This window comes from Enterobacter sp. BNK-22, from assembly GCF_048684805.1.
Classification (GTDB): domain Bacteria; phylum Pseudomonadota; class Gammaproteobacteria; order Enterobacterales; family Enterobacteriaceae; genus Enterobacter; species Enterobacter quasiroggenkampii.
Genome location: NZ_JBLQTT010000001.1, coordinates 3,605,219 through 3,835,904, shown reverse-complemented (window position 1 = coordinate 3,835,904; position 230,686 = coordinate 3,605,219). Strand labels below are relative to the sequence as shown.

Genomic DNA, 230,686 nt, shown 5'->3' with positions numbered 1-230,686 from the left:
CAGGGTTTCAAGAATTTTCGCGCCCTGCTCCGGGCTGAACTCGGCGTGCAGGCGGAAATCGAACAGGCCGAACTCCAGCTGACGCAGGATAAACATCGCCGCCTGGTAGTTCTTCGCCGCCAGCATTTTATCCAGCAGTTCTTTCGGCAGTGGTTCGCCGGTCTCATAGTGACCGGAGATAAACGCCAGCGCGTCCGGCTCCCAGCACCAGTTTTCCATAAACTGGCTCGGCAGTTCGACCGCATCCCACGGCACACCGCTGATGCCTGCCACGCCTGCGGTTTCGATGCGGGTCAGCATATGGTGCAGTCCGTGACCGAACTCGTGGAACAGGGTGATCACTTCGTCGTGAGTAAAGAGCGCAGGTTTGCCGTTTACCGGACGGTTGAAGTTACAGGTCAGGTAGGCGACCGGCTTCTGCAGAGAACCGTCTGCTTTACGCATCTGGCCCACGCAGTCGTCCATCCACGCCCCGCCGCGCTTGTTCTCACGCGCGTAGAGATCGAGGTAGAAGCTGCCGCGCAGTTCGTTTTTCTCGTCATACAGTTCGAAGAAGCGCACGTCCGGGTGCCAGACGTCGATATCGGTACGCTCTTTGGCGGTGATGCCATAGATGCGCTTCACCACTTCAAACAGGCCGTTAACGGCTTTGTTTTCCGGGAAATACGGGCGCAGCTGCTCGTCGCTGATGCTGTAGAGGTGCTGCTTCTGTTTTTCGCTGTAGTAAGCAATGTCCCACGGCTGCAGTTCGTCCACGCCGAACTCCGCTTTCGCGAAGGCGCGCAGTTGGGCCAGCTCTTTTTCACCCTGTGGACGGGCGCGTTTCGCCAGATCGGTCAGGAAGTCGAGCACCTGCTGCGGATTTTCCGCCATTTTGGTGGCGAGGGATTTATCGGCGTAGTTTTCGAAGCCCAGCAGTTGGGCCAGCTCGTGGCGCAGGGCGAGGATTTCCGCCATGACCGGGCTGTTGTCCCACTTACCGGCATTCGGCCCCTGATCGGAGGCGCGGGTGCTGTAGGCGCGGTACATCTCTTCGCGAAGCGCCTGGTTGTCGCAGTAGGTCATCACCGGCAGATAGCTCGGGATATCCAGAGTTAGCAGGAAGCCGTCCTGCTCTTTCGCCTCGGCCTGCGCTTTTGCCGCCGCCAGAGCGCTTTCCGGCATGCCGGAAAGCTCCGCTTCGTCGGTAATCAGCTTCGTCCAGCCCATGGTGGCGTCGAGCACGTTGTTGCTGTACTGGTTACCCAGCTCGGACAAGCGCGCGGCGATTTCACCGTAGCGGGTCTGCTTCTCTTTTGGCAGGCCTATCCCGGACAGCTCAAAATCACGCAGGGCGTTATCGACCGATTTTTTCTGCGCCGTGTTCAGTTCGGCATAATGGTCGCCGTCGCGCAGGTCGCGATAGGCTTTGTAGAGCCCTTCGTGCTGGCCAACCCAGGTGCTGTACTCAGAGAGCAGCGGCAGGGTTTGCTCGTAGGCTTCGCGCAGCTCCGGGCTGTTTTTTACCGAGTTCAGGTGGCTCACCGGGGAGAAGATGCGCCCCAGCACGTCGTCCACTTCGGCCAGCGGCTGACACAGATTTTCCCAGGTGTACGGCGCGCCCTGCGCTACCACGCTTTCTACCGCCGCGCGGCAGTTGTCCAGCGATTGCGTAACGGCTGGAACCACATGCTCGGGGAGGATTTTAGAAAACGGCGGCAACGAAAAAGGCGTCAGTAATGGATTGGTCATAAACGCTGTCCTGTTGAATAAGATGAATGAAGCGCGCATCCGGCGCTGTGCATATGCGATCTAGAATGGGGTTAAGTGTAGAGGATTTCAATGCCGGACGTTGTCGAAAAGAGCCCGGTGGCGCTGCGCTTACCGGGCCTACGGGTAATCTACGCCGTTCTGCTGTAAACTGTGGCAAATCGTCAATTCAGCGGAATATCATTACCCATGCTCAGTTATCGCCACAGCTTCCACGCAGGCAACCACGCCGACGTCCTTAAACACACCGTTCAGAGCCTGATCATCGAATCGCTCAAAGAGAAAGAGAAGCCGTTTCTCTATCTGGACACCCACGCGGGCGCGGGCCGTTATCAGCTGAGCGGTGAGCATGCCGAGCGTACCGGTGAATATCTGGAAGGGATCGCCCGCATCTGGCAGCAGGACGACCTGCCTGCCGAGCTGGAGCCGTACATCGGCGTGGTGAATCACTTCAACCGCAATGGCCAGCTGCGCTACTACCCGGGATCCCCGCTGATTGCCCGCCAGCTGCTGCGCGAGCAGGACAGCATCCAGCTGACCGAGCTGCACCCGAGCGACTTCCCGCTGCTGCGCTCTGAATTCCAGAAAGACAGCCGCGCCCGCGTGGAAAAAGCCGACGGCTACCAGCAGTTGAAAGCCAAGCTGCCGCCGGTCTCCCGTCGCGGCCTGGTGCTGATCGACCCGCCGTACGAAATCAAAACCGACTATCAGGCGGTGGTGACCGGTATCCACGAAGGCTACAAACGCTTCGCCACCGGGACATACGCCCTATGGTATCCGGTGGTGCTGCGTGCGCAAATTAAGCGCATGATCAAGGACCTGGAAGCCACCGGCATCCGCAAAATTCTGCAGATCGAGCTGGCGGTACGTCCGGACAGCGACCAGCGCGGCATGACCGCCTCGGGCATGATCGTCATTAACCCGCCGTGGAAGCTCGAAGCGCAGATGAACAACGTGCTGCCGTGGCTGCACAAAACGCTGGTGCCAGCCGGTACGGGCCATACCTCCGTCAGTTGGATCGTGCCGGAGTAATCGCAGCCATCGGTGGAAACTATTGATTTCAGGTATACAATCGCGGCAATTCACGATTAAGGACAAAAGCTATGACTAAGCATTATGACTACATCGCCATCGGCGGCGGCAGCGGCGGCATCGCCTCCATCAACCGCGCGGCCATGTATGGCCAGAAGTGCGCGCTGATTGAAGCCAAAGCGCTGGGCGGCACCTGTGTGAACGTGGGTTGTGTACCGAAGAAGGTGATGTGGCATGCGGCGCAAATCCGTGAAGCTATCCACATGTATGGCCCGGACTACGGCTTTGACACCACCATCAATCACTTCGACTGGGACAAGCTGATCGCCAGCCGTACCGCCTACATCGACCGTATTCATACCTCGTACGACAACGTGCTGGGCAAAAATAACGTCGACGTTATCCACGGTTTCGCTCGCTTTGTTGATGCGAAAACGATCGAAGTAAACGGTGAGACGATCACCGCCGATCACATCCTGATCGCTACCGGTGGTCGCCCAAGCCACCCGAACATCCCGGGCGTGGAATACGGCATCGACTCCGACGGTTTCTTCGAACTGCCTGCCCTGCCAAAACGCGTTGCCGTGGTGGGCGCGGGTTACATCGCGGTGGAGCTGGCTGGCGTGATTAACGGTCTGGGTGCCGAAGCGCACCTGTTCGTGCGTAAACACGCGCCGCTGCGCAGCTTTGACCCGCTGATTGTTGATACGCTGGTTGAAGTGATGAACACCGAAGGTCCAACCCTGCATACCAACGCCGTGCCAAAAGCGGTCGTAAAAAATGCAGACGGCAGCCTGACGCTGGAGCTGGAAGATGGTCGCAGCCAGACCGTCGATTGCCTGATCTGGGCGATTGGCCGTGAACCGGCGAACGATAACTTCAACCTGGGCGTGACGGGCGTGAAAACCGACGAAAAAGGCTATATCGTCGTCGATAAATTCCAGAACACCAGCGTACCGGGCATTTACGCGGTCGGCGACAATACCGGTGCGGTTGAGCTGACCCCGGTGGCCGTTGCGGCGGGTCGTCGTCTTTCCGAGCGCCTGTTTAACAACAAGCCGGACGAGCATCTGGACTACAGCAACATCCCGACCGTGGTCTTCAGCCACCCGCCAATCGGCACCGTCGGCTTAACCGAGCCGCAGGCGCGCGAGCAGTATGGCGACGACCAGGTGAAAGTGTATAAATCAGCCTTCACCGCGATGTATACCGCCGTCACCTCGCATCGTCAGCCTTGCCGCATGAAGCTGGTCTGCGTCGGTCCGGACGAGAAGATTGTCGGTATCCACGGCATCGGCTTCGGCATGGACGAGATCCTGCAGGGCTTCGCCGTGGCGCTGAAGATGGGTGCAACGAAGAAAGATTTCGATAACACCGTGGCAATCCACCCAACGGCGGCGGAAGAGTTTGTGACCATGCGTTAAGGGCTTTTCGCAGGAAAGCACGTCATCAAAACTGGCCTTTGCGGGCCAGTTTTTTTATATGGCTCGATAATTTAAAGACAAAGCCTCATCATCCCGGCGAATATAAAATCATCATCACGCTAAAAAGGAATTGAGATGAAAGCGCTTATCGGGTTGACCCTGCTTCTTTTTTGCTTTGCTGCCTCCTCATCTGACCAAGTCACCTTCTGGGATACCCCTCAGCACGGTGGAAACAGCTTTAACCGCCTGCCGCCCACACAGGAATACTATGATGCGCTGCGTGGCTATGGCGCGACGTGGGTTCGCCTCTCTTATGATAAATGGAAACCTGCCGGGAGAGATTTTCTTCTCGGCAACGCCGACGGTTACCGTGGGCTCGAGGCCGCAGACCTCGCGACGCTCAAAGCCTCCATCAGGAAAGCCCACGCGGCCGGGCTACAGGTTGTTATTGCCCCACTCTCTTTACCCGGCATGCGCTGGGCGCAAAATAACAATAACCAGTTTGATGACCGCATCTGGCAGGACAAAAAATACTGGCAGGAAGCCGCTCAGTTCTGGCGTGATTTGGCCCAGGCCCTGAAGGACGAACCGGGCATTGCGGCCTGGAACCTGGTCAATGAACCCGCGCCTGAAAAAAGAGGCAACATTAGCGAGCAGGCGTCGCCAGAGGCGTTAAAAACCTGGTATCAGCAGCAGCAAAGCACGGCGCGTAACCTTCCCGCTCTCTACAATCAGATTATTGCCGCCATCCGCGAGGTCGATGCCACCACACCGATAATGGTCGATGGAGGCTGGTACGCCTCCGCGCGTGGTTTTTCTGGCTGGCCGTCCGCGCTTGAGGATAAGCGGGTGCTCTACAGCTTCCACATGTACGAGCCCTATGATTTCACCAGCACGCCAAATGCACGCCGCAAAGTGCCGTTCGACTATCCCGGCATGGTCACGTTCGGGGGTAAAAAGGTGAAATGGGACGCTACGGCCATAGAGAGATGGATGAACGCGCCCTTTGACTGGGCGAAACAGCACGGTATTCCGGCCAACCGGGTTGTCGCGGGAGAGTTTGGCTGCGTTCGCACGCTGCAGGGCTGCAGGCAGTGGCTTAATGATGTCCTGACCGTCCTCGACAAACATCATGCACACTGGGCATTTTATGCCTTTCGTGAAGATGCCTGGGACGCCATGGACTATGAGCTGGGGAAAAAACCGGTGCCGTGGGCCTACTGGAAAGCCATTGAGGATAACGCACCTGATACGCTCAAGCGCCATTCCACCGAGGAATTTGAACCGATTGCTACGCGGCTAAAACAAGGCCTTTGATCCGGCAGGCTGGCCTCTTGTTCTGTAGCCTCTCCTGGAGAGGCTACTGTTAACATACATAAATCGTTGCAAAACGAATGCTCCGAAAATAGTGATCTACCGCACATATTCCTCCCCCTCTACCGAAGCGAATGTCTACGCTTATAAGACGCCCGGATAAACCTGTCTTTTGAACACACAACCGGAGGTCCCTATCACCATGTTCAACCAGAAACTACAGGCTACCGAGAACATCGAATTCGAGATTGCAGAAGAGCTGCGCTACGAGACCGATCCCTGCGAGTTGAAACTGGATGAAATGATTGAGGCGGAGCCGGAACCCGAAATGATCGAGGGGCTACCCGCCTCCGATGCGTTGACGCCCGCAGACCGCTATCTTGAACTGTTCGAGCATGTGCAGTCGACGCGGCTGTTTGCGGACAGCAAAACCTTCCCCGACTGCGCGCCGAAAATGGATCCGTTGGATATCCTGATCCGCTACCGCAAGGTCAGACGCCACCGGGACTTCGACCTGCGCCAGTTTGTGGAGAACCACTTCTGGATGCCGGAAACGTTCGGCACCGAGTATGTCTCCGACCCGGGCCTCTCCCTGAAGGAGCACATTGATAACCTGTGGCCGGTGCTGACGCGCGAGCCGCAGGATCATATTCCCTGGTCTTCCCTGCTGGCGCTGCCGCAGGCCTATATCGTTCCCGGCGGACGATTCAGCGAGACCTACTACTGGGATTCCTATTTCTCCATGCTGGGGCTGGCGGAGAGCGGTCGTAACGACCTGCTGAAGTGCATGGCGGACAACTTCGCCTGGCTGATTGAACGCTACGGGCATATCCCCAACGGCAACCGTACCTATTATCTCAGCCGCTCCCAGCCGCCGGTCTTTGCGCTGATGGTAGAGCTGTTTGAGGAGGACGGCGTGCGCGGTGCAAAACGCTATCTGGATCACCTCAAAATGGAGTACGCCTTCTGGATGGACGGCGCGGAGTCGCTGCTGCTTAACCAGGCCTACCGCAGCGCCGTGCGCATGCCGGACGGTTCATTGCTCAACCGCTACTGGGATGACCGTGATACCCCGCGCGACGAATCGTGGATTGAGGACGTGGAAACCGCGCGCCACTCGGGGCGACCGCCAAACGAGGTCTATCGCGACCTGCGGGCAGGGGCTGCGTCCGGCTGGGACTATTCGTCCCGCTGGCTGCGCGATCCGTCGCGGCTCGCCAGCATCCGCACGACGCAGTTTATCCCCATCGACCTGAACGCCTTCCTGTTCAAGCTGGAAAGCGCCATTGCCAACATCTCGGCGTCGAAAGGGGACAAAGAGACGGCCGACCTGTTCCGCCAGAAAGCCAGCGATCGTCGCGAGGCGGTGAACCGCTATCTGTGGGACGAGGAGAGCGGCTGTTACCGCGACTACGACTGGCGACGTGAAGAGCTGGCACTGTTTTCTGCCGCCAGCATCGTGCCGCTGTATGTCGGCATGGCGACCCATGAGCAGGCTGAGCGCCTGTCGGATGCGGTCAAGGCGCGACTGCTCACGCCGGGCGGGATTCTGGCGACCGAGTATGAAACCGGCGAGCAGTGGGATAAACCCAACGGCTGGGCGCCGCTGCAGTGGATGGCGATTCAGGGGTTCAAGCAGTATGGCAACGACTCGCTGGGGGATGAGATCGCCTGGAGCTGGCTGCATACGGTGAACCATTTTTATCAGACGCACCATAAGCTAATCGAGAAGTACCACATCGCCAGCAGCACGCCGCGCGAAGGTGGCGGGGGTGAGTATCCGCTGCAGGACGGTTTTGGCTGGACAAACGGCGTGGTGCGGCGGCTGATTGGGTTGTATGGGGAGCCTTAAGTGGGGTGCGGTCTGATGCCCTCACCCCGGCCCTCTCCCACAGGGAGAGGGAGGAGAGATCAGCGAATCACCTCATAAATGGCGCTCTGAATAGACTGCCATTTTTTGGTGGTGGCATCCGGCTGTGACTTCGCACGGCGTGTGGCCATGTCGAGATCGTGCTGCTGGCGTTTCACCACCGCAGGCACGGTGCAGAAAGCTTTGAGGTACTCTTTACGTACCGAGGTCAGAGACTCGCCGTTCGACATTGCGTGGCTGAGCGTGTTGATGAAGCGCCGACACGGCTTCTCCTCCACCATGTTTTGCCGGTAGCGTAACATCAGCTCCAGCACGTCGTCATAGCCTGCCGACATCGCCTCTTCGGTCCAGGACAGCTTCCAGTCCATACCGCCCTGCAAAAAGAGCTGGGTCACGCGGGTATCGTTGCGATTAATAGCCGAGCGGAAATTATTCTCGTCCCAGGTCACTCCCATGCGCGTGAGCGTTTCGCGCGAGGAAGGCGTTTCACGCATTTCCTGTGGTGGTGCCGCTTCAGCCGCGCTGACGGCCGCAGGCTGCGGTTTACTGCTGGTCACCAGCCAGAATCCCCCGGCCACGATGGCAATCACCATAACGCCAACTGCCCCCCATAACGCACCGGAAATGAGCTGCTCGCGTTGTTCGGGGGTGCGCGGCGCGCGCTGGGTCGGCTTTTCAATGGTGTCGCGGACTTCAAACAGATCCCCGCCGGTGACCCGATCCATTTTCTGCGCCTTTTCCCAGAAGGTATGCAGTTCGCTGGCATCTACCGCCATGAATCCCGCCGGATTGACGCGCGTTCTCCCCTCTTCAAACGCGCGTTGAACGGGCCGCGCGATCTGCGCGTAGTAGTTATCCAGCAGCTGAATTTGCGCCGAGCTCAACGTTTTCTGAACGGTGATGTTGTTGCGAATTTGCCGAATGTCATCGAGGAAGGTTTGCAGCGTTTTACGCGGTTCAACCAGCAGCGTCAGCATGGACGGATCGCTGAACAGCGAAGCGTAATAGCGGCTGAACTCCTTTTTATCCACCAGCATCTGAGCCAGCTCGCTGAACATCATGCCGCTCAGCACATCGTTGATCTCGCCCAGCTTCAGCCAGCGCCGTACGCGATCGGCGTTAAACAAAGTCTTGAGATGGTTGTTCAGCTTGACCTGATCGGGCCAGGCCTGCTGGATGAGCCCTTTTATCATCAGCTCTATCGCCCGCACCTGCTTGTGCGCCTGCTGCTGCTGGAGTTCGCTGCCCGGAGACAGCTCTGTGCTGTAGGTCAACAGCGGCTGCTGCAGGCGAAGGTGCTCCAGCGCGGTGACAAAGCGCATCGCCGCAATCAGCTGGTTTTCACTGACATCCTGTCCGCTTTCATACTGCGGCACGCGCTGCTGCAGCAGGCGCAGCTGGAGCGTAAATTCCGACATCTCGGCATCATTCAGGTTGAGTTTTTTCGCCACGGCTCCCCAGCCGCCCAGGGCTAATCGCGCGCTGTCCAGTTGTTCCAGAAACCAGCGTGGATCTTTGCCCTCAGATGCATGTACATTCAGAAGAAGCAAAATTTCCACCGACGCATGGCGAATGACCGCCAGACAGTGTTCGAACTGTTCGCGAATATGATGTGATGTGCTGAGAGTCATTGTTTTCCTTAAGCGACAACGAAGACATCCGGAATGGGCACGAGACGGCCTTTTTTCTTTTTATTTATACGCGGTTAACCATACCTGACTTTCTGTTGAAATAAAGTGACAACCCTAAAATCATTTAAAAAGTGTCAGGAGAATCTGAATGCCCGTTTTAATTACCCCTCGCCTGAACTGCTCACCTTTGCAGGAAGAAGACTGGCCCTTTTTTCTGGCGTTACAGCAACATCCCGACGTCATGCGCTTTGTGGCGGAAGACCGCCCCGTCGCAGTTATTCGCGAGGCGTTCGATGCCCGTCTGACGCCCTGGACGCCAGGCAGCGCGCACTGGCTGTGCCTCGTCGTGCGTGACGCCGCCTCCCGGGCCCCGCTGGGCGTCACCGGGTATATTCATCGGGAGGCGGATTGCGCCGAAGTGGGTTTCCTTTTCGCCCCCGAGGCGCAGGGAAAAGGCTACGGCTTCGAATCCCTGCAAGCGCTTTGCCGCTATGCCTTTGAAGAAGGCGATATACGCCGACTTACCGCCACCGTCACGGCGGGCAATATCGCCTCACGACGCGTGCTGGAAAAAGTCCGCTTTCGCCTGGAGGGCGAATTACGCGAGAGCTATTTCCTTGCGGGGCATTGGTATAATGACTGGTTATTTGGTTTATTGCGGCATGAATATCTGAATAACAAGGCGTGATCAACAGCCATTTGGCGGATATTTCTCGTAAGCCGTTTCCTCTACAGTGTCGCCATTAAGAGGAAACGAATATGAAAGAGCATGGGCTGAAAATATCATCTGCCGCCATCGCGTTAATAAAAAAACATCAGGGTCTTTCTCTGGAAAAATATCGTGACGAAAACGGATTATGGGTTATCGGCTATGGCCACGTTATCCGTGACCAGGAACATTTTCACGGTCCTGTCACACCGCTGGAGGCAGACCATTTGCTGCATGAAGATATACGGCTGTGTGAGACGCTGCTGCGGGAAAATCTGACACGTCCATTAACCCAACAGCAGCATGATGCGCTGGTCATGATGATATTCAGTTTCGGAGAGATAACGTCGCTCCCCGACGCGCTTATTCAGGCCGTCGCCCGGGTATAGTACATGGCTGCCTGCGTTCTGTTTTTCACGTCCAGCCGCCGGAAAAGTGCCTCAAGGTGCGCTTTTACCGTGGCCGCACTGATGTTGAGATTGCGGCCAATCTCTTTATTTGACTCCCCCGCCGCCAGCAGTTTCAACACTTCGCGCTGGCGCTCGCTTAAGGATAATAACGCCTGAGGCGACGTCGGCTCTCGGACCCACTCTCCGGGAAAGCAGACCATCCCTCGGGCTACCGAATCCAGCACGGCGGAAAACCGTTCGGGACTGGCATTGCGGGGAATAATGGCCATGACGTTTCGCTGTCGCAGTTGCTCCACCCATCTGGCCTCTTTTTTCGCCAAAACCAGAATCACGCGTATCGCCGGAAAGCGATGCACGATCGCTTCCAGCAAAGCGCTCCCTTCGTCCTGAATTAAATTCCCATCAATCATGACGATAGCTGACGGCGAAGCAGAAGCCTGAGCCCATAAATCTTGTGCCTGACAGGTCCCTGTTATAGTTATTTCCGGGATTAGCGCCTGAAGACTGTGTATCGCTCCGTGAATAAAGAGTGACTGCCTGTCAAACATGATTACTCGCATCGTTTTTTCCCCTCTGAGAATAGCGAAGGGGGATTCTACAGAGGCGCTATTTAAGAAAAAACTCAACGAATGGAGCCGTTACAAATCCCCCGTGTTCTTTATATCTGTCAGTATCTGGACACATTCGCCTTAAGGATTTCCTTAAGCGCAGATATCACAGGAACATGCCGCCTGAGACTTCAATACGTTGCGCAGTCATCCAGCCCAGTTTGTCGCTGAGCAGTGCCGCAATGGCATCGCCAATATCGTCCGGCAGCCCCACCCGTCCCAGCGCCGTCTGGGATGCCAGCATCTGGTTCAGCTCTGCGTTGTCGCGCACGCGTCCGCCGCCAAAGTCGGTTTCGATCGCGCCAGGCGCAATGATATTGACGGAAATACCGCGCGCCCCCAGCTCTTTCGCCTGATAACGCGTCAGCACTTCCATCGCCCCCTTCATCGCCGCGTAGGTTCCCGAGCCCGGCTGGGTAAAACGGGCCAGTCCGCTGGAGACGTTAAGGATCCGTCCGCCGTCGTTAAGCAACGGCAGCAGGCGCTGGGTGAGGAAGAAAGGTCCTTTGAAATGAATGTTCAGCGCCTCATCAAACTGGGCTTCCGTCGTGTCGGTGTAGGGCGCATATAAACCCGTTCCGGCATTGTTCAATAAATAGTCAAAGGTTTCACGCTGCCAGACGGTTCGGAGGGTTTCCTGAAGCTGTTGGGCAAAATGATCAAAACTTGTGACTTCTCCGACGTTAAGCTGTATTGCCGCCGCGTTAACCCCTTTTTGCTGAATTTCATTCACAACCGCCAGCGCTTCCTGCTGGCTACGGTTGTAGGTCAGCACAATTCCCGTGCCGTCTGCCGCCAGCTTTAAGGCCGCGTTTTTACCCAAACCACGGCTACCACCCGTCACTAATGCGATACGTTCAGTCATCATAAACCTCGTTTTGGCTGTTATGGAGATTGAGTAAGAGCTTATTAGGTGATAGAAGATCAATAAAGGTGGGTTAAAACGCTTCACTGTTTCATCGGAAACAACAATGAGCTTCATCTATGGATAAAATTCACGCAATGCAGCTGTTTGTCCGCGTCGCGGAACTGGAGAGTTTTTCCCGCGCGGCAGAAACTTTAACGCTGCCAAAAGGCAGCGTGTCACGGCAAATTCAGGCCCTGGAAAACCGGCTTGGCACCCAGCTATTGCACCGCACCACGCGTCGCGTCAGCCTGACGCAGGACGGCATGGTCTATTACGAACGGGCAAAAGATCTGCTGGCAAACCTTGATGAACTCGACGGGATGTTTCAGCACGATCCCTCCAGCATCAGCGGACGGCTTCGCGTGGATATGCCCGTCGCCGTTGCTCGAAATTTAGTCATCCCCAAACTCCCTGCGTTTCTGCAGCATTATCCGGGCATTGAGCTGGAACTCAGCAGCAGCGATCGTCTGGTGGATGTGATCCGCGAAGGGTTTGATTGCGTGGTACGCGTCGGCACGCTGAAAGATTCAGGGCTTATCGCCCGACCGTTGGGCAAGCTGTCGGTGATTAACTGCGCCAGTCCGGACTATCTGGCGCGGTTTGGCTACCCGGACACGCTGGACGATTTAGGCTCGCACGCCGTCATTCACTACACCGCTATGCTGGGAACTCGCCCGCAGGGCTTTGAGTTTTATAACGGCAGTGCGACGCAGTGGATAAAAACGGGCGGGGTATTGACCGTTAACAGCACCGAAACCTACCAGGCGGCCTGCCTCGCCGGGCTGGGCATCATTCAGGTTCCACGGGTTGGGGTACGAGATTTGCTGCGCGCGAAGAAGCTGGTTGAGATCCTCCCGCAATACCGGGCCGAACCGATGCCTGTTTCCCTGATTTATCCCCACCGGCGCAACCTCTCCCGCCGGGTACATCTGTTCATGGAGTGGCTGACCGAACTCACAAAAGCTTACGTGGACTAGTCGCAAGCTATAATTCAATAACATCCAGCCAAACGAAAAGGAAAAGTCGCGTGACGCCGGAAAACAACCCGCAACGACCCACCCAACATTTAGAGTATGAGCCCGTCAAAAAGATGGAAACCGGGCCTGAAGAGGCCAGGTCCCCTGGTACCGCCAGCAAAGCGCTGGGGACCGTCACCGGCATTGTCGCCAGAATTCAGCAGTTTCCCATGATTGCGCATCTGATACGCGCGACCGAACGCTTTAATGACCGCATGGGAAACCAGTTTGGTGCCGCCATCACCTATTTTTCCTTCCTGTCGATGATCCCGATCCTGATGGTGTCGTTTGCGGCGGCCGGTTTTGTGCTCGCCTCGCACCCGACGCTGCTGCAGGATATCTTTAATAAGATCCTGAATAACGTCAGTGACCCAACCCTTGCCAGCACGCTCAAAAGCACCATCAATACCGCCGTGCAGCAGCGTACCACCGTCGGTATCGTCGGCTTACTGATTGCCCTTTACTCCGGCGTTAACTGGATGGGCAACCTGCGCGAGGCCATTCGCGCCCAGTCGCGCGACGTCTGGGAGCGTAAGCCGCAGGACCAGGAGAAAATCTGGGTTAAGTATCTCCGTGATTTTGTTTCGCTGATTGGCCTGCTCGTCGCGCTCATCGTGACGCTTTCCATTACCTCCGTGGCGGGCTCCGCGCAGCAGATGATCATCTCCGCGCTCTATCTTGATTACATCGAATGGCTGAAGCCCGCCTGGCGCAGCATTGGGCTGGCGATTTCTATCTTTGCCAACTACCTGCTGTTCTTCTGGATCTTCTGGCGCTTGCCCCGTCATCGTCCGCGCAAGAAGGCGCTGATCCGCGGCACGTTGATTGCAGCGATCGGCTTTGAGGTGATCAAAATCGTGATGACGTACACCCTGCCGTCACTGGTGAAATCCCCTTCCGGCGCGGCGTTCGGCTCGGTGCTGGGGTTAATGGCGTTCTTCTATTTCTTCGCACGTTTAACCCTGTTCTGCGCAGCATGGATTGCCACTGCCGAGTACAAAGACGACCCGAGAATGCCGGGTAAAACACACCGGTAACGCCACTCCCGGGCTGAAATTTCAGCCCGATTCATCATTTCAGCATATAAATCCAGTCCTTAACTTTTATTTAACCGAAAACCAGTTTTATTGACTGATATTTAAAATCTGTGAAGCATTTCATAGACGTGTTTTGGCTGGCCTGAAAATTATCCGCTTTTTGTTGCTTTTATCACCAGGTCGCGGCTTTGTTACAGATTGAAATGTCGCTTTTGCTGTGCGTAATATGGCCTTTCGTTCGACAAAAATAAGAAAATATTATGCAAGCAACCGCCACCACACTCGACTCAGAAACGGAAAACGTTCCGGTAAATTCGCGCAATAAAGTTGTCGTCGCCTCGCTGATTGGCACCGCCATCGAGTTCTTCGACTTTTATATTTACGCCACCGCGGCGGTCATCGTCTTCCCGCACATTTTCTTCCCGCAGGGCGATCCGACGGCGGCCACGCTGCAGTCCCTGGCGACCTTTGCTATCGCGTTTGTTGCGCGTCCGATTGGCTCCGCGCTGTTTGGACACTTTGGCGATCGCATTGGGCGTAAAGTGACGCTGGTGGCCTCGCTGCTGACGATGGGGATCTCCACCGTGGCCATCGGCCTGCTGCCGACGTATGAGACCATCGGCATTCTGGCGCCGGTCCTGCTGGCGCTGGCGCGTTTTGGTCAGGGTCTGGGCCTGGGTGGTGAATGGGGTGGCGCGGCGCTGCTGGCCACCGAGAACGCCCCGGCGCGCAAGCGCGCGCTGTACGGTTCTTTCCCGCAGCTTGGCGCACCGATTGGCTTCTTCTTTGCCAACGGGACGTTCCTGCTGCTCTCCTGGCTGCTGACGGATGAACAGTTCATGAGCTGGGGCTGGCGTATCCCGTTTGTCTTCTCAGCCGTGCTGGTGCTGATTGGCCTGTACGTGCGTGTTTCTCTGCATGAGACCCCGGTTTTCGCGAAAGTGGCCGCGGCGAACAAGCAGGTGAAAGTGCCGCTGGGCACGCTGCTGACCAAACACGTGCGCGTGACCGTGCTGGGCACGTTTATCATGCTCGCCACCTACACGCTGTTCTACATCATGACCGTTTACTCCATGACCTTCAGTACCGCCGCCGCGCCGGTTGGGCTTGGTCTGCCGCGTAACGAAGTGTTGTGGATGCTGATGATGGCGGTGATCGGGTTTGGCGTGATGGTTCCGATTGCGGGGCTGCTGGCGGATAAGTTTGGTCGTCGCGCGAGCATGATTACCATCACCACGCTGATCATTCTTTTTGCTCTGTTCGTCTTCCCGCCGCTGCTGGGTTCAGGCAGCCCGGCGCTGGTGATGGCCTATCTGCTGATTGGCCTGAGCCTGATGGGGCTGACCTTCGGCCCGATGGGTGCGCTGCTGCCAGAGCTGTTCCCGACTGAAGTGCGTTATACCGGCGCGTCGTTCTCGTATAACGTCTCGTCTATTCTGGGCGCCTCCGTTGCGCCGTATATCGCCACCTGGCTGCAGGCAAACTATGGTCTGTTCTATGTGGGCGTCTATCTGGCGGCCATGGCGGCGCTGACGCTGATTGCGCTGCTGCTGACGCACGAGACGAAGCACCAGGCTCTGTAAGCTAATGCCGGGTGGCGGCTACGCCTTACCCGGCCTACGATTCAAATGTAGGCCGGGTAAGCGCAGCGCCACCCGGCAAAAACAGGCCGCACCTTACTTCTTCATCTGTGACAAAATGGTCCGGCACTGATTCGCCTCGCCCTCTGACGGCGATATCAACGCCAGCAGCGCTGCGGCTGGGGTAACCAGCGTCGCAAGCGCCGCAGCCACCGCGCCACGCGCAATCAGCGGTCCGGGCTTCACGCCCGCCTGCGGATTTTTGAAGGTCCCTCGCACGTACAGCGGCGAGCGCAGCGTGATAATACGGATCCCCTTACTCTCCGGGTCAATCGTCAGATCAAGCTGCTCGGAGGCCATGCTGGCGGTTCCGGTCACGTTAATCACCGCGTTTTCCGTGTCGAAGGCAAAAATCTGCGGACGCGCCACGCCGTTCACCAGATCCAGATTGGCCGCCGCACAGTTCACCCGTACCTCATCATCGCCGAAGATTTGCCCGATGATGTAGTTCCCGACGTTCAGCCCCAGGATCTCCATCAGGTTGCGGCTCACCAGCCCGTCGTTCATCAGCAGCTTCAGGTTGCCATTACCGCTGCCCAGCAGCGCCGCCACGGAGTTACCCACGCCGCGAATGTCGGCATCGCCGTTCATCTCGCCGAGGGTTTTCTGCATCAGCTCGACGTTCGGCATCAGCGCTTTCAGCTTAAGCCTGCGCGCCTGAATCTCCGCCCGGCCCTGCATCGGCTTTTTATCGCCTTCAAGGTGAATGTTTGAGGAAATCGTCCCGCCTGCCATGCCAAACTTCAGCGGCTGCAGGCGCAGGTCGGCGTTTTTGAGGATGATATGCGTCGAGAGATCGCTCAACGGCAACGTGCTGCCATGCTCAATTTTACGCCCTTTGAAGCGGACGTCCGCATCCATCACGTTCCACTTATCGGTTTCAAAGCGATCGTAAGGCAGCACTTTTCCCGCAGGCTGAATGTCCTTTTTCACCTCTTTTGATTTTGTGCCTTTACCGGAATCCACGCCGATCAGCGGGCCGAGATCGGCCAGACGCAGCTGTCGGGACTCAACGTCCCCTTCCAGCTTCGGCCTCGGTTTTCCGGTGGTGTAGGTCAGCGAGCCGTGGATATCGCTGTCGCCGATGCGGCCGTTAAAATCACGGTAGTCAAAAACAGACGCTTTTTCGGTATCGATTTTGGCGACCAGATGCCCGTCTGTTTCGAACGGCGGCGTATCCGGCAGCAGCACGCCGGTCAGCTCATACAGCTCTCCCAGCGAATCACCGGCAAATTTAAGCTGAAGATCGACGCCGCCCATGTTCATCGGGTCGTTGACCGTCCCCACAAACGCCACGCGGGTGTTACCGGAGCGGAAGTCCGCCTGCACCGGGAACGGCGTGCCTTCGCTCCGGAGCGCCAGCATGCCGCCTATTTTCCCTTTACCGCTGAGCGGCTGATCGTTGTAGCGTCCTTTTGCCGTCAGGCCGAAGACATAGTCGCCCACGCTTGCCGTGTCACCTTTGGCTTTCGTCCCCGTGACCTCGCTAAACGGCAGCGGCTTGCCCAGCGGATCGACCAGGATCTCCACGTCGGCCTTGCTGACTTTGTCGTCGATGGCGATCCGCCCGCGATCGAAGAGAATATTGTCGAGACGGAATGACCAGGAAGAAGGCTGGGCGTTCGGATCCTTTTCGCCGTCGCTGGCAAGGTTAAAGGTCCAGTTGTTATTTTTTTCTGAGAGGCGGATCAGGCGCGCGTCGGGCTGTTGAAGTTTGATCCACGGCAAATAAACAGTTTTGGTGAACAGCGCGAGCGGGGCCAGCGTGGCCTCAACGCGCGGCAGGTGGATCATGGTGACCGCCGGGATATCCGGCGGGTTGCCGAGAATGATGTCGTCGGCGTGGACGTGTGGCCACGGGATCCAGCTTCGCCAGCCGGGCTCCTCTTTCTGACGCTCCCACACGACCCCTAAATCACCGCGTATGGCGAAGGGGCGGTTCAGTTCGGTTGAGACTTTCTGGTTGATGGTCGGCTTAAGACGGTTCCAGTCAAACGTCGCGATAATGATGGCGACGACCACGATCAACAACAAGAAAATCCCTGCTGTCCAGGAGATTACCCTGGTTGTTCTTGTCATTTTTATCCCCTTTCCTGATGACCTGTCCTGTAAAACTATAGTCCAGACAAAGGGAAGCGGGCTTATCAGAGGGTAGTTATCACGCTATCGAGGCGATCCATGGGTACCGGACGGGAGAGGAAATAGCCTTGCGCCGCCGCGGCAGGCGAGCTTTGCACATCACGCCACTCTTCCAGCGTTTCCACACCTTCAACAATCACGCCCTGGCAATAGCGGTTCATCAGCTGCAATAGCAGCGTAAACAGGTTCCGCCCTTCCGGGGTCTGACGCAGCATAATGAACAGATCGCGGGCCACTTTAATGTAGTCGTAACGCACTTCACTCAGGGCCGAAAAGTTCGCCATGCCGGTGCCAAAGTCATCCAGCCACAGCGGGCCGTATTCGCATATGGAGGCAAACGAGGAGTCCTGCGGCAGGCGGACATGCTCCACCAGCTCAAAACGCACCCACGGCAGGGTGGCAATCAGCTCCTGCAATTTCGCGTTCTGACGCAGCGCCAGCAGAGTGGGACCATCAACATTCACGGAGGCGAGGATATCGTGCTGTTCGAAAAAGGGCTGCTTCGTTGCCAGCATATGGAGCTGCTCTTCCAGCACGTCCAGACGCTGGCGAACGGCAACTTCGGCAAAATAGCGATCCGGTGCGATGCGCTGGGTAGGGTTTGAGGGGTGCGTTACGACGGTCAAAATTTCAATGGCCATCAGTCGACCGTCTGTTCGGTATATCGGCTGATAAGTGTACGCACGCTCACATTGCAGCCAGTAGCGATGCTCCTGCAAGTTCTCAATACTTGCCTCAGGCGTGGTGCTCAGCCGCTGGATAACCTGCTCTGACTTCATTTCAGATGTCCTGTTGTTGGGATGGCCTTTCTGGACTCGTCACAGGATTATCGGCGCGACAATTGAGAACTTTATGTTCAATTCACCGGGAAAATGAAATTAAGATGACAGAAATGCGCAGGAACACGCGTTGGCTCAAATAAAATAATGGAACGTTGTTTTAATATAGTTGACCGGTTAATTCACTCAGCGCACACTGCTGTTAATTCTTCTGTTCAGGTTCACGATTATGTCTAAAAAAATTGCCGTGATTGGCGAATGCATGATTGAGCTGTCACAAAAAGGCGCGGAAGTGAGCCGCGGATTTGGTGGCGATACGTTAAACACGTCGGTGTATATTGCCCGTCAGGTTGCGCCTGAGGCGCTCACCGTGAACTATGTTACCGCTCTGGGCACGGACAGCTTCAGCCAGCAAATGCTGGAGGCCTGGCAGAGTGAACAGGTTGAAACGTCGCTGATTCAGCGTATGGAAAACCGCCTGCCGGGGCTTTATTACATCGAAACCGACAGCACTGGCGAACGCACGTTTTATTACTGGCGTAACGAAGCCGCGGCCAAATTCTGGCTGGAGAGCGAGGCCGCCGCGGCCATCTGCCAGGAGCTGGCGACCTTCGACTATCTCTATCTGAGCGGGATCAGCCTGGCTATCCTCAGCCCGGCCAGCCGTGAAAAGCTGCTCTCGCTGCTGCGCGCGTGTCGTGCCAACGGCGGTAAGGTTATTTTCGATAACAACTACCGCCCGCGCCTGTGGTCCAGCCGTGAAGAGACGCAGCAGGTCTATCAGCAGATGCTGCAATGCACCGACATCGCCTTCCTGACGCTCGACGATGAAGACGCCCTGTGGGGTGAGAAACCGGCAGAAGACGTGATTGCACGTACGCAGGCGGCTGGCGTGCGTGAAGTGGTGATTAAGCGCGGTGCGGATTCATGCCTGGTCGCGATTGCGGGTGAAGCAGTGGTTGAGGTCCCGGCGGTGAAGCTTGCCAAAGAGAAAGTGATTGATACCACGGCGGCGGGTGATTCATTCAGCGCGGGCTATCTGGCGGTACGCCTGACGGGTGGAACACCGGAAGCCGCGGCACAGCGTGGGCACCTGACGGCCAGCACCGTCATTCAGTATCGCGGGGCGATTATTCCGCGCGAAGCGATGCCTGTTTAAGCCCTCACCTTTACCCTCTCCCACAGGGAGAGGGAATGTCTACCCATTACTGCCCTTGCGGGATATCCGTCGCGTCCTGATGTAAATCATCAGCCGTCGCGGACTGCGTCGGCTGCGGCGCGGTGGCCATGATGGAATCCCAGGTCGTCTGAAGTTCCTTCATGTCATACTCCGGCTCGCCCTTCGGTTGCAGGAGAATCAACGCCATCTCCTGCGACAGCTGCTGGCGGAGCTCCTGGTTGAGCATATCGACGGTCAGACCGCTCAGGAAGTCCTGACGAAGCTTCTGGTACTGTTCCGGCGCAATGTCCACCACCTGGTTCTGCAGGGAGCGAATACGCTGGCTGATCAGAATGTCGGTATCGGCGCGCGCGTAGGTCGCGAACAGCTTCTGCAGCTCGAGTTTTTTCTGCGCCACAAGCGCGTTGAACTCCTCTTCAGAGAGCCCCTCTTTACGCACTTTTGCCAGCTCTTTCGCCACGACGCCCAGATTGGCATTCAGCTTATCGCCCGGTGATTCAACGTTAATGGCGCATTGCGCACGCTGGAACAGCACGCGGCAGTCAAAGCCAAGGCCGATATTCTTCACGTTGTTCTTACTGAGCGTCTGCTGAACGTGCCAGAACAGCGCTTCACGCGCCAGGTCGGCACGCCAGTAGCGCAACAGCGCCGCGGACTCACGGATGGGCTGCCAGGCGTTATCCCACATCACGGAGAGTCGGTCCTGACGCACGGTGTCCGTCATAATGCTGACAGGCTCTGCGCGCAGCGGGGAGAGTGTTGGAACAGGGGCAGGCGATTCACGCTTGCCTTTCAGATCGCCAAACGCTTTGTTGATCTGCTCTACCACCGCGCGGCTGTCCACGTTACCCACCACGATCAGCGTCATCGCGTCCGGGGTGTACCATTTCTGATAGAACGTTTTCACCTGCTCAGCATCCACCGGCTGTTTCAGCGGTTCGGCCGGGTCATGCCCCAGTAACGTCGAGCCTTTCAGGCGGTAACGCCACCAGCCCTCTTTGGTATCTCCAGGCCAGGTCGCCACCATGTCGCTGTTGCTCAACGCATAGTTGACGGTATCCGGCGTAATCGCCAGATTGCCAGAGGCATCGGAGAGATACGTCAGGGCTTCTTTAAGCAGATCGTTGCGGTTATTAGGCAGGCTCAGGTTAAACATGGTGTAGTCATACGAGACCACCGCCGGCGGGAGTGGGCGTTTTGGATCGATGGCCTGTTGCCAGAGCGAACGCACCTGAACCGCTTGCAGGCTGCCGCTCTGAGTGAGCGCCAGCCGGGGAATAAAGTGGCTGAAACCGGTTTGCTGGGTGCTTTCCGTGAGGGAACCGGTATTAACAGACAGACGGATTTCAATACGGTCACTGGGACGTTGCGGCGTGGCTAACACCTGCCACTGAAAACCGTTCGCTAATGTCCCTTGTTGCCAGGCCGGGTCTGGCTGGAGCGCATCTGCCTGCACATAACTGGCTGCTGCCATCATCAGCAAACCGCCGGTTAAGAGTCGAATTTTTGTGCCCTGCATGTGAACCCCTGATCAACATTCCTGGTTAAAAAAGAGTGCCTCGCGACGCGCTTCACTCTTAAAGATGACGATGAAAACACGTCGATTAGACCGCGCGTTCGGCAAAACGTCACGGTCCGAAGTGAAATATACCCAAAAAAAATCTTGTCGAATTATGACAGGTATGAACAGTTATTATGCGCAGGAGCCCGCATCCCCACAAGGGAATACGGGCATTTGTGACAAGATTAAGAGGATAAGCCAGGATTTTTGCTGTCAGTTGAACGATTATTCAGAGTATCGTCGAGCTTTTTGTGATCCAGCTCTTTCACCCATTTCGCCACCACCACCGTTGCCACGCCGTTACCCACCAGGTTGGTTAGCGCACGGGCCTCAGACATGAAGCGGTCAATCCCCAGAATCAACGCCAGACCCGCCACCGGCAGGTGACCCACAGCAGAAATGGTGGCGGCCAGCACGATAAAGCCGCTGCCCGTCACGCCTGCCGCGCCTTTAGAGGAGAGCAGGAGCACCACCAGCAGGGTAATCTGATGGAAAATATCCATATGGCTGTTGGTCGCCTGCGCGATAAACACCGCCGCCATCGTCAGGTATATCGAGGTGCCGTCCAGGTTGAAGGAGTAGCCCGTCGGGATCACCAGCCCGACCACCGATTTACGACACCCGAGTTTCTCCATCTTATCGAGCATGCGCGGCAGCGCCGATTCTGACGAGGAGGTTCCCAGAACAATCAGCAGCTCTTCGCGGATGTAACGGATAAATTTGAAGATGCTGAAACCGGTCGCACGGGCGATGGAGCCCAGCACCACCACCACGAAAAGAATACAGGTGATATAGAAGCAGATAATCAGCTGACCCAGCTGGACCAGCGTACCGACGCCATACTTACCGATGGTGAAGGCCATCGCACCGAAGGCACCGATGGGCGCCAGGCGCATGATCATATTGATGATGCCGAAGATGACCTGCGAGAAGCTTTCGATCACGTTAAAGATAAGCTGACCTTTGCTGCCCAGACGGTGCAGGGCAAAGCCAAACATCACGGCGAACAGCAGCACCTGGAGGATGTTTCCGCTGGCGAACGCGCCTATGACGCTGCCAGGAATGACGTCCAGCAGGAAGGCGACCACGCCCTGATCCTTCGCCTGCTCGGCATAGACCGCAACCGCTTTGGCATCCAGCGTCGCCGGATCGACGTTCATCCCCGCGCCTGGCTGCACCACGTTGACGATGATCAGACCGATAATCAGCGCAAGGGTACTGACCACTTCAAAATAGAGAAGCGCCACTGCACCGGTACGACCGACCGCCTTCATGCTTTCCATGCCAGCGATGCCCGTGACGACCGTACAGAAGATCACCGGCGCGATGACCATTTTAATGAGCTTAACGAACGCGTCGCCAAGCGGTTTCATTTGCGCGCCCAGTTCAGGGTAATAGTGACCCAGCAGAATACCGATGGCGATGGCTGTCAGGACCTGGAAATAAAGACTTTTGAAGAGTGAGGTTTTCATAAGGTGTCCTTGGGAAGAAAAACCACAGGCTTTGTAAGGTTATGGTTAACCTGCGGCTTTAAAATAACACCCACATAACAGGACAGAAATAAACTCAGTTCAAATTTGAAACACAAATGTTAAGAACTTTGAGCTGGCTCGCACAAGCCAGCAACAAAATTACGCTTTTGCGTGGTGATCGGTGCCAGAAAGGTATCGTTCTTCAAAGACATCCGAAGGGACTGCAGGGGCAAACAGGAAGCCTTGCCCGCTCTCCACGCCCGCCTCTGCCAGCCAGGCGCGTTGCGCGTCGGTTTCAATCCCCTCGGCAATAAGGTGCAGGTTGAGGCTACGCGCCATCTGGATAATCGCCTGCACCATGCTGCTGTCGCCCGGCAGTCCGTCGACAAACGCTTTGTCAATTTTGAGCACATCCACCGGAAGGGTCTTCATGTGCTGAAGCTGACGCAGCCCGGCGTACCCCATGCCAAAATCGTCCAGGGCAATGCGAATACCGGCATTACGCAGCGGCTTGAGAATCGCGACCGCCTCATTGGGATCGTCGATGCGTCGGCTCTCCGTCACTTCCAGGGTTAACGTATCAGGCTTGATGCGGTAACGATGGATCAGCTCCAGCATCTCTGAAACCATGGTCGGGTGCATAAGCTGCAGGGCAGACAGGTTGACCGACAGCGGCAGCGTCACGCCACGCTCCTGCCAGGCGGCAAGCTGACGGCAGCACTCCTCCAGCACCCAGTAGCCAACGGTAACCATCAGGCCACAGGACTCGATGCGCTCAATCAGCCCTTCCGGCAGTTCCCATGAGCCATCCGGCTGCTGCAGACGCAGCAGGGCCTCGGCACTTTTCACCTCTCCCGTCTGCAGGTCCACCTGCGGCTGCAGCCAGAGGGCAAACTGGCGGTTATCCAGCGCGGTCAGGATGTCGCTCTCTTCCGTCAGGCGCTGCTGCGCCTTTTCCATCTGCGCCGGGTCGAAGAACTGGATCTGGTTTTTGCCTTTGCGCCGGGCGGTAAAGGCCGCCGAGAAGGCGCGGCGATAAAGCTGTTCCGCGGTCAGATCGCCATAGAACATGGCAATCCCGATACTGGCGCTCGGGCGAAGCTGGATACCCTGAATCGGTAGCCGCTCATTAATGACAGTGAGTACTTGCTGACCTAACGTGATCGCATGCCAGGGTTCTTTTACGCCGTTGGCAATCACCACCAGGTCGTAGCCGCTGACCTGAGTCAGCACCATGCGCGGGGCAAGGACAGATTTGATCTTTTCCACCAGGGTGAGCAGCAGCATTTCGCGCTGGCTCTCCTGAAGCACCCCAGCCGTGTCCTGCAGGGTTTCGCAGGCAATGACCATCAGCGCGGTGGTTTGCTGGCGTTCAACGGTTTGCTCCAGCATCGCCATCAGGAAGGCTTTATTGGGGAGCTCCGATACCGGAAAACGGGTGGCGCTGCTGTTCAGTTCATCCTGCTGACGCTGGATGCGCTGCTGGTTGAGGTTATAGCTGCGCACCAGCATGCCGATCTCATCGTCATGATGCAGACGCGGCAGCTCAAGCTGGTGTCCCATCTGATCCTGCGGGGCGAGCGTGTTCAGCTCGCGGGCGATACGGCGCAGGGGATGGACAATCAGCCGGTTGATGCACCAGGTGAGCGCCACGCTGAGAATAAGCGTCATAAGTAAGCAAGTGGTCACCAACGTAACCACCCAACTCATGACGAATTTATACATGCGGTAGGAGTCAGCCTGTAACACCAGGTAGGCCAGCGGCTGAGGATTCGCAGGGCGTTCAAGCGAATAGACGGGAAGCGAAATTTGCACCGGCAGTTCAAACAGGCGCATCACCATCATCGGGACGGGACGTTCCGGGATAAAGCTCATCCGCAGCGCCTGAAACTGGTTGGGGAGCACGACGTCCGCCCGGCTCACAACACCAGCTGGCTGAATGCGTTTCAGTATGGTTTCCGCCTCGGGGATATCCCCTTTCAGGATGGAGGCAGACAACGGGCCGCGTACCGAGCGGGCGATGCTTTCTAATTGCGAAGCCGTGTTATAGCGATTCTGCTGTACGGAATGAAACAGCAAAATGACGCAGAAGAGCAGGACAAACAGCATGGTGACGGCAGAGACCATCGCCATCTGTTTGATTGTTAAGGAACGGCTGACACGCAAAATGACTCTCCACAAAACTCGAAGCGCAGGGCGCGCCAGGGTGTAAACCTGGCGCGCCTGAGTATACCCGATTGCCGCGCTATTAAGAGAGACTTACAAATGGATTAAGGAAAATCCGATTACCAGTCCGCGTAAGGGATAAGCGGCTGCGGCGGTAAGTCCATATCGCCCTGCCAGCCTGCAGCAGAGTAGCGCACATAGATCAGCGCGTGGCTTGGGGTATAGTCTTTCGCTTGCTGGATATCCACGCCCATGCCGACAAACCAGTTGGACGTGACCCGCCGCTCGATTATGGCCCGTGCGGTATAACCCGTACCGGAAGAACTGCTGCCGGTTTCCATCGCGCCCCGGTCGGTATAGCGGTCTGGCTCATCGGTCGGGATCAGATTCTGAATCGGGTAGCGCAACTCGTCTTTGGTTTTAGAGTGGGACCAGGAGACCGAGCCCCCCAGCTCCCAGGACCAGTTTTCCGTGCGCTTACGCCATGTCACCGGCAAGGCGAAGGAGACATACTCCTGCGGGCTGTAATAGCCGCCCTGGCCCAGGGTATAACCGCTCAGGTCTTTGTCGTAGTGCCAGAGCATGTTGGACACGCCGACCGTCAGGCGCTCGTTGTTTTTATTAATGAGCTTGTAGTAGTAACCCGTCATCCAGCGGACGCGCCAGTTATCCTCCACATTTTTACCCGTCAGCGTTTCCGCGTTCAGGCTTGACCAGACGCCGTTCGCTTCCCCTTTGTCATAGCTCATACTTACGCCGCCACCGGTGGCGCGTACACCGCCCCAGGTGGTGCCGGTATTGGTATCTTTTTGCCCGCCGAAGGCCAGCAGAGAGCTGGAGATTGGCCGACGATGGGCGTTAACGGTATAGCCGATGGGCCCCAAATCGCTGCTGTAGCTGATGCCGCCCACCACGTCGACGACGTCAAAGCCCATTGGCGTGGTGCCAATATCCATCGCCCAGGTTTTATTCTGCCAGCCGACGGCAACGCTCGCGCCATTGTCTGACTGATGGGTGTTCCCGCTACACGGCGTTTCGTAGCAGGTTCCCCATTTAGGATCGTAAGTCCCGTTCCTGGTATCAAATGACCCGGCATCCATATTGACCAGATCGCTTCTGAAGAACATGCGCCCATCAGAGAGCGGCGCATCCACCTGGAGCATGGTCGTATGTGCTTTCAGATCGGAATAACCGCCCGTACCGCTGGAGCCCCAGTAATCGTGCTGCAGCGTGACGTTAACATCCTGCTGACGGTACAACTCACCGGCATCACTGCGCACGCCGCGCTTCAGCCAGTCGTCTTTTTCATCGTTACGCGTCAGACGGGTGAAACTGTCGTTGTCAGCCGGACGCGTCGTGGTGATACCCGTCGATACCATCGCATCTTTGTAGGTTTCCAGCGCCTGCTGAGGCTGGCCGTTCTGCGCCTGGAAACGTGCGGCATCACGCAGCACCAGCGCGTTTTCCATAGAGCCAGGCTGCGATTTAGCCTGCGGAATAATTTTATTGAAGGTCTGCTCTGCGGCAGCGGCATCGCCCAGACCCGCCTGCGCCATCGCGATGCGGCGCTGCATATTGAGCGACAGCGGCTGGCCGTTTTGCGCGGCGGGCAGCTTCGCCAGCTCCGCGCGCGCGGCATCTTTGTTACCCTGCGCGCTGTAAATCTCGGTCAGGCCGAGGAGCGCGTCTTCATTCTGCGGCTCACGCTGCAGGACGGCGTTGTACGTCGTTTTCGCCGAGTCCAGATCGCCACGCTGCTGTGCCCAGTCCGCCAGCGTGAGGTCGATACGGGTGGAGGTCGGCTGCTGGCGAAGGAGATTCTCTGCGTCCTGCTCTTTGCCGCTGTCGCGCAGGCGGTTGGCGGTTTCCAGCACCTGGTTGCTTTGCAGGCGGTCGGCAAGCTCCTGAATATTGCCGTTCCACTGGCTGCGCGGTAGCGTCTCCAGATGCGCCAGCGCGGCCCGGTCCTGATCGTTTCCGGAAAGGTAGAGCCCGTTAGCATAAACCTGATCCGGGTCGGACGGTTTCTGGTGGGCAAGCTGACGCATCAGGGTGTCCGCCTGGCTGCGCTGACCCGCGCTGTAGAGATCGCGCGAAAGACGATAGGTTATCCACACGTCGCCGGGAGAGAGCGCCAGACGACGACGCTGAATGTCTGCTGCCTGCGCGTATTTCCCCTGGTTCTCAAGCTGTTCGGCCTGGGCGGAGAGCTGTTCGTTGGTCAGGCTACGTTCAATGTCGTCTATGCTACGGCGCTGGCTGGCGGAGAGAGACTGGATAAACTGCGAAGCCTTCTCCGGCGACTGCGCGCGGTAAATATTGGCCAGGCCGCGAACCGCATTGCTGTTGCCGCTGTCCATCCGCAGCGCCTGGCGATAGTAACGCTCCGCCGCGTCGTTATCTTTACGCGCCGCGGCGGCGTCGCCCAGCCCCAGCACGGCATAGCTGTCGGTATTGTCGGTATTGCGTGCCTGCTGATAGTAACGCTCTGCCTGCGCCGGGTTATTCGCCTTCAGCGCCGCATCACCCTGCTGGATCAGCAGCCAGTAGCGGTTAACCTTCAGAAGACTGTCCCATTTACCCCGATTATCGCTCTGGGGATCGAGGGCAATCGCCTTTTCAAACTGTGCCACCGCGCGGGCGCGGTCGCCCTTCTGGGAATACGCCTGTCCAAGGGCGCCCACCGCTTCACTGTCGGCATGGTTGGCGCTAACGGCTTTTTGCAGCTCCGCCACCGCCTTACTTCCCTGCCCGGCATCCACCGCCGCCAGCCCTTCGGCTTTCGCGCGGAACGCCGGATCGGCGAGCTGTTTTTGCTGCGCTTCAAGCTGGGCACGCGCCGCCGCGACGCTATCCCCGTCGCTGAATACGCTCAGGTATTTTTGCAGCGCGCTGACGCTGGCGCTGCTGGCAGGCTGGTCTTTGATTTGGTCATACCACATATCAGACGCCTGGCTGCGGCCATTGGTGGATTTGGCCATCTCCTGCAATACCGCAAAGGCTTCATCACGACGTCCGCTCTGGAACAGAAGCTGGGACAGCGTCGCCTGCAGCTGCGTATTTCCGGGACTGCTGCTGTTTATTTTCTTGAGCTGGTTAATGGCCGCGCCGCGGCGAGCAGGATCTTTTGCCACGACGTTCCAGTATTCCGTCGCCACGTCGCCACCCGGCGGGTTGCCGTCAAACAGCTTGTCATAGGCGGCAATCGCCTCCTGCGTGTGCCCCGTAGTGGCGAGCAGTCGCGCCTGCTGGAGCTGCTGGCGGCCATCCGGAGTAGAAAGCAGCATCGTGTTGCGTGATGACTGGTACGCACTCGAACCCGGCGCAATCCCTTTCAGACGATCCAGCTCTTTTTGCGCGCCGGCGTTATCGCCCTGACGCAGCAGGTAGCGAAAGCGTGCGGCAATCACGTCAGGGTTGTTCGGGTCAATCAGCTCAAGGCGATAGAGCGACTGACGAACCAAATCCTCACGCTGTGTCGATTCGCCCAGCCTCACCTGCTCCAGCAGCTGTTTTTGCTGCGGAGAGTTAGCGGCCTGGGCCCACGGCATAAGCGCCAGGCCAAGCGATAAACTGAGTAGATTTACTGTGAACTTGCGCATTCCTGGCCCCAATCCGGTATTAATTCACCTTTTGCGGTGAAGCGAAAACGATGCTGATCCCATCCTTGCCCAAAAAGCGTCAGCACGTAGCTGTAATAGGCATTGTTATCGGGAAAATGGTCCGCAACGCGCTGGCGCTGAATCGCCTGGGCATCACGTTGTTGTAAAAACGGCAGCATAGCGGCAGAGAACCCGACCGGGCCGTCGCCGGTGCGTTTCCCCGTCGCCACATCCACTTTCTCCGGCGGCACACCCCGTTTCATGGTCTTTACCGCCATCGGCTGGAAGCGCGTCAGCAGCCGGGCTTTCTGAGGATCGTTATCACTCATCATGCCCACCCAGAGATACACGCGGATGGCGTCGTAGCCGCCCATCAGCGCTTTCTCCTGCTGTAACCGCCAGCCTCTGTTTTTCTGATACTGCACCCAGTCCGGCGAAAAGCCTTTCGGCGCACTCTCCAGCAGCAGGCGCAGATTGGTTTCACGAAGCTGGGTCCACGGGGAGCCAAACCGCGTGAAATAAGCCGCTAGCTGCGGAGGAAGATAGCTGGGGTTAAAGCGCCAGGCGTGTTCATCGGCAAAGCCGACTTTGCCGGGAAGCAGCATTGCGCCAAGCCCCGGGACTTTCACCACCTCCTCGCTGACAATGCGTTTCAGCAGCGCTTTACCCGTGCGGGTATAGTCCGGATGCTTCCACAGCCGACCCGCTTCGAGCAGTGACCAGGCGATCCAGACATCGGCGTCAGAGGCGGAGTTGGTATCAATCACCGCCCACGTCTCTTTATCTTTCTGCCCCCATAACCAGGCTGGCAGATGGCCGTTGAGATCGCCGCTGGCAAGATTATCGCGCGTCCAGGTCAGCAGCTGGTCAAAGGCCTGGCGATCGTTCGCCGCCAGGGCAAAGAACAGGGCGTAGCTTTGCCCTTCCGAGGTCGTAATTTTGCGCGTGTCACTGGGGTCAATGACACGCCCGCCCTCGCTGATGTAGTCCTTTTTAAACTGCTCCCAGGCAGGCCAGGTACAGGCGGCGCGAAGAGGAAGCGCCGCCAGCATCACCGCTGCTAATACACACCAGCGAAAGGCTTTCATCACATCTTACTCATCCGGGTTCAGACGACGACGGCTGATGATTCGCAGCAGACGCCACAGCACCCATGCCAGCAGGACCACGCTAACCGCAGCCAGGATAGCGAGCAGAACCGGATGGTTAGCCAGCGCATACCACAGGCGTTCAAACCACGGCAGATGGCCTACGTAGTACACATCGCCCACGCGCAGGCTATTGACGCCGGACTCACGGATCACCGACACGGAACCAAACATCGCGGCACGTTTACCGCTGTCGTTCATGGCCGTATTGAGCAGTTCATACCCGCGCGGGCTGTCCGCAAGGAGAGCCACCACGCTTCGCTGTTCGTTGTAAGGTGACTGGAAGCCCACCACCGCAGCCATTGCCCCCTGAGACGTTATCGTCGTCTGCGCGCTGGCCTGACGGTCGTTCACATCCGGCATAATGCTCGGGAAATCGGTCTGGCGCAGCGGCGTGTTAACCCAGGACTGGGCCGCTTTCACCAGCAGATCGATATGTTTGTCATCCTTCAGCTTATCCGGAATGGTTCCGATCACCATGATGTCAGCGTCTTTGTTCTGAATTTGACTGCCATCGTCCGTCAACGTGACGTTAATTGCCGGTAATCCCGTCTGTCCGCCAACGGTCGCCATGGTGTCCAGCAGGGTCGTGACCTGCCCTTCGTTTGGCGATTTTGGCATCACCACAATGGACTCAGAGAGATCGGCCATGCGGCTGAACGGGAAGCCCGCGTTAGCAAACGCGCGCAGGTCCGGCATCGCCAGGAAGTGATAGTACTTCGAGAAGTCGATGGTCGACTCATCGCCAATCACCACGTGGTTCTGCACCGGCTGGAAGGTGATGCAGTTTTCCGCCGAGCCGCCAGGCATTGGGTTCATGTACTGGAAATCAAAGCGCAGCTGGTTTATCGCGCCCAGCTTCAGTGCCGGGATGGAGACATCCGTTTTACCGTCCAGCAGCCCCTGCAGCACCGGCAGGCGAAGCATCAGGCGGTTCGTATCCTGCGTGCTTTGCAGGCTGAAGGATTGCAGGAACTGGTTGTTCAGGCTGATATCCATGCGCGAGCTGTCTTTGGTGGCTGGCGCGGTATACCGGTAGTTCAGATTGATATCAATGCCGTTAGTGCGCAGCAGGTAGAGATCCGGCGGCAGATTCAGCGACAGGCTAATCGGCGCGGGCTCAAGCCCCGTCGCCTGCAGCTGTTCTTCATAGGTCTTCAGCTCGCCAAAGGTGACCGCACGGTCGGTACGCACCCAGTTTGGCGCATCGTAAGGTTTACGCGCCAGCAGCGGCTTGACCTCATCTATCACCACGCTGTTGCCACGGAACAGGACGTTGCCCTGGGCAATCGCTTTTGCTGCCTGCACCAGATCTTTATCATCACGACCAAAGACCACCAGCAGCTTCACGTACGGGTTTTCCGGGTGGCTTATCATCTCAACGGTCGGCGCGTTGACGTCCGGATGATCGCGCAGGAAAGCCGGGCGTTTCGCGTTGGTGGCAAACACAATGGCATTTCTGTCCGGCAGCTTGTCATACATCGCCGGGAAGCTCTGGCCGCGCCAGCCCGCGCGTGAACCAAACCAGGACGCCACAATGGTGGCCGCCAGCTGCTCGGTCACGTCCGGGGAAGAGGCAAACACCATCGGCAGCGTGAGCGGACGGTTATCACGCGGATCGAAGAACGGAACCGGGAAGGCTGAGAGATCGTTTTTCAGCGCCAGCGACTGGTAGGTCATCTGCAGCGAGGAGTTACGCCCGACGTCCATCCACAGCGTGTTGCTGGCCGGGTTTTCGCAGACATCGCGGTAGTGACCGACAAATTCCAGGCGAATACGGTTAAAGTCGGTGATGAACAGCGGGTTGATCGGCACCTGAGCCTGCGTTTTCTTGCCGAGCTGCTCTTTCGTGACCGGCAGAACGTCCATCAGTTCGTCATTCAGATAGACCTTCAGCTGAGACTGGGTCGGCAGCAGCGACGGTGACGGCGTGTATTCAAGATTCAGCACCGCATTAGAGACAACCTCATCGCTGCGCATGCCAAATTCAATGCCGCCGTTAGGGTTGATGCCGCGCAGCACCATGCTGCCCGGAGGCGGCGCAATTTGCGCGAAGGTCAGCTTCACGTCACGCGACGGCGCATTGTCCGCAACGACGGGCGCATTCGCCCCGCGGACGCCCGGCATGACCTGCCCGATGACCTGGCCGTCTGCCGGCTGGGTATTCCCCTCCGTTGGCTGGTTCGGCAGGATGTTTTCCGTTTGACCGGGTGCCGCGGTGACAACCGGATCGGTTGCTTGCGCGACGACAGGTACGGTTGGCGCAGGCGTTGCCGCTGCGTTACCCGGGGCCGCGTTAGCCATTGTTGCGGGGAGCGCATTCATCCCCATTGCCACTGCACATAACCAGGAAAGTTTTGTTTTCATCGCGTTATCATCATTGTTGAGCCATAACCGGGTCCGCCTGCTTCGCCTCATCCCGCTCAGGACGACGAGGAATGAACGACACGACCCAGGAAACCAGCGAAGTAAGTGACCGGAAAATTAATTTCACCGACGACGGGGCAAATTCTGCAAGGTGACGATAGCCACGGAACCCCAGCTTCAGAATATCCAGCAGGCTTTCCAGAGGTTTATCTTCCGGGAAGCTGTCCTGCCAGAGAGCCCACGTATCCGCGCGGGCAAACGTACACTGCACAAAATCGATATGTTGCTTTTTGGTCAACGGCATCAGCTGCAGGCCGACTTCATTGCCCACCACGCGAACGACCTGCGTGGGGAAGACATACTCCTGCTGACCGCGCTTAAGCAGCAGGTTAACTTTCTGCCCTTCCAGCACCTTCGCCTGGCCGTTGATTTTGATCCCCAGACCGCCGTCAGAGAAGTCGTGCACGGTACAGGAGAAGAGATGGCCATCTTCACGGGCAATCGCCGCTGGCATGCAGATTTCCACGCGATGCGCGCGACGAACCTGTTTACTCTCCACCGACACCGCCACCGCGCCGCCGAGGATAATCAGGTTGTAGAAGACCCAGGCCATACTGACGAAGACGGTCAGGATTTCGTTTTCCGGACCGTAGAAGTAGCGCCAGATACCCGCAATGACGCCCACGATATTCAGCAGCACCAGGAAGATATACGGCCGGGAGATCACCCAGTCGACGTACTCCTCCTCCACCAGCCCGCCCTTCGCGGTGACGTTGAATTTACCTTTGTGCGGGTTAATCAGCGCCACCATCGTCGGCGGCGCGATGTACCAGGCCAGCACCGTTTCGTAGATTTCACTCCAGAAGGAGTGGCGGTATTTACCCTGTATCTTCGAGTTCGTCAGGCTCGCGTGGATCATGTGCGGCAGAACAAACAGCGCAATCATCAGCGCGGGAGCGTAGATGATATAAGCGTGAAGGAGCAGGAACGCCAGCGGCGCGGTCAGGAAGATCAGTCGCGGGATACCGGACAAGAAGTGGAACATGGCGTTGACGTAGCAGAGACGCTGCGCCAGCTTGAGCCCTTTCCCGATCAGCGGGTTATCGAGACGGAAAATCTGCACCATGCCGCGCGCCCAGCGAATACGCTGGCCAATATGCGCCGACAGTGACTCCGTTGCGAGGCCAGCAGCCTGCGGAATGCGCATATAGGCTGAGGTATAGCCACGACGGTGCAGGCGCAGCGAGGTGTGCGCATCTTCGGTGACCGTCTCGACGGCGATACCGCCGATTTCATCCAGCGGTTTACGGCGGATAACCGCGCATGAGCCGCAGAAGAAGGTGGCGTCCCACATGTCGTTTCCGTCCTGTACCAGGCCATAGAACAGCGTGCCTTCGTTCGGGGTTTTGCGGAAGCGGCCAAGGTTACGTTCAAACGGGTCCGGCGAGAAGAAGTGGTGCGGCGTCTGCATCATCGCCAGCTCTTTCTCCTTCAGGAACCAGCCCATGGTCATCTGCAGGAACGAGCGCGTCGGCACGTGGTCGCAGTCAAAAATCGAAACAAACTCCCCGGTGGCATACTTCAACGCGTTGTTGATGTTCCCCGCCTTAGCGTGTTCATGCGTCGGACGGGCGATGTATTCGACGCCGACCTCCTCCGCGAACTGGCGGAACGCCGGACGGTTGCCGTCATCCAGGATCCAGACCTTAAGCTTATCTTTCGGCCAGTCGATGCCCAGCGCGGCATAGATGGTGTTCTTCACCACGCTCAGGTCTTCGTTGTAGGTCGGCACGAAAAGATCGACGCTTGGCCACTGGGTCGTGTCCTTTGGCAGCGGAACCGGCTGGCGGTTGAGCGGCCAAATCACCTGGAAATAGCCCAGCACCAACACAATCCAGGCATAGGTTTCAGCAAACAGCAGCACCAGGCCGCACACCAGACTCACCGGGTCGTCCCAGTTCAGCGTCGAGGTATAACGCCACCAGATGTAGCGGCAGGAGACGGTCAGCGACAACACGATCAGCATCAGCGCCGAGAAGCGACCCGGAATTCGGCGCACCAGTAGCGCCACGCCCCACAGCAGGATCAGGAAGGTGAACTGCGCCAGAGGGTTGAAAGGCTGCGTAATACAGACCAGCGCCAGAATGAGCGAGAACACGACGATCACGCCGAGGATAAAACGCCGCAAGCCCGGGTGGAGATGCCCGAGCTCTTTGTGGTTATCCAGATGGCTGGTCTTATCGCTGACGCTGTTGGGGAGCCTGTCCAGCCACTGATGGTAGCGTTCACGTAACTGTTGCACGCGGGAGAAGCTCCGCCAGTGCGGCGTTTTTATCTCCGCGCGGGATGAGGTCGCCACCAGCCAGATGGCCTGAATGAGATAACGCGCCGGATCCAGTGGACGCGGCCGGTCAGGATTAATGTGCGGATACAGTTCACTGTGCCGGGCACGTATGCGCTGCCAGCGCGGGTGTTCGAGTGGAATAAACATCCAGGCCAGAATCATCCAGAAACAGCCGAGCGCGGCGCTGAATGCCGACGCGCCGTGACGGCGAAAATGCCGGTAATGTTCGCTCAAACGCGAACTGACCGGTGGGATGAGTAACCAGCTGGCGAGACGACTCATACATCACTCCCTGCATGCTCCGCCCGGTTGGCGAAGTTCAGCAGACACCAGTTAGCCAGCGTCAGGATCTCTTCTGCCGCCAGTGAATCGCTGCGGTATTCGCCGAGCGGCTGCTTCGACGCAAGGCATTCCGCCATGCCCTCATCACGATGGATGACAATGGGAAGCAGGCGGCGCTGGCTCTGCAGCCAGACCTGATACAGATCGTCCTGGATCTGGCTGCCTATGCGCAAATCGTTAATCAGGATATGGCCATTCTGAGGTAGCCCCTGCTGATGCAGGCGGATATGGCAGTTCGCATCGACGTTAACGATCGAGAGGACATGATCGCACTGCGCGATAAGCTGTCGGGTCAGCGTGCCGGCACCGTGCGGCAGATCCAGCAGGATCCACTTGTAGTGTCCCTTTTCCTTCAGGCTCTGCAGCGCCAGCGTAAATTGCGAAAACAGGCGCTGGTATGCGGCTTCATTTTCGCGTTCCGTGGTGGTCAGTTGACCAAACGGCAGCAGGTCAAGAAGGGAGGTATAGCGCAAACCTGCATCCTGCCAGTCTTTATCGTCAAGCAGCGCGCGGGCCCAGCCCTCTTCGCGAGTAAAGTCGACGTTAAACGACATACGCAGTAAATTATCGGCGCAGGCGTCAATAACCAGCACCGATTCACCTAAAAGCTGTAATGACCACGCCAGTGCCGCGGTAACAGATGTGGTACCCACACCCCCACGGACACCCTGTAATCCGAGTATGGCCATCAATGGCTCCCTTATTGTTGATGGGCGAATTCAGCTAATAACGGCCAGCGTTTAATAGCCGCGGCCAACTGTTCCCGCTGGGAAATATCGGTGTAATCTATTTCAGGTAAAGAAAAGGCCTGCGTCAGCGCCAGAAAATCGTTTTGGAATGTGTAACCCAGGGTCGAGTCGACTGGGGTACCGGGTTCATTATTATCCATTCTTTTTCCATCCCTTTAAGGAAAATCGCACGCTAAAGAAGTTGCGGGGCTTCCTGCCCTGACAAATTTCATTTACATGCTAAATCTGATGTTCTTTAATTTCAATGTTAGGTTTATTTCTACGCTTTCGCTAGTAAACTGAGATACAGATAAATTAGACGAAAAGAGGGACACCGTGGACTCCATATTTTCTATTGGCATCCAGTCATTATGGGACGAATTGAGCCACATGCCAGTCGGAGGAGTCTGGTGGATTAATACGGACCGGAATGAAGATGCTATCAGTCTGGTAAACCAGACAATTGCTGCCCAGGATAAGGATTCCCGCGTGGCCGTCATTAGCATGGGCGAAGATCCGAAGAAAATTATCACGCTGGAAAACGATCGCGGGCCTCAGACGGTGCGATTATTTTCCATGACATCGGATGCCGATAGTCTATACTTTTTGTCCCGCGACGTTCAGTGCACTATTGATCCGGATCACTATTTGGTGATCCTTAAATGTGCAAATAACGTCCTGCAAAATATCCCTGCTGAAAAACTGCTGCCGTGGCTGGAAAAAATCAATAAATGGGCAAAATTTCAAAATTGCACGCTATTGATAGTCAATCCCGGCAGTAATAATGACAAGTTGTTCTCACTTTTAATGGGTGAATATCGTTCCCTGTTCGGTCTGGCAAGCGTTCGTGACCAGGTAGGCAGCTATCTCTACGATATTGCCTTCTGGTGTAATGAAAAAGGCGTGAGCGCCAGGCAACAACTTACGCTGAAACACATCGAGGGTAAGTGGCACCTGGCACAGCAGGAAGAAACCGTGGTGCAGCCGCGCAGTGATGAAAAACGCATCCTGAGCCATATCGCGGTTTTAGAGGGGGCGCCCGCCCTGTCGGAAAACTGGTCGCTGTTTGAATCTAACGAAGACCTTTTCCACGAAGCCCGCACAACCCAGGCGGCAACCCTTATCTTCTCATTGATGCAGAATAACCAGATTGAGACGCTGGCAAGGCAGATCTACACCTTGCGCCGCCAGCGCGGAAGCGCGTTAAAAATCATCGTGCGCGAAAACAATACCAGCCTGCGCGCCACCGATGAGCGTCTGCTTCTGGGCTGTGGTGCAAATATGGTCATTCCCTGGAACGCGCCGCTGTCACGCTGCCTGACGCTGATCGAAAGCGTTCAGGGCCAGCAGTTTAGCCGCCATGTACCGGAAGACATTTCGACGCTGCTCTCTATGACGCAGCCGATGAAGCTGCGTGGATACCAAAAATGGGATACCTTCTGCGACGCCGTCGGTAACATGATGAGCAATACGCTTCTTCCTGCTGACGGAAAAGGGGTTATGGTTGCCCTGCGTCCTGTACCCGGTATCCGCGTTGAACAGGCTCTTACCTTGTGTCGCCCCAATCGTACGGGTGACATCATGACCATTGGCGACAATCGCCTGGTGCTGTTTTTGTCCTTCTGCCGGGTAAACGACCTCGATACGGCGCTTAACCATATCTTCCCGCTGCCTACCGGGGATATTTTCTCGAACCGTATGATTTGGTTCGAAGATAATACGATCAGCGCAGAGCTGGTGCAGATGCGTGCGCTCCAGCCTGAACAATGGGCTAAACCGCTCGCTATTAAGAGCGATGCGAAACCGATCCTTAATGCCAGACATGATGGACATGTCTGGCGCCGGATCCGGAGCCCCTTCGCTTATTAACAGACAACGCGGAGAACGCACCATCATGAATATCAGCGATATCATTCAACTGGTTATAGTCTGTGCGCTGATCTTTTTCCCGCTTGGCTACTATGCACGCCATTCCATACGTCGTATCCGTGATACGGCCAGAGTGCTGTTTATAAAACCTCGCTATGTAAAACCAGCCGGAACACTGACACGGGCATCACACGTCAAGGCAGACCGAAAACATGACTAATTCTACCTATACCGCTTCGTCACCCTCGCCGCTCTGGCAATACTGGCGCGGCCTTTCCGGCTGGAACTTCTACTTTCTGGTGAAGTTTGGTCTGCTGTGGGCAGGCTATCTGAATTTCCATCCCCTTCTTAACCTGGTATTTATGGCCTTCCTTCTGATGCCCCTGCCGAATATCAGGCTGCATCGCTTACGTCACTGGATAGCCATCCCTCTCGGCTTTGCGCTGTTCTGGCATGATACCTGGTTACCGGGGCCGGACAGCATTATGAGCCAGGGCTCACAGGTGGCGGGCTTTAGCGCCAGCTATATCCTCGATCTGACCGAGCGGTTTATTAACTGGCAGATGATAGGCGCGGTATTTGTGCTGCTGGTTGCCTGGCTGTTCCTGTCACAGTGGATCCGCGTCACGGTGTTTGTCGTCGCGATTATGATCTGGCTTAACGTGCTGACGCTGGCTGGGCCAAACTTTTCGCTGTGGCCTGCCGGTCAACCGACCACCACGGTGACCACCACCGGGGGAAGCGCGGCGGCCACCGTCACCACGGCAGGCGATACGCCTGTGGTGGGCGATATCCCAACCCAGACCGCACCGCCGACCTCCACAAACCTGAACGCCTGGCTCTCCAGTTTCTATACCGCGGAAGACAAGCGACAGACGAAATTCCCGGATGCGCTGCCGGCGGATGCTCAGCCGTTTGAACTGCTGGTGATCAACATCTGCTCGCTCTCCTGGGCAGACGTGGACGCTGCAGGTTTGATGTCTCATCCGCTGTGGTCTCATTTCGACATTCAGTTTAAAGATTTCAACTCTGCCACCTCGTACAGCGGCCCGGCGGCCATCCGCCTGTTGCGTGCAAGCTGCGGTCAGGCATCGCATAAGAATCTGTATCAACCCGCCGGCAACCAGTGTTATCTGTTCGATAACCTCGCCAAACTGGGCTTTACGCAGCATCTGATGCTGGGGCATAACGGCCAGTTCGGCAACTTCCTGAAAGAGGTGCGCGAACAGGGGGGTATGCAGGCACCGCTGATGGATCAAACCGGTCTTCCTGTCTCTCTGCTGGGCTTCGACGGCTCGCCCGTCTATGACGATTCCGCCGTCCTGCAACGCTGGCTGCAGACCATCGAAAAAGACAGTAATCCACGCAGCGCGACGTTCTTTAACACCCTGCCGCTCCACGACGGTAACCACTTCCCGGGCGTGAGCAAAACGGCGGATTATAAAGTGCGTGCGCAGAAACTCTTCGACGAGCTGGACGCGTTCTTTACGGAGCTGGAAAAATCAGGCCGTAAAGTGATGGTGGTTGTGGTACCTGAGCACGGTGGCGCGCTGAAAGGCGACAGAATGCAGGTGTCAGGTCTGCGTGATATCCCAAGCCCGTCGATTACCAACGTGCCTGCTGGCATCAAGTTCTTTGGGATGAAGGCACCCCATCAGGGCGCACCGATTGAAATCACCCAGCCGACCAGCTATCTGGCAATCTCAGAACTGGTTGCCCGTGCCGTTGACGGGAAGCTGTTTGTGGAAGATAGCGTGAACTGGGATCAGCTCACCAGCAAACTGCCGCAAACGGCAGAAGTCTCCGAGAACGCCAACGCGGTGGTGATTCAGTATCAGAACAAACCGTACGTTCGCCTGAACGGCGGGGATTGGGTACCGTATCCGCAGTAACTGATTTCCCCCTCACCCTAACCCTCTCCCCATCGGGGAGAGGGGATAGCCAGTGCGTTATTATTGCGCTGAAATCCACACCAGCATTTTCAGACTTGCCGAATAGTAGTCGTCTTTAGAGGTGATTTCGGGTTCTCCGGAAGGCTGCCCCATCGTTAAATCGCGTACAGCCAACAGGCCGCCTTCCATCATGTAAGGCGCATATTCGTTAGTGGTGACGTTAACCCAGGCGGGCGTTTGCTCCCGGGGGAATTGCCCAAACCACGCTTTCCACGGCGTCAGGAGTGGGCTTTGCTTATCAGACCAGGCAAGATACAGCGGAATACGAATCGCGTCATAGCTCATCCGCGGCGGCCAGCCTTTGGCCGGTTCCAGCTTGCCATCTGATGTCAGCGAGACCCAGTCAGCGGGCAGATTCGCTTTACCCGAGCCCATTTTCCCCAACAGGCGCTTCCCGTCCTTAATCAAATCGCGCCAGACCGGCAAATGACTGCGTCCTGCGAAGGCCTGCCAGGCCGGAAACACAAAATAGGAAGGATTAAGGACCACTTCACCGTCAAGCTTAAATCCCTGGACGCCTGGCAGCATCACGCGGTAACCCGCATAGCGGATGACGCTATGAGCAACCAGCGCTTTTGTAATGGCATCCGATGCGGCGCTGTAGCGTTTGTCATGCCAGCGGGCATCGGCTTTAAGCAGCGCCCAGGCAATCAGCACATCGCCATCGGCGGCGTTGTTTTTGTCCGCAACCGGGTTGGACTCTGCGGGGTTATAGCGCCAGTAAAACAGACCGTTCTCTTTGTTCTTCAGCTCACGGTTTGTCCATTGCCAGAGCTTATCGAACGTGGCCTTATCGTCGTTGGCGACTGCCATCAGCATGGCAAAGCCCTGACCTTCCGTATGCGACACGCCGCCATTGCCGGTATCGACAATGCGGCCTTCCGGTTTGAAAAAGCGTGCTTTGTAACTCTCCCAGGCCTGTCCCGCCTGAGAGAGGGGTGAGAACAACAAGCTCATCATGACGGCCAGCGTCGCGCAGACGGGTTTTCGCATCATTCACTCCATCCGGTTATTCGGCACTCCGCAGGGAAATCTCACCGCCCACCCAGGGTTTGATCACGCCATCCTGCTCCAGGAGCAGCGCGCCCTGAGCGTCGATACCGCGGGAAGTGCCGTAGATCTCTTTATCACCAATCAGCAATTTCACCGGGCGGTTGATAAAGTTATCCAGCTTTTCCCAACGCGACAGGAACGGTGCCAGCCCTTCCTGCTCAAAAAGCGTGAGCGAGCTGCGCAGCTCTTTAATCATACGTACGGCAAGGGTGTTACGATCGATGACGATCCCCGCCTCCTGGAGGTTAGTCCAGGCCTGATTAACCACGTCATTCTGGACATTGCGCATCACCATATTGAGGCCCGCGCCAATGACGATTTGCGCCGCATCGCCCGTTTTGCCCGTCAGTTCGACCAGAATCCCGGCAAGTTTACGATCGTTGAGGTACAGATCGTTAGGCCATTTAACACGCACTTGATCCGCACCCAGATCGTGCAGCACCTCTGCCATGACGATACCGATGACCAGGCTCAGGCCAATGGCAGCGGCCGGGCCCTGATCGAGTCGCCAGTACATGGACAGATAGAGATTGGCGCCAAAGGGTGAAAACCACTTGCGGCCACGACGGCCGCGACCGGCCTGTTGATATTCAGCTACACAGGCATCGCCGGATTTGAGCTCAGGCAGACGATCCAGCAGATACTGGTTCGTCGAGTCAATCACCGGCAGCACCGCCACGTTGCCATGTCCAATCTGGCTGCGGATCGCGTCTTCATTCAGCAACTGAATCGGCTCCGGCAGGCTGTAGCCTTTTCCGGGAACCGTAAACACATCAACCCCCCAGTCACGGAGCGTCTGGATGTGCTTGTTAATGGCGGCGCGGCTCATGCCCAGCTGCTCACCCAGCTGCTCGCCGGAATGGAATTCACCATCCGCCAGGATACCAATCAGGGTTAACGGGACCGTATTGTCCTTCATGCGATAGTCTCCACAGCGTTGACTTCACCTGTGCGACCAATGAAGCGGACTTCTGGCTCCAGCCAGACGTTAAATTTTTCGCCGACACGCTGGCGAACATAGTGAGCCAGCTGTACCACATTGTCGCTGGTTGCATCGTGTTGGTTAATCAGTACCAGAGCCTGCTGTCGGTGAACAGCTGCCCCGCCAACTGAAGTGCCTTTTAGCTGGCATTGATCGATAAGCCATCCTGCTGCCAGCTTCACGCTGCCATCCGCCTGAGGGTAATGTGGCGCGGTTGGCCACTCCTCCAGAAAGCGTCGGGCATTTTCGCCGCTGATCACCGGGTTTTTGAAGAAGCTTCCTGCATTTCCATTAACTTTGGGATCGGGAAGCTTGGTCATCCTCATATGGCAAACCGAGTCAAAAACGTCGCGTGCGGTAACGGTAGCCGGATCGAGACGCGTTAAATCCCCGTAGGTCAATACGGGCTGCCAGTTCTTCGACAGACGCAAACCCACGGCGACAATCACGTAGCGATCCTGATATTCATGTTTGAAGATACTGTCACGATAGCCAAAACGGCACTGTTCTGCGGTTAAACGCGTCGCCGTTCCGGTCGCCAGCTCGATGCAGTCGACATATTCACAGACATGTTTCAGCTCGATGCCGTAGGCGCCGATGTTCTGAATGGGTGACGATCCAGCGCAGCCTGGAATAAGCGCAAGGTTTTCCAGACCCGCCATCCCTTTTTCGAGGGTAAACTGCACCAGGTGGTGCCAGTTTTCACCAGCCCCCACGTGCACGTGCCAGCTGTCGGCACGCTCTTCCACATCAATTCCCATGATGCGGTTAACGATCACCGTTCCCGCAAAATCATCGAGAAACAGGACATTACTTCCTTCGCCGAGAATCAGTACGGGTTCGTTATTTTCTTTCGCGTTTTGCCATGCATCCAGCAGCTGCTGTGCAGTATCGGCACGTACAATTTGATTGGCATTGCGTTGAATGCCAAAGGTATTCCAGGGCTTAAGGGAGTGGTTCATAGACGCTATCCTGATGCAAAAACGCAGGTAGTTTACCGTATAAGCAGGGTGATGGGGGATCAGTTTGTGCAGCGTATAAACGCAAAAAGGCCATCCTTTCGGATGGCCTCTTCACTTGTTTGATGCCTGGCAGTTCCCTACTCTCACATGGGGAGACCCCACACTACCATCGGCGCTACGGCGTTTCACTTCTGAGTTCGGCATGGGGTCAGGTGGGACCACCGCGCTAAAGCCGCCAGGCAAATTCTGTTTAATCTGTATCAGAGCTGAAAATTGATTGTCTGTCTCTTCGCCGAAACAGCTTCGGCGTTGTAAGGTTAAGCCTCACGGTTCATTAGTATCGGTTAGCTCAACGCATCGCTGCGCTTACACACCCGACCTATCAACGTCGTCGTCTTCAACGTTCCTTCAGGAGACTTAAAGTCTCAGGGAGAACTCATCTCGGGGCAAGTTTCGTGCTTAGATGCTTTCAGCACTTATCTTTTCCGCATTTAGCTACCGGGCAGTGCCATTGGCATGACAACCCGAACACCAGTGATGCGTCCACTCCGGTCCTCTCGTACTAGGAGCAGCCCCCCTCAATTCTCCAGCGCCCACGGCAGATAGGGACCGAACTGTCTCACGACGTTCTAAACCCAGCTCGCGTACCACTTTAAATGGCGAACAGCCATACCCTTGGGACCTACTTCAGCCCCAGGATGTGATGAGCCGACATCGAGGTGCCAAACACCGCCGTCGATATGAACTCTTGGGCGGTATCAGCCTGTTATCCCCGGAGTACCTTTTATCCGTTGAGCGATGGCCCTTCCATTCAGAACCACCGGATCACTATGACCTGCTTTCGCACCTGCTCGAGCCGTCACTCTCGCAGTCAAGCTAGCTTATGCCATTGCACTAACCTCCTGATGTCCGACCAGGATTAGCTAACCTTCGTGCTCCTCCGTTACTCTTTGGGAGGAGACCGCCCCAGTCAAACTACCCACCAGACACTGTCCGCAACCCGGATTACGGGTCTACGTTAGAACACCAGCCATTAAAGGGTGGTATTTCAAGGACGGCTCCACGCAGACTGGCGTCCACGCTTCAAAGCCTCCCACCTATCCTACACATCAAGGACCAGTGTTCAGTGTCAAGCTATAGTAAAGGTTCACGGGGTCTTTCCGTCTTGCCGCGGGTACACTGCATCTTCACAGCGAGTTCAATTTCACTGAGTCTCGGGTGGAGACAGCCTGGCCATCATTACGCCATTCGTGCAGGTCGGAACTTACCCGACAAGGAATTTCGCTACCTTAGGACCGTTATAGTTACGGCCGCCGTTTACCGGGGCTTCGATCAAGAGCTTCGCGTTGCCGCTAACCCCATCAATTAACCTTCCGGCACCGGGCAGGCGTCACACCGTATACGTCCACTTTCGTGTTTGCACAGTGCTGTGTTTTTAATAAACAGTTGCAGCCAGCTGGTATCTTCGACTGATTTCAGCTCCACCCGCAGGGGCTTCACCTACATATCAGCGTGCCTTCTCCCGAAGTTACGGCACCATTTTGCCTAGTTCCTTCACCCGAGTTCTCTCAAGCGCCTTGGTATTCTCTACCTGACCACCTGTGTCGGTTTGGGGTACGATTTGATGTTACCTGATGCTTAGAGGCTTTTCCTGGAAGCAGGGCATTTGTTACTTCAGCACCGTAGTGCCTCGTCATCACACCTCAGCGTTAAAAGGTACCGGATTTACCTGGAACCTCCGCCTACATGCTTAAACCGGGACAACCGTCGCCCGGCTAACATAGCCTTCTCCGTCCCCCCTTCGCAGTAACACCAAGTACAGGAATATTAACCTGTTTCCCATCGACTACGCCTTTCGGCCTCGCCTTAGGGGTCGACTCACCCTGCCCCGATTAACGTTGGACAGGAACCCTTGGTCTTCCGGCGAGCGGGCTTTTCACCCGCTTTATCGTTACTTATGTCAGCATTCGCACTTCTGATACCTCCAGCATGCCTCACAGCACACCTTCAGCGGCTTACAGAACGCTCCCCTACCCAACAACGCATAAGCGTCGCTGCCGCAGCTTCGGTGCATGGTTTAGCCCCGTTACATCTTCCGCGCAGGCCGACTCGACCAGTGAGCTATTACGCTTTCTTTAAATGATGGCTGCTTCTAAGCCAACATCCTGGCTGTCTGTGCCTTCCCACATCGTTTCCCACTTAACCATGACTTTGGGACCTTAGCTGGCGGTCTGGGTTGTTTCCCTCTTCACGACGGACGTTAGCACCCGCCGTGTGTCTCCCGTGATAACATTCTTCGGTATTCGTAGTTTGCATCGGGTTGGTAAGCCGGGATGGCCCCCTAGCCGAAACAGTGCTCTACCCCCGAAGATGAATTCACGAGGCGCTACCTAAATAGCTTTCGGGGAGAACCAGCTATCTCCCGGTTTGATTGGCCTTTCACCCCCAGCCACAAGTCATCCGCTAATTTTTCAACATTAGTCGGTTCGGTCCTCCAGTTAGTGTTACCCAACCTTCAACCTGCCCATGGCTAGATCACCGGGTTTCGGGTCTATACCCTGCAACTTAACGCCCAGTTAAGACTCGGTTTCCCTTCGGCTCCCCTATACGGTTAACCTTGCTACAGAATATAAGTCGCTGACCCATTATACAAAAGGTACGCAGTCACACCACAAGGGTGCTCCCACTGCTTGTACGTACACGGTTTCAGGTTCTTTTTCACTCCCCTCGCCGGGGTTCTTTTCGCCTTTCCCTCACGGTACTGGTTCACTATCGGTCAGTCAGGAGTATTTAGCCTTGGAGGATGGTCCCCCCATATTCAGACAGGATACCACGTGTCCCGCCCTACTCTTCGAGTTCACAACCTGTGCATTTTCGTGTACGGGACTGTCACCCTGTACCGTGCGACTTTCCAGACGCTTCCACTAACACACAAGCTGATTCAGACTCTGGGCTGCTCCCCGTTCGCTCGCCGCTACTGGGGGAATCTCGGTTGATTTCTTTTCCTCGGGGTACTTAGATGTTTCAGTTCCCCCGGTTCGCCTCGTTAACCTATGTATTCAGTTAACGATAGTGTGACGAATCACACTGGGTTTCCCCATTCGGACATCGCCGGGTCAAAGGTTCATATCACCTCGCCGGCGCTTTTCGCAGATTAGCACGTCCTTCATCGCCTCTGACTGCCAGGGCATCCACCGTGTACGCTTAGTCGCTTAACCTCACAACCCGAAGATGTTTCACTTCTGATTGCGAAAATTTGAGAGACTCGAACACACCATTAAAGATGTGTCGTTTCAATTTTCAGCTTGATCCAGATTTTTAAAGAGCAAAACTTCGCAGTGCACCTTTTCAGGTTCACTCTGAAGTTTTCTTGGGTTCGCAGTAAAAGATGGTGGAGCTATGCGGGATCGAACCGCAGACCTCCTGCGTGCAAAGCAGGCGCTCTCCCAGCTGAGCTATAGCCCCATCGTTTTGCAATCTCTGTACCGCTCATCCTTTAAAAGGAGTTTGGTAGGCCTGAGTGGACTTGAACCACCGACCTCACCCTTATCAGGGGTGCGCTCTAACCACCTGAGCTACAAGCCTGCAGAGATTTTTACTGCTGTTTTTTCATCAGACAATCTGTGTGAGCACTGCAAAGGCAGGTTCTTTAAGGTAAGGAGGTGATCCAACCGCAGGTTCCCCTACGGTTACCTTGTTACGACTTCACCCCAGTCATGAATCACAAAGTGGTAAGCGCCCTCCCGAAGGTTAAGCTACCTACTTCTTTTGCAACCCACTCCCATGGTGTGACGGGCGGTGTGTACAAGGCCCGGGAACGTATTCACCGTAGCATTCTGATCTACGATTACTAGCGATTCCGACTTCATGGAGTCGAGTTGCAGACTCCAATCCGGACTACGACGCACTTTATGAGGTCCGCTTGCTCTCGCGAGGTCGCTTCTCTTTGTATGCGCCATTGTAGCACGTGTGTAGCCCTACTCGTAAGGGCCATGATGACTTGACGTCATCCCCACCTTCCTCCAGTTTATCACTGGCAGTCTCCTTTGAGTTCCCGGCCTAACCGCTGGCAACAAAGGATAAGGGTTGCGCTCGTTGCGGGACTTAACCCAACATTTCACAACACGAGCTGACGACAGCCATGCAGCACCTGTCTCAGAGTTCCCGAAGGCACCAATCCATCTCTGGAAAGTTCTCTGGATGTCAAGAGTAGGTAAGGTTCTTCGCGTTGCATCGAATTAAACCACATGCTCCACCGCTTGTGCGGGCCCCCGTCAATTCATTTGAGTTTTAACCTTGCGGCCGTACTCCCCAGGCGGTCGACTTAACGCGTTAGCTCCGGAAGCCACGCCTCAAGGGCACAACCTCCAAGTCGACATCGTTTACGGCGTGGACTACCAGGGTATCTAATCCTGTTTGCTCCCCACGCTTTCGCACCTGAGCGTCAGTCTTTGTCCAGGGGGCCGCCTTCGCCACCGGTATTCCTCCAGATCTCTACGCATTTCACCGCTACACCTGGAATTCTACCCCCCTCTACAAGACTCTAGCCTGCCAGTTTCGAATGCAGTTCCCAGGTTGAGCCCGGGGATTTCACATCCGACTTGACAGACCGCCTGCGTGCGCTTTACGCCCAGTAATTCCGATTAACGCTTGCACCCTCCGTATTACCGCGGCTGCTGGCACGGAGTTAGCCGGTGCTTCTTCTGCGGGTAACGTCAATTGCTGAGGTTATTAACCTCAGCACCTTCCTCCCCGCTGAAAGTACTTTACAACCCGAAGGCCTTCTTCATACACGCGGCATGGCTGCATCAGGCTTGCGCCCATTGTGCAATATTCCCCACTGCTGCCTCCCGTAGGAGTCTGGACCGTGTCTCAGTTCCAGTGTGGCTGGTCATCCTCTCAGACCAGCTAGGGATCGTCGCCTAGGTGAGCCGTTACCCCACCTACTAGCTAATCCCATCTGGGCACATCTGATGGCAAGAGGCCCGAAGGTCCCCCTCTTTGGTCTTGCGACGTTATGCGGTATTAGCTACCGTTTCCAGTAGTTATCCCCCTCCATCAGGCAGTTTCCCAGACATTACTCACCCGTCCGCCGCTCGCCGGCAAAGTAGCAAGCTACTTTCCGCTGCCGCTCGACTTGCATGTGTTAGGCCTGCCGCCAGCGTTCAATCTGAGCCATGATCAAACTCTTCAATTTAAGTTTGATGCTCGTGAATTAAACTTCGTAATGAATTACGCATGTTCACTCAGAGACTTGGTATTCATTTATTGTCCGAAGACATTAAGAATCCATGTCACTTTGAGTGCCCACACAGATTGTCTGATAAATTGTTAAAGAGCAGTGCCGCTTCGTTTTCGCTGCGGCGCGGGGTGTGCATATTACGCTTTCCCGCTTCAGAGTCAAGCGTTTATTTTCGCTTTTCTCTGCTGACCCGGCGGCGTGTGTGCCGTTGTTCCGTGTCAGTGGAGGCGCATTATAGGGAGTTATTCTGAAGTGACAAGCACAAAATACAAAAAACTTTTCGTTCGCTCACTTTTCAAACTTAACGCTTATTTATGTCGCGAATCGCCCGTTAAATGTGCGATTTCTCGCGCAAAACTGGCTACCTGCGACCAGTCGGTATAAACCACTTCTTTACGCGTATCGGTTTCGCCCCCCGTCATCTTCATAATAAGACGGATCATAAAGCGGTCATACCAGCGGTAGCGAGGGTAGCGCAGCGCGCCGGCAAAGACGGCGCACAGTTCTGGCTGCCACGGCGAGTTGAGTAAAAACTTGCGCGTGTAGCTGTTGGTCTGCGGCGTGCGCTTCTCGGGTTTACGCGCGACCAGATTGACCGAGTAGAACGCGCCGGGCAACGTATTAAGCTTCGCCGTATGCTTTTTCACAAAGCGATCCAGCGCCGGATGGAAATGCCCGTAACGAATAGATGCACCAATCACCACGCGATCGTAATCCTGCCAGGTAATCTGATCCGCACGGTTCAGGTTAACCACATCCGAGTAAATCCCCAGCTCTTTGAGTTCAGATGCCAGATAGGCGGCAATCTCACGCGTTTGCCCGTCTCGCGTAGAGAAAAGAATCAGTGTTTTCATCAACGGCTCCTTACTCGCGCCAGAATGTAGGGGTGAACAGCACCAGCAGCGTAAAGACCTCAAGACGACCAAACAGCATATTGGCGATGAGGATCCATTTCGCGACAGGGTTCATACTGGCAAAGTTATCCGCCACCACGCCCAGGCCAGGCCCGAGGTTATTCAATGTTGCGACGACGGACGCAAAGGCGGAGAAATCATCCACTCCCGTTGCGATAATCGCCAGCATACTGACGATAAAGACCAGCGCATACGCCGAGAAGAATCCCCACACCGCTTCGAGGATACGTTCCGGCAGCGCGCGGTTCCCCAGCTTGATGCTGTAGACCGCGTTCGGGTGGACCAGACGCTTCAGCTCACGGTTGCCCTGCTTAAACAGCAGCAGAATACGGATCACCTTCAGACCACCGCCCGTCGACCCCGCACAGCCGCCGATAAACGCGGAACAGAGCAGAAGCACCGGCAGGAACAGCGGCCAACGGGCGATGCTGTCCGTGGTAAACCCGGCGGTTGTCGCCATCGACACCACCTGGAAGAAGGCCTGGTTTAGCGTGGTCAACGCGGAGTTATAGACATCATGGAACCAGAGCACCAGGGTACAGATGATCACCAGCGTCAGCTGGACGCCAATAAACATGCGGAACTCAGGGTCACGCCAGTACACCTTCAGGCTGCGCCCGCTCAGTAAAGAGAAATGCAGACCGTAGTTACAGCCAGAGATCAGCAGGAAAATGGCAATGATAGTGTTAATCGTTGGGCTGTCGAAGTAGCCCACGCTGGCATCGTGGGTAGAGAACCCGCCAATCGCAATCGTCGCAAAACTGTGCCCGATAGCATCAAACGCGGGCATCCCGGCAAACCATAGCGCCAGCGCACAGGCCACCGTCAGTAATACATAGATAAGCCAGAGAGTTTTTGCCGTCTCGGCAATACGCGGCCGCATCTTATTGTCTTTCAGCGGCCCGGGCATTTCGGCGCGATAAAGCTGCATCCCCCCGACGCCCAGTATTGGCAGGATAGCCACCGCCAGGACGATGATCCCCATACCGCCGAACCACTGCAGCATCTGACGATAAAAGAGAATCGCGTGCGGCAGCGAATCCAGTCCTACCAGCGTCGTCGCCCCGGTCGTCGTTAAGCCGGAGAAGGATTCAAAGAAGGCATCCGTGATGCTCAGGTTAGGCTGTTCAGAGAAGATAAAGGGCAGCGAACCGACGCTCCCCAGCACCGTCCAGAACAGCACGACGATCAGAAACCCTTCGCGAGATTTCAGTTCACCTTTCTGACGACGGTTCGGCCACCACAGCAGGGAGCCGATCGCCAGCGCGACAAAGAAGGTCTGGGTAAATGCCCGCCCCGCGCCGTCCCGGTAGATAAGCGCCACCAGTCCAGGGAGAATCATCGTCCCGGAAAAGAGTATGACCAGCAGTCCAACGATTCGGGTTATGGCACGAAAATGCATCTCTGCCGCTTCCTTTGGTATTCAAAAGTGAGGTGGGGATTATTCTTCAATCGGCAGCAATTGCAACGAACCACGACTAAAATCAGCCAGTTTTGCTGAAAAAGCAGCCAGTTCCGCCTGAGGAAGCGCCACGCGTAATTGCACCATTGCCTGATATTCACTGTGTGCGATGACACCGTTAAACTGCCGCAGCAGCGCTTCAATACCCGATAGCTGGGCGTAATCGCATAATAAAGTATATTCGGTAAGCGGCGTTTTGCGGGTAGTGACCAGCATATTAAGCGCCTGCTGCACGCCCCCGCCATAGGCTTTAACCAGCCCACCGGTGCCTAACAAAATGCCGCCGTAGTAGCGCACCACCACGGCGGTTATTTCGCCCACGCCGCTGCCCATAAGCTGGGAGAGCATGGGTTTACCGGCCGTGCCCGCCGGTTCACCGTCATCGGAAAACCCCAGTTGCTGCGAATCGTCCGGCGGCCCTGCTACCCACGCCACGCAGTGGTGACGGGCGTCAGGATGCTCAGCCCGGACGGACTCGACAAACGCTTTTGCCGCCTCTACGCCGTCGGTATGCGCCAGCAGCGTAATAAAGCGGCTTTTCTTGATTTCCTCAACAAAGGTGACCGGTTCAGCCGGTATTAGCCAGCTTTCCATCAGGCCAGCTTCAGGTCTCGCGTCATATTCTCGATACCGTTTTCGTGAATCACCACGTTATCTTCGATACGAATACCGCCAAACGGCTTCAGCGCGTCAATTCTTTCCCAGTTGAAGTGCTTGCTGAACTGGCCTTCACGCCACGGCGCCAGCAGGGATTCGATAAAGTAGATCCCCGGTTCAATCGTCAGCACCATGCGCGGTTCCAGAATACGGGTGCAGCGCAGGTAAGGATATTTAGACGGTGCCGCCAGGTGCGTACCGGTATCATCCTGCATAAAGCCCGCAACGTCGTGCACCTGCAGGCCCAGCGGGTGACCAATGCCGTGCGGCATGAAGGGCCCGGTCAGATCGTTCTCGACCATCGCCTCTTCGCTCATGTCTTTCACAATCTGGTGCTTACGCAGCAGTTTGGCGATGCGCTGATGGAACTGGATGTGGTAATCCACATAGCTGGTGCCCGCCTTCATGGTGGCAATCAGCGCCAGCTGTTCATCGTTCACGTCTTTGATCAGCTGCGCGAACTCGGTGTCCGCATTCGCCGCCCAGGTGCGGGTCAGGTCGGCCGCGTAGCCGTTGTACTCTGCCCCTGCGTCCAGCAGGAAGCTGCGCATTTCCGACGGAACCTGGTGATCCAGTTTGGTGTAGTGCAGGACGGACGCGTGCTCGTTGAGCGCGACAATGTTGCTGTACGGCACGTCGGTATCGCGATGACCGGTGGCGGTCAGGTACGCCTGGTTGATATCGAACTCGCTCATGCCGGACTGGAAGGCTTCATGCGCCGCACGGTGACCGTTCACCGCGGTCTTTTGCGCTTCACGCATGCAGTAAAGTTCGTAGTCGGTTTTGTACGCGCGGTAATAGTGGAGGTAATCCAGCACCCCTTTCGGGTTGAGTTTGTCTGCCGCAATATCCAGGCCCAATGCACGCTCCGGAACAGGGCCAATATAGGCGATGTTGCCACGTGCGGCAGGCAGCTGGCCGCCAATACCGTCCGCTTTTGGCAGCGCAATGACCTCAATCTCTTCCGTCCAGAAAGAGGTCGGCAGCGGCTCAACGTTGTGCCAGTAATCGACCGGCAGGTAGAACCACAGTTTCGGCTTGTTCACGCCATCCACCAGCAGCCAGCAGTTGGGCACCTGCGTCACCGGCACCCACGCCTTAAACTGTGGGTTCACCTTGAACGGATAAGCGTGGTCATCCAGAAAGGTATTCATCAGCTCGCCGGAGTGGATCAGCAGCGCATCCAGCTTAAAGCGGGCCAGTACATCGCGGGTACGTTCCTGTAGGGTAACGATATGATTTTTATAAAGCGAAGCCAGTGAGTCCATCATTATTCCTTTCGTTTTTTGACCTCAAGTCATCGCATCTTAGCACACCTCACTCCGCCTGCGTGATTTCCACCGACCGTGATCAATGCAGCAATTTCTTAATGAGTAATTTGCATTTTATTAACATAAATCCCACACTCCGATTCATCTGGTATGACCAGATCCAATTGCTGGATTCAGGAGACTGACATGCTCTACAAAGGCGACACCCTGTACCTCAACTGGCTGGAAGATGGCATTGCCGAACTGGTGTTCGATGCCCCCGGCTCAGTGAACAAGCTTGATACCGCGACGGTGGCCAGTCTTGGCCAGGCGCTGGATGTTCTTGAAAAACAACCTGAATTAAAAGGGCTGCTGCTGCGTTCGAACAAAGCGGCCTTTATCGTCGGTGCCGATATCACCGAGTTCCTTTCGCTGTTCCTGGTACCGGAAGAACAGCTGAGCCAGTGGCTGCACTTTGCCAACAGCGTCTTTAATCGTCTGGAAGATCTGCCTGTCCCGACTATTTCCGCCGTTAACGGCTATGCGCTGGGCGGTGGCTGCGAGTGCGTGCTGGCGACCGACTATCGCCTGGCGACGCCGGACCTGCGCATCGGCCTGCCGGAAACCAAGCTGGGCATTATGCCGGGCTTTGGCGGCTCCGTCCGTATGCCGCGCATGCTCGGTGCCGACAGCGCGCTGGAGATCATTGCCGCGGGTAAAGATGTCGGCGCAGAACAGGCGCAGAAAATTGGTCTGGTCGACGGCGTTGTAAAACCGGAGAAGCTTGTTGAAGGCGCACTCGCCATTCTGCGTCAGGCCATTAACGGCGAGCTCGACTGGAAGGCCAAACGCCAGCCGAAGCTGGAGCCGTTAAAACTCAGCAAGATTGAAGCCACCATGAGCTTCACCATCGCCAAAGGCATGGTGATGCAGACGGCGGGTAAACACTACCCGGCGCCGATCACGGCGGTGAAAACCATTGAAGCGGCTGCCCGTTTCGGGCGCGATGAAGCGCTGAAGCTCGAAAATCAGAGCTTTGTCCCGCTGGCGCACACCAATGAGGCTCGCGCGCTGGTCGGTATCTTCCTGAACGATCAGTTTGTGAAAGGCAAAGCCAAACAGCTGACCAAAAACGTTGAGACGCCAAAACATGCGGCGGTACTCGGCGCGGGCATTATGGGTGGCGGCATCGCTTACCAGTCAGCCTGGAAAGGCGTGCCGGTGGTGATGAAAGACATCAACGAAAAATCCCTGACGCTGGGCATGACCGAAGCGGCCAAGCTGCTGAATAAACAGCTTGAGCGCGGGAAAATTGACGGTCTGAAGCTTGCAGGCGTGATCTCCACCATTCAGCCCGTGCTGGAATACAGCGGTTTCGACCGTGTCGACGTGGTGGTCGAAGCCGTCGTCGAGAACCCGAAGGTTAAAAAAGCGGTGCTGGCGGAAACGGAAGACAAGGTTCGCCCGGATACCGTACTGGCCTCTAACACCTCCACCATTCCAATCAGCGAACTGGCGAGCGTGCTGAAGCGTCCGGAAAACTTCTGCGGCATGCACTTCTTCAATCCGGTACACCGTATGCCGCTGGTCGAAGTGATCCGTGGGGAAAAAACCTCTGACGACACCATCGCCAAGGTGGTGGCCTGGGCCAGCAAGATGGGCAAAACGCCGATCGTCGTTAACGATTGTCCGGGCTTCTTCGTCAACCGCGTGCTGTTCCCTTATTTCGCCGGTTTTAGCCAACTGCTGCGCGACGGCGCGGACTTCCGCAAAATCGACAAAGTGATGGAAAAACAGTTCGGCTGGCCGATGGGACCGGCGTATCTGCTGGACGTTGTGGGCATTGATACCGCCCACCACGCCCAGGCGGTAATGGCGGCAGGCTTCCCGCAGCGCATGCAGAAAGACTATCGCGACGCGATTGACGCGCTGTTCGACGCTAACCGCTTCGGTCAGAAAAACGGTCTGGGCTTCTGGCGCTATAAAGAAGACAGCAAGGGCAAACCGAAGAAAGAAGAAGACGCGGCGGTGGATAGCCTGCTGGCCGATGTCAGTCAGCCGAAACGCGACTTCACCGACGATGAGATCATCGCCCGCATGATGATTCCGATGATCAACGAAGTGGTGCGTTGCCTCGAAGAAGGCATTATCGCCAGCCCGGCGGAAGCGGATATGGCGCTGGTATACGGCCTGGGCTTCCCTACGTTCCACGGCGGCGCGTTCCGCTGGCTGGACACACTCGGCAGCGCCCGCTATCTCGATATGGCTCAGCAGTATCAGCACCTCGGCCCGCTGTATGAAGTGCCGGAAGGGCTGCGTAACAAAGCGCGCCATAACGAACCCTACTATCCCGCAGTTGAGCCAGCCCGTCCGGTTGGCGAGCTGAAAACGGCTTAAGGAGTCACAATGGAAAAGGTTGTCATTGTTGATGCGATTCGCACCCCGATGGGCCGTTCAAAAGGCGGCGCGTTCCGTAACGTGCGTGCGGAAGACCTCTCCGCGCACCTGATGCGTAGCCTGCTGGCGCGTAACCCGGCGCTGGATCCGGCTGCGCTCGACGATATCTACTGGGGCTGCGTGCAGCAGACCCTGGAGCAGGGCTTCAACATCGCCCGCAACGCGTCGCTACTGGCGGAGATCCCGCATTCGGTTCCGGCCGTCACCGTTAACCGCCTGTGTGGTTCATCAATGCAGGCGCTGCACGACGCTGCCCGCATGATCATGACCGGCGATGCTCAGGCTTGCCTGGTCGGTGGCGTCGAGCATATGGGTCACGTCCCGATGAGTCACGGGGTCGATTTCCACCCAGGGATGAGCCGCAACGTGGCGAAAGCTGCGGGGATGATGGGTCTGACCGCCGAGATGCTCTCCCGCCTGCACGGCATCAGCCGCGAAATGCAGGATGCCTTTGCCGCGCGTTCTCACGCTCGCGCATGGGCCGCCACGCAGTCTGGTGCCTTTAAGAACGAGATCATCCCTACCGGCGGCCACGATGCAGACGGCGTTCTGAAGCAGTTCAGCTACGACGAAGTCATCCGCCCGGAAACCACCGTCGAAGCGCTTTCCACGCTGCGTCCGGCGTTTGACCCCGTCACCGGTACGGTCACGGCAGGGACCTCGTCGGCGTTGTCCGACGGCGCCGCCGCGATGCTGGTAATGAGCGAAAGCCGCGCCCGCGAGCTGGGATTAACGCCTCGCGCTCGGGTACGCTCGATGGCGGTCGTGGGCTGCGATCCGTCGATCATGGGCTACGGCCCGGTTCCGGCTTCAAAGCTGGCGCTGAAAAAAGCGGGCTTAACCGCCAGCGACATCGATCTCTTTGAGATGAACGAAGCGTTTGCCGCGCAGATCCTGCCGTGCATTAAAGATCTGGGGCTGCTGGAGCAGATCGACGAAAAGATTAACCTCAACGGCGGCGCGATCGCCCTCGGTCACCCGCTGGGCTGCTCCGGGGCGCGTATCAGCACGACGCTGATCAACCTGATGGAACGCAAAGATGCCCAGTTTGGTCTGGCAACGATGTGTATCGGGCTGGGTCAGGGTATCGCGACGGTGTTTGAGAGAGTGTAAGGCTATAACGTAGGCCCGATAAGCATCGCGCCATCGGGCTTTTGCCGGGAGGCGCTGCGCTTTCCCGGCCTACGAGAGGTACCTCGCCGCCAGTCGTGTCACTGGCGAAGAGAAACAGTTTAGTTGCCGTTCTTCCCGCCTGTCAGGGGCGGGTTTTTTATTTAAATGAAAGCAAACGCATCGCCAAACAGGCGGTCTTCACGCGCATCACGTTCGTTACAGAACAGATCGCGGGCGATTTTCGCCATCTCGAAACGCCCTGCAATGTAGATATCATGCCCCGCCAGCGTACCGTGATCCTGCAGCACTGCCGTCAGCACCGTCCCGCTACGCCCGCGCCAGCCCTCTTCCGGCTGCTCAACCACCGGCTCAATGCGCAGGTTAGGATGGGTGACGCTCAGCGCTTCCAGTTCAGACAGGTCATACAGGTGTTTCTCTTCACGGCCACCCCAGTAGATCGTGATATCACGGTCAGGGTTACGCGCCAGGGCGGTCAACAGAATGGAGCGCACGTAGGAGAAGCCTGTACCACCAGCAATCAGGATCAGCGGACGGTCTTCGTCATCGCGCAGCCACGCATCACCGTGCGGAATATCCACTACGATCTCACGCTCTTTCAGAATGCGGTCCATGACGGCCATCGCATACAGGTTAAGCTCTGACGCACCGATATGAAGCTCAATAAATTCCTGCTCCGCTGGCGTGGAGGCCATGGAGAAAGGACGCTTATCACGCTCATCCATCACGACCATCAGATACTGACCCGCGCGGAAAGAGAATGGCGCTTCTGGCACTAAACGGACGCGATATACGGTGTCGGTGATGGCATCTACCGAGGTCACTTTACAGCTTAAGGTTGTCATTCGCTCTCTCTGTCGGGAAGTCTATAGGGCTTAACGGTCAGCTCAGGGTTTACCGTTATTCATTATGGCCAGCTCGTCCCAGATCGCGTCAATGCGCGCGGTCACAGCAGGATCTTTTTTGATCGGGCGACCCCATTCACGGTCGGTTTCGCCAGGCCATTTATTTGTGGCATCCAGTCCCATCTTTGAGCCAAGACCGGAAACCGGCGAGGCAAAATCCAGATAATCAATCGGCGTGTTTTCGACTAACACCGTATCGCGCGCCGGGTCCATTCGCGTGGTAATGGCCCAGATTACGTCATTCCAGTCGCGGGCGTTAACGTCATCATCGCAGACAATAACAAATTTGGTATACATAAACTGGCGCAGGAAAGACCACACGCCCATCATCACGCGTTTAGCATGGCCTGGATACTGCTTCTTCATCGTGACCACCGCCATGCGGTACGAGCATCCTTCAGGCGGCAGATAAAAATCAACAATTTCCGGGAACTGCTTTTGCAGGATCGGCACAAACACTTCATTCAGCGCCACGCCCAGTACCGCCGGTTCATCCGGTGGACGCCCGGTATACGTGGAGTGATAAATCGCATCTTCACGCTGCGTAATGTGCGTCACGGTAAACACCGGGAAGTTATCCACTTCGTTGTAATAGCCGGTGTGGTCGCCGTAAGGGCCTTCTGGCGCCATTTCCCCCTGCTCAATGTAACCTTCCAGCACAATTTCTGCACTGGCCGGGACTTCAAGATCGTTAGAGATACACTTCACGACTTCGGTTTTCGTCCCGCGCAGCAGGCCAGCAAAGGCATACTCCGAGAGCGTATCCGGTACAGGCGTGACGGCCCCGAGAATGGTGGCCGGATCGGCGCCCAGCGCAACGGACACCGGGAAACGTTCACCCGGATGCGCAGCACACCACTCCTGGAAATCCAGCGCGCCGCCGCGATGCGACAGCCAGCGCATAATGAGCTTATTCTTACCAATCAACTGCTGGCGGTAAATACCGAGATTCTGGCGCTCTTTGTGCGGGCCGCGCGTGACGGTGAGTCCCCAGGTGATCAGCGGCGCGGCATCTTCCGGCCAGCACTGCATGATAGGGATTTTAGTCAAATCAACTGCATCGCCTTCCAGCACCTTCTGCTGGCACGGCGCGCCGCGCAGGCGTTTAGTGGGCATGTTCAGCACCTGCTTAAACTGCGGCAGCTTGTCGAACAGATCGCGGAAGCCTTTCGGCGGCTCCGGCTCTTTCAGGAAGGCCAGCAGCTTACCGACTTCGCGCAGGGCCGTGACGTCTTCCTGCCCCATCCCCAGTGCGACGCGACGCGGGGTACCAAACAGGTTGCACAGCACCGGCATGGCGTACCCTTTCGGATTTTCAAACAGTAACGCGGGGCCACCGGCACGCAGGGTGCGGTCAGCAATTTCTGTCATCTCCAGATAAGGATCAACAGGAAGTGTAATACGTTTGAGTTCACCCTGCTTTTCCAGCAGCGTCAGGAAGTCGCGGAGATCGTGGTATTTCATGCAGTTAATCATGGCCTCTCTGTAAGCGCTTCATTATACGGCGTAAGCCTGCTTGATGCTGTAATTTTGTTAAATTAGCGTGAAGTTATGCGTTCTGCCCCATTTTCGCCCATTATAATCAACTTAGCGATCCCGCCAGGGTTTTGATATGCTTGCGCCCCGAACTAAGGGAAAGAGTGATTATGCAGGCCTGGTATTTACTGTATTGCAAACGCGGGCAACTTCAGCGCGCGCAGGAACATCTTGAACGTCAGTCTGTCAATTGCCTGACGCCCGTGATCACGCTTGAGAAAATGCAGCGCGGGAAGCGCACAACCGTGAGCGAGCCGTTGTTCCCGAACTACCTGTTCGTGGAGTTCGACCCTGAGGTGATCCACACCACCACCATCAGCGCCACGCGCGGCGTCAGCCATTTTGTTCGCTTTGGCGCTCACCCCGCGACGGTTCCCTCATCGGTGATCCACCAGCTGTCGATTTATCAGCAGCCCGAAGGCCTTACCGACCCGGAAACGCCCTACACGGGCGATAGCGTCGTGATTACTGAAGGGGCTTTCGAAGGCCTGCAGGCGATTTTTGCCGAGCCGGACGGGGAAGCGCGCTCCATGCTGTTGCTTAATCTGCTGAACAAACAGGTGTTGCAGAGCGTTAAAAACACCGACTTCCGTAAACTTTAAACGTTTATCCCGAACAGCTTACGCACGTTGTCATCCGTCTGTACGGAAAGCCAGTGCGGATCCTCTCCGCGCCACGTCGCGACGCGCTCAACAATGTGCCCCAGATAAGCGGGCTCATTGCGTCGCGATGCCGGTTTGGGTTTCATATCGCGCGGCAGCAGATAAGGCGCATCCGTTTCAAGGAGCAACCGGTCGGCCGGGATCGCTGGCAACAGTTCCCTAAGCTCAAGCCCGCGGCGCTCATCGCAAACCCAGCCGGTAATCCCCAGATAAAGCCCGCGCTCCAGGCACTCCAGCGCCTCCTGCCGTGAGCCGGTAAAACAGTGCAGCACTGCGCCCGGCAGTTTCTCAAGCCACGGATCCAGCAGAGTCAGGAAACGCTCATGCGCGTCGCGGCAGTGCATAAATACGGGCATTTCAAGCTCTGCCGCCAGCGCAAGCTGGGCAGTGAACGCCTTTTCCTGCTCTTCTGGCGTGGAAAAGTTACGGTTGAAATCGAGGCCGCATTCGCCAATCGCCACCACTTCCGGTGTCTTCGCCAGCCTGCGCAGGGTTTCACCGCTTTCCGGGGTCCACTGGCTGCTGTCATGTGGGTGTACGCCCGCGGTAGACCAACAGCGTTCGTAGCGTTGCGCCAGCTGCTGCGCCTGCTCGCTCTCATGCAGGTTGGTGCCCGTCAGCAGCAGTCCTTTCACCCCGGCGGCAAACGCGCGCGCAACCACCTCATCGCGATCTTTCGCAAACTGCGAGCTGGTCAGGTTAAGTCCGATATCAAACATGCGAATCCCCATATAACAACCGCCCTGACGGGCGGCTGGTTTTACTCTTCAGTGGTCTTGTCGGACGTCGCGTCTTCGTCATCCGACCGACGCCCTTTACCCACGTAGAACCGTGAGAAGAAGACGCCGACCTCAAACAGGCAGTACATCGGTATGGCCAGCAGCGTCTGGGAGAACACATCCGGCGGTGTCAGCAGCATGCCGACCACAAATGCGCCGACCAGGATATACGGACGCTTCTTACGCAGGTCATCCGGCGTGGTGACCCCTACCCAGCAGAGCAGCACAATGGCCACCGGTACTTCAAAGGCCACGCCGAACGCCATAAACAGCGCCATCACAAAGCTGAGGTAGCTGGCGATATCCGTCGACACCTGGACGCCTTCCGGCGCGGTATGCGTCAGGAAGCCGAAGGCCAGCGGGAAGACAACGAAATAGGCAAACGCCATGCCGATATAGAACAGCAGCGAACTGGACACCAGCAGCGGGATGACCAGCTTACGTTCGTGCTTATACAGTGCTGGCGCCACAAAGGCCCACACCTGGTACAGAATCACGGGCGCAGAGGCAATCAACGACACCCAAAAGGTCAGCTTGATGGGGGTAAAGAACGGAGAAGCAACGTCTGTTGCAATCATCGTTGCGCCCAGCGGCATCTGCTTGATCAGCGGCGCAGAAACCACCTGGTAGATATCGTTGGCGAAATAGACCAGGCATAGAAAAATAACGAGAACCGCAATGATGCAGTTTAACAGGCGCTTACGCAGCTCTATGAGGTGCGTAATCAGCGGTTGAGTATCATCTACAGCCATGTTTACGCTTTATCACTCGACGAGGGGGATGATTCGGAAACGGGCGCGGCGGGTTTTGCCTCGGCAGCATTAACCACGGGCTTTTCCGGCTGCACCTGCTTTTTCACTTCGGTTTCCTGCGGCGTCTGTTCAGGCGCAGCAGCCTGATGTTCAGCGCTGGCAGGCGTTACGCCCTCACGCTGCTCTTCGCTGCCCTTCACCACCGGGTTATGGATGGTGTTCGCTTCATCGCTCGCTTTTTCAGGATCGTTAATGCTGTAGGAGCGCTTCATGGATTCCGCCGCTTCGCGCAGCTCATCCATTGACGCTTTCAGTTCCGGCGTCAGGTTATCCATGCTCGCCTTCTCAACCTTTTTCAGGCTTTCCTGAAATTCCTGCAGCTTAAGCTCCTGAGCCAGTTCATTCTGAACGGTCGATGCCAGCGATCTCAGCGCACGAACCCAGCCCGCAACGGTTTTCACCGCCACCGGCAGACGCTGAGGCCCCAGCACGATCAGGCCAATCACAAAGACCAGCAGGAGCTCACTAAAACCAATGTCGAACACGACTTACACCTGCTCTTTATCGTGGCGTTTAGCGTCTTCCTTTTTGGCTTCTTCTTGCTTGTCGGAGATGGATTTAGCAGTAAAGTCAGCGTCCTGGCTGGTTTTATCCTGCTTGCTCTCATCATCGCTCATCGCTTTCTTGAAGCCTTTGATAGACGCGCCCAGATCGGAACCAATAGAACCGAGCTTTTTGGTGCCAAACAACAGCACGACGATGACGGCAATGATCAACAATTGCCAGATACTGATACCACCCATACACGTTCCTCAGGGATAGATGATTAATGAGTCAGGTCGCATTATACGTATGCGACCCGTCGATAGCGACGCAAACTCAGCGCGTTTTTCGCCATCCGGCAAGCCAGACAACCACCCCGGCGGCCATCAGCCAGGCGGGCATCATCTGCCACTCCGGGCGGTTGATCAGCAGCAGCGTACCGCTCAGCAGCAGCGTTGCGCCAATCCCAAAGAGATAGCGTGACTGCCCCTGACGAACACGGCTGGACTGAAGTTCGCGAGCGATTTTATCCATGCTGTGCTGAAGGTTCTTGCTCTGACGCAAACTGTCATAAACCAGTTCAGGAATTTCAGGCATTTTTTCTATCCAGAACGGGCCTTTCTCTTTCAGCGAGCGCACCAGCGCCGGAATACCCACCTGATCCTTAATCCAGGATTCAAGGAAAGGTTTCGCGGTCTTCCACAAGTCTAACTGAGGATAGAGCTGTCGGCCTACACCCTCAACGTAAAGTAATGTTTTCTGAAGTAAAACTAGCTGTGGCTGAACTTCCATATTAAAGCGGCGAGCCGTGTTGAACAGGTTCAACAGCACATGTCCGAAGGAGATTTCCGCCAGCGGTTTTTCAAAAATCGGTTCGCAAACGGTCCGGATCGCAAACTCGAACTCTTCGACGTTGGTGTCCGGCGGCACCCAGCCGGAATCGACGTGCAGCTCGGCCACCTTACGGTAGTCGCGGTTGAAGAACGCGATGAAGTTCTCGGCCAGATAGCGTTTATCTTCTTTATTCAGCGACCCCACAATCCCGCAGTCGATACCGATATACTTCGGATCCTCAGGGTGCTCGTAGCTCACGAAGATATTGCCCGGGTGCATGTCCGCATGGAAAAAGCTGTCGCGGAACACCTGGGTGAAGAAGACCTGCACGCCACGCTCGGCCAACAGCTTCATGTTCGTTCCCTGCTTCTCCAGGGCCACCACATCCGAAACCGGAATACCGTAGATACGCTCCATCACCATCATGTTCTGGCTGCAGTAGTCAGAATAGACTTCAGGGACATAGAGCATCGGGCTGTTTTCAAAGTTGCGGCGCAGCTGAATGGCGTTTGCCGATTCGCGCAGCAGGTTAAGCTCATCAATCAGCGTTTTTTCATATTCCCGCACCACTTCCATTGGACGCAAACGACGTCCGTCCGGAAGCAGACGCGGCACCCAGCGCGCCAGACGATAAATCAGCTTCATGTCTGCTTTGATGATGGGCAGGATGTCCGGACGAATGACCTTTATAACCACTTCCTTGCCATTTTCTTTCAGGCGCGCGGTGTGTACCTGAGCAATAGAGGCCGATGCCAGTGGCTGAATATCGAAATCGTCAAACCAGGTCTCAATGGGAATGTTGCCCATCGCCTCTTCAATTTGCTTTTTCGCGCGCGCACCGTCAAACGGTGCGACGCGGTCCTGCAGCATCGCGAGTTCATCAGCAATCAGCGGCGGGAAGAGATCGCGGCGGGTCGAGAGCATCTGCCCGAACTTAATCCATACCGGACCGAGCTCCTGCAATGCGAGGCGCAGACGCTCACCCAGCGGCTGACCTTTATGGCGATTAGGCATCCAGAAGAGCATCCGCCGCCAGATGCGAAGCGGCAGCGTGATACGCATTTTGGGGATAAGCTCGTCGAGCCCGTAGCTCAAAAAGGTACGAATAATGAAATAGAGGCGCCGAATTTCACCAGGCGTCATTTGCCCTCCAGTTTTTCCAGCCGTTTGGTTAAGGCATCAACCGCACGTTCAACAGCCGCGGTCTCTTCCGCAAACCATGCCACTTCCAGTGGACCGGGCGCCATTCGCCACTCCTCCGTCAGCACTTCCGCCGCATAGCGTTGCTGACGTTGCAGGCTTTTACGCGCAAAGGAGGTGCCACCCTGAAAGACTTTCCCGATACCTTCAGCGGCAATGTCGCCGATAAAGGGCGCGAGCAGTTCTGCCGGGTCGAACTCCGCCAGATCGGTGAGCGCAACGAAGTTCTGCACGACCTGAATGTCGCCTTCCACTTCCAGCTCACCGCTGCGGATAAGCGCCGTTAATTGCTGGCGATCGCGCAGTTTTGGCAGCACGCTCACGTGCGTGATGACCGAGCAGTCGGCGTCACCTTCCCACGCCCCCAGAACGTCAAGCTGGCGTTCGCTGAAGACCAGCACAAGCGGCGTCGAGAACTCTTTTAAAACAATACGTAATACCTTCCCGTTTAGCCGCTGACGCGCTGCTTTAAGCGCCGGAGCACGATAGAGAAAAGCATTCAGTACGTTTTCGATACCTGCGGTGACTAAGGGTTTAAAGGGCACGGGACACCTCCACTCAGAACTTGTAACCGCGATGCAGCGCGACGACACCCGCCGTCAGGTTGAAATATTCAACGTTCTCAAATTCTGCATCCTGCATCATGGCTTTTAATGTGTCCTGATCCGGGTGCATACGGATAGATTCCGCCAGGTAGCGGTAGCTTTCCGCATCGTTGGCCACCAGCTCACCGATGCGCGGCAGAACGTGGAAAGAATAGGCGTCGTAAGCTTTGCTCAGCGGCTCAATAATCGGTTTGGAGAATTCGAGCACCAGCAGGCGTCCACCCGGCTTCAGCACGCGATACATGGAGCGCAGCGCTTTTTCTTTGTCGGTCACGTTACGCAGACCGAAGGAGATCGTGATGCAGTCAAAGGTATTGTCCGGGAACGGCAGCGCTTCAGCATTTGCCTGCACATATTCCACATTCCCCACCACGCCGATGTTACGCAGCTTTTCGCGGCCCATTTTCAGCATGGAATCATTAATATCGGCGAGGACAACGCGCCCGGTTTCGCCCACCAGACGAGAGAATTTCGCGGTTAAATCGCCCGTACCACCGGCTAAATCCAGCACCGTTTGTCCGCGACGCACGCCGCTACAGTCAATGGTGAAGCGCTTCCACAAGCGATGAATGCCGAACGACATCAGGTCATTCATCACATCGTACTTCGCCGCCACGGAATGAAATACGTGGGCCACCATGTCAGCTTTCTGCGCTTTGGCGACAGTCTGAAAGCCAAAGTGCGTTGTGTCTTGTGAATCGTCAGCCATCTTAGAGCCTGCTTATCAGTAAAATGTTCGTGAAGTGTAACAGATTGGGCGCGTTTGCCCTACGTTTCAACCACCGCGAAAGAAACGCGCCGGAGTCTCGCCTGGTGATAAATCCACCGCTAACGTGTTGTCTTCACTGTTTGTCTTTTGTTCGTCCGCCCCTTCACGCAGGCGAAACTCGTCGTCCTGGGCGGTGGCCTGTTCCACCAATTCCGGATTAATCTCGCGTTTAACCTCTACCCCCAGGCTGCGGAATGATTCGGCCTGCGCCAGCAGATTGCCACGTCCCGAGGCGAGTTTTTTCATCGCCTGACGGTAGTTATCCTGCGCACGGTCCAGGCTCTGCCCGACGGAGGACATGTCGTCCACGAAGAGGCGCATTTTGTCGTACAGCTTGCTGGCGCGGTCAGCAATCTGCTGCGCGTTGCGGCTCTGGTGCTCATAGCGCCACAGGTTCGCAATGGTGCGTAAGGCCACCAGCAGCGTGGTGGGGCTGACCAGCATAATGTTATTTTTGAGCGCTTCGGTGATGAGTTCAGGCTGCCTGTCGAGTGCCAGCAGAAACGCGGGCTCTACCGGAATAAACATCAGGACATAGTCTAGCGATCGCAGGCCAGGCAGCTGCTGATAGTCTTTTCTGCCGAGCAGGCGAATATGATTGCGCACGGAGGCAATGTGCTCCTGCAGCGCCGATTCGCGGGTGAAGTCGTCCTCCGCATTGAAGTAACGCTCATACGCCACCAGGGTCATCTTGGCGTCAATCACCACATCTTTGCCCTGGGGCAGCCGCACGATCACATCCGGCTGCATTCGCGAGCGGGCATCATTTTCAATACTCACCTGCGTTTCGTATTCGTACCCTTCCCGAAGGCCTGAAGCTTCCAGGACGCGGGTGAGCACCACTTCTCCCCAGTTGCCCTGGGTTTTGTTATCCCCTTTCAACGCGCGGGTGAGGTTGACCGCCTCCTGCGCCATCTGGGCATTCAGCTGCTGGAGATTGCGAATTTCATGCGCCAGGGTATGCCGCTCGCGGGCTTCCTGACCAAAGCTGTCCTGTACCTGACGGCGGAAGCCGTCCAGCTGTTCACGCAGGGGCGTCAGCAGGCTGTTCAGGCTCTGGCGGTTCTGTTCGTCAACGCGGCGGTTGCTGTGCTCAAAAATGCGGTTTGCGAGGTTTTCAAACTGTTCGCTGAGGCGCTGCTCGCTGTTGATCATCTGGCGGATTTTATCTTCCGCATGCAGCTGAGTGGATTCCAGGCGGGTGGTCACTTCACGGAGATCGGCCTCCAGCGAGGTGTTGATATCGCGGAGATTGCGCAGCTCGTTGTTGAGCAGTTCACACTCGTCGCGCCAGTGTTCACTCAGGGCAAGCTGCTGCCTGGCCGCGCTTAAATCGGCGACGATCTCTTCGCGTTCAGCCAGCTGATCGGCCTTCTGCTGCGCATGCTGATAGCTTGACATCAGCCAGCCTATCGCCACGCCCGCCAGCGCAATCATTGCATAAATCAGGATTGAGATATCCACAATGCCCCCTGCATCAACGTATTACCCGCACAAAATAGAATTGTGCTGTATAAACGTCCAGTTTGAAAGGGTTTTCCTGCGAGGCGCTACGCAAAAAATAAAGGCCGAACGTGTCGGCCTTTGATTTCGAAGGGAGAGGACTAGATCAGGCGACGCGCCGCTTCCACCACGATTTTCACTGCATGACTTTCGGTCTGCTTCATGGTTTCGGCGTTCGGGATCTCCTGCTGGGTACGGTTGACGATGACGCCAGCCACCATACCAGCACGCAGACCCTGGCTTGCGCACATGGTCAGCAGCGTGGCGGATTCCATTTCGTAGTTCATCACGCCCATCGACTGCCACTCTTCCATGGAGCCTTTGAAGCGGCTTACCACGCGGCCAGAGAAGGTGTCGTAACGCTCCTGGCCCGGGTAGAAGGTATCGGACGAAGCGGTCACGCCCACGTGGGTGGTGGCGCCCACGGATTTCGCGGCTTCAACCAGCGCGGTGGTGCACTCGAAATCTGCCACCGCCGGGAACTCCATCGGTGCAAAGTGGAGGCTTGCGCCATCCAGACGCACAGACGCGGTCGTCACCAGCACGTCGCCGACGTTGATATGCGGCTGAATAGCGCCAGTGGTACCGATACGCAGGAAAGTACGAATGCCCAGCTGTGCCAGCTCTTCAACAGCAATCGAAGTAGACGGGCCACCGATACCGGTAGAACACACGATCACGGCTTTACCATCCAGCTCTGCGCGCCAGGTGGTGAATTCACGATGGGCTGCCAGCTTAACCGGCTTATCCATCAGCGCGGCGATCTTTTCCACACGCTCTGGATCGCCAGGGACGATAGCGAGCGTAGCCCCTTGTAAATCGTTTTTAGTGAGGCCGAGATGAAAAACATCAGACTTAGACATAGGTGACTCCTCTGTGGGTCGGTTAGTCAGAAGAAGTAAAACGGTACTTTACAGAAGCAGTAAGCATAATTTCGTGACGCATCTCACCATGAATGAAAATGATTGCATCGAATTTCCATCAAAAAGTGATTTACATCACATTAACAAGTTATATCGTCAGGTGCTGCACAAAAGATAGACCGTTTAAGGCACTGTGAGTTGTTAACCTGGTGTCTATATTTACCTTTGCGCTAACTGATTGGTACGGAGAATGCCATGACTGAAAAAACCGGTTTTGCACCTGCTGCGGCCCCGCATGCCTCAACCATCGTCTCAACGTCTGAAGATGCCATCACCGCGGGTGAGACCTCTATTCCCACGCAGGGAGAAAACATGCCTGCTTACCACGCACGACCAAAATCGGCAGACGGCCCGCTGCCCATCGTGATCGTGGTTCAGGAAATTTTCGGTGTTCACGAACACATTCGCGACCTCTGCCGCCGGCTGGCCCTGGAAGGCTATCTGGCCGTTGCGCCAGAGCTCTACTTCCGTCAGGGCGATCCGAACGACTACAGCGATATTCCCACCTTGCTCAGCAACCTGGTCAGCAAAGTCCCGGATGCGCAGGTTCTGGCCGACCTCGACCACGTCGCCAGCTGGGCGGCGCGCAACGGGGGCGATCCCCATCGTTTGCTGGTCACCGGTTTCTGCTGGGGCGGACGCATTAGCTGGCTGTATGCCGCGCATAACCCGCAGCTCAAAGCCGCTGTCGCCTGGTACGGCAAACTGGTGGGTGAAAAAACGCTGAATTCACCAAAACATCCGGTTGATATCGCCACCGAGTTAAATGCCCCCGTGTTAGGGCTTTACGGCGGTCAGGACACCGGTATTTCGCTGGATTCGGTAGAAACCATGCGCCATGCGCTCCGCGCGGCAAATGCGAAGGCGGAGATCGTGGTATACCCGGATGCCGGGCATGCGTTTAACGCCGACTATCGTCCGAGCTATCACGCTGAATCGGCTAAAGATGGATGGCAGCGGATGCTTACGTGGTTCCGTCAGTACGGTGGTAAAAAAGGGTAAGCCTTTCCCATCATCATGACGCATAAGGAGTGCGTGTTATGGACAATTCCCTCGCGTTTCCACACGGTTTTTTATGGGGCGGCGCGATTGCCGCCAACCAGGCCGAAGGCGCATGGAACGTGGACGGTAAAGGGCCGTCCGTTGCCGACGCTGTCGCCTGGAAACCCAACCTCTCCGTGAAAGATTACAGCGGCCACATGGCCCTGACGGACGAAAATATTCGCGACGCGTTTGAAGGTAAAAATGATGCGCTGTACCCGAAACGCCGCGGCATCGATTTTTATCACCACTATAAAGACGACATCGCGCTGTTTGCTGAGATGGGTTTTAAGGTGCTGCGCGTATCCATTGCCTGGTCACGTATTTTCCCGACCGGAGAGGACGCCGAGCCAAACGAGGCCGGGCTGCAGTTTTATGAAGAACTGTTTCGCGAGCTGCGTCGTCATAACATCGAGCCGCTGGTCACCCTTTCCCACTACGAAATGCCGCTGGCGCTGAGCGAAAAATATAACGGCTGGGTGCATCGCAATGTGGTTGATGCCTTTGTTCGCTTCAGCAATGTTTGTTTCGACCGCTACAAAGAGCTGGTGCGTTACTGGCTAACCTTCAATGAAATAGACAGTATTCACCGCCATCCCTTTACGACCGCGGGCATTCGCGAAGAGAAAAGCGCGCCGGGCAACGCGAAACAGGATATCTATCAGGGTCTGCACCATCAGTTTGTCGCGTCTGCACTGGTCACGCGCGACTGCCACGCCAAAATTCCGGGCAGCCAGGTCGGGTGCATGCTGACCAAACTGACGACCTATCCTCACAGTTGCCGTCCGGAAGACGTTGAAGCCACGCTGAAGAAAAACCTGGAAAACTATTTTTATGCCGACGTGCAGGTATTTGGCGACTATCCGCCGCTGATCCTGCGCGATCTGGAACGACGAAATATCCATATTGAAATGCACCCTGACGATCGGCGTATTTTAAAGGCGCATACTGTCGATTTCGTCTCCTTCAGCTATTACATGTCGATGACCGAATCCACTCAGCCTGACGCCGAACGCATTCCCGGGAATACCGTTCTCGGTGTGAAAAACCCGTATCTGCCTGCGTCCGAATGGGGATGGCAGATTGATCCGCTTGGGTTGAAAATCTCGCTGCTGGAGCTGTATGACCGTTACCGGAAGCCGCTGTTTATCGTTGAAAACGGTCTGGGCGCGAAGGATGTGGTCGAAAACGGCAAGATCCACGATAGCTATCGAATCGACTATTTCCGCGCGCACTTCGCACAAACGCGGGCCGCGATTAATGAAGGCGTGGAGGTGATGGGGTTCACCACGTGGGGCTGTATCGACATCATTAGTGCGGGCACCTCGCAGATGTCCAAACGCTATGGTTTTATCTATGTCGATCAGGACGATGAAGGCAACGGTACGTTGAAACGGCTGAAAAAAGACTCCTTCTGGTGGTACCAAAAGGTGATTGCCAGCAACGGCGCAGATCTGCGCTAAGCATGCGCATTCCAGGCCGGGCAGACGCCCGGCCATCGCGCGTCACAATTATGCCTGACGCAAATTCTGTGCTGCCTTCACCATGTTCGCCAGCGCGGCGCGGGTTTCCGGCCAGCCGCGGGTTTTCAGGCCGCAGTCCGGGTTCACCCACAGGCGCTCAGCCGGAATGCGCTGGGCCGCTTTTTTCAGCAAGGCTTCAATCCACTCCACGCTCGGCACGTTCGGGGAGTGAATGTCATACACGCCCGGCCCGATTTCGTTCGGGTACTCGAACTCTTCGAACGACTCCAGCAGCTCCATGTCTGAGCGCGACGTCTCAATGGTGATCACGTCAGCGTCCAGCGCGGCAATCGAATCCATGATGTCGTTAAATTCGCAGTAACACATGTGGGTGTGGATCTGCGTGTCGTCCTTCGCCACCGCGGCGTTGATGCGGAATGCCTCCACGCCCCACTTCAGGTAGGCATCCCAGTCGCTGCGGCGCAGCGGCAGACCTTCGCGCAGGGCCGGTTCGTCAATCTGGATGATGCCTATGCCTGCAGCTTCCAGATCTGCCACTTCATCACGCAGCGCCAGCGCGATTTGCTTCGCGATGGTTTCACGGGTGACGTCTTCGCGCGGGAAGGACCAGCAAAGAATGGTCACCGGACCGGTGAGCATACCTTTCACCGGCTTGTCGGTCAGAGACTGCGCGTATTTCGCCCACTCCACGGTGATCGCTTCCGGACGGCTGACGTCGCCGATCACCACCGGCGGCTTCACGCAGCGGGAGCCGTAGCTCTGCACCCAGCCATTCTGGGTAAACACAAAGCCGTCGAGATGCTCACCGAAGTACTCCACCATGTCGTTACGCTCGGCCTCACCGTGCACCAGCACGTCCAGCCCCAGCCGCTCCTGCTCGATAATCGCCTGCTTGATGTGTTCGGCGATACCGGTGCGGTAGTGATTCGCATCCAGGTTGCCCTTTTTGAAGTCCAGACGCAGGCCACGGATTTCGGTGGTTTGTGGGAAGGAACCGATGGTGGTGGTCGGCCACGCAGGCAGGTTGAAGCGGGCACGCTGCGCTTCGGCGCGCACCTCATATGGGCTCTGACGCTGGCTGTCCTGGGCGGTGATGGCCGCCAGGCGTTTTTCCACCGCCGGGTTATGCACACGCGCCGAGTGACGACGTGCCTGAATCGGCGCGCTCCATGCACTGATTGCCGCCGTGTCGCCGCTGTTCAGCGCATCGCGCAGCAGCGCCAGCTCTTCACATTTTTGCAGGGCGAAGGCAAACCAGCTTTTGACCTCAGCATCAAGACGGGTTTCCACGCTCAAATCGATCGGGCTGTGCAGCAGGGAGCAGGACGAGGCCACCCACAGCTCACGTTTGCCGACGATGTCCTTAATCTGCGCGTATTTCTCGGTCAGATCGGCGCGCCAGACGTTACGACCGTTAACCAGACCCGCGGAGAGCAGCCAGTCTGCGGGCAGTCGCTTGTGCAGTTCCGCGACATCGTCTTTGCCGTGAACCAGGTCAACGTGCAGGCCCTGCACCGGCAGCGCGGTAATGGTGTTCAGGTTCGGCGTGACGCCCTCAAAATAGGTGGTCAGCAGCAGCTTCACCTGCCCCGCCAGCGCGTCATACGCCGGTTTGAAGGCATCGAGCCAAACCTTGGGCAGTTCGAGCACCAGCGCCGGCTCGTCGATTTGCACCCACTGAATGCCGCGCTTGCCCAGCTCAATCAGCACCTGTTTATAGACCGGCAGAATATCCTTCAGCAGGCTGAGCCGGTCAAACGGCTCGCCTTTTACTTTGCCCAGCCACAGGTACGTTACCGGCCCAAGCAGCACGGGTTTCACCTGGTGGCCCAGCGCCAGCGCTTCGTCCACTTCATCCAGAAGCTGCGTCCAGGTCAGCCTGAACTGCTGACCCTTTACGAACTCCGGCACCATATAGTGATAGTTAGTGTTAAACCATTTAGTCATTTCCGCCGCTGCCGCTGGCTCACCCGTTGGCGCACGGCCACGGCCGATGCGGAACAGAGTATCGATATCTACCGATCCATCTTTGTTCTGATGACGAGCCGGCACGTTGCCAAGCAGCAGGCTGGTCGTCAGAACATGGTCGTACCAGGCGAAATCACCCACCGGCAGCAGGTCAATCCCCGCCTGTTTTTGCTGATCCCAGTGACGGGCGCGCAGCTCGCGTCCCACCGCCAGCAGTTCTTCACGGGTGGCGTTACCCGCCCAGTAGCTTTCTTGCGCTTTTTTCAGCTCGCGACGCAGGCCAACGCGAGGGAAACCGAGTGTGTGATTGCGGATTGTCATGGTGTGCCCCTTGTGAAATTCGTTATTTAGACGTCCAGATGTTTACACATCTATAATTGGCAGGTACTGTATATTCCTCAAGCGCAAAATGTTCATGCCGAAGTGAAGGACTTTCATGATCGAGATAAAACACCTGAAAACGCTACAAGCGTTGCGGAACTGCGGCTCGCTCGCGGCGGCGGCGGCCACGCTGCACCAGACCCAGTCCGCCCTTTCTCACCAGTTCAGCGATCTGGAACAACGCCTCGGCTTCCGTCTTTTTGTGCGCAAGAGCCAGCCGCTGCGCTTTACGCCCCAGGGCGAGATCCTGTTGCAGCTGGCGAATCAGGTCCTGCCGCAGATCGCCAGCGCGCTCCAGGCGTGCAATGAACCGCAGCAGACCACGCTGCGTATCGCCATTGAGTGCCATAGCTGTATTCAGTGGCTGACCCCCGCGCTTGAGAACTTCCGCCAGAAATGGCCGCAGGTGGAGATGGACTTCAAATCCGGCGTAACGTTCGACCCGCAGCCCTCGCTGCAGCAGGGCGAGCTGGATCTGGTGATGACGTCCGATATTCTGCCGCGCAGCGGCCTGCACTATTCGCCGATGTTTGATTATGAAGTACGCCTGGTACTGGCGCCGGATCATCCGCTGGCGGCCAAAACGCGCATCACGCCGGAAGACCTGGCGACGGAAACGCTGCTGATTTACCCGGTTCAGCGCAGTCGTCTGGATATCTGGCGACACTTCCTGCAGCCCGCGGGCATCAGTCCGCAGCTGAAAAGCGTGGATAACACCCTGCTGTTGATTCAGATGGTGGCGGCCAGAATGGGTATCGCGGCGCTGCCGCACTGGGTGGTAGAGAGCTTTGAGCGCCAGGGTCTGGTGGTGACCAAAACCCTGGGTGAAGGACTGTGGAGCCGGCTGTACGCCGCCGTGCGCGATGGCGAGCAGCGTCAGCCGATTACGGAGGCGTTTATTCGCTCAGCGCGGAACCACGCGTGCGACCATCTTCCGTTTGTGCGGAGCGCGGAGCGACCCAGCGGCGATGGACCCACAGCGAAGCCAGGATCACCGCTCCCCCAATAAGGAAGCTCGGCCAGTGCGGCTGTTGCTGCCAGATGGCAAGGTTGACCAACAACCCAGCCGGGACATGCACGTTGTTCATGATCCCCAGCGTACCGGCGTCGACCTGCGTCGCGCCGTAATTCCACATGAAGTACCCCAACCCGGAAGCCACGACGCCCAGCCAGATCAGCACGCCCCACTGCACGGGGGTAGTCGGCAGCTTTTGTGGGTTACCGAGCATAAACCACGCCGCCACCGCGACCATCGCGGCCCCCATGTAGAACCAGGCGAACGCGTTATGCTGCGGCATCGGACGGGTTTCCATCAGGCGTTTGTAGCCCACCATGCCAATGGCGAAACTGATATTGGCGAGCTGGACGAACATCAGCCCGGTCCAGAAGTGATCGCTCACTTTGTCGTAGCGAATAATCGCCGCGCCGATCACCGCCAGCGCAGCGCTCAGCAGGTATCCCCAGCGCAGACGGCGTTTACTCAGCAGATCGTATATCAGCGTGATGTAGAGCGGCGTCAGCACGGTAAAGAGCAGGAATTCCGAGACGGACAGATAGACGTAAGCCCGGAAGCTAAACAGGTACATGATGCCGAGCTGCATCGCCCCCACCAGCATGTACAGCACAATCGTTTTCAGCGACTGTCCGCGCGTGCGCAGAAACGGCAGGAACACCAGCGCCGCCAGCCCTACGCGCATCAGCACCGAGAAGTAGCTGTCGACTGAACCGGCAAGGTATTCGCCAATCAGGCTAAAGGAGAAGGCCCACAGGATAGTGGTGATAATGAGTAGCGCCACAATGCTTGTCTCTCAGAAAGAAGGACAGGCATTGTAGCGAACTCTTTAGTTGACATCTGAGCAATAAACAATCAAATGAAGATTATTCAAGGAACAGCTTGCGCAGGTATTTCGGTACCGCGTTGTCAGCATTAGAACCAATCACCTCCAGCTCCGGGTGCAGATCTTTCAGACGCTGATGCGCGTTCTGCATGATGCAGCCCTTGCCCGCCATCGACAGCATTTCGGCATCGTTCATGCCGTCACCAAAGGCGATACAGTCTTTCAGCTCGAAGCCCAGACGTTTCGCGACCGCTTCCAGGGCGTGGCCTTTGGAGACACCTCCCGCCATCACTTCCAGACAGGTGAGCGTTGAGAAGCTGACGTTAACACGATCGCCCCAGCGGGCATTGATCGCCTGTTCCAGCGGGAGCAGTTCTTCGTGGCTGTCGCAGGTGAAGAACACCTTACTGATCCCCTCTGGCTCAAGAAGGCCCGGCTCGTACAGGGAGTAGTTAAATACCGCTTCTTTGAAGAAACGCATTTCATCCGGACGGTGGCGGTTCATGAACCAGTCGTCGTCACGGTAAACGTTCGTGACGATAGCCGGATTATTGTGCACCACGCCAAACAGATCGGCGGCAATATCGCGATCCAGGTTGTGGGTGAAGATCAGGTTGCCGTCGGTATCATGCACGCGCGCACCGTTGGAGGTGATCATGTACGATTTGATCTCAAGATTATCGCGGATCTGCCCCACGTCGACGTGGTGGCGGCCGGTGGCAAACACAAAGTTCACGCCCCGTGCCGTCAGCAGCTTTAGGGTCTCTTTCGCGTAAGGCGACAGGGTGTGGTCAGGGGAAAGCAGCGTGCCATCTAAATCAGATGCAACAACCTGGTACATAGGGATTTCAACCTCTGGTGGAAAACGATAATCAATTATGCCTGTTGAAAAATTCAACAATGGCGTTGAGCGCGACTGAGCGCATAGCGTCCTTTTCGAAAAGGATCTCATGGTACGCGCCGTTGATGACCAGCGGTTTTCCCCCTTCGCAGGGATGACCGGCGGCGGCGCGCAGTTCACAATAGCGGTCATGCATGCGGTTATCCACCACACGCTCTTCTTCCGCCTGGATCAGAAGCGTTGGCGTGTCATCATCGCCCACGCCTGCCAGCACTTGCTCACCGGCCAGAATACCTTCCCGCACCCAGTGCCAGGTCGGGCCACCGACGCGTAAGCGTGGTTCATCGGCATAAAAGCGCAGGTTACGGCGATAACGCTGCCGACTGTGGGTTAAGACGTTGATGGCGAACGGCAGCGCGCGCCAGCGTCCGGTTCCGATGGCATAGCCTTCACGAATGCGCTGATGGCCCTCAGCCCAGTCGAGAAGATGGCGCACCATCCAGTCCGGGAATCGTATGACGATACCGTACATCGGCGCGGTCAGCGCAATGGCATCGCACTGGTGTTCATAACGCTGCAAAAACAGCGTCGATATCGCGCCCCCCATGGAGTGCGCAAGGATGTATCGCTTACGCCAGGGACCGGGCTGAACTTCCTGCTGCCAGAACGCGGCAAAATCGTCGACGTAATCGCTGAAGCGATCGACGTGCCCACGGTGCGTATCCGGAAGCATGCGCCCGGACAGCCCCTGTCCACGGTGGTCGATGATCAGCACATCGAACCCCATATGGACCAGGTCGTAGGCCAGTTCGGCGTATTTAACGTAGCTTTCAATACGCCCCGGGCAGACCACGATGACCCGATCATTTTTTTCATTACGGAAACGAACGAAGCGCACCGGGATGCCCCCGACGCCCGTAAACGCATCTTCCTCACGCTGGCGCCAGAAATCGGTCAGCGGCCCCATGGAGAAAGCAGCAAATGCGTTTTCTCGTGTTTCCCAGTCCTTTTTCTGCTGAAACATCGGGTTTCTACTCACCTAAGCCAAGGAATATCGTTTTTTCGTAACCGGTCACAAAATGACTCAACAATAGCGTATTGTGGCATAAAAACAGACGTTTCGGGAGTTTCAAATGACCTTCGAGTGGTGGTTCGCTTACCTGCTGACATCCATCATCCTTAGCCTTTCACCGGGCTCGGGCGCCATTAACACCATGACCACCTCCATCAACCACGGCTATCGCGGTGCGGCGGCATCCATTGCCGGTTTGCAGACCGGGCTGGGCATTCATATCGTGCTGGTCGGGATTGGCCTGGGGACCCTGTTCTCCCGCTCCGTGCTGGCCTTTGAAGTGCTGAAATGGGCCGGGGCGGCGTATCTGATTTGGCTCGGCATCCAGCAGTGGCGCGCGGCAGGCTCCATTAACCTCAACACGCTCGCGCAGACGCAAAACCGCGGCCATCTGTTTAAGCGCGCGGTGTTCGTCAACCTGACCAACCCGAAGAGCATTGTGTTCCTCGCCGCGCTGTTCCCGCAGTTTATCGTGCCGCATCAGCCCCAGGTGATGCAGTACGTGGTGCTGGGCGCGACCACCATTATTGTCGATATCATTGTGATGATTGGTTACGCGACGCTGGCGCAGCGGATTGCGGCGTGGATTAAAGGGCCTAAGCAGATGAAGGCCCTGAATAAAGTCTTTGGTTCGCTGTTTATGCTGGTTGGCGCGCTGCTTGCGTCAGCGCGTCATGCTTAGCGAGAAATAATAAGATGAATGCCGAAGCCGGCGAACAGCGCGCCGGCGAAGCCGTCAATCCACTTCGCGATACGCTGGTAGCCACGGCGCATCGCCGGTAAGGCAAACAGGCTGGCCACGATGGTAAACCAGGCAAAGGTTTCCACAACGATCAGCAGGAAGATGCCCCAGCGTGCGCCCGCACCGATGCTATCACCCACAAACAGCGAGAACACGGAGCCGAAATAGATAATCGCTTTCGGGTTCGCCAGGTTGGTCAGCAGACCTTTTACAAAGCTGCGGCCGCCCGTTGCCAGCTCTACCTTTGGCTCTTCCGGTTTTTTCTCTTCTTTCTTCAGCGCCCCGCGCAACATCTGGTAGCCCATCCAGCACAGGTACAGCCCGCCGCCAACCATAATGATGTTATGCAGCCAGGCCATCTTCGCCAGGATCAGGTTCAAACCGAGCAGCGCAACGGCCGCCCAGACCATAACGCCCATGGTGATACCGAGCACGCCCATCATCGCCTCTTTGCGGGAGCGGCTGACGGCCGTTTGTGACACGAAGAAAAAGTCAGGTCCCGGGCTCATCAGCGCAACAATGTGCACTAACGCCACGGTGAGAAATAGCATCAACATAATTAACTCGCGGGGAAATAATTCAGTGAGTCATCATCCTGGCACTTTTTCGCCCGGCTGACTACTCCTCATCATCACCGTCGGCGTGAGAACGGATGAGCGCCATAAACTCTTTACCGAAGCGCTCCAGCTTGCGCGTGCCGACGCCGTTGACGCTGAGCATTTCGCTGGCGCTGAGCGGCATCTGCTCGGCCATCTCAATCAGGGTCGCGTCGTTGAACACCACGTAAGGCGGGATATTCTCTTCATCGGCGATGGCTTTACGCAGCTTGCGCAGTTTGGCGAACAGCTTGCGGTCGTAGTTGCCGCCGTACGATTTTTGCATCACCCGCGGCTTGAGGGCGACCACGCGCGGCACGGCGAGCTTCAGTTCAACGTCACCGCGCAGAACCGGACGCGCCGCTTCAGTCAGCTGTAGCGCGGAGTGCTGAGCAATGTTCTGCGTGGCAAAGCCGAGGTGGATCAGCTGACGAATAATGCTGACCCAGTGCTCGTGGCTCTGGTCCTTGCCAATACCGTAGACAGGCAGCTTGTCGTGGCCCATATCGCGGATACGCTGGTTGTTGGCACCGCGCAGTACCTCCACCACGTAGCCCATCCCGAAGCGCTGGTTCACGCGGTAAATGGTCGAGAGTGCCTTACGTGCGTCCATCAGACCATCGTACTGTTTCGGCGGATCCAGGCAGATATCGCAGTTACCGCACGGCTCCTGTCGTCCTTCGCCAAAGTAGTTGAGCAGCACCAGACGACGGCAGGTTTGCGCTTCGGCAAACGCGCCCATCGCGTTGAGCTTGTGGCGTTCGATATCCTGCAACTGCCCCTGCGGTTTTTCCTCCAGGCAGCGGCGCAGCCATGCCATATCGGCCGGATCGTAAAACAGCATCGCTTCCGCAGGCAGGCCGTCACGCCCGGCGCGGCCGGTTTCCTGATAGTAGGATTCGATATTGCGCGGAATGTCGAAGTGCACCACAAAGCGTACGTTCGGCTTGTTGATGCCCATCCCGAACGCCACCGTCGCAACCACGATCTGCAGATCATCGCGCTGGAATTTCTCCTGCACGTCGGCGCGGATGTGGTTCTCTAACCCGGCATGATAGGCGGCGGCGCTAAAGCCGCGGTTTTGCAGCCGCGCGGCGGTGTCTTCCACCTTCGCCCGACTGTTGCAGTAGATGATGCCGGACTTGCCGCGCTGCTCCTGGACGTAGCGCAGGAGCTGATCCAGCGGCTTGAATTTTTCCATCAGCATGTAGCGGATGTTGGGGCGGTCGAAGCTGCTGACCTGAATATAGGGGTCGTTCAGCCCCAGCAGACGAACGATGTCCAGACGGGTGGTATCATCTGCCGTGGCGGTAAGCGCCATAAACGGCAGCTCGGGGAAGCGCTGACGCAGCTGGCCGAGGGCGGCGTATTCCGGGCGGAAATCGTGTCCCCACTGGGAAATACAGTGCGCTTCATCCACCGCCAACAGGACCGGATTCCAGTGCGCGAGATGGTCGAGGAAGTTATCCAGCATCAGGCGTTCCGGCGCGATATACAGCAGGCGGATCTGCCCGGTGCGGCACCCGGCCATCACCTCTTGCTGCTGCTCCCGGGTTTGGGTCGAGTTAAGGCAGGCCGCCGCCACGCCGTTGGCGAGCAGCTGGTCAACCTGGTCTTTCATTAGCGAAATGAGCGGGGATACCACGACCGTCAGGCCGTTAAGCACCAGCGCGGGCACCTGATAACAGAGGGATTTACCGCCGCCGGTCGGCATCACCACCAGGCAGTCACGGCCTTCCAGCACCGTTTCAATGATGGTTTCCTGGCCAGGGCGGAACTGCTGGTAGCCAAAGGTTTCATGCAAAACCTGTTTAGCCAGCGACTCCTGATTCAATACTTCCGCCTGCGCCACATTAACCCCATATGCCTGAAATGAAACAGGCGCTATTTTCAGCGCCTGAGAGAGAAACTTCAACGTTTAACGCAAAAACATTCGAGCAACCTAGAGAATATCGTTCAGCATCACGCCCACGCCGACGCGGGTCTGGTTGAAGTTATAATCGATAAGCGACTCGCCGTAGCCGCTGTAGACTTGCGTATAAAGGCGAACATGCTTACTTACCGGATAGCTTAAGCCCACTTCCGCACCGCCGTAGCCGGTGTTCCAGTTGTACTGGCCTTTCGCACTCAGCACAGCATCACCTAGCTGGTAGCCGACTTTGAGCTGGTAGTAGCCCATGTATTTGGTGATGTCCGGGTTGTCATCCGTGCTGCCGACCACATACCACGGCTTCACTTCCACCATCCAGTTACCGTTCTGCGCCATCAGGCGCGTATAGGCGCGGTTCCAGCTACGGGATGTCGGATCGGAACGCCCGTTAGAATCATGGTTAAAGCCCACTTCGACGTCGCGCAGCGTCCAGCCGGCAAATTCATAATCCGTTGCGAAGCCGAGGAACAGCTGCGGCTCATAGTTGGTTTCGCGGAACGGCGAGGATTCCCCGCTGTTTGAGAGCTGCCACCAGGACTTCTGCGTATAAGAGGCACCAAACACCGAGTTCGGCCCCAGAATGCCGCGCCAGAACGGGAAGGCGAGGCTGAGCTGGAACTTCACCTCATCTTTACGCGCATTATCAGACCAGTTATAGGAGCTTATCGCCTCTTTGTTGAGATCGCTGGTCTGGGTATAAATCACGTAGTTAGTGTCATACGGATAGAGCGTGAACGGATTGTCATGCTCCTGAAGAAGGTTCGCGATAATGCTACCGTGAACGGCAGGCTTATCGTGCACCTCTTTGATTGTCGCTTCCTGCGCATAGGCTGTGAGGGGCAGCGAAACCGCCGCCAGTAACCAGGCCAGATACGTCCGCATCGGTGGTGTTCTCCTGCTAAAGAGTAAAATTGATTGAATAGTTATGTGGCGAACATTCTACAGACTTCTGCGACAACTGCTGCATCCTCGTTTCTGAAAGTGGCATTCCTCGTTACTGAGGCATAAAATCAACATTTCGTTAACAATAAGGATGTGATGCCTCATGTCAGCCATGCTTACCGCCGAAGAAGTGTTAAAACTCGTGGGCGAGATTTTTGTTTACCATATGCCGTTTAACCGCGCGCTGGGACTGGAGCTGGAGCGTTACGAGAAGGACTTTGCCCAACTGAGCTTCAACAACCAGCCGATGATGGTAGGGAACTGGGCGCAAAGTATTTTGCACGGCGGGGTGATCGCCTCCGCGCTGGACGTGGCGGCAGGTCTGGTCTGCGTGGGCAGTACGCTGACGCGCCATGACACCATTAACGAAGACGAGCTTCGCCAGCGTCTGGCGCGCATGGGCACCATTGATTTGCGCGTCGACTATCTTCGTCCGGGGCGCGGAAATCGCTTTACCTGTACCAGCAGCCTGCTGCGCGCGGGGAATAAAGTTGCCGTGGCACGCGTTGAGTTACACAACGAAGAACAGGTTTATATCGCCAGCGCAACCGCCACTTATATGGTGGGTTGAGGCGGCAAAATCGGGTAAAATTGATTCACTTTTTTGTAACGGATTTTCCCGATGGATGCTAAACAGACGCGGCAGGGCGTTTTACTCGCCCTTGCCGCTTATTTTATTTGGGGTATCGCCCCGGCGTACTTCAAGCTTATCGCCTACGTTCCGGCTGACGAGATCCTCACTCACCGCGTCATCTGGTCGTTCTTCTTTATGATTGCGCTGATGAGCCTCAGCCGTCAGTGGTCGGGCGTCAAAACGCTACTGCAGACTCCGAAGAAGATCTTCCTGCTGGCACTCTCTGCCGTGCTGATTGGTGGTAACTGGCTGCTGTTTATCTGGGCAGTGAATAACCATCACATGCTCGAGGCGAGCCTGGGGTACTTTATTAACCCGCTGGTGAACATCGTGCTGGGGATGATTTTCCTTGGCGAACGCTTCCGTCGTATGCAGTGGTTAGCGGTGATTCTGGCCTTCTGCGGCGTGCTGGTGCAGCTGTGGACATTCGGCTCGCTGCCAATTATCGCCCTCGGCCTGGCGTTCAGCTTTGCCTTCTACGGTCTGGTACGCAAGAAGATTGCGGTGGAAGCGCAGACGGGGATGCTGTTTGAAACCCTCTGGCTGCTGCCGGTGGCGGCGATTTATCTCTTCGGCATCGCCGACAGCCCAACCAGCCACATGGGCAGCAACCCGAGGTCGCTGAACCTGATGCTGATGGCGGCGGGCGTGGTAACTACCATTCCACTGCTGTGCTTCACCGGTGCAGCGACGCGCCTGCGTCTCTCCACGCTGGGCTTCTTCCAGTACATTGGCCCGACGCTGATGTTCCTGCTGGCAGTGGTGTTCTACGGCGAAGTGCCGGGGGCAGATAAGATGGTGACGTTCGCCTTTATCTGGGTAGCGCTGGCGATTTTCATTGCGGATGCGATTTATACCCAACGCAGAGTGCGTAAAGGGCTGTAGTGCCTTTTGCCGGATGGCGGCTGCGCCTTAACCGGCCTACAGGATCTGTAGGCCCGGTAAGCGTAGCGCCACCGGGCGGATTCTCAAAGCCAGTTACGACGCTTAAAGTACAGATACGGCGCCAGGCCCGCGAGGATCATAAAGATAATCGCCCCCGGGTAACCAAAGCTCCATTTCAGCTCCGGCATAAACTCGAAGTTCATCCCGTAGCTGGAGGCCACCAGCGTCGGCGGCAGGAACACCACGGACACCACCGAGAAGATCTTGATGATGCGGTTCTGCTCGATGTTGATAAAGCCCATCGCCGCCTGCATCAGGAAGTTGACCTTCTGGAACAGGGATTCGTTGTGCGGCAGCAGGGACTCGATATCTCGTAAGATCTCACGCGCCTGCTCCAGCTGACCGCCCGGCAGACGCGCCTTGCGCACCAGGAAGTTCAGCGCGCGCTGGGTATCCATCAGACACAAACGCACCTTCCAGCCGATATCTTCCAGCTCCGCCAGCGTCGAAAGCGCTTCGTCGTACTCATCGCCCTGATGGCCTTCCATGATCACCCGGCTCAGCTTTTCCAGATCGCTGTAGATGTTTTCAATTTCATCCGCCAGCTGTTCAATTTTGGTCTCGAACAGATCGAGCAGCAGCTCGTATGCGTTGCCGTCTACCATCGCCTGGCTACGGGCGCGCATGCGGTAGAGACGGAATGCCGGCAGCTCACGTTCGCGCAGGGTAAACAAACGGCCGTCGCGAATGGTAAACGCCACGGTGGAGTTACCCGCGTGGTCTTCGGCATCTTCAAAGAAGAAGAAGGAGTGAATGTGCAGGCCGTCTTCGTCTTCAAAAAAACGCGCGGATGCTTCGATGTCTTCCAGTTCCGGGCGCGTTGCCAGGCTTTGCCCCAGCTCAGATTGTACGCGAAGGCGCTCATCGTCGTCCGGCTCGACCAGATCCACCCATACGGCATCAATGAGGGGCTGTGACTCTTCGGCTTCAAGCCGAGTCAGTCGGTTATTTTCGAGTTGAAATGCGCTCAACATGACCGGGACTCCCAATGCAAAAAATATCGGACAGTTCGGTGGGCACACAGAAACAAATTGGGTTTCAGACCATTAAACAGCCTGACTCAGCGCGACGGGAATAGAGCAGTCGCTGACAACCACTAAGGCCATCAGCAAGAGGAGATAGCCTTAGGAGTTGTTCCTGGATGACAGGGAATTGAGCCAGTATCTACTGGGTGTGTCCAAGGCGAATGTCCTCTTAGCGTAATCGTGCGCGCATGTTACGCCAGCTATAACTGTGGCGTCAACACGCAACGGAACGCTGAAGGGCATTAATTGACCTTGACTGTATAAGGCTAGCAGATTATTGCAAAATAATGATATTTTTCTGAATGTTAGACTGTTTCCAGCTTCGCGTAGGCCGCCACCAGCCATTTGATCCCCTGCCCCTGGAACGCCACCTGCAGGCGGCTGTGCTCGCCGCTGCCTTCCAGATTCACAATGGTACCTTCGCCAAACTTCGAATGGCGCACGCGCTGGCCCAGCTTGTAGCCGGTATCGGTTTCCGCAATCGGCGAGCCCATGCGCTGATGGCTGACCGGACGGCTGATGCTCGCCCGCAGACGCACCTCCTCCACGCACTCTTCCGGCAGTTCACCGATAAAGCGCGACGGACGGTGATAGACCTCTTTACCGTACAGACGGCGGGTTTCGGCGTAGGTCAGCGTTAGCTTTTGCATCGCACGCGTCACACCCACGTAGGCCAGACGACGCTCCTCTTCCAGACGCCCGCCCTCATCCAGCGACATCTGGCTCGGGAACATCCCTTCTTCCATGCCAACGATGAACACCTGCGGAAACTCCAGACCTTTGGCGGAGTGCAGGGTCATGAGCTGAACCGCATCCTGCCAGGTGTCCGCCTGCCCTTCCCCCGCTTCCAGCGCGGCGTGAGAGAGGAACGCCTGCAGCGGCATCAGATCTTCGTCTTCTTCGTTGTAGCTGAACTGGCGCGTTGCCGTGACCAGTTCCTCTAAGTTCTCAATACGGGTCTGGCCCTTCTCGCCTTTTTCCTGCTCGTACATGGTGCGCAGGCCGGAGTCTTTAATCACCCGGTCGGTCTGCACGTGCAGCGGCATGTCGGCGGTTTCCTGCGCCAGGGCGTCAATCAGTTCAAGGAAGCGCTGCAGGGCGCTGGCCGCGCGTCCGGCAAGGGCCTTTTCCTGCAGCAGCTCGCGGCACGCCTGCCATAGCGTCAGCTGGCGGTCGCGCGAGGCCTGACGCACCACGTCCAGCGTACGGTCGCCAATCCCGCGGGTTGGGGTGTTCACCACGCGTTCAAACGCCGCGTCGTCGTTACGGTTGGCAATCAGACGCAGATACGAGAGCGCATCTTTGATTTCCTGACGTTCGAAGAAGCGCATGCCGCCGTAAATGCGGTACGGCATGCTCACCTGCAGCAGCGCCTCTTCCAGCACGCGCGACTGGGCGTTGCTGCGATAGAGAATGGCGCACTGCTCCAGCGCGCCGCCGTTGTCCTGCCAGGTTTTGATGCGGTTGACCACGAAGCGCGCTTCGTCGAGTTCGTTAAACGCGCAGTAAATCGAAATCGGTTCGCCATCGACGCCGTCGGTCCACAGCTTTTTACCCAGACGCCCGTTGTTGTTCTCAATCAGGGCGTTGGCCGCGCTCAGAATGTTGCTGGTTGAGCGGTAGTTCTGCTCCAGACGGATAGTTTCCGCGCCGGGGAAATCGTTGAGGAAGCGCTGGATGTTCTCCACCTGCGCCCCGCGCCAGCCGTAGATCGACTGGTCGTCATCGCCCACGATCATCACCTTGCCGGTATCACCGGCCAGCAGACGGATCCATGCGTACTGGATATTGTTGGTATCCTGGAATTCGTCCACCAGGATATTGGTAAAGCGTTCACGGTAGTGCTGCAGGATGTGCGGCTTGTTGAGCCACAGCTCGTGGGCGCGCAGCAGCAGCTCGGCAAAATCCACCAGACCGGCGCGATCGCACGCTTCCTGATAGGCCTTGTAGACGTTCTGCCAGGTCTGCTCGACCGGGTTGCCGAAGCTCTGAATGTGGTGCGGGCGCAGCCCCTCGTCTTTCTGACCGTTGATGTACCACATCGCCTGACGCGGCGGCCACTGCTTCTCATCGAGGTTCATCGCCTTGATCAGGCGCTTCAGCAGACGGAGCTGGTCTTCGCTGTCGAGGATCTGGAAATCCTGCGGCAGGTTGGCGTCCATGTGGTGCGCACGCAGCAGGCGATGCGCCAGACCGTGGAAGGTACCGACCCACATGCCGCCCTGGCTGGTGCCCATCAGCTGCGCGATGCGGTGGCGCATCTCCGCAGCCGCCTTGTTGGTGAACGTGACCGCCATGATGGAGTACGGCGAGCAGTTTTCCACGCTCTGCAGCCAGGCGATACGGTGAACCAGCACGCGCGTCTTACCACTGCCCGCTCCAGCCAGCACCAGCAGGTTGGTGCGCGAGGCGGCAACCGCGTCACGCTGTTTGTCATTAAGGCTGTCGAGCAGGTAAGAAACGTCCATTGGCACCGTCACGTCATGTCGGGCAGGCGAAGTGCATTCGCCAAAACCCTGTTAATTTATACAGAACAATTGATGATTATATCAGCGTCGTGAGGGATGCCAACCGCGAAATTTCCACGTGCGGCAGAAGACGGCTATCGGAGGCGATCATCAGGTCAGCGTTTTCCGGCTTGATCCAGCAGGCCTGCATGCCGCAGCGGATAGCGCCCGCCACGTCTGTGGTCAGGTCATCCCCCACGTGCAGGATCTCACCCAGCGGCAGGTTAAGCTTATCTGCCGCCAGATGGTACATGTCACTGAACGGCTTCGCGCGCCCGTGAGGACCCGCACGCAGCACGAATTCAAAGTAATCGCTCAGGCCAAACAGCTCCGGCTGGGCATTGCCGTTGGTGATGGCCACCAGCGGCCACTTTTCGGCAAGCTTCGCCAGCGTGTCGTGGGTTTCCTGCGGCACGTCGATACGGCTGCGCCATTTGGCGAAGTTTTCCATGGCCGCTTCTGCCCCAATGGCGGCATCCTGCACACTCAGGCCCACATTCAGCATCGCCTGCTCAACCGCGCGACGACGCCATTCGGTCACGTCGTGGTAAATGTCCGGCTCGGTCTCCCGCAGGGACTGGCGCAGCTTCTGGAAATCCTTGTTCTGTATCGCCTTCAGCGCGGGATGGTAGTTCTGCACAAACGCCAGGGACTCCTGCTCGGTACGCAGGATCACCTCGCGGTTGTCATAAAGAGTGTCATCAAGGTCAAACGTCAGGGCTGAGATCTGACCGAGTGGGCGGTAAAAACGCATTATTTCCCCCGTTTGGCGCGTGGATGCGCCGCGTCATACACCGAGGCAAGGTGTTGGAAGTCTAAGTGGGTATAAATTTGTGTGGTCGACAGGTTCGCATGGCCGAGCAATTCCTGCACGCCGCGCAGATCGCCGCTCGACTCAAGCATATGTGTTGCAAAGGAGTGGCGCAGCTTGTGCGGATGCACGTGGCTGTTAAGCCCCTGCTTAATGCCCCACTCCGCGAAGCGCTTCTGCACGTTACGCGCCGAGATCCGCTTGCCGAGTTTCGACAGGAACAGCGCATCTTCGTCGGAGCCAAACAGCCCGCGCAGGTCAAGCCAGTGCTCAATCCAGGAGACCGCATTGCGGCCAATCGGTAGGCGGCGCTCTTTGCTGCCCTTACCCATTACCCACACTTCGCCCGATTCCAGATCGAGATGCTTGAGATCAAGGTTGACGAGTTCAGACAGACGCAGCCCGGCACCGTACATCACCTCCAGCATCGCGCGGTCGCGCACGGCCAGCGGATCGTTCAGATCGATATCCAGCAGACGGTTTACGTCGTCAACGTCAATATTTTTAGGCAGATGGCGCGGCGCCTTCGGCGTGGCGATCCCTTTTGCCGGGTTGGCTTTTAAGCCTCCCTGGCTGACCAGCCAGTCGAAGAAGCTGCGCAGCGCTGAGAGCCTGAGCGCCAGGCTCGCCGGGCTGAGGTTTTTTTTACGGCTACGCACAACAAACCCGCGTACCGTCGCAGCATCACATTGTTGCCAGCTTTTCAGGCCGATTTCGTCGGCGATCTGCATGATGGCATCAAGCTGACGCTGATAGTTAAGCAGCGTAATGGGGCTAAGCTGACGCTCCACGCCGAGATAGCGCAGAAAGCGCGAGACGTCAGTGGCGAGCAGTCCGTCCGTCATACGCGCTCAATCCAGCGCTCCAGCAGCTCAGGCAGCATCAGGGCGATCTCCTGCAGCAGGTGCGTGGCTTGCCCCTGCTCATAGTGATGCGCGTCGCGGCTGGTAAATAAGATGACGCCCAGATCGCCATCGCGCCCCATCAGCGACATCGCCACCGAGCCAATCGCTTTGGCCTCCGGCAACACCACCAGCAGCTCAGGTCCATTAAGCGGCCCCAGATAGTGGTGCTCATGGCCCAGACGCTGTATGCGCAGCGGCTCAAACGCCTGACGGCTCAGTGCCAGATGGGTAAATCCCGACGGCGCGCCGATGCGCCAGCGGTCAGGGAAAAGACGAATCGTTGCGCCCGCCAGCCCCAGCTCGCGCGCCCAGCGGTGGAAGCGGCTGAGGAACTCGTCAAGGCTGTGCGCCGACGCCAGACGCGCCTGCAGATGCAGCAGACGATAGAACAGGCTTTCGTTGGTGCTGGCCTGCTCCATCAGCAACGTCATGTTCTCTTCGAGCTGGTTGATGTGGTTGCGCGCGCGCGCCATGTGCCATTCCACCAGCGACACGGTCCCGCGAACCGGATGCGGCACGCGCATCTCTTCGACGACGCGTGCATTGCGAATAAAAAACTCAGGATTGCGCAGCAGATAATCAACAACAGTTCTGTCGTCCAGTTCCGTCACTGTTTCCTGCAGTTCTTCCCCTGGTTGTTTCATAGATGGATAAACCCGTCATAGACATGTGCCGCCGGGCCAGTCATATACAGTGGATGACCCGGTCCTTTCCAGGCGATATCAAGCCGACCGCCCGGTAATTCCACGCGAACCTCTTCTGCCAGTAACCCCTGGGAGATGCCCACGGCCACTGCCGCACAGGCTCCGCTTCCGCAGGCCTGCGTCTCGCCCGCGCCGCGCTCATAAACCCGCAGACGAATGTGCTCGCGCTTCACCACCTGCATAAAACCGATGTTCGCGCGCTCCGGGAAACGTTCGTGGCTTTCCAGCACCGGGCCGAGCGTTTCGACCGCCGCGGTTTCCACATCATCAACCTGAATCACGCAGTGTGGGTTACCCATTGAGACGACGCCGCACAATACTGTCTGCTCGGCCGCCCGCATAATATAGGTCTTTTCCGCTTTGTTTGCGCGAAACGGCACGACGGAGGGCTCGAAGTTAGGTTCGCCCATGTTCACGCGCACCAGTTCATCATCGGTGACGCTAAGCACCATGCGACCATTGGCCGTGCTGACGCGAATATCACGTTTGTTGGTCAGCCCTTTCAGACGGACAAAGCGGGCGAAACAGCGCGCGCCATTGCCGCACTGGTTCACTTCGCTGCCGTCTGCGTTAAAAATACGGTAGTGGAAATCGAGGTCGGGATCGTACGGCGGCTCAACCACCAGCAGCTGATCGAACCCCACGCCCAGATGCCGATCCGCCAGACGACGGATCAGTTCCGGGGAGAAAAACACATTCTGCGTTACCGCGTCGACGACCATAAAATCGTTGCCAAGGCCATGCATTTTAGAGAACTGCATCATTTGCTCCATTGCGCGGGTACAGAACGTTGTCGTCAGAGATTAACCTGAGTTGGGCCGCCGTTGTCGCCACGGTCGTTAGTGTTTGGCGTGGAAGACTCAATGCCGCTGTTAACCGGTTTCGTCGGCGGGGGTGCGGTTTTATCCGCAGGCGGAAAGTAAAGTGGTCCCTTCAGTCCGCAGCCAGTCAGGCTAAACAGCGTGATGAGAACGGCAAGCGTTCGGAAAGCGTTTTTCATTATAAAGTTGCCCGTAAGTTCAAATCTGTTTCTATCATCGCAGGAGAAGACACAAAAGCAAGAGTTTGCCGCTTTCCTGCAACGGGAATTATTTAGGGTTATACTGCCGGCATCACGAAAAACAGGAACAAAACCATGAACGACAGTGAATTCCATCGCCTTGCCGACAACCTGTGGATGACCATCGAAGAGCGTATTGACGACTGGGACGGCGACAGCGATATCGATTGTGAAATCAACGGCGGTATTCTGACCCTGAGCTTCGAAAATGGCAGCAAAATTATTATTAACCGCCAGGAGCCGCTTCACCAGGTCTGGCTGGCCGCTAAACAGGGCGGCTATCATTTCGATCTGAAAGACGGGGAATGGGTTTGCGACCGCAGCGGCGTGCCGTTCTGGGATCTGCTGGAACAGGCCGCGACCGCACAGGCGGGTGAGGCGGTGAGTTTCAGGTAGTTTTGTCGCCCGGTGGCGGCTACGCCTTACCGGGCCTGCAACGGCTCGAACCGTAGGCCGGGTAAGCGTAAGCGCCACCCGGCGAAAAGGCTCAGGAGAAATACTGCTGCAACAGCGGCGCGGTGTCCTGATTGGCAGGTGCGGCAGGCGTGACGGCCTGGGTGCGGAACGGAATCACCTGCGTACGACCGTCGACGTTCACAATCTGGTAGAACTGCGGCAGGTTAAAGTTGATAAAGCTTGAGCCGTAGGTAAAGCGGTCATGCGAAGAGGAGTAGAAGCGGCTGACGTCGCGCACCAGCTCCTCTTTACTGCCTTCACAGTGGTGATACACCTCGGCGCGGTTGGTCTCATCCAGAATGTAGATGTTAAACCCGGCGTTATCACCCGACTCTTCAAAGAAGAACTGAATAATCCCTTCACTGGCAAAGCCGTCCACCACCTGCGGAAGCTTAACGTGGTTGGTTTCCACCTGCACCGACAGGCCATGCAGCTTGTTATGCGAAATCGCGCCGTAGAATTCGATGGCGTTTTCCAGCTTCTGTACCGACACGTTGAGGCGTTCAAAGAACAGGCCCCAGGTCTGACCGGAGACGCGCAGCGCCTTAAAGCGCCCGGTTTCCTGACGGGTACTGGAGAGACGCAGTTCGATACATTCCGAGACCAGCTGCTGCACGCGGGTACGAATCAATCCACGCAGGTGCTGGCTGTAGCAGAACACTTCCACGCTGTCCGGCGGCGCGGCATCCTGGTGCATCTTGCCGAGAATGGTTTTCAGCGCCTCGATCATCGCCTGCTCGCCGTTGAAGTGCAGGGTACGCACTTCGTTCCACGAGTTGCGGTAGAGCAGGTCCACGCTGCCGACCAGGCAGTTTTGCTGCTCGCCAAAGCTAAAGACGTCCAGCTTGCGGAAGTCAAAATGGACCACCTGATTGCGGAAGGCCGCCGTCGGGTCATATTCCAGGTTGACGATGATCGCCAGATGGCGAATCTCGCACGGGCTGTAGAGTGCTTTTGGCGTCGGCGCAGGCAGACGCAGCGGGAAGTGGTGCGACACATCCGCGACCATCTCCTGCAGCTTAGCGAGATCGACCACCTCGTTGCCTTTGATGAACAGGCGCGTACGCGAGGTCAGCAGGCCGTTAAACCAGGCCCAGGCCACCAGCTTGTTCAGATAGCGGTTATATTCCAGCGGCTGATGGCTGATGATGGAATCCATGCTTGGCGCACGGTTATACAGATACCACCCGGTGCGGTTCGCGCGGCCCGGCGGCACATAGATAAAGGTCAGGTTTGGTTCTGACAGGTCAGGCGAAATCTGTGGGTTAACCAGCGTGACTTTACCCGGCAGCGCTTCAAACGCGGCGTAAAGCTTACGGGTCAATACCCCGATGTCCTGCGGACTGGCGGAAACGCTGAGGTTGTTACGGCGCGCAAAGCGGATCAGGTTACGGTAGCTTTGCATCATCGCATCGAGCAGTTCGTTGTGTGCTTCACGCACCTGATCGATTTTCCAGTTGGCCCGGTTGTCGAGCATGGACAGACGCGCTTCGTCCCATCCCCACTCTTTGACTAACTGACTGACCACTTCACGACGCCAGCCCACGCAGGCGCGCTCGCGGCTCAACTTCTCACAGACTTTAAGATAGAAACATCGACGCACCAGGTCAAGACGCGTGGTGTCATCAATGGCTTTCAGGTATTCGGTCACGCGTTCCAGCATCATGCAGTAGGCGTCGAGCCCGAAGGAGACGATTTCCCCGTCGTGCAGTCGCTGCTTGATGTCTTTCGCCAGCAGGCGCGGCGTCGGGTATTCCCAGGAATAGGCTTCAAGCAGCAGCGTTTTGAGCACCGCTTTGTACGGCGAGTCGATACTCTTATAGAGCTGCCAGAGGCTTGCGCCGAAGTACTCTTCCGCAGACAGAGAGCTGAGACCGCCGAGGTCCAGCCATTCGTTTGGCGTCAGTACGCCCTGCGCATAAAGCGACATGACGTAATCGTCGTAATGCTCTTCCTCTTCACACGGGACCATATTCCACAGAATACGCTTCCCGGCCAGACGCACAGCAGTACGGTAGAATTCATCCAGCAACAGGATGTGCTGGGTCGAGCCGCAGTCCTCACCACCCAGACTGCCGCTTTCGTTATGGCGGAAACGGTTTTCATCAATCAGGAAGAAGCTCACTTCCACACCGAGCGATGCCGCCCAGCTCTCCAGCAGGCTGCATTTACGCTGCAGCAGCTGGCGCTCTTCGTTATCGAGCCAGGACTGATGGCAGACCCAGATGTCCAGGTCCGAAGAACAGCTTTGCCCTACCGATGAGGTGCTCCCCATTGAGTAAACGCCGGTAATCGGCAGTTCACCTTTTGGGGACTCCTGCGGCGGCATGCCGCGGTAGAGTTCCAGCTCGTTCAAATAATGCTGTTGGGTTTCATCAGGCGTGAAAAGGCAAATGCCCTGGGGAACGTTACCATCAAGGTAGCCAGGCATCAGCGGGTGGTGATAGTGCAATAATGTCGGCAGCAGACTGTATACCTGCTGGAAAGCAGGGCCCATAGCAGCAAGCGCGCGATCCACACGCAGTTGATTTATGGCATCCAGTCTCTGTTTCAGAGTCTCAATATAGAGGTACAAGACGTATCGCCTGATGTTTCCGGGTGTCGCAGCTATTCAAAACACGAGTAACAACGGACCCGCAGTATTTCAAAAAGATAACCGTTACCCTTTTTCGCCCTTATCATTTTTGGTGGTACCGACGAAAAAATGGTCTAAAACGTGATCAATTTAACACCTTGCCGATTGACCGTAAAGAAAGATGCGCTACATACAAGTGTAGCACCGTTCTGTACGTGTAAATTCCTGAATACGGCTATGGCTGACGAATACGCCGCCTTGTCCCTCTCGCGCTTCATCAACCGTAAAACTGCCATCCCAGAGTCAACAATGTTAGGATGGTTAGCGATTGATAATGACGGTAACAAGCATGTTAGACAATGTTTTGAGAATTGCCACACGCCAAAGCCCTCTCGCGCTCTGGCAGGCACATTATGTGAAGCAGCGCCTGGAAGCCTGCCACAGCGGATTGCGCGTCGAGCTGGTGCCGATGGTCACGCGCGGTGACGTGATCCTCGATACGCCGCTGGCGAAAGTGGGCGGCAAAGGCCTGTTCGTCAAAGAACTGGAACTGGCATTGCTTGAGAACCGCGCCGATATCGCCGTACATTCGATGAAAGACGTGCCCGTCGAGTTCCCGGAGGGGCTGGGGCTGGTGACCATCTGCGAGCGCGAAGATCCGCGCGATGCGTTTGTCTCTAACCGCTATGACTCGCTCGACGCGCTGCCAGCGGGTAGCGTGGTTGGCACGTCCAGTTTACGCCGTCAGTGTCAGCTGGCGGAGCGTCGTCCCGATCTGATCATTCGCTCGCTGCGCGGTAACGTCGGCACGCGTCTGGGCAAGCTGGATAACGGCGATTACGATGCCATTATTCTCGCCGTTGCCGGCCTGAAGCGTCTGGGGCTGGAGGAACGTATTCGCGTGGCGCTGCCGCCAGAGCTGTCGCTGCCGGCTGTTGGTCAGGGTGCTGTCGGCATCGAGTGCCGCCTGGACGATGCACGTACCCGCGCGCTGCTTGCTCCACTGAATCATGACGAAACCGCTACCCGCGTAAAAGCGGAGCGGGCGATGAATACCCGCCTCGAAGGCGGGTGCCAGGTTCCGATTGGCAGCTATGCTGAATTGACGAATGGCGAACTGTGGCTGCGCGCGCTGGTAGGCGCCCCGGACGGTTCGCAGATGGTACGCGGCGAACGTCGCGGAAAAGCGCAAGATGCCGAGCAGCTTGGCGTGTCGCTGGCGGAAGAATTGCTGGATAACGGCGCCCGCGAGATTCTGGCTGACGTTTACAATGGAGAACCCCCTGCATGAGTATTCTCGTCACCCGCCCTTCTCCCGCAGGAGAGCAGTTAGTGAGCCGTCTGCGCACACTGGGGCAGGTGGCCTGGAGTTTTCCGCTCATTGAATTCTCCCCCGGTCGCGAGCTCTCTGCGCTCGCCGACCAGATGAATACCCTTCAGGACGGTGACCTGCTGTTTGCGCTGTCGCAGCATGCCGTGGAATTTGCCCACGCACAGCTGCAGCAGCAGGGACTGGCGTGGCCAACCGCCCCCCGCTATTTCGCGATTGGCCGTACAACGGCACTGGCACTTCATACCGTAAGCAGCGCGGACGTTCGTTACCCGTTAGATCGGGAAATCAGTGAAGTCTTGCTACAATTACCTGAATTACAAACTGTTGCCGGCAAGCGTGCGCTCATTTTGCGTGGCAATGGGGGCCGCGAGCTGCTGGGCGAAACGCTGCGTGAACGTGGTGCGAACGTGACGTTCGTTGAGTGCTATCAGCGCTGTGCAAAACACTACGATGGTGCGGAAGAGGCGATGCGCTGGCACGCGCGAGGCATCAATACGCTGGTGGTGACCAGCGGTGAAATGTTACAACAGCTTTGGGCGCTGATACCGCTTTGGTATCGCGAAAACTGGTTACTCCGCTGTCGGCTTCTGGTCGTCAGTGAGCGTCTGGCGAACCAGGCCCGGGAACTGGGCTGGCAGGATATTCGGATCGCTGATAACGCCGACAACGATGCGCTGCTGCGCGCATTACAATAACTCTCAAATGGGAAGCCATAATGACGGAACACGACAAATCCTCCGCCGTGGTTGAAGAGACCAGGGAGACTGTGGAGACGACGCCACAGCCAGAGACGACTGAGAAAACCGCTGAGAAGAAAAACGGCAGCAACAAAACAAGCCTCACGCTGAGCGCGATTGCCATCGCCATTGCGCTGGCAGCGGGGGTTGGCCTGTACGGGCTGGTGAAGCAACAGAGCGCTAACCAGACATCTACCAGCGACGCGCTGGTGAATCAGCTCACTGCCCTGCAAAAAGAGCAGGAGACGCAGAAAACCGAGCTGGAAGCCGTGATTAAGCAGCAGGCCGCGGCGCTCGCCGAAGCGAACAGCAAACAGGAAGAGCTGACCAAACAGCTGGGTGAAGTACAGCAGAAAGTCGCCACCATTTCCGGCACCGATGCCAAAACCTGGCTGCTCTCGCAGGCTGACTTCCTGGTGAAGCTCGCCGGACGTAAGCTCTGGAGCGATCAGGACGTCACCACCGCTGCCGCGCTGCTGAAAAGCGCCGATGCAAGCCTGGCGGACATGAACGACCCAAGCCTTATTACCGCCCGTCGCGCGATTACCGAAGACATCGCCAGCCTCTCCGCCGTTTCGCAGGTGGATTACGACGGCATTATCCTTAAAGTGAATCAGCTGTCGAATCAGATTGATAACCTTCAGCTGGCGGATAATAACGACGACGACTCCCCGATGGATTCCGACGGTACCGAGCTTTCGAGCTCCCTGAGCGAATGGCGCATTAACCTGCAAAAAAGCTGGCAGAACTTTATGGACAGCTTTATCACTGTCCGCCGTCGCGACGAAACTGCCGTACCGCTGCTCGCCCCGAACCAGGACATCTATCTGCGCGAGAACATTCGTTCCCGCCTGCTGGTCGCTGCCCAGGCCGTGCCGCGTCATCAGGAAGAGACCTACAAACAGGCGCTGGATAACGTCTCAACGTGGGTACGCGCCTACTACAACACCGATGATGCGACGACCACCGCCTTCCTCGAAGACATTGATAAGCTCAGCCAGCAGAACATCACCATGAACGTGCCGGATAAGCTGGCCAGCCAGCCGATTCTGGAGAAACTGATGCAGACGCGCGTACGTAACCTGCTGGCACAGCCGGGCGTACCGGCAGAGCAGACGAGCGGAGCGGCTCCAGCTACGGCTCCTGCGCCTGAAAGCGCACCGCAGGGAGAGTAATGATGCTAAAAGTCCTCTTACTCTTCATCCTGCTGATCGCCGGGATCGTCCTGGGGCCTATGCTTGCGGGTCATCAGGGTTACGTCCTGATCCAGACCGATAACTACAACATTGAAACCAGCGTAACGGGTCTGACGATCATTCTGATCCTCGGCGTGGTGGTGCTGTTTGCGATCGAGTGGATCCTGCGCCGTATTTTCCGTACCGGTGCCCATACCCGCGGCTGGTTCGTTGGCCGTAAGCGCCGCCGCGCCCGTAAACAGACCGAGCAGGCGCTGCTTAAGCTCGCAGAGGGTGACTATCAGCAGGTTGAAAAGCTGATGTCGAAAAACGCCGACCACGCCGAACAGCCGGTGGTGAACTATCTGCTGGCGGCCGAAGCAGCGCAGCAGCGGGGTGACGAAGCCCGCGCTAATCAGCACCTGGAGCGAGCGGCTGAGCTGGCTCACGGCGACCCGATTCCGGTGGAAATCACGCGCGTTCGTCTGCAGCTGGCACGCAATGAGAATCACGCGGCTCGCCACGGTATCGACCGTCTGCTGGAAGTCGCGCCGCGTCATCCGGAAGTGCTGCGTCTTGCCGAGCAGGCCTATATTCGTACCGGCGCCTGGGGCTCACTGCTGGACATCATCCCATCGATGGCGAAGGCCGAGGTGGGCGACGATGAACATCGTGACGAGCTTCAGCGTCTGGCGTGGATTGGCCTGATGGATCAGGCGCGCGCTGACCTGGGCAGCGACGGTCTGAAAACCTGGTGGAAGAATCAGAGCCGTAAAACGCGCCAGCAGGTTCCTCTGCAGGTGGCGATGGCAGAACATCTCATTGAGTGTGACGATCACGACACGGCTCAGGAGATCCTCCTCGACGGTCTGAAGCGCCAGTACGACGATCGCCTGGTGATGGTGATCCCGCGCCTGAAAACCAACAATCCTGAGCAAATCGAAAAAGTGCTGCGTCAGCAGATTAAAACCGTTGGCGATCGCCCGCTGCTATGGAGCACGCTCGGTCAGTCGTTGATGAAGCACGGCGAATGGCAGGAGGCGAGCCTCGCCTTCCGCGCCGCACTCAAGCAGCGTCCGGATGCCTTCGACTACGCATGGCTTGCCGATACGCTGGACAAGCAGCATAAGCCGGAAGAGGCGGCCGCCATGCGCCGTGATGGGCTGTTGCTGACGCTGCAAAATAACGGTACGCAGCAGTAATTCATCAGGAGGCCAGATGGCCTCCTTTTTTTATCGCCTTTCTCCTGCTACATTCTTTACACCCGCATCTGCAAACGAACCCGCCAATGTAACGATGTCTTTTCATTAACTTTTTTTCATACACGCGCACTTGCTGCAGCGTGGACTAAATCGTTTTTGAAAGGAAATCGTCATGAACTCGCTTTTATATACGCTTATTGAAGCGCTGCGTTGCCACCGCTGGCTGCGCCTGCTTGCCTGTGCTTTTATCTTTTCTTCGCTGGGGAATGGCTTAACCCAGGTTGTGGTCTTCGGCTTGCTGTTAGCATGGTCAGCTCCGCCCGCTCTGCTCACCCTTGCTTTTCTTTTCGCGACGGTACCGGGATTTATCGGCAGTACGATCGGCGAAAAGCTATGCTCACGCTGGTCTCCGATATCCCTGCTGATACTGACCGAAGGGCTGGGCCTGCTCGCCCTGCTCTTTCCCCTGCTTGGTGTGGGTTATCACAGCGTTGCCGCGTTACTCGCCGTACAATCCACAGAAGCGCTGCTCAGCGGGATGAGCTGGCCCGCGCTGACGTTGCTCTTTAAGCGCGGACTTAGCGAAGCAGAGCTGCCTGCTGCGACCTGTCTGGAAAATGTGATTTTTGCTTCGCAGGTATTGTTAGGGACTGGCCTGGGCGTGGTGCTGTTCCAGAAGACGTCCGTGTTTACCCTGCTGGCCATTGATGCCGCCAGCTTTCTCGGGTCACTGCTCATGCTATGGCTGGCTGGACGCCGGTTTTCTGCGCCATCACTCCCGTCCTCCGGGGAAGAGGAAGCCCCTGCGGCATTACGCTGGCGGACGTTGACCGTTCGGCAGAAACGCAGTCTGCTCCTTCTGCCGTCGCTGGCGGCCGTCGGCTCACCGGCTATGGCGCTGCTTCCGGCGCTGGCACAGCAAATCCATCCTCAGGATGCGGCGGGCCTTGCTCTGCCGCTGCTTTTCGCAAGAAGCATGGGTCAGCTTTGCGGTCCCATGCTGCTAAAGAAAGAGAGCCTGACGCGTTTTGCCGCTCACACGCCGCGCATCATCGTTTGTCTCGGCATCTTTCTGGCCGCTTACGGAACGCTACCGTTGTTGTCCGGATGGATGGCATGTGCACTGGGGGCGATTTTTATCGCACATCTGGCCTCGAATATTCTCTTCGCAGCCGGGACGTTTGGGGTACTCAGTAGTTTTCATCTCACGCAAACCGCTTCAGCCAGTGGGAAAGCCTGGCGCTGGCAAACGCTCAGCGCCTCTCTTTTCACCGGCATCGCTGCGGCAGTGGCTGCCGGGTTTGGCTCAGTAACGGCACTCTATGCCGTCTCGTCAGCGGCCCTGGTGATGGTTACCCTGATCGTGCGCCGGTATCGGGAATAAGGCATAAAAAAACGCCTGCTATAAAAGCAGGCGTTAAAACAGGTCTGTAAGACAACATATTTGGTGCTTCACTCAACGTTATGTCCATGGTGTCTGATGAGGCCGAAGCGACATCTGTCAGTGGACGATAAGCACCGTAAATGGCTCTGCGTCATTCCGGAGTTTATGAGGCACGAAGGCGAACATAAGAGATGGAATGAGCATCTACACGCATATTATTGCACGTAACGTGCCAGGTTCGCACCCAAAACGTTTACATGACGCAACATTTTAAGATAAAAGGAAATTATGCTGTTAAGCGCCGTCTTAAGCCCCACAATGTATCGGTAAGGACAGAATTCTGTCGCCAGGAGGAGACAGCAAAATGGAAGTATGAGTAATTCTTTTATTTTCAATGGATTGTATGTCGCTGAATCGCGACAATGAAACCGGACGCTGTCGGGGAATCACTACAGGGATGAAAATGACAGAAAACAAAAAACCCCGCCGAAGCGGGGTTCAAAATTGGTCGGCGAGAGAGGATTCGAACCTCCGACCCACTGGTCCCAAACCAGTTGCGCTACCAAGCTGCGCTACTCGCCGATGTACTGCTTTTTTGAATTTTTAGTTCAATTCATTTAAAAAGTCGTGGTGCGAGGGGGGGACTCGAACCCCCACATCCTAAGGACACTAACACCTGAAGCTAGCGCGTCTACCAATTCCGCCACCTTCGCAATTCACAACTCTTTCAATAATGGGGTGGCTAATGGGATTCGAACCCACGACAACTGGAATCACAATCCAGGGCTCTACCAACTGAGCTATAGCCACCACTGTATTCTTTCACGCGGTACTGACTACTTCTCAGACCACCGCAGCTCTAGCGCCGGGACTAAAATGGCGCGCCCGACAGGATTCGAACCTGAGACCTCTGCCTCCGGAGGGCAGCGCTCTATCCAGCTGAGCTACGGGCGCTTAGCGCCGTTGCGGGGCTGGATATTACGTACCTCCGTCCCCGCTGTCTAGTGCTTTTTTGAAAAAAATGCGCGTTTGGTTATGGTTTGCACATTTTGCCGCTTATTCCTCCACTTTCTGCGTGGTGGCACGGCGACCCAGGCCAAAAAGCTTATAGGCAGCCGTCACGGCGGCCAGGAAGATCACCCCGACAAACAGCGACATGCGGGTATCTTCATTAAAGTACATTCCGATTAATACGCAAATCAGGAACGCCATCGTCAAATAGTTCGCATAGGGGAACAGAATTGAACGGAACGGATGGCTTTCAATCGCCTTTTTATGCGCATGACGGAAACGCAGCTGGCTGATGAGAATAACAAACCACGGCACCATGCCCGGCAGGACGCTGGCGCTGTAGACGTAAACGAACACCCGCTGCGGATTAGGAATGATGTAATTCAGGCAAGATCCAATCAGCAGAATTGCAATGGAGACCGCCACGCCCGCCACCGGCACCCCGGCACGTGAAACTTTACTCATTGCAGCAGGCAGCTGGTTATTCTTCGAGAGCGCATAGAGCATACGCCCACAGCTGTACATCCCGCTGTTACAGCCTGACAGCGCGGCCGTCAGGACCACAAAGTTGATGATGCCCGCTGCCGCCGTGATACCAATTTTGGCGAAGGTTAAAACAAACGGGCTGCCCGTCGAGCCTATTTCGTTCCACGGGAAGATGGTCACGATAACGAAGATGGCGCCCACATAGAAAATCAGGATGCGCCAAAGCACTTTGCCCACCGCGCTACGCAGCGTGACCTGTGGATTTTTCGCTTCACCGGCGGTAATACCGATCAGCTCTACGCCCTGGTACGACGCTACAACGATACACAGCGCCGTCAGGAAGCCCTTCCAGCCGCCGGCAAAGAAGCCGCCGTTTTCGGTCAGGTTACCAAAGCCGATAGCATGTCCACCGTTGCCAAAGCCGAAGAAAATCACGCCCAGGCCGACGACAATCATCACGATGATGGTGGTGACTTTGATCATCGCAAACCAGAACTCGATCTCACCGTAAAGACGCACGGCGGCCAGGTTTGCCAGCGCCACCAGCCCCACGGCAATGAGCGCGGGTATCCACTGAGCCATATCCGGGAACCAGAACTGGACGTAGACCCCTATCGCGGTGATCTCTGAAATGCCCACCGCCATCCACATAAACCAGTATGACCAGGCCGTCAGGTAGCCGAAGAACGGGCTCATATAACGATGCGCGTAAACGGCGAAAGAGCCGGTTACCGGCTCCAGGAAGAGCATTTCGCCCATGGAACGCATGATGAAGAAAACAAACAGCCCGGCGATAATGTACGCCAGTAATACGGAAGGGCCTGCCCACTTGAGCGTGCTTGCGGAGCCCATAAACAGGCCCACGCCGATAGTGCCGCCCAGCGCTATCAGTTCAATATGACGAGCTTCCAGCCCACGCTGCAGCTCCGGTTTTTTCTCTGCCATAGATCCTCGATTGTGTTTGCTGTTTCCCGGCTTAAGACCGGGTATTGTTTTTTAGGGGGACTAAAATACGGTGCGAATGGTTTCTTAAAATCTGCCAAATGGCAAACGATGCATTAAAAAAATGAATGCATTGCACAGATTATCAGCAGTTTTGCAGGCGAGTTGCAGCGCGAATAGCATATCGCGCTACATTTTGATTACATTTTTCCGGTGTAATGCCAGACGAGGTAGCGAAGCAGACGGATCTGTCGTTTAATGCGTGTCGGTTGCGATAGCAGACGATACAGCCACTCCAGCCCAAGATATTGCCAGACTGTTGGCGCACGCTTAACGTGGCCGGTAAAGACGTCGTACGTGCCGCCGACGCCCATGTAGAGGGCATCCGGGCAGACCAGGCGGCAGTCACGCATCAGGATCTCCTGGCGCGGGGACCCCATCGCCACGGTGACAATCTTTGCCCCACTGTCACGAACGCGCTCAAACAGCGTCTGCCGATCTTCCGGTTTGAAGTAACCATCCTGGCTGCCGACAATATTAACATTCCATTGACGACGCAGTTTCTCCTCCGTCTGGGCCAGTATCTCCTGCTTCCCGCCAATCAGGAACACGGGCGTACCCTGCGCGCCTGCGCGGGCCATAAGCTGCTCCCAGAGATCGGCCCCCGCGACGCGGGAAACATTAGCGTCAGGATACTTTTTACGGATAGAGCGGACCACGCTGATCCCGTCCGCGTATTTAAATTCGGCCGCTTCAATCAGGCTTTTGACTTCCGCGTTATCCTCAACCGCCAGCATTTTTTCCGCGTTGATGGCCACCAGCGTACCGGATTTCATCTGGCCGTCGGCGAACAGAAAGTCCAGCGCGTGCTGCATGTCGCGCCAGCCAATAAGCTGCAGGCCACGTAGCGCATAGCGCGGTGCAGAAATTCTATCAGTCATTACTATCCTTACTCAGACTTGCGACAGCGTTGTGCTGCCCTGCCGCTCGCGCTTGTGCACAAGCCCGGCGCTGTCAAACAGCCAGTACAACAGTTTGGCCAGTAACAGGCAGACGCCGAAAACAACCATGAAGAACACTACGCGCGAAACGAACGAGTCCAGCCCTTCGCGCGCCAGAACGATCATATTGAAAATGGCACCAAAGCAGAAACTGTGCAAAATGGCCGCTTTATAGCGGTTGGTCTCTTCGTTGCCACGCACGTAAAGCCAGTCGAACCACTTGATGATCAGCCCCACGGCAACCGCCCCAGGCAGAATAAACCACGCCCCGCCCATCACCACCAGGGAACCGATCAGCGTGGGTGAAATTGCCAGACCGGAATGGTTGTTCAGCACTTCCCAGGTAAAATAGTTCGCGGTATTGAGCACCACACCAGGGCGATCCGGCCATAGCCAGGAAGGGATAAAGACGTAGAAGTCGCGAACAATCGGCGCCAGCCCCTGAAAATCAATCTTGTCGTAGTTTTGCAGCAGTAATGCCAGGTTTTCCCACGGCGAGAACGTATCGCGCGTGAGGTAGAGGAACGTATAAAACGCCTCATCACCCGCCACGTTCATTCCGTACCGCTTCAGCGCCAGCCAGAACATCCCCACAATGCCAAACACGCCTGCCGCAACCAGCATCCACAGCGAGATCCAGCCGCGGATGATGCCGATAAACAGGAAGATGGCGAAGGCGATGATAATGTTCGCGCGCGTGCCGCCCACAATCATGTAGGTCAGGATGCCAAACGCGACGGTACTGACCAGGAAGAACAGCCACGCTTTGCTGTCCTGGCGCAGGAAGAAGATCACCAGCATCGCCGGGATGAAGAAGTAGAAGAAACGCTTAAGCGCCACGCCCGAAACCTCGGCCGAAAAAATCTGGCTGTAGGAGTGAAGCTTAAACAGCAGAAAGCCGTTATGCATGAAGAAGATGCCGACGCTGACCAGGGCGATGGTCATCAGCATCACCCATGTCAGGTGGGTTTCCACCCTATTCATGGTAAAGAGCGCCCGACGCGGGGCAGCTGTCTGCGCTGAACGCAGACGCGTTTTATAGGTGACGTAGTAGACCGCATAGAAGCAGGTCGCCGCCAGAAGCGCCTGGAGCAGAATGTCCGGTGGCGCGACGCTCACGTCAAAACGGAAGACCAGAATGCTGGTGAGCGGGAAGCCGAAAAAGAACGTCAGCAGGAACAGTAACGAGAAGAAGACGTTAAAGTTGAAGCGCACCCGGCGGAATTCAAACCAGGTGAGCGTGGCGATAAACAGGGCGCTCAGAAGCCAGACAACCAGTAAGCCGCTGAATTGCAACTGACTCATGCTTTGTCTCCTGAAGCGATACGCAGCGCGCGGTGCCACGGCGTGAGATAATTCGGGCTAAAAAAATCGATGCTGTTTTTATCCACCAGCGTGAGCTGACGTTGAGCTTCACGTACCACCTCGACGTTCAGCGTGTCTGAGGTAAACAGCACCGGAATATGCTGCTCGGCCATGTCCTGCCAGAACGGGTTGTCGCGGTTAAGCACGCACGGTACCCCCGCCTGAATCAGCAGACACAGTGTGCCAATTCCCTGCTGTCGGGCAAAGATGAAATAGCCGAGATCGCATTTTCTCAGCAGCGCGAGATATTCCTCAAATTCCAGCTTATCGCTGAGGATGTGCAGATTTTCTGCGCTAAACAGCGCCAGTCCCTGCTGGCGAACCTCGTCAATATAGGCGTCGTTGTTGGCGGGATAGCCCATCGGCACCACCACGTTCACCGTGTCGCCAAACTGCTGATGCACCGCCCTGAGCGCCGCGACATGTTCATTACTGCGATCGCCGGAATTCCCCACCAGGATCGTCAGCTTGCCTTCACGCACCGCGTCATTGGCCATGGCGTTCAGCGCCGGATCCATGCGGGTGGGGAAATAAAGCAACTCGCCGCGCACGTTGGGGTGCTGTTTAGCAAAATAGTTGAGATCGCCGCGGGTAGCAAAAACGCAGCCCACGCGCCCCTGCGCCATGCGGCGCAATGGATAGAAAAGACGGAATTTCCAGCCTCGGGAGACTTCGTAGAGATCGGCTCCCCAGATATGCCAGCTGCACTGGGAGGGTTTAATCCCTCCGCTGAGAAGCGCCAGCCACAGGCCGGTGTTAAACTGCCCGTGGAAGAAGAATCGTTGCTCGCGGTCGGCTTTCGCCCTGGCAACGACCGCCTTTGCCAGCGTGGCCTTATCTGGCCAGAAGCGAATCGTCAGCGCCGGAAATGCCTCGCTCAGGCCCTTATCCTGACCTGCAACCATAAACTCACGCGCATCAGGATCCCCGGATGCCAGCTCGTCGTTGAAGAACCGCAAAACGGTCTGGTTATGGTGTGGGATATCCGATCCCAGGATGTGAATCAGTGCAGTCATGCGCGTTTACGCCACAATAAAAATACACCGCAACAGGCGGTGAAATAAACGATATAGGTTGCCATGTAGGCCTGAGCCGCCCCCAGCGCGCCGTGCGCGGGTATCAGCCAGTGCGAGAACGAGGTCAGTAATGCAAACTGGCTAATTTCCGCCAGGATATACAGCCGCAGGGAGGCTTTTGCTATCACCAGATAGCCAAAAACGTAAGCCCCCACTTTCAGTACATCACCCACCAGCTGCCAGGCAAAGAGATCGCGCATGGCGATGAATTTCGCCGAAAACAGCAGCCAGATGGCAACATCGCGCAATAGCCAGACGGTAAAGCTGGCAGCCGCAACCGCCGGCAATACAAAGCGCAGCGACCGGAAAATCTCACGCGTAATATCCTGTCTGGAGGTCAAACGCGATAAGGTTGGCAGCAAATAAACGCTAAAGGAAGCCGTAATAAACTGGAGATAGGCGTCGGAAATACTGCTTACGCCCTGCCAGATCCCCACTTCATCCCAGCTATAATGCGCCGCCAGCAGGTTACGCATCATCACGTAGGCCACCGGCAGCGTGACGGAGGTGATGAGCGCCATCAGGGTAAATTTACCCAGCTGGCTGGCAAGCAGCGTGTCCCATTGCGGCTTGAGGTAGCTCAGGGGGATGACGCCCCGACGCATCAGCATAAATGCCGCAGGCACAACCACCAGCGCCGGAACCAGCGCCAGCCCCAGCAGTGCGCCTTCGTAGCCCCCCAGGCGATAGCAGAAATAATAGGCAATCACGCCGATAACGCTGCCCAGGATTAACGCAATCGCGTTTCCGGCCGCATCACGAAACCCTTTCATCAGCGCCAGCAGCAGATTAGCCCAGGCAATCCCCATCTGAACCAATGCGACCAGACGCACCAGCCCCTGATAGTGGGTGTGACCGAATAATCCCTGGCTGATGGGTGCCGCCGCCAGCAGAAAGATAATCGCCATCAGGGTCGAAAAACCCGTGACCATCGCCGAGGAGGTGCCCACGACCCTGCGAAGCTGGGCCGCATCATCATGATACTGCGCAACGTATTTGGTCACGCCGTTGAAGATACCGGCACCGGCCAGCACCCCAAGGACGGTGACAAGCTGGCGGAAATTACCCGCCAGCCCCACGCCAGAGGGGCCAAATGAGACAGCCAGCAGCTTGACGACCAGCAGCCCGGCGCCAATTTTTACAAGCGTGGACGCGGCGGTCCACACCGATGCTTTTGCCAGAGACATATCAGCCGAAATAGCTCAGAAGGGTATTAATCACCGTACGCTGGTTAACTGGCGCGAGGTTGTAGAACAGTGGCAGACGAAGCAACCGCTCACTTTCTTTGGTGGTGTAACGGTCTTCACCCGCGAAGGTTCCAAACGCTTCGCCCGCCGGGCTGGAGTGCAGCGGAATATAGTGGAACACCGCCATAATTTCGGCTTCTTTCAGCCAGGCGATAAGCTCGCTCCGGTCGTCGTTATCGCGCAGCTTGATGTAGAACATGTGCGCGTTGTGGACGCAATCTGCCGGGATGGTTGGCAGCTCAATACGCCCGGCTTTGGCCAGAGGCTCAAGCGCATCGTAATAGGTTTGCCACAGGGAGAGGCGCTGCAGGTTGATGCGATCCGCGGCTTCCAGCTGCGCCCACAGGTACGCGGCCTGCAGATCCGCCATCAGATAGCTGGAGCCAATATCGCGCCAGGTGTATTTATCGACCTGGCCGCGGAAGAACTGGCTGCGGTTGGTGCCTTTTTCGCGGATCACCTCCGCACGCTCCACGAGCGCCCGGTCGTTAATCAGCGTCGCGCCACCTTCTCCGCCAGCCGTGTAGTTTTTGGTTTCGTGGAAGCTAAAGCAGCCGATATGGCCGATGGTACCCAGCGCGCGTCCCTTGTAGGTCGACATCACGCCCTGGGCGGCATCTTCCACCACAAACAGGTTATGTTTTTTGGCGATGGCCATGATGGTGTCCATTTCACAGGCCACGCCCGCGTAGTGAACCGGCACGATCGCGCGCGTTTTGTCGGTGATCGCCGCTTCAATCAGCGTCTCATCAATATTCATGGTATCCGGGCGGATATCCACAAAGACGATTTTCGCCCCGCGCAGGACAAACGCGTTCGCCGTGGAAACGAAGGTGTAGCTCGGCATGATCACTTCATCGCCGGGCTGGATATCCAGCAGCAGCGCGGCCATTTCCAGCGATGCCGTACAGGACGGGGTCAGCAGCACTTTGGCGCTGCGAAAACGCTGTTCCATCCACTGCTGACAGCGACGGGTAAAACCGCCGTCACCGCAGAGTTTGCCGCTGCCCATGGCAGACTGCATATAGTCGAGTTCCGTTCCGACGACGGGTGGTGCGTTAAATGGAATCATCTTGTCACCTGTATAACCAGTAGGCGGTGGCGTCGATGTTGGCACCACTCGCAATATAACGTTTAAGCGCGGCGGTGTTGCCCACCTGGGTCGCCACCCGCAGCGTCTCAACCTGCTGCTGCTGCGCCCAGTGCAGCGCCGCCTGCATGAGCTTCTCACCCATGCCACGCCCGGCTAATAAGCCAATACGCGCCTCGCGCGCGTTGAGCTTGCGAAGCGAGACGAACCCCTGGAGTTGACCGTCCCCTGCGCGGAAAACCAGGCAGACGTGATCAAAGGTGCCTTTAACCGCATTCTCTATCCACTGGGCATAGAAACGTCCGCTATCGTCAGGTGCATACCAGGGCGTACGAAAGCGACTCTGCGCAAACGCCTGAGCCGCCATCTGACGCAGCACGGGAATATCCTGTTCGGTTGCCATTTCCGCACCGGGCGCATCGTGCCGGGTGAGGGTTATGGAAAGGTCTGCCTCACCTTCAACCAGCTGAAAGCCGCGTTGCTGGAGCGCGTCGAGCAGGTCGGTACGGTCCGCCGGGATCTTCGCCTGAATCCGTTGCCAGGCGTTCAAATCTGATTCAGCCAGTACCGGCGCATCATCGCGCAGGCGCACAATGGCCGACGGCAGGCCGAAAAAGGCACTCTCCCACTGCAGGGGCTCAAGTACCCCGTTCAGGCTGTTCAACGCCAGACGCCTTTGGTATCAACCACATACTGCTGACGCACTGCATCACCAGGCGTCGCTTTAAACGCGTTATGATCCACCAGCAGCACCAGTACGTCCGCCGTCGCCAGTGCCTCATCCAGCGCTGTCAGCGTGCAGTGCCCCGCCAGTTTTGCCGGCAGTTCATGAATATTCGGCTCAACCACCAGCGTTTCACCCTTGTGCCATTCGGCAATCATCTGAGCAATTTCCATCGCCGGGCTTTCACGCAGGTCGTCAATGTTCGGTTTGAAGGCCAGACCAAAGCAGGCAATTTTCAGCTCGCTGGCGCGCTTGCCGCTCTCTGCCAGACAATCCGCTACCGTGGTTTTGACCTGATTGAGCACCCAGTGAGGTTTGCTGTCATTGACTTCACGGGCGGTGCGAATCAGGCGCGCCTGCGCTGGGTTCTGCGCCACAATAAACCACGGGTCGACGGCGATACAGTGTCCACCCACGCCCGGGCCTGGCTGGAGAATGTTGACGCGCGGATGGCGGTTCGCCAGGCTAATCAACTCCCATACGTTAATCCCCTGATCGGCGCAGATCAGCGACAGTTCGTTCGCAAAGGCGATATTGACGTCGCGGAAGCTGTTTTCCGTCAGCTTACACATCTCGGCGGTACGGGAGTTGGTCACCACGCATTCGCCTTCCAGGAAAATCTTGTACAGCGCGCTGGCGCGTTCGGAACAGACGGGCGTCATACCGCCAATGACGCGGTCGTTTTTAATCAGTTCGACCATGACCTGGCCCGGGAGTACGCGCTCCGGGCAGTAGGCGATATTGATATCTGCCTGCTCCCCCGCCTGTTGCGGGAAGCTTAAATCAGGGCGCGCGTCGGCCAGCCACTGCGCCATCTGCTCGGTAGCGCCGACGGGAGAGGTCGATTCCAGAATCACCAGCGCCCCTTTCTTCAGCACAGGGGCAATGGACTTCGCCGCCGCCTCGACGTAGACCATGTCGGGCTCATGGTCGCCTTTAAAGGGCGTTGGAACGGCAATCAGGTAGGCATCCGCTTCAACGGGCGTCGTGCTGGCACGCAGGAAGCCGCCCTCCACCGCCTCTTTCACTACACGATCCAGATCGGGCTCGACAATATGAATTTCGCCACGGTTAATGGTTTCCACCGCGCGGGCGTTGATATCCACACCGATAACCTGTTTCTGACGAGAGGCAAACGCCGCCGCGGTGGGCAAGCCGATGTAGCCAAGACCAATGACAGAGAGGGTAGTAAAACTCATAGCGATACCTGATTGTGTTTAAGTGCATGCAAAATACGGCCACAAGCCTGCCCGTCTCCATACGGATTATGGGCCCGGCTCATCGCCTGATACGTTTCATCGTCATGCAGAAGGCGCGTGACCTCTTCGACGATGAGCTGCGCGTTGGTGCCAACCAGACGCACCGTCCCGGCTTTCACCGCTTCCGGACGTTCAGTGGTTTCACGCATCACCAGAACCGGCTTGCCGAGAGAGGGCGCTTCCTCCTGAATGCCGCCGGAATCGGTAAGGATCAGCCAGGCATGGTTCATCAGCCAGACAAACGGCAGGTAGTCCTGCGGTTCAATCAGAAGGACATTTTCCACATGACCCAGGATGCGGTTAACCGGTTCGCTGACGTTAGGATTGAGATGGACCGGATAGACAATCTGCACATCGTCGTTCTGCGCGGCGATTTCAGCCAGCGCGTGACAGATTTGCTCAAAGCCCCGGCCAAAGCTTTCGCGTCGGTGGCCCGTCACCAGTATGGTTTTTTTACCGTTGTGCAGGAAGGGATAGCGGGCAGCGAGTTCTTTCTTAAGATCGTCGTTTGCGAGGACGCGGTCACGTACCCAAATTAACGCATCGATGACCGTATTGCCGGTCACAAAGATTTTGTTATCGGCGATATTTTCACGCAGCAGGTTCTGACGCGAGTTTTCCGTTGGCGCAAAGTGGTACATCGCCAGGTGGCCCGTTAGCGTGCGGTTGGCTTCCTCCGGCCACGGCGAATACAGATTGCCGGTACGCAGACCCGCCTCGACATGCCCCACGGGAATACGTTGATAAAACGCGGCCAGGCTGGTCGCCACGGTCGTGGTGGTATCTCCGTGTACCAGCACCACGTCAGGCTTGAATGACTCCAGGATCGGCTTGAGATCTTGCAGTATGCGACAGGTTATCTCCGTCAACCCTTGCCCCGGTTTCATAATATTAAGGTCGTAATCCGGGACGATGGAAAAGAGCGTTAAGACCTGGTCAAGCATCTCACGGTGCTGGGCCGTGACGCAGACTTTCGCTTCAATATCAGGATCGCTGGCCAGGGCATGAACCAGAGGTGCCATCTTAATGGCCTCCGGCCTGGTGCCAAATACGGTTAGTACTTTCACATCGATTCTCTTCGATTAGGCGATGAAGGCCGCAGCCTTCATCGTAGACGGCATTCTTAGTTTGTGCGACGACGCGTTAACGCCACGCCAGCGCCCGCCAGTGCACCGACAATCCCCCACATGATCATCAGGAATGCACGACGCGGACTGTCGCGTTTTACAGGTTCTTCAGGCGTTCGCAAATAACGATAGGTCTGAAAACGCGGGTCCAGAGAGGGACCGACATTAAGCGTATTGAGCATCGCGCGATTTTGATCGTAATCGAGGTCAACATCAGGACCGACGGCCTGGAGATTTTCCAGACGTGCCTGCAGCATAGGGCGACCAAGAAGGAACATTTCAGAGTCAGGCAGTTCATCAGCCGGCACGTCCGTCTCACTACGGGAAATATTGTGCTGTTCCGCAATTTTCAGCGCCTGCTCAATGTTGTGTACACGGCGAGTGAAAATCGCTTTAGCCACCTCTTCCTGACGTTTAACCTGGGCTTTCATCTGGATGGTACGGGCCGCCCAGGCGCCTTTAAGCTCTTCGTTAAGATGGCTTGCGGCACGCTGGCTGGCAAACGCGACGTATTGACGCAGCAGGTTGTTGGCATCCGGCGCGGTTTCTGCAATCAGCTTGACGCTGTCATTCACGTTACGCAGCGCGTCGCCCGGCATAAACTGAATATTGTTAATCAGATCGTCCAGCAGGGCGGCATCGGCTTTGGTGTTATCAACCCGACGCTGCTTGTAGTAATCCGTCTGGGACCAGAAGTCGCGACGCGTATCCCACGAAGCCAGTTGCATCACAAACTCTTTGTAGGCCTCATCCATAACGGAAACCTGATCTGGCGTGGCGAGGTTGGCTTTGATATCCAGGTTTCGCAGGAATTGCTGCTGGGAATAGTATCCCCCAAGCATGTTGACCGTTGGTTTGTCCGTGATTGCCGTGGCGCTCCATTCCTGTTTTGCAAAGAACGTATAGGCCAGCGCTAACAGTGCAAATCCCAGCGCGATCCCCGCAATCCAAAGTTTGCCTGCCCATAACACGCGAAACAAACCCCGAATATCCAGTTCATTCTCTGTTACCACTGATTTCGCTCCCGCCAACGGTTGAGTCATCATAGTCCCGGTTTTATTTAGTTAATGTTGTGTTTTTGCCACTGTTACGACGCATCCGGCGTTTAATACGTTTTATGAACCGCGCCACTTTCCATGCGCGCTTAATGCAGTAGCCGTACAGGAAAAATGCTAGCAAGAATAATACCAACATGACCCATTCTGGCACAAAATGAGCATACTCCGCGGCAACACCCACTCCCGCAAGGATAGCAGCCGCTACGGTTATCAAAACAAATGCCTGTCTGGAGGTGAATCCAGCTCGCATGATCAAATGATGAATATGCTGTCGGTCGGCTGAGAAGGGACTCATCCCTTTGCGCAAGCGGCGATACATTATCGCAACCATATCCATTAACGGGATAGCGATAATCCACAACGCGGTAACAGGGCTGATAGGATGGACTTGTCCCTGAGTCGTTTCCAGCAAGATCCAGATGACGGTAAACCCAATGAGTGTACTGCCCGCATCACCCATAAAGACTTTATAGCGACGCCCCAGCGCACCGAGGTTTAACAGGATATAAGGCAGGATGGCGGCAATCATGGCGAAGCACCACATAGCAAGACTATATTGTCCGTCAAACCACAAAATAAAACCGATCGCGGCAAATGAGACGCAGGAGAGTCCCCCCAGCAAGCCATCAATACCATCGACCATGTTGAATGCGTTTATAGCCACCCATACGGCGAAAAGCGTCAGAAAATAGCCGAACGGGCCGAGCACCATCTCCCACGAGCCAAAAATATAGCCCAGGCTACTCAAGTAGAGTTTTGCTGAGACCATCATGGCAATGCCAACTGCCGCCTGCACAAAGGCGCGAATTTTAACGCTGATGTCATAACGATCGTCAAGCGCGCCGACGATAACCAGTACCGTTGAACACATCAGGTATAATTTGACATGTGGGACATAGTAGTTAGCAATTGCGAAGGCATAGCAAATACCCGCAAATACTGAGATACCACCCACCAGGGGGATCATACCCTGATGACGTTTCCGGAAGTTGGGTTTATCCACTAACCCCACGTATTTCGCCACCTTACGCGCAATAAACAGAAAACAGGTGGTGAATAAAAAAATACTGGTTAGATCAGTAAACGTATCGAATAGGTTCACAATGGATTCTCAACAAATGTTAGTCTCGGAAGTATAACCATGAAGGCTCATAGCCCGAAGGTAAAAGTAAACCTCTTGTGACCTCATTTGTATATTATTCAAGCTATTAATGTTTTTACTCTACGAATCGTCTTATTGTTACACCTACACGTCAAAATTGGGAGTAGGTGGTACTAGCGTATAGTCCATAAAAGAAAAACGCCACGTAAAAACGTGGCGTTCGCTGGCTTTATTTGCGTTACGAGCGTTTCATCATGTCGAAGAAATCGTCGTTGGTTTTGGTCATCGCCAGTTTGTTAATGAGGAACTCCATCGCGTCGATTTCACCCATTGGATGGATGATTTTGCGCAGGATCCACATTTTCTGCAGCTCTTCCTGAGTGGTGAGCAGCTCTTCTTTACGGGTACCGGAACGGTTGTAGTCGATAGCCGGGAAGACGCGTTTTTCAGCGATCTTACGAGAGAGGTGCAGTTCCATGTTGCCTGTACCTTTAAACTCTTCGTAAATCACTTCGTCCATTTTGGAACCGGTATCGATCAGCGCCGTCGCGATGATGGTCAGGCTGCCGCCCTCTTCCACGTTACGTGCAGCACCGAAGAAGCGTTTCGGACGATGCAGGGCGTTAGCATCCACACCACCGGTCAGCACTTTACCAGACGCTGGCACCACGGTGTTGTAGGCACGCGCCAGACGGGTGATGGAGTCGAGCAGGATGATCACGTCTTTCTTGTGCTCAACCAGGCGTTTTGCCTTCTCGATAACCATTTCCGCAACCTGAACGTGGCGAGATGCTGGCTCGTCGAAGGTTGAAGCAACCACTTCACCTTTAACCAGACGCTGCATCTCGGTCACTTCTTCCGGACGTTCGTCAATCAGCAGCACCATCAGCACACAGTCTGGGTGGTTATAGGCGATGCTCTGCGCGATGTTCTGCAGCAGCATGGTTTTACCCGCTTTTGGCGGCGCCACAATCAGACCACGCTGGCCGCGACCAATAGGTGATGCCAGATCCAGAACACGCGCGGTTAAGTCTTCGGTCGAACCGTTACCACGTTCCATGCGCAGGCGAGAGTTCGCGTGCAGCGGCGTTAAGTTCTCAAAGAGGATCTTATTACGCGAGTTTTCAGGTTTGTCGAAGTTAACTTCATTGACTTTCAACAGCGCAAAGTAGCGTTCACCCTCTTTAGGAGGACGAATCTTACCTGAAATGGTGTCACCTGTGCGGAGGTTGAAACGGCGGATTTGGCTGGGGGATACGTAGATGTCGTCAGGGCCGGCGAGGTAGGAGCTGTCTGCAGAGCGGAGGAAACCAAATCCGTCTTGCAATATCTCCAGCACACCGTCGCCAAAGATATCTTCGCCACTCTTAGCGTGCTGCTTCAGGATGGCGAAAATGATGTCCTGCTTGCGCATACGAGCCTGGTTTTCCAGCCCCATATTTTCGCCGAGAGTGATCAGCTCAGAAACCGGCGTATTCTTTAATTCGGTAAGATTCATAATGGTGTGGGTTCTTAAACTCGGGGTGATTCTCGAACTTAATGTTGTGAATGGTATGGCAGGGTCATCCATGCCTGTTTAGCGGCCATCAACTCATGTCTGTTCGCTGTCTGGTCACAGGGAAAGAACGCAGAACTGAAACGACAAGACGGATTGAGTGACAAGCCCGGAATTTAGCCACTTCACGCACTGGATATGTCAACAGCGGGAAGTATCGGGTAAAACAAGATTCAAACAACAAGATATGTTTAAAACGAAGTCATAGCTAACTTAGCACGACTTCAGCCGGGCGTCCAGAGTTCCAGATCATTTAGCCGGGAGCTCTGAACGCGCAGCGGAGAAACCTTACGCCAGGTTAGCGTCCAGGAACTCTTTCAGTTGACCTTTGGACAGCGCGCCCACTTTGGTCGCCGCCACTTCGCCGTTTTTGAACAGAAGCAGGGTCGGAATGCCACGGATACCGTATTTTGGTGCGGTGCCCGGGTTCTGGTCGATGTTCAGCTTGGCAACGGTCAGTTTGCCCTGATATTCGTCGGCGATCTCATCCAGAATCGGGGCGATCATTTTGCAAGGACCACACCATTCAGCCCAGAAATCGACGAGGATCAGCCCGTCAGCCTTAAGTACGTCCGTGTCAAAACTGTCGTCAGTCAGGTGAATAATTTTATCGCTCATATATAACTCCACAGGAATAAGCCTGGTACGTTGGTTTTGTCTCCACCAACGACGTGTTGATGTCGCATTAACCAACTAAAGGTTGACTTTATTTCACCGGATACGCTTTCGTAAAGCAATAGTAAGCTGATATTCTACCACACTATGAGCAAAACACATTTAACAGAACAGAAGTTTTCCGACTTCGCGCTGCACCCGAAGGTGATTGAAGCCCTTGAAAATAAAGGGTTTCATAACTGCACGCCCATTCAGGCCCTCGCGCTGCCGCTGACGCTGGCCGGTCGCGATGTTGCCGGGCAGGCGCAAACCGGTACCGGCAAAACGATGGCGTTTTTAACGTCAACGTTTCATTATTTACTTTCTCACCCAGCGATTGCAGACCGCAAAGTTAACCAGCCGCGCGCGCTAATTATGGCCCCGACGCGAGAACTGGCGGTACAGATCCACGCAGACGCTGAACCCCTGGCGCAGGCTACCGGCCTGAATCTGGGCCTGGCCTATGGCGGCGACGGCTACGATAAACAGCTGAAAGTACTGGAAAGCGGTGTGGATATCCTGATCGGTACCACCGGCCGTCTTATCGATTACGCCAAACAGAACCACATTAACCTCGGTGCCATCCAGGTTGTGGTGCTCGATGAAGCTGACCGTATGTACGATCTGGGCTTCATTAAAGACATCCGCTGGCTGTTCCGTCGTATGCCTCCGGCTACCCAGCGCCTGAATATGCTGTTCTCTGCAACCCTCTCCTACCGTGTGCGCGAACTGGCGTTCGAACAGATGAACAACGCCGAGTACGTGGAAGTGGAACCGGAGCAGAAAACGGGTCACCGCATTAAAGAAGAGCTCTTCTATCCTTCGAATGAAGAGAAGATGCGCCTGCTGCAAACGCTGATTGAAGAAGAGTGGCCAGATCGCGCCATTATCTTCGCGAACACCAAACACCGCTGTGAAGACATCTGGGGCCATCTGGCTGCAGACGGCCATCGTGTTGGCCTGTTGACTGGCGACGTCGCGCAGAAAAAACGCCTGCGAATTCTTGAAGAGTTCACCCGTGGCGATCTCGATATTCTGGTCGCCACCGACGTGGCTGCACGTGGTTTACACATTCCAGCCGTAACGCACGTCTTTAACTACGATCTGCCAGACGACTGTGAAGACTACGTACACCGTATCGGTCGTACCGGTCGTGCGGGCGCAAGCGGTCATTCGATTAGCCTTGCGTGTGAAGAGTATGCGCTGAATCTTCCGGCCATTGAGACCTACATCGGTCACTCTATTCCGCAGAGCAAATACAATCCGGAAGCGCTGTTAAGCGAACTGCCGCCGCCTAAGCGGCTAACCCGCCCACGCTCCGGCAATGGACCGCGTCGTTCAGGCGGCGCACCGCGTAATCGTCGTCGTTCAGGTTAAGAAAATATGCTCAGCTCCACCTCGCTTTATGCAGCAATCGATCTCGGTTCGAATAGTTTTCATATGCTGGTTGTGCGCGAGGTGGCAGGAAGCATACAAACGCTGACGCGCATTAAGCGCAAGGTCCGCCTCGCGGCGGGCCTGAGCAGCGACAATCATCTCTCGCCTGAAGCCATGGAACGTGGCTGGCAGTGCCTGCGACTCTTTGCCGAGCGTCTGCAGGATATCCCGCATGCCCAAATCACCGTCGTCGCCACCGCGACACTCCGCCTGGCGGTTAACGCCGTGGATTTTATTGCCAGAGCGCAGGAAATTCTCGGTTGCCCGGTTCAGGTTATCAGCGGTGAAGAAGAAGCTCGCCTGATTTATCAGGGGGTTGCACATACCACGGGGGGTGACGATCGCCGCCTGGTGGTGGATATCGGCGGTGCCAGTACCGAGCTGGTGACCGGCACCGGCGCGCAGGCAACCTCGCTGTTCAGCCTGTCGATGGGCTGCGTGACCTGGCTTGAGCGCTATTTTACCGATCGTAATCTGGGTAAAGAGAACTTCGATGAGGCAGAAAATGCGGCGCGCGAGGTGTTACGTCCGGTGATGGACGAGCTGCGCTATCACGGCTGGAAAGTCTGCGTGGGTGCGTCGGGCACCGTTCAGGCCCTGCAGGAAATCATGATGGCGCAGGGAATGGACGAGCGGATTACGCTTGCCAAGCTTCAGCAGCTAAAACAGCGCGCCATTCAATGTGGACGCCTTGAAGAGCTGGAAATTGAAGGCCTGACGCTCGAACGCGCGCTGGTTTTCCCGAGCGGGCTGGCTATTCTGATCGCTATTTTTACCGAACTGAACATCCAGTGTATGACCCTGGCCGGCGGCGCGCTGCGTGAAGGTCTGGTCTACGGGATGCTGCATCTGTCGGTCGATCAGGACATCCGCAGCCGTACCCTGCGCAACGTGCAGCGTCGTTTTCTGGTTGATATCGATCAGGCAGGACGCGTATCGCAGCTGGCGTCACGCTTCGCCGATCAGGTCGCTAACGTCTGGGATCTTGAACCACTGAGCCGCGATTTACTGCTGAGCGCCTGTGCGCTCCATGAAGTGGGGCTGAGTATTGATTTTAAGCAGGCTCCTGCTCATGCAGCGTATCTGGTGCGCAACCTGGATTTACCGGGCTATACACCCGCACAGAAAAAATTGCTGGCAACGCTGCTGCTGAACCAGACCAATGCCGTTGATCTCTCGTCTTTGCATCAGCAAAACGCCGTACCGCCGCGCGTGGCCGAACATCTGTGCCGCCTGCTGCGTCTGGCGATTCTGTTTGCCAGCCGACGTCGCGATGATTTGCTGCCTGCGATCGGCCTGGTGGCTGATGACGAAAAACTGTCGCTGACGCTGCCGGAAAACTGGATTGAACGTCACCCGCTTGGGGCAGAGATGATCGATCAGGAGTGCCAGTGGCAGAGCTATGTGCACTGGGTGCTGGAAGTGAAGTAATACGCTGAACATTGCCGGGTAGCGGCTTCGCCTTACCCGGCCTACTCATCTTTATCCTTTCTCTTTGGCTTTTGCCAGCATGGCGCGAATGTTCGCCACGTTAGCCTGCCCCTTGTGCATCCGCTCTTCCGCAGTAATCACTTTGCGTTCCTGCTCCCAGATCAGGTCATCCTGCGGCAGTTCCAGCAGGAAACGGCTCGGCTCCGGGCGGACAAGTTCGCCATACTGACGGCGCTCTTTACACAGTGTGAACGTCAGCTCTTTCTGCGCGCGGGTGATCCCCACGTAGGCCAGGCGGCGCTCCTCGTCGACATTGTCTTCATCAATGCTGCTCTGATGCGGTAACAACCCCTCTTCCATACCAACCAGATAGACATACGGGAACTCCAGACCTTTTGACGCGTGCAGCGTCATCAGCTGTACCTGATCGGCCTCTTCTTCGCTCTCGCCGCGCTCCATCATGTCGCGCAGGGTAAAGCGGGTGACCACCTGCGTCAGGGTCATCGGCTCGTCGATTTCGGAGCCCTCCAGCATTTCGGTCATCCAGCTGAAGAGCTGGTTAACGTTCTTCATGCGCATCTCAGCGGCTTTCGGGCTGGCCGAGGTTTCGTACAGCCAGGACTCATAGTCGATGCCGTGAATGAGATCGCGCACCGCCGCCACCGGCTCGCGCTCCGCGAGACGCTGCACTTCGCCGAGCCAGTGGGTGAATCGCGTTAACGAATCATAGCCGCGACCGGTTAACGTCTGGCTTAGCCCCATGTCGAAGCTGGCGGTAAACAGGCTTTTGTTACGCGTCATCGCCCACTCGCCGAGTTTTTGCAGCGTCGCCGGGCCAATCTCGCGTTTTGGCGTATTCACAATGCGCAGAAACGCGCTGTCGTCATCCGGGTTAGTGAGTACGCGCAGATAGGCCAGCAGGTCTTTGATCTCTGGCCGTGAGAAGAACGAGGTCCCGCCCGAGATTTTGTACGGAATGCGGTTCTGCATCAGCATCTTTTCAAAGACGCGCGACTGGTGATTCCCGCGATAGAGGATCGCGTAATCCTTATATTCGGTTTTATTGACGAAGTGATGGGCGATCAGTTCACCGGTGACGCGCTCCGCTTCATGCTCTTCGTTATTGGCGCTGAGCACTTTCAGCTCCGTCCCGTAGCCCAGCTCGGAGAAGAGACGCTTCTCGAACACGTGCGGGTTATTGGCGATCAGGATATTTGCCGCTTTCAGGATACGCCCGGAGGAGCGGTAGTTCTGCTCCAGCTTAATCACCTGCAGCGCCGGAAAATCTTTGCTCAGCAGCACCAGGTTTTGCGGACGCGCGCCGCGCCAGGAGTAAATTGACTGGTCATCATCGCCGACCACGGTGAAACGCGCGCGCTGCCCCACCAGCAGCTTCACCAGCTCGTACTGGCTGGTGTTGGTGTCCTGATACTCATCCACCAGCAGGTAACGGATTTTGTTCTGCCAGCGCTCGCGAACCTCTTGATTACGCTGCAGCAGCAGCGTCGGCAGCAGGATCAGGTCGTCGAAGTCCAGCACGTTGCACGCTTTCATGTGCGCATCGTACAGACCGTAGCAGTGGGCAAAGATGCGATCCCGTTCGCCTTTGGCGATCGCCGCGGCCTGGGCCGGGGTCATCAGATCGTTTTTCCAGTTTGAGATCGTCGAGATCAGCTGCTGCAACAGAACCTTGTCATCTTCGATCAGCCCCTCGGTGAGCTCTTTGAGCAACGCCACCTGATCGGTATCATCAAAGAGGGAGAAGTTGGACTTCATGCCCAGCGCCGCATACTCGCGCTTGATGATATCCAGCCCCAGCGTGTGGAAGGTGGAGATCATCAGGCCGCGCGCCTCTTTGCGCCCCAGCGTCTGGCCGACACGCTCTTTCATCTCACGCGCCGCTTTATTGGTAAACGTCACCGCCGCAATGTGCCGGGCCTGATAGCCACAGCCGCGGATCAGGTGCGCAATTTTGTTGGTGATCACGCGGGTTTTACCGGATCCAGCCCCCGCCAGCACCAGACACGGTCCGGTGACAAATTCGACGGCTTGTTGTTGTCCGGGGTTTAAACGCATAAATGATCACTCAATGAAAGTCAGGAGGGGAGAATAACAGCGTGGTAGTATAGCGAGCCTAATCCATACCACTCAAGGCACGATCATGGCAAAAACAGCAGCAGCACTGCATATTCTTGTTAAAGAAGAGAAACTGGCTCTGGATCTTCTGGAGCAGATCAAAAACGGCGCCGACTTCGGCAAACTGGCGAAGAAGCACTCTATCTGTCCGTCAGGCAAACGCGGCGGCGATCTGGGTGAATTCCGCCAGGGTCAGATGGTACCGGCGTTCGATAAAGTGGTCTTCTCCTGCCCGGTGCTGGAGCCAACCGGCCCGCTGCACACGCAGTTCGGCTACCACGTGATTAAAGTGCTGTATCGCAAATAAAAAAGCCGGGTGGCGCGGCTACGCCTTACCCGGCCTACATCTTACGGTTTTGTAGGTCGGGTAAGCGAAGCGCCACCCGACAAAGTTGTTAACCCGCTACCGCGATACGCTTCATATCGGTCATGTAGCCACGCAGTTTGTGGCCCACTTTCTCGATCTGGTGGCTGCGAATCGCTTCGTTCACATCGCGCAGCTGCGCGTTGTCCACGGCACCTTCTGCAATCGCTTTACCCAGATCGCCCGTCTGCAGAGTGGTCATAAACTCTTTCAGCAGCGGTACGCAGGCGTAAGAGAACAGGTAGTTACCGTATTCTGCGGTATCAGAGATCACCACGTTCATTTCGTACAGACGCTTACGAGCGATGGTGTTCGCAATCAGCGGCAGCTCGTGCAGTGATTCGTAGTACGCAGACTCTTCGATGATGCCGGAATCCACCATGGTTTCGAACGCCAGCTCAACGCCTGCTTTCACCATCGCGATCATCAGGACGCCTTTATCGAAGTACTCCTGCTCGCCGATTTTACCTTCATACTGTGGCGCGGTTTCGAACGCAGTTTTACCGGTCTCTTCACGCCAGGTCAGCAGTTTCTTATCGTCGTTCGCCCAGTCAGCCATCATGCCGGATGAGAACTCGCCGGAGATGATGTCGTCCATATGTTTCTGGAACAGCGGCGCCATGATGGTTTTCAGCTGTTCAGACAGCGCGTAAGCACGCAGTTTTGCCGGGTTGGACAGACGGTCCATCATCAGCGTAATACCGCCCTGCTTCAGCGCTTCGGTGATGGTTTCCCAGCCGAACTGAATCAGTTTTTCCGCGTATGCCGGGTCGGTACCCTCTTCCACCAGCTTATCGAAGCACAGCAGAGAACCGGCCTGCAGCATGCCGCACAGAATGGTCTGCTCGCCCATCAGGTCAGATTTCACTTCGGCAACGAAGGAAGATTCCAGCACGCCCGCACGGTGGCCGCCGGTCGCCGCTGCCCATGCTTTGGCAATCGCCATACCTTCGCCTTTCGGATCGTTTTCCGGGTGTACCGCGATCAGGGTCGGCACGCCGAAACCACGCTTGTACTCTTCACGTACTTCGGTACCCGGGCACTTCGGTGCCACCATCACCACGGTGATGTCTTTACGGATCTGCTCGCCCACTTCAACGATGTTAAAGCCGTGGGAGTAACCCAGCGCGGCACCGTCTTTCATCAGCGGCTGTACGGAACGCACTACGTCAGAGTGCTGCTTGTCCGGCGTCAGGTTAACCACCAGATCCGCCTGCGGGATCAGCTCTTCGTAGGTACCCACTTTGAAGCCGTTTTCGGTCGCTTTACGCCATGAAGCGCGCTTCTCGGCAATCGCTTCTTTGCGCAGGGCGTAGGAGATATCCAGACCGGAGTCACGCATGTTCAGGCCCTGGTTCAGACCCTGTGCGCCACAGCCGACGATGACCACTTTTTTACCCTGAAGGTAGCTTGCGCCATCGGCAAATTCGTCGCGCGCCATGAAGCGGCATTTGCCCAGCTGCGCCAGCTGCTGGCGCAAGTTCAGTGTATTAAAGTAGTTAACCATGGGTGATACCTCGTGATGTTGTGTGTCTTATTGTTCGGTTCGCGTTTCAGCGAGAATGTACCCACATTACAACAGGAAATTTATTGCGGAAATTGATATATTCACAACGTCACATTGCAATTTTTGCAATGTAAAAAGAGGGAGTGGAATCGGTGGATTTACGCGATCTGAAAATGTTTCTTCACCTGGCGGAAAGCCGTCATTTTGGCCGCAGCTCGCGGGCGATGCACGTTAGCCCCTCCACGCTTTCACGCCAGATCCAACGCCTTGAGGAAGACCTTGGCCAGCCGCTGTTCGTGCGCGATAACCGCACCGTCACCCTCACGGAAGCGGGCGAAGAGCTGCGCATTTTTGCCCAGCAGACGCTGTTGCAGTACCAGCAGCTGCGGCACTCTATCGATCAGCAGGGGCCGTCACTCTCCGGCGAACTGCATATTTTTTGCTCCGTGACCGCCGCCTACAGCCATCTGCCGCCCATCCTTGACCGCTTCCGCGCGGCGCATCCGTCCGTTGAAATTAAGCTCACTACCGGTGACGCCGCCGACGCAATGGAAAAAGTGGTGACGGGCGAAGCGGATCTCGCCATTGCCGGGAAGCCGGAAACCCTGCCGGGCGCGGTAGCGTTCTCGATGCTGGAGAATCTGGCGGTGGTGCTGATTGCCCCGGCGCTGCCCTGCCCGGTGCGTAACCAGGTGTCGGTGGAAAAACCGGACTGGTCGACGGTGCCGTTTATCATGGCCGATCAGGGGCCGGTGCGACGTCGCATTGAGCTGTGGTTCCGCCGTCAGAAAATCAGCAACCCGTCGATTTACGCCACCGTCAGCGGTCATGAGGCGATGGTGTCGATGGTGGCGCTCGGCTGCGGCGTGGCCCTACTGCCGGAAGTGGTGCTGGAAAATAGCCCGGAACCGGTGCGCAATCGCGTGATGATTCTGGAACGCAGCGATGAGAAAACGCCGTTTGAGCTTGGCGTATGCGCACAAAAAAAGCGGCTGCATGAGCCGCTTATTGATGCGTTCTGGACGATATTGCCGAACCACTGAAGCCGGGTGGCGCTACGCTTACCCGGCCTACGCGCAGCTCTACCACTAGCCAGCCAGGAAGAACCGGAACGCCGGGTTATGGGTTTCGTCGTGACACTCATAGCCCAGCTCGTTCAGCCGCGTTTCGAAATCCGGCTCGTGCTCGCCCAGTTCAAACGCCGCCAGCACGCGCCCGTAGTCGGTGCCGTGGCTGCGGTAGTGGAACAGAGAGATGTTCCAGTGCGTGCCCAGCGTGTGCAGGAACTTGAGCAGCGCGCCCGGCGATTCCGGGAATTCAAAGCTGAACAGGCGTTCTTTGAGCGGCTTCGAAGGACGGCCACCGACCATGTAACGCACGTGCAGCTTCGCCATCTCATCGTCAGAGAGATCGACCACGCTATAGCCGCCTTCATGAAGCAGGTTGAGGATCTCTTTGCGCTCCTCCACGCCACGGCTCAGACGCACGCCGACAAAAATGCAGGCATCTTTGGCATCGGCAAAACGGTAGTTAAATTCCGTCACCGAACGACCGCCCAGCAGCTGACAGAACTTCAGGAAGCTGCCCTTCTCTTCCGGAATGGTCACCGCCAGCAGCGCTTCACGCTGTTCGCCCAGCTCGCAGCGTTCGGACACGTAGCGAAGACCGTGGAAGTTCACGTTGGCACCGGAAAGCACGTGCGCCAGACGCTCGCCGCGGATGTTGTGCTGTGCGATGTATTTTTTCATGCCCGCCAGTGCCAGCGCGCCGGAAGGTTCCGCCACCGCACGCACGTCTTCGAACAGATCTTTCATCGCCGCGCAGATGGCATCGCTATCCACCGTGACGATATCGTCGAGATATTCCCGGCACAGGCGGAACGTTTCATCGCCAATACGCTTCACCGCCACGCCCTCGGCAAACAGCCCGACGCGCGGCAGGTCGACCGGATGCCCGGCCTCCAGCGCCGCTTTCAGGCAGGCGGAGTCTTCCGCTTCCACGGCAATGACTTTGATCTGCGGCATCAGCTGTTTGATCAGCACCGCCACGCCTGCGGCTAAACCGCCACCGCCCACCGGGACAAAAACGCGGTCGAGATGGGCATCCTGCTGCAGCAGTTCAAGCGCCAGCGTCCCCTGCCCGGCAATCACCATCGGGTGGTCGAATGGCGGCACCCAGGTGAACCCCTGCTGCTGCGCCAGCTCAATCGCTTTGGCTTTGGCTTCGTCAAAGTTGGCCCCGTGGAGTAAGACTTCGCCGCCGAAACCGCGCACCGCGTCGACCTTGATGTCTGCGGTAGCAACCGGCATCACAATTAGCGCTTTCAGACCCAGGCGAGCAGACGAGAACGCCACGCCTTGCGCATGGTTACCTGCCGAGGCGGTAATCACGCCGCGCGCTTTTTGCTCGTCGGTCAGCCCGGCCATCATCGCGTAGGCGCCGCGTAGCTTAAAGCTGTGCACCGGTTGGCGGTCTTCGCGCTTCACCAGGATAACGTTGTCGAGGCGCGAAGAGAGTTTTTCCATTTTCTGCAGGGGGGTGACCTGCACGGCTTCATAGACCGGCGCGCGCAGCACCGCTCTCAGGTACTCCGCCCCCTCAGGGGCGGCGGATAAGGGTTGCGACTCGGCCATCGTTAGCCCCCAAGTTTCGATTTATCGCGCACCGCGCCTTTATCTGCACTGGTGGCAAGGCTCGCGTAGGCGCGCAGGGCGAAGGAGACTTCACGCTGACGGTCTTTCGGCGTCCAGGCTTTGTCGCCGCGCGCTTCCTGCGCTTCACGACGGGCCGCGATCTCCTGGTCGCTCAGCTTGAGCTGAATGCCGCGATTCGGAATGTCGATTTCGATCAGGTCGCCGTCTTCGATGATGGCGATGTTGCCGCCGCTTGCCGCTTCCGGCGAAACGTGACCGATAGAGAGGCCGGAGGTGCCGCCGGAGAAACGACCGTCGGTGATCAGCGCGCAGGCTTTACCGAGGCCCATCGATTTCAGGAAGGTGGTCGGGTAGAGCATCTCCTGCATACCCGGGCCGCCTTTTGGCCCTTCATAACGGATGACCACCACGTCGCCTTCCACCACTTTACCGCCCAGGATAGCGTCTACCGCTTCATCCTGGCTTTCGTACACTTTCGCCGGACCGGTGAATTTCAGGATGCTGTCGTCCACGCCAGCGGTCTTCACGATGCAGCCATTTTCCGCAAAGTTACCGTACAGCACGGCCAGACCGCCGTCTTTGCTGTAGGCGTGTTCCAGCGAGCGGATGCAGCCTTCGGCGCGGTCATCGTCCAGGGTGTCCCAGCGGCAATCCTGCGAGAATGCCTGCGTGGTACGAATACCGGCAGGACCGGCGCGAAACATTTTTTTCACCGCGTCGTCTTTGGTCAGCATCACGTCGTACTGGTCCAGCGACTCCGGCAGCGTCAGCCCTAGCACGTTCTTCACGTCACGGTTCAGCAGCCCGGCGCGATCCAGCTCGCCGAGGATACCGATGACGCCACCGGCACGGTGCACGTCTTCCATGTGGTACTTCTGCGTACTTGGCGCAACCTTACACAGCTGCGGCACTTTACGGGAAAGCTTGTCGATGTCGCTCATGGTGAAGTCGATTTCGGCTTCCTGCGCGGCGGCCAGCAGGTGCAGAACGGTGTTGGTGGAGCCGCCCATGGCGATATCCAGGGTCATGGCGTTCTCGAATGCCGCTTTACTGGCGATGCTGCGCGGCAGCGCGCTGGCGTCGTCCTGCTCGTAGTAGCGCTTAGTCAGCTCAACGATACGTTTACCGGCATTGAGGAACAGCTGCTTACGGTCGGCATGGGTCGCCAGCAGCGAGCCGTTGCCCGGCTGAGACAGACCCAGCGCTTCGGTCAGGCAGTTCATGGAGTTAGCCGTGAACATACCGGAACAGGAGCCGCAGGTCGGACACGCGGAGCGTTCCACCTGATCGCTCTGCTCGTCAGAAACCTTCGGATCCGCACCCTGAATCATCGCATCGACCAGGTCGAGCTTGATGATTTTGTCGGAGAGCTTGGTTTTCCCCGCTTCCATTGGGCCACCGGAGACGAAGATCACCGGAATATTCAGGCGCAGGGAGGCCATCAGCATCCCCGGGGTGATTTTGTCGCAGTTGGAGATACAGACCATCGCATCGGCGCAGTGGGCGTTAACCATGTACTCCACCGAGTCGGCGATCAGCTCGCGCGACGGCAGTGAATAGAGCATGCCCCCATGGCCCATCGCGATACCGTCATCCACCGCAATGGTGTTGAACTCTTTCGCCACGCCGCCGGAGGCCTCGATTTGCTCGGCAACCAGCTTACCCAGATCGCGCAGGTGCACATGGCCCGGTACGAACTGGGTGAAGGAGTTCACCACGGCGATAATTGGCTTGCCGAAATCGGCGTCGGTCATTCCGGTGGCGCGCCACAGTGCGCGGGCACCCGCCATGTTACGGCCGTGGGTGGTGGTGGCTGAACGATACTTAGGCATGCTTTATTTACTCCCGTCTGACTATGTAATGGGACGGTGCGTGCCGTCCCAAATTTATATTTAGTGATTAACCTGATCCAACCAGCCGTATTTATCTTCTGTTTCGCCGGTGAAGAGGCCAAAGAACGCTTGCTGAATGCGTTTGGTGACCGGGCCACAGCGGCCTTCGCCCACCTGGATACCGTCTACGCTGCGTACCGGCGTGATTTCAGCCGCAGTACCGGACATAAATACTTCATCGGCCAGATAGAGGGATTCGCGGGACAGCACCTGCTCGCGCACTTCGATACCCAAGTCTTTCGCCAGCTTGATGATGGCGTCACGGGTGATGCCCGGCAGCGCGGACGAGGTGAATGGCGGCGTAAACAGAATGCCGTCTTTCACTTCAAACAGGTTTTCACCTGCGCCTTCGGAGATGTAGCCATTTACATCGAGTGCGATACCTTCCTGGTAACCGTGACGGCGCGCTTCGCTGCCGACCAGCAGGGAAGAAAGGTAGTTACCGCCCGCTTTAGCCGCGGTCGGGATGGTGTTTGGTGCAACGCGGTTCCAGGAAGAGACCATTGCGTCGATCCCCTGTTCCAGGGCTTCTGCACCCAGATAAGCCCCCCACGGGAACGCGGCAATGATCACATCCGTGGTATAGCCCGCTGGCGGGTTCACGCCCATACCGACGTCGCCCACGAAGACCAGCGGACGAATATAGGCGCTGGTCAGGTTGTTCTTACGGATCACGTCGCGGCAGGCTTCCATCAGCTCATCCACGCTCTGAGATACCGGGAAACGATAAATTTTGGCTGAGTCATGCAGACGCTGCATGTGTTCGCGATGGCGGAACACCACTGGCCCTTTGTGAGAATCGTAGCAGCGGATGCCTTCAAACACGGAGGTACCGTAATGCAGCGCGTGGGACATCACGTGGACCTTCGCGTCCTCCCAGCGAACCATCTCACCGTTGAACCAAATGTAATCAGCTTTTTTTGTCGTCATTTTTTCGTCCTGTCACGCTTAAGCGCGGATTTGTTGTGATGTGGTTGTGCTCTGGCAGATGGCAACATGGGCAACGTCTACCAGCTTTGATAACTGACTAAACAGTAAGTCGACCGACCGCGGGCTGGCAACGGTTAATTCGATACTGATGTTTTGGGCGTCAGTGGCCGTCTCCATATTCATAGAGCAAATCTGAAAACCACGATGACGCACCACACGCAAAACGCGCTCTAAGGTTTCCGGGTTGAAGCGAGCCTGTACGGCGACCTGATGCTGCATCATGATAATTTCTCCATCATTTGTGAGTTACTGGCACCAGGCGGTACCAGCGGCCAGACGTTCTCGAGTTCGTCGATTGAGACATGAAGCAGGTAAGGCCCCTCGCTGTTCAGCATGGTGTCGAGCGCCGCTTCAACCTGATCTTTACGGGTGATGTGCTGACCAGGGATGCCAAAAGCGCTGGCCAGCGTGAGGAAATCGGGGTTATCGGTAAGGGTCGTTTCGCTGTAACGCTCCTGGAAGAACAGCTGTTGCCACTGGCGAACCATCCCTAAACGCTGGTTGTCGAGCAAGACGATTTTCAGCGGTAACTGCTTGCGCTTAACGGTGCCGAGCTCCTGAACGTTCATCATGAAGGAGCCGTCACCGGAGATACAGATTACGGTATCGTTCGGGCGGGCAACCTGTGCGCCAACGGCGGCTGGCAGACCGAAGCCCATCGTCCCTAACCCGCTGGAAGTGATGAAATTCTCCGGACGGGTGTAGGTCATGTGCTGGGCTGACCACATCTGATGCTGGCCGACATCGGTCGTCACCACGCTGTTTGCCGGTTTACGGTCGGACAACTGCTTCAACAGCAGCGGCGCGTAGATGGCCTCGCCCGGGTGATCGTAACGCCAGGCGTGTTCAGCGCGCATATCGGCGGTGTGCTGACGCCATGCGTTGATATCCAGCGGCTGCTGCAATGCCGGTAACAGCGCGTTGAGATCGCCCTGCAGTGCGACGTGCGCCTGACGCAGCTTGTTCATCTCCGCCGGGTCGATATCCATATGGATGACTTTGGCGTTCGGCGCAAAGGTATTCAGCTTGCCGGTAACGCGGTCGTCAAAACGGGCACCGACGGCGATGAGCAGATCGCACGCCTGCACCGCCAGGTTTGCCGCTTTAGTGCCGTGCATCCCGAGCATGCCCAGATAGTACGGGTAGTCTGCATCTACCGCACCCAACCCTTTCAGCGTGCAGGTGGCAGGCATTTGCGTTACCGCAATAAATTCACGCAGGGCGGGAACGGCCTGCGCCATGCCTACGCCACCGCCAACGTACAGCATCGGCTGTTTTGCCTGCGCCAGCATCTGACGCGCCTCTTCAACTGCCGCATGCGGAAACGCGTCGTCGCTTCGAACGGTGGAGAAGTGCGGCTCCAGTTCGCCGAGTGCGACCTGGATATCTTTCGGGATATCCACCAGAACCGGGCCAGGGCGGCCGGAGCTGGCTACCTCGAATGCTTCAGCCATGACGCGCGGCAGCTCTTCCAGAGACTGAACGAGAAAACTGTGTTTGGTGCAGGCCAGCGATAAACCCAGTACATCGACCTCCTGAAAAGCGTCGGTACCGATGAACGGAGACGCCACCTGCCCGGTGATGGCGACAACGGGAACAGAATCCAGCAGCGCGTCAGCCAGGCCGGTGATCAGGTTAGTTGCGCCAGGGCCTGACGTCGCCATACACACGCCGGTTTTACCGGTCGCGCGGGCGTAACCAATGGCCGCCATCACTGCGCCCTGCTCGTGTCGGCACAAGAGATGTTCCACGCCGCCGTCATACAGTGCATCGTAAATCGGCATAATTGCGCCACCCGGATAACCGAATACTGTCTCGACTCCCTGCGCGCGCAACGCATGTACTACCCACTGTGCCCCATTCATAGTTAGTTCCCCGTCATAAATCGGGAGAAACAGAATTTTGTGCTAGTCGTCATTCTCTGCTCCTCATTTGCTTTTTTTAGTCATAAAAAAACCCCCGGACCTTTCGGTGCGGGGGTCTTAGTTCGTTAAGGCTTGATTTCTAAGCCTTTCCTCGTCCAAGTGCAGCCCCGCACGGTGGGATAATAATCACCACCACGCTAATCACGACCAGGCTAATCACTCGTAGAAGGGCTGTCATTTTCAGTTCTTTTTGCATCTTGTTCGAAGGAATACCTAAAGAGTTATCACAGTTTTCAAATTAAACACAAGATTTATTTATGACGGATTTGGTTAGCCCGCGAATCATATTTCTTAAAAGCGTTGTTTTATATACGGAAATTAGAAAATGAATATTTTTCATTTTTTTACTGTGGTGCTAACCGTCAAAACAGGATTTTTTCGTTCTGCGAGGAGCTTTCCACGATTATGAAATTGTTGCAATGCGCCATTAAAACCCCTGAACAAGCGGCGTAAATTCACGAAATGGCAATAAACAAACATAACGAGCACTGACATAGTCACACCAGGAGGTAGTGCAAATGTCACTGTCAGTTGTTTATACGCGTGCGGCCCTCGGGGTAAAGGCACCGCTTGTTTCCGTAGAGGTGCATTTGAGTAATGGGCTGCCCGGACTCACGCTTGTCGGGTTACCTGAAACGACGGTTAAAGAAGCCAGGGATCGCGTCCGTAGCGCAATAATAAATAGCGGTTATACCTTCCCTGCGAAGAAGATAACCATCAACCTTGCTCCCGCCGACCTGCCTAAAGAAGGGGGACGATACGATTTACCTATCGCAATTGCCCTTCTCGCGGCTTCTGAGCAGCTTAATACGACAAGGCTAGGCTCGTATGAGTTCGTGGGTGAACTCGCGCTCACAGGCGCGCTGAGAGGCGTTCCCGGCGCGATATCGGGAGCGCTAGAGGCCATACGAGCAGGCCGGCAAATCATTGTGGCCAATGAAAACGCATCAGAAGTGAGTCTTATCGCGGAAAAAGGATGCCTCATCGCGGGACATTTACAGGAAGTTTGTGCCTGGCTGGAAGGACGACATGAACTGTCCGAACCGGAGGAGTGTGACGAGGTTATAGCCGACGTCCCGGAGGATCTCAGCGAGATTATGGGACAGGAGCAAGGGAAGCGGGCGCTGGAGATTACGGCCGCAGGTGGACACAATCTTCTGTTGATTGGCCCGCCAGGTACGGGGAAAACGATGCTGGCGAGCAGGCTGAGCGGGCTGCTTCCGCCGCTTAATAATCATGAAGCGCTGGAAAGCGCTGCCATATATAGCCTCATCAGTTCTGCATCGTTGCAAAAACAGTGGCGCCGTCGTCCTTTTCGTTCCCCACATCATAGCGCTTCACTGACGGCAATGGTCGGCGGCGGGTCTATCCCCGGGCCGGGAGAGATCTCACTGGCGCACAATGGCATTCTGTTTCTCGATGAGCTGCCCGAGTTTGAGCGCCGCGTGCTGGATGCGCTGAGAGAACCTATTGAATCTGGCGAAATACATATCTCGCGCACGCGGGCCAAAATAAGCTATCCCGCGCAGTTTCAACTGGTCGCTGCGATGAATCCCAGCCCGACGGGCCACTACCAGGGCAACCATAACCGCTGTACGCCGGAGCAGACGCTGCGCTATCTGGGAAAGTTATCCGGTCCGTTCCTCGACCGTTTCGATTTATCTCTCGAAATCCCGCTTCCTCCTCCGGGCTTGCTCAGGCAGACGGGCATCACGGGTGAAAGCTCTGCGAAGGTACGCGAGCGGGTGATCGCCGCCCAGGCACGACAGTACACTCGCCAGAACAGGCTAAATGCGCGGCTGGATAATGCCGGGATCCGGCAGTTTTGTGCCCTTAACAGTGAGGATGCGGTATGGCTGGAGGAGACGTTGACGCGCTTTGGGCTATCTATACGTGCGTGGCAGCGTTTGCTAAAAGTGGCCAGAACCATTGCTGACGTGGAGGGATGTACTGACATTGAGAGAAAACACTTGCAGGAGGCGCTGAGCTATCGCGCTATCGATCGTTTGCTGCTGCATCTGCAGAAGTTGCTGGCATAAAAAAAGGGGCCGTAGCCCCTTCTTATCATCTTAGTCATCAGACTCGGTGTAGTCTTCTGCACCTTCCATCTGTGGCTTACCGCCAGACAGCGTATGGAAGCGCTTTGGACGCTTAATGCGTGCCATATACTTGATCCACACACGTTCCGCTTCAGACTGCGGCTCACGCTCACCACGGCAAACAGAAACAAACTGTTTTTCGTCTTCGGTTGCAGGTTCACGCTTACCCAGATCCAGCTCGTTAAAGGCATAACCATGGCGCTCAAGCAGTTGAGCTTCTTTGATGGTGAAATCGCCGTGACGAGAGAACCCGCGCGGATAATGTTTATTGTCGAAAAAACGATTAGTCGTCGTAAAGCTTTCCGCCATCCTACACGCTCCTAATTCTTTGGCCGAGCTATTTATGGCGCGGAGTATTAGTTACGCTTGACAGAGTGTAAAACAAAACATTTAAATCATAACGACAAATAATTTTGCGGAGAAAGATGTGGATACGGAATTGCTTAAAACTTTCCTTGAAGTGAGCAGAACACGCCACTTTGGGCGAGCAGCGGAAGCCCTTTACCTGACGCAGTCAGCAGTCAGTTTTCGTATTCGACAGCTGGAAAATCAACTGGGTGTGAATCTTTTTACCCGCCATCGCAACAATATTCGCCTCACGCCCGCCGGTGAAAAACTGCTGCCGTACGCAGAAACGCTGATGAATACCTGGCAGGCGGCACGCAAAGAGGTTGCACATACTTCGAGGCATAATGAGTTCTCGATAGGGGCCAGCGCTTCCCTGTGGGAATGTATGCTAAGTCAGTGGCTTACCCGGCTTTATCACTCTCATAGCCACCTGCAATTTGAAGCCAGGATTGCGCAACGGCAGTCGCTGGTTAAGCAACTTCATGAGCGTCAGCTTGATCTTCTGATCACAACCGAAGCCCCCAAGATGGACGAATTTAGCAGCCAGATCGTCGGTCAGTTTGGCCTGGCGCTTTATGCCTCTGAACCGTCGATGATGAAGGCAGACCTGACCTATTTGCGCCTCGAATGGGGGCCAGATTTTCAGCAGCATGAGACGGGATTGATTGCACCTGATGATGTTCCACAGTTAACGACCAGCTCTGCGGAGATCGCCTGTCAGCAACTGCCCTTGCTGAGAGGTTGTACCTGGTTACCTGTTCGCTGGGCAGACACTAAAGCGGGGCTGCATACGGTGTTGGATTCCACCACGCTTACCAGACCGCTGTATGCGATTTGGCTGCAAAACAGTGATAAGCAGTCACAGATAAAAGATCTGTTAAAAATCAATGTAATGGATTGATACATCAGCCAGCAGGAATGCTGGCTGAACAGTAAGAAGAGGCGTTTTTACAGGATTACAGGCAAAAAAAAATCCTTTGCCGAAGCAAAGGATTATATATGGCAGGGGCGGAGAGACTCGAACTCGCGACACCCGGTTTTGGAGACCGGTGCTCTACCAACTGAGCTACGCCCCTAAAGTTTTTTGCCATTAAGCCTGCCAGTAAGGCAGGCTTAATGTCTTAATAAGTGGCGGAACGGACGGGACTCGAACCCGCGACCCCCTGCGTGACAGGCAGGTATTCTAACCGACTGAACTACCGCTCCACCGAAGACTGCTTGTAACCACCGGATTAATGCACCGGCTTACTACTTAATTTGATGCCTGGCAGTTCCCTACTCTCACATGGGGAGACCCCACACTACCATCGGCGCTACGGCGTTTCACTTCTGAGTTCGGCATGGGGTCAGGTGGGACCACCGCGCTAAAGCCGCCAGGCAAATTCTGTTTAATCTGTATCAAGGCTGAATTTTGATTGTTCGTCTCTTCGCCAAAACATCTTCGGCGTTGTAAGGTTAAGCCTCACGGTTCATTAGTATCGGTTAGCTCAACGCATCGCTGCGCTTACACACCCGACCTATCAACGTCGTCGTCTTCAACGTTCCTTCAGGAGACTTAAAGTCTCAGGGAGAACTCATCTCGGGGCAAGTTTCGTGCTTAGATGCTTTCAGCACTTATCTTTTCCGCATTTAGCTACCGGGCAGTGCCATTGGCATGACAACCCGAACACCAGTGATGCGTCCACTCCGGTCCTCTCGTACTAGGAGCAGCCCCCCTCAATTCTCCAGCGCCCACGGCAGATAGGGACCGAACTGTCTCACGACGTTCTAAACCCAGCTCGCGTACCACTTTAAATGGCGAACAGCCATACCCTTGGGACCTACTTCAGCCCCAGGATGTGATGAGCCGACATCGAGGTGCCAAACACCGCCGTCGATATGAACTCTTGGGCGGTATCAGCCTGTTATCCCCGGAGTACCTTTTATCCGTTGAGCGATGGCCCTTCCATTCAGAACCACCGGATCACTATGACCTGCTTTCGCACCTGCTCGAGCCGTCACTCTCGCAGTCAAGCTAGCTTATGCCATTGCACTAACCTCCTGATGTCCGACCAGGATTAGCTAACCTTCGTGCTCCTCCGTTACTCTTTGGGAGGAGACCGCCCCAGTCAAACTACCCACCAGACACTGTCCGCAACCCGGATCACGGGTCTACGTTAGAACACCAGCCATTAAAGGGTGGTATTTCAAGGACGGCTCCACGCAGACTGGCGTCCACGCTTCAAAGCCTCCCACCTATCCTACACATCAAGGACCAGTGTTCAGTGTCAAGCTATAGTAAAGGTTCACGGGGTCTTTCCGTCTTGCCGCGGGTACACTGCATCTTCACAGCGAGTTCAATTTCACTGAGTCTCGGGTGGAGACAGCCTGGCCATCATTACGCCATTCGTGCAGGTCGGAACTTACCCGACAAGGAATTTCGCTACCTTAGGACCGTTATAGTTACGGCCGCCGTTTACCGGGGCTTCGATCAAGAGCTTCGCGTTACCGCTAACCCCATCAATTAACCTTCCGGCACCGGGCAGGCGTCACACCGTATACGTCCACTTTCGTGTTTGCACAGTGCTGTGTTTTTAATAAACAGTTGCAGCCAGCTGGTATCTTCGACTGATTTCAGCTCCACCCGCAGGGGCTTCACCTACATATCAGCGTGCCTTCTCCCGAAGTTACGGCACCATTTTGCCTAGTTCCTTCACCCGAGTTCTCTCAAGCGCCTTGGTATTCTCTACCTGACCACCTGTGTCGGTTTGGGGTACGATTTGATGTTACCTGATGCTTAGAGGCTTTTCCTGGAAGCAGGGCATTTGTTACTTCAGCACCGTAGTGCCTCGTCATCACACCTCAGCGTTAAAAGGTACCGGATTTACCTGGAACCTCCGCCTACATGCTTAAACCGGGACAACCGTCGCCCGGCTAACATAGCCTTCTCCGTCCCCCCTTCGCAGTAACACCAAGTACAGGAATATTAACCTGTTTCCCATCGACTACGCCTTTCGGCCTCGCCTTAGGGGTCGACTCACCCTGCCCCGATTAACGTTGGACAGGAACCCTTGGTCTTCCGGCGAGCGGGCTTTTCACCCGCTTTATCGTTACTTATGTCAGCATTCGCACTTCTGATACCTCCAGCATGCCTCACAGCACACCTTCAACGGCTTACAGAACGCTCCCCTACCCAACAACACATAGTGTCGCTGCCGCAGCTTCGGTGCATGGTTTAGCCCCGTTACATCTTCCGCGCAGGCCGACTCGACCAGTGAGCTATTACGCTTTCTTTAAATGATGGCTGCTTCTAAGCCAACATCCTGGCTGTCTGTGCCTTCCCACATCGTTTCCCACTTAACCATGACTTTGGGACCTTAGCTGGCGGTCTGGGTTGTTTCCCTCTTCACGACGGACGTTAGCACCCGCCGTGTGTCTCCCGTGATAACATTCTTCGGTATTCGTAGTTTGCATCGGGTTGGTAAGCCGGGATGGCCCCCTAGCCGAAACAGTGCTCTACCCCCGAAGATGAGTTCACGAGGCGCTACCTAAATAGCTTTCGGGGAGAACCAGCTATCTCCCGGTTTGATTGGCCTTTCACCCCCAGCCACAAGTCATCCGCTAATTTTTCAACATTAGTCGGTTCGGTCCTCCAGTTAGTGTTACCCAACCTTCAACCTGCCCATGGCTAGATCACCGGGTTTCGGGTCTATACCCTGCAACTTAACGCCCAGTTAAGACTCGGTTTCCCTTCGGCTCCCCTATACGGTTAACCTTGCTACAGAATATAAGTCGCTGACCCATTATACAAAAGGTACGCAGTCACACCACGAAGGTGCTCCCACTGCTTGTACGTACACGGTTTCAGGTTCTTTTTCACTCCCCTCGCCGGGGTTCTTTTCGCCTTTCCCTCACGGTACTGGTTCACTATCGGTCAGTCAGGAGTATTTAGCCTTGGAGGATGGTCCCCCCATATTCAGACAGGATACCACGTGTCCCGCCCTACTCTTCGAGTTCACAACCTGTGTGTTTTCGTGTACGGGACTGTCACCCTGTACCGTGCGACTTTCCAGACGCTTCCACTAACACACAAGCTGATTCAGACTCTGGGCTGCTCCCCGTTCGCTCGCCGCTACTGGGGGAATCTCGGTTGATTTCTTTTCCTCGGGGTACTTAGATGTTTCAGTTCCCCCGGTTCGCCTCGTTAACCTATGTATTCAGTTAACGATAGTGTGACGAATCACACTGGGTTTCCCCATTCGGACATCGCCGGGTCAAAGGTTCATATCACCTCGCCGGCGCTTTTCGCAGATTAGCACGTCCTTCATCGCCTCTGACTGCCAGGGCATCCACCGTGTACGCTTAGTCGCTTAACCTCACAACCCGAAGATGTTTCACTTCTGATTGCGAAAATTTGAGAGACTCGAACACACCATTAAAGATGTGTCGTTTCAATTTTCAGCTTGATCCAGATTTTTAAAGAGCAAAACTTCGCAGTGCACCTTTTCAGGTTCACTCTGAAGTTTTCTTGGGTTCGCAGTAAAAGATGGTGGAGCTATGCGGGATCGAACCGCAGACCTCCTGCGTGCAAAGCAGGCGCTCTCCCAGCTGAGCTATAGCCCCATCGTTTTGCAATCTCTGTACCGCTCATCCTTTAAAAGGAGTTTGGTAGGCCTGAGTGGACTTGAACCACCGACCTCACCCTTATCAGGGGTGCGCTCTAACCACCTGAGCTACAAGCCTGCAGAGATTTTTACTGCTGTTTTTTCATCAGACAATCTGTGTGAGCACTGCAAAGGCAGGTTCTTTAAGGTAAGGAGGTGATCCAACCGCAGGTTCCCCTACGGTTACCTTGTTACGACTTCACCCCAGTCATGAATCACAAAGTGGTAAGCGCCCTCCCGAAGGTTAAGCTACCTACTTCTTTTGCAACCCACTCCCATGGTGTGACGGGCGGTGTGTACAAGGCCCGGGAACGTATTCACCGTAGCATTCTGATCTACGATTACTAGCGATTCCGACTTCATGGAGTCGAGTTGCAGACTCCAATCCGGACTACGACGCACTTTATGAGGTCCGCTTGCTCTCGCGAGGTCGCTTCTCTTTGTATGCGCCATTGTAGCACGTGTGTAGCCCTACTCGTAAGGGCCATGATGACTTGACGTCATCCCCACCTTCCTCCAGTTTATCACTGGCAGTCTCCTTTGAGTTCCCGGCCTAACCGCTGGCAACAAAGGATAAGGGTTGCGCTCGTTGCGGGACTTAACCCAACATTTCACAACACGAGCTGACGACAGCCATGCAGCACCTGTCTCAGAGTTCCCGAAGGCACCAATCCATCTCTGGAAAGTTCTCTGGATGTCAAGAGTAGGTAAGGTTCTTCGCGTTGCATCGAATTAAACCACATGCTCCACCGCTTGTGCGGGCCCCCGTCAATTCATTTGAGTTTTAACCTTGCGGCCGTACTCCCCAGGCGGTCGACTTAACGCGTTAGCTCCGGAAGCCACGCCTCAAGGGCACAACCTCCAAGTCGACATCGTTTACGGCGTGGACTACCAGGGTATCTAATCCTGTTTGCTCCCCACGCTTTCGCACCTGAGCGTCAGTCTTTGTCCAGGGGGCCGCCTTCGCCACCGGTATTCCTCCAGATCTCTACGCATTTCACCGCTACACCTGGAATTCTACCCCCCTCTACAAGACTCTAGCCTGCCAGTTTCGAATGCAGTTCCCAGGTTGAGCCCGGGGATTTCACATCCGACTTGACAGACCGCCTGCGTGCGCTTTACGCCCAGTAATTCCGATTAACGCTTGCACCCTCCGTATTACCGCGGCTGCTGGCACGGAGTTAGCCGGTGCTTCTTCTGCGGGTAACGTCAATTGCTGAGGTTATTAACCTCAGCACCTTCCTCCCCGCTGAAAGTACTTTACAACCCGAAGGCCTTCTTCATACACGCGGCATGGCTGCATCAGGCTTGCGCCCATTGTGCAATATTCCCCACTGCTGCCTCCCGTAGGAGTCTGGACCGTGTCTCAGTTCCAGTGTGGCTGGTCATCCTCTCAGACCAGCTAGGGATCGTCGCCTAGGTGAGCCGTTACCCCACCTACTAGCTAATCCCATCTGGGCACATCTGATGGCAAGAGGCCCGAAGGTCCCCCTCTTTGGTCTTGCGACGTTATGCGGTATTAGCTACCGTTTCCAGTAGTTATCCCCCTCCATCAGGCAGTTTCCCAGACATTACTCACCCGTCCGCCGCTCGCCGGCAAAGTAGCAAGCTACTTTCCGCTGCCGCTCGACTTGCATGTGTTAGGCCTGCCGCCAGCGTTCAATCTGAGCCATGATCAAACTCTTCAATTTAAGTTTGATGCTCGTGAATTAAACTTCGTAATGAATTACGCATGTTCACTCAGAGACTTGGTATTCATTTATTGTCCGAAGACATTAAGAATCCATGTCACTTTGAGTGCCCACACAGATTGTCTGATAAATTGTTAAAGAGCAGTGCAACGCGGCTTTCGCTCACCGTTGCGAGGTCCCGTATATTACGTTTTCCTCATTCAGAGTCAAGTGATTATTTTCGCTTTTCTCTGTTGGCGTTCATCTCTGAACCCCGCTAACCCGGCGGCCTGTAAGCCGTTGTTCCGTGTCAGTGGAGGCGCATTATAGGGAGTTCTCAGACGTTGACAACCCCTCTTTTAAAAAAAACTTTCAACCGTCTCTTTTTTGCTCAAAACCGTGCTATAGCGCCAGTTTTTCGAGCGTTTCAAAGCCATAACGGCGTAAAACGGGTAAAAGTTGTTCAGTTTCTTTTGTTAACGCCATACAAAACGCGATATTCGCATCGGTAGATTTCGCATCCGGGGCTTCATGCTCCAGCAACCATGCCGTACGACGGGCAATAGCCGCTCCGGAATCCACCAGACGCGTCCCCTCCGGCAGTACCTCTAATAGCTCTTCCTGGAGTAGCGGGAAGTGGGTACAGCCCAGCACAACGGTATCCGGGGGTTCGGGCATCCTCAGCCACGGACGAAGAATACGACGCAGCTCGTCGAGTGATACCGACTTGCCATGCAGCTTCGCTTCCGCCATCTCCACCAGCTCAGCCGAACCGAGCATCGCAATCTGGCATTCATTAGCGAAACGGTCGATCAGCTCGCGGGTATAAGGACGCTTTACCGTGCCTCGCGTGGCCAGCAAGCCCACAATGCCGTTGGCTGTCAGACGCGCGGCAGGCTTTATTGCAGGAACGACGCCCACAACCGGGAACTGGAATTTTTCACGCAGGGCGGGAAGAGAAACAGTGCTCGCCGTGTTACACGCGATGACGGCCAGCGCAAGGGGATAGCGCTTTTGTACCGCAGTGACGATTTCCACCACGCGCTCGACAATAAAATCTTCGCTCTTTTCCCCATACGGGAAAGCGACGTTATCGAAGGCGTAGATGTAATGGAGATCCGGCAGGAGATGCCGAATCTCATCATAGACCGAAAGCCCACCGACGCCGGAATCAAACACCAGCACGGTGGGACGCGGATTAGAAGGTGTAGCTGCCAGACAAGGTGTATTCCCGTCCTGCAGTTTGGTAGCCATAAACTGTCTCGTAATCTTTATCGAACAGGTTGGCTATTTTACCACGAACTGTAAGGTGTGAGGTGACAGGATACGAAACTGCGACATCCCACAGGCTTACACCGCCCATTTTTACTTTCTCAGACGGGTAAGTACCAAAGTCAGTGTCGTAACGCGTACCAAGATAGTGATAAGTCAGGCTCCAGTCGAAATCATAGATCTGCGTGTCGAGCTGATATTTCACCTGCTGCTTAGCACGGCGGTCCAGAAGTTCGTTGGTTGCGGCATTGCGGGCATCCACGTAGTCGTAGCCTACAGTATGCGTCAACGGCCCCGTGTCAAACGATGCTGTCGCTTCCACACCTTTAATGCGTGCTTTACCGACGTTGTAATATTGCTGGAGGTTATTATCGAAGTCGATGAGATTATCAACGTCATTACGGTAGCCGGATACGCGCCAGCTCACGCCTGCCGTCAGGCCTTCAAACGCACCTTCCCACTGTTTGCTCTCTTCTGGATCAAGATGGTCATTGCCATAGAAACCATAGAGTTGACCCAGATTCGGTGCTTTATAGGCCGTACCATAAGAAGCAACGAAACGGTAACCCTCCACGAACTCCCAGGCCGCACTGCTTTGCCAGGTGCCATGACGACCGAACTGAGAGTTGTCATCGCTGCGAACCGCTCCTTCCAGGGTGAAGTCACCAAACTGCTGCAGCCCGGTCAGGTAGACGCCGGTGTTACGCAGGTCGTAGCCGTTGGTCACGTAGTTTGTACCCGGCTCGGTGCTCTGCTTCTGCCAGTCAACGCCCGCGCCAATGTTCCCTTGGCCAACATCAACGGAGTTGAGCCACTGGACATTGTACTGCTTGATTTCATCCAGCGTGGCTGTCGAATCGTAGCGGCCTAAATTCGGGTCGTAGTTATAGTCCTTGCTGTGGCTATAGCTGGTGAGCAGCTGTGAATGGAAGATGTCATCATTGAAGCGCAATCCTGCATCCCAGGTCTGACTATAAAGCTGGCGGGTATCGACCAGTACGTCAGGGGTAAATGAGCTGTAGTAACCGTCGTAGGCAGTACGGTTGCTGTAGCCAAAGCCGCGAACAAAACCGCTCCACTGCTCCGAGAATGCGTGATCCAGTGCGCCGTAGAGCGTTTTATTCATAAAGCCGTCGCGATCGGTCTGGGCAAGGCCACCATTGTTGCCGTCCGCAACCACATCAAACCCTTTGGTATAGGTGTAATCACCCGCAAGCGTGACGCGTGTGCTGTCGCCCAGTGTTTGCTGAGTACTGCCACCATAATTCTGGTAGCCGTGCGAGCCTACGCCAGCATTCAGCGTGGTACCGTCCTTCGCACGAGTAGTAATAATGTTTACGACGCCACCGATCGCGTCTGAGCCGTATACCGCCGAACGCGGTCCACGAACATATTCGATTCGCTGTACCAGGGAGATTGGGAACTGGCTGAGGTCGGACGACCCCGTGACGCCCGCCTGGTTAAGGCGGATCCCATCAACAAGGATCAGGACGTGGCTGGAGTTGGTGCCACGGATAAAGAGAGAAGAGAGTTGCCCCATCCCACCACTTTGCGCCGTATCCACGCCGGGCAGGCGGCGCATAACATCCAGGAGCGAGGTTGACTGCCAACGGTCAATATCGGCACGCGTAACAACCGTGTTTGCAGCCAGAATAGTTTTTTCAGGTTGTTCAAAACGATTTGCCGTCACCACCAACGAGTCTGCGCTATCCTGCGCCCAGCCCGAAAATGCCGTGACGGACAACGCCGTCAACAGCGATACTTTTTTAATCATTGTTAAAGCATCCACAATATAAGAAGGATGCCGCAGGCCTCATCGATAGCACGCGATGATGAAACCAAATGCGACGTGATCCCGGCAGGTCTTCGGGCTAGGTGGCTATATAAGGATGAAGACTTCCCATTTTCACAGTGTCTACAACGCTCATCCCGCCAGTCTTTACCGCTGCGCGTCAGCTCCAGATTTACACTGGATTCCCTTTTCACTCTCAGGAGACCGGAAACAGAATGCTACAATTAGACACGTATGGATGTCCAGACAGCTATTGGCCATTAAATCTGGACATCCCCTGAACAATCCCTACAATCGCCGCGTAATTCTTTATCACTCAGGACGCATCATGACCCCAGAACACCTCCCGACAGAACAGTACGACGCGCAGCTGGCAGAGAAAGTTGTCCGCCTGCAAAGTATGATGACGCCTTTCAACGCGCCCGTTCCCGAGGTGTTCCGCTCTCCTGTCAGCCACTACCGCATGCGTGCCGAGTTCCGCATCTGGCACGACGGTGACGACCTGTACCACATCATTTTCGATCAGCAGACGAAGTCCCGTATCCGCGTGGACAGCTTCCCGGCAGCGAGTGAGCTCATTAACCAATTAATGACGCTGATAATGGACGGCGTGCGTAACAACCCGGTACTGCGCCACAAGCTGTTCCAGATTGACTACCTGACCACGCAAAGCAATCAGGCGATTGTCTCCCTGCTGTACCACAAAGCCCTGAACGACGAGTGGCGCGAGCAGGCAGAAGCGCTGCGCGATGCGCTGCGTGCGCAGAACATCAACGTTCACCTGATTGGCCGCGCGACAAAAACCAAAATCATGCTGGATCAGGACTACATCGACGAGCGTCTGCCGGTGGCGGGTAAAGAGATGGTGTATCGTCAGGTCGAGAACAGCTTCACCCAGCCGAACGCTGCAATGAACGTGCAGATGCTGGAGTGGGCGCTGAAGGCGACGGAAGGATCAACGGGCGATCTGCTTGAGCTCTACTGCGGTAACGGCAACTTCTCGCTGGCGCTGGCGCGTAACTTCGATCGCGTCCTGGCAACGGAAATCGCCAAACCGTCGGTTGCCGCCGCGCAGTACAACATTGCCGCCAACCATATCGACAACGTGCAGATCATTCGTATGGCCGCAGAAGAGTTCACACAGGCGATGAACGGTGTACGTCAATTTAACCGTCTGGAAGGCATCGATCTGAAGAGCTACCAGTGTGAGACGATTTTTGTCGACCCGCCGCGCAGTGGCCTGGACAGCGAAACCGAGAAGATGGTGCAGGCGTACCCGCGTATTTTGTACATCTCCTGTAATCCGGAGACGCTGTGCAAGAACCTGGAAACGTTAGGCCAGACGCACAAGGTTGAACGTCTGGCGCTGTTCGATCAGTTCCCGTATACGCACCATATGGAGTGCGGTGTACTGCTCACGGCGAAGTAATGTGGCCTTGTAGGGCAGGTAAGCGAAGCGCCACCTGCCAAAAAGCCGGATGGCGCTTCGCTTATCCGGCCTACAATGACAAAAACCTTTATTCCGGTAACTGGCTTTTACGGCTACGCATGCGCGAGCCAATCCAGAACACCAGCGCCACAGACAGTACCGCAGGGAAGAAGTTAGAGCCGATATCCGGATACTCCGCGCGCACCACTGTGCTGTACAGCAATACGCCCAGAATAAAGCAGGCGGCGGCCAGCCCCGGTAACCCCACCGGCATGGTGCGGTTCAGGTAGCGTTGATGCAGGCAGTACACCGTCAGCACCAGCGCAATCAGCGGGAAAATCGAAAACGGCACGATGGAGCTAAAAATAGCGGCGAACGTACCATTAATGGATAAGCCAGCGATCAATGCCAGCAACAGCGTCCCTTTATCCTGACCTGACTGTTTCATTACTCACCTTCACTCTTCGGTTTGATGTGCCAGTTTCTCTTGTTCACGGCGATACCAGTAGTACGCGCCTTTGGAGATCATCCTGAGCTGCAATACCAGTCGCTCTTCAAGCTGCTTGCGTTGTTCAATGCTGACATCCAGCGCTTCGGCACCTGCGCTGAAAACAATCGTCACCATCGCCTCGGCCTGTGCTTCGGTAAACGCACGCGGCATATGGTTTTCGAGTTCAAGATAGTCGGCAAGTTCCGCGATGAAGTGCTGAATTTCGCGTGCGACGGCGGCACGAAACGCCGCCGACGTGCCCGAACGCTCACGCAGAAGCAGACGAAACGCGTTGGGGTTATTGCCGATAAATTCCATAAAGGTCGATACGGAGGTACGGATCACGCTGCCCCCTTTGGCGATACGCTGACGCGCCTGGCGCATCAGCTGACGCAGCATCAAACCGCTCTCGTCGACCATGGTCAGGCCCAGTTCATCCACATCACGGAAGTGACGATAGAAGGACGTTGGCGCAATCCCGGCCTCGCGTGCGACTTCGCGCAGGCTCAAACTGGCAAAACTTCGCTCAGCACTCAGTTGACTGAATGCGGCTTCCACCAGCGAACGCCGGGTTTTCTCTTTTTGTTGTGCTCTTACGCCCATCACGATAGTTGAATCCTTCCAAAGGCCTGATGGCACTATACCAGAGAATAAAATTAATCTGTTTGCCTGGCTTTGTGAATGATTGTTTACGTGCGGTTTGTGCTCCACTGCCGGAAAAAAGCACAACGATAATTGGGTTACTCTGGCAATGATGTTATGATTCTGTTGCTTTTATGTATAAGAACAGGTAAGCCTTGCCATGCCACATTCCTACGATTACGACGCAATAGTTATTGGTTCCGGCCCCGGCGGCGAAGGCGCTGCTATGGGTCTGGTGAAACAGGGAGCCAGAGTAGCGGTCATTGAGCGCTACCATAATGTCGGCGGCGGTTGCACCCACTGGGGCACCATCCCTTCGAAAGCCCTCCGCCACGCCGTTAGCCGCATTATCGAATTCAACCAGAACCCTCTTTACAGCGACCACTCCCGACTTCTTCGTTCCTCCTTTGCCGACATCCTGAACCACGCGGATACCGTCATTAACCAGCAGACGCGCATGCGTCAGGGGTTTTATGAGCGTAACCACTGTGAAATTTTGCAGGGCAACGCGCATTTTGTGGATGAACACACCCTGGCACTCGAATGCCACGACGGGTCGGTTGAAACCATCACCGCTGAAAAATTTGTGATTGCCTGCGGTTCACGCCCATACCATCCGGCCGACGTGGACTTCTCGCACCCGCGCGTCTACGACAGCGACTCGATTCTGAGCCTGCACCATGAACCCCGCCACGTCATTATCTATGGCGCAGGGGTCATTGGTTGCGAATATGCGTCGATCTTCCGCGGAATGGACGTCAAAGTTGACCTGATCAACACTCGCGATCGCCTGCTGGCCTTCCTCGATCAGGAGATGTCGGACTCCCTCTCCTACCACTTCTGGAACAGCGGCGTGGTCATTCGTCACAACGAAGAGTACGAGAAGATCGAAGGCTGCGACGACGGGGTGATCATGCACCTCAAGTCCGGCAAGAAGCTGAAAGCGGACTGCCTCCTGTACGCCAACGGCCGTACCGGCAACACCGATTCCCTGCAGCTGGAAAATATCGGGCTTGAAACCGACAGCCGCGGTCAGCTGAAGGTCAACAGCATGTATCAGACCGCCCTGCCGCACGTTTACGCGGTCGGCGACGTCATTGGCTATCCAAGCCTGGCCTCAGCCGCTTACGACCAGGGACGCATTGCGGCTCAGGCGCTGGTGAAAGGCGAAGCGACGGCGCATCTGATTGAAGATATCCCTACGGGCATCTACACCATCCCGGAAATCAGTTCCGTAGGGAAAACCGAGCAGCAGCTGACGTCAATGAAGGTGCCTTACGAGGTGGGTCGTGCGCAGTTTAAGCATCTGGCGCGGGCGCAAATCGTGGGGATGAGCGTGGGTACGCTGAAAATTCTGTTCCATCGCGAGACGAAAGAGATCCTCGGGATTCACTGCTTTGGTGAACGCGCCGCGGAAATCATTCATATCGGTCAGGCGATCATGGAGCAGAAAGGTGGTGGTAACACCATTGAGTACTTCGTCAACACCACCTTTAACTACCCGACCATGGCGGAAGCCTATCGGGTCGCGGCACTAAACGGCCTGAACCGCCTGTTTTAACGCGCTGTCAAAATGGCCATCCATCGCACCACGGATGGCCTCTGCCAGCTGCTCATAGCGGCTGCGCAGCGGTGACCCAGGGCGATAGACCAGGCCAATCGTACGACGCGGCTCTGGTTTAATGCACGGCAAGTAGACCACGCCATCACGTTTACGCTCGTGCGGTACCGCCAGCGCAGGCAGCAGCGTAATACCGCTTCCCGCCGCGACCATATTACGCAGCGTTTCCAGGCTGGTTGCGCGGAAATGGGTATCCTCATCCGCACCCGCTTCGAAGCAGAAGCCCATCGCCTGATCGCGCAGGCAGTGGCCATCTTCCAGCATCAGCAGCTTTTCACCCGCCAGATCGGCCATCGGCACGCGATCGCGGTTCGCCCACGGGTGATCTTCATAGATCGCCAGCATCATCGGCTCATCGAACAGCGGCACTTCGATAAAGGCTTCACTCTCTTTTACCAGTGCCAGAATGGCGCAGTCGAGCTTGCCGCTGTCCAGCTGTGCCAGCAGCTGATGGGTTTGCGCTTCGTGCAGGTACATTTCGAGTTTCGGGAACGTCTGGTGCAGCATCGGAATGATGTGCGGTAACAGGTACGGGCCAACGGTTGGGATCAGGCCAATATGCAGCGGGCCGGACATGGCCTCCCCCTGCTGGCTTGCCATTTCCTTGAGCACTTTGACCTCGCGCAGCACGGTGCGCGCCTGATCCACCAGCAGAAGACCTGCCTGTGTGAACAGAACCTTACGACTGGTGCGCTCCAGCAGCATCACGCCCAGCTCGTCTTCCAGCTTGCGGATCTGGCCGCTCAGCGTGGGCTGGCTGACGTGGCAGGAATCTGCCGCGCGGCGAAAGTGACGATGTTCGGCTAACGCTACCAGGTATTCAAGATCACGAATATTCATTATTCATCCTCCGTCGCCACGATAGTTCATGGCGATAGATAGCATAGCAACGAACGATTATCCCTATCAAGCATTCTGTTGAATAATACACCACATAGACGAGGCGGCACGTGTTTGACCCTTGACGTCCCCGCACCGTCAGCGAGTTTCTCTCAAAACTCGAACAACTAAAGCCAACGTGAACTTTTGCGGACCCCGTGGTCCGCTTTTTTTTGCGTAAAAAAGCCTGGCGCTAAGCCAGGCTCCGTTTTCTCCCTCTCCCACAGGGAGAGGGCCGGGGTGAGGGCACCAGCCCGCACGGTTCAAACCAGCCGGTTTTTCGCATCCGCAATCGCCTGCGCCACCTGCTTAGGCGACACGCCGCCTTTCGCCGCACGCTTATCCAGGCAGGACTGCAGCGCCAGTATTGGATACACATCATCCCCGATAACCGCGCTGAATTTCTGCAGATCGGCCAGCGCCAGATCTTCCAGCGGTTTACCCTGACGAATGGCTTCCACCACCGCTTCACCGACAATATGGTGCGCTTCACGGAACGGTACGCCCTTCGCCACCAGATAATCCGCCAGCTCGGTCGAGTTCGCATAGCCCTGCTGCGCCGCTTCCTGACAGCGCGGACGCTTCACCTGAATGCCATCCAGCACCAGCGCGCCCATATGCAGACAGTCCAGCCAGGTGTCGAGCGCGTCGAACAGCCCTTCTTTGTCTTCCTGCATATCTTTGTTGTACGCCAGCGGCAGCCCTTTCAGGGTCATCATCATGCCGGTCAGCGCGCCTTGCACGCGGCCACATTTCCCGCGGATCAGCTCCAGCGCGTCCGGATTTTTCTTCTGCGGCATCAGCGAAGAGCCGGACGTCACACGGTCAGACAGCTCGACGAAGCCCGCTTCGCCGGAGTTAAAGAAGATCAGATCTTCGGCAAAGCGCGACAGGTGCACCATACCGATAGACGCGTTAGAGAGCAGTTCCAGCACATGGTCACGATCGGAGACGCTATCCAGGCTGTTACGGGTAGCGGAGGCAAAGCCCAGCCAGCCTGCCAGCTGTTCACGGTCGATTTCGTAAGCAGTACCCGCCAGCGCGCCGCTGCCCAGCGGGCTGACGTCCAGACGCTTCAGGGTATCCTGCAGACGGCTTTCGTCACGCGCCAGCATCTCTACATAGGCCAGACACCAGTGCGCAAAGGTCACCGGCTGCGCGCGCTGCAGGTGGGTATAGCCCGGCATCACCGCGTCCTGATTATTCTGTGCGGTTTCCACCAGCGCGGTCTGCAGCTGACGGTTAGCCGCCAGCAGTTCGCCTACGGTATCCTTACACCACAGCTTCAGATCGGTGGCGACCTGGTCGTTACGGCTCCGGCCGGTATGCAGCTTTTTACCCAGCTGGCCGACCTTGTCGATCAATTTACCTTCCACCCAGCTGTGAATATCTTCGGCATCGCTCTGCAGAATTTGCTGCGGATCCAGACGCACTTCTTCCAGCAGATTGTTCAGCGCCTCTTCCAGCTGCAGCTGTTCCTCTGGGGTCAGCACGCCCACCGTCACCAGCGCTTTGGACCAGGCCACAGAGCCGACAATATCCTGTTCGGCCAGGCGGTAGTCGAAGCGCAAAGAGTCGTTGAACTGTTTGAACCGCTGATCCGCTGCCTGTGTAAAACGCCCACCCCAAAGTGCCATAACATGCTTCCTTAATATCTTTGAATTTCATTGCCCGGTGGCGCTGCGCTTACCGGGCCTACAAAACATTAAATCGATTACGCTAAAATACGCGTGCCAATCGGCGTGCCGTTAAACAGCGCCGGGAGCTGCTCCGCGTGACGCCAGGAGGCGATATCTACCGGGCGACCCAGCGTGCGCGCCGCATCCAGCGCGGCGTTCACTTTGACGATCATGCCGTCGGTGATGATGCCCTGCGCAATCAGCTGCTCGGCTTTCTCTGCCGTCATTTCTGCGATGCGCTGGCCTTTTCCGTCCAGAATGCCGCTCACGTCGGAGAGCAGGATCAGGTCCGCACCCAGCGTTGCCGCCAGTGCGGTTGCCGCCTGGTCAGCGTTAACGTTCATCAGCTCACCCTCTTCGGTCACGCCGATAGAGCTCACCACCGGCAGGAAACCGCCTTCCAGCAGCGTGTTAATCAGCTTAGGCGAACCCGGCTGCGCCAGTCCAACATGACCGAGCGCTTCGTCGAGCTGGGTCACTTTTACGCTGTCGCCATCGCCCAGATAGAGGCCAACGGAGGCAATGTGGTGTTTCTTCGCCCAGGACAGCAGGGTTTTGTTCGCCGTACCCGCCAGCGCACCGGTGATAATGTCAATCTGATCCGCAGGCGTCACGCGCAGGCCGTTTTTCTTGATCACCGGCAGGTTGAGCCCTTTCATCAGCTCATCCACCACGCAGCCGCCGCCGTGCACAATCACCAGTGGACGTTGGTGTGATTCGCGATAGTTCACCAGCGCGGTAAACAGACGCTCCAGCGCTTCTTCGCTGTCCAGCAGTACACCACCGAGTTTGATAATTAATGGGTTCATCATCACACCTTAAATAAGAGCCTGCGTTTCAGGGAAACCGAAACGAATATTTGCACACTGCATTGCCTGTGCGGCAGCGCCTTTCAGTAAGTTATCTTCTGCGGCCACCACGATGAGATGCTCACCCTGAACGGCAAAGCCGATATCGCAGAACGGCAGACCGACCACGTTTTTCAGCGCCGGCACGCCTTTGTCGTACAGACGTACCAGCGGTTTATCCGCGTACGCCTGCGTGAAGACCTCGCTCACCTGCTCTTTGGTCACGCCCGGTTTCAGGCGACAGGTAATGGTTTCGAGGATCCCACGCGGGAAGCTGCCCAGGTGCGGGGTGAAAATGACGTCCGCGCCCAGATGCGTCGTGATTTCAGGGTGATGACGATGATTAAACACGCCATACGGCTGAAGGCTCACTTCGCAGAAGCTGTTAGAGATCGCCGCCTTGCGTCCTGCACCGCTCACGCCGCTGGTGGCGTTGATCACCGGCCACTGGTTCAGATCCAGCAGACCCGCGTCGATCAGCGGCTTCAGGGCAAGCTGCGCCGCCGTCGGGTAGCAGCCCGGAACGGCAATCAGATCCGCTTCTTTCAGTTTATCTGCGCTCCACTCCGCCAGGCCGTACACCGCTTTTTCAAGCAGATCAGGGTGCTGATGGGTGAAACCGTAATATTTTTCGTAGAACGCGCCGTCGTTAACGCGGAACGCGCCGGAGAGGTCGAAGACCACGCAGCCAGCCGCCAGGAACTGCGGCGCCAGGTCGTGGCTGACCTCGTGCGCGGTGGCTAAAAACACCACGTCGACGCCGTCAGTAAACTCGCTGATGTCAGACATGGGCTGCAGCGGCAGATCGACCAGGCCCTTAAGCTGCGGATGCAAATCAGAAATTAACTTTCCTGCATCATTGCTTTGCGCTGACACGGTCAAAGCGGTTATGGTCATATGTGGATGGCGATTCACGTAGCTTACAAGCTCTGCGCCCGCATAACCGCTAGCGCCTACAATCAGCGTATTCAACATCGGGTTCCTTTATGCTCAACGTTAATGTATTTTTATTCACATTCATTGCATGAATATTGATACTATCACGACCTAAGGTGTGTCAACAATGAAAATGAACTTACCGCCATTTATCGAGATCTACCGCGCCCTGATTGCCACACCGTCTATCAGCGCAACGGAAGAAGCGCTGGATCAGAGCAATGAGTCTTTAATCAATCTGCTGGCGGGTTGGTTTAGCGATCTTGGGTTTAACGTTGAGGTTCAGCCCGTCCCCGGCACTCGCCACAAATTTAACCTGCTCGCCAGTACCGGAACCGGTGCTGGCGGCCTGCTGCTGGCCGGTCATACCGACACCGTGCCGTTCGACGATGGCCGCTGGACGCGCGATCCGTTCACCCTGACCGAGCACGACAATAAGCTCTACGGTCTGGGCACCGCCGACATGAAAGGCTTCTTCGCCTTTATCCTTGACGCGCTGCGTGACGTGGACGTGACGAAGCTGAAAAAACCGCTCTACATTCTGGCGACCGCTGATGAAGAGACCAGCATGGCGGGCGCGCGCTACTTCTCTGAAAACACGTCGATTCGCCCGGATTGCGCGATCATCGGCGAACCGACGTCTCTGCAGCCGATTCGCGCGCATAAAGGCCATATCTCTACCGCCGTGCGCGTGCTCGGCCAGTCCGGCCACTCCAGCGATCCGGCGCGCGGCGTGAACGCCATTGAGCTGATGCATGACGCCATCGGCCGCATCATGACCCTGCGCGACGATCTGAAAGAGCGTTACCACTATGAGGCGTTCACCGTGCCGTATCCAACGCTCAATCTCGGCAGCCTGCACGGCGGTGATGCCTCGAACCGTATCTGCGCCTGCTGCGAGCTGCACATGGACATCCGACCGCTGCCGGGCATGACCCTGAGCGATCTCGACGGCCTGCTGAATGAGGCGCTGGCCCCGGTGAGCGAACGCTGGCCGGGTCGCCTGACGGTCTCCGAACTGCATTCGCCCATCCCGGGTTACGAATGCCCGCCGGACCATCAACTGGTCGACGTGGTAGAAAAGCTGCTCGGCCAGAAAACCGACGTGGTGAACTACTGCACCGAAGCGCCGTTTATTCAGACGCTTTGCCCGACGCTGGTTCTAGGCCCTGGGTCCATCAACCAGGCGCACCAGCCGGATGAATATCTGGAAACCCGCTTTATCAAACCCACCCGCGAACTGATTACCCAGGTTGTGCATCACTTCTGCTGGCATTAAAAACTGCCCCTCACCCTAACCCTCTCCCCAAAAGGGAGAGGGAATTTGAACACCCTCTCCCCTTTGGGGAGAGGGCAGAGTGAGGGGGAGTAAATCCCGCGATCTCCGTCACATTTCCATAAGCATCTCTTATCTGACGCAATGCGAATTAAATTTCGTAAATTGCCCACATTTATTCGTTTGCTGAACCGTTTTCGCAGCAATTGACGACGGGGGTTTTACGTGGCTTTATAAAGGGAGATGACAAAATAATGTCCAAAAGATTTTCACATGGGCATAAACAAAAATGATGGGGTGACTGGGTTTTTATGAACGAACAATATTCCGCGTTGCGTAGTAATGTCAGTATGCTCGGCAAAGTGCTTGGAGATACCATCAAAGATGCGTTGGGGGAAAACATCCTCGACCGCGTTGAAACCATCCGCAAGCTGTCTAAATCTTCCCGTTCCGGTAACGAGGCCAGTCGTCAGGAGCTGCTCACCACCTTGCAGAACCTCTCTAACGATGAGCTGCTGCCCGTTGCGCGCGCCTTCAGCCAGTTCCTGAACCTGGCCAACACCGCTGAGCAATACCACAGCATTTCGCCAAACGGCGAAGCGGCCAGCAACCCGGAAGTCATTGCCCGCACCCTTCGTAAACTGAAAGACCAGCCCGACCTCAACGAAGCCACCATCAAAAAAGCGGTGGAGTCGCTTTCGCTGGAGCTGGTACTGACCGCTCACCCAACCGAGATCACCCGTCGCACCCTGATCCACAAAATGGTGGAAGTGAACAATTGCCTGAAGCAGCTGGATAACAAAGACATTGCCGACTATGAACGCAACCAGCTGATGCGCCGTCTGCGCCAGCTGATTGCCCAGTCCTGGCACACCGATGAAATTCGTAAGCATCGCCCAAGCCCGGTCGACGAAGCCAAATGGGGCTTTGCGGTGGTGGAAAACAGCCTGTGGGAAGGGGTACCAAACTACCTGCGCGAGCTGAACGAACAGCTGGAAGCGAACCTGGGCTACCGTCTGCCGGTTGATTTCGTGCCGGTTCGCTTCACCTCCTGGATGGGCGGCGACCGCGACGGTAACCCGAACGTTACCGCGGAAATCACCCGCCACGTCCTGCTGCTGAGCCGCTGGAAAGCGACCGACCTGTTCCTGAAAGACATTCAGGTGCTGATCTCCGAGCTGTCGATGGTTGAAGCGACGCCGGAACTGCGCGCGCTGGCCGGCGAAGAAGGCGCCAGCGAGCCGTACCGCTTCCTGATGAAAAAGCTGCGTGGTCAGCTGATGGCCACTCAGGCCTGGCTGGAAGCGCGCCTGAAAGGCCAGCGCCTGCCAAAACCAGAAGGCCTGCTCAGCCAGAACGAACAGCTCTGGGAGCCGCTTTACGCCTGTTATAAATCGCTGCAGGCCTGCGGGATGGGCATCATCGCCAACGGCGAACTGCTCGACACCCTGCGTCGCGTGAAGTGTTTTGGCGTGCCGCTGGTGCGTATCGACGTACGTCAGGAAAGTACCCGTCATACCGAAGCGCTGGGCGAGCTGACCCGCTATCTCGGCATCGGTGACTATGAAAGCTGGTCCGAAGCTGACAAGCAGGCGTTCCTGATCCGCGAGCTGAACTCCAAGCGCCCTCTGCTGCCGCGCAACTGGGAGCCAAGCAACGATACCCGCGAAGTGCTCAACACCTGTAAAGCGATCGTGGACGCACCGAAAGGATCGGTCGCCGCCTATGTGATCTCCATGGCGAAAACCCCATCCGACGTGCTGGGCGTTCACCTCCTGCTGAAAGAAGCGGGAATCGACTACGCTCTGCCGGTCGCCCCGCTGTTTGAAACTCTCGACGACCTGAACAACGCCAACGACGTGATGAGCCAGCTGCTGAACATCGACTGGTATCGCGGCTTTATTCAGGGCAAACAGATGGTCATGATCGGCTATTCCGACTCCGCGAAAGATGCGGGCGTGATGGCGGCATCCTGGGCGCAGTATCAGGCGCAGGATGCACTGATCAAAACCTGCGAAAAAGCCGGTATCGAGCTGACCCTGTTCCACGGACGCGGTGGCTCAATTGGCCGTGGCGGCGCGCCAGCACACGCGGCACTGCTGTCACAGCCGCCGGGAAGCCTGAAAGGCGGCCTGCGCGTGACCGAGCAGGGTGAGATGATCCGCTTCAAGTACGGCCTGCCGGAAGTGACCATCAGCAGCCTGTCGCTTTATACCAGCGCGATCCTGGAAGCGAACCTGCTGCCACCGCCGGAGCCGAAAGCCTCCTGGTGCCACATCATGGACGAGCTGTCGGCTATCTCCTGCGATCTGTACCGCGGCTACGTGCGTGAAAACAAAGATTTCGTGCCTTACTTCCGTTCAGCCACGCCTGAACAGGAGCTGGGTAAACTGCCGCTGGGCTCACGTCCTGCAAAACGTCGACCGACCGGCGGCGTAGAGTCTCTGCGTGCAATCCCGTGGATCTTTGCCTGGACGCAGAACCGTCTGATGCTGCCCGCCTGGCTGGGTGCCGGTGCCGCACTGCAAAAAGTGGTGGAAGACGGCAAACAGAGCGAGCTGGAGACCATGTGTCGCGACTGGCCGTTCTTCTCTACCCGTCTGGGAATGCTGGAGATGGTCTTCTCGAAAGCTGACCTCTGGCTGGCGGAATACTACGATCAGCGCCTGGTGAAGCCAGAGCTGTGGGCGCTGGGTAAAGAACTGCGCGAACTGCTGGAAGGCGACATCAAAGTGGTGCTGGATATCGCCAACGACTCACACCTGATGGCGGACCTGCCGTGGATTGCCGAGTCTATCCAGCTGCGTAACATCTACACCGACCCGCTGAACGTCCTGCAGGCAGAGCTGCTGCACCGTTCGCGTCTGGCGGAAGAAGAAGGGAAAGAGCCAGATCCACGCGTTGAACAGGCGCTGATGGTGACGATTGCGGGCGTTGCGGCAGGTATGCGTAACACCGGCTAAGGCTTTACGCCCGGCGGCGCTGCGCTTGCACGGGCCTACGATAAGTAGGCCGGGTAAGCGTTAGCGCCACCCGGCAAATTTCGGTAGTCTCCTTATGCATTACGATATCACCCAGATTTTGACTGACCTGGTGAACCGCACGTTACCGCTGGGTCAGATTCGTTTCTCAGCGCTGGCTGAACAGCATCCCCGAACCTCTCCCTGCCTCGGTATTATCCTTGGCACTCCCTGCGAGGCGTTTTTTTCTTTTTTTGGACAAATCACGTATCCCGCGCCTCACGCCCTGAGCATACATTTTGGTAAGCAGCAGCTTACAATCGAGTTACAGCGTGACAATGTGCTCTTACAACAACTCCAGGTTGCCCGACGTGGTCCGCGAACGGGAGCTTTTCTTCTGCAAACGCTCACCGAATTACAGATGCAGCCTGAGGAACAAGACACAGCAAAGCTGGTAGTTTTAAGCCTGCTCAGCCACTGCCGGGATCTGCTTGGCAGTGAAATTCACACCGACAGCCGCAGCCGGGCGCTGTTCGAAGCCGTTCGGAGCTATATCGAAGAAAATTATGCCTCTTTGTTAACTCGCGAATCCGTGGCACAAGCGTTCTACATCTCCCCAAATTACCTTTCCCATCTATTTCAGAAAGTCGGCAGCGTCGGATTCAATGAATACTTAACAAAAACGCGCCTGGAACATGCGCGTCAGCTGCTGAAAGGCTACGATCTCAAAATTAAAGATATCGCCACACGCTGCGGATTTACGGACAGCAACTACTTTTGCCGTCTCTTTCGCAAGCACACCGAACGTTCCCCTTCCGAATATCGACGCCAGTACCACAGCCAGTTGATCGCCAAAAAGTAGCATTGTGATCGCTCTCTCACTTCTCTAAGGACATTACATTTGTCCAGTATTTGGCAAAATTGACCTGTATTCGCCGCGCCTGGGTGCGCCGTATCCTTTATTCAACCTTTCTGACTTAAGGAAAAATAATGGAACTGTACCTGGATACCGCCAACGTGGCGGAAGTAGAACGCCTGGCGCGCATCTTTCCCATCGTGGGCGTCACCACCAACCCGAGCATCATTGCCGCCAGCCGTGAATCCATCTGGGACGTGCTGCCGCGCCTGCAACAAGCCATCGGGCCGGAAGGCACGCTGTTTGCTCAAACCATGAGCCGCGATGCGGAAGGCATGGTGGCGGAAGCCAAACGTCTGAGTAACGCCATTCCGGGCATTGTGGTGAAAATCCCGGTGACGGCTCAGGGGCTTATCGCAATTAAAGCGTTGAAAAAAGAGGGGATAACCACACTGGGCACCGCCGTTTACAGCGCGGCGCAGGGCCTGCTCGCCGCACTCGCAGGGGCGAAATATGTCGCGCCGTATGTAAACCGCGTCGACGCGCAGGGCGGTGACGGCATTCGCATGGTTCAGGAACTGCAGTCCCTGCTGGAACTGCACGCGCCGGAAAGCAAGGTGCTGGCCGCCAGCTTCAAAACGCCGCGTCAGGCGCTGGACTGCCTGTTGGCAGGATGTGAAGCAATCACGCTTCCCTTAGACGTAGCGCAACACATGCTCGGCACACCGGCGGTAGAGTCAGCCATAGAGAAGTTCGAGCAGGACTGGAAAAACGCGTTTGGTAACCTCAACCTCTAAGGGAGAATTGTTATGGACCGTATCATTCAATCGCCGGGGAAATATATCCAGGGCGCTGACGTACTGACCCGTCTCGGCGACTATCTAAAACCGCTGGCCAACCGCTGGCTGGTCGTCGGCGATAAATTTGTGCTGGGTTTTGCCGAAGAAACCCTACGACAAAGTTTTAAAAAAGCCGAACTGCATGCCGAAATCGCGCCGTTTGGCGGCGAGTGTTCACAAAATGAAATCGATCGGCTGAAAAGACTGGCCGACAGCGCCGACTGCCTGGCGGTGCTGGGTATTGGGGGCGGTAAAACGCTGGATACCGCCAAAGCGCTGGCCCACTTTATGAACGTGCCGGTCGCCATTGCGCCGACTATTGCCTCCACCGACGCGCCGTGCAGCGCCCTTTCCGTTATTTACACCGACAGCGGCGAGTTCGATCGCTACCTGATGCTGCCGCACAACCCGAACATGGTCATTGTGGATACGAAAGTGGTAGCAGGTGCGCCTGCACGTCTGCTGGCCGCCGGGATTGGCGACGCGCTGGCGACCTGGTTTGAAGCACGCGCCTGCTCGCGCAGCGGTGCGACCACCATGGCCGGGGGTAAATGCACCCAGGCGGCACTGGCGCTCGCGGAGCTGTGCTACAACACGCTGGTTGAAGAGGGTGAAAAAGCGATGCTGGCGGCGGAGCAGCATGTGGTGACGCCTGCGCTGGAACGCATCATCGAAGCCAACACCTATCTCAGCGGCGTCGGCTTTGAAAGCGGCGGGCTGGCGGCGGCACACGCTATTCATAACGGTATGACGGCGGTACCGGACGCGCATCACTTCTATCATGGGGAGAAAGTGGCGTTTGGTACGCTGACGCAGCTGGTGCTGGAAAATGCGCCGGTAGAAGAAATTGAAACCGTCGCGGCGCTTTGCCACAGCGTTGGGCTGCCAATCACGCTGGCACAGCTGAACATCAAAGAGGATATTCCGGCCAAAATGCGTCTGATCGCCGAAGCGTCCTGTGCGGAAGGAGAAACCATCCACAACATGCCCGGCGGCGTCACGCCGGATCAGGTCTATGCGGCACTGCTGGTGGCCGACCAGTATGGACAGCGATTCCTGCAGGAGTGGGAGTAATAAAAAAGCCGGGTAGCGCTGCGCTTACCCGGCCTACATGGCACTTTAATTTCCAGGCCGGGTAAGGCGTAGCCGCCACCCGGCACAAAGGTTACTTCACGTCAAACCGATCCAGATCCATGACCTTCGCCCATGCGGCAACGAAGTCGCGAACGAACTTCTCATGCGCATCATCGCTGGCGTAAACCTCTGCCAGCGCACGCAGGACGGCGTTAGAACCGAAGACCAGATCGGCGCGGGTGGCGGTATATTTTACTTCACCGCTGGCGCGATCGCTTCCGGCAAACAGCTCATTGGATTCGTCGGTCGCCTTCCACTGGGTGTTCATATCCAGCAGATTCACGAAGAAATCAGTGCTCAGCACGCCCTCACGGTTGGTGAACACGCCGTTCTTGCTGCCATCAAAGTTGGCACCCAGCACGCGCAGGCCACCAATCAGCACCGTCAGCTCCGGCGCGGTCAGCGTCAGCTGCTGGGCTTTATCAACCAGCAGCGACTCCGTAGTGGACACATCCACCTGCGCACGGTAGTTGCGGAAGCCATCGGCAATCGGTTCGAGCAGGTTAAACATCTCGATATCCGTCTGATCCTGACGCGCATCCACGCGGCCCGGCGTGAACGGCACGGTGACGTACACGCCCGCCGCTTTTGCGGCCTGCTCAACGCCTACCACGCCCGCCAGCACGATGATATCGGCCAGAGAGGCTTTGTTGGTGGTGCGCTGGATAGCTTCGAGCGCCGGTAACGCGCGAACCGCCGCGGCGTTCACATCCCAGTCACGCTGAGGCGCCAGCGCCAGACGCGCGCCGTTGGCACCGCCACGTTTGTCGCCGCCGCGGAAGGTCGATGCCGACGCCCAGGCCACAGAAACCAGTTCGCTGACGGACAGACCGGACGCCGCAATTTCCGCCTTCAGGCTTTCAATGTCTTCTTTGGTCGGATTGAACACCGCCTGCGGCAGCGGGTCCTGCCAAATCAGATCTTCTTTCGGCACTTCCGGGCCAAGGTAACGCGATTTTGGCCCCATATCACGGTGGGTCAGTTTGAACCACGCGCGCGCGAAGGCTTCGTTGAAGGCCTGCGGATCGTTCAGGAAACGGCGGGAAATCTTTTCGAATTCCGGGTCAAAACGCAGCGTCAGGTCGGTGACCAGCATGGTCGGCTTGCGTTTTTTCGACGGGTCGAACGGATCGGGCATGATTTCCGGCGCATCAACGGCTTCAAACTGAATCGCCCCTGCCGGGCTGCGGGTCTGCACCCATTCGTATTTGAACAGGTTCTCGAAGAAGTAGTTGCTCCACTGCGTCGGGGTTTGTGACCAGATGACTTCCAGACCGGAGGTAATGGCATCAGCGCCCACGCCCGTGCCGAGCGTGCTCGCCCAGCCCAGGCCCTGCGCTTCAATTGGTGAGGCTTCCGGGTCGGTGCCCACGTGGGTGGCTTCACCCGCGCCGTGAGTCTTGCCGAGGGTGTGGCCGCCTGCAATCAGCGCCACGGTCTCTTCATCGTTCATGCCCATGTTGCCGAAGGTCGCGCGAATCGCTGCCGCCGCCGACAGCGGTTCACCACTGGCGTTTGGCCCTTCCGGGTTCACGTAGATCAGGCCCATTTCGGTGGCAGCCAGAGGACGCTTCGCCAGCGCTTCCGGATCGCGGTGGGTCAGCCAGGCTTTTTCATCACCCCAGTTCACGTCCAGATCCGGTTCCCAGACGTCTTCACGCCCGGCACCGAAACCAAAGGTGCGGAAGCCCGAATTCTCCAGCGCCACGTTACCCGCGAGGATAAACAGGTCAGCCCAGGAGATTTTTTGTCCGTATTTTTTCTTGATGGGCCACAGCAGACGGCGCGCTTTATCCAGGCTCACGTTATCCGGCCAGGAGTTCAGCGGCGCAAAGCGCTGTTGACCGCGTCCAGCCCCGCCGCGCCCGTCAACGGAGCGATAGGTACCCGCGCCGTGCCACGCCATGCGGATAAACAGGCCCGCGTAGCTGCCCCAGTCGGCTGGCCACCACGGCTGAGAGTCGGTTAGGAGTGCTTTAAGGTCGCCTTTAAGGGCAGAGTAATCAAGTTTGCTGAATTCTTTGCGGTAGTCGAAGTCTTCACCCAGCGGGTTCGAACGATTGGAATGTTGGTTAAGAAGATCGATGCGGAGTTGTTTTGGCCACCAGTCGCGGCTGCCTGTACCTGCGCCCGCGCTGTGATCGACGCCGCCCTGATGGAACGGGCATTTGCCGACTGATGCCGCTTTATTGGTCTCGTCTGACGTGCTCATCGCTATGCTCCCTTTTACAGTGTTACCGTTACGATATACGCCCTTGTTGATAAGGTATAGTTGAGATAACCCACAGATTCGATAGTTAAATCCGTTTAATTTCCCATGGAAAATACATGAGTTTTGTACGTCAAAGGCAGCATTGCTGATATGGCAGGAAAATAAAACCCTTATAAATCAAAAAACCCTCCGAAGAGGGCTCTTTTTTGTTACACGCCTGGTCTAACGCCGAGCGTGTGGCATATGGCGTAACTCATCTCAGCACGGTTCAGCGTGTAGAAGTGGAAATCCTTCACCCCTTCACGACTTAAGATCTTCACCATGTCCATCGCGATGTTTGCGCCCACCAGCTTGCGTGTTTCCGGGTCATCGTCCAGCCCCTCGTACATTTTAGACATCCAAAGCGGAATACGCACATTGGTCATATCAGCAAATTTCTTCGCCTGTTTGAAGTTAGAGACCGGCAGAATACCCGGGATAATTTCAACGTCGATGCCCGCGGAGACACAGCGGTCACGGAAGCGCAGATAGCTTTCGACATCAAAGAAGAACTGGGTAATGGCGCGGTTCGCGCCGGCATCCACCTTACGCTTGAGGTTAAGCAGATCCGCCTGGGCGCTTTTCGCTTCCGGATGAACCTCAGGATAGGCGGCAACGGAGATATCAAAGTCAGCCACGCCCTTCAACAGCCCAACCAGATCGGCGGCATACATGTCCGGCTTACCGCTGCCCGGCGGCAGATCGCCGCGCAGCGCAACAATATGCCGAATGCCGTTATTCCAGTAATCCTGGGCGATGGCACGCAGCTCGTCGCGGGTGGCGTCGATACAGGTGAGATGCGGCGCCGCTTCCAGACCGGTACGATCTTTGATGCCTTTAATGATGCTGTGGGTACGGTCACGCTCGCCGGAGTTCGCACCGTAGGTAACGGAGACAAACTTCGGTTTCAGGCTGCTGAGACGATCGATAGAGCTCCACAGGGTTTGCTCCATTTCACTGGTGCGCGGCGGGAAAAATTCAAAAGAGACGTTAATCTGGCCGTTTACTTCGGCCAGGCTCTGGTTCAGTGCTTCCCGCTGGTTGGCGTGAAAAAAGCTCATACCCTACCCCTATCAATCGCGTGTCATTGTCTGTTGTGTTGTGAACTTCTATACGTTTAGACGTCCAGATGTAAAAATGACGGAAAAGCGGAGGGACGTCAATAGAAATAATCAACAATAACGGTGAGGTTTGCTCAGGGAAGATGAGGGAAATTCATGATGGGGGTGAGTGCATAAGACTGCACTCACCCTAACCCTCTCCCACAGGGAGAGGGAAATTGATTTTTTACAGCAGCTTAGCCAGACGGTTGATGTCGGACTGGATGGCCCCGGCGGTAACGTCACGCCCGGCGCCCGGGCCGCGGATCACCAGCGGGTTATCGCGGTACCAGCGGCTTTCGATGGCGAAGACGTTATCGCACGGCAGCAGCGCCGCCAGCGGATGTTCAGGACGCACCGCCTCGACACCGACTCGCGCTTTTCCGTTGGCCTCGAAACGCGCCACGTAGCGCAGCACCAGCCCCATCTCGTTCGCGGCTTCCAGACGCTGCACCATCTGCTCGTTAAGTTCTTCGCCATTTTCAAAGAAATGGTCCACAGAACCTTCTTCACAGCCGGCAGGCACCAGCGACTCGACGCGGACGGAATCCGGTTCGATGTCATAACCCGCTTCACGCGCCAGGATCACCAGCTTGCGCATCACGTCTTTACCGGAGAGGTCAACGCGCGGATCGGGTTCCGTTAAGCCCTGCTGCCACGCCTGATCCACCAGGTCGGTGAACGGTACGGTGCCGTCAAACTGCAGGAACAGCCAGGAGAGCGTGCCGGAGAAGATACCGCTCAGCGCCAGAATGCTGTCGCCGCTTTCAATCAGGTCGCGCACGGTGTGGTTTACCGGCAGGCCCGCACCCACGGTGGCGTTATACAGCCAGTGACGACCGGTTTTTTCAAACGCGTCGTGGATCTGGCGGTATTTGTCGGTGCTGCTTGCCCCCGCCAGCTTGTTGGCGCTGATGACGTGGAAACCGTGGCTGGCGAAATCAAGATACTGATCGGCAAGCTGTTCGCTGGCGGTAACGTCCAGCACCACCAGATCGTCATACGGGTGCGCACGCATCCACAGGAACAGCGACTCTTCATCCTGCTCGACGGCTTCATCATTAAAGAAGGCAAGCGCGCGGCTGGCATCCAGTCCTTCGTAGTTCAGCAGGCTGCGGCGGCTGTCCACCACGCCTGCGAGAATGAATTCGAACCCGGTACGCGCCGAAAGCGTGACCTGTTCGCGGGCAAACAGCTCCAGCCAGCGGGAACCGATGTTGCCTTTACCAAACAGCACCAGGCCGATGCGTTTTTCCGCGCGGAACAGGGAGGTATGCAGACCCTGAATCAGGCTTTCGGTTGGCCCTTTGCGCAGAACGGCCACCAGGCTAATGCCCTCTTCCGATTGCCAGGTAAATTCCACCGGCTGGCCTTTCAGCTGCTGCCAGAAGCGGTGGCAGTGCAGCGGGTTACGGGTGACGCCCGCGCCCACCATCGCCACCAGCGCCAGCCCCTGACGCAGGCGAAGCTCGCCCGGCAGACCGGCTTCATCCAGAATTTTCAGGGCGCTGTCCGCCACTTCTGCGGTATAGCAGAACTGCAGCAGCTGGCGGTCATTGTGAACACCCACGGCCAGCGGACGCACCTGGGCGCGTTTCAGGATCGTGTCGATCTCTTTATGCGCCAGCCTGAAGTCCTGGCCCGCAGGAACCTGGAATTCAATCAGGCAGATGTCGTCGTGGCTGGTGACAATACGCGCCCCGGTACCGGACGCCAGCACGCGCTCAATGCGCGTGGAGCCTTGATCCGGGGTGTAGCTGCAGCGCAACTGGAGGTCGATATCGCTGCCGGAAACCGGCTGCAGCGTGCGCGCGTGCAGCACCGGTGCGGCCAGACGCGCCAGTTCGCTGGCTTCATCCAGGCGCAGCAGCGGCAGCAGGCAGGCATCTTTTACTTTGCGCGGGTCCGCGCTGTAAACACCGGCCACGTCGCTCCAGATGGTGACGCGGGACACGCCCGCCAGCGCACCGATTTGCGTTGCCGAGTAGTCGGAGCCGTTACGGCCCAGCAGCACGGTTTCACCCGCGTTGCTGCGGCTGATAAAGCCGGTAACCACAATGCGTTTGCCCGGATGCTGCACCAGCAGCTGTTGCAGCAGCGGGTAGGACAGGCCTTCATCCACCTGTGGCTGCGCGGCGCGTTCGGCGCGCAGGAAATCACGCGCGTCGAGCCAGGCGGCGTCCACACCCAGGTGTTGCAGAACCGCAGCCATCAGGCGCGCGGACCACACTTCACCGTGCCCCACCACTTCGGCATACACCGCATCGGTAATGCCGCTATCCAGCAGGGCGGCCAGACGCTCAAGGTCATGCGTGAAGGCGCTGATCAGCCCGTCCGCTACGTCCGCAGGCAGCAAACCGGCAATCAGCTCGCTCTGGTAACGACGTAAGGACTGTTGCACCTGATGCGCAGAAAGGCGATCGGTCTGGCTCAGTTTCAGCCAGCTAATCAACTGGTTGGTGGTGCTGCCCGCCGCCGAGACAACCATCATGTCACCCGGCTGTGAATATTCCGTCATGATCCCTGCGACACGCAGGTAACATTTCACATCAGCAAGACTACTACCACCAAACTTGTGCAGTTGACGACCCTTCGCCCCTGCCTGCGCTATCACACTCATGATTACCCCTTGGCTGCGATCCGGAAGCCATTTTCCAGATCGGCAATTAAATCTTCAGAATCTTCAATACCGGTTGAGATCCGCAGCAGCGTCTCAGAAATACCGGCGGCGGCACGTGCTTCGGGTGCCATTCCTGCGTGCGTCATGGTCGCGGCGTGGGAGATCAAGCTTTCAACCCCACCTAAGGATTCCGCCAGCGTAAACAATGACAGCCCGCTCAGGAAGCGACGCAGCGTTTGCTCGTCACCGTCCAGTTCAAAACTTAACATCGCGCCAAACCCTTTCTGCTGGCGCGCGGCAATCTCGTGCCCCTGATTTTCCGGCAGCGACGGGTGATACAGTTTCTTCACCAGCGGCTGGGTTTTCAGGAAGTCGACAATCGCCTGAGCATTGCGCTGCGCCACGTCCATGCGCGGCGACAGCGTGCGGATGCCGCGCAACAGCAGGTAGCTGTCGAAGGCGCCTGCGGTGACGCCAATATTATTGGCCCACCATGCCAGTTCGGTGACAACATCCGGATCTTTGGCAATCACCACGCCTGCTACCACGTCAGAATGGCCGTTCAGATATTTAGTGCATGAATGCAATACCAGATCGGCACCCAGTGCGAGTGGGTTCTGAAGGGCCGGACTGAGGAACGTATTATCCACTACACTTATCGCTCCCGCATCCCTTGCGAGCTGACAAATTTTCGCAATATCGACAACGCGCAACAATGGATTGCTTGGACTTTCTACCAGAACCAGCTTCGGTTTCTCTGCCAGCGCCTGTTTCAACGCCTGTTCGTCGTTTTGATCGACAAACAATACGCGATAGCAGCCGCGTTTCGCCAGGCTATCGAACAGGCGATAGCTGCCGCCGTAGCAATCGTGCGGCGCAACCAGCAGGTCGCCTGGTTTCAGGAACACTGTGGTCACCAGGTGAATGGAGGACATCCCCGTGTTGGTTAACACAGCACCTGCGCCACCTTCCAGTTCGGCCAGCGCACGCTGGGTCACGTCACGCGTAGGGTTGCCACGACGCGAGTAATCATGCGCGCGGGGTTCATTAAATCCGGTGAAGTTGTAGGTACTGGAAAGATGAATGGGCGGGACAACGCAGCCGTACTGCTCGTCATCATTTAATCCGCTACGCACTGCGATAGTGGCCTGTTTACGCGTCATGGTGAGGGCTTCCTGGCGAATGAGGTGAAAAGTCAGGCACCAGAGTAAACACTGAAAGTATGGACGTCAATACATCTGGACATCTAAACTTCTTTGCGTATAGATTGAGCAATGCGCAAATAGCCGTTAAAATTATATGCTTTAGTGCACGCTGCAGCGGCAATATCCGTGCCACGGTATCGTCTCTACGGTAAACTAGGCAAGATTGCGGTTCAAAACGGGTGGTTACCGGTTTTGCACCTTTGAATAAATGACTGAGAGGATTAAAGGTATCTCATGGCTGAATGGAGCGGCGAATATATCAGCCCATACGCTGAGCACGGTAAGAAGAGTGAGCAAGTAAAGAAAATTACGGTTTCCATTCCTCTGAAGGTGTTGAAGATCCTCACCGATGAACGTACGCGTCGTCAGGTGAATAACCTGCGCCACGCAACCAACAGCGAACTGCTGTGCGAAGCGTTTCTGCATGCGTTTACCGGTCAACCGTTGCCGAACGATGACGATCTGCGCAAAGAGCGTAGTGACGAAATCCCGGAAGAGGCGAAAGTAATCATGCGTGAACTGGGTATTGATCCGGAGACGTGGGAATACTAACTGCGGTGTGATCCCGCTGAGGTGACTCAGCGGGATAGTTTTTAGAAGTTGTAGCCTAAACCCACGCGCAGACGCGTCTGGCGATCGTCGCTGGTGGCGGTGTTATAGCCGGAAGAGACATTGCCCACTTCGATAAACGGGATCCACGAGTCGATGTTATACGCCACGCGGAAGTTATATTCGTAATCTTCTTTTTTATTGTTATACAGGTCTTCGTTATCGGCGAATTTATAAATGCCGTTTAACTCGAACATCCAGCTATCAATATTATAACCCAGCCACACTTCCGGACGATAAACCATACGGTCATCTTTACCGTCAGCATTACGGCGAGTGTACTCCGTACGATAACGAAACGCCGTCCACCAGCTGTCATTAATATTATACTGTACGCGCAGATAAGGCTTATAGATGGCCATGTCATCACCCATTTCAACGGCGACGCCCGGCTGCCATATAAAACCTTGCCAGGTAAATTGATAGCTTGCGGTATATTCGTTGCTGTTACTTTCCATATTATTAAGCGCGTCGTTAGACTGCTTGTTATCGGAGCGCGATACCGCCTCAACCGCTACGCCAAAGCCGGTGCCAAAGCGGTGTGACATGTATACACGGTCATAGTTACGCCCATCGTCGTAATACTCGTGTCGGTAATCCACATATCCCGCCTGCGCCGCGCACGATATTAACGGAAGCACAAATAAGACTTGCTTCAATTTCATAACAGTTCCCTCGAAGTAAATGCGCCCTGAAAGCCACCTTGTCGTAATGGCGAATAAGAATGTTTGACGGGCGAAGTGTAATTTTACGAAACGAGAGAAACCTTTTAATTTTTGACACACTCATTAAAAGGTGGCAAAAAATTAAAGAAATGAGAGATGCAGTTCACTATCCGTTAAAGAATACATCAGACAAATATTTTAATACAATGATGCGTAATTAATTATTTTAGATAGAAATATCCAGGTGTGATTTATTCAGAAGAGATATAACAGGCACAAAAAAACCGCCCGTAGGCGGTTTTTTCTGGATGCTTATTTAGCGCCCGGGATGCTGAAACGCTTGTTGAAGCGGTCAACACGGCCACCGGTTGCAACATCACGCTGCTTACCAGTGTAGAACGGGTGGCATTTGCCGCACACGTCCAGGTTCAGATCGTGACCCACGGTAGAGCGGATCTGGATAGAGTTACCGCAAGAACAGTTTGCAGTAATCATTTCGTATTTCGGGTGAATATCTTTTTTCATGGGAGAACCTCAGTTAAGGCCGCGTCGCTCTTCCAGCCCTAACGCCAGACACCACGCGATGTTGATTGTAAGTTCTTTGGCGTAAAGTACACCAAAGGCGGCGAATCATACAGAATTTGACCAACGTATGCAAACTGATCCGCACGCCGCTTTTACTAATGTGTATACTAACGCGCCACTTTTCAAGTCAGGAAGATTCGATGCCCGTCGCTCACGTTGCCCTGCCCGTTCCGCTTCCCCGCACCTTTGACTATCTGCTGCCCGACAGCATGAACGCCAAAGCGGGCTGCCGCGTGACCGTGCCGTTTGGCAAACAGCAGCGCGTGGGGATCGTTGTCTCCATCAGCGATAAAAGCGAACTGCCGCTTAACGAACTGAAATCGGTCGTTGAGGTGCTGGACAGCGAGCCTGTTTACTCCACCAGCACCTGGCGACTGCTGCTGTGGGCGGCAGATTATTATCATCACCCGATTGGCGACGTCCTGTTCCACGCCCTGCCAATGATGCTGCGTCAGGGCAAAAGCGCCAGCCACGCGCCGATGTGGTACTGGTTTGCCACGGAGGAAGGCCAGGCCGTCGACATCAACAGCCTGAAGCGTTCGCAGAAACAGCAGCAGGCGCTGGCGGCGCTGCGTCAGGGGAAAATCTGGCGACATCAGGTCGACGAGCTTGAGGTCAGCGAAACGGCGCTACAGGCATTGAGAAAGAAAGGGCTGAGCGACCTGGCAAGCGAAGCGCCTGCCCTTTACGACTGGCGGGAAAATTTCTCCGTGTCAGGGGATCGCCTGCGTCTGAATACCGAGCAGGCCACCGCGGTAGGCGCGATTCATAGCGCCTCCGATCATTTCTCTGCCTGGCTGCTGGCGGGGGTCACCGGTTCCGGCAAGACCGAAGTTTACCTGAGCGTGCTGGAAAACGTGCTCGCGCAAGGCAAACAGGCGCTGGTGATGGTGCCGGAAATTGGCCTGACGCCGCAAACTATCGCCCGATTCCGCGAGCGCTTTAACGCGCCGGTTGAGGTTCTGCACTCCGGCCTGAACGACAGCGAGCGCCTCAGTGCCTGGTTGAAAGCGAAAAACGGCGAAGCGGCGATTGTGATTGGCACCCGTTCGTCGCTGTTCACGCCGTTTAAAAATCTTGGCGTAATCGTGATCGACGAAGAGCACGACAGCTCCTATAAACAGCAGGAAGGCTGGCGCTATCACGCCCGCGATCTGGCCGTCTACCGCGCGCACAGCGAGCAAATTCCTATTGTTTTAGGATCCGCCACGCCTGCGCTCGAAACGCTGCACAACGTGCGCCAGCGTAAATACCACATGCTGCGCCTGACGCGCCGGGCGGGGAATGCCCGTCCGGCCATTCAGCACGTGCTGGATCTGAAAGGTCAGCAGGTTCAGGCGGGGCTAGCGCCTGCGCTGATTACCCGCATGCGCCAGCATTTGCAGGCGGGGAATCAGGTCATTCTGTTCCTCAACCGTCGTGGATTTGCCCCCGCCCTGCTGTGCCACGACTGCGGCTGGATTGCCGAGTGCCCGCGCTGTGATCACTACTACACCTTCCATCAGGCCCAGCGGCATTTGCGCTGCCACCACTGCGACAGCCAGCGCCCGGTGCCGCGCCAGTGCCCGTCATGTGGTTCAACGCATATTGTGCCGGTCGGTCTGGGGACGGAACAGCTGGAACAGGCGCTTGGGCCCTTCTTCCCGGACGTGCCGATTTCGCGTATCGACCGTGACACCACCAGCCGCAAAGGCGCGCTGGAACAACAGCTGGCGGAAGTGCATCGCGGCGGCGCGCGCATCCTGATTGGCACCCAGATGCTGGCCAAGGGCCACCACTTCCCGGACGTGACGCTGGTCGCCCTGCTGGACGTGGACGGCGCGCTGTTCTCGGCAGATTTCCGCTCCGCCGAGCGCTTCGCACAGCTTTACACCCAGGTAGCCGGACGCGCAGGACGCGCCGGTAAACAGGGCGAAGTAGTGCTGCAAACACACCACCCGGAGCACCCGCTGCTGCAAACCCTGCTGCACAAAGGCTATGACGCCTTTGCCGAGCAGGCGCTGGCCGAACGCCAGACCATGCAACTGCCGCCGTGGACCAGCCACGTCATCATCCGCGCGGAAGATCATAACAACCAGCAGGCGCCACTTTTCCTGCAACAGTTGAGAAACCTCCTGCAGGCCAGCCCGCTGGTGGATAACCAGCTGTGGATTTTGGGCCCGGTGCCTGCCCTCGCGCCAAAACGCGGCGGTCGTTTCCGCTGGCAGATCTTGCTCCAGCACCCCTCGCGTATTCGTCTTCAGCATATCGTCAGCGGCGCGCTGGTGCTGATAAACACCTTGCCCGAAGCGCGAAAAGTGAAGTGGGTTCTGGACGTCGACCCCATCGAAGGCTGAAGCTGGATCGAAAAATTTAACGCTCCTCACACTTTTTATGAAAATTCTGTAACCGATTCCATTAACTATCTGTAAAAATGGTGATGTCAGAAGTTCGGTGTTCAGGCGAGGAGAAGACGTTGAAGTCCAGGAAAGAGGTTGCGACTGCGACCATGAAAGACGTTGCCCAGAAAGCACAGGTCTCTACGGCAACAGTATCCCGCGCATTAATGAACCCGGATAAAGTCTCCCAGGCGACCCGTAACCGGGTGGAGCAGGCTGCGCTTGAAGTGGGCTATTTTCCGCAGGCAATGGGGCGTAACGTCAAACGCAACGAGTCGCGCACCATCCTGGTGATTGTGCCGGACATCTGTGACCCTTTCTTTAGCGAGATTATCCGCGGTATTGAAGTCACCGCGGCGGAACAGGGGTATCTGGTGCTGATTGGCGACTGCGCCCACCAGAACCAGCAGGAAAAAACCTTCATCGACCTCATCATCACCAAGCAGATTGACGGCATGCTGCTGCTTGGCTCTCGCCTGCCGTTTGATGCCAGCATCGAAGAGCAGCGTAATTTACCGCCGATGGTCATGGCCAACGAGTTTGCGCCAGAGCTGGAGCTGCCGACGGTCCATATCGATAACCTTACCGCCGCGTTCAACGCCGTAAACTATCTCCAGGAGCTGGGGCATAAGCGTATTGGCTGTATCGCCGGGCCGGAAGAGATGCCGCTGTGTCACTACCGTTTGCAGGGCTACGTTCAGGCGCTGCGCCGGACCGGCGTCACCGTCGATCCGCACTACATTGCGCGCGGTGATTTTACCTTCGCTGCGGGTGGACAGGCGCTGGAGAAACTTCTGGACCTGCCTGAGCCGCCAACCGCCGTATTTTGTCACAGCGACGTGATGGCGCTGGGCGCATTATCGTATGCCAAACGCCGCGGTCTTCGCATACCGAAAGATTTATCCATCATCGGATTCGATAATATTTCGCTTTCGGAATTTTGCGATCCGCCGCTCTCAACGGTCGCTCAGCCGCGCTACCAAATCGGCCGCGAAGCGATGCTGCTTCTGCTGGATCAGCTTCACGGTCAAACAGTTAGCAGCGGCTCACGGTTGCTGGACTGCGAATTGATCGTCCGCGGCACGACCCAGGCATTGACTTAAAGTAAACGTCTTTCGGATACCCTTATCTGGTCAAAGCCCCGCCGCTTAAGTAACATGGCGGACTGACGAACGAATAAATACAGCGAAACGATAGTGGCACAACGAGATTATGTACGTCGCGGCCAGCCGGCACCTTCGCGACGCAAAAAGAGTAGCTCAAGAAAAAAGCAACGTAACCTGCCTGCTGTCTCGCCAGCAATGGTCGCTATTGCTGCGGCTGTAGTCGTCGCCTTTATTGGTGGCCTGTACTTTATCACGCACCATAAAAAAGAAGAGTCCGAGGCGCTTCAGGCCAGTAAAGTCGCCGGAAATGGCCTCCCTCCGAAGCCTGAAGAGCGCTGGCGCTATATCAAAGAGCTGGAGAGCCGTCAGCCTGGGGTGCGTGCGCCAACCGAACCTTCTGCGGGTGGTGAAGTGCAGAATGCGAATCAGCTGACGGATGAACAGCGTCAGCTGCTGGCACAAATGCAGGCCGATATGCGCCAGCAGCCTACGCAGCTGAACGAAGTGCCGTGGAATGAGCAGACGCCGGAACAGCGTCAGCAAACGCTGCAGCGTCGCCAGGCACAACAGCAGATTCAGCAGCAACAGCAGTGGGCGCAAACTCAGCCGGTACAGCAGCCTAAGGCACAGCCGCGGGTCACGGAACAGCCGTATCAGCAGCCGACGCGTACGGTGCAGTCTCAGCCTGTCCAGCAGCAGCCTAAAACGCAGCCGCAGAAGCAGGCGGCTCAGCCGTATCAGGATCTGCTCCAGACGCCAGCGCATACCACCGCCCAGCAGCCGAAAACGCAGCAGGCCGCGCCGGTAACGAAAGAGACCGAAGCGCCGAAGCAGACGGCGGAGAAAAAAGACGAACGTCGCTGGATGGTACAGTGCGGTTCGTTCAAAGGTGCGGAGCAGGCGGAAACGGTGCGCGCGCAGCTGGCCTTTGAAGGGTTTGATTCGCGTATTACCACCAATAACGGCTGGAATCGCGTAGTGATTGGTCCGGTCAAAGGCAAAGAAAATGCCGATGGCACCCTTTCTCGTTTGAAAATCGCCGGTCACACAAACTGCATTCGACTCGCCTCCGGGGGTTGAAACCCCCAAATTCCCCCCCATCTATCATTTAATTCAGCCCTGAGCACAGGCTCAGGGCTTCTGTTTCCCGATTCTGTAACCAGGGGGTCTGCTCGTGACAACAATAGTAAGTGTACGCCGTAACGGCCATGTGGTAATCGCCGGTGATGGCCAGGCCACGCTGGGTAATACCGTCATGAAAGGCAACGTGAAGAAAGTGCGTCGTCTCTACAACGACAAAGTGATCGCCGGCTTTGCAGGCGGCACGGCGGATGCTTTCACGCTGTTTGAACTGTTTGAACGTAAACTGGAAATGCACCAGGGTCATCTGGTGAAAGCCGCCGTTGAGCTGGCGAAAGACTGGCGTACCGACCGCATGCTGCGCAAGCTCGAAGCGCTGCTGGCGGTCGCCGATGAGACCGCATCGCTTATCATCACCGGTAACGGTGACGTGATTCAGCCGGAAAATGACCTGATTGCCATCGGCTCTGGCGGCCCTTATGCCCAGGCTGCTGCCCGCGCGCTGTTGGAAAATACCGACATGAACGCGCGTGATATCGCGGTGAAGGCGTTGGATATTGCAGGTGATATCTGCATCTATACCAACCACAACCACACCATCGAAGAATTGACCTCCAAAGCGTAAGGATCTCCCATGTCTGAAATGACCCCACGCGAAATTGTCAGCGAACTGAACAAACACATTATCGGCCAGGATAACGCCAAGCGCTCCGTGGCTATCGCCCTGCGTAACCGCTGGCGTCGTATGCAGCTTGACGAAGAGCTGCGTCACGAAGTTACGCCGAAAAACATTCTGATGATCGGCCCGACCGGCGTCGGTAAAACCGAAATCGCCCGTCGTCTGGCGAAGCTGGCTAACGCGCCGTTCATCAAAGTTGAAGCCACCAAGTTCACCGAAGTGGGCTATGTGGGTAAAGAAGTGGACTCCATCATCCGCGATCTGACCGACTCGGCGATCAAAATGGTGCGCGTCCAGGCGATTGAGAAAAACCGCTATCGCGCGGAAGAGATGGCCGAAGAGCGCATTCTCGACGTGCTGATCCCGCCGGCAAAAAACAACTGGGGTCAGGCTGAACAGCAGGCGGAACCGTCTGCTGCACGTCAGGCGTTCCGCAAAAAACTGCGTGAAGGCCAGCTGGATGACAAAGAGATTGAGATCGATCTCGCTGCCGCGCCAATGGGTGTGGAAATCATGGCGCCTCCGGGCATGGAAGAGATGACCAGCCAGCTGCAGTCCATGTTCCAGAACCTGGGCGGTCAGAAGCAAAAAGCGCGTAAGCTGAAAATCAAAGACGCGATGAAGCTGCTGATTGAAGAAGAAGCGGCGAAGCTGGTGAACCCGGAAGAGCTGAAGCAGGACGCTATCGACGCGGTTGAGCAGCACGGTATCGTGTTTATCGACGAAATCGACAAAATTTGTAAGCGCGGCGGCAACAGCTCCGGCCCGGACGTGTCCCGCGAAGGCGTTCAGCGCGACCTGCTGCCGCTGGTTGAAGGCTGCACCGTCTCCACCAAGCACGGCATGGTGAAAACGGACCACATCCTGTTTATCGCATCAGGTGCCTTCCAGGTTGCCAGCCCGTCGGATCTGATCCCGGAACTGCAGGGCCGTCTGCCTATCCGCGTTGAGCTGCAGGCGCTGACCACCGAAGATTTCGAGCGTATCCTGACCGAGCCAAACGCCTCTGCCACCGTACAGTACAAAGCGCTGATGGCGACCGAAGGCGTGAACCTCGAGTTCACCGAAGACGGTATCAAACGTATTGCCCAGGCTGCATGGCAGGTGAACGAAACCACCGAAAACATCGGTGCGCGTCGTCTGCATACCGTGCTGGAACGCCTGGTGGAAGATATCTCTTACGACGCGAGCGACCTGAACGGTCAAACCGTTACCATTGACGCAGAATATGTGAGTAAACATCTGGATGCGTTAGTGGCAGATGAAGATCTGAGCCGTTTTATCCTATAATCGCGGTTACTGGATTCTCATCACGTTTAATGGGGGCTAATGCCCCCATTTTTATTGGCTAAATACTTATGACTGACATCAGCCGTACGCAGGCGTGGCTCGAAAGTCTGCGCCCTAAAACACTTCCTCTGGCCTTCGCCGCGATTATCGTCGGTACGGCGCTTGCCTGGTGGCAGGGTTATTTCGATCCGCTGGTCGCCGCGCTGGCATTGATTACCGCCGGCCTGCTGCAAATTCTCTCCAACCTCGCCAACGACTACGGCGACGCGGTGAAAGGCAGCGACAAACCTGACCGTATCGGGCCGCTGCGTGGAATGCAAAAAGGGGTGATTACCCAGGCGCAGATGAAGCGCGCGTTAATCATCACCGTGGTGCTGATCTGTTTATCGGGTCTGGCGCTGGTGACGGTGGCATCTAAGACTCCCAGCGATTTCATTGGTTTTCTGGTGCTAGGCTTATTGGCCATTATCGCGGCCATCACCTACACCGTCGGCACGCGACCTTACGGTTATATTGGGCTCGGTGATATCTCCGTACTGGTGTTCTTCGGCTGGCTGAGCGTCATGGGAAGCTGGTACTTACAGGCGCATACGGTAATCCCTGCCCTGTTCCTGCCTGCGACCGCCTGCGGTCTGCTGGCGACAGCGGTGCTCAACATCAACAACCTGCGCGACATCGACAGCGATCGCGAGAACGGTAAAAACACCCTGGCGGTCCGTCTGGGGCCAGTGAATGCGCGTCGCTACCATGCCTGCCTGCTGATGGGGGCCCTGGTCTGCCTGGCGTTGTTTAACCTGATTTCCCTGCACAGTCTGTGGGGCTGGCTGTTTGTGCTTGCCGCGCCGCTGCTGATTAAGCAGGCCCGTTTTGTGATGCGTGAACGTAGCCCGGCCGCCATGCCGCCGATGCTGGAGCGCACGGTAAAAGGCGCGCTGCTGACTAACCTGTTGTTCGTCATCGGGATTGTCTTAAGCCAGACGCTCAGTTAGCTGACAAATATCAATTAACAATTGATGATTTTGCCAACAACGCATTTCGCACGATATACTGAACACATTCGCAGCAACTGAGCGTTAAACCTATGAAATACGATACCTCCGAGCTTTGTGACATCTACCAGGAAGATGTCAACGTCGTTGAACCGCTGTTCTCCAACTTTGGTGGGCGGTCGTCGTTTGGCGGACAGATCGTCACGGTGAAATGTTTCGAGGATAACGGGTTGTTGTACGATCTGCTCGAACAGAACGGCCGCGGCCGCGTACTGGTGGTCGATGGCGGCGGTTCCGTGCGGCGCGCATTGATTGATGCTGAGCTGGCCGGTATTGCCGTGCAGAACGAGTGGGAAGGCCTTGTGGTGTACGGTTCCGTGCGTCAGGTGGACGATCTGGAAGACCTGGATATCGGGATTCAGGCCATCGCGGCCATACCGGTAGGGGCAGCGGGTGACGGTATCGGCGAAAGCGACGTGCGCGTTAACTTCGGCGGCGTGACCTTCTTCTCCGGCGACCATCTTTATGCCGATAATACCGGCATTATCCTTTCCGAAGATCCGCTGGATATTGAGTAATAAAACCGTAAGCGTGGACCATAAAAAAACCGCCAACAGCAATGTGGCGGTTTTTTTGTCCCTCGGGATTCGCGGTCCGTTGGGAGGATTTACAGCTCCACACCAGGGACTTTTATCATACCTCTCAATAAATGGCAGGCAATCCCTTAAACCCTTTATAAAATCCTAATTTTATTTGCACATCTTAACGGCGAGGCTGATGTTAACTATGATGCTGCGTCCCTTTCCGCCATCTCGCACATGGGCATCGGTCCAGGGAAAGGTGTATTCACAACCGTAAAACAGCCCACACCAGGGCTTGTGTCCACCGACTTATCACCGGTGGTGAACGGTGGAGCGGTTAGCAGCAGGGACCGCATAATGAAACGCTATTTATGTATCGCGTTCATTGTCGCCAGCGTACTCGTTGTAAAGAGTGATGAACCGAATGTGTTCGTTGCTTTTGCTATGACAGCGCAGGACAAGTAGCGTTAAGGCCGCCTCTGGCGGCCTTTTTTATAACTGGCAAAAAAAAGCCGGGTAGCGGCATCGCCTTACCCGGCCTGTTCAGTTCATCCCAATGGGAATCAGACTTCTTCCATACGTCCCAGCAGCGCCTGCAGGCGATCCTGCCAGCCGTTCTGCTGTTCGCGCAGCTGGTTGTTTTCGCGCTCCAGTTCTTCGCGGCCGTGCTGCGCGTTCTGTACTTCCTGCGCCAGGCTGTTGTTCTTCTCTTTCAGCTCTTCAATTTCCATCTGCAGCAGGGTGATGGTGTCAATCGCCTGCTGTACTTTCGATTCCAGTTTCTCAAACACTTCTAAAGACATGATGCTACCTCTCCTGAATTGCAAGGCGACGCTTTAACATAAACGCGCACGACATATACCGTCGATTGTATGGAGCGCGGCGCTCTGTGTCCAGCGACACACCGCGCAGATCGCGGTTTGCAACACTTTTAGGTCTGGTCCTGGTGCGTTCGCGTCATATCCCCCTAAATTGTTAACTCATTCGTTAATGAAATGATTCAGCTCTCATTCCTGTACCGATCCTGTACTGCTGTAAAAATGTGCTTTATGGCGCGAAAACGCTCATTTTATTGACACAGACCACACATTTTGATTTCGATATTTCTCGTTTTTGCTCGTTAACGATAAATTAACACTATGTCTACAGGGCATCGTGGCTGTCACGGGCGGCCATGCTAACAATAAACATCAATTTCTTCAGGATTCCGATTATGAGTCAGACATCAACCTTAAAAGGCCAGTGCATTGCCGAGTTCCTTGGTACCGGGTTGTTGATATTCTTCGGAGTGGGCTGTGTCGCTGCACTGAAAGTGGCGGGTGCCAGTTTTGGTCAGTGGGAAATCAGTATCATCTGGGGTCTGGGCGTGGCGATGGCCATCTACCTGACTGCAGGGGTTTCTGGTGCACATCTTAACCCGGCGGTGACTATCGCACTGTGGCTGTTCGCGTGCTTCGACGGACGCAAAGTTGTTCCTTTCATTCTTTCTCAGTTTGCCGGCGCGTTTTGCGCAGCGGCGTTAGTTTACGGGCTTTATTACAATCTTTTCATCGACTTCGAACAGACGCATCATATGGTGCGCGGCAGCGTCGAAAGTCTGGATCTGGCAGGCATCTTCTCAACCTATCCAAACCCGCATATCAATTTTGTGCAGGCGTTCGCAGTTGAAATGGTGATTACCGCTATTCTGATGGGCGTTATCCTGGCGCTGACCGACGACGGAAACGGCATTCCGCGCGGCCCGCTGGCCCCTCTGCTGATTGGCCTGCTGATTGCGGTGATTGGCGCTTCCATGGGCCCGCTGACCGGCTTCGCGATGAACCCGGCACGTGATATCGGACCTAAAGCGTTCGCCTTTATCGCAGGCTGGGGCGACGTCGCCTTCACCGGCGGCAAAGACATTCCTTACTTCCTGGTACCGCTGTTTGCGCCAGTTGTCGGGGCTGCGCTGGGTGCGTTCAGCTACCGCAAATTAATTGGTCGCCATTTACCGTGCGACACCTGTGTGGAAGAGGAGAAGGAAACGACTTCTACCGCACAACAAAAAGCTTCGCTGTAATCTGACTACGGGACACATACCATGACCGAAAAAAAATATATCGTTGCGCTCGACCAGGGCACTACCAGCTCCCGCGCTGTCGTAATGGATCATGACGCGAACATCGTCAGCGTGTCACAGCGCGAATTTGAGCAAATTTACCCTCGTCCAGGCTGGGTAGAACACGACCCAATGGAGATCTGGGCGTCACAAAGCTCCACGCTGGTCGAAGTGCTGGCGAAAGCCGATATCAGTTCCGACGAGATTGCCGCGATTGGTATCACTAACCAGCGTGAAACGACGATTGTCTGGGAACGTGAAACCGGTAAGCCTATTTACAACGCCATCGTCTGGCAGTGCCGCCGTACCTCTGAGATTTGCGAACAGCTGAAGCGCGACGGCATGGAAGAGTACGTGCGCAGCGCCACCGGCCTGGTGGTTGACCCGTATTTCTCCGGCACCAAAGTGAAATGGATCCTCGACCATGTGGAAGGTTCACGTGAGCGTGCAAAGCGCGGCGAGCTGCTGTTCGGTACCGTTGACACCTGGCTTATCTGGAAGATGACCCAGGGACGCGTTCACGTCACCGACTACACCAACGCCTCGCGTACCATGCTGTTCAACATCAACACCCTGGAGTGGGATGACAAGATGCTGGACGCGCTGGATATCCCACGCGCGATGCTGCCTGAAGTGCGCAAATCTTCTGAGGTATATGGCCAGACCAACATCGGCGGTAAAGGCGGCACCCGTATTCCTATCGCCGGTATCGCCGGTGACCAGCAGGCGGCGCTGTTCGGCCAGCTGTGCGTCAAGGAAGGGATGGCGAAGAACACCTACGGCACCGGCTGCTTTATGCTGATGAACACCGGCGAGAAAGCGGTGAAATCAGAAAACGGCCTGCTGACCACCATTGCCTGCGGCCCGCGCGGCGAAGTGAACTATGCCCTGGAAGGTGCGGTGTTCATGGCCGGCGCGTCTATCCAGTGGCTGCGTGACGAGATGAAGCTGATCAGCGATGCGTTCGACTCCGAGTACTTCGCGACCAAAGTGAAAGACACCAACGGCGTGTACGTGGTGCCTGCGTTCACCGGTCTGGGCGCACCGTACTGGGACCCGTATGCACGCGGCGCGATTTTCGGTCTGACGCGTGGCGTGAATTCTAACCACATTATTCGCGCCACCCTGGAATCCATCGCCTACCAGACGCGCGACGTGCTGGAAGCGATGCAGGCGGACTCTGGCATTCGTCTGCACGCCCTGCGCGTGGACGGCGGTGCGGTCGCGAATAACTTCCTGATGCAGTTCCAGTCCGACATTCTGGGCACCCGCGTTGAGCGTCCTGAAGTGCGTGAAGTGACGGCGCTGGGCGCGGCGTACCTTGCCGGTCTGGCGGTAGGCTTCTGGCAGAACCTGGACGAGCTGCAGGAAAAAGCGGTGATCGAACGCGAATTCCGTCCGGGCATCGAAACCACCGAGCGTAACTTCCGCTACAGCGGCTGGAAGAAAGCGGTGAAACGCGCCCTGGCGTGGGAAGAGCACGACGAGTAAGACAAACTTACCCCTCTCCCCTTTGGGGAGAGGGGACTTAAAACCCCCCTCCCCACTCTGTGATAAACTTCGTGCAATTCCTTTTGATTGCACGAGTACCTCATGAAACGTGAACTTGCTATCGAGTTTTCCCGCGTCACCGAAGCGGCCGCCCTTGCAGGCTATAAATGGCTGGGTCGTGGTGACAAAAATACCGCCGACGGCGCAGCCGTCCATGCCATGCGCATTGTGCTTAACCAGGTCAACATCGACGGCACTATCGTGATCGGCGAAGGCGAGATCGACGAAGCGCCAATGCTCTATATCGGTGAAAAAGTCGGTACCGGCAAAGGTGATGCTGTGGATATCGCCGTCGACCCGATCGAAGGTACGCGCATGACGGCAATGGGTCAGGCCAACGCCCTGGCGGTGCTGGCCGTAGGCGATAAGGGCTGCTTCCTTAACGCGCCGGATATGTACATGGAAAAGCTGATTGTCGGTCCTGGCGCAAAAGGCGCAATCGACCTCAGCCTGCCGCTGGAAGAGAATCTGCGTAACGTCGCCAGCGCGCTAAACAAACCGCTGAGCGAACTCACCGTCACCATTCTGGCCAAACCGCGCCACGACGCCACCATCGCGCAGATGCAAAAGCTCGGCGTGCGCGTGTTTGCCATTCCGGACGGTGACGTTGCCGCCTCGATCCTGACCTGCATGCCGGACAGCGAAGTGGACGTGCTGTACGGCATCGGCGGCGCACCGGAAGGCGTAGTCTCTGCGGCAGTGATCCGCGCGCTGGACGGCGATATGCAGGCTCGTCTGCTGCCCCGCCACGAGGTGAAAGGCGACAGCGAAGAGAACCGCCGTATCGGGGAAAACGAGCTGGCACGCTGCGAAGCGATGGGCATTGAGGCCAACAAAGTGCTGGCGCTACATGATATGGCCCGTAGCGATAACGTGGTCTTCTCGGCGACAGGTATCACCAAAGGCGATCTACTGGACGGCATCACCCGCAAGGGCAATATGGCGACCACCGAAACGCTGCTGATCCGCGGCAAATCGCGCACCATTCGCCGCATCCAGTCTATCCACTATCTCGACCGCAAAGACCCGGACGTACAGACGCACATTCTGTAAAACCGTTTGATCGATAGAGCTTTCCGGCCCAAATGGGCTGGAAATCTCCCCGTTAAGTACGGAAGATAGAACAGAGAAACAGCACAGGAGAAGATCATGGCGGACTGGGTAACAGGTAAAGTCACAAAGGTACAGTTCTGGACCGATGCGCTATTTAGTCTCACCGTGCATGCTCCTGTACACCCGTTTAAAGCCGGGCAATTTGCGAAGCTGGGGCTGGATGTCGACGGCGAGCGCGTGCAGCGCGCCTACTCTTACGTTAACGCGCCTGATAGCCCGGATCTCGAGTTCTATCTGGTCACCGTTCCTGACGGTAAACTCAGCCCGCGCCTTGCCGCCCTTAAGCCCGGCGACGAAGTGCAGATCGTGAGTGAAGCAGCAGGCTTCTTTGTGCTCGAAGAGATCCCGGATTGTGACACGCTCTGGATGCTGGCAACCGGCACGGCCATCGGTCCTTATCTCTCTATTTTGCAGTACGGCAAAGACCTCGAGCGCTTTAAAAACATCGTGCTGGTGCACGCCGCGCGCTACGCTGCAGATCTGAGCTACCTGCCGCAAATGCAGGCGCTGGAACAACAGTACGGCGGAAAGTTAAAGATTCAGACGGTGGTCAGCCGTGAAACCGTAGCAGGAACGCTGACCGGCCGCGTGCCGGCGCTTATTGAGAGTGGTGCCCTGGAAGAGGCGGTGGGTTTGCCGCTGAACGCTGAAACCAGCCACGTCATGCTGTGTGGCAACCCGCAGATGGTACGGGACACGCAGCAGCTTCTGAAGGATACCCGGCAGATGACGAAACATCTTCGCCGCCGGCCAGGCCATATGACCGCCGAACACTACTGGTGATCAGCGGTATTTCACCTCAACGGTGTCTTTACCGTATTTGTTTTCGCTCTGGGTGCCAATAAACGCGCCCAGATCGACAATCATCATCACGAAGATGACCGACGGCAGCAGCCTGCCCACAACCCACGGCAGGATGGACGGCAGCATCGCCCAGTTTCCCGCCACCAGCATCCACGCCAGAATAATCAGAAATGCCCACGCGCCGGAACGACCGCGATCGTGCAGGCGTTTCACGACGACAGCCGCCGTTGGCCAGAGCAGGCAGACCAGCGCGAAGGCCGCCGTTTGCGTGCTTAGCCATGCGTTATAGGCAGCGAAAAACAGAAGCAGCATGGCGACAACCCACGTCACCATCCAGATCCAGAAATCACGGCGTCCAATACGCCCTTTGAATGAAAACAGCCACTGCTGTATGGTCATGTAAGGTTCCTTATTATCATATCGCGCGCATTTTACCCTGGAGTTGTGACCTTTTGACAAGCCGACCAGATATCGTTTTAATCATGAGCACTTACGGCCAGGGGCAATGTTGATGAAAAGTTCGACACATTCTCTTTTCCTGTGTTTAGCGCTGCTCAGCGCGGGCTTTACCCTGCACGCCGCCGAAACCACAGCCCCGACCACCGCACCGTATCTGCTGGCGGGCGCACCGTCGTTCGATCAGTCCATCAGCCAGTTTCGTGAAGCCTTCAATCAGGCCAACCCCACGCTGCCGCTGGATGAGTTTCGTGCCATTGATGGCCCCCGCGACACGCCTACCCTGACCCGTGCGGCAAGCAAGATTAACGAGAATTTGTATGCCTCCACGGCGCTGGAGCGCGGGACGTTAAAAATCAAAAGCATGCAAATCACCTGGCTGCCAATACAGGGGCCAGAGCAGAAAGCCGCGAAGGCAAAAGCGCTGGAGTATATGAGCGCGGTCTTGCAGGCGTTTACCCCTGCGCTGACGAAAAAGCAAAGCCAGCAAAAGCTGCAAAAACTCCTCACCGCCGGTAAAAACAAGCGTTACTACGCCGATACCGAAGGCGCAATCCGCTATGTTGTAGCGGACAACGGCGAAAAAGGACTGACCTTCGCTGTTGAACCGATTAAGCTGGCACTATCTGACACCCTTGGCGGGGCGAATTAATGACAAAAAGCAAAGCCTTTCGAGGGAAAATCTCTATACTGATTCACAGACCATGCTGCCCGACAGGGTGGCCATATTCCTTAATTCGCTTATTGAGCGTGGAGAATTGAAATGCGACATCCTTTAGTGATGGGTAACTGGAAACTGAACGGCAGCCGCCACATGGTAAACGAACTGGTTGCGAACCTGCGTAAAGAGCTGGCTGGCGTGACCGGCTGCGCGGTTGCTATCGCTCCGCCGGATATGTATCTGGATCTGGCTAAACGTGCCGCTGACGGCAGCCACATCATTCTGGGCGCGCAGAACGTTGACGTTAACCTGTCTGGCGCGTTCACCGGTGAAACCTCCGCTGAAATGCTGAAAGATATCGGCGCGAAATACATCATCATCGGCCACTCCGAGCGTCGCACCTATCACAAAGAATCCGACGAGTTCATCGCGAAGAAATTCGCCGTGCTGAAAGAGCAGGGTCTGATCCCGGTTCTGTGCATCGGTGAAACCGAAGCAGAAAACGAAGCGGGCAAAACTGAAGAAGTGTGCGCACGTCAGATCGACGCAGTGCTGAAAACCCAGGGCGCGGCAGCGTTCGAAGGCGCGGTAATCGCTTACGAGCCAGTCTGGGCGATCGGTACCGGCAAATCAGCAACCCCTGCGCAGGCTCAGGCGGTTCACAAATTCATCCGTGACCACATTGCGAAAGCTGACGCCAAAGTGGCTGAGCAAGTGATCATCCAGTACGGCGGTTCCGTTAACGCATCTAACGCTGCTGAGCTGTTCACCCAGCCAGACATCGATGGCGCGCTGGTTGGCGGTGCATCCCTGAAAGCGGACGCTTTCGCGGTGATCGTTAAAGCGGCAGAAGCGGCTAAACAGGCGTAATTGCCTTTGTGGCGGGTGGCGCTTGCGCTAACCCGTCCTACAGTTCTGTAGGCCCGGTAAGCGTCAGCGCCACCGGGCTTTTTTACAGCCGTCCCAGCAGGCTAAACCACAGATAATCCAGCGGCAGCAGCACCAGATACGTCGCTATCGCCAGCGCCAGACAGAGCACCATCCCCGCCCTGGCAGGCACCTTTCCTAGCCCCATCGCCACCACGATCGGCGACGCCTGATACGGCAGCAGCGGCGTGGAATAGCCGAGCACCTGAATCATGATCACCGACAGCAGCGGGAAGCCGGTCGCATCCGAGAAGCTTTGCGCCAGGGTGGTATACAGCGCCGGAACGCCGTTGGCGGTCATAATGAAGTTGAGTGCGGTGGTAATACCGGTCAACGCCAGGAAACTGGTGAACGGCCGGTTTGCATCCAGCGGCATAATGCGGAGCAACGCCTCGCCCACCGCCGTTCCGATGCCGGTTTGGGTCACGACGATCGCCAGCCCAAGAATGCCCGCGACGTAAATGCAGGTACGCATATTCACCCCCGCAGAAAACTCCTCCCCGTTGATAAAACCGATGCGGGGCAGCATAACGATGACCGATGCCGCCAGCCCGGTCCAGGCGGGCCCCACGCCGTGCCAGCTCTCTGTCACCCACATCCCCAGCACCACCGCCAGCAGCCAGGCAAGACGCTTTTCGTCCCGCCCCATAGGCTCAGACGGCGCCTGTTCCTTCGGCGGTTTTGGGCTGCCGGGAAAAAGCCAGCAGATCAGGCCAATCAGAATCAGGCCTTTGAGAACGCCCAGCACCGGCGTGTGCAGCAGCAGATACGGGACATAGTTCAGATGGATGCCGTACGAGCCTTCCGCCGCACCGCTCATCACCAGGTTAGGCACGTTAGCGGGCAGAATCGTTGCCGAAAGCTGGAACGTCCCAAACCCTACCGCCAGCGCCAGACCAAACCAGGCGCGGGAGCCGTCGGCGATACCGGCGCGTTTCGCCATTGCGGCGACAATCGGCATCAGCAGCGCAATACGTCCCATATTCGACGGCATCACAAACGCCAGCGCATAGCTCAGCAGCACCACGCTCGCTACCATTAATACCCAGGAGTCGGTGAGCTTTGCCGACAGCGCCCGGGCGGCCCGGTCTGCCAGACCGGTTTTACGGATCGCCACGCCGAGCACGAATCCGCTGAAGACCAGCCAGAAGGCCGAGGAAGCAAAACCGCCGAAAATCACCTCCGGCGGGGCGATCTTCGCGGTCATTGCCGCCGTAAAGAACAGCAGCGCGGTGATAAATTCCGGCAACAGCGACGTCGCCCATAGCACGATAGTGACGCCAACGATCAGTGAGGGTACCAGCAGAGGATACGTTGACCAGAGCGACATACCTGTCTCCTGTAGAATTTTTCAGCAAGTCTACGGCGACAGGCAGGGCGAGTAAACGCTATTTATGGTGGGGTCAATTTAGAATAGCGCATTGATGATCCTGCAGTTCCTCAGCTGACGCGCGGTTAAGCATCAGCAAGTTACGTTCGGTTGCCAGCAACACAAACGAACCATCCGACTGCTGCGCCATCGCCAGGGCAAAGCGCCCCATATGGGCGCGCGCTTCCGGAAGCTCTTCAGCCAGCATTATGAACGGACTGCGCTGCACCAGCTCATTCTCCGTCACCCGACGAGCAAGATACTCATGCCCTTCCAGCCCGCCGGGAAGCGGCAGCCACTGGGTGCTGATTTCTCCCTGCGCGGCGTTGAGTTTCTCGCGCACGTCCGGGCGCAGACAGGAGATATGAATGTGAAAATGGTTCTGCGTGCGCCCTGTCGGCGAGTTAATCGTTAGCGAAATGGCGCTGTCAGGCACCTCGGATCCGCGCTTCAGGGTCATAAAGCTGCGCGACTGCCAGGCCAGCCAGAAAAAGTTCGGCGTGTGCGCTTCGGTCAATAGCGGGCTCTCGGTGCCGTTGATGCGATATGTCGGCATCAGCAGATATTGCAGCGGCCCGTTGCGGTCTTTAAAGACCACATAGCCTGCATCCGTTTTCACCTGCGCACACGGTGCCGGGTTACGATTCTGGATCTGATTCGGCACGCACTGGTCGAGAACGATATGTCGCAACGCATTCGGATTACCCGCTTTCATCCAGTACACGCCGCCAGCGACAAGGGCGATGACAATGAGGATCAATAAGATAATTTTTTTCACAACGCGTTCCCTGTTTTCAATAGAGGCAAAAGAGTAACGCAAAATGATGACCAAATAAAAAACCCGGCGGATTTCTCACGCCGGGTCACCGTGTCATTGGCTAATGGTTAGCGCTGGCTGATCTGGTCGAACGTGCCGCCATTAGAGAAGTGCTCTTTCTGCGCTTTCGTCCAGCCACCGAACTCGTCATCAATGGTGAAGAGTTTCAGTTTAGGGAAGACGCTTTCGTATTTCTTCGCCACCGCCGGATCGCGTGGGCGATAGAAGTTTTTCGCCGCAATTTCCTGGCCTTCTGGCGAGTAGAGATACTTCAGGTAGGCTTCTGCCACCGCTTTGGTATCTTTCTTCTCAACCACTTTATCGACAACAGAGACGGTCGGCTCAGCCAGAATAGATTCGCTTGGGGTCACGATCTCGAACTTGTCTTTACCCAGCTCGTTAGTGGCCAGCAGGGCTTCGTTTTCCCATGCGATCAGCACGTCGCCGATCCCGCGCTCGACGAAGGTGTTGGTGGCACCACGCGCGCCGGAGTCCAGCACCTCAACGTTTTTATACAGTGCTTTCACGAATTCCTGCGCTTTGGCCTGGTCGCCATTGTTGTGGTGCAGCGCGTAGCCCCACGCGCCCAGGTAGTTCCAGCGAGCGCCGCCAGAGCTTTTCGGGTTAGGGGTGATGACGGACACGCCTGGCTTAATCAGGTCATTCCAGTCATGGATCTGTTTCGGGTTGCCTTTACGGACCAGGAAAACGATGGTCGAGGTGTATGGCGCGGAGTTATCCGGCAGGCGTTTGATCCAGTTTTTGTCGATACGGCCACGCTCGGCGATCGCGTCAACATCGTAGGCCAGCGCCAGGGTCACCACGTCGGCTTCGATACCGTTGATGACGGAGGTCGCCTGTTTGCCAGAACCGCCGTGAGACTGGCGAACCACGACATTGTCGCCGGTTTCCTGTTTCCAGTGTGCCGCAAACGCTTTGTTGTATTGCTCGTACAGTTCACGCGTCGGGTCGTATGACACGTTCAGTAACTGGATGTCCTTAGCCAGAACGCTGGTCGATGCCAGCAATAATGTTAAACCCACGCCCCATTTATTCATCGCCCAGCTCTCTTGTGTAGTGTTTTGATGAATGCAGCGTGCCAGAAAGCGAATCGAGGATTAAAGAATAAAAAAAGATTGGCTATAACGTAGTGGAATAAAAAAGCGTGCACGCATAAAAAAGCCGGGTGGCGGCTACGCCTTACCCGGCCTACGAGTCGTGCTTTTGTAGGCCCGGTAAGCGCAGCGCCACCGGGCAACAGAGCCAATCAGTACAGTTTTTTCGCGCAGTCCAGCCAGTCACCTTTGAACGGACGCTTCATGTTTTCAATCGCGTCGATGATGTCATGGTGAACCAGTTTTTCGTTCTGAATACCGACGCAGCGGCCGCCGTGGCCCTGCAGCAGCAGTTCGATTGCGTACGCGCCCATACGGGACGCCAGAATACGGTCGTACGGGCCAGGGGAACCGCCACGCTGGATGTGCCCCAGTACGGTGGCACGGGTTTCACGCTTGGTTTCGGTTTCGATGTACTTCGCCAGCTCGTCTACGTCACAGATGTGCTCGGTGATAGCCACGATCGCATGTTTTTTGCCTTTCGCGATGCCGGCTTTGATTTCAGCCACCAGATCTTCACGGCTGAATTCCACTTCCGGAACCACAACAAACTCACAACCACCCGCAATCGCCGCAGCCAGGGTCAGGTCACCGCAGTAACGCCCCATCACTTCAACGATAGAGATACGCTGGTGAGAAGAAGAGGTGTCACGCAGGCGGTCAATCGCTTCCACTACGGTTCCCAGCGCGGTGAAGTAACCGATGGTGTAGTCGGTGCCTTTGATATCGTTGTCGATAGTGCCTGGCAGACCGATGCACGGGAAGCCCATTTCAGTGAGACGTTTTGCACCCATGTACGAGCCGTCGCCACCGATAACCACCAGGGCGTCCAGGCCACGTTTTTTCATGTTCTCGATAGCCACTTCACGAACGTGTTCATCACGGAATTCCGGGAAGCGTGCAGACCCAAGGAAGGTACCGCCACGGTTGATCATGTCAGAGACGCTGTAACGGTCGAGCTGAACCATACGGTCTTCATACAGACCCAGGTAACCATCATAGATACCAAAAACTTCCAGACCTTCCGTCAGCGCCGCGCGAACAACCCCACGAATTGCCGCGTTCATGCCCGGCGCATCACCGCCGCTTGTCAACACACCGATTTTCTTAATCATGACTACCTCTGAACTTAGGAATGCAAAATTGAAATCTGTTGCCGGAAGAAACTTATCGACCAACGAATACTGCAAATAGTATATCAATCCCTTCCAGCTGAATTGATTCAGGTCAGACCAAATGGCGGTAATTTATACACAAAATGCTGGCCTGGCTCACTTTTTTACAACGAATTACGAAAGCCCAACATGTCCGGGTACAACCGAGCAGGGATCCTGGTGAATGATGACGTCTGAACCAGGAAAACGCTGCAAAATCGCCTGCTCAACCTGCTCAGCAATCACGTGAGCCTGAACCAGTGGCAGGTTGTCTTCCATTTCAATATGAATCTGAATAAAGCGGGTCGGCCCTGACTGCCGCGTTCGAAGATCGTGCGCACCGCTGACGCCGGGCCAGGCGGTCACGATAGAAAAAATTTCATTGCGTTCTGAGTCCGGGAGGGCGCGGTCAAGCAGTGATTGCACCGCTTCATACCCCATCCGCAGGGCGCTATATAAAATATAGATACCAATCCCTAACGCAAACAACGCATCGGCCCGATGCCAGCCATACCAGGCCAGACCGAGCGCAATAAGAATAGCCCCATTCATCATAACATCAGATTGATAATGAAGCATATCCGCCCGTACAGCCTGACTTTGCGTTTTGCGAACGACCCAGCGCTGGAACGTTACCAGAACAAGTGTGCATATAAGCGCGACAATCGTCACAACGACGCCGACGCCGGGATCGTTCATCGGTGTCGGCGAGACGAGATGCTGAATGCCGGTGAGAAACAGGAACAGCGCAGAACCGGATATAAACATGCTCTGCGCCAGCGCGGCCAGCGACTCCGCTTTACCGTGCCCAAACGTGTGCTCTTCATCCGCTGGCTGCAGCGAGTAACGCACCACCAGCAGGTTGGTCAGCGAGGCGGCAATATCGACCAGCGAGTCCACCAGCGCCGCCAGAATACTGACCGATCCGGTATACCACCACGCAAAAACCTTAATGACCAGCAAACACGACGCCATGATCGTCGCGGCCATGGCGGCCCGGTTTACCAGTCTTCCATAGGATTGATTCATAAACGCTCCTGTCATGTCATGCCGCTAGTATAACGGAAGCATGTGGAGTCGAAGGATGAATAAACGGTTAACAAATCAGAATGCGGGGCAAAAAAAACCCCCACATCATGTGGGGGAAGACAGGGATGGTGTCTATGGCAAGGAAAACAGGGTTTACTGGTTACTACGGGTACTGCTATTGCTACTGAAAAACGTCGTTTCTGAGCTTCGCTGCATCCGTGCAACCTCACGCAGCTGATCCATACGCTGCTGATGTCTGGTGTTCAAAACCGCTTGCTGCTCGGGCGTTAGCAAGTGGAACATCTGGTTGCGGACCTTCGCCATTTCAACCTGGCGAGCAACCTGTTCCTGTGCCATTTTTTCGGCCTGAGCGCGCACAGCGCTTTCGTCAAAATTTTCTGCGGTGACAAGGCGATGCATTGTCTCCATTTCGCTAACATTAACAGGGGGCTGGTCGTGTCTCGCCCTCTGCATCAGATCTCGCATCTGTTGACGCTGATGTTCGGTTAAACTTATGCCGTCAAACATATGGCTTTGGCTACTGTGCTGCGTTGTGTCCTCTTGTGAGGAACCGTTATCGCTGATGATAGCTACAGCAGCCTGGCTAAACGCACTGAACGCCAGCGTTGAGGCCATGACGGCAGCGGTAACTTTGCGCATCACTTGCTCCCAAAATCTTTCGTGTCGCGATTCAACGAGAGACAGTCTACGATTCAGGCTGCAAACATGCGTCAGGGGGTGTAAAACAACGTAAAGTCATGGATTAGACAGCCTTGATGTCGTAATTTCTGCCTCGGAGGTATTTAAACAATGAATAAAATCCTGTTAGTTGATGATGACCGAGAGCTCACATCCCTTTTAAAGGAGTTGCTCGACATGGAAGGTTTCAACGTCCTGGTTGCCCATGATGGCGAGCAGGCGCTGAGTCTCCTTGACGACAGCATCGATTTACTTTTGCTCGACGTGATGATGCCGAAGAAAAACGGTATTGATACGTTGAAAGAGCTTCGCCAGACACACCAGACTCCCGTTATCATGCTGACCGCTCGCGGCAGCGAACTCGATCGCGTACTCGGCCTTGAGCTGGGCGCGGATGACTATTTACCGAAGCCGTTTAACGACCGCGAACTGGTCGCCCGTATTCGCGCGATCCTGCGTCGTTCCCACTGGAGCGAGCAGCAGCAGAATACCGACAACAGCTCACCTACCCTTGAAGTCGACTCCCTGAGCCTGAACCCGGGCCGTCAGGAAGCGAGCTTTGATGGCCAGACGCTGGAACTGACCGGCACGGAGTTCACCCTGCTGTATCTTCTGGCGCAGCACCTCGGCCAGGTGGTTTCGCGTGAACATTTAAGCCAGGAAGTGCTGGGCAAACGTCTGACCCCGTTTGACCGCGCCATCGACATGCACATCTCTAACCTGCGCCGTAAGCTGCCGGAGCGTAAAGACGGTCACCCATGGTTTAAAACCCTGCGTGGTCGCGGTTATCTGATGGTTTCCGCTTCATGATAGGAAGCTTAACCGCCCGCATCTTCGCCATCTTCTGGCTGACGCTGGCACTGGTTTTAATGCTCGTACTGATGTTGCCAAAACTCGACTCACGCCAGATGACGGAGCTTCTCGACAGCGAGCAACGTCAGGGCGTGATGATCGAGCAGCACGTGGAAGCCGAGCTGGCAAACGATCCGCCAAACGATTTAATGTGGTGGCGCAGGCTATTTCGCGCTATCGACAAGTGGGCGCCGCCCGGACAACGCCTGCTGCTGGTGACCAGCGAAGGCCGCGTGATTGGCGCCGATCGCAATGAAATGCAGATTATCCGCAACTTCATTGGCCAGGCAGATAACGCCGATCACCCCCAGAAGAAAAAATATGGCCGCGTAGAAATGGTGGGGCCGTTCTCCGTCAGAGATGGCGAGGATAACTATCAGCTCTACCTGATTCGCCCCGCGAGCAGCTCCCAGTCCGACTTCATCAACCTGCTGTTTGACCGCCCTCTCCTGCTGCTGATTGTTACTATGCTGGTCAGCTCGCCGCTGCTGTTATGGCTGGCGTGGAGCCTGGCAAAACCGGCCCGTAAGCTGAAAAATGCGGCTGATGAAGTGGCACAGGGTAACCTGCGACAACACCCTGAACTGGAAGCCGGACCGCAGGAGTTCCTTGCCGCCGGGACCAGTTTTAACCAGATGGTGAGCGCTCTCGATCGCATGATGACGGCACAACAGCGTCTGCTGTCGGATATCTCGCACGAACTGCGCACCCCGCTTACGCGCTTACAGCTTGGCACCGCGCTGCTGCGCCGCCGCAGCGGGGAGAGCAAAGAGCTGGAGCGTATCGAAACCGAAGCGCATCGTCTGGACAGCATGATCAACGATCTGCTGGTCATGTCGCGCAATCAGCAGAAAAACGCGCTGGTGAGCGAAACGGTGAAAGCCAATCATCTGTGGCATGAAGTGCTGGATAACGCGGCGTTCGAAGCGGAGCAGATGGGCAAATCCTTCACCGTCAACTTCCCGCCGGGTCCGTGGCCGCTGTACGGTAACCCCAACACGCTGGAAAGCGCGCTGGAGAATATCGTGCGTAACGCCCTGCGCTACTCGCACACGAAGATTGAGGTGGCGTTCTCGGTGGATAAAGACGGGATCACCGTCATTGTCGACGACGACGGTCCAGGCGTCAGCCCGGAAGACCGCGAGCAGATTTTCCGTCCGTTCTACCGCACCGACGAAGCGCGCGACCGGGAATCGGGCGGTACGGGGCTGGGGCTTGCGATTGTGGAAACCGCCATGCAGCAGCACCGCGGCTGGGTGAAAGCCGATGACAGCCCGCTGGGTGGGCTGCGGTTAACGCTGTGGCTACCGTTGTATAAGCGTTCGTAGCTGTTAGTGCCGGGTGGCGGCTTCGCCTTACCCGGCCTACGCTTTACGGAGTTCTATTTACCCCACAACCTCCGCGAATTATCCTCGATCTTGCTGCTTAAACGCCGCTTCTGCATCGTTCTTGTCCAGCTGGTCGATAGCCCCGCTGCCGACAGCAGGCGATGATACTGCTCGTCATCAAACGGCATATGCCAGGCAATGGCGCAGGCGTCGTAAACAGACACTTCACTCAGGCGTGATGCCAGCTCAAGCGGCGCATCCGCTGACACCTGCCCAGCCAGCACTACACGGTACAGCCAGCCGGTTTTACCCGCGCTTTGCATCTGAGCCGACATGTCATGAATACCGAAATGGAAGTTGAGCTTGAAGCACGGCGAGCGCGGCTGCGTCACCTGAATCAGGGCATCGCCCCAGCGGTAGATATCACCTATAAACACGTTCTTTTCGGTGAGCCCTTCGGTGGAGAGATTCTCGCCAAACGCGGGGGCGACGAAGAGGTCCGCCTGCTCGGGGAACTCGGTTTTCCAGTGCTGATAGTGCTCGCGCGGGTAGTGGCACAGTGCGCGCTCGGGCCCACCGTGGATCTTCTTTTCGGCCTGCTCGTCGCCCGCAAGCCCAAGGTCGGTTAACGTCAGCTCACCGTCGACCTGAATTTTGGCGATGGCGCTCGGGCGGCTGCCGTCGTACTCCCTTACCTTGCCTGTAAATACATTCACCGGGTAATGCATCGCTGCCTCCATTACGCAGATACAAAAAAAGCGAGCCATCAGACTCGCTTCTCACAGGCGTCAATGCAACCTTATTTTTTAGCGGCGAAACGCGCTGCTGCTTCGTCCCAGTTCACCACGTCCCAGAACGCTTTGATGTAGTCCGGGCGACGGTTCTGGAATTTCAGGTAGTAAGCGTGTTCCCACACGTCCAGACCCAGGATTGGGAAGCCGGATGCGCCAGAGATCGCTTCACCCATCAGCGGGGAGTCCTGGTTCGCGGTAGAAACCACCGCCAGTTTGTCACCTTTCAGAACCAGCCACGCCCAGCCGGAGCCGAAGCGGGTTGCAGCGGCTTTTTCGAATTCCGCTTTGAAGTTGTCAACAGAACCGAAGTCGCGCTCGATAGCCGCTTTCAGGTCGCCCTGCAGGGTGGTACCGGTCTTCAGGCCTTTCCAGAACAGGCTGTGGTTTGCGTGGCCGCCCGCGTTGTTACGCAGCACGGTTTTCTTGTCCGCTGGCAGCTGGTCCAGCTTGGTGATCAGCTCTTCAACAGGCAGGTTAGCGAACTCTGGCAGGCTTTCCAGCGCGGCGTTCGCGTTGTTCACATAGGTCTGGTGGTGTTTAGTGTGATGGATTTCCATCGTCTGCTTGTCGAAATGCGGTTCCAGTGCGTCGTAGGCATACGGCAGGGATGGCAGTGTATAACTCATAATCCTCTCCATTATTGTCGGGCGGCACAGCTGTTAATGCCGCGTAAGCAGTTGGTTCATTATAGTTAATTAAATGATATTGAAAATGATTATCAATGCCGTAGTTTTTATAAGGTTATTCAGTTTTCGATTAATAGCGGAAATGTGAGTCTGCTCACGCGGTTAACGTGCTGATTGCCATCCAGAACACCTGTGCGGCAACCTTCTGAAGGTTCCCGGACTGCCTAATTTTTACACTCCTCAAGTCGAAGAGAAGCCACTGACGATAAAAACGATGAGGGTGTAAAAATGAATCATGCGATTACGATGGGTATCTTCTGGCATTTGATAGGCGCTGCCAGTGCAGCCTGTTTCTATGCTCCGTTTAAAAAGGTGAGAGGCTGGTCATGGGAAACCATGTGGTCCGTTGGCGGGGTCGTGTCCTGGCTGATTTTGCCCTGGACCATTAGCGCCATGCTGCTGCCCGATTTCTGGGGTTACTTCTCCTCCTTCAGTGCTTCCACCCTGCTGCCGGTGTTCCTGTTCGGCGCGATGTGGGGCGTCGGTAACATCAACTATGGCCTCACCATGCGCTATCTCGGCATGTCGATGGGCATTGGTATCGCGATTGGCATTACGCTGATCGTCGGTACCCTGATGACGCCAGTTCTCAACGGCAACGTCGAGGTGCTTATTAATACTCAGGGTGGGCGGATGACGCTCCTGGGCGTGCTGGTGGCGGTCGTTGGCGTAGGAATCGTGACTCGCGCGGGGCAGCTGAAAGAGCGCAAGATGGGCATTAAAGCCGAAGATTTTAACCTGAAGAAAGGTCTGCTGCTGGCGGTGATGTGCGGCATCTTCTCGGCCGGTATGTCGTTCGCGATGAATGCTGCCAGGCCTATGCATGACGCCGCCGCCGCGCTGGGCGTCGACCCGCTGTACGTTGCGCTGCCAAGCTATGTCGTGATTATGGGTGGCGGCGCGATGGTTAACCTGGGCTTCTGCTTCATTCGTCTCGCAAAAGTAAAAAACCTGTCGGTAAAAACCGACTTCTCGCTGGCAACATCGCTTATCATCACCAACGTGTTACTCTCCGCGCTCGGCGGCCTGATGTGGTATTTACAGTTTTTCTTCTACGCCTGGGGCCATGCCAGCATTCCGGTGCAATACGACTACGTCAGCTGGATGCTGCACATGAGTTTCTACGTACTGTGTGGCGGGCTGGTCGGTCTGGTGCTGAAAGAGTGGAAGAACGCCGGACATCGTCCGGTTGGCGTACTGAGCCTCGGCTGCGTGGTGATCATTATCGCTGCCAATATCGTTGGGCTCGGCATGGCAAACTGATCACGACCCCTTTCGACTGCGATGACGCCACTGTACCGGCGTCATCCCCACCTCGCGATTAAACACTACTGAAAAGTAGTTACTGTCTTCAAAGCCGCAGCACATCGCCACATCACTGACCATCCACTCCGTATGCTGAAGGAGATATTGTGCATGGCAGATGCGTAGCTGGCGCAGATAGTGGTTGACCGTCATCCCGGTCAGGGTGCGGAACTGCTGGCGCAACGCGCGCTCGCTGCACTGCTCCTGCTCGCAGAATTTCTCCAGTATAAAGTTTTTATTCAGGCTGCCCGCAAGCGTGGTGATGAGCTTATCCAGCAGCGCTTCCTGCGTCGTGGCGGAGGGGTTATCAGTGGCGTAACGATGGCGCTTTAACGTCACCACCAGTTGGGCGAAAAGCAACTCCGCTAGCTGGTTAGAAACGGGGTCGTTCTTCTGGCTCTCCTGCTCCAGTTGAGAAATAACCTGCCGTACCTGAGCCATGCCGTTACTGCTTAAGCGCCAGTGCGGAGAACCCTTAGCATCAAGAAAACCCGGGATGCTTGCGGCCCAGTCTACGTTAAGCCTGAGCCTGTCCGGACAGTAAATAACGTTCTGCAGCACCAGGTCATTAACCGAGGCGTAGGAATGCTTATCCTCCGCGCGAATGTAGAACAGATCTCCGCGCGTGATGCGGTAGGGACGGTCGTTGAGGATGTGCAGGCCGTTACCGCGCCATACCAGCACCAGTTCGCAAAACTCGTGGGTATGTTCGGCAAAGACGTCTTGTGGGTAGCGGTCGGCCACCGTCACGGCCTGGCTCGCGGAGGCATAAAAATCATCTTTGCGAAGGATTAACTGAGCAGCCACACCACGACCTCTACGCCGAATAACCTGACACTATTATCTTTTTTGCGGAAATAAAACGGTGACTGCCCTCGCGTTACTGAAGCATCGCGTCTTTCCCCTGACGAATATCACGCGGCGACCAGTTAAATTCCCGGCGAAACAGCGTTGAAAAGTGATTGCTGTCACCAAAACCGCAGCAATAGGCGATATCCGTGACGCTTTCGTCGGTATGACGTAAAAGATGACGCGCTTTGATCAGGCGCAGACGGTTGAGATATCGCTGCGGCGTCATACCGGTATGCTGTTTAAGCTGGCGATGCAGGGTGCGCAGCGACAGTGAAAAATCATCCGCAAGCGTTTCCCAGCAGACATCCTCAGCGAAATGATCTTCCAGCCAGGCCATCAGATGGTTCAGGCGCGCGTTGTTATCTTCCAGCCCTTCCACCAGGCTGCTGCGGCGCAGCAGCACCAGAAGCTGCATAAACAGCAGTTCGCGCGTGGCAATGGCGTGCGTCTCCCGCCCGTCCTCGCTCTTCTCCATTTGGCCCACCAGCTGACGCACCTGCTGCAGGGTGGACTGATTCACGCGCCAGTGCGACGGATAGTGTCCGTCTTGCTCCTGGGGCAACAGCTGATTCAGCCGCGAAAGAAACTGGAACGCATCCGGGGAACGGTAGAGCACATTCGTCAGATACAGGTTGTCGGTATGCTCATACAGGTGCCGATCGTGGTCGCGCACGAAGCACACCGTACCGCCGCTGATGGTATAAGGCTGGCCATTGAAGACATGAATACCTGTCCCGCGCTCAACAATCACAATTTCATGAAAATCATGGTGATGCTCCGGGAACGCGGCCTGAGGAAGCCGTGGCTCAATCGCGACAGGCGCCCCTCCTGAAGGAAAAAAATCCACGCTGTGCAGTACGGTCATAACGGCCTCCACCAATGAAAAATGTTCTCAAAATAGTAATTAAGGCCTTCCGCACTCACCTTCAATTTTTGGCAGTAAACCTCGCAAAAGCTGTCCATTTTTCAAGAAACAGGGGGAAAGTTCGGGAAATGCGGTCAGCGTCACACTGCCTGAAAATCCCGCCACCACTGGAAACTGTGAACTCCCTCACATTCACCTTTGCTTTCTTGCCAGCGCGAGATTTGGCCTGTCAGTGGTGAGAAGGTGACTTTTTCTTCCCTTTTTTACACTCACCGCTAATGACTTAAGAAAGGACCCGACTATGACTTTTCGCCATTGTGTGGCTGTCGATTTAGGCGCATCCAGCGGGCGCGTAATGCTCGCGAGCTGGGACCGTGAGCAGCACACGCTTGCGCTTCGCGAAATGCACCGTTTCGCCAACTGCCTGCAAAAGCAGGACGGCTTTGTGGCCTGGGATATCGATGCCCTGGAGGCGGAGATCCGTATCGGACTGAACAACGTCTGCAACGATGGTATTCGCATCGACAGCATCGGCATTGATACCTGGGGCGTGGACTACGTTCTGCTTGATAGCCATGGCGAACGCGTCGGCTTGCCGGTTTCTTATCGCGACAACCGCACCGACGGCCTGATGGCGCACGCTATCGCCCAGCTTGGCAAGGACAACATCTACAGACGCAGCGGCATTCAGTTTCTGCCGTTTAACACGCTTTATCAGCTGCGCGCTTTGGTCGAGCAACAGCCAGAGCTGGTGGCGGACGTGGCCCATGCGCTGCTGATCCCGGACTACCTGAGCTACCGCCTGACCGGCAACATGAACTGGGAATATACCAACGCCACCACCACGCAGTTGGTCAACATCAACTCGGATAACTGGGATGAACATCTGCTGGCCTGGACGGGAGCGTCGCCTTCCTGGTTCGGTACACCAACCCACCCGGGTAATGTGATCGGTCACTGGATTTGCCCACAGGGGAACGCAATTCCTGTCGTTGCCGTCGCCAGCCACGATACCGCCAGCGCGGTGATTGCTTCCCCACTTGCGAGCAAAGACGCGGCTTACCTCTCGTCCGGCACCTGGTCGCTGATGGGCTTTGAGAGCAAAACCCCGTACGCCAGCGATGCTGCCATGGCCGCAAACATTACCAACGAAGGGGGTGCCGAAGGCCGCTACCGCGTACTGAAAAACATCATGGGGCTGTGGCTGCTCCAGCGGGTACTGAAAGAACAGAACATTACCGACCTGCCTGCGCTTATCGCCGAAACCGAGAAGCTGAAGGCCTGCACGTTCCTGATCAACCCGAACGATGAGCGCTTTATCAATCCGGCGCACATGAGCGCCGAAATTCAGGCCGCCTGCGTCGAGGTCGGGCAGCCGGTGCCGTCCAGCCCTCCCGAACTGGCGCGCTGCATTTTTGACAGCCTCGCCCTGCTGTATGCCGACATCCTCAGCGAGCTGGCGAGCCTTCGCGGAAAACCCTTCAGCCAACTGCATATCGTGGGCGGCGGCTGCCAGAACCAGCTGCTGAACCAGCTCTGCGCCGATGCCTGCGACGTCACCGTGGTGGCAGGTCCCGTGGAGGCCTCCACGCTCGGCAATATCGGCATTCAGCTGATGACTCTGGACGAACTTTCCAACGTTGACGACTTCCGTTCGGTGGTGACGGCGAACGCCAGTCTGACCACCTTCACACCCAATCCCTGCCATGAAATTGCTCGCTTTCGCGCGCAGTTTCAGCAAAACCGACTGACTAAGGAGCTTTGTGCATGACAACTCAATTAGAACAAGCCTGGGATCTGGCTAAACAGCGTTTCGCCGCCGTCGGAGTGGATGTCGAAGAGGCGCTGCGCCAGCTCGACCGCCTGCCCGTCTCCATGCACTGCTGGCAGGGCGATGACGTCGCTGGCTTCGAGAACCCAGGCGGTTCCCTGACGGGGGGTATTCAGGCCACGGGTAACTATCCAGGCAAAGCGCGCAACGCGACCGAACTGCGCGCCGACCTTGAACTGGCGCTGAGCCTGATCCCGGGGCCAAAGCGCCTGAACCTGCATGCAATTTATCTCGAATCCGATGAGCCGGTGGCGCGCAACGAAATCAAACCGGAACACTTTAAGAACTGGGTAGAGTGGGCCAAAACCAACAGGCTGGGCCTGGACTTTAACCCGTCCTGCTTCTCACATCCGCTGAGTGCGGACGGTTTTACTCTCGCCCACGCGGACAACGACATCCGCCAGTTCTGGATCGATCACGTGAAGGCCAGCCGCCGCGTTTCGGCGTATTTCGGCGAGCAGCTCGGCACACCGTCGGTGATGAACATTTGGATCCCGGACGGCATGAAGGATATCACCGTCGATCGTCTGGCTCCGCGCCAGCGCCTGCTGGCCGCGCTGGATGAGGCTCTCAGCGAGAAGCTGGACCCGGCGCACCACATCGACGCCGTCGAGAGCAAGCTGTTCGGCATAGGCGCCGAGAGCTATACCGTGGGCTCGAACGAGTTCTATATGGGTTACGCCACCAGCCGCCAGACCGCGCTGTGTCTGGATGCTGGCCACTTCCACCCGACCGAGGTGATCTCCGACAAAATCTCCGCCGCCATGCTCTACGTGCCGCGTCTGCTGCTGCACGTCAGCCGTCCGGTGCGCTGGGACAGCGACCACGTGGTGCTGCTGGATGACGAAACCCAGGCGATTGCCAGCGAAATCATCCGCCACGATCTCTTTGACCGCGTACACATCGGCCTCGACTTCTTCGATGCCTCCATCAACCGCATCGCGGCGTGGGTTATCGGCACCCGCAATATGAAGAAAGCCCTGCTGCGCGCGTTGCTGGAGCCAGTCGCCACGCTGAAACAGCTGGAGGCTAATGGTGACTACACCGCACGTCTGGCGCTGCTGGAAGAGCAGAAATCCCTGCCGTGGCAGGCAGTGTGGGAGATGTACTGCCAGCGTAACGATGCCCCAGCGGGCAGCCAGTGGCTGAACAACGTGCGGGCGTATGAGAAAGACGTTCTCGCCGCTCGTCAGTAAAAACATCGCCCGGCAGCACGTTGCCTGCCGGGTCTACAGGTAAGAGTAGGCCGGGTAAGCGTAGCGCCACCCGGCATTTTCAAAGGAACCACAGTATGCAGACTATCACCCACTCCTGGTTCGTCCAGGGCATGATCAAAGCCACCTCCGACGCCTGGCTGAAAGGCTGGGACGAGCGCAACGGCGGCAACCTGACGCTGCGCCTGGACGACGCGGATATCGAACCTTTCGCGGCCGATTTCCACGCGAAGCCGCGCTATATCGCGCTGAGCCAGCCGATGCCGCTGCTCGCCAACACGCCGTTTATCGTCACCGGTTCCGGCAAGTTTTTCCGTAACGTCCAGCTCGACCCGGAGGCCAACCTCGGCGTGGTGAAAGTGGACAGCGACGGCGCGGGTTACCACATTCTGTGGGGGCTGACGGATGAAGCGGTGCCCACCTCCGAACTGCCGGCGCACTTCCTCTCCCACTGCGAGCGCATCAAAGCGACCAATGGCAAGGACCGCGTGATCATGCACTGCCACGCCACGAACCTGATCGCCCTGACCTACGTGCTGGAAAACAGCGCCGATGTCATCACCCGCAAGCTCTGGGAAGGCAGTACCGAGTGTCTGGTGGTATTCCCGGATGGCGTGGGCATTCTGCCGTGGATGGTACCGGGTACCGACGAAATCGGCCAGGCAACCGCCGTTGATATGCAAAAACATTCTCTGGTGCTATGGCCGTTCCACGGCGTGTTCGGCAGCGGTCCAACGCTGGATGAAACCTTTGGCCTGATCGACACCGCCGAGAAATCAGCGGAAGTGCTGGTGAAGGTGTACGCCATGGGCGGCATGAAGCAGACCATTCCCCGGGAAGCGCTCATCGCCCTCGGCAAGCGCTTTGGCGTGAGCCCGCTGCAATCCGCGCTGGATTTATACGCATAACGCCTTTGCAGGACAAACGTTGATCGTTAAGGAGAATTATCATGAGCTTTATGTTGGCGCTTCCAAAAATCAGCCTTCACGGCGCGGGCGCAATCGGCGATATGGTCAATCTGGTAGCGAACAAGCAGTGGGGAAAAGCGCTGATTGTCACCGACGGCCAGCTGGTGAAGCTGGGCCTGCTCGACAGCCTGTTTACCGCGCTGGACGCCCATCAGATGTCGTATCACCTGTTCGATGAGGTGTTCCCGAACCCAACAGAAGCGCTGGTGCAAAAAGGATTTTCGGCTTACCGGGACGCAGAGTGTGATTACGTCATTGCCTTTGGCGGCGGCAGCCCGATTGATACCGCCAAGGCGATTAAAATCCTCACCGCTAACCCCGGCCCGTCAACCGATTATTCCGGCGTCGGCAAGGTGAAAAATGCGGGGGTGCCGCTGGTAGCGATCAACACCACCGCAGGGACGGCGGCGGAGATGACCAGTAATGCGGTGATCATCGACTCCGCGCGTCAGGTGAAAGAGGTGATCATCGACCCGAACATCATCCCGGATATCGCCGTGGACGATGCCAGCGTCATGCTGGATATTCCGGCCTCCGTGACCGCCGCAACCGGTATGGACGCATTAACCCACGCCATTGAAGCCTATGTGTCCGTTGGCGCGCACCCGCTGACCGATGCCAACGCGCTGGAGGCGATTCGCCTGATCAACCTGTGGCTGCCGGAAGCGGTTGATAACGGTCATAACCTTGAGGCGCGCGAGCAGATGGCGTTTGGCCAGTATCTGGCGGGCATGGCGTTTAACAGTGCGGGTCTGGGTCTGGTACACGCTCTGGCGCACCAGCCGGGCGCGACGCATAACCTGCCGCACGGCGTGTGCAACGCCATTCTGCTGCCGATCGTCGAAAGCTTTAACCGCCCGCACGCAATCACCCGCTTCGCCCGCGTGGCGCAGGCGATGGGCGTCGATACCCGCGGCATGAGTGATGAAGCCGCCAGCATGTCCGCCATTCAGGCGATTCGCGACCTGAGCGCTCGCGTCGGCATTCCTGCGGGCTTCAGCCAGCTCGGCGTCACTAAAGCCGATATCGAAGGCTGGCTGGATAAAGCCCTCGCGGATCCGTGTGCGCCATGCAATCCGCGCACCGCCAGCCGCGATGAAGTCCGCGAGCTCTATCTGGAGGCATTATGATCCGCAAAGCGTTTGTGATGCAGGTGAACCCGGACGCGCACGAGGAGTACGCGCGTCGCCACAATCCAATTTGGCCCGAGCTTGAAGCGGTGCTGAAAGACCACGGCGCTCACCACTACGCCATTTATCTCGACAAAGCACGTAACCTGCTGTTTGCGACCGTGGAGATTGAATCGGAGGAGCGCTGGAACGCGGTAGCGAATACCGACGTCTGCCAGCGCTGGTGGAAACATATGGGCGACGTCATGCCGTCTAACCCGGATAACAGCCCGGTGAGTGCGGAACTTAAAGAGGTCTTTTACCTGGACTGATGTGTTAGCGCTGCCGCCCCCGCGGCGGCGGCAATCTCCTGCCTGCTGCTCAGCGTAAACGCCGACACCACCGTAATCGCCAGCACGAAACAGCCCAGCATCAGATACGTCTCCTGGAAGCCGATCCGGTCATACATATTCCCGGCAAAAGCGGAGAGAATAATCGCCGCCGACTGTTTGGCAAACTGGAAGCCGATCAGATAGATAGTCGCCGACAGTCGGGTATCAAACACCCCGGTGATGTACTTGAAAGCGCCCACCAGCAGGAACGGGACTTCCAGTGCGTGCAGCATCTTGAGGGCAATCACCTCCACGGCAGTGGTGGCGAACGACGAGCCGATAATGCGCGTCGCCATAATTACCCCGGCGATCAGCAGCGTGTTCTTCGCGCCGATGCGGTTAATGATCCACGGCGAACAGAACATAATGATGGCATTACAAATCTCCCCGGCAGTCGTTGCGAAACCAAAGGCGCGGGTCCCCTCCTGCGGCGTGGCGAAGAAGGTTTTAAAGAAGGTGGCAAACTGCTGATCGAAAACGTCATACACGCAGGCCACGCCAATCACGTAGAGGATAAACATCCACATTCTGCGCTGGCGGAACAGGTTGAACACGGTTTTTGCGGTGATTTGCGGCTGGTTCGCGCCCAGGGCATCCATGACCTGCGCCGTCTGGTTGGGCTTCGGCTTCGCGACCACCAGCAGCAGCATCAGCAGCAATGCCGCTCCCGATCCCATCCAGAAAACATACGACGGATCGATGCCGAACAGGATGCCGCCCGTGGAGGCGCACAAGCCCCAGCCGAGGCAGCCAAACATCCGCGCCTTGCCGTATTCAAAGAAGCTGTTGCGGCTCACGCGTTCGATGTAGGCCTCAATCGCCCCCGACCCCGCTGAGAAGACAAAGCCGATATACAACCCACCGCTCAGCGCCCCCAGCCAGATATTGGTTTTCAGCAGCGGCGCGAAGACGTACAGGAAGAACGGTGCGAACAGAACCAGCAGCACCGCGATGATCCACAGAAGGTGTTTTTTCAGCCCCAGCTTGTCCGAAATAACGCCCAGTAGCGGCTGGAACGCGATGGCCGACAGCGAGATGCAGGAGAAGACAATCCCGGTATGGGTTTTATTCAGGCCGATGATGTCCGACAGCCAAATCGGCAGGAACGGAAAGCAGGTGGCCATGATGAAGAAGTAGAGAAAGAAGAACAGCCCGAAGATCCAGAAGTTAGGGTTGTCTTTGTGGGTACAGGTTGTTGTGTTCATTATTTTTATCCTCAACGGAGGGCCGGCTGCCCGGCCCGTCACCTTTACACGCGTTCAACGCCAATCAGAACGGCGGTTTCCGGATCCAGAATCGGCAGCGCAATGCCCGCCTGCATCAGCCACTCGCCGCTCACCGTTTGCGGCGTTTCCATCCACTCTGGCAGCTTGCGCATGGTGTGCCCTCCCTCGCCCGTAATCTGAATATTCGGGTGATCGAGCAGCATGACGCGGTACCGCGCGCTAGCCTCCAGTCCCGCCATGCGCAGCGGCATCATCAGGCTGTAATCCGGCATCGCGAGCTGGCTGACCATAAACAGCCCCTGCGCCTTATCTTCGCTCACCATCCCCTGCGCCAGCGTGGTGGCATCCGGCATATCAATACGCCACTGGGTACCATGGTGGATCACCTCTCGCCACTGCTTGTGCAGCGCGGCGTAATGGCGATAGCCTTCGCGCTCCTGTGCGTCCACGGTGAGCGGATCCAGCTCCAGCCCCATATGGCCAAACAGGGCCGTCAAGCCGCGAAACTGGATGCTATGCTGGCGGAAGGTGGCGTGGCATTTATGATGACCGATATGCGCGCCCATCACCTCCGGCGGGAAGAAGTAGCTCATGCCGCGCTGGATGGTGCTGCGCTCCAGCGCGTCGTTGTTGTCAGACGCCCAGAAGCGGTGGCTGCGGGTCAGTACCTCATAATCAATGCGCCCACCGCCGGAGGAGCACGATTCAAACTCAATATGCGGGAAGCGCTCGCCCAGCACGTCCAGCAGGCGGTAAAACTGGCGGGTCTGCGCGTCGGCAGCGGCTTTACCGTTGTGTCCCGGCTGCACCAGCTCGCGGTTCATGTCCCACTTCACGTAGTCGACCGCATGCTCGCCCAGCAGCCAGCTCATGCGCTCCACCAGGTAATCAAAGGCCTCCGGGATGTTGAGATTGAGCACCAGCTGGTGTCGTCCGGTCGCCTGGGGATAGCCCGGCAGCGCCAGTACCCAGTCAGGATGCGCGCGGTACAAATCGGAATCCGGATTGATCATCTCCGGCTCTACCCAGATGCCAAACTCCATGCCAAGCCGCTTGACGTGGTCGATCACCGGCGTCAGGCCGTTCGGGTATTTTTTCTCATCCAGATACCAGTCGCCCAGCGCCGCATGGTCGTCATTACGACCTTTGAACCAGCCATCATCAATGATGAAGCGCTCCACGCCCAGGGCGGCAGCCTCGTCGGCCATGCGCATGATGTACTCCGGATCGTGGTTGAAGTAGATCCCTTCCCAGGTATTGAGGTGCACCGGGCGCGGTTTGTTTTCCGGGAAGCGGATGACGTTGTTGCGCAGGTAGCGATGGAACGGCTGGCTCATGCCGTTCAGACCCTGCGTGGAGTAGCTGGCATACAGGCGCGGCGTCCAGAGCGTATCGCCCTCCTCAACCGCCATTTCACCCGGCAGGTAGAGCGCTTCGGCCTGCAGGTAGCGACGACCATCGGTTTTCGCTTCCGCGCGCAGGCGGTGATTACCGCTCCAGCCCAGATGCACGCCCCAGACGTCACCCTGCATTTCGCTGAACGACGGCGTACCGGCAATCAGCGCCGGGAAGTGCTCGTGGGAGGTTTTACCCCGGCGGTTTTCAATCACGAAGCTGTCGTGTTCAAGCTTTACGCGGTGCGGCTGGAATTCACGGATCCAGCGTCCGTGGAAGGCCATCACTTCCTGCGCGCGCTCGGCCACCGGCAGCGTGACGGCGAAACGGTCCACCTGCCAGGGGATCGCTTTCAGATTCGTTAAACCGTGACGAACCACCAGCACGCCGCTGGCATCCAGCGCCAGCTCGCTGGTCAGGCGCAGTCCCGCATGCTCATCTTCGGCGGTTATCGTCAGGGTATTTACGCCCTGCTGCACTTGGGTGGTTTTGAACACCGGGGAACCGTCCAGCCCCTGGCGATGCCCCTCAATGCCCGGCGAGCCAAATAGGCCGTGCCCCAGCTCGGCCATCAGCGTGACCGGGGAGTCGACGTCAAGCCTGCCGTTGGCAACAGGACGCGCGAGCAGAGTAACATCCTGCGGCGAAAAGTGCCGAAGGTGAGGCCCCCAGTAGAGAATTTCGGCGAACGGATGGGTTTTAATCACCACGTCTACCGTCGTGGTTTCGAGACGTAAAACGGAATCTTGCATCAGACATCTCCTGTCATCGGGATGATCTGAGTGTTGATCCGAAACGTTTCGGATACAAACCAAAACGTTTCGGTTCTGTGATCGGCTTTAAAATTTTGCGCTATTTAAGCCGTCTGGCCCGGAGAGAATTCTGGCTGCCAGAGCACCTGAAGCTGTTCAATATCGTCGCCGTTAATCAGCTGGCGCACCATATCGGCAATCTGTTTCCCGACGCCCTGGCGGGTGGACTGGATCACCGACGCCACGTCAATATCGACGATGCTGTCCTGGGGTAGTCCGTCATAGACCACCAGTGAGACGGCGTTGTCGCCGGATAAACGCCCCAGCTGCGCCAGGGCCATCGCCGCGCCGTCGCCGTGGGTGTTGCAGTCGGTGATGATGGCCGTGGGCGGCTGCGGCAGGGCAAGCAGTTCTTTCGTGGTGGCATACCCAACGCGGCGCGAAGGCGGCATAGCGCGCAGCCATTCGCTGGAAAGCCCGGCTTCCCGCAACGCGTCCAGATAGCCCTGACGGCGCTGGGTGATAAACGCCTGATTGTTGCTTTCGCCAAGTAGCGCGATACGCTGATGGCCTTTCTCGATCAGCCAGCGGGTAGCCTGATGCGTACCGGCGTAGTTGTCGAAATCAAACCACGCGTACGGCTGCGGGAGATGGCTGCGCCCGAGCGCCAGGAATGGAAAACCGGCCGCCTGCAGCTGCTCAAGACGGGGATCGTGATCCAGCGTGTGTGCCACGATCAGCGCATCCACGCGGCGGCTTTGCACCATGCGCATGTAGCTGTGTTTATCGGCCAGATCGTCATCGGCAATCAGCAACAAATCGATTTCATGTCGCGCCAGTTCGTGGCTAATTTCGCCGACCATGTCCATAAATACGCTGTTATTGAGCGGAACAGGATGGACCGGGAACACCAGCCCAACGGCGTCAATTTTGCCCATCTTCAGGCGGCGGGCGAAGGTGTTCGGTCGGTAACCACGGCGCTGGGCTTCTGCTTCCACGCGTGCGCGCGTCTCGGCGGAGACGTCGTCATATCCGTTGAGGGCGCGGCTGACGGTGGTGACTGACAGCCCCAGTTCTTTGGCAATGGCTTTAAGCGACATGAGTTTCCGTATCTCTGTTAGTTTTGTTCCGCCACCAGCAGCGCGTAAGTGTCTGGCTCCAGGGCCTTGAAGATATGCGGCTGGTCGGCGGGATAACAAATGTAATCCCCTGCGCCGAGCTCTTCCGCCGCGTCGAGCAGACCGACCAGCGCCCGCCCCTGCGTCACAATAATATGTTCAACCGAGCCCGGTGGATGCGGCTGTGAAATACGGTCTGCTCCCGGTTGGGTCATCAGAAGATAGACATCGCGGCGCGCGCCGGGGGGGCATGCCGCCAGTAAAATGGCTTCATAGTTAGCCTGTCCAGCCACCACTTTTGTCCCTTCTCCACGGCGGATCACCTGCGTGGTCGGCAACTGTGGCTCAAGCAAACGGGCGAAAGGAATATCCAGCGCCACGCAGAGCGACCACAGCGTTTCCAGGCTAGGGTTACCGTTGCCGGACTCCAGCTGGGAAAGCGTGGATTTTGCGATCCCGGCACGGCGGGCAATTTCCGCCAGTGAAAGCCCGGTTCGCAGGCGTTCTCGCACCAGACTTTTGGCGATCAGGCTGATCGGCTGCGTCATATAACGGCCTCGCGTTCTATAAAACGAACAAATCGTTCGTCTTGAAAATCAGTTTCGTTGCGTTCATTATAATGGATACACGTTCGATATGGCTAAAATTGTATGAAGCATCATCTCTCTTGTCTGAAAGGCGACACCATAAAAGCAATCATTCTGGTCTGCCTCGCAGTGGGCGTGGTCGGGATGTCCTACGGCTCGCTGGCGATGGCCTACGGTTTCCCGGTCTGGGTGCCGTTTGTGCTCTCCATTACCGTGCTGGCGGGCGCGTCTGAGTTCATGTTTATCGGCATCGTGGCGAGCGGCGGCAATCCGCTGGCAGCTGCGGCGGCAGGTTTACTGGTTAACGCGCGGCATGTGCCGTTTGGCGTGACGGTGCGTGAGCTGGTGGGCAAGCGCGGTCTGAGCCTGCTGGGCTGCCACATCATGAACGATGAAAGCGTGGTGTTTGGCCTGTCGCAAAAAACCGCCGAACAGCGTAAAGCCGCCTACTGGCTGTGCGGCTTAGGCGTTGCCATCATCTGGCCGCTGGGCGCGCTGCTGGGTGCCATGGTGGGCAAACTGTTGCCCGACCCGGAAACCATCGGGCTGGACGCGGTATTTCCGGCCATTCTGCTGGCATTAGTGGTTCCCGCATTTAAAAACCGTACCACGCTGATCCGCGCCTGCAGCGGCGCCGTGTTATCGCTGGCCGCCGTGCCGTTTGCCCCGGTGGGATTACCGGTACTGCTCTCTTTACTCGGTCTTGCCGCGAGGAAAAAATAATGGAAAACATGACGGTCTTTATTCTCGGCATCGCCATTCTTTCTGCCGGAACCTATTTAATGCGCCTTGGCGGCGCCAAACTCGGCAACCGGCTGGCGCTGTCGGAGCGTTCTCAGGCGCTGCTGTCAGATGCGGCAACGGTATTGCTGTTCTCCGTCGCGCTGGCGACCACCTTTTATGAGGGAGAACACTTCGCAGGCATGGCGCGCGTGCTGGGCGTGGCGTTTGCGGTGTTTTTGGCCTGGCGGAAAATGCCGTTAATCGTGGTCATTGTGGCCGCGGCGGTGGTGACGGCATTGCTGCGCGTGGCGGGCATAAACTAAAAAAGCGCCCCGGGGGCGCTCTTTCGACGGTGTGACTCGCTTATTTATTCAGTTCAGCAGTCATGTGTACGCGGTTACCGGAGAATGCCTGGGTAATTTTGTACGATGACGCGCCCGCTTCCTGAGCCTGAGCCGCGATTTTCGCTTCTGCACCATCAATGGTAGAGGCGGTTGCGGTCACAGTCTGCGCAGCGAAAGAACCGAAAGAAGCAGCCAGAGCGATTACAGCGACAAAAGTTTTGATGCTTTTCATGATTTAAACCCTTTCATTAAGTTGTTTAGGTAAGGCACCGTGCCTTGATGAGATAAATACTAGACCTCATCGCGAACAACTAAAAGCGGAAGGATTTGCTAATATCATTCAAAATTACTGATCAACTATTAATCGCTGAGGATGGGTATAAATCGTCGCCCTTCCCGGCTTGCAGAAACCCACCAGCGTCAGGTTACAGCGCTCCGCTACCTCTACCGCCAGCGTGGTCGCCGCCGACACCGCGAACAAAATTTCCACACCGCACATGGCGGACTTTTGCACCATCTCGTAGCTGGCCCGGCTGGAAACGAGCGCCGCGCCCTGCTGCCAGATCTGACTTTCACGCGCACGACGACCGAGCAGCTTATCCAGCGCCACGTGGCGACCCACGTCTTCATGCCCACCGGCAATCTCTCCCGACGGCAATACCCACGCCGCCGCGTGCGTGCAGCCGCTCAGTTGGCCGATGGGCTGTACGTCGTTGAGATGCTCAAGGGCGGGGTCGAGGTGCGCCAGATTAAAGGTCTGAGTAAACGGCAGTGGCGCAACGGGCTTGCCAATATCGTTAAGCTGCTCAACGCCGCACACGCCGCAGCCGGTACGCCCGGCCAGCGCGCGACGACGCTCCTTAAGCCCCATAAAGCGGCGGCTGGAGAGTTCGATTTGCACTTCAAGACCGTTGCAGGCCTGGACCACGTCCATGCCGTAGATCTCTTGCGGATGCTCGATGATGCCTTCCGAGAGGGAAAAACCGATGGCGAACAGCTCAAGATCTTTCGGAGATGCCATCATCACCACATGCGAGATGCCGTTGTAAACGAGCGCAACGGGCACTTCTTCCGCCAGAAAATCGGGCGTGGCATCGGTTATGCGGGGCGGTCGGTGTACCGACAGTTCCACAATGCCGGCAGGCAGGGGTGACGAGTGGGGATCACGGTTTTGTTTAGACACAGCGGTATTCCTGAACAACCACGGAAGCGAGCGTGCTATTGCAGCATAAACCACAGGCTGTACGCATAGTATGGATCAACTTTTCGACAACCATTCTCCTACTCATTTAGCAGGGGTGCAACCTGACACCGGCTACATCGCTTTAACATGCAGAGCTGTTAATGTGATCGATATCACACTTTATAATCAACATGGTGATAATACGTTCACTTTGTATTAACGCCATTAGAACAGCGGTACCGACAATGTGGTATTCTGATGATATCCCTCGTGGAATTGAGGGATTAACGCAAATTTTTCTCCTTTGCGGTCATTCTTCAACCGCGAAGTCAAAACTACATATGTAAGCAATGTCGAAACAAGGAGTGACCCATGCAGGTCAGCAGAAGGCAGTTCTTTAAGATCTGCGCTGGCGGTATGGCAGGCACCACGGCAGCGGCACTGGGCTTTGCGCCCGGCGTAGCGCTGGCGGAAACGCGGCAGTATAAACTGCTGCGCACCCGTGAAACCCGTAATACCTGTACGTACTGCTCTGTCGGTTGCGGGCTGTTGATGTATAGCCTCGGCGACGGTGCTAAAAACGCCAAAGCGTCTATTTTCCATATCGAAGGCGACCCGGATCACCCGGTTAACCGCGGCGCATTGTGCCCGAAAGGGGCCGGTCTGGTGGACTTTATCCACTCCGAAAGCCGCCTGAAATTCCCTGAATATCGCGCGCCGGGTTCCGACAAATGGCAGCAAATCAGCTGGGAAGAGGCGTTTGACCGCATCGCTAAACTGATTAAAGAAGACCGCGATGCCAACTTTGTTGAGAAGAACGCCGACGGCGTCACGGTCAACCGCTGGCTCTCCACCGGGATGCTGTGTGCCTCTGCTTCCAGTAACGAAACCGGTTATTTAACCCAGAAATTTACGCGTGCACTCGGTATGCTCGCGGTCGACAACCAGGCGCGTGTCTGACACGGACCAACGGTAGCAAGTCTTGCTCCAACATTTGGTCGCGGTGCGATGACCAACCACTGGGTCGACATCAAGAACGCCAACCTCATTGTGGTGATGGGCGGTAACGCCGCTGAAGCGCACCCGGTCGGGTTCCGCTGGGCGATGGAAGCCAAAATCCACAACGGTGCGAAACTGATTGTGATCGATCCCCGCTTTACGCGTACTGCGTCAGTGGCGGATTTCTACACCCCTATTCGTTCAGGTACTGACATCACTTTCCTGTCAGGCGTACTGCTGTACCTGATGACCAACGAAAAATACAACCGCGAATACACCGAAGCCTATACCAACGCCAGCCTGATCGTGCGTGAGGATTACCACTTCGAAGATGGCCTGTTTAGCGGTTACGACGCTGAAAAACGCAAGTACGACAAAACCAGCTGGAACTACGAGCTGGATGAGAAAGGCTTTGCGAAGCGCGACACCACGTTGCAACACCCGCGCTGCGTGTGGAACCTGCTGAAAGAGCACGTTTCCCGCTACACGCCGGAGGTTGTCGAAAACATCTGTGGGACGCCGAAGGCGGACTTCCTGAAGGTGTGCGAGCTTATCGCCGAAACCAGCGCGAAAGACAAAACTGCGTCGTTCCTGTATGCCCTTGGCTGGACGCAACACTCCATCGGCGCGCAGAACATCCGCACCATGGCGATGGTTCAGCTCCTGCTCGGCAACATGGGGATGGCAGGCGGCGGCGTGAACGCCCTGCGCGGTCACTCCAACATTCAGGGTCTGACCGACCTCGGCCTGCTGTCTCAGAGCCTGCCGGGCTACATGAACCTGCCAAGCGAGAAACAGACCGACCTGCAAACCTACCTGACGGCCAGCACGCCTAAACCGCTGCTTGAAGGCCAGGTGAACTACTGGGGCAACTATCCGAAGTTCTTCGTCTCGATGATGAAAGCTTTCTTCGGTGATAAAGCGACGGCGGAAAACAGCTGGGGCTTTGACTGGCTGCCGAAGTGGGACAAAGGTTACGACGTTCTGCAGTATTTCGAGATGATGCACCAGGGCAAAGTGAACGGCTATCTGTGCCAGGGCTTTAACCCGGTTGCCTCGTTCCCGAACAAGAACAAGGTTGTTGAGTCGCTGTCGAAACTGAAGTTCCTGGTGACAATTGACCCGCTCAATACCGAGACCTCGACCTTCTGGCAGAACCACGGCGAATCGAACGACGTCGATCCGTCGAAGATTCAGACTGAAGTGTTCCGTCTGCCTTCGACCTGCTTTGCGGAAGAGAATGGGTCTATCGTCAACTCCGGACGCTGGCTGCAGTGGCACTGGAAAGGCGCGGACGCCCCGGGCATCGCCATGAACGACGGCGAGATCCTGGCCGGTATCTTCTTGCGCCTGCGTAAGATGTACGCGGCAGAAGGCGGCGCGAACCCGGAACCGGTCCTGAACATGACCTGGAACTACTCGACGCCGGAAAACCCAGCGCCGGAAGAAGTGGCGATGGAGAGCAACGGTAAGGCGCTGGCGGACGTTATCGACCCGGCCACCGGCACCGTGCTGGCGAAGAAAGGCGATCAGCTCAGTACCTTCGCCCACCTGCGCGATGACGGTACCACCTCCAGCGGCTGCTGGATCTTTGCCGGTAGCTGGACGCCGAAAGGCAACCAGATGGCCAACCGCGATAACGCCGACCCGTCGGGTCTGGGCAATACGCTGGGCTGGGCATGGGCGTGGCCGCTCAACCGCCGCATCCTCTATAACCGTGCGTCCGCTGACCCGCAGGGCAACCCGTGGGATCCGAAGCGTCAGTTGCTGAAATGGGACGGCGCGAAATGGGGCGGCGTGGATATTCCGGACTACAGCACTGCCGCACCGGGCAGCGACGTTGGGCCGTTTATCATGCAGCCTGAAGGGATGGGGCGTCTGTTCGCTATCGATAAGATGGCGGAAGGTCCGTTCCCGGAACACTACGAGCCGTTTGAGACGCCGCTGGGCACCAACCCGCTGCACCCGAACGTGGTCTCTAACCCGGCTGCCCGTATCTTCAAGGGCGACTTTGAAGCGCTGGGTAAAAAAGACAAGTTCCCGTACGTGGGTACCACCTACCGTCTGACCGAGCACTTCCACTACTGGACCAAGCACGCGCTGCTTAACGCCATCGCGCAGCCGGAACAGTTTGTGGAGATCGGCGAGAAGCTGGCGAACAAGCTCGGCATTGCCCATGGCGATACCGTGAAGGTCTCCTCTAACCGCGGCTACATTAAGGCCAAGGCGGTGGTGACCAAGCGTATTCGCACGCTGAACGTTCACGGTCAGCAGGTGGATACCATCGGTATTCCGATTCACTGGGGTTATGAGGGCGTGGCGAAGAAAGGGTTCATTGCGAACACCCTGACGCCGTTCGTCGGTGATGCGAACACGCAGACGCCGGAGTTTAAGGCCTTCCTCGTGAACGTGGAAAAGGTGTAACGGAGACGACTTATGGCTTATCAATCTCAAGACATTATCCGTCGTTCCGCGACTAACGGTTTCACGCCCGCGCCTCAGGCGCGGGACCACCAGCAGGAAGTGGCGAAGCTTATCGACGTGACGACCTGTATCGGCTGTAAAGCCTGTCAGGTGGCCTGCTCTGAGTGGAACGACCTGCGTGACGAAGTGGGTCACAACGTCGGGGTGTACGACAACCCGGCAGACCTGACCGCCAAGTCCTGGACGGTGATGCGTTTCTCGGAAGTGGAGCAGAACGACAAACTGGAATGGCTTATCCGCAAAGACGGCTGTATGCATTGTGCGGATCCGGGCTGCCTGAAGGCATGTCCGTCAGAAGGGGCTATCATTCAGTATGCCAACGGCATCGTCGACTTCCAGTCCGAACAGTGCATCGGCTGCGGCTACTGCATCGCGGGCTGTCCGTTCGACGTACCGCGCCTGAACCCGGAAGACAACCGCGTCTACAAATGCACCCTGTGCGTGGACCGCGTTACCGTCGGCCAGGAGCCTGCATGCGTGAAGACCTGCCCAACCGGCGCGATCCACTTTGGCTCCAAAGAGGATATGAAAACGCTGGCGGCAGAACGCGTGGGCGAGCTGAAAACCCGTGGTTACGACAACGCGGGCCTGTACGATCCGGCCGGGGTTGGCGGTACGCACGTGATGTACGTGCTGCACCACGCCGACAAGCCGAATCTGTATCACGGCCTGCCGGAGAACCCGGAAATCAGCGCCACCGTGAAGTTCTGGAAAGGCATCTGGAAACCGCTGGCAGCGGTGGGCTTTGCTGCCACCTTCGCAGCGAGCATCTTCCACTACGTCGGCGTCGGTCCGAACCGCGCGGAAGAGGAAGACGACAACCTGCATGAAGAGAAAGACGAGGTGCGCAAATGAGAAAACGTGACACCATCGTGCGCTACACCGCGCCGGAACGCATCAACCACTGGGTCACCGCCTTCTGCTTCATGCTGGCGGCGATAAGCGGGCTGGGGTTCTTCTTCCCGTCCTTCAACTGGCTGATGCAGATCATGGGGACACCACAGCTGGCGCGCATCCTGCACCCGTTTGTGGGCGTCATCATGTTCGCGTCGTTCATCATTATGTTTTTCCGCTACTGGCACCATAACCTAATCAATCGGGATGATATCTTTTGGGCGAAGAATATTCGTAAGATCGTCGTCAACGAGGAAGTGGGTGACACCGGGCGTTATAACTTCGGCCAGAAATGCGTATTCTGGGCGGCGATTATCTTCCTGGTCCTGTTGCTGGTGAGCGGCGTGATCATCTGGCGTCCGTACTTTGCGCCTGCTTTCTCAATCCCGGTGATCCGATTCGCGCTGATGCTGCATTCATTTGCCGCAGTGGCGTTAATTGTGGTTATCATGGTGCATATCTACGCCGCCCTTTGGGTGAAAGGCACCATTACCGCGATGGTGGAAGGATGGGTAACCAGTACGTGGGCGAAGAAGCATCACCCGCGCTGGTACCGTGAAGTCCGCCAGAAACAGGAAAAGTCATCTGAATGAGTATTCGCATAATCCCGCAAGATGAGCTGGGGTCGAGCGAGAAACGCACGGCGGATTATATTCCGCCGTTGTTATTCCCCAGACTCAAGAACCTCTATAACCGCCGCGCAGAGCGTCTGCGCGAGCTGGCAGAGAACAACCCGCTGGGCGATTTTCTGCGTTTTGCCGCGCTGGTCGCCCACGCGCAGGAAGTGGTGCTGTACGATCACCCGCTGCAAATGGATCTGACCGCGCGCATCAAAGAAGCCAACGCGCAGGGCAAGCCGCCGCTGGACATTCACGTCCTGCCGCGCGACAAGCACTGGCAAAAGCTGCTGCATTCGCTCATTGCCGAGCTGAAGCCGGAGATGAGCGGTACCGCGCTGGCGGTCATTGAGAATCTGGAAAAAGCGTCCGAACAAGAGCTGGAAGAGATGGCGAGCGCGCTGTTTGCCTCCGACTTCTCGCTGGTCAGCAGCGATAAAGCGCCGTTTATCTGGGCTGCGCTGTCGCTTTACTGGGCGCAAATGGCGAGCCTGATCCCGGGTAAAGCGCGCGCCGAATACGGCGAGGCGCGCCAGTTCTGCCCGGTCTGCGGCTCTATGCCGGTCTCCAGCATGGTGCAAATCGGCACCACGCAGGGGCTGCGCTACCTGCACTGCAACCTGTGTGAAACCGAGTGGCACGTGGTGCGCATCAAGTGCAGCAACTGCGAACAGACCCGCGATCTGAACTACTGGTCGCTGGAAAATGAAGACGCAGCGGTGAAAGCCGAAAGCTGCGGCGACTGCGGCACTTACCTGAAGATTCTGTATCAGGAAAAAGACCCGAAAGTCGAAGCGGTGGCCGACGATCTCGCCTCGCTGATTCTGGACGCGAAGATGGAGCAGGAGGGCTTTGCCCGCAGCTCGATCAACCCGTTCCTGTTCCCGGGTGAAGGGGAGTAATTCCCTGTGACAGTGCCGGGCGGCGCGTGCTTGCCCGGCCTGTAATTCGACAGCTTGACCCGCCGCCTTTCATGCCAGATCCCCTCCATTCTCGTTGAGAGACGCGTTATCGCCTTTGCGAGCCGCTTTCCAGATTGTTGCCCTCAACACTATTCTTGTTTTCTTTTGAATCAAACCAGGCTATAAAACTGTTCATCCATACAGTAAAAGGGAATTTTCATGGCGCTGGAACAGGGTATTGCACAGCTGGTTCAGGGATTTATCGCTGCAGGTCGGCCCTCGTCACGTCGCCAGAGCATTGAGGTGCGACGAGCAGGCTATATTGCCAGCACGGGGCTTGCCGGGGAGACCGAAACGCGCGTTCAGGTGGAGACGCTTGTTCTTGAGGGTCTTACCATTCGGGTATTTTCACCTCTCAATGCACCTGAACTATTGCCTGCTGCCATCTACTACCACGGCGGATGCTTTATCAGCGGCGGCTTTGATACCCATGACAACCAACTCCGTCAGTTAGCCTGCTACGGCAACTGCCGGGTGATTGCGATTCAGTACAGGCTGGCGCCGGAGCATACTTTCCCCGCCGCACATGACGATGCGGAAAGAGGTGCAGATCTGGTCTGGCACTATGCGGACAAACTGGGCGTGGATAAAAACCGGATCACCCTTTGCGGAGACAGCGCAGGGGGACATCTTGCGCTGGTAACGGCGCTGCGGCTTAAGGTTAAAGGGCTGTGGCAACCTGCCCAGCTCATTCTCATCTACCCCATGCTCGACGCCACGGCCAGTTTTGAAAGCTATGCCCTCAATGGCACGGATTACATCATCACCCGCGATACCCTGCTCAGTGGGTATGAAATGTACCTCGCTGACACCGACCGCCAGCACCCCGAAGCAAGCCCGTTGTGGCGCGATGATTTTTACGGTCTTCCGCCTGTGCACATTATTACTGCAGAGTACGATCCGCTCTGTGATGAGGGCGAAATGTTGTTCCAGCATCTGACAGAGCAGGGTGTGAAGTGTACCGCTCAGCGCTGGCTGGGCGTAATCCATGGCTTCTTTCAGCTTGGCGGCGTTAGCCAGTCAGCGCGAGACGTTATGCGGGATGTCGCCGGGCGGATTCAGCACGCCCGGGGAGCGTGAACAGGAGATTACTCCTCCTCGTTCCCACCCTCTTCATACGCGCCAAAAGGCTTCGCCGGAAGAACGATATAGGTGCCTTCAAACACCGCGCCCGGTGTTTTATCGCCAAACAGTTCAACCTGCATTTGGACGCGAGCCTTGCGGCCACGAGCCAGACGGTCCAGATCGCCGCCCAGTGACCCCAGATCGGCCACCGCACTCGGCTTGCCGCTGATAGGTGCGCTATAGCGGATATGAGCATCAGCAAGAATGATGGTGCCACCCAGATGGCGCTCGCGCAGCATCAGCCAGATCAGTCCCCAGCCGGTAAGCGTGGCCAGTGAGAACAGGCTGCCGGCAAACAGCGTGTGGTGCGGGTTCTGATTGCCGGTTTCCGGCATGGTGGTAATAAATTTTTGTCCGGTGTACTGCTGAATGCGCACGCCCATTTTTTCACTGAGCGGGATGTGCTGATACCAGGCCTGCTGGAGCTGTCCGCACCAGTCGGCGCGATGCAGAATATCGTCCAGCGTAGCGATGGGTTTGATCATCAAAAAATGACGAATCGGCGTGGTTTGCGGGGTCGTGATCTCCCCCTGATTCACAAAACCGAGTTTAGCGAAGAACTCAACGGCATCTTCGCGGGCGCTACAGGTGACGCGCTTAACGCCTTCCTGACGGGCGACGGATTCCAGGGTCATCGCCATTAGCGTACCCAGACCTTTGTCCTGCACGGAGGGATGAACCGCCATAAAGCGAATAGACGCTTCGTTATCGGCGTTGATATACAAACGCCCGACGGCCACGAGGTTGCCCTCTTCGTCCATCACCATCTGATGGTGGGCCATCGCGTCCCAGGCGTCGCGTTCAGAGCCTTTTGGCTGATGCAGTGGCTTGCGCAGCATTTCCCAGCGGAACTGGTAATAAGCGTCTAACTCTTCTTCCGTTTGCGGTACTCGAAGGTGATACATAGCTGTACTCTCTCTTGTTACCCGCGGCCATGCCGTAAGTATGCTCATACCTGGAGCCAGAATGTGACGGGGCCATCGTTCACCAGCGATACCTGCATATCTGCAGCGAATCGTCCGGTTTGCGTATTCATTTCCTGCTGGCGACAACGCTCAACAAAGTACTCGTAAAGTGCTTCTGCACGATCCGGCGCGGCCCCTTTGGAGAAACTCGGGCGCATGCCGCGCTCGGTATCCGCTGCCAGTGTAAACTGGGAAACCACCAGCACGCTGCCGCCTGCCTGCTGGACGTTCAGGTTCATTTTGCCTTCCGCATCGCTGAAAATACGGTAGCCCAGCACGCGCTCACATAAGCGGTTGGCTTTTTGTTCGTCATCATCCTTTTCGACACCTAACAACACCAAAAGTCCTGGGCCAATTTCACCCGTCACCTCTCCCTCCACGGTGACGCTGGCACGGGTTACGCGCTGTATCAATGCAATCATGGTTGGTCTGCTTCTTGTTGTTTTTCAGTTGCTGCTGCTTTTTTAAGTTCGCGGTATACACCGAGAGTGACAGTTATTTCAGCACCAAGCAAGACGATACACCAGGTCCAGTAGACCCAGACAAACAAAATGGGGATCACCGCCAGCACGCCGTAAATCAGCTGATAGGACGGAAACATAGTGATGTAGAGGGCAAACCCTTTCTTACCGAGCTCAAAGAGCAATGCCGCCACCAGCGCCCCCACGACCGCATCGCGGTTAGGCACGCGCGTGGTCGGCACGACGCTATAGAGCAGCCAGAACGAGAGCCACGACAGGATCAACGGAAAGATGCGAAGCACATTATCAATAGCGCCGTTTAAATCACTCGCCCAGCGCAGGGAGAGCAGATAAGAACTGATTGCCAGGCTCGCCCCAGCCAGCAGCGGTCCCAGCGTGAGGATCATCCAGTATACGGCAAAGGAATAGACCTTTGGCCGCGCTTTTTTACTCCGCCAGATCGTGTTCAGCGCGTTATCGATGGCATACATCAACAGCAGCGCGGTGACGATAAGACCGCACGCTCCCACTGCCGTCATCTTGCTGGAATTGGCAACAAACTGCTCAATGTAGTTCTGGATAACATCCCCGGTTGCCGGAATGAAATTCGCGAAGACAAAATGACGAAGCTGCACGCTGACGTCCGCAAACATCGGAAAGGCGGAGAACAGGGCAAAGATGACCGCCACCAGCGGCACTAACGAGAGCAATGACACGTAAGCGAGGTTACCCGCCAGCGTGGTCATATTGTCCTCATCAATCCGGTGCCAGAGCAGTTTCAGCCAGGCCCGCAGCGGGCGAGTATGGTGCGTGGCTTTTTGATGAACGGTTTTTAGCATAGCTGCTTCGCAAAGTAGTCAGGTATCGTCTCTTTTCCGGTCACCAGAATTGACGTAATACCCAACTGGTTAGCTCCCTCTATATTATCGGCGTTGTCATCGAAAAAGACCGCATCGGCCGCGGTGAATCCCTCTGCCTGCAGAACAGCCTGATAAATTCGCGCTTCAGGCTTACGCATCCCCATCTCCTGCGAGAGATAGATCTTATCCGCCGCCGCCTTAACTTCAGGGTACTCCTCAGGCCAGAACGTGGTATGCAGGCGGTTGGTGTTTGACAGCACAACGACCCGATGTCCCTGCTCGCGAAGCTTATGCATGATGTCGATCACCTCAGGCCGGATGGCGACAAATACGGCCTGCCAGCCGTGTGAAAACTGCTCGTAGCTTAACGGTAGATCCATCTCCTGACAGAAACGTTCAGCGAATTCTTCATCGCTGATCTCGCCGCGTTCATGCTGATGGAAGGTCTCACCCATCGCGAAATTTTGCTTTAACGTTGCCAGCGGCACGCGGCTAAAGTCGCTCCATGCACCCAACACGCGATTAAAATCGATATCGACGATGACGTTTCCTAAATCAAAGATATAAAGCATGTTTATCTCCTGCTCGCCGTGGAGAGGTAACTGTAGCGGGAATAAAGAGATTTGACTATGCGTGCGCTCTAAGGTGTGCGATCGATTTTTACGGCGCGTTTTTACGACAGTAAAGTGAAGGGACGTTTGACGCGGCAAAAAGCCAGGCCCCCCGGTACTCATCAATCATCAGGCTCAGGTCCCGACCCGGCGTACGGTAAAAGCCCGGTAACGTTGCGTTGATATCAGCCTCATCCGCATTATCGGCGAAGGTTTTAACAATACGATCGTTATTTAACACGCGCGCATTCTGATGGTAACTGTAGTGAAAATAGATGGTCCGGTTAACTTCAGACACCGTCTGACCAAATAATTTACCGTTAATGATGGTGGCGCCCTCCCGATGCTGCATTCGCCAGGAAACCGTACCCACAAATCGGTTTTTACCAATCGTCCATTCCACATTTCCCGTGCAGCGTATCGGCGTACTCGACATATTCGAGTAAGCTAACCAGCCGCTGGTAATAGCCGCCACCAGAATCGCCGCCAGCAAAATAATACGGTTTCGAAAAGTCATCATTGCTCGTGTGCCCAAAAATAATGGGTGGTACAAAACGCGGCCGCGTCGCGACGCGGATCCTTATTACAGGCAAACGCCGCGATTCGCTCCGTTTTACTGTAGCCAATGAGAAAAACATATCGCTTTTCAGCACACAGGCCAGGGTTATTGTTTAACAAGCGCAAGTAATGGTCCTGCATAGGTTCGTTAGGCGCAAAAAAAAGCTGGCAGGCACTGCTGCCCGTAGAAAGTGGAATGTAGTGACTAAACGGCATGTTCTGGTGCTGTTTGTATAACATCCCCCCGTTGATAAGCGCGATCAGCAAAAGCGTTGCGGTCGTTATTATCAGCCAGGCCGGACTCTTCACCGCGGTGCTATCGGCAACGACTGCGTCTTTATTGGCTATTACCGGCTCAGCGCCTGGAATAAATCGTTCAACCTGGGTGGCTTCGGAAAGCATAAGCCCACGACGCGAAATCGTTTTTACCGTATCGCGCGGTAACCCCACCTCAGCCAGGGCGTTGCGTAATGTCAAAATAGCCTGATAAAAGGTATTCGGTGTGGTGACGTCATTGCGCTCACCCCATCCCACTATCATTAACTGATTTTGCGAAATTATTTCTCCGGGATGGGTGACGAGATAGAGAAAACAGAGGTTGGCAGGAAGCTGCAATTGTATCGAGCGCCCGGAAATATGATTTACCAGGGTTTTGTTTTCTGGATCATACTCGACCAATTTGTTAATGAGATACAATTTTCCTTTCCTCAGCAATAACAATACTTAACCATATACACCAAAAACACATACGTATATTTAACAAGAGTATAGGTCAGAAGGATCAGGACGCGATACCATTCCAACTAAGATTAAAAATAACACATTTATTTTCAATAGGTTAAGAGATGTTTTTCTTAGGTTTTTCTCATCTAAAACGACATAATGAGATTTCATTACACTTCGCCAGACCAAATAATTATATTGAGCCACAACAAGAGAAAAGACGGTCGTTGCGGCAGATTAAAGAAACGAATCTTTAGCTTTTAGTGCTATTTCGTGAATCTTCCCCTGGGATTTTTTTTGTCGAATAATCTTAAGGTACTGACGAATATTCCTGGAATACGTTGGCCAACATATGTCCTTTCGCGATGGCTATGGCCTGACAGAATAGGCATCACCAGGAATTTATATTCTTTATCACTATTTTTCATAAACAAGAGAGGGCCACTGGATATGTTTCAAGATTGACACATTTGCATGGCAGTGAAATATTGACGGTGAAAATAAGACAGGAGTGGACTGGATGATAACATCGTCGCATAAGGTTGTCCGCTGTATAAGCTGTGAATTGTCCTGTCAGTTATATCCAGATAACACAGTACGTTCACAATATTGTGAAAACGCCTCGTTCGCAGTTTGGCCAGGTGATAACCATTTCCTGCAGATTGCAGTAGAAAATAAAATAGTGCGAGGAAACAAGAATCACTTATTACGCGGATTTATATTTGTAGACTTTTCAATGTACAACCTGCGCGCACTTGCCGATCCGCAATGGATTGAACGTCTGGCGAGAACTAACATGAACATTGTGATTATCTCAGACCGCAAGCTGGAAGCATTGGCCAATTATTTTCTCACTCACCGCAGTGAAATAAAGGGAGTTATTTATTCGAATGACAGTGACATTATATTAAAAGAAAAAATTAGCCATCTATTCACCGGGAGACGAGTGAATAGCAGACGCGGCAGTATCTTAAATGCTGTTGAATTCACGTTACTTAACAGATTTTTGTCAGGAGCGTGCCTTCAGGAGATTATAAAAACAGACGGCATTGATGTTAAAAAAATTTACGTCCATAAAATACGACTTGAGAGGAAGTTAGGTACCAGCATTCATAAAATTCTCGTTTCTATTTTGTAATTTCAACCTGTTTACCTACCCACATTTAATGGTGTGGAGGATGTTCTACGCCTGAAAGAAAGGGGGCAGTCATGCCATATTTAATGAAACACTCACCAGTCGCCGCTGCGATTTCGCTGGCGTTGTCGTCAGCGCTATTTACCGCACATGCAGCGGTAATAGATTTTTCTAATTTACCCGCTTCCGGAGCGGTAACGGATTTGCCTGCAGAAATACAGGCGATGATACCTGCAACGGCAAACACGAACTTTAGCAAAAATACCGGCGATCCTAACTATGTCTACCAGTACAGCGCCGGTAATATCCCGATCTACGGAGATGGGATCACCCTCGAAGGGCCTGGGGCGGAAGCCTTTGAGCATTCCGTTACCGTTATTCAGAACTCCACGTCCGGCAGTCCGGGGGTGATATTTGGTGACGATCTGACTATTCGCACCCAGTCAAAAGTGGCTGCCAATAATGGTAAAGACGTCGACGGTATTCGTACTCACGGTATGAACACGCCGGACAACCCGGTATTTATCATTACCGGCGACCGCACCCATATTTACGTTAATGGCCAAAGCGGTGACGGCATCAATGCCGGCTACAGCTCCTTCAGCCAGGGATCGCTTGGCTCCGCCAATATTTATGTGGGGGACGATCTCTATATCGAAACCACGGGCAGCACAGGACGCGGGATTAGCGCCTATGCACTGAATGATGCGTCGAAGGCAAAAAATAACGTTATCGTCGGCGATCGTGCCCATATTGTGACGCGCGGTACCTACGCCGAAGGGATCCGAACCAACCAGAGCGGCTCTTACGTTCGTCTGGGAGATGAGGCGACCATCGAAACGTACGGCACATCGGCCTATGGCCTGTATGCGGGCTCTGCGTCAAAAATTGAGCTAGGCAAAAGCGCGACGATTACCACCGACGCGGCCAGTGCTTCCGGGGTTTATTCTACCGGCTCGTCAACTATCACCCTTGATGAAGGCGCCACTATCACGACCAACGGTGCCAGCGCGCATGGCGTCTATGCTTACACCGGTGCGGTGAATCTGGGAGATAACGTCACCATTGCGGTAAACAGCAGCGAGAAAACCAGCAGCTCTGCGCAAGCGCCGCACGGGATGTATGCCTGGTCACGCGGCGTGATAGCCCTCGCGGGTGGTGCAACCATTACCACCGCAGGCCATCGCGACAACGGTAGCTATGCCCTGAACGCCAGTAACGGCGGGGTAATTGACGCGTCCGCTGGAGGCAAATTCATCCTCAACGGCGATGTCCTTTCCGCGGGCGGCGTCGCGGCCACCAGCACGCTTCCGGCACAAAACAGTACCATTACGCTGACGATGGATGACAACTCCCTGTGGAATGGGGCGTCCTTCATTGAGAGCAACGCCGCGGGTACCGGTACTATCGCACTGACGATGAATGATGCCGTCTGGAATCTGCGCGACAGCTCCATGCTAACCAGCCTGACGCTGAATGCGGGCGGCACGATTAATTTTCAGCATGCAGAGGACGCGGCGTGGCAAACGCTGACCATCAAGGATGATTTTATCGGCAACGGCGGCAAGCTGGTTTTCAATACCGTGCTGTTTGACGACACTTCGGAAACGGACAAACTGATTGTTGAAGGCAACACGTCCGGTCATACCGGGGTGGAAGTGAACAACATTGGCGGTACTGGCGCGCAAACCGTAGAAGGGATTGAAATTGTCAGCGTTGGCGGTAACTCTGACGGGACGTTTGAGAAAGTCAGCCGTATCGTGGCGGGGGGCTATGACTATAACGTGGTGCAAAAAGGTAAAAACTGGTTCCTGACCAGCCTGGTTGAGCCCGTTGATCCTGTTGACCCACCGGTCGACCCCGTAGACCCGCCTGTTGACCCCGTGGACCCACCAGTCGACCCGGTAGATCCGCCCGTTGACCCAGTGATTCCGCCGCAAGAGCCGGTCCCACCGCCTGCACCACCGAAAAGCGAGCATCAGTATCGCCCGGAATTTGGTAGCTATCTGGCAAACAGCTATGCGGCAAATACGCTGTTTATGACCCGCCTGCACGATCGTCTGGGTGAAACGCAGTACACCGACATGCTCACTGGCGAGCAGAAAGTGACGAGCCTGTGGATGCGTAACGTCGGCGGTCATACGCGTTTCAGAGACGGCAGCGGCCAGTTAAAAACCACCGCCAATCGCTACGTGCTGCAGCTGGGTGGCGATGTCGCTCAGTGGAGCACCGACGGTCTGGACCGTTGGCATCTTGGCCTGATGGCGGGCTACGGCAACAGTCAGAGCCGGAGCGCTTCCAGCCTGACCGGCTACCACTCACGCGGTGAAGTGAATGGCTATAGCGTCGGTCTGTACGGTACCTGGTACGCAAACGACGCGGATAAAAGTGGCACTTATGTTGATAGCTGGGTGCTGTATAACTGGTTCGACAATAAGGTGATGGGACAGGATCAGGCCACTGAAAACTATCGCTCCAGCGGCGTGACCGCCTCTGTAGAAGCAGGCTATAGCGTTAAGGTGGGCGAAAGCGGCCGCAACAGCTACTGGCTCCAGCCGAAAGCGCAGGCCGTTTGGATGGACGTGCAGGCTGACGACCATCGCGAACGCAACGGCACGCGGGTGAAAGACGAGACTCAGGGCAACCTGATGACACGTCTCGGCGTGAAGGCCTACATCAGCGGACATAACGCGATTGACGACGGTAAGTCACGGATCTTCCAGCCGTTTATCGAAGCGAACTGGATCCACAACACCCAGACCACGCGTATCCGCATGGATGACGTTAGCAATGAGATGCGTGGTACGCGCAATATCGGTGAACTCAAGACAGGCGTAGAGGGGCAGATTACGCCGCAGCTTAGCGTATGGGGCAACGTGGCTCAGCAGATAGGCGACAAAGGCTACAGCGATACGCAGGGGATGCTGGGGGTGAAATACAGCTTTAAATAACAATGTTCAAGCCGCTGTTTACTCAGCGGCTTTTTTTGCTTCAGGCGATATCATCGCCGGTGCTGGCCAGGACGATTTCAACTTTACTGGATTTCAGATGATTTTGCAGAGCCGAGCCAGGCATCTCGTCAGTGAAGAGTGCAGTGGCCTGCGCCACGTTGCCAATTTCCACCGCAGCGGAGGCGGTAAATTTCGTATGATCGGCCGCTAAAAGAATGTGCCGGGAGTGGGCGATCATGGTTTTCACCACGCTGGCTTCATTGACGTCAAACTCCATCATCGCGCCGTCGTGCTCAATGGCTCCCACGCTCGTCACGAGATAATCCGCCCGAAAACCAGACACAAACGCCGTCGCCGCAGGCCCGATAATCCCGCCATTGTGCGGGCGCAGCGTGCCACCTGGCACCATCACTTCAAAACGCGGGTTCTTATACAGAATGTGCGCCACCCGCAGGCTGTTGGTGATAATGCGCAGATGATTATGGTTCAGCAGCGCCCGGGCAACGTGCTCTACGGTCGTGCCGATGGTGATGAAGATGGTGGAGCCATCGGGAATATAGTCCGCAATGGCTTCGGCAATCGCTCGCTTCTCTTCGGTAAGCGAGACTTCGCGCTGTTCGAACGCCATGTTCACCACGCTGGATGCCCTGCCCGCCCCGCCATGATGACGCGTGATCAGTCCCTGCTCGCTCAGCTTGCGGATATCCCGGCGCACCGTTTGCGTGGAGACATCCAGCAGTTGCGCCAGTTCATCAATGTTCATATAGCCGCGATCGGCAATCAGCGTCAGCAGCTGATCGTGACGCGGGTTGCCGGTCAGTTCGGTAAGACTCATGGGCTGTCCTCTGAAAACCATCTCGCCCCGCATTTTATACAAAAAGTGACAAAAAAGAGCGGGTTTGATCACAGTCGGGTATACCTGCACGCCCACCGGGCTTCGTGCATTTCAGCGCTGCGACGGCACTGGCAAAGCGGACGGCGTCTGTAGTGGACGATTGTTGCCCCAGACTGAACGCCAGCGCGCCATGGAAAACGTCGCCCGCCCCGGTGGTATCCACCACGTCCACCTCAAAGCCGGGCTGATGGCACAACGTGCTGTCTTCCAGCCAGAAACAGCCGTCTCGCCCCTGAGTGACATACACATGTCCATTTGTGAGCGTTTGTGCTTTTTTCAGTGCATCTTCGGTTTTATCCAGCTGCGTTAAACGCCGCAGCCCCGGCGCGGAGAAGGCCGCGTGGTCGCTTAAGGTAATCAGCTCCGCAATATCCTGTGGGGTAACATCCGCATCCAGCAACGTCGGCACACCTTGCTTACGGGCCAGGGTAAACGCCTGTTTCGCCCCGTCATGCCAGCGCACGTCGGCTAAAACAATATCCCACTGCGAGAAGTCGATTTCATGCAGCCAGTCTGCCGCCGCAGGGAGATCGGGGCTGGGGTAGTTGGCAATCACGCGTTCTCCGCCCGCGTCCACCAGCACCGCCGATTGTGACGATCGGGCACCCTTAAATACGCGGGTGTAACGGGTCTTCACCCCCAGGGATTCCAGCTCCGCGAGCAGCCGTCTGCCGGTATCGTCGTCCCCCACCCGGCCAATAAAATCCACTTCCGCGCCCAGTTTCGCCGCCGCCACAGCCGCAGTTGCCGCCGGGCCGCCCCCCACTTCCGTATAGTCCTTTGCGACATATTTCCCACCTTCCTTTGGTAAGTCATCGAGATACCAGATGCGATCCAGCACGGTAATACCGACACAAACGATGCGAGCCATGGTGATTCCTTCTGCGATTTCTGATGCTTTCATTTTAATTTCATCAAATGTTTAAAAAGTGACTCGTGTCAATTTTTTGACTATAAATTACAAATACGATCAAAAACAGACAACATAAACGCGCAAAAATTGACACGATGTGACAGGAGAGAGGCATGTCAGCAATCGCATTTATCGGTTTAGGACAGATGGGCGCGCCAATGGCGAAGAATCTGTTGAAACAAGGTCATCAGCTTAACGTCTTCGATGTGAACCCGCAGGCGGTTCAGGCGCTGGTAGAGAGCGGCGCACGGGCGGTGACAACACCCGCGCAGGCCGCCACGGACGCCGAATTCGTCATCACCATGCTGCCAAACGGCGACCTGGTACGCAGCGTGCTGTTTGGCGAAAACGGCGTGTGCGAAGGATTGTCCCGCGACGCGCTAGTCATTGATATGTCCACCATACACCCACTGCAAACCGACGCGCTGATCCGCGACATGGCTGAACGCGGCTTCAGCCTGATGGATGTGCCTGTCGGACGCACCTCAGATCATGCCATCGCCGGCACGCTGCTCCTGCTGGCAGGCGGCACGGCGCAGCAAATTGAGCGCGCCACTCCGGTCTTAATGGCGATGGGCAATGAGCTGATTAATGCCGGCGGGCCAGGCATGGGCATCCGCGTGAAGCTTATCAATAACTACATGAGCATTGCCCTGAACGCTCTCTCGGCGGAGGCGGCCGTGCTGTGTGAAGCACTGGGGCTCTCATTTGATGTGGCGCTGAAGGTCATGAGCGGTACGCCTGCGGGTAAAGGCCACTTCACGACCTCATGGCCGAACAAGGTGTTGAAAGGGGATCTTTCACCCGCCTTCATGATCGACCTTGCGCATAAAGATCTGGGGATCGCCCTCGACGTGGCTAACCAACTCCATGTTCCGATGCCGCTGGGCGCGGCCTCCCGCGAGGTTTACAACCAGGCACGCGCCGCCGGGCGCGGGCGCGAGGACTGGACAGCCATTCTTGAACAGGTTCGCGCATCTGCCGGGCTGAAAAAAACACTCTGATACGAAAGGACTGAGGAATGACGATGTACACCCTGAAAGATATCACCCGACCTTCCGGCGGTTTTGCGATGCTGGCCGTGGATCAGCGCGAAGCGATGCGCCTGATGTTTGCTGCAGCAGGCGCGCCGGTTCCGGTAACCGACCAGCACCTGACGGATTTTAAGCTCAACGCGGCAAAAATTCTGTCACCGTACGCCTCTGCCATTCTCGTCGACCAGCAGTTCTGCTATCGCCAGATTGTCGAGCAGCAGGCCGTAGCTAAAAGCTGCGCAATGATTGTGGCCGCCGACGAGTTTATCCCGGGGAATGGTCTTCCGGTCGACAGCGTAGTGATCGACAAGAACGTCGACGCGCAGGCGGTCAAACGCGATGGCGGCAAAGCACTGAAGCTGCTGGTGCTGTGGCGCAGCGATGAAGATCCGCAGCAGCGCCTTGAGATGGTGAAGGCGTTCAACACGCTGTGCCACGATAACGGTCTGCTGAGCATTATCGAGCCGGTGGTGCGTCCGCCGCGTCGCGGTGCCGCGTTTAACCGCGAACAGGCGATTATCGACGCGGCTAAAGAGCTGGGCGACAGCGGTGCCGACCTCTACAAAGTGGAGATGCCGCTGTTTGGCAAGGGCACGCAGCAGGCGCTGCTGGCAGCCTCGCAGAAGCTGAATGAGAACATCGCCATGCCGTGGGTGATCCTCTCGTCCGGCGTGGACGATAAGTTATTCCCGCGCGCCGTAAGCGTCGCCATGCAGGCGGGGGCCTCAGGCTTTTTAGCCGGTCGTGCCGTCTGGTCCTCTGTGATTGGCCTGCCGGACACCGAGCTGATGCTGCGTGATATCTCCGTCCCCAAACTTCAGCGTCTGGGTGAGATCGTCGACGAAATGATGGCTCGCCGTTAAGAAAGGACCCGAACATGAAATGGTTTAACACCCTGAGCCATAACCGCTGGCTCGAGCAAGAGACCGACCGCATTCTCGATTTCGGTAAAAACGCCGCCGTACCGACCGGCTTTGGCTGGCTGGGCAATAACGGCCAGGTGCGTAGCGATATGGGCACGCATCTGTGGATCACCGCGCGTATGCTGCACGTTTACGCGGTGGCGGCGAACATGGGGCGTCCCGGTGCGTATGCCCTGGTTGAGCACGGCATTAACGCCCTGAATGGCCCGCTGCGCGACAAGCAGCACGGCGGCTGGTACGCCTGCGTTAACGATGAGGGCGTCATTGACGCTTCCAAGCAGGGCTATCAGCACTTCTTCGTTCTGCTGGGCGCGGCGAGCGCCGTCACCACCGGCCATCCGCAGGCGCGCAGGCTGCTGGACGATGCCATCGAGGTGATTGAGCGTTACTTCTGGAGCGAACAGGAGCAGATGTGCCTGGAGTCATGGGATGAAGCCTTCAGCAAAACGGAAGATTACCGCGGCGGTAACGCCAACATGCACGCCGTGGAAGCCTTCCTGATCGTTTATGACGTGACCCACGATCGTAAATGGCTCGACCGCGCCCTGCGCATCGCGTCGGTGATTATTCACGACGTAGCGCGCAAAGGTGAGTATCGCGTTAACGAACATTTCGACACCAGCTGGAACCCGATCCGCGACTACAACATTGATAATCCCGCCCACCGCTTCCGCGCCTACGGCGGCACGCCGGGACACTGGATCGAGTGGGGCCGCCTGATGCTGCACCTGCGCGCCGCCCTGGAAGCGCGCTTTGAGACCCCGCCTGAATGGCTGCTGGAAGATGCGAAAGGCCTGTTCCACGCCACCATCCGCGACGCCTGGGCACCCGACGGCGCCGACGGGTTTGTCTATTCCGTGGGCTGGGACGGCAAGCCAATCGTCCGCGAACGCGTGCGCTGGCCAATCGTCGAGGCGATGGGCACGGCCTATGCCCTCTATACCGTCACCGGCGAAGCGCAGTACGAAGCCTGGTATCAGAAGTGGTGGGATTACTGCATCAAATACCTGATGGATTACGAGAACGGATCCTGGTGGCAGGAGCTGGACACCAACAACGAAGTGACCACCAAAGTCTGGGACGGCAAGCAGGATATTTACCACCTGCTGCACTGCCTGGTGATCCCCCGCCTGCCGCTGGCCCCGGGCTTAGCCCCTGCCGTCGCCGCCGGATTACTGGATAGCCAGGCCAAATAATTAAGACGGAGTGTTTATGCGTACCCTACACAATATTGACCTGAAAAATAACGAAAGTGGCTTCACCCTGCGCTGGCAGGACCGTCTGATTTTATCCCACACCGCGGATGCCCCTTGCCTGTGGATTGGCGCAGGCGAGGCGGATATCGAGATGTTTCGCGGCAACTTCAGCATCAAAGACAAGCTCAACGAAAAGATTGCCCTGACGGACGCGACCGTCACGCAGCAAAGCGCGGGCTGGGCGATCCGCTTTACCCGCGGCGATGCGGTAAGCGCGACGCTGCTGGTGGGCGTGGATGCGGAAGGCCGTCTGGAGCTGAAGCTGAAAAATGACGCCGCCAGCCATAACCGCATCTGGCTGCGGCTGGCAGCTCAGCCAGACGATCATATCTACGGCTGCGGCGAGCAGTTCTCGTATTTCGATTTGCGCGGCAAGCCGTTCCCGCTGTGGACCAGCGAGCAGGGCGTGGGCCGCAATAAGCAGACCTACGTCACCTGGCAGGCCGACTGCAAAGAGAACGCGGGCGGCGACTACTACTGGACCTTCTTCCCGCAGCCTACCTTCGTGAGCACCCAGAAGTACTACTGCCACGTGGATAACAGCTGCTACATGAACTTTGATTTCAGCGCGCCGGATTTCCACGAGCTGGCGTTCTGGGAAGATAACGCCACGCTGCGCTTCGAATGCGCAGAAACCTACGTCGATCTGCTGGAAAAACTGACCGGCCTGCTGGGGCGTCAGCCGGAGCTGCCGGACTGGGTGTACGACGGCGTGACGCTGGGCATTCAGGGCGGCACCGAGGTGTGCCAGCAGAAGCTCGACACCATGCGTAACGGCGGCGTAAAGGTCAACGGCATCTGGGCGCAGGACTGGTCCGGCATTCGCATGACCTCCTTCGGCAAGCGCGTGATGTGGAACTGGAAGTGGAACAGCGCGCTCTATCCGCAGCTTGATGCGCGGATTGCGAAGTGGAAAGAGGAAGGCGTGCAGTTCCTCTCCTATATCAACCCGTACGTCGCCAGCGATAAAGATCTCTGCGAAGAGGCGTCGAAGCGCGGCTATCTGACCAAAAACGCCGACGGCAAGGACTACCACGTTGAGTTCGGCGAGTTCTACGCGGGCGTTATCGACCTGACCAACCCGGAAGCCTACGACTGGTACAAAGAAGTCATCAAAAAGAATCTGATCGAACTGGGCTGCGGCGGCTGGATGGCCGATTTCGGGGAGTACCTGCCGACCGACACCTTCCTGCATAACGGCGTGAGCGCGGAGATCATGCATAACGCCTGGCCTGCCCTGTGGGCCAAATGTAACTACGAAGCGCTTCAGGAGACCGGCAAGCTCGGCGAGATCCTGTTCTTCATGCGCGCGGGCTACACCGGCAGCCAGAAGCACTCGGTGATGATGTGGGCGGGAGATCAGAACGTCGACTGGAGCCTTGACGACGGTCTGGCATCGGTAGTGCCTGCCGCGCTTTCTCTGGCGATGACCGGGCACGGCCTGCATCACAGCGACATCGGCGGCTATACCACGCTGTTCGAGATGAAGCGCAGCAAAGAGCTGCTGCTGCGCTGGTGCGACTTCAGCGCCTTTACGACCATGATGCGTACCCATGAGGGCAACCGTCCAGGCGATAACTGGCAGTTTGACGGCGACGCGGAAACCATCGCGCACTTCGCGCGCATGACCACCGTCTTCACCACCCTGAAGCCGTATATCAAAGCCGCCGTCGCGCAGAACGCAAAAAGCGGCCTGCCGGTGATGCGTCCGCTGTTCCTGCACTACGAGGACGACGCGCGCGCCTACACGCTGAAATACCAGTACCTGTTTGGCCGCGATCTGCTGGTAGCGCCGGTTCATGAAGAGGGGCGCCGCGACTGGTCGCTCTATCTGCCGCAGGACAGCTGGGTGAATGCGTGGACCGGGGAAATCTGCCGGGGCGGTGACGTGACCGTTGATGCCCCGCTCGGCAAGCCGCCGGTCTTCTACCGCCAGCACAGCGAATGGGCAGATCTATTTAGCACCTTACGTGATATCTGATAAGGCTCGCCCGCAGGGAAACCTGCGGGCAGACGGAGAACAATAATGAGTCAACAAACTTCCGATCCGGCAACCCTACGCCTGCCGTTTAAAGAAAAACTCGCCTACGGGATGGGCGATCTCGGCTCAAACATCCTGCTGGATATCGGCACGCTCTATTTGCTGAAGTTTTATACTGATGTTCTGGGGCTGCCGGGTACCTACGGCGGAATCATCTTCCTGATTGCGAAGTTCTTTACCGCCTTCACCGATATGGGCACCGGGATCATGCTCGACTCGCGGCGCAAGATCGGCCCGAAAGGAAAATTCCGCCCGTTCGTGCTCTATGCGGCGTTCCCGGTGACCTTACTGGCGATTGCCAACTTCGTCGGCACGCCGTTTGAAATCACCGGTAAAACGGTGATGGCGACGGTGCTGTTCATGCTGTACGGCCTGTTCTTCAGCATGATGAACTGCTCCTACGGCGCGATGGTACCAGCCATTACTAAAAACCCGGACGAGCGCGCCTCGCTGGCCGCCTGGCGTCAGGGCGGCGCTACACTGGGCCTGCTGCTTTGTACCGTGGGTTTTGTTCCGGTGATGAACCTGATTGAAGGCAATGACCAGCTTGGCTACATCTTTGCCGCCACCCTCTTCTCGCTGTTCGGGCTGTTTTTTATGTGGTGGTGCTACAAGGGGGTGACCGAGCGTTACGTCGAGGCGCAGCCCGCTAACCCGGCGCAAAAACCGGGGCTGCTGCAGTCATTTCGCGCCATCGCCGGAAACCGTCCGCTGTTTATCCTGTGCATCGCGAACCTGTGCACGCTGGGTGCCTTTAACGTCAAACTTGCCATTCAGGTCTACTACACGCAGTACGTGCTGAACGACCCGATCCTGCTGTCGTACATGGGCTTCTTCAGCATGGGCTGCATTTTTATCGGCGTCTTTATGATGCCCGGCGCGGTGCGGCGCTTCGGCAAGAAAAAAGTCTACATCAGCGGGCTGACGATTTGGGTGGCGGGCGATCTGCTCAACTACTTCTTCGGCGGCGGCTCGGTGAGCTTTGTGGCGTTCTCCTGCCTGGCGTTCTTCGGTTCCGCGTTTGTGAATAGCCTGAACTGGGCGCTGGTGTCCGATACCGTGGAGTACGGCGAGTGGCGCACCGGCGTGCGCTCCGAAGGGACGGTCTACACCGGCTTTACCTTCTTCAGGAAAGTATCCCAGGCGCTGGCAGGCTTCTTCCCGGGGATCATGCTCACGCAGATCGGCTATGTGCCCAACGTGGTGCAATCCAGTGGCACGGTTGAAGGGCTGCGGCAGCTGATATTTATCTACCCGAGCCTGCTGGCGGTCATCACCATCGTGGCGATGGGCTGCTTCTATAACCTCAACGAGAAGATGTATGTGCGCATCGTCGAAGAAATCGAACTGCGCAAACGTACGGCATAAATGACGTGATAGAGCGCCCTGCGGGGCGCTCTGAGGATCGACCATGACACATAACACTGATCCGTTAACCCTGAAATTGAGCCTGCGAGAGAAGTGCGCCTACGGGATGGGCGATTTTGGCTCGAACCTGATGCTGTGTATTGGTACGCTGTATTTGCTGAAGTTTTATACAGACGAACTGGGCATGCCGGCGTTCTATGGCGGCATTATTTTCCTGGTAGCGAAGTTTTTTACCGCGTTTACCGACATGCTAACCGGCGTACTGCTCGATTCCCGGCGTCACATCGGTGCAAGAGGAAAATTCCGGCCATTCATTCTTTACGCCTCCGTGCCGGTGGCGCTGGTCGCGACGGCGCAGTTTATGGCCAACGACTTTAGCCTGACGGTGAAAACGGCGCTCGCCACCGTGCTCTTCATGATGTTTGGCCTCTGCTACAGCCTGATGAACTGCGCCTACGGTGCGATGGTCCCGGCCATCACCAAAAACCCGAACGAGCGCGCGCAGCTGGCGGCCTGGCGTCAGGGCGGCGCAACGGTGGGGCTGTTACTCTGCACCGTCGGCTTTATGCCCATTCAGGCGCTGTTCGTCCACCAGCCCTCCCTCGGCTATCTGGTGGCCGCGCTGGTGTTCGTCACTGGCGGTCTGTTCTGCATGTGGTGGTGCTACTGCGGAGTTAAAGAACGCTACGTGGAGCTCACACCCGATCACCACAAGCCCGGCATTCTGAAATCGTTCTGTGCGATTTTCCGCAATCCGCCGCTGCTGGTGCTGTGCATCGCCAACCTGTGTACCCTCGCCGCGTTTAACATCAAGCTAGCGATTCAGGTCTATTACACCCAGTACGTGCTGAACGATCTGCATCTGCTGTCATGGATGGGCTTTTTCAGCATGGGCTGCATCCTGATTGGCGTGTTTCTGGTGCCCGGCGCAGTGAAGCGCTTTGGCAAGAAACCGGTCTATCTGGGTGGCCTGGCGCTGTGGGCAGTGGGCGACGTGCTGAATTTCTTCTGGGGGACCAGCTCCCTGCTGTTCGTGCTGTTTTCCTGCATGGCCTTCTTCGGCACCGCGTTTGTGAACAGCCTGAACTGGGCACTGGTGCCGGATACCGTCGATTACGGCGAGTGGAAAACCGGCATTCGCGCCGAAGGGTCGGTGTATACCGGCTATACCTTCTCGCGCAAAATCTCCGCCGCGCTCGCCGGTTTCCTGCCCGGCATTATGCTGACCCAGATTGGCTACGTTCCCCATGCCGTGCAGAGCGCGGGCACGCTGCTTGGGTTGCGTCAGCTTATTTTCCTCTGGCCGTGCGGCCTGGCGATTGTTGCTGCCGTGACCATGGGGCTGTTTTATAAACTCAACGAAGCGCGCTTCGCTTTTATTATCGAGGAGATTGGAAAACGGAAGAAACAAACCGCGAATACCCCTGAGATAACCACCAACAATAAAGCGTCAGCAGTCACTTTATAACAATAAATCCGGCCACTATGTCCTTCCTGTTTATCAGGAGGGAGGCCTTTCTGTACCTGATACATGGACAAATTATGAATAGAATCATCACTGTACTGATCGTGTCGTCTGTGTCCTGCCCGGTATTTGCCGGGGCCTATGTCGAAACCCGCGAAGCCTACAATACGGCCTCAGAGCTGCACGAGGTGATCCTGCGTGCGGGCTATAACTTCGATATGGGCGCGGGACTGATGTTCACCAACGCCTATAACGTAGGTAAATGGGATGAACTTAAGCACAGCTATAACGAAATCGAGGGGTGGTATCCGCTCTTTAAGCCGACCGACAAACTCACCTTCCAGCCCGGTGGATTGATTAACGACAGCAGTGCAGGGTCCGGCGGTGCGGTTTATTTAGATACCAACTACAAATTTACAGACTGGTTTAATCTGACGTTCCGCTATCGCTATAACCATAACAACTACGATACGCCGGACTATAACGGGCAGATGGATAAGAATGACACGCACGAATTTGCCAACTACTGGAATTTCAAAGTGACGGATGCGTTTTTCTACACCTTTGAGCCGCACTTTTTCCAGCGGGTGAATGATTACCACAGCAAAAATGGCAAAGACCATCACTGGGAAATTACCAACAAGTTCAGCTATAAAATCGACAGAAACTGGCTGCCGTACCTCGAACTGCAGTGGCTGGACAGGTGGAATGATTACAACCGGGAGCAGTACCGAATCCGTTTAGGGTTACGGTATTCGTTCTAATAAAAAAGCCGCTGATCGCTCAGCGGCTTTTTCGTTGCCGGGTGGCGCATGCGCTTACCCGGCCTACGGATTAACCGTATTAGTCTTCTTTCGCACCGCGCATAGCACGTTTACGATCGTTCTCGGTCAGGTGACGCTTACGGATACGAATTGACTGTGGAGTCACTTCGACCAGTTCGTCATCATCGATGAATTCCAGAGCCTGCTCCAGAGTCATCTTGATCGGTGGAACCAGAACCGTTGCTTCGTCAGTACCGGACGCACGCATGTTGGTCAGTTTCTTACCGGTCAGGCAGTTTACGGTCAGGTCGTTAGAACGACTGTGAATACCGATGATCTGGCCTTCATAAACCTCAGCACCGTGACCCAAGAACAG

The 230,686-nt window shown here is 56.4% G+C and carries 191 protein-coding genes, 10 tRNA genes, 6 rRNA genes, 1 pseudogene and 1 riboswitch (2 of these 209 cut by a window edge); of the genes and pseudogenes, 79 read left to right on the top strand and 129 right to left on the bottom strand.

The window, feature by feature from the left end:
• A protein-coding gene (prlC, locus tag ACMGGE_RS18025; protein ID WP_048027782.1) for an oligopeptidase A crosses the window boundary here: on the bottom strand, positions 1 to 1,731 show its 5' portion. Its footprint begins 312 nt before the window's first position; 1,731 of the gene's 2,043 nt are visible here — the first part of the coding sequence; the start codon lies at positions 1,729 to 1,731; its stop codon lies off the left edge, out of view.
• 207 nt (positions 1,732 to 1,938) lie between these two features.
• On the opposite strand from prlC, the gene ACMGGE_RS18020 reads away from it, so the two are divergent.
• The 4 genes from ACMGGE_RS18020 (at position 1,939) to ACMGGE_RS18005 (ending at position 7,371) form a co-directional block, all read left to right on the top strand.
• On the top strand, positions 1,939 to 2,781 hold the full coding sequence (locus ACMGGE_RS18020) for a 23S rRNA (adenine(2030)-N(6))-methyltransferase RlmJ (RefSeq protein WP_008503119.1): 843 nt from the start codon (positions 1,939 to 1,941) through the stop codon (positions 2,779 to 2,781).
• Positions 2,782 to 2,852: 71 nt separating this feature from the next.
• Entirely contained in the window at positions 2,853 to 4,205 is a 1,353-nt protein-coding gene (gorA, locus tag ACMGGE_RS18015; protein WP_008503120.1) for a glutathione-disulfide reductase, read from the top strand.
• A gap of 135 nt (positions 4,206 to 4,340) precedes the next feature.
• Positions 4,341 to 5,522 carry a glycoside hydrolase family 5 protein gene (locus ACMGGE_RS18010; protein ID WP_420294012.1) on the top strand — a complete coding sequence of 394 codons (1,182 nt, stop codon included), beginning with the start codon at positions 4,341 to 4,343 and terminating at the stop codon, positions 5,520 to 5,522.
• A 199-nt stretch (positions 5,523 to 5,721) separates the two neighbouring features.
• Positions 5,722 to 7,371 carry an alpha,alpha-trehalase gene (locus ACMGGE_RS18005; protein ID WP_024908843.1) on the top strand — a complete coding sequence of 550 codons (1,650 nt, stop codon included), beginning with the start codon at positions 5,722 to 5,724 and terminating at the stop codon, positions 7,369 to 7,371.
• A gap of 59 nt (positions 7,372 to 7,430) precedes the next feature.
• Here the strand turns inward: ACMGGE_RS18005 and ACMGGE_RS18000 are convergent, their stop codons facing one another.
• The gene (locus tag ACMGGE_RS18000) at positions 7,431 to 9,020 is read right to left on the bottom strand and encodes an STY4199 family HEPN domain-containing protein (RefSeq protein WP_045909052.1); all 1,590 of its coding nucleotides are present in this window, start codon (positions 9,018 to 9,020) and stop codon (positions 7,431 to 7,433) included.
• 148 nt (positions 9,021 to 9,168) lie between these two features.
• Here ACMGGE_RS18000 and ACMGGE_RS17995 point away from each other — a divergent pair, with 148 nt between their 5' ends.
• Both ACMGGE_RS17995 and ACMGGE_RS17990 read left to right on the top strand, forming a co-directional pair.
• Entirely contained in the window at positions 9,169 to 9,708 is a 540-nt protein-coding gene (locus ACMGGE_RS17995) for a GNAT family N-acetyltransferase (RefSeq protein ID WP_167214877.1), read from the top strand.
• A 71-nt stretch (positions 9,709 to 9,779) separates the two neighbouring features.
• A complete protein-coding gene (locus tag ACMGGE_RS17990) occupies positions 9,780 to 10,118 on the top strand; it encodes a lysozyme (RefSeq protein WP_048027789.1) in 339 nt (112 codons plus the stop codon).
• On the opposite strand, the gene ACMGGE_RS17985 is transcribed toward ACMGGE_RS17990, so the two are convergent.
• A complete protein-coding gene (locus ACMGGE_RS17985) occupies positions 10,097 to 10,699 on the bottom strand; it encodes a helix-turn-helix transcriptional regulator (protein WP_048027792.1) in 603 nt (200 codons plus the stop codon). The genes ACMGGE_RS17990 and ACMGGE_RS17985 overlap by 22 nt on opposite strands.
• 154 nt (positions 10,700 to 10,853) lie before the next feature.
• A complete protein-coding gene (locus ACMGGE_RS17980) occupies positions 10,854 to 11,612 on the bottom strand; it encodes an SDR family NAD(P)-dependent oxidoreductase (RefSeq protein ID WP_420290583.1) in 759 nt (252 codons plus the stop codon).
• A gap of 119 nt (positions 11,613 to 11,731) precedes the next feature.
• Here ACMGGE_RS17980 and ACMGGE_RS17975 point away from each other — a divergent pair, with 119 nt between their 5' ends.
• The 3 genes from ACMGGE_RS17975 to ACMGGE_RS17965 all read left to right on the top strand — a co-directional run bounded on the left by ACMGGE_RS17975 (position 11,732) and on the right by ACMGGE_RS17965 (position 15,290).
• Complete coding sequence (locus tag ACMGGE_RS17975; protein WP_045909057.1) at positions 11,732 to 12,631, top strand: LysR family transcriptional regulator; 900 nt, start codon at positions 11,732 to 11,734, stop codon at positions 12,629 to 12,631.
• 50 nt (positions 12,632 to 12,681) lie between these two features.
• Positions 12,682 to 13,707 (top strand): inner membrane protein YhjD, encoded by a 1,026-nt coding sequence (gene yhjD / locus ACMGGE_RS17970; protein WP_111967783.1) that lies wholly within the window; start codon positions 12,682 to 12,684, stop codon positions 13,705 to 13,707.
• Between the two features lie 260 nt (positions 13,708 to 13,967).
• Positions 13,968 to 15,290: an MFS transporter gene (locus tag ACMGGE_RS17965; protein WP_023617091.1), complete on the top strand. Its 1,323-nt coding sequence runs from the start codon at positions 13,968 to 13,970 to the stop codon at positions 15,288 to 15,290.
• A gap of 93 nt (positions 15,291 to 15,383) precedes the next feature.
• Here ACMGGE_RS17965 and ACMGGE_RS17960 read toward each other — a convergent pair whose 3' ends face one another.
• Positions 15,384 to 17,426: an AsmA family protein gene (locus ACMGGE_RS17960; protein ID WP_045909059.1), complete on the bottom strand. Its 2,043-nt coding sequence runs from the start codon at positions 17,424 to 17,426 to the stop codon at positions 15,384 to 15,386.
• A gap of 65 nt (positions 17,427 to 17,491) precedes the next feature.
• Positions 17,492 to 18,265: a cyclic-guanylate-specific phosphodiesterase gene (gene pdeH / locus ACMGGE_RS17955; protein WP_045909060.1), complete on the bottom strand. Its 774-nt coding sequence runs from the start codon at positions 18,263 to 18,265 to the stop codon at positions 17,492 to 17,494.
• Between the two features lie 229 nt (positions 18,266 to 18,494).
• Between pdeH and ACMGGE_RS17950 the strand changes: the two genes are divergently transcribed.
• On the top strand, positions 18,495 to 19,424 hold the full coding sequence (locus tag ACMGGE_RS17950) for a sugar kinase (RefSeq protein ID WP_229226585.1): 930 nt from the start codon (positions 18,495 to 18,497) through the stop codon (positions 19,422 to 19,424).
• A gap of 46 nt (positions 19,425 to 19,470) precedes the next feature.
• On the opposite strand, the gene ACMGGE_RS17945 is transcribed toward ACMGGE_RS17950, so the two are convergent.
• From ACMGGE_RS17945 to bcsR, 9 genes are all read right to left on the bottom strand, one after another.
• The gene (locus tag ACMGGE_RS17945; protein WP_048027805.1) at positions 19,471 to 20,964 is read right to left on the bottom strand and encodes a M16 family metallopeptidase; all 1,494 of its coding nucleotides are present in this window, start codon (positions 20,962 to 20,964) and stop codon (positions 19,471 to 19,473) included.
• 227 nt (positions 20,965 to 21,191) lie between these two features.
• Positions 21,192 to 22,478, bottom strand: coding sequence for a dicarboxylate/amino acid:cation symporter (locus tag ACMGGE_RS17940; RefSeq protein ID WP_045909063.1), 1,287 nt, complete (start codon positions 22,476 to 22,478; stop codon positions 21,192 to 21,194).
• Positions 22,479 to 22,637: 159 nt separating this feature from the next.
• A complete protein-coding gene (gene hmsP / locus ACMGGE_RS17935) occupies positions 22,638 to 24,644 on the bottom strand; it encodes a biofilm formation regulator HmsP (RefSeq protein ID WP_048226290.1) in 2,007 nt (668 codons plus the stop codon).
• A 119-nt stretch (positions 24,645 to 24,763) separates the two neighbouring features.
• A complete protein-coding gene (gene bcsC, locus ACMGGE_RS17930; RefSeq protein WP_048027809.1) occupies positions 24,764 to 28,246 on the bottom strand; it encodes a cellulose synthase complex outer membrane protein BcsC in 3,483 nt (1,160 codons plus the stop codon).
• On the bottom strand, positions 28,228 to 29,334 hold the full coding sequence (gene bcsZ, locus ACMGGE_RS17925) for a cellulose synthase complex periplasmic endoglucanase BcsZ (RefSeq protein WP_420294194.1): 1,107 nt from the start codon (positions 29,332 to 29,334) through the stop codon (positions 28,228 to 28,230). The genes bcsC and bcsZ overlap by 19 nt, the downstream gene beginning before the upstream one ends.
• Before the next feature lie 6 nt (positions 29,335 to 29,340).
• Entirely contained in the window at positions 29,341 to 31,761 is a 2,421-nt protein-coding gene (bcsB, locus tag ACMGGE_RS17920) for a cellulose biosynthesis cyclic di-GMP-binding regulatory protein BcsB (protein ID WP_420294011.1), read from the bottom strand.
• Between the two features lie 10 nt (positions 31,762 to 31,771).
• Positions 31,772 to 34,387 (bottom strand): UDP-forming cellulose synthase catalytic subunit, encoded by a 2,616-nt coding sequence (gene bcsA, locus ACMGGE_RS17915; RefSeq protein WP_167214863.1) that lies wholly within the window; start codon positions 34,385 to 34,387, stop codon positions 31,772 to 31,774.
• Positions 34,384 to 35,136: a cellulose biosynthesis protein BcsQ gene (bcsQ, locus tag ACMGGE_RS17910; RefSeq protein WP_045909069.1), complete on the bottom strand. Its 753-nt coding sequence runs from the start codon at positions 35,134 to 35,136 to the stop codon at positions 34,384 to 34,386. Before bcsQ ends, bcsA begins: the two co-directional genes overlap by 4 nt.
• 11 nt (positions 35,137 to 35,147) lie before the next feature.
• Entirely contained in the window at positions 35,148 to 35,336 is a 189-nt protein-coding gene (gene bcsR / locus ACMGGE_RS17905; protein WP_008503237.1) for a cellulose biosynthesis protein BcsR, read from the bottom strand.
• Positions 35,337 to 35,511: 175 nt separating this feature from the next.
• Between bcsR and bcsE the strand changes: the two are divergent.
• From bcsE to bcsG, 3 genes and pseudogenes are all read left to right on the top strand, one after another.
• Positions 35,512 to 37,073, top strand: a pseudogene (gene bcsE, locus ACMGGE_RS17900) (cellulose biosynthesis c-di-GMP-binding protein BcsE).
• A complete protein-coding gene (gene bcsF, locus ACMGGE_RS17895) occupies positions 37,070 to 37,264 on the top strand; it encodes a cellulose biosynthesis protein BcsF (protein ID WP_045909071.1) in 195 nt (64 codons plus the stop codon). The pseudogene bcsE and the gene bcsF overlap by 4 nt, the downstream one beginning before the upstream one ends.
• Positions 37,257 to 38,936, top strand: a complete 1,680-nt coding sequence (gene bcsG / locus ACMGGE_RS17890; protein WP_045909072.1) for a cellulose biosynthesis protein BcsG — start codon at positions 37,257 to 37,259, stop codon at positions 38,934 to 38,936. The genes bcsF and bcsG overlap by 8 nt, the downstream gene beginning before the upstream one ends.
• 60 nt (positions 38,937 to 38,996) lie before the next feature.
• Here the strand turns inward: bcsG and ACMGGE_RS17885 are convergent, their stop codons facing one another.
• From ACMGGE_RS17885 to pepQ, 12 genes are all read right to left on the bottom strand, one after another.
• A complete protein-coding gene (locus ACMGGE_RS17885) occupies positions 38,997 to 39,989 on the bottom strand; it encodes a glycosyl hydrolase family 8 (RefSeq protein ID WP_048027815.1) in 993 nt (330 codons plus the stop codon).
• Positions 39,990 to 40,005: 16 nt separating this feature from the next.
• Positions 40,006 to 40,968 carry a bifunctional biotin--[acetyl-CoA-carboxylase] ligase/biotin operon repressor BirA gene (gene birA, locus ACMGGE_RS17880; RefSeq protein ID WP_063622776.1) on the bottom strand — a complete coding sequence of 321 codons (963 nt, stop codon included), beginning with the start codon at positions 40,966 to 40,968 and terminating at the stop codon, positions 40,006 to 40,008.
• Complete coding sequence (gene murB, locus ACMGGE_RS17875) at positions 40,965 to 41,993, bottom strand: UDP-N-acetylmuramate dehydrogenase (protein WP_420294010.1); 1,029 nt, start codon at positions 41,991 to 41,993, stop codon at positions 40,965 to 40,967. The genes birA and murB overlap by 4 nt, the downstream gene beginning before the upstream one ends.
• Positions 41,994 to 42,117: 124 nt before the next feature.
• Positions 42,118 to 42,233: ribosomal RNA gene (rrf, locus tag ACMGGE_RS17870) — 5S ribosomal RNA — on the bottom strand.
• A gap of 73 nt (positions 42,234 to 42,306) precedes the next feature.
• A 23S ribosomal RNA gene (locus tag ACMGGE_RS17865) occupies positions 42,307 to 45,211 on the bottom strand.
• A 171-nt stretch (positions 45,212 to 45,382) separates the two neighbouring features.
• Positions 45,383 to 45,458, bottom strand: a tRNA-Ala gene (locus tag ACMGGE_RS17860).
• Between the two features lie 43 nt (positions 45,459 to 45,501).
• Positions 45,502 to 45,578 (bottom strand) — tRNA-Ile (locus tag ACMGGE_RS17855).
• 70 nt (positions 45,579 to 45,648) lie between these two features.
• A 16S ribosomal RNA gene (locus tag ACMGGE_RS17850) occupies positions 45,649 to 47,190 on the bottom strand.
• The 16S, 23S and 5S rRNA genes sit together here with 2 tRNA genes alongside, the layout of an rRNA operon.
• Before the next feature lie 353 nt (positions 47,191 to 47,543).
• On the bottom strand, positions 47,544 to 48,089 hold the full coding sequence (gene hemG, locus ACMGGE_RS17845) for a menaquinone-dependent protoporphyrinogen IX dehydrogenase (protein WP_045909212.1): 546 nt from the start codon (positions 48,087 to 48,089) through the stop codon (positions 47,544 to 47,546).
• Positions 48,090 to 48,099: 10 nt separating this feature from the next.
• On the bottom strand, positions 48,100 to 49,551 hold the full coding sequence (trkH, locus tag ACMGGE_RS17840; RefSeq protein WP_023309600.1) for a Trk system potassium transporter TrkH: 1,452 nt from the start codon (positions 49,549 to 49,551) through the stop codon (positions 48,100 to 48,102).
• Positions 49,552 to 49,590: 39 nt separating this feature from the next.
• On the bottom strand, positions 49,591 to 50,205 hold the full coding sequence (locus ACMGGE_RS17835) for an IMPACT family protein (RefSeq protein WP_024908007.1): 615 nt from the start codon (positions 50,203 to 50,205) through the stop codon (positions 49,591 to 49,593).
• Positions 50,205 to 51,536 carry a Xaa-Pro dipeptidase gene (gene pepQ / locus ACMGGE_RS17830; protein ID WP_420294193.1) on the bottom strand — a complete coding sequence of 444 codons (1,332 nt, stop codon included), beginning with the start codon at positions 51,534 to 51,536 and terminating at the stop codon, positions 50,205 to 50,207. The genes ACMGGE_RS17835 and pepQ overlap by 1 nt, the downstream gene beginning before the upstream one ends.
• A gap of 189 nt (positions 51,537 to 51,725) precedes the next feature.
• Between pepQ and fadB the strand changes: the two genes are divergently transcribed.
• Both fadB and fadA read left to right on the top strand, forming a co-directional pair.
• Complete coding sequence (gene fadB / locus ACMGGE_RS17825; protein ID WP_420294009.1) at positions 51,726 to 53,915, top strand: fatty acid oxidation complex subunit alpha FadB; 2,190 nt, start codon at positions 51,726 to 51,728, stop codon at positions 53,913 to 53,915.
• Positions 53,916 to 53,924: 9 nt separating this feature from the next.
• Positions 53,925 to 55,088, top strand: a complete 1,164-nt coding sequence (gene fadA, locus ACMGGE_RS17820; protein WP_048226879.1) for an acetyl-CoA C-acyltransferase FadA — start codon at positions 53,925 to 53,927, stop codon at positions 55,086 to 55,088.
• A 161-nt stretch (positions 55,089 to 55,249) separates the two neighbouring features.
• On the opposite strand, the gene fre is transcribed toward fadA, so the two are convergent.
• Together fre and ubiD are read right to left on the bottom strand one after the other, a co-directional pair.
• The gene (fre, locus tag ACMGGE_RS17815; RefSeq protein ID WP_008501516.1) at positions 55,250 to 55,951 is read right to left on the bottom strand and encodes an NAD(P)H-flavin reductase; all 702 of its coding nucleotides are present in this window, start codon (positions 55,949 to 55,951) and stop codon (positions 55,250 to 55,252) included.
• Positions 55,952 to 55,993: 42 nt separating this feature from the next.
• Entirely contained in the window at positions 55,994 to 57,484 is a 1,491-nt protein-coding gene (gene ubiD, locus ACMGGE_RS17810) for a 4-hydroxy-3-polyprenylbenzoate decarboxylase (RefSeq protein ID WP_196347471.1), read from the bottom strand.
• A 173-nt stretch (positions 57,485 to 57,657) separates the two neighbouring features.
• Between ubiD and rfaH the strand changes: the two genes are divergently transcribed.
• On the top strand, positions 57,658 to 58,149 hold the full coding sequence (gene rfaH / locus ACMGGE_RS17805; RefSeq protein WP_028015881.1) for a transcription/translation regulatory transformer protein RfaH: 492 nt from the start codon (positions 57,658 to 57,660) through the stop codon (positions 58,147 to 58,149).
• On the opposite strand, the gene tatD is transcribed toward rfaH, so the two are convergent.
• The 9 genes from tatD to udp all read right to left on the bottom strand — a co-directional run bounded on the left by tatD (position 58,146) and on the right by udp (position 66,057).
• Positions 58,146 to 58,928: a 3'-5' ssDNA/RNA exonuclease TatD gene (tatD, locus tag ACMGGE_RS17800; RefSeq protein ID WP_420294008.1), complete on the bottom strand. Its 783-nt coding sequence runs from the start codon at positions 58,926 to 58,928 to the stop codon at positions 58,146 to 58,148. The genes rfaH and tatD overlap by 4 nt on opposite strands.
• Before the next feature lie 41 nt (positions 58,929 to 58,969).
• Entirely contained in the window at positions 58,970 to 59,740 is a 771-nt protein-coding gene (tatC, locus tag ACMGGE_RS17795; protein WP_045909218.1) for a Sec-independent protein translocase subunit TatC, read from the bottom strand.
• A gap of 2 nt (positions 59,741 to 59,742) precedes the next feature.
• On the bottom strand, positions 59,743 to 60,285 hold the full coding sequence (tatB, locus tag ACMGGE_RS17790) for a Sec-independent protein translocase protein TatB (RefSeq protein WP_008501521.1): 543 nt from the start codon (positions 60,283 to 60,285) through the stop codon (positions 59,743 to 59,745).
• Between the two features lie 3 nt (positions 60,286 to 60,288).
• Positions 60,289 to 60,543, bottom strand: a complete 255-nt coding sequence (gene tatA / locus ACMGGE_RS17785; protein ID WP_020882874.1) for a Sec-independent protein translocase subunit TatA — start codon at positions 60,541 to 60,543, stop codon at positions 60,289 to 60,291.
• Positions 60,544 to 60,619: 76 nt separating this feature from the next.
• Positions 60,620 to 62,260, bottom strand: a complete 1,641-nt coding sequence (gene ubiB / locus ACMGGE_RS17780; RefSeq protein WP_045909219.1) for a ubiquinone biosynthesis regulatory protein kinase UbiB — start codon at positions 62,258 to 62,260, stop codon at positions 60,620 to 60,622.
• A complete protein-coding gene (gene ubiJ, locus ACMGGE_RS17775) occupies positions 62,257 to 62,862 on the bottom strand; it encodes a ubiquinone biosynthesis protein UbiJ (protein WP_420294007.1) in 606 nt (201 codons plus the stop codon). The genes ubiB and ubiJ overlap by 4 nt, the downstream gene beginning before the upstream one ends.
• A gap of 13 nt (positions 62,863 to 62,875) precedes the next feature.
• On the bottom strand, positions 62,876 to 63,631 hold the full coding sequence (gene ubiE, locus ACMGGE_RS17770; RefSeq protein ID WP_023309612.1) for a bifunctional demethylmenaquinone methyltransferase/2-methoxy-6-polyprenyl-1,4-benzoquinol methylase UbiE: 756 nt from the start codon (positions 63,629 to 63,631) through the stop codon (positions 62,876 to 62,878).
• Positions 63,632 to 63,697: 66 nt separating this feature from the next.
• Complete coding sequence (gene rmuC / locus ACMGGE_RS17765; protein WP_420294006.1) at positions 63,698 to 65,155, bottom strand: DNA recombination protein RmuC; 1,458 nt, start codon at positions 65,153 to 65,155, stop codon at positions 63,698 to 63,700.
• A 140-nt stretch (positions 65,156 to 65,295) separates the two neighbouring features.
• Positions 65,296 to 66,057 (bottom strand): uridine phosphorylase, encoded by a 762-nt coding sequence (udp, locus tag ACMGGE_RS17760; RefSeq protein WP_003860792.1) that lies wholly within the window; start codon positions 66,055 to 66,057, stop codon positions 65,296 to 65,298.
• 255 nt (positions 66,058 to 66,312) lie between these two features.
• On the opposite strand from udp, the gene ACMGGE_RS17755 reads away from it, so the two are divergent.
• Positions 66,313 to 67,119, top strand: coding sequence for a dienelactone hydrolase family protein (locus ACMGGE_RS17755; RefSeq protein WP_048226889.1), 807 nt, complete (start codon positions 66,313 to 66,315; stop codon positions 67,117 to 67,119).
• A gap of 38 nt (positions 67,120 to 67,157) precedes the next feature.
• Positions 67,158 to 68,621 carry a glycoside hydrolase family 1 protein gene (locus ACMGGE_RS17750; RefSeq protein ID WP_045909222.1) on the top strand — a complete coding sequence of 488 codons (1,464 nt, stop codon included), beginning with the start codon at positions 67,158 to 67,160 and terminating at the stop codon, positions 68,619 to 68,621.
• Between the two features lie 48 nt (positions 68,622 to 68,669).
• Here the strand turns inward: ACMGGE_RS17750 and metE are convergent, their stop codons facing one another.
• Positions 68,670 to 70,931: a 5-methyltetrahydropteroyltriglutamate--homocysteine S-methyltransferase gene (gene metE, locus ACMGGE_RS17745; RefSeq protein WP_420294005.1), complete on the bottom strand. Its 2,262-nt coding sequence runs from the start codon at positions 70,929 to 70,931 to the stop codon at positions 68,670 to 68,672.
• A gap of 115 nt (positions 70,932 to 71,046) precedes the next feature.
• Here metE and metR point away from each other — a divergent pair, with 115 nt between their 5' ends.
• Positions 71,047 to 72,000: an HTH-type transcriptional regulator MetR gene (gene metR / locus ACMGGE_RS17740; protein ID WP_024907993.1), complete on the top strand. Its 954-nt coding sequence runs from the start codon at positions 71,047 to 71,049 to the stop codon at positions 71,998 to 72,000.
• Here metR and ACMGGE_RS17735 read toward each other — a convergent pair.
• The 3 genes from ACMGGE_RS17735 to pldB form a co-directional block, all read right to left on the bottom strand.
• A complete protein-coding gene (locus tag ACMGGE_RS17735; protein ID WP_045909224.1) occupies positions 71,888 to 72,787 on the bottom strand; it encodes a carboxylate/amino acid/amine transporter in 900 nt (299 codons plus the stop codon). The two genes, metR and ACMGGE_RS17735, sit on opposite strands and share 113 nt — an antisense overlap.
• An 82-nt stretch (positions 72,788 to 72,869) precedes the next feature.
• A complete protein-coding gene (yigL, locus tag ACMGGE_RS17730) occupies positions 72,870 to 73,670 on the bottom strand; it encodes a sugar/pyridoxal phosphate phosphatase YigL (protein ID WP_021242854.1) in 801 nt (266 codons plus the stop codon).
• Positions 73,671 to 73,701: 31 nt separating this feature from the next.
• Positions 73,702 to 74,694: a lysophospholipase L2 gene (pldB, locus tag ACMGGE_RS17725; RefSeq protein ID WP_045417641.1), complete on the bottom strand. Its 993-nt coding sequence runs from the start codon at positions 74,692 to 74,694 to the stop codon at positions 73,702 to 73,704.
• Between the two features lie 109 nt (positions 74,695 to 74,803).
• Here pldB and rhtB point away from each other — a divergent pair, with 109 nt between their 5' ends.
• The gene (rhtB, locus tag ACMGGE_RS17720) at positions 74,804 to 75,424 is read left to right on the top strand and encodes a homoserine/homoserine lactone efflux protein (protein ID WP_008501533.1); all 621 of its coding nucleotides are present in this window, start codon (positions 74,804 to 74,806) and stop codon (positions 75,422 to 75,424) included.
• On the opposite strand, the gene rhtC is transcribed toward rhtB, so the two are convergent.
• The 3 genes from rhtC to pldA all read right to left on the bottom strand — a co-directional run bounded on the left by rhtC (position 75,421) and on the right by pldA (position 78,892).
• Positions 75,421 to 76,041 (bottom strand): threonine export protein RhtC, encoded by a 621-nt coding sequence (rhtC, locus tag ACMGGE_RS17715; RefSeq protein WP_045372193.1) that lies wholly within the window; start codon positions 76,039 to 76,041, stop codon positions 75,421 to 75,423. The genes rhtB and rhtC overlap by 4 nt on opposite strands.
• 61 nt (positions 76,042 to 76,102) lie before the next feature.
• Positions 76,103 to 77,932 (bottom strand): ATP-dependent DNA helicase RecQ, encoded by a 1,830-nt coding sequence (recQ, locus tag ACMGGE_RS17710; RefSeq protein WP_032644788.1) that lies wholly within the window; start codon positions 77,930 to 77,932, stop codon positions 76,103 to 76,105.
• A 90-nt stretch (positions 77,933 to 78,022) separates the two neighbouring features.
• A complete protein-coding gene (gene pldA, locus ACMGGE_RS17705; RefSeq protein ID WP_023615553.1) occupies positions 78,023 to 78,892 on the bottom strand; it encodes a phospholipase A in 870 nt (289 codons plus the stop codon).
• A gap of 163 nt (positions 78,893 to 79,055) precedes the next feature.
• Here pldA and yigI point away from each other — a divergent pair, with 163 nt between their 5' ends.
• Entirely contained in the window at positions 79,056 to 79,523 is a 468-nt protein-coding gene (gene yigI, locus ACMGGE_RS17700) for an acyl-CoA thioesterase YigI (RefSeq protein WP_008501538.1), read from the top strand.
• Positions 79,524 to 79,574: 51 nt separating this feature from the next.
• Positions 79,575 to 80,471, top strand: a complete 897-nt coding sequence (rarD, locus tag ACMGGE_RS17695; RefSeq protein ID WP_420294004.1) for an EamA family transporter RarD — start codon at positions 79,575 to 79,577, stop codon at positions 80,469 to 80,471.
• A gap of 83 nt (positions 80,472 to 80,554) precedes the next feature.
• Here the strand turns inward: rarD and corA are convergent, their stop codons facing one another.
• The 8 genes from corA to lptM all read right to left on the bottom strand — a co-directional run bounded on the left by corA (position 80,555) and on the right by lptM (position 87,483).
• Positions 80,555 to 81,505 (bottom strand): magnesium/cobalt transporter CorA, encoded by a 951-nt coding sequence (gene corA / locus ACMGGE_RS17690; protein WP_008501540.1) that lies wholly within the window; start codon positions 81,503 to 81,505, stop codon positions 80,555 to 80,557.
• 150 nt (positions 81,506 to 81,655) lie between these two features.
• Positions 81,656 to 81,712 carry a YsgD/CorL family protein gene (gene ysgD / locus ACMGGE_RS17685; protein ID WP_212743980.1) on the bottom strand — a complete coding sequence of 19 codons (57 nt, stop codon included), beginning with the start codon at positions 81,710 to 81,712 and terminating at the stop codon, positions 81,656 to 81,658.
• 149 nt (positions 81,713 to 81,861) lie between these two features.
• Positions 81,862 to 84,024 (bottom strand): DNA helicase II, encoded by a 2,163-nt coding sequence (gene uvrD, locus ACMGGE_RS17680; protein ID WP_032646073.1) that lies wholly within the window; start codon positions 84,022 to 84,024, stop codon positions 81,862 to 81,864.
• 76 nt (positions 84,025 to 84,100) lie between these two features.
• Positions 84,101 to 84,817 carry a 5-amino-6-(5-phospho-D-ribitylamino)uracil phosphatase YigB gene (gene yigB / locus ACMGGE_RS17675; RefSeq protein ID WP_048989632.1) on the bottom strand — a complete coding sequence of 239 codons (717 nt, stop codon included), beginning with the start codon at positions 84,815 to 84,817 and terminating at the stop codon, positions 84,101 to 84,103.
• The gene (xerC, locus tag ACMGGE_RS17670; protein WP_024907983.1) at positions 84,817 to 85,719 is read right to left on the bottom strand and encodes a tyrosine recombinase XerC; all 903 of its coding nucleotides are present in this window, start codon (positions 85,717 to 85,719) and stop codon (positions 84,817 to 84,819) included. The genes yigB and xerC overlap by 1 nt, the downstream gene beginning before the upstream one ends.
• Positions 85,716 to 86,423, bottom strand: coding sequence for a DUF484 domain-containing protein (locus ACMGGE_RS17665; protein ID WP_420294003.1), 708 nt, complete (start codon positions 86,421 to 86,423; stop codon positions 85,716 to 85,718). Before ACMGGE_RS17665 ends, xerC begins: the two co-directional genes overlap by 4 nt.
• Complete coding sequence (dapF, locus tag ACMGGE_RS17660; protein WP_008501545.1) at positions 86,420 to 87,244, bottom strand: diaminopimelate epimerase; 825 nt, start codon at positions 87,242 to 87,244, stop codon at positions 86,420 to 86,422. Before dapF ends, ACMGGE_RS17665 begins: the two co-directional genes overlap by 4 nt.
• A 35-nt stretch (positions 87,245 to 87,279) precedes the next feature.
• Positions 87,280 to 87,483, bottom strand: a complete 204-nt coding sequence (lptM, locus tag ACMGGE_RS17655; protein ID WP_032646076.1) for an LPS translocon maturation chaperone LptM — start codon at positions 87,481 to 87,483, stop codon at positions 87,280 to 87,282.
• Between the two features lie 135 nt (positions 87,484 to 87,618).
• Here lptM and cyaY point away from each other — a divergent pair, with 135 nt between their 5' ends.
• Positions 87,619 to 87,939 carry an iron donor protein CyaY gene (gene cyaY, locus ACMGGE_RS17650; RefSeq protein WP_045909228.1) on the top strand — a complete coding sequence of 107 codons (321 nt, stop codon included), beginning with the start codon at positions 87,619 to 87,621 and terminating at the stop codon, positions 87,937 to 87,939.
• 91 nt (positions 87,940 to 88,030) lie between these two features.
• On the opposite strand, the gene cyaA is transcribed toward cyaY, so the two are convergent.
• Entirely contained in the window at positions 88,031 to 90,574 is a 2,544-nt protein-coding gene (gene cyaA / locus ACMGGE_RS17645; RefSeq protein ID WP_045909229.1) for a class I adenylate cyclase, read from the bottom strand.
• A gap of 349 nt (positions 90,575 to 90,923) precedes the next feature.
• Here cyaA and hemC point away from each other — a divergent pair, with 349 nt between their 5' ends.
• The 5 genes from hemC (at position 90,924) to ACMGGE_RS17620 (ending at position 96,405) form a co-directional block, all read left to right on the top strand.
• A complete protein-coding gene (hemC, locus tag ACMGGE_RS17640; RefSeq protein ID WP_164712111.1) occupies positions 90,924 to 91,865 on the top strand; it encodes a hydroxymethylbilane synthase in 942 nt (313 codons plus the stop codon).
• Positions 91,862 to 92,602 carry a uroporphyrinogen-III synthase gene (gene hemD / locus ACMGGE_RS17635; RefSeq protein ID WP_048030787.1) on the top strand — a complete coding sequence of 247 codons (741 nt, stop codon included), beginning with the start codon at positions 91,862 to 91,864 and terminating at the stop codon, positions 92,600 to 92,602. Before hemC ends, hemD begins: the two co-directional genes overlap by 4 nt.
• Positions 92,603 to 92,622: 20 nt before the next feature.
• The gene (gene hemX, locus ACMGGE_RS17630; RefSeq protein WP_196353185.1) at positions 92,623 to 93,819 is read left to right on the top strand and encodes a uroporphyrinogen-III C-methyltransferase; all 1,197 of its coding nucleotides are present in this window, start codon (positions 92,623 to 92,625) and stop codon (positions 93,817 to 93,819) included.
• A 2-nt stretch (positions 93,820 to 93,821) separates the two neighbouring features.
• Positions 93,822 to 95,021 carry a protoheme IX biogenesis protein HemY gene (gene hemY / locus ACMGGE_RS17625; protein WP_008501551.1) on the top strand — a complete coding sequence of 400 codons (1,200 nt, stop codon included), beginning with the start codon at positions 93,822 to 93,824 and terminating at the stop codon, positions 95,019 to 95,021.
• 172 nt (positions 95,022 to 95,193) lie between these two features.
• Entirely contained in the window at positions 95,194 to 96,405 is a 1,212-nt protein-coding gene (locus ACMGGE_RS17620; RefSeq protein WP_420294002.1) for an MFS transporter, read from the top strand.
• Positions 96,406 to 96,910: 505 nt separating this feature from the next.
• Here the strand turns inward: ACMGGE_RS17620 and ACMGGE_RS17615 are convergent.
• From ACMGGE_RS17615 to trxA, 17 genes are all read right to left on the bottom strand, one after another.
• Positions 96,911 to 96,987 (bottom strand) — tRNA-Pro (locus tag ACMGGE_RS17615).
• 46 nt (positions 96,988 to 97,033) lie between these two features.
• A tRNA-Leu gene (locus ACMGGE_RS17610) sits at positions 97,034 to 97,118 on the bottom strand.
• Between the two features lie 21 nt (positions 97,119 to 97,139).
• Positions 97,140 to 97,215 (bottom strand) — tRNA-His (locus ACMGGE_RS17605).
• Positions 97,216 to 97,282: 67 nt separating this feature from the next.
• Positions 97,283 to 97,359: transfer RNA gene (locus tag ACMGGE_RS17600), tRNA-Arg, on the bottom strand.
• Positions 97,360 to 97,461: 102 nt separating this feature from the next.
• Positions 97,462 to 98,847 (bottom strand): bifunctional threonine/serine APC transporter ThrP, encoded by a 1,386-nt coding sequence (gene thrP / locus ACMGGE_RS17595; RefSeq protein WP_045909233.1) that lies wholly within the window; start codon positions 98,845 to 98,847, stop codon positions 97,462 to 97,464.
• Between the two features lie 197 nt (positions 98,848 to 99,044).
• Positions 99,045 to 99,785, bottom strand: a complete 741-nt coding sequence (wecG, locus tag ACMGGE_RS17590) for a lipopolysaccharide N-acetylmannosaminouronosyltransferase (RefSeq protein WP_045909234.1) — start codon at positions 99,783 to 99,785, stop codon at positions 99,045 to 99,047.
• A gap of 12 nt (positions 99,786 to 99,797) precedes the next feature.
• Positions 99,798 to 101,150, bottom strand: coding sequence for an ECA oligosaccharide polymerase (gene wzyE, locus ACMGGE_RS17585; RefSeq protein WP_048030792.1), 1,353 nt, complete (start codon positions 101,148 to 101,150; stop codon positions 99,798 to 99,800).
• Positions 101,147 to 102,226, bottom strand: coding sequence for a TDP-N-acetylfucosamine:lipid II N-acetylfucosaminyltransferase (locus ACMGGE_RS17580; protein ID WP_111968120.1), 1,080 nt, complete (start codon positions 102,224 to 102,226; stop codon positions 101,147 to 101,149). Before ACMGGE_RS17580 ends, wzyE begins: the two co-directional genes overlap by 4 nt.
• Entirely contained in the window at positions 102,223 to 103,473 is a 1,251-nt protein-coding gene (wzxE, locus tag ACMGGE_RS17575; protein WP_420294001.1) for a lipid III flippase WzxE, read from the bottom strand. Before wzxE ends, ACMGGE_RS17580 begins: the two co-directional genes overlap by 4 nt.
• Position 103,474: 1 nt before the next feature.
• Positions 103,475 to 104,605, bottom strand: a complete 1,131-nt coding sequence (gene rffA / locus ACMGGE_RS17570; RefSeq protein WP_045909238.1) for a dTDP-4-amino-4,6-dideoxygalactose transaminase — start codon at positions 104,603 to 104,605, stop codon at positions 103,475 to 103,477.
• Between the two features lie 4 nt (positions 104,606 to 104,609).
• Entirely contained in the window at positions 104,610 to 105,287 is a 678-nt protein-coding gene (gene rffC, locus ACMGGE_RS17565; protein WP_126535097.1) for a dTDP-4-amino-4,6-dideoxy-D-galactose acyltransferase, read from the bottom strand.
• The gene (wecC, locus tag ACMGGE_RS17560) at positions 105,284 to 106,546 is read right to left on the bottom strand and encodes a UDP-N-acetyl-D-mannosamine dehydrogenase (protein WP_420294000.1); all 1,263 of its coding nucleotides are present in this window, start codon (positions 106,544 to 106,546) and stop codon (positions 105,284 to 105,286) included. The genes rffC and wecC overlap by 4 nt, the downstream gene beginning before the upstream one ends.
• Positions 106,543 to 107,673: a non-hydrolyzing UDP-N-acetylglucosamine 2-epimerase gene (gene wecB, locus ACMGGE_RS17555; protein WP_063622987.1), complete on the bottom strand. Its 1,131-nt coding sequence runs from the start codon at positions 107,671 to 107,673 to the stop codon at positions 106,543 to 106,545. The genes wecC and wecB overlap by 4 nt, the downstream gene beginning before the upstream one ends.
• Positions 107,674 to 107,729: 56 nt before the next feature.
• Complete coding sequence (gene wzzE, locus ACMGGE_RS17550) at positions 107,730 to 108,776, bottom strand: ECA polysaccharide chain length modulation protein (RefSeq protein ID WP_045909242.1); 1,047 nt, start codon at positions 108,774 to 108,776, stop codon at positions 107,730 to 107,732.
• Positions 108,777 to 108,789: 13 nt separating this feature from the next.
• On the bottom strand, positions 108,790 to 109,893 hold the full coding sequence (gene wecA, locus ACMGGE_RS17545) for a UDP-N-acetylglucosamine--undecaprenyl-phosphate N-acetylglucosaminephosphotransferase (protein ID WP_045909243.1): 1,104 nt from the start codon (positions 109,891 to 109,893) through the stop codon (positions 108,790 to 108,792).
• 238 nt (positions 109,894 to 110,131) lie between these two features.
• Entirely contained in the window at positions 110,132 to 111,391 is a 1,260-nt protein-coding gene (rho, locus tag ACMGGE_RS17540; protein ID WP_008501566.1) for a transcription termination factor Rho, read from the bottom strand.
• A 345-nt stretch (positions 111,392 to 111,736) separates the two neighbouring features.
• Entirely contained in the window at positions 111,737 to 112,066 is a 330-nt protein-coding gene (gene trxA / locus ACMGGE_RS17535; RefSeq protein WP_006179218.1) for a thioredoxin TrxA, read from the bottom strand.
• 144 nt (positions 112,067 to 112,210) lie between these two features.
• Between trxA and rhlB the strand changes: the two genes are divergently transcribed.
• Positions 112,211 to 113,479, top strand: coding sequence for an ATP-dependent RNA helicase RhlB (rhlB, locus tag ACMGGE_RS17530; RefSeq protein ID WP_420293999.1), 1,269 nt, complete (start codon positions 112,211 to 112,213; stop codon positions 113,477 to 113,479).
• A 6-nt stretch (positions 113,480 to 113,485) separates the two neighbouring features.
• Positions 113,486 to 114,970, top strand: a complete 1,485-nt coding sequence (gene gppA / locus ACMGGE_RS17525) for a guanosine-5'-triphosphate,3'-diphosphate diphosphatase (protein ID WP_032654053.1) — start codon at positions 113,486 to 113,488, stop codon at positions 114,968 to 114,970.
• 51 nt (positions 114,971 to 115,021) lie between these two features.
• Here the strand turns inward: gppA and rep are convergent, their stop codons facing one another.
• Positions 115,022 to 117,046: a DNA helicase Rep gene (gene rep, locus ACMGGE_RS17520; protein ID WP_045909245.1), complete on the bottom strand. Its 2,025-nt coding sequence runs from the start codon at positions 117,044 to 117,046 to the stop codon at positions 115,022 to 115,024.
• An 85-nt stretch (positions 117,047 to 117,131) separates the two neighbouring features.
• Here rep and ppiC point away from each other — a divergent pair, with 85 nt between their 5' ends.
• On the top strand, positions 117,132 to 117,413 hold the full coding sequence (ppiC, locus tag ACMGGE_RS17515) for a peptidylprolyl isomerase PpiC (protein ID WP_008501570.1): 282 nt from the start codon (positions 117,132 to 117,134) through the stop codon (positions 117,411 to 117,413).
• An 88-nt stretch (positions 117,414 to 117,501) separates the two neighbouring features.
• Here the strand turns inward: ppiC and ilvC are convergent, their stop codons facing one another.
• Positions 117,502 to 118,977, bottom strand: a complete 1,476-nt coding sequence (gene ilvC / locus ACMGGE_RS17510; protein ID WP_420293998.1) for a ketol-acid reductoisomerase — start codon at positions 118,975 to 118,977, stop codon at positions 117,502 to 117,504.
• A 152-nt stretch (positions 118,978 to 119,129) separates the two neighbouring features.
• Here ilvC and ilvY point away from each other — a divergent pair, with 152 nt between their 5' ends.
• Positions 119,130 to 120,020, top strand: a complete 891-nt coding sequence (ilvY, locus tag ACMGGE_RS17505; RefSeq protein WP_420293997.1) for an HTH-type transcriptional activator IlvY — start codon at positions 119,130 to 119,132, stop codon at positions 120,018 to 120,020.
• Between the two features lie 45 nt (positions 120,021 to 120,065).
• On the opposite strand, the gene ilvA is transcribed toward ilvY, so the two are convergent.
• The 7 genes from ilvA to ilvL form a co-directional block, all read right to left on the bottom strand.
• A complete protein-coding gene (gene ilvA / locus ACMGGE_RS17500; RefSeq protein ID WP_045909247.1) occupies positions 120,066 to 121,610 on the bottom strand; it encodes a threonine ammonia-lyase, biosynthetic in 1,545 nt (514 codons plus the stop codon).
• 2 nt (positions 121,611 to 121,612) lie between these two features.
• Entirely contained in the window at positions 121,613 to 123,463 is a 1,851-nt protein-coding gene (ilvD, locus tag ACMGGE_RS17495) for a dihydroxy-acid dehydratase (RefSeq protein ID WP_045909248.1), read from the bottom strand.
• A gap of 60 nt (positions 123,464 to 123,523) precedes the next feature.
• Entirely contained in the window at positions 123,524 to 124,453 is a 930-nt protein-coding gene (ilvE, locus tag ACMGGE_RS17490; protein ID WP_023309654.1) for a branched-chain-amino-acid transaminase, read from the bottom strand.
• Between the two features lie 18 nt (positions 124,454 to 124,471).
• Complete coding sequence (gene ilvM / locus ACMGGE_RS17485; protein ID WP_006179206.1) at positions 124,472 to 124,735, bottom strand: acetolactate synthase 2 small subunit; 264 nt, start codon at positions 124,733 to 124,735, stop codon at positions 124,472 to 124,474.
• Positions 124,732 to 126,378, bottom strand: a complete 1,647-nt coding sequence (gene ilvG / locus ACMGGE_RS17480; RefSeq protein ID WP_045909249.1) for an acetolactate synthase 2 catalytic subunit — start codon at positions 126,376 to 126,378, stop codon at positions 124,732 to 124,734. Before ilvG ends, ilvM begins: the two co-directional genes overlap by 4 nt.
• Positions 126,379 to 126,380: 2 nt before the next feature.
• Complete coding sequence (ilvX, locus tag ACMGGE_RS17475; protein ID WP_166792073.1) at positions 126,381 to 126,431, bottom strand: peptide IlvX; 51 nt, start codon at positions 126,429 to 126,431, stop codon at positions 126,381 to 126,383.
• An 86-nt stretch (positions 126,432 to 126,517) separates the two neighbouring features.
• Positions 126,518 to 126,616, bottom strand: a complete 99-nt coding sequence (ilvL, locus tag ACMGGE_RS17470) for an ilv operon leader peptide (protein WP_001311244.1) — start codon at positions 126,614 to 126,616, stop codon at positions 126,518 to 126,520.
• Positions 126,617 to 126,956: 340 nt separating this feature from the next.
• Between ilvL and ACMGGE_RS17465 the strand changes: the two genes are divergently transcribed.
• Entirely contained in the window at positions 126,957 to 128,477 is a 1,521-nt protein-coding gene (locus ACMGGE_RS17465) for a YifB family Mg chelatase-like AAA ATPase (RefSeq protein ID WP_262767020.1), read from the top strand.
• Between the two features lie 30 nt (positions 128,478 to 128,507).
• Here the strand turns inward: ACMGGE_RS17465 and ACMGGE_RS17460 are convergent, their stop codons facing one another.
• Positions 128,508 to 128,846 (bottom strand): DUF413 domain-containing protein, encoded by a 339-nt coding sequence (locus ACMGGE_RS17460; protein WP_008501577.1) that lies wholly within the window; start codon positions 128,844 to 128,846, stop codon positions 128,508 to 128,510.
• 118 nt (positions 128,847 to 128,964) lie between these two features.
• Here ACMGGE_RS17460 and hdfR point away from each other — a divergent pair, with 118 nt between their 5' ends.
• Positions 128,965 to 129,786: an HTH-type transcriptional regulator HdfR gene (hdfR, locus tag ACMGGE_RS17455; RefSeq protein ID WP_024907953.1), complete on the top strand. Its 822-nt coding sequence runs from the start codon at positions 128,965 to 128,967 to the stop codon at positions 129,784 to 129,786.
• A gap of 99 nt (positions 129,787 to 129,885) precedes the next feature.
• On the opposite strand, the gene ACMGGE_RS17450 is transcribed toward hdfR, so the two are convergent.
• From ACMGGE_RS17450 to btuB, 9 genes are all read right to left on the bottom strand, one after another.
• Positions 129,886 to 129,961, bottom strand: a tRNA-Trp gene (locus ACMGGE_RS17450).
• Between the two features lie 53 nt (positions 129,962 to 130,014).
• Positions 130,015 to 130,091 (bottom strand) — tRNA-Asp (locus ACMGGE_RS17445).
• A gap of 56 nt (positions 130,092 to 130,147) precedes the next feature.
• Positions 130,148 to 130,263 (bottom strand): 5S ribosomal RNA (gene rrf, locus ACMGGE_RS17440).
• 73 nt (positions 130,264 to 130,336) lie between these two features.
• A 23S ribosomal RNA gene (locus ACMGGE_RS17435) occupies positions 130,337 to 133,240 on the bottom strand.
• A 171-nt stretch (positions 133,241 to 133,411) separates the two neighbouring features.
• Positions 133,412 to 133,487, bottom strand: a tRNA-Ala gene (locus tag ACMGGE_RS17430).
• Between the two features lie 43 nt (positions 133,488 to 133,530).
• Positions 133,531 to 133,607 (bottom strand) — tRNA-Ile (locus ACMGGE_RS17425).
• Between the two features lie 70 nt (positions 133,608 to 133,677).
• Positions 133,678 to 135,219 (bottom strand): 16S ribosomal RNA (locus ACMGGE_RS17420).
• Between the two features lie 381 nt (positions 135,220 to 135,600).
• Positions 135,601 to 136,452 (bottom strand): glutamate racemase, encoded by an 852-nt coding sequence (gene murI, locus ACMGGE_RS17415; protein ID WP_048028420.1) that lies wholly within the window; start codon positions 136,450 to 136,452, stop codon positions 135,601 to 135,603.
• Positions 136,397 to 138,244 carry a TonB-dependent vitamin B12 receptor BtuB gene (gene btuB / locus ACMGGE_RS17410; RefSeq protein WP_167215603.1) on the bottom strand — a complete coding sequence of 616 codons (1,848 nt, stop codon included), beginning with the start codon at positions 138,242 to 138,244 and terminating at the stop codon, positions 136,397 to 136,399. Before btuB ends, murI begins: the two co-directional genes overlap by 56 nt.
• A 65-nt stretch (positions 138,245 to 138,309) precedes the next feature.
• Positions 138,310 to 138,486: riboswitch (cobalamin riboswitch) on the bottom strand.
• Between the two features lie 104 nt (positions 138,487 to 138,590).
• Between btuB and trmA the strand changes: the two genes are divergently transcribed.
• Positions 138,591 to 139,691 (top strand): tRNA (uridine(54)-C5)-methyltransferase TrmA, encoded by a 1,101-nt coding sequence (gene trmA / locus ACMGGE_RS17405; RefSeq protein ID WP_063622937.1) that lies wholly within the window; start codon positions 138,591 to 138,593, stop codon positions 139,689 to 139,691.
• An 88-nt stretch (positions 139,692 to 139,779) separates the two neighbouring features.
• Here the strand turns inward: trmA and ACMGGE_RS17400 are convergent, their stop codons facing one another.
• Both ACMGGE_RS17400 and fabR read right to left on the bottom strand, forming a co-directional pair.
• Entirely contained in the window at positions 139,780 to 140,139 is a 360-nt protein-coding gene (locus tag ACMGGE_RS17400) for a YijD family membrane protein (RefSeq protein WP_008501783.1), read from the bottom strand.
• A gap of 9 nt (positions 140,140 to 140,148) precedes the next feature.
• On the bottom strand, positions 140,149 to 140,787 hold the full coding sequence (gene fabR / locus ACMGGE_RS17395; protein WP_008501784.1) for an HTH-type transcriptional repressor FabR: 639 nt from the start codon (positions 140,785 to 140,787) through the stop codon (positions 140,149 to 140,151).
• Positions 140,788 to 140,983: 196 nt separating this feature from the next.
• Between fabR and sthA the strand changes: the two genes are divergently transcribed.
• The gene (sthA, locus tag ACMGGE_RS17390; RefSeq protein WP_008501785.1) at positions 140,984 to 142,384 is read left to right on the top strand and encodes a Si-specific NAD(P)(+) transhydrogenase; all 1,401 of its coding nucleotides are present in this window, start codon (positions 140,984 to 140,986) and stop codon (positions 142,382 to 142,384) included.
• Here sthA and oxyR read toward each other — a convergent pair.
• From oxyR to argC, 4 genes are all read right to left on the bottom strand, one after another.
• Positions 142,358 to 143,284, bottom strand: coding sequence for a DNA-binding transcriptional regulator OxyR (gene oxyR, locus ACMGGE_RS17385; protein ID WP_044597477.1), 927 nt, complete (start codon positions 143,282 to 143,284; stop codon positions 142,358 to 142,360). The genes sthA and oxyR overlap by 27 nt on opposite strands.
• A gap of 302 nt (positions 143,285 to 143,586) precedes the next feature.
• Entirely contained in the window at positions 143,587 to 144,960 is a 1,374-nt protein-coding gene (gene argH / locus ACMGGE_RS17380; protein ID WP_063622936.1) for an argininosuccinate lyase, read from the bottom strand.
• 77 nt (positions 144,961 to 145,037) lie between these two features.
• The gene (gene argB, locus ACMGGE_RS17375) at positions 145,038 to 145,814 is read right to left on the bottom strand and encodes an acetylglutamate kinase (RefSeq protein ID WP_086374972.1); all 777 of its coding nucleotides are present in this window, start codon (positions 145,812 to 145,814) and stop codon (positions 145,038 to 145,040) included.
• Between the two features lie 6 nt (positions 145,815 to 145,820).
• Positions 145,821 to 146,825, bottom strand: a complete 1,005-nt coding sequence (gene argC / locus ACMGGE_RS17370; RefSeq protein WP_048028410.1) for an N-acetyl-gamma-glutamyl-phosphate reductase — start codon at positions 146,823 to 146,825, stop codon at positions 145,821 to 145,823.
• A gap of 88 nt (positions 146,826 to 146,913) precedes the next feature.
• Between argC and argE the strand changes: the two genes are divergently transcribed.
• The 5 genes from argE to gldA all read left to right on the top strand — a co-directional run bounded on the left by argE (position 146,914) and on the right by gldA (position 153,791).
• A complete protein-coding gene (gene argE / locus ACMGGE_RS17365; RefSeq protein WP_420293996.1) occupies positions 146,914 to 148,065 on the top strand; it encodes an acetylornithine deacetylase in 1,152 nt (383 codons plus the stop codon).
• Between the two features lie 308 nt (positions 148,066 to 148,373).
• Positions 148,374 to 151,025 (top strand): phosphoenolpyruvate carboxylase, encoded by a 2,652-nt coding sequence (ppc, locus tag ACMGGE_RS17360; protein WP_045909126.1) that lies wholly within the window; start codon positions 148,374 to 148,376, stop codon positions 151,023 to 151,025.
• A gap of 94 nt (positions 151,026 to 151,119) precedes the next feature.
• A complete protein-coding gene (locus tag ACMGGE_RS17355) occupies positions 151,120 to 151,884 on the top strand; it encodes a helix-turn-helix transcriptional regulator (protein WP_420293995.1) in 765 nt (254 codons plus the stop codon).
• Between the two features lie 128 nt (positions 151,885 to 152,012).
• On the top strand, positions 152,013 to 152,675 hold the full coding sequence (fsa, locus tag ACMGGE_RS17350) for a fructose-6-phosphate aldolase (RefSeq protein WP_069719789.1): 663 nt from the start codon (positions 152,013 to 152,015) through the stop codon (positions 152,673 to 152,675).
• 12 nt (positions 152,676 to 152,687) lie between these two features.
• On the top strand, positions 152,688 to 153,791 hold the full coding sequence (gene gldA, locus ACMGGE_RS17345) for a bifunctional L-1,2-propanediol dehydrogenase/glycerol dehydrogenase (RefSeq protein ID WP_045909123.1): 1,104 nt from the start codon (positions 152,688 to 152,690) through the stop codon (positions 153,789 to 153,791).
• A 91-nt stretch (positions 153,792 to 153,882) separates the two neighbouring features.
• Here gldA and katG read toward each other — a convergent pair whose 3' ends face one another.
• The 4 genes from katG to metB all read right to left on the bottom strand — a co-directional run bounded on the left by katG (position 153,883) and on the right by metB (position 160,985).
• Positions 153,883 to 156,063: a catalase/peroxidase HPI gene (katG, locus tag ACMGGE_RS17340; protein ID WP_045909122.1), complete on the bottom strand. Its 2,181-nt coding sequence runs from the start codon at positions 156,061 to 156,063 to the stop codon at positions 153,883 to 153,885.
• A gap of 209 nt (positions 156,064 to 156,272) precedes the next feature.
• Complete coding sequence (gene metF / locus ACMGGE_RS17335) at positions 156,273 to 157,163, bottom strand: methylenetetrahydrofolate reductase (RefSeq protein ID WP_024909186.1); 891 nt, start codon at positions 157,161 to 157,163, stop codon at positions 156,273 to 156,275.
• A gap of 226 nt (positions 157,164 to 157,389) precedes the next feature.
• The gene (locus tag ACMGGE_RS17330) at positions 157,390 to 159,822 is read right to left on the bottom strand and encodes a bifunctional aspartate kinase/homoserine dehydrogenase II (protein WP_008501797.1); all 2,433 of its coding nucleotides are present in this window, start codon (positions 159,820 to 159,822) and stop codon (positions 157,390 to 157,392) included.
• 2 nt (positions 159,823 to 159,824) lie between these two features.
• Positions 159,825 to 160,985, bottom strand: a complete 1,161-nt coding sequence (gene metB, locus ACMGGE_RS17325) for a cystathionine gamma-synthase (protein WP_420293994.1) — start codon at positions 160,983 to 160,985, stop codon at positions 159,825 to 159,827.
• A gap of 276 nt (positions 160,986 to 161,261) precedes the next feature.
• On the opposite strand from metB, the gene metJ reads away from it, so the two are divergent.
• Positions 161,262 to 161,579, top strand: a complete 318-nt coding sequence (metJ, locus tag ACMGGE_RS17320; protein ID WP_003862042.1) for a met regulon transcriptional regulator MetJ — start codon at positions 161,262 to 161,264, stop codon at positions 161,577 to 161,579.
• 41 nt (positions 161,580 to 161,620) lie between these two features.
• Here metJ and ACMGGE_RS17315 read toward each other — a convergent pair whose 3' ends face one another.
• Together ACMGGE_RS17315 and rpmE are read right to left on the bottom strand one after the other, a co-directional pair.
• A complete protein-coding gene (locus ACMGGE_RS17315; RefSeq protein ID WP_028015662.1) occupies positions 161,621 to 162,301 on the bottom strand; it encodes an oligogalacturonate-specific porin KdgM family protein in 681 nt (226 codons plus the stop codon).
• A gap of 312 nt (positions 162,302 to 162,613) precedes the next feature.
• Positions 162,614 to 162,826 carry a 50S ribosomal protein L31 gene (gene rpmE / locus ACMGGE_RS17310; RefSeq protein WP_003862040.1) on the bottom strand — a complete coding sequence of 71 codons (213 nt, stop codon included), beginning with the start codon at positions 162,824 to 162,826 and terminating at the stop codon, positions 162,614 to 162,616.
• Between the two features lie 200 nt (positions 162,827 to 163,026).
• Between rpmE and priA the strand changes: the two genes are divergently transcribed.
• The 7 genes from priA (at position 163,027) to rraA (ending at position 170,986) form a co-directional block, all read left to right on the top strand.
• A complete protein-coding gene (priA, locus tag ACMGGE_RS17305; RefSeq protein ID WP_126535058.1) occupies positions 163,027 to 165,222 on the top strand; it encodes a primosomal protein N' in 2,196 nt (731 codons plus the stop codon).
• A 119-nt stretch (positions 165,223 to 165,341) separates the two neighbouring features.
• The gene (gene cytR, locus ACMGGE_RS17300; RefSeq protein ID WP_021242811.1) at positions 165,342 to 166,367 is read left to right on the top strand and encodes a DNA-binding transcriptional regulator CytR; all 1,026 of its coding nucleotides are present in this window, start codon (positions 165,342 to 165,344) and stop codon (positions 166,365 to 166,367) included.
• A 93-nt stretch (positions 166,368 to 166,460) separates the two neighbouring features.
• Positions 166,461 to 167,450, top strand: coding sequence for a cell division protein FtsN (ftsN, locus tag ACMGGE_RS17295; protein WP_032635441.1), 990 nt, complete (start codon positions 166,461 to 166,463; stop codon positions 167,448 to 167,450).
• Positions 167,451 to 167,544: 94 nt separating this feature from the next.
• The gene (hslV, locus tag ACMGGE_RS17290) at positions 167,545 to 168,075 is read left to right on the top strand and encodes an ATP-dependent protease subunit HslV (RefSeq protein ID WP_008501802.1); all 531 of its coding nucleotides are present in this window, start codon (positions 167,545 to 167,547) and stop codon (positions 168,073 to 168,075) included.
• Between the two features lie 9 nt (positions 168,076 to 168,084).
• On the top strand, positions 168,085 to 169,419 hold the full coding sequence (gene hslU, locus ACMGGE_RS17285; protein ID WP_023309685.1) for an HslU--HslV peptidase ATPase subunit: 1,335 nt from the start codon (positions 168,085 to 168,087) through the stop codon (positions 169,417 to 169,419).
• Between the two features lie 68 nt (positions 169,420 to 169,487).
• Positions 169,488 to 170,408: a 1,4-dihydroxy-2-naphthoate polyprenyltransferase gene (menA, locus tag ACMGGE_RS17280; protein ID WP_008501804.1), complete on the top strand. Its 921-nt coding sequence runs from the start codon at positions 169,488 to 169,490 to the stop codon at positions 170,406 to 170,408.
• 92 nt (positions 170,409 to 170,500) lie between these two features.
• Complete coding sequence (rraA, locus tag ACMGGE_RS17275) at positions 170,501 to 170,986, top strand: ribonuclease E activity regulator RraA (RefSeq protein WP_023309687.1); 486 nt, start codon at positions 170,501 to 170,503, stop codon at positions 170,984 to 170,986.
• Between the two features lie 566 nt (positions 170,987 to 171,552).
• Here the strand turns inward: rraA and zapB are convergent.
• Positions 171,553 to 171,792 (bottom strand): septal ring assembly protein ZapB, encoded by a 240-nt coding sequence (gene zapB, locus ACMGGE_RS17270; protein WP_010436935.1) that lies wholly within the window; start codon positions 171,790 to 171,792, stop codon positions 171,553 to 171,555.
• A gap of 410 nt (positions 171,793 to 172,202) precedes the next feature.
• On the opposite strand from zapB, the gene ACMGGE_RS17265 reads away from it, so the two are divergent.
• The 4 genes from ACMGGE_RS17265 (at position 172,203) to fpr (ending at position 176,534) form a co-directional block, all read left to right on the top strand.
• Positions 172,203 to 173,048, top strand: coding sequence for an MIP/aquaporin family protein (locus tag ACMGGE_RS17265; protein ID WP_014885705.1), 846 nt, complete (start codon positions 172,203 to 172,205; stop codon positions 173,046 to 173,048).
• A 21-nt stretch (positions 173,049 to 173,069) separates the two neighbouring features.
• Positions 173,070 to 174,578, top strand: coding sequence for a glycerol kinase GlpK (gene glpK, locus ACMGGE_RS17260; RefSeq protein WP_014885706.1), 1,509 nt, complete (start codon positions 173,070 to 173,072; stop codon positions 174,576 to 174,578).
• 102 nt (positions 174,579 to 174,680) lie between these two features.
• Entirely contained in the window at positions 174,681 to 175,691 is a 1,011-nt protein-coding gene (glpX, locus tag ACMGGE_RS17255; RefSeq protein WP_111967934.1) for a class II fructose-bisphosphatase, read from the top strand.
• A 96-nt stretch (positions 175,692 to 175,787) separates the two neighbouring features.
• Positions 175,788 to 176,534 carry a ferredoxin--NADP(+) reductase gene (fpr, locus tag ACMGGE_RS17250; RefSeq protein ID WP_420293993.1) on the top strand — a complete coding sequence of 249 codons (747 nt, stop codon included), beginning with the start codon at positions 175,788 to 175,790 and terminating at the stop codon, positions 176,532 to 176,534.
• On the opposite strand, the gene ACMGGE_RS17245 is transcribed toward fpr, so the two are convergent.
• Positions 176,535 to 176,954, bottom strand: coding sequence for a DUF805 domain-containing protein (locus tag ACMGGE_RS17245; RefSeq protein ID WP_420293992.1), 420 nt, complete (start codon positions 176,952 to 176,954; stop codon positions 176,535 to 176,537).
• Positions 176,955 to 177,066: 112 nt separating this feature from the next.
• On the opposite strand from ACMGGE_RS17245, the gene ACMGGE_RS17240 reads away from it, so the two are divergent.
• A complete protein-coding gene (locus ACMGGE_RS17240) occupies positions 177,067 to 177,663 on the top strand; it encodes a DUF1454 family protein (protein WP_045909117.1) in 597 nt (198 codons plus the stop codon).
• A gap of 111 nt (positions 177,664 to 177,774) precedes the next feature.
• Complete coding sequence (tpiA, locus tag ACMGGE_RS17235; protein ID WP_003862019.1) at positions 177,775 to 178,542, top strand: triose-phosphate isomerase; 768 nt, start codon at positions 177,775 to 177,777, stop codon at positions 178,540 to 178,542.
• Positions 178,543 to 178,624: 82 nt separating this feature from the next.
• Here tpiA and ACMGGE_RS17230 read toward each other — a convergent pair whose 3' ends face one another.
• The 6 genes from ACMGGE_RS17230 to cpxP all read right to left on the bottom strand — a co-directional run bounded on the left by ACMGGE_RS17230 (position 178,625) and on the right by cpxP (position 184,743).
• Entirely contained in the window at positions 178,625 to 179,929 is a 1,305-nt protein-coding gene (locus ACMGGE_RS17230; protein ID WP_420293991.1) for an SLC13 family permease, read from the bottom strand.
• Positions 179,930 to 180,002: 73 nt separating this feature from the next.
• Complete coding sequence (locus ACMGGE_RS17225; protein ID WP_420293990.1) at positions 180,003 to 180,746, bottom strand: CDP-diacylglycerol diphosphatase; 744 nt, start codon at positions 180,744 to 180,746, stop codon at positions 180,003 to 180,005.
• A gap of 107 nt (positions 180,747 to 180,853) precedes the next feature.
• The gene (locus ACMGGE_RS17220; RefSeq protein ID WP_024909198.1) at positions 180,854 to 181,843 is read right to left on the bottom strand and encodes a sulfate ABC transporter substrate-binding protein; all 990 of its coding nucleotides are present in this window, start codon (positions 181,841 to 181,843) and stop codon (positions 180,854 to 180,856) included.
• A 209-nt stretch (positions 181,844 to 182,052) separates the two neighbouring features.
• Complete coding sequence (pfkA, locus tag ACMGGE_RS17215) at positions 182,053 to 183,015, bottom strand: 6-phosphofructokinase (RefSeq protein WP_008501816.1); 963 nt, start codon at positions 183,013 to 183,015, stop codon at positions 182,053 to 182,055.
• A gap of 174 nt (positions 183,016 to 183,189) precedes the next feature.
• Positions 183,190 to 184,083 carry a CDF family cation-efflux transporter FieF gene (gene fieF, locus ACMGGE_RS17210; RefSeq protein ID WP_045909114.1) on the bottom strand — a complete coding sequence of 298 codons (894 nt, stop codon included), beginning with the start codon at positions 184,081 to 184,083 and terminating at the stop codon, positions 183,190 to 183,192.
• Positions 184,084 to 184,236: 153 nt separating this feature from the next.
• Complete coding sequence (cpxP, locus tag ACMGGE_RS17205) at positions 184,237 to 184,743, bottom strand: cell-envelope stress modulator CpxP (RefSeq protein WP_045909112.1); 507 nt, start codon at positions 184,741 to 184,743, stop codon at positions 184,237 to 184,239.
• 150 nt (positions 184,744 to 184,893) lie between these two features.
• On the opposite strand from cpxP, the gene cpxR reads away from it, so the two are divergent.
• Together cpxR and cpxA are read left to right on the top strand one after the other, a co-directional pair.
• The gene (gene cpxR / locus ACMGGE_RS17200; RefSeq protein WP_006179159.1) at positions 184,894 to 185,592 is read left to right on the top strand and encodes an envelope stress response regulator transcription factor CpxR; all 699 of its coding nucleotides are present in this window, start codon (positions 184,894 to 184,896) and stop codon (positions 185,590 to 185,592) included.
• Positions 185,589 to 186,962 carry an envelope stress sensor histidine kinase CpxA gene (gene cpxA / locus ACMGGE_RS17195; protein WP_014885717.1) on the top strand — a complete coding sequence of 458 codons (1,374 nt, stop codon included), beginning with the start codon at positions 185,589 to 185,591 and terminating at the stop codon, positions 186,960 to 186,962. Before cpxR ends, cpxA begins: the two co-directional genes overlap by 4 nt.
• 53 nt (positions 186,963 to 187,015) lie before the next feature.
• On the opposite strand, the gene yiiM is transcribed toward cpxA, so the two are convergent.
• Both yiiM and sodA read right to left on the bottom strand, forming a co-directional pair.
• A complete protein-coding gene (gene yiiM, locus ACMGGE_RS17190; protein ID WP_045909111.1) occupies positions 187,016 to 187,690 on the bottom strand; it encodes a 6-hydroxyaminopurine reductase in 675 nt (224 codons plus the stop codon).
• Positions 187,691 to 187,761: 71 nt separating this feature from the next.
• Positions 187,762 to 188,382, bottom strand: a complete 621-nt coding sequence (gene sodA, locus ACMGGE_RS17185; protein ID WP_003861999.1) for a superoxide dismutase [Mn] — start codon at positions 188,380 to 188,382, stop codon at positions 187,762 to 187,764.
• A gap of 288 nt (positions 188,383 to 188,670) precedes the next feature.
• Here sodA and rhaT point away from each other — a divergent pair, with 288 nt between their 5' ends.
• Complete coding sequence (gene rhaT, locus ACMGGE_RS17180; RefSeq protein WP_048028388.1) at positions 188,671 to 189,705, top strand: L-rhamnose/proton symporter RhaT; 1,035 nt, start codon at positions 188,671 to 188,673, stop codon at positions 189,703 to 189,705.
• Here rhaT and rhaR read toward each other — a convergent pair whose 3' ends face one another.
• Both rhaR and rhaS read right to left on the bottom strand, forming a co-directional pair.
• Positions 189,706 to 190,554: an HTH-type transcriptional activator RhaR gene (gene rhaR, locus ACMGGE_RS17175; RefSeq protein ID WP_045909109.1), complete on the bottom strand. Its 849-nt coding sequence runs from the start codon at positions 190,552 to 190,554 to the stop codon at positions 189,706 to 189,708.
• 73 nt (positions 190,555 to 190,627) lie between these two features.
• Positions 190,628 to 191,464 (bottom strand): HTH-type transcriptional activator RhaS, encoded by an 837-nt coding sequence (gene rhaS, locus ACMGGE_RS17170; protein ID WP_104949850.1) that lies wholly within the window; start codon positions 191,462 to 191,464, stop codon positions 190,628 to 190,630.
• 301 nt (positions 191,465 to 191,765) lie between these two features.
• Here rhaS and rhaB point away from each other — a divergent pair, with 301 nt between their 5' ends.
• The 5 genes from rhaB (at position 191,766) to rhaM (ending at position 196,918) form a co-directional block, all read left to right on the top strand.
• Positions 191,766 to 193,235, top strand: coding sequence for a rhamnulokinase (gene rhaB / locus ACMGGE_RS17165; RefSeq protein ID WP_234085257.1), 1,470 nt, complete (start codon positions 191,766 to 191,768; stop codon positions 193,233 to 193,235).
• Complete coding sequence (gene rhaA / locus ACMGGE_RS17160) at positions 193,232 to 194,491, top strand: L-rhamnose isomerase (protein WP_045909105.1); 1,260 nt, start codon at positions 193,232 to 193,234, stop codon at positions 194,489 to 194,491. Before rhaB ends, rhaA begins: the two co-directional genes overlap by 4 nt.
• A gap of 95 nt (positions 194,492 to 194,586) precedes the next feature.
• Positions 194,587 to 195,417 (top strand): rhamnulose-1-phosphate aldolase, encoded by an 831-nt coding sequence (rhaD, locus tag ACMGGE_RS17155; protein ID WP_048028382.1) that lies wholly within the window; start codon positions 194,587 to 194,589, stop codon positions 195,415 to 195,417.
• Between the two features lie 41 nt (positions 195,418 to 195,458).
• Positions 195,459 to 196,607: a lactaldehyde reductase gene (fucO, locus tag ACMGGE_RS17150; protein ID WP_048028380.1), complete on the top strand. Its 1,149-nt coding sequence runs from the start codon at positions 195,459 to 195,461 to the stop codon at positions 196,605 to 196,607.
• A complete protein-coding gene (gene rhaM / locus ACMGGE_RS17145) occupies positions 196,604 to 196,918 on the top strand; it encodes an L-rhamnose mutarotase (protein WP_069719780.1) in 315 nt (104 codons plus the stop codon). The genes fucO and rhaM overlap by 4 nt, the downstream gene beginning before the upstream one ends.
• Here rhaM and ACMGGE_RS17140 read toward each other — a convergent pair.
• From ACMGGE_RS17140 to ACMGGE_RS17125, 4 genes are all read right to left on the bottom strand, one after another.
• Positions 196,906 to 198,183, bottom strand: coding sequence for an MFS transporter (locus ACMGGE_RS17140; RefSeq protein ID WP_262802629.1), 1,278 nt, complete (start codon positions 198,181 to 198,183; stop codon positions 196,906 to 196,908). The two genes, rhaM and ACMGGE_RS17140, sit on opposite strands and share 13 nt — an antisense overlap.
• 44 nt (positions 198,184 to 198,227) lie before the next feature.
• The gene (locus ACMGGE_RS17135) at positions 198,228 to 200,351 is read right to left on the bottom strand and encodes an alpha-galactosidase (RefSeq protein ID WP_420293989.1); all 2,124 of its coding nucleotides are present in this window, start codon (positions 200,349 to 200,351) and stop codon (positions 198,228 to 198,230) included.
• A gap of 104 nt (positions 200,352 to 200,455) precedes the next feature.
• On the bottom strand, positions 200,456 to 201,451 hold the full coding sequence (locus tag ACMGGE_RS17130; RefSeq protein ID WP_048028374.1) for a LacI family DNA-binding transcriptional regulator: 996 nt from the start codon (positions 201,449 to 201,451) through the stop codon (positions 200,456 to 200,458).
• Positions 201,452 to 201,468: 17 nt separating this feature from the next.
• Positions 201,469 to 202,017: a helix-turn-helix domain-containing protein gene (locus ACMGGE_RS17125; RefSeq protein ID WP_023309744.1), complete on the bottom strand. Its 549-nt coding sequence runs from the start codon at positions 202,015 to 202,017 to the stop codon at positions 201,469 to 201,471.
• A gap of 102 nt (positions 202,018 to 202,119) precedes the next feature.
• Here ACMGGE_RS17125 and ACMGGE_RS17120 point away from each other — a divergent pair, with 102 nt between their 5' ends.
• Entirely contained in the window at positions 202,120 to 202,779 is a 660-nt protein-coding gene (locus tag ACMGGE_RS17120) for an AzlC family ABC transporter permease (RefSeq protein ID WP_045909098.1), read from the top strand.
• Positions 202,779 to 203,102, top strand: coding sequence for an AzlD domain-containing protein (locus ACMGGE_RS17115; RefSeq protein WP_008501826.1), 324 nt, complete (start codon positions 202,779 to 202,781; stop codon positions 203,100 to 203,102). The genes ACMGGE_RS17120 and ACMGGE_RS17115 overlap by 1 nt, the downstream gene beginning before the upstream one ends.
• A 40-nt stretch (positions 203,103 to 203,142) precedes the next feature.
• On the opposite strand, the gene ACMGGE_RS17110 is transcribed toward ACMGGE_RS17115, so the two are convergent.
• Positions 203,143 to 203,355 carry a DUF1471 domain-containing protein gene (locus tag ACMGGE_RS17110; RefSeq protein WP_021242795.1) on the bottom strand — a complete coding sequence of 71 codons (213 nt, stop codon included), beginning with the start codon at positions 203,353 to 203,355 and terminating at the stop codon, positions 203,143 to 203,145.
• A 114-nt stretch (positions 203,356 to 203,469) separates the two neighbouring features.
• Positions 203,470 to 204,306 carry a formate dehydrogenase accessory sulfurtransferase FdhD gene (gene fdhD, locus ACMGGE_RS17105; protein ID WP_420293988.1) on the bottom strand — a complete coding sequence of 279 codons (837 nt, stop codon included), beginning with the start codon at positions 204,304 to 204,306 and terminating at the stop codon, positions 203,470 to 203,472.
• Positions 204,307 to 204,678: 372 nt separating this feature from the next.
• Here fdhD and fdnG point away from each other — a divergent pair, with 372 nt between their 5' ends.
• The 5 genes from fdnG to ACMGGE_RS17080 all read left to right on the top strand — a co-directional run bounded on the left by fdnG (position 204,679) and on the right by ACMGGE_RS17080 (position 211,342).
• Positions 204,679 to 207,729 (top strand): formate dehydrogenase-N subunit alpha, encoded by a 3,051-nt coding sequence (gene fdnG, locus ACMGGE_RS17100; RefSeq protein ID WP_086374971.1) that lies wholly within the window; start codon positions 204,679 to 204,681, stop codon positions 207,727 to 207,729.
• 12 nt (positions 207,730 to 207,741) lie between these two features.
• Entirely contained in the window at positions 207,742 to 208,644 is a 903-nt protein-coding gene (gene fdxH, locus ACMGGE_RS17095; RefSeq protein WP_008501831.1) for a formate dehydrogenase subunit beta, read from the top strand.
• On the top strand, positions 208,641 to 209,276 hold the full coding sequence (fdoI, locus tag ACMGGE_RS17090; RefSeq protein WP_008501832.1) for a formate dehydrogenase cytochrome b556 subunit: 636 nt from the start codon (positions 208,641 to 208,643) through the stop codon (positions 209,274 to 209,276). Before fdxH ends, fdoI begins: the two co-directional genes overlap by 4 nt.
• On the top strand, positions 209,273 to 210,202 hold the full coding sequence (gene fdhE / locus ACMGGE_RS17085) for a formate dehydrogenase accessory protein FdhE (protein ID WP_008501833.1): 930 nt from the start codon (positions 209,273 to 209,275) through the stop codon (positions 210,200 to 210,202). The genes fdoI and fdhE overlap by 4 nt, the downstream gene beginning before the upstream one ends.
• A gap of 219 nt (positions 210,203 to 210,421) precedes the next feature.
• Entirely contained in the window at positions 210,422 to 211,342 is a 921-nt protein-coding gene (locus ACMGGE_RS17080) for an alpha/beta hydrolase (protein WP_048226825.1), read from the top strand.
• A gap of 8 nt (positions 211,343 to 211,350) precedes the next feature.
• Here ACMGGE_RS17080 and fabY read toward each other — a convergent pair whose 3' ends face one another.
• The 6 genes from fabY to ACMGGE_RS17050 all read right to left on the bottom strand — a co-directional run bounded on the left by fabY (position 211,351) and on the right by ACMGGE_RS17050 (position 215,538).
• Positions 211,351 to 212,292 carry a fatty acid biosynthesis protein FabY gene (gene fabY, locus ACMGGE_RS17075; protein WP_023309755.1) on the bottom strand — a complete coding sequence of 314 codons (942 nt, stop codon included), beginning with the start codon at positions 212,290 to 212,292 and terminating at the stop codon, positions 211,351 to 211,353.
• Positions 212,293 to 212,336: 44 nt separating this feature from the next.
• On the bottom strand, positions 212,337 to 212,774 hold the full coding sequence (dtd, locus tag ACMGGE_RS17070; RefSeq protein WP_008501836.1) for a D-aminoacyl-tRNA deacylase: 438 nt from the start codon (positions 212,772 to 212,774) through the stop codon (positions 212,337 to 212,339).
• Positions 212,771 to 213,652 carry a virulence factor BrkB family protein gene (locus tag ACMGGE_RS17065; RefSeq protein ID WP_420293987.1) on the bottom strand — a complete coding sequence of 294 codons (882 nt, stop codon included), beginning with the start codon at positions 213,650 to 213,652 and terminating at the stop codon, positions 212,771 to 212,773. Before ACMGGE_RS17065 ends, dtd begins: the two co-directional genes overlap by 4 nt.
• Complete coding sequence (gene yihX, locus ACMGGE_RS17060) at positions 213,646 to 214,245, bottom strand: glucose-1-phosphatase (RefSeq protein ID WP_045909089.1); 600 nt, start codon at positions 214,243 to 214,245, stop codon at positions 213,646 to 213,648. The genes ACMGGE_RS17065 and yihX overlap by 7 nt, the downstream gene beginning before the upstream one ends.
• Before the next feature lie 88 nt (positions 214,246 to 214,333).
• Complete coding sequence (locus tag ACMGGE_RS17055) at positions 214,334 to 214,801, bottom strand: hypothetical protein (protein WP_420293986.1); 468 nt, start codon at positions 214,799 to 214,801, stop codon at positions 214,334 to 214,336.
• Positions 214,801 to 215,538: a winged helix-turn-helix domain-containing protein gene (locus tag ACMGGE_RS17050; protein ID WP_126535047.1), complete on the bottom strand. Its 738-nt coding sequence runs from the start codon at positions 215,536 to 215,538 to the stop codon at positions 214,801 to 214,803. Before ACMGGE_RS17050 ends, ACMGGE_RS17055 begins: the two co-directional genes overlap by 1 nt.
• A gap of 547 nt (positions 215,539 to 216,085) precedes the next feature.
• Here ACMGGE_RS17050 and ACMGGE_RS17045 point away from each other — a divergent pair.
• Together ACMGGE_RS17045 and ACMGGE_RS17040 are read left to right on the top strand one after the other, a co-directional pair.
• Positions 216,086 to 216,703: a helix-turn-helix transcriptional regulator gene (locus tag ACMGGE_RS17045; protein WP_420293985.1), complete on the top strand. Its 618-nt coding sequence runs from the start codon at positions 216,086 to 216,088 to the stop codon at positions 216,701 to 216,703.
• Positions 216,704 to 216,774: 71 nt separating this feature from the next.
• The gene (locus ACMGGE_RS17040; protein WP_420293984.1) at positions 216,775 to 219,651 is read left to right on the top strand and encodes an autotransporter outer membrane beta-barrel domain-containing protein; all 2,877 of its coding nucleotides are present in this window, start codon (positions 216,775 to 216,777) and stop codon (positions 219,649 to 219,651) included.
• A 40-nt stretch (positions 219,652 to 219,691) separates the two neighbouring features.
• Here ACMGGE_RS17040 and ACMGGE_RS17035 read toward each other — a convergent pair whose 3' ends face one another.
• Entirely contained in the window at positions 219,692 to 220,486 is a 795-nt protein-coding gene (locus ACMGGE_RS17035; protein ID WP_069719770.1) for a DeoR/GlpR family DNA-binding transcription regulator, read from the bottom strand.
• 34 nt (positions 220,487 to 220,520) lie between these two features.
• The gene (locus ACMGGE_RS17030; RefSeq protein WP_126535044.1) at positions 220,521 to 221,417 is read right to left on the bottom strand and encodes a sugar kinase; all 897 of its coding nucleotides are present in this window, start codon (positions 221,415 to 221,417) and stop codon (positions 220,521 to 220,523) included.
• Between the two features lie 155 nt (positions 221,418 to 221,572).
• Between ACMGGE_RS17030 and yihU the strand changes: the two genes are divergently transcribed.
• From yihU to ompL, 7 genes are all read left to right on the top strand, one after another.
• On the top strand, positions 221,573 to 222,463 hold the full coding sequence (gene yihU, locus ACMGGE_RS17025) for a sulfolactaldehyde 3-reductase (protein ID WP_063622905.1): 891 nt from the start codon (positions 221,573 to 221,575) through the stop codon (positions 222,461 to 222,463).
• A 17-nt stretch (positions 222,464 to 222,480) separates the two neighbouring features.
• A complete protein-coding gene (gene yihT / locus ACMGGE_RS17020) occupies positions 222,481 to 223,356 on the top strand; it encodes a sulfofructosephosphate aldolase (protein ID WP_325819510.1) in 876 nt (291 codons plus the stop codon).
• A 14-nt stretch (positions 223,357 to 223,370) separates the two neighbouring features.
• Complete coding sequence (yihS, locus tag ACMGGE_RS17015; protein ID WP_063622903.1) at positions 223,371 to 224,612, top strand: sulfoquinovose isomerase; 1,242 nt, start codon at positions 223,371 to 223,373, stop codon at positions 224,610 to 224,612.
• A 16-nt stretch (positions 224,613 to 224,628) separates the two neighbouring features.
• Positions 224,629 to 226,653 carry an alpha-glucosidase gene (locus tag ACMGGE_RS17010; RefSeq protein ID WP_420293983.1) on the top strand — a complete coding sequence of 675 codons (2,025 nt, stop codon included), beginning with the start codon at positions 224,629 to 224,631 and terminating at the stop codon, positions 226,651 to 226,653.
• A gap of 45 nt (positions 226,654 to 226,698) precedes the next feature.
• On the top strand, positions 226,699 to 228,081 hold the full coding sequence (locus tag ACMGGE_RS17005; RefSeq protein ID WP_420293982.1) for an MFS transporter: 1,383 nt from the start codon (positions 226,699 to 226,701) through the stop codon (positions 228,079 to 228,081).
• Positions 228,082 to 228,124: 43 nt separating this feature from the next.
• On the top strand, positions 228,125 to 229,549 hold the full coding sequence (locus tag ACMGGE_RS17000; RefSeq protein ID WP_262781277.1) for an MFS transporter: 1,425 nt from the start codon (positions 228,125 to 228,127) through the stop codon (positions 229,547 to 229,549).
• A 74-nt stretch (positions 229,550 to 229,623) separates the two neighbouring features.
• Positions 229,624 to 230,310: a porin OmpL gene (gene ompL / locus ACMGGE_RS16995; protein WP_420293981.1), complete on the top strand. Its 687-nt coding sequence runs from the start codon at positions 229,624 to 229,626 to the stop codon at positions 230,308 to 230,310.
• 79 nt (positions 230,311 to 230,389) lie between these two features.
• Here the strand turns inward: ompL and typA are convergent, their stop codons facing one another.
• Positions 230,390 to 230,686, bottom strand: the 3' end of a protein-coding gene (gene typA, locus ACMGGE_RS16990) for a ribosome-dependent GTPase TypA (RefSeq protein ID WP_023331638.1). The gene runs 1,527 nt beyond the window's last position; the window shows 297 of its 1,824 coding nt (coding positions 1,528-1,824); its start codon lies beyond the right edge, outside the window; the stop codon is at positions 230,390 to 230,392.

Bases quoted from the DNA above. Each gene is read 5' to 3' on its own strand.
- ACMGGE_RS18020 (WP_008503119.1), top strand. From the start codon at position 1,939: ATGCTCAGTTATCGCCACAGCTTCCACGCAGGCAACCACGCCGACGTC.
- gorA (WP_008503120.1), top strand. From the start codon at position 2,853: ATGACTAAGCATTATGACTACATCGCCATCGGCGGCGGCAGCGGCGGC.
- ACMGGE_RS18010 (WP_420294012.1), top strand. From the start codon at position 4,341: ATGAAAGCGCTTATCGGGTTGACCCTGCTTCTTTTTTGCTTTGCTGCC.
- ACMGGE_RS18005 (WP_024908843.1), top strand. From the start codon at position 5,722: ATGTTCAACCAGAAACTACAGGCTACCGAGAACATCGAATTCGAGATT.
- ACMGGE_RS18000 (WP_045909052.1), bottom strand. From the start codon at position 9,020: ATGACTCTCAGCACATCACATCATATTCGCGAACAGTTCGAACACTGT.
- ACMGGE_RS17995 (WP_167214877.1), top strand. From the start codon at position 9,169: ATGCCCGTTTTAATTACCCCTCGCCTGAACTGCTCACCTTTGCAGGAA.
- ACMGGE_RS17990 (WP_048027789.1), top strand. From the start codon at position 9,780: ATGAAAGAGCATGGGCTGAAAATATCATCTGCCGCCATCGCGTTAATA.
- ACMGGE_RS17985 (WP_048027792.1), bottom strand. From the start codon at position 10,699: ATGCGAGTAATCATGTTTGACAGGCAGTCACTCTTTATTCACGGAGCG.
- ACMGGE_RS17980 (WP_420290583.1), bottom strand. From the start codon at position 11,612: ATGACTGAACGTATCGCATTAGTGACGGGTGGTAGCCGTGGTTTGGGT.
- ACMGGE_RS17975 (WP_045909057.1), top strand. From the start codon at position 11,732: ATGGATAAAATTCACGCAATGCAGCTGTTTGTCCGCGTCGCGGAACTG.
- ACMGGE_RS17965 (WP_023617091.1), top strand. From the start codon at position 13,968: ATGCAAGCAACCGCCACCACACTCGACTCAGAAACGGAAAACGTTCCG.
- ACMGGE_RS17960 (WP_045909059.1), bottom strand. From the start codon at position 17,426: ATGACAAGAACAACCAGGGTAATCTCCTGGACAGCAGGGATTTTCTTG.
- pdeH (WP_045909060.1), bottom strand. From the start codon at position 18,265: ATGAAGTCAGAGCAGGTTATCCAGCGGCTGAGCACCACGCCTGAGGCA.
- ACMGGE_RS17950 (WP_229226585.1), top strand. From the start codon at position 18,495: ATGTCTAAAAAAATTGCCGTGATTGGCGAATGCATGATTGAGCTGTCA.
- ACMGGE_RS17945 (WP_048027805.1), bottom strand. From the start codon at position 20,964: ATGCAGGGCACAAAAATTCGACTCTTAACCGGCGGTTTGCTGATGATG.
- ACMGGE_RS17940 (WP_045909063.1), bottom strand. From the start codon at position 22,478: ATGAAAACCTCACTCTTCAAAAGTCTTTATTTCCAGGTCCTGACAGCC.
- bcsC (WP_048027809.1), bottom strand. From the start codon at position 28,246: ATGCGCAAGTTCACAGTAAATCTACTCAGTTTATCGCTTGGCCTGGCG.
- bcsZ (WP_420294194.1), bottom strand. From the start codon at position 29,334: ATGAAAGCCTTTCGCTGGTGTGTATTAGCAGCGGTGATGCTGGCGGCG.
- bcsB (WP_420294011.1), bottom strand. From the start codon at position 31,761: ATGAAAACAAAACTTTCCTGGTTATGTGCAGTGGCAATGGGGATGAAT.
- bcsA (WP_167214863.1), bottom strand. From the start codon at position 34,387: ATGAGTCGTCTCGCCAGCTGGTTACTCATCCCACCGGTCAGTTCGCGT.
- bcsQ (WP_045909069.1), bottom strand. From the start codon at position 35,136: ATGGCCATACTCGGATTACAGGGTGTCCGTGGGGGTGTGGGTACCACA.
- bcsR (WP_008503237.1), bottom strand. From the start codon at position 35,336: ATGGATAATAATGAACCCGGTACCCCAGTCGACTCGACCCTGGGTTAC.
- bcsF (WP_045909071.1), top strand. From the start codon at position 37,070: ATGAATATCAGCGATATCATTCAACTGGTTATAGTCTGTGCGCTGATC.
- bcsG (WP_045909072.1), top strand. From the start codon at position 37,257: ATGACTAATTCTACCTATACCGCTTCGTCACCCTCGCCGCTCTGGCAA.
- ACMGGE_RS17885 (WP_048027815.1), bottom strand. From the start codon at position 39,989: ATGCGAAAACCCGTCTGCGCGACGCTGGCCGTCATGATGAGCTTGTTG.
- birA (WP_063622776.1), bottom strand. From the start codon at position 40,968: ATGAAGGACAATACGGTCCCGTTAACCCTGATTGGTATCCTGGCGGAT.
- murB (WP_420294010.1), bottom strand. From the start codon at position 41,993: ATGAACCACTCCCTTAAGCCCTGGAATACCTTTGGCATTCAACGCAAT.
- hemG (WP_045909212.1), bottom strand. From the start codon at position 48,089: ATGAAAACACTGATTCTTTTCTCTACGCGAGACGGGCAAACGCGTGAG.
- trkH (WP_023309600.1), bottom strand. From the start codon at position 49,551: ATGCATTTTCGTGCCATAACCCGAATCGTTGGACTGCTGGTCATACTC.
- ACMGGE_RS17835 (WP_024908007.1), bottom strand. From the start codon at position 50,205: ATGGAAAGCTGGCTAATACCGGCTGAACCGGTCACCTTTGTTGAGGAA.
- pepQ (WP_420294193.1), bottom strand. From the start codon at position 51,536: ATGGACTCACTGGCTTCGCTTTATAAAAATCATATCGTTACCCTACAG.
- fadB (WP_420294009.1), top strand. From the start codon at position 51,726: ATGCTCTACAAAGGCGACACCCTGTACCTCAACTGGCTGGAAGATGGC.
- fadA (WP_048226879.1), top strand. From the start codon at position 53,925: ATGGAAAAGGTTGTCATTGTTGATGCGATTCGCACCCCGATGGGCCGT.
- fre (WP_008501516.1), bottom strand. From the start codon at position 55,951: ATGACAACCTTAAGCTGTAAAGTGACCTCGGTAGATGCCATCACCGAC.
- rfaH (WP_028015881.1), top strand. From the start codon at position 57,658: ATGCAGGCCTGGTATTTACTGTATTGCAAACGCGGGCAACTTCAGCGC.
- tatD (WP_420294008.1), bottom strand. From the start codon at position 58,928: ATGTTTGATATCGGACTTAACCTGACCAGCTCGCAGTTTGCGAAAGAT.
- tatC (WP_045909218.1), bottom strand. From the start codon at position 59,740: ATGGCTGTAGATGATACTCAACCGCTGATTACGCACCTCATAGAGCTG.
- tatA (WP_020882874.1), bottom strand. From the start codon at position 60,543: ATGGGTGGTATCAGTATCTGGCAATTGTTGATCATTGCCGTCATCGTC.
- ubiB (WP_045909219.1), bottom strand. From the start codon at position 62,260: ATGACGCCTGGTGAAATTCGGCGCCTCTATTTCATTATTCGTACCTTT.
- ubiE (WP_023309612.1), bottom strand. From the start codon at position 63,631: ATGGCTGACGATTCACAAGACACAACGCACTTTGGCTTTCAGACTGTC.
- udp (WP_003860792.1), bottom strand. From the start codon at position 66,057: ATGTCTAAGTCTGATGTTTTTCATCTCGGCCTCACTAAAAACGATTTA.
- ACMGGE_RS17755 (WP_048226889.1), top strand. From the start codon at position 66,313: ATGACTGAAAAAACCGGTTTTGCACCTGCTGCGGCCCCGCATGCCTCA.
- ACMGGE_RS17750 (WP_045909222.1), top strand. From the start codon at position 67,158: ATGGACAATTCCCTCGCGTTTCCACACGGTTTTTTATGGGGCGGCGCG.
- metE (WP_420294005.1), bottom strand. From the start codon at position 70,931: ATGACAATCCGCAATCACACACTCGGTTTCCCTCGCGTTGGCCTGCGT.
- metR (WP_024907993.1), top strand. From the start codon at position 71,047: ATGATCGAGATAAAACACCTGAAAACGCTACAAGCGTTGCGGAACTGC.
- yigL (WP_021242854.1), bottom strand. From the start codon at position 73,670: ATGTACCAGGTTGTTGCATCTGATTTAGATGGCACGCTGCTTTCCCCT.
- pldB (WP_045417641.1), bottom strand. From the start codon at position 74,694: ATGTTTCAGCAGAAAAAGGACTGGGAAACACGAGAAAACGCATTTGCT.
- rhtB (WP_008501533.1), top strand. From the start codon at position 74,804: ATGACCTTCGAGTGGTGGTTCGCTTACCTGCTGACATCCATCATCCTT.
- rhtC (WP_045372193.1), bottom strand. From the start codon at position 76,041: ATGTTGATGCTATTTCTCACCGTGGCGTTAGTGCACATTGTTGCGCTG.
- pldA (WP_023615553.1), bottom strand. From the start codon at position 78,892: ATGCGGACGTATCTGGCCTGGTTACTGGCGGCGGTTTCGCTGCCCCTC.
- yigI (WP_008501538.1), top strand. From the start codon at position 79,056: ATGTCAGCCATGCTTACCGCCGAAGAAGTGTTAAAACTCGTGGGCGAG.
- rarD (WP_420294004.1), top strand. From the start codon at position 79,575: ATGGATGCTAAACAGACGCGGCAGGGCGTTTTACTCGCCCTTGCCGCT.
- corA (WP_008501540.1), bottom strand. From the start codon at position 81,505: ATGTTGAGCGCATTTCAACTCGAAAATAACCGACTGACTCGGCTTGAA.
- uvrD (WP_032646073.1), bottom strand. From the start codon at position 84,024: ATGGACGTTTCTTACCTGCTCGACAGCCTTAATGACAAACAGCGTGAC.
- yigB (WP_048989632.1), bottom strand. From the start codon at position 84,817: ATGCGTTTTTACCGCCCACTCGGTCAGATCTCAGCCCTGACGTTTGAC.
- xerC (WP_024907983.1), bottom strand. From the start codon at position 85,719: ATGACGGACGGACTGCTCGCCACTGACGTCTCGCGCTTTCTGCGCTAT.
- ACMGGE_RS17665 (WP_420294003.1), bottom strand. From the start codon at position 86,423: ATGAAACAACCAGGGGAAGAACTGCAGGAAACAGTGACGGAACTGGAC.
- dapF (WP_008501545.1), bottom strand. From the start codon at position 87,244: ATGCAGTTCTCTAAAATGCATGGCCTTGGCAACGATTTTATGGTCGTC.
- lptM (WP_032646076.1), bottom strand. From the start codon at position 87,483: ATGAAAAACGCTTTCCGAACGCTTGCCGTTCTCATCACGCTGTTTAGC.
- cyaY (WP_045909228.1), top strand. From the start codon at position 87,619: ATGAACGACAGTGAATTCCATCGCCTTGCCGACAACCTGTGGATGACC.
- hemC (WP_164712111.1), top strand. From the start codon at position 90,924: ATGTTAGACAATGTTTTGAGAATTGCCACACGCCAAAGCCCTCTCGCG.
- hemD (WP_048030787.1), top strand. From the start codon at position 91,862: ATGAGTATTCTCGTCACCCGCCCTTCTCCCGCAGGAGAGCAGTTAGTG.
- hemX (WP_196353185.1), top strand. From the start codon at position 92,623: ATGACGGAACACGACAAATCCTCCGCCGTGGTTGAAGAGACCAGGGAG.
- hemY (WP_008501551.1), top strand. From the start codon at position 93,822: ATGCTAAAAGTCCTCTTACTCTTCATCCTGCTGATCGCCGGGATCGTC.
- ACMGGE_RS17620 (WP_420294002.1), top strand. From the start codon at position 95,194: ATGAACTCGCTTTTATATACGCTTATTGAAGCGCTGCGTTGCCACCGC.
- thrP (WP_045909233.1), bottom strand. From the start codon at position 98,847: ATGGCAGAGAAAAAACCGGAGCTGCAGCGTGGGCTGGAAGCTCGTCAT.
- wecG (WP_045909234.1), bottom strand. From the start codon at position 99,785: ATGACTGATAGAATTTCTGCACCGCGCTATGCGCTACGTGGCCTGCAG.
- wzyE (WP_048030792.1), bottom strand. From the start codon at position 101,150: ATGAGTCAGTTGCAATTCAGCGGCTTACTGGTTGTCTGGCTTCTGAGC.
- ACMGGE_RS17580 (WP_111968120.1), bottom strand. From the start codon at position 102,226: ATGACTGCACTGATTCACATCCTGGGATCGGATATCCCACACCATAAC.
- wzxE (WP_420294001.1), bottom strand. From the start codon at position 103,473: ATGTCTCTGGCAAAAGCATCGGTGTGGACCGCCGCGTCCACGCTTGTA.
- rffA (WP_045909238.1), bottom strand. From the start codon at position 104,605: ATGATTCCATTTAACGCACCACCCGTCGTCGGAACGGAACTCGACTAT.
- wecC (WP_420294000.1), bottom strand. From the start codon at position 106,546: ATGAGTTTTACTACCCTCTCTGTCATTGGTCTTGGCTACATCGGCTTG.
- wzzE (WP_045909242.1), bottom strand. From the start codon at position 108,776: ATGACTCAACCGTTGGCGGGAGCGAAATCAGTGGTAACAGAGAATGAA.
- rho (WP_008501566.1), bottom strand. From the start codon at position 111,391: ATGAATCTTACCGAATTAAAGAATACGCCGGTTTCTGAGCTGATCACT.
- trxA (WP_006179218.1), bottom strand. From the start codon at position 112,066: ATGAGCGATAAAATTATTCACCTGACTGACGACAGTTTTGACACGGAC.
- rhlB (WP_420293999.1), top strand. From the start codon at position 112,211: ATGAGCAAAACACATTTAACAGAACAGAAGTTTTCCGACTTCGCGCTG.
- gppA (WP_032654053.1), top strand. From the start codon at position 113,486: ATGCTCAGCTCCACCTCGCTTTATGCAGCAATCGATCTCGGTTCGAAT.
- rep (WP_045909245.1), bottom strand. From the start codon at position 117,046: ATGCGTTTAAACCCCGGACAACAACAAGCCGTCGAATTTGTCACCGGA.
- ppiC (WP_008501570.1), top strand. From the start codon at position 117,132: ATGGCAAAAACAGCAGCAGCACTGCATATTCTTGTTAAAGAAGAGAAA.
- ilvC (WP_420293998.1), bottom strand. From the start codon at position 118,977: ATGGTTAACTACTTTAATACACTGAACTTGCGCCAGCAGCTGGCGCAG.
- ilvA (WP_045909247.1), bottom strand. From the start codon at position 121,610: ATGGCCGAGTCGCAACCCTTATCCGCCGCCCCTGAGGGGGCGGAGTAC.
- ilvD (WP_045909248.1), bottom strand. From the start codon at position 123,463: ATGCCTAAGTATCGTTCAGCCACCACCACCCACGGCCGTAACATGGCG.
- ilvE (WP_023309654.1), bottom strand. From the start codon at position 124,453: ATGACGACAAAAAAAGCTGATTACATTTGGTTCAACGGTGAGATGGTT.
- ilvM (WP_006179206.1), bottom strand. From the start codon at position 124,735: ATGATGCAGCATCAGGTCGCCGTACAGGCTCGCTTCAACCCGGAAACC.
- ilvG (WP_045909249.1), bottom strand. From the start codon at position 126,378: ATGAATGGGGCACAGTGGGTAGTACATGCGTTGCGCGCGCAGGGAGTC.
- ilvL (WP_001311244.1), bottom strand. From the start codon at position 126,616: ATGACAGCCCTTCTACGAGTGATTAGCCTGGTCGTGATTAGCGTGGTG.
- ACMGGE_RS17465 (WP_262767020.1), top strand. From the start codon at position 126,957: ATGTCACTGTCAGTTGTTTATACGCGTGCGGCCCTCGGGGTAAAGGCA.
- ACMGGE_RS17460 (WP_008501577.1), bottom strand. From the start codon at position 128,846: ATGGCGGAAAGCTTTACGACGACTAATCGTTTTTTCGACAATAAACAT.
- murI (WP_048028420.1), bottom strand. From the start codon at position 136,452: ATGGCTACCAAACTGCAGGACGGGAATACACCTTGTCTGGCAGCTACA.
- btuB (WP_167215603.1), bottom strand. From the start codon at position 138,244: ATGATTAAAAAAGTATCGCTGTTGACGGCGTTGTCCGTCACGGCATTT.
- trmA (WP_063622937.1), top strand. From the start codon at position 138,591: ATGACCCCAGAACACCTCCCGACAGAACAGTACGACGCGCAGCTGGCA.
- ACMGGE_RS17400 (WP_008501783.1), bottom strand. From the start codon at position 140,139: ATGAAACAGTCAGGTCAGGATAAAGGGACGCTGTTGCTGGCATTGATC.
- sthA (WP_008501785.1), top strand. From the start codon at position 140,984: ATGCCACATTCCTACGATTACGACGCAATAGTTATTGGTTCCGGCCCC.
- oxyR (WP_044597477.1), bottom strand. From the start codon at position 143,284: ATGAATATTCGTGATCTTGAATACCTGGTAGCGTTAGCCGAACATCGT.
- argH (WP_063622936.1), bottom strand. From the start codon at position 144,960: ATGGCACTTTGGGGTGGGCGTTTTACACAGGCAGCGGATCAGCGGTTC.
- argB (WP_086374972.1), bottom strand. From the start codon at position 145,814: ATGATGAACCCATTAATTATCAAACTCGGTGGTGTACTGCTGGACAGC.
- argC (WP_048028410.1), bottom strand. From the start codon at position 146,825: ATGTTGAATACGCTGATTGTAGGCGCTAGCGGTTATGCGGGCGCAGAG.
- argE (WP_420293996.1), top strand. From the start codon at position 146,914: ATGAAAATGAACTTACCGCCATTTATCGAGATCTACCGCGCCCTGATT.
- ppc (WP_045909126.1), top strand. From the start codon at position 148,374: ATGAACGAACAATATTCCGCGTTGCGTAGTAATGTCAGTATGCTCGGC.
- ACMGGE_RS17355 (WP_420293995.1), top strand. From the start codon at position 151,120: ATGCATTACGATATCACCCAGATTTTGACTGACCTGGTGAACCGCACG.
- fsa (WP_069719789.1), top strand. From the start codon at position 152,013: ATGGAACTGTACCTGGATACCGCCAACGTGGCGGAAGTAGAACGCCTG.
- gldA (WP_045909123.1), top strand. From the start codon at position 152,688: ATGGACCGTATCATTCAATCGCCGGGGAAATATATCCAGGGCGCTGAC.
- katG (WP_045909122.1), bottom strand. From the start codon at position 156,063: ATGAGCACGTCAGACGAGACCAATAAAGCGGCATCAGTCGGCAAATGC.
- metF (WP_024909186.1), bottom strand. From the start codon at position 157,163: ATGAGCTTTTTTCACGCCAACCAGCGGGAAGCACTGAACCAGAGCCTG.
- ACMGGE_RS17330 (WP_008501797.1), bottom strand. From the start codon at position 159,822: ATGAGTGTGATAGCGCAGGCAGGGGCGAAGGGTCGTCAACTGCACAAG.
- metB (WP_420293994.1), bottom strand. From the start codon at position 160,985: ATGACGCGTAAACAGGCCACTATCGCAGTGCGTAGCGGATTAAATGAT.
- metJ (WP_003862042.1), top strand. From the start codon at position 161,262: ATGGCTGAATGGAGCGGCGAATATATCAGCCCATACGCTGAGCACGGT.
- ACMGGE_RS17315 (WP_028015662.1), bottom strand. From the start codon at position 162,301: ATGAAATTGAAGCAAGTCTTATTTGTGCTTCCGTTAATATCGTGCGCG.
- rpmE (WP_003862040.1), bottom strand. From the start codon at position 162,826: ATGAAAAAAGATATTCACCCGAAATACGAAATGATTACTGCAAACTGT.
- priA (WP_126535058.1), top strand. From the start codon at position 163,027: ATGCCCGTCGCTCACGTTGCCCTGCCCGTTCCGCTTCCCCGCACCTTT.
- hslU (WP_023309685.1), top strand. From the start codon at position 168,085: ATGTCTGAAATGACCCCACGCGAAATTGTCAGCGAACTGAACAAACAC.
- menA (WP_008501804.1), top strand. From the start codon at position 169,488: ATGACTGACATCAGCCGTACGCAGGCGTGGCTCGAAAGTCTGCGCCCT.
- rraA (WP_023309687.1), top strand. From the start codon at position 170,501: ATGAAATACGATACCTCCGAGCTTTGTGACATCTACCAGGAAGATGTC.
- zapB (WP_010436935.1), bottom strand. From the start codon at position 171,792: ATGTCTTTAGAAGTGTTTGAGAAACTGGAATCGAAAGTACAGCAGGCG.
- ACMGGE_RS17265 (WP_014885705.1), top strand. From the start codon at position 172,203: ATGAGTCAGACATCAACCTTAAAAGGCCAGTGCATTGCCGAGTTCCTT.
- glpK (WP_014885706.1), top strand. From the start codon at position 173,070: ATGACCGAAAAAAAATATATCGTTGCGCTCGACCAGGGCACTACCAGC.
- glpX (WP_111967934.1), top strand. From the start codon at position 174,681: ATGAAACGTGAACTTGCTATCGAGTTTTCCCGCGTCACCGAAGCGGCC.
- fpr (WP_420293993.1), top strand. From the start codon at position 175,788: ATGGCGGACTGGGTAACAGGTAAAGTCACAAAGGTACAGTTCTGGACC.
- ACMGGE_RS17245 (WP_420293992.1), bottom strand. From the start codon at position 176,954: ATGACCATACAGCAGTGGCTGTTTTCATTCAAAGGGCGTATTGGACGC.
- ACMGGE_RS17240 (WP_045909117.1), top strand. From the start codon at position 177,067: ATGAAAAGTTCGACACATTCTCTTTTCCTGTGTTTAGCGCTGCTCAGC.
- tpiA (WP_003862019.1), top strand. From the start codon at position 177,775: ATGCGACATCCTTTAGTGATGGGTAACTGGAAACTGAACGGCAGCCGC.
- ACMGGE_RS17230 (WP_420293991.1), bottom strand. From the start codon at position 179,929: ATGTCGCTCTGGTCAACGTATCCTCTGCTGGTACCCTCACTGATCGTT.
- ACMGGE_RS17220 (WP_024909198.1), bottom strand. From the start codon at position 181,843: ATGAATAAATGGGGCGTGGGTTTAACATTATTGCTGGCATCGACCAGC.
- pfkA (WP_008501816.1), bottom strand. From the start codon at position 183,015: ATGATTAAGAAAATCGGTGTGTTGACAAGCGGCGGTGATGCGCCGGGC.
- fieF (WP_045909114.1), bottom strand. From the start codon at position 184,083: ATGAATCAATCCTATGGAAGACTGGTAAACCGGGCCGCCATGGCCGCG.
- cpxP (WP_045909112.1), bottom strand. From the start codon at position 184,743: ATGCGCAAAGTTACCGCTGCCGTCATGGCCTCAACGCTGGCGTTCAGT.
- cpxR (WP_006179159.1), top strand. From the start codon at position 184,894: ATGAATAAAATCCTGTTAGTTGATGATGACCGAGAGCTCACATCCCTT.
- cpxA (WP_014885717.1), top strand. From the start codon at position 185,589: ATGATAGGAAGCTTAACCGCCCGCATCTTCGCCATCTTCTGGCTGACG.
- yiiM (WP_045909111.1), bottom strand. From the start codon at position 187,690: ATGCATTACCCGGTGAATGTATTTACAGGCAAGGTAAGGGAGTACGAC.
- sodA (WP_003861999.1), bottom strand. From the start codon at position 188,382: ATGAGTTATACACTGCCATCCCTGCCGTATGCCTACGACGCACTGGAA.
- rhaT (WP_048028388.1), top strand. From the start codon at position 188,671: ATGAATCATGCGATTACGATGGGTATCTTCTGGCATTTGATAGGCGCT.
- rhaS (WP_104949850.1), bottom strand. From the start codon at position 191,464: ATGACCGTACTGCACAGCGTGGATTTTTTTCCTTCAGGAGGGGCGCCT.
- rhaB (WP_234085257.1), top strand. From the start codon at position 191,766: ATGACTTTTCGCCATTGTGTGGCTGTCGATTTAGGCGCATCCAGCGGG.
- rhaA (WP_045909105.1), top strand. From the start codon at position 193,232: ATGACAACTCAATTAGAACAAGCCTGGGATCTGGCTAAACAGCGTTTC.
- rhaD (WP_048028382.1), top strand. From the start codon at position 194,587: ATGCAGACTATCACCCACTCCTGGTTCGTCCAGGGCATGATCAAAGCC.
- fucO (WP_048028380.1), top strand. From the start codon at position 195,459: ATGAGCTTTATGTTGGCGCTTCCAAAAATCAGCCTTCACGGCGCGGGC.
- rhaM (WP_069719780.1), top strand. From the start codon at position 196,604: ATGATCCGCAAAGCGTTTGTGATGCAGGTGAACCCGGACGCGCACGAG.
- ACMGGE_RS17140 (WP_262802629.1), bottom strand. From the start codon at position 198,183: ATGAACACAACAACCTGTACCCACAAAGACAACCCTAACTTCTGGATC.
- ACMGGE_RS17135 (WP_420293989.1), bottom strand. From the start codon at position 200,351: ATGCAAGATTCCGTTTTACGTCTCGAAACCACGACGGTAGACGTGGTG.
- ACMGGE_RS17130 (WP_048028374.1), bottom strand. From the start codon at position 201,451: ATGTCGCTTAAAGCCATTGCCAAAGAACTGGGGCTGTCAGTCACCACC.
- ACMGGE_RS17125 (WP_023309744.1), bottom strand. From the start codon at position 202,017: ATGACGCAGCCGATCAGCCTGATCGCCAAAAGTCTGGTGCGAGAACGC.
- ACMGGE_RS17120 (WP_045909098.1), top strand. From the start codon at position 202,120: ATGAAGCATCATCTCTCTTGTCTGAAAGGCGACACCATAAAAGCAATC.
- ACMGGE_RS17115 (WP_008501826.1), top strand. From the start codon at position 202,779: ATGGAAAACATGACGGTCTTTATTCTCGGCATCGCCATTCTTTCTGCC.
- ACMGGE_RS17110 (WP_021242795.1), bottom strand. From the start codon at position 203,355: ATGAAAAGCATCAAAACTTTTGTCGCTGTAATCGCTCTGGCTGCTTCT.
- fdxH (WP_008501831.1), top strand. From the start codon at position 207,742: ATGGCTTATCAATCTCAAGACATTATCCGTCGTTCCGCGACTAACGGT.
- fdoI (WP_008501832.1), top strand. From the start codon at position 208,641: ATGAGAAAACGTGACACCATCGTGCGCTACACCGCGCCGGAACGCATC.
- fdhE (WP_008501833.1), top strand. From the start codon at position 209,273: ATGAGTATTCGCATAATCCCGCAAGATGAGCTGGGGTCGAGCGAGAAA.
- ACMGGE_RS17080 (WP_048226825.1), top strand. From the start codon at position 210,422: ATGGCGCTGGAACAGGGTATTGCACAGCTGGTTCAGGGATTTATCGCT.
- fabY (WP_023309755.1), bottom strand. From the start codon at position 212,292: ATGTATCACCTTCGAGTACCGCAAACGGAAGAAGAGTTAGACGCTTAT.
- dtd (WP_008501836.1), bottom strand. From the start codon at position 212,774: ATGATTGCATTGATACAGCGCGTAACCCGTGCCAGCGTCACCGTGGAG.
- ACMGGE_RS17065 (WP_420293987.1), bottom strand. From the start codon at position 213,652: ATGCTAAAAACCGTTCATCAAAAAGCCACGCACCATACTCGCCCGCTG.
- yihX (WP_045909089.1), bottom strand. From the start codon at position 214,245: ATGCTTTATATCTTTGATTTAGGAAACGTCATCGTCGATATCGATTTT.
- ACMGGE_RS17055 (WP_420293986.1), bottom strand. From the start codon at position 214,801: ATGACTTTTCGAAACCGTATTATTTTGCTGGCGGCGATTCTGGTGGCG.
- ACMGGE_RS17045 (WP_420293985.1), top strand. From the start codon at position 216,086: ATGATAACATCGTCGCATAAGGTTGTCCGCTGTATAAGCTGTGAATTG.
- ACMGGE_RS17040 (WP_420293984.1), top strand. From the start codon at position 216,775: ATGCCATATTTAATGAAACACTCACCAGTCGCCGCTGCGATTTCGCTG.
- ACMGGE_RS17035 (WP_069719770.1), bottom strand. From the start codon at position 220,486: ATGAGTCTTACCGAACTGACCGGCAACCCGCGTCACGATCAGCTGCTG.
- ACMGGE_RS17030 (WP_126535044.1), bottom strand. From the start codon at position 221,417: ATGGCTCGCATCGTTTGTGTCGGTATTACCGTGCTGGATCGCATCTGG.
- yihU (WP_063622905.1), top strand. From the start codon at position 221,573: ATGTCAGCAATCGCATTTATCGGTTTAGGACAGATGGGCGCGCCAATG.
- yihT (WP_325819510.1), top strand. From the start codon at position 222,481: ATGACGATGTACACCCTGAAAGATATCACCCGACCTTCCGGCGGTTTT.
- yihS (WP_063622903.1), top strand. From the start codon at position 223,371: ATGAAATGGTTTAACACCCTGAGCCATAACCGCTGGCTCGAGCAAGAG.
- ACMGGE_RS17010 (WP_420293983.1), top strand. From the start codon at position 224,629: ATGCGTACCCTACACAATATTGACCTGAAAAATAACGAAAGTGGCTTC.
- ACMGGE_RS17005 (WP_420293982.1), top strand. From the start codon at position 226,699: ATGAGTCAACAAACTTCCGATCCGGCAACCCTACGCCTGCCGTTTAAA.
- ACMGGE_RS17000 (WP_262781277.1), top strand. From the start codon at position 228,125: ATGACACATAACACTGATCCGTTAACCCTGAAATTGAGCCTGCGAGAG.
- ompL (WP_420293981.1), top strand. From the start codon at position 229,624: ATGAATAGAATCATCACTGTACTGATCGTGTCGTCTGTGTCCTGCCCG.